Origin of the sequence: Aliikangiella coralliicola (genome assembly GCF_007004725.1) — a bacterium.
Lineage (GTDB): Bacteria > Pseudomonadota > Gammaproteobacteria > Enterobacterales > Kangiellaceae > Aliikangiella > Aliikangiella coralliicola.
Genome location: NZ_ML660162.1, coordinates 115,344 through 346,029, shown reverse-complemented (window position 1 = coordinate 346,029; position 230,686 = coordinate 115,344). Strand labels below are relative to the sequence as shown.

234 protein-coding genes and 1 riboswitch (2 of these 235 only partly in view) are annotated in these 230,686 nt (G+C 40.5%); of the genes, 150 read left to right on the top strand and 84 right to left on the bottom strand.

Features of this window, described 5'->3' with window-relative positions; all coding sequences use genetic code 11:
* Together pbpC and FLL46_RS07665 are read left to right on the top strand one after the other, a co-directional pair.
* Window positions 1-1,001 carry the end of a penicillin-binding protein 1C gene (gene pbpC, locus FLL46_RS07670; RefSeq protein ID WP_210418625.1) on the top strand. The gene continues 1,360 nt to the left of window position 1, outside the view, so the window shows 1,001 of its 2,361 coding nt (coding positions 1,361-2,361); the start codon falls outside the window, past its left edge; the stop codon is at window positions 999-1,001.
* Window positions 1,002-1,244: 243 nt separating this feature from the next.
* The gene (locus FLL46_RS07665; protein WP_142892900.1) at window positions 1,245-2,057 is read left to right on the top strand and encodes a class I SAM-dependent methyltransferase; all 813 of its coding nucleotides are present in this window, start codon (window positions 1,245-1,247) and stop codon (window positions 2,055-2,057) included.
* Here the strand turns inward: FLL46_RS07665 and FLL46_RS07660 are convergent.
* Window positions 2,054-2,764, bottom strand: coding sequence for an alanyl-tRNA editing protein (locus tag FLL46_RS07660; RefSeq protein WP_142892899.1), 711 nt, complete (start codon window positions 2,762-2,764; stop codon window positions 2,054-2,056). The two genes, FLL46_RS07665 and FLL46_RS07660, sit on opposite strands and share 4 nt — an antisense overlap.
* Window positions 2,765-2,927: 163 nt before the next feature.
* Complete coding sequence (locus FLL46_RS07655) at window positions 2,928-3,269, bottom strand: hypothetical protein (RefSeq protein WP_142892898.1); 342 nt, start codon at window positions 3,267-3,269, stop codon at window positions 2,928-2,930.
* A 245-nt stretch (window positions 3,270-3,514) separates the two neighbouring features.
* Here FLL46_RS07655 and FLL46_RS07650 point away from each other — a divergent pair, with 245 nt between their 5' ends.
* Both FLL46_RS07650 and FLL46_RS07645 read left to right on the top strand, forming a co-directional pair.
* Window positions 3,515-4,099: a DUF4124 domain-containing protein gene (locus FLL46_RS07650; RefSeq protein WP_142892897.1), complete on the top strand. Its 585-nt coding sequence runs from the start codon at window positions 3,515-3,517 to the stop codon at window positions 4,097-4,099.
* 77 nt (window positions 4,100-4,176) lie between these two features.
* A complete protein-coding gene (locus tag FLL46_RS07645) occupies window positions 4,177-4,473 on the top strand; it encodes a hypothetical protein (protein WP_142892896.1) in 297 nt (98 codons plus the stop codon).
* On the opposite strand, the gene FLL46_RS07640 is transcribed toward FLL46_RS07645, so the two are convergent.
* Window positions 4,470-5,246: a helix-turn-helix domain-containing protein gene (locus FLL46_RS07640; RefSeq protein ID WP_168204086.1), complete on the bottom strand. Its 777-nt coding sequence runs from the start codon at window positions 5,244-5,246 to the stop codon at window positions 4,470-4,472. The genes FLL46_RS07645 and FLL46_RS07640 overlap by 4 nt on opposite strands.
* Before the next feature lie 146 nt (window positions 5,247-5,392).
* Here FLL46_RS07640 and FLL46_RS07635 point away from each other — a divergent pair, with 146 nt between their 5' ends.
* Window positions 5,393-5,788 carry a hypothetical protein gene (locus FLL46_RS07635; RefSeq protein WP_142892894.1) on the top strand — a complete coding sequence of 132 codons (396 nt, stop codon included), beginning with the start codon at window positions 5,393-5,395 and terminating at the stop codon, window positions 5,786-5,788.
* 169 nt (window positions 5,789-5,957) lie between these two features.
* Window positions 5,958-7,091 carry an aminotransferase class I/II-fold pyridoxal phosphate-dependent enzyme gene (locus FLL46_RS07630; RefSeq protein ID WP_142892893.1) on the top strand — a complete coding sequence of 378 codons (1,134 nt, stop codon included), beginning with the start codon at window positions 5,958-5,960 and terminating at the stop codon, window positions 7,089-7,091.
* A 122-nt stretch (window positions 7,092-7,213) separates the two neighbouring features.
* Here the strand turns inward: FLL46_RS07630 and FLL46_RS07625 are convergent, their stop codons facing one another.
* A complete protein-coding gene (locus tag FLL46_RS07625) occupies window positions 7,214-9,103 on the bottom strand; it encodes a methyl-accepting chemotaxis protein (protein WP_142892892.1) in 1,890 nt (629 codons plus the stop codon).
* A 176-nt stretch (window positions 9,104-9,279) separates the two neighbouring features.
* Between FLL46_RS07625 and FLL46_RS07620 the strand changes: the two genes are divergently transcribed.
* Window positions 9,280-9,969: a phytanoyl-CoA dioxygenase family protein gene (locus FLL46_RS07620; RefSeq protein WP_210418624.1), complete on the top strand. Its 690-nt coding sequence runs from the start codon at window positions 9,280-9,282 to the stop codon at window positions 9,967-9,969.
* Between the two features lie 70 nt (window positions 9,970-10,039).
* Here the strand turns inward: FLL46_RS07620 and FLL46_RS07615 are convergent, their stop codons facing one another.
* Window positions 10,040-10,492, bottom strand: a complete 453-nt coding sequence (locus FLL46_RS07615; RefSeq protein WP_142892891.1) for an Lrp/AsnC family transcriptional regulator — start codon at window positions 10,490-10,492, stop codon at window positions 10,040-10,042.
* A 168-nt stretch (window positions 10,493-10,660) separates the two neighbouring features.
* On the opposite strand from FLL46_RS07615, the gene FLL46_RS07610 reads away from it, so the two are divergent.
* Both FLL46_RS07610 and FLL46_RS07605 read left to right on the top strand, forming a co-directional pair.
* Entirely contained in the window at window positions 10,661-11,776 is a 1,116-nt protein-coding gene (locus FLL46_RS07610) for an aminotransferase class I/II-fold pyridoxal phosphate-dependent enzyme (protein ID WP_142892890.1), read from the top strand.
* A 76-nt stretch (window positions 11,777-11,852) separates the two neighbouring features.
* Window positions 11,853-12,794, top strand: a complete 942-nt coding sequence (locus FLL46_RS07605) for a Rossmann-fold NAD(P)-binding domain-containing protein (RefSeq protein ID WP_142892889.1) — start codon at window positions 11,853-11,855, stop codon at window positions 12,792-12,794.
* 165 nt (window positions 12,795-12,959) lie between these two features.
* Here the strand turns inward: FLL46_RS07605 and FLL46_RS07600 are convergent, their stop codons facing one another.
* Window positions 12,960-13,976: a hypothetical protein gene (locus FLL46_RS07600; protein WP_142892888.1), complete on the bottom strand. Its 1,017-nt coding sequence runs from the start codon at window positions 13,974-13,976 to the stop codon at window positions 12,960-12,962.
* A gap of 392 nt (window positions 13,977-14,368) precedes the next feature.
* On the opposite strand from FLL46_RS07600, the gene FLL46_RS07595 reads away from it, so the two are divergent.
* From FLL46_RS07595 to FLL46_RS07560, 8 genes are all read left to right on the top strand, one after another.
* Window positions 14,369-18,457, top strand: coding sequence for a hypothetical protein (locus tag FLL46_RS07595; protein WP_142892887.1), 4,089 nt, complete (start codon window positions 14,369-14,371; stop codon window positions 18,455-18,457).
* Window positions 18,458-18,758: 301 nt separating this feature from the next.
* Window positions 18,759-21,476, top strand: coding sequence for a TonB-dependent receptor domain-containing protein (locus tag FLL46_RS07590; RefSeq protein ID WP_210418623.1), 2,718 nt, complete (start codon window positions 18,759-18,761; stop codon window positions 21,474-21,476).
* A gap of 727 nt (window positions 21,477-22,203) precedes the next feature.
* Window positions 22,204-22,974, top strand: coding sequence for a DUF3450 domain-containing protein (locus FLL46_RS07585; RefSeq protein WP_142892886.1), 771 nt, complete (start codon window positions 22,204-22,206; stop codon window positions 22,972-22,974).
* Window positions 22,975-23,001: 27 nt separating this feature from the next.
* Window positions 23,002-24,363 (top strand): MotA/TolQ/ExbB proton channel family protein, encoded by a 1,362-nt coding sequence (locus FLL46_RS07580; RefSeq protein ID WP_210418622.1) that lies wholly within the window; start codon window positions 23,002-23,004, stop codon window positions 24,361-24,363.
* Between the two features lie 2 nt (window positions 24,364-24,365).
* Complete coding sequence (locus tag FLL46_RS07575) at window positions 24,366-24,887, top strand: MotA/TolQ/ExbB proton channel family protein (protein WP_246119284.1); 522 nt, start codon at window positions 24,366-24,368, stop codon at window positions 24,885-24,887.
* A 66-nt stretch (window positions 24,888-24,953) separates the two neighbouring features.
* Window positions 24,954-25,364 (top strand): ExbD/TolR family protein, encoded by a 411-nt coding sequence (locus tag FLL46_RS07570; RefSeq protein WP_142892885.1) that lies wholly within the window; start codon window positions 24,954-24,956, stop codon window positions 25,362-25,364.
* Window position 25,365: 1 nt separating this feature from the next.
* Window positions 25,366-25,974 (top strand): energy transducer TonB, encoded by a 609-nt coding sequence (locus tag FLL46_RS07565; RefSeq protein ID WP_142892884.1) that lies wholly within the window; start codon window positions 25,366-25,368, stop codon window positions 25,972-25,974.
* A gap of 5 nt (window positions 25,975-25,979) precedes the next feature.
* Window positions 25,980-27,368, top strand: coding sequence for a tetratricopeptide repeat protein (locus tag FLL46_RS07560; protein ID WP_142892883.1), 1,389 nt, complete (start codon window positions 25,980-25,982; stop codon window positions 27,366-27,368).
* A gap of 76 nt (window positions 27,369-27,444) precedes the next feature.
* Here FLL46_RS07560 and FLL46_RS07555 read toward each other — a convergent pair whose 3' ends face one another.
* Together FLL46_RS07555 and FLL46_RS07550 are read right to left on the bottom strand one after the other, a co-directional pair.
* Entirely contained in the window at window positions 27,445-28,662 is a 1,218-nt protein-coding gene (locus FLL46_RS07555) for a pyridoxal phosphate-dependent aminotransferase (protein WP_142892882.1), read from the bottom strand.
* Between the two features lie 240 nt (window positions 28,663-28,902).
* A complete protein-coding gene (locus FLL46_RS07550) occupies window positions 28,903-30,390 on the bottom strand; it encodes an FG-GAP repeat domain-containing protein (RefSeq protein WP_142892881.1) in 1,488 nt (495 codons plus the stop codon).
* Window positions 30,391-30,614: 224 nt separating this feature from the next.
* Between FLL46_RS07550 and FLL46_RS07545 the strand changes: the two genes are divergently transcribed.
* Window positions 30,615-31,112 carry a hypothetical protein gene (locus FLL46_RS07545; RefSeq protein ID WP_142892880.1) on the top strand — a complete coding sequence of 166 codons (498 nt, stop codon included), beginning with the start codon at window positions 30,615-30,617 and terminating at the stop codon, window positions 31,110-31,112.
* Window positions 31,113-31,151: 39 nt separating this feature from the next.
* On the opposite strand, the gene FLL46_RS07540 is transcribed toward FLL46_RS07545, so the two are convergent.
* Complete coding sequence (locus FLL46_RS07540; RefSeq protein WP_142892879.1) at window positions 31,152-32,054, bottom strand: LysR substrate-binding domain-containing protein; 903 nt, start codon at window positions 32,052-32,054, stop codon at window positions 31,152-31,154.
* Between the two features lie 221 nt (window positions 32,055-32,275).
* Between FLL46_RS07540 and FLL46_RS07535 the strand changes: the two genes are divergently transcribed.
* The 4 genes from FLL46_RS07535 (at window position 32,276) to FLL46_RS07520 (ending at window position 35,463) form a co-directional block, all read left to right on the top strand.
* Complete coding sequence (locus FLL46_RS07535; RefSeq protein WP_142892878.1) at window positions 32,276-33,457, top strand: multidrug effflux MFS transporter; 1,182 nt, start codon at window positions 32,276-32,278, stop codon at window positions 33,455-33,457.
* Between the two features lie 125 nt (window positions 33,458-33,582).
* On the top strand, window positions 33,583-34,383 hold the full coding sequence (locus FLL46_RS07530) for a thiol:disulfide interchange protein DsbA/DsbL (protein WP_168204085.1): 801 nt from the start codon (window positions 33,583-33,585) through the stop codon (window positions 34,381-34,383).
* Window positions 34,384-34,416: 33 nt separating this feature from the next.
* Window positions 34,417-35,109 (top strand): DNA-3-methyladenine glycosylase I, encoded by a 693-nt coding sequence (locus tag FLL46_RS07525; RefSeq protein ID WP_142892876.1) that lies wholly within the window; start codon window positions 34,417-34,419, stop codon window positions 35,107-35,109.
* Between the two features lie 78 nt (window positions 35,110-35,187).
* A complete protein-coding gene (locus FLL46_RS07520; RefSeq protein WP_142892875.1) occupies window positions 35,188-35,463 on the top strand; it encodes a PilZ domain-containing protein in 276 nt (91 codons plus the stop codon).
* 11 nt (window positions 35,464-35,474) lie between these two features.
* Here FLL46_RS07520 and FLL46_RS07515 read toward each other — a convergent pair whose 3' ends face one another.
* From FLL46_RS07515 to FLL46_RS27830, 3 genes are all read right to left on the bottom strand, one after another.
* Complete coding sequence (locus FLL46_RS07515; RefSeq protein ID WP_142892874.1) at window positions 35,475-35,975, bottom strand: GNAT family N-acetyltransferase; 501 nt, start codon at window positions 35,973-35,975, stop codon at window positions 35,475-35,477.
* A gap of 118 nt (window positions 35,976-36,093) precedes the next feature.
* Entirely contained in the window at window positions 36,094-36,615 is a 522-nt protein-coding gene (locus tag FLL46_RS07510) for an SRPBCC family protein (protein ID WP_142892873.1), read from the bottom strand.
* 204 nt (window positions 36,616-36,819) lie between these two features.
* A complete protein-coding gene (locus tag FLL46_RS27830; protein ID WP_281281952.1) occupies window positions 36,820-36,948 on the bottom strand; it encodes a hypothetical protein in 129 nt (42 codons plus the stop codon).
* Between the two features lie 241 nt (window positions 36,949-37,189).
* Here FLL46_RS27830 and FLL46_RS07505 point away from each other — a divergent pair, with 241 nt between their 5' ends.
* The gene (locus FLL46_RS07505; protein WP_142892872.1) at window positions 37,190-38,551 is read left to right on the top strand and encodes a Na+/H+ antiporter NhaC family protein; all 1,362 of its coding nucleotides are present in this window, start codon (window positions 37,190-37,192) and stop codon (window positions 38,549-38,551) included.
* Here FLL46_RS07505 and FLL46_RS07500 read toward each other — a convergent pair.
* Both FLL46_RS07500 and bluB read right to left on the bottom strand, forming a co-directional pair.
* Entirely contained in the window at window positions 38,541-38,738 is a 198-nt protein-coding gene (locus FLL46_RS07500; protein WP_142892871.1) for a hypothetical protein, read from the bottom strand. The genes FLL46_RS07505 and FLL46_RS07500 overlap by 11 nt on opposite strands.
* Before the next feature lie 1,022 nt (window positions 38,739-39,760).
* Window positions 39,761-40,405 carry a 5,6-dimethylbenzimidazole synthase gene (gene bluB, locus FLL46_RS07495; protein WP_142892870.1) on the bottom strand — a complete coding sequence of 215 codons (645 nt, stop codon included), beginning with the start codon at window positions 40,403-40,405 and terminating at the stop codon, window positions 39,761-39,763.
* 258 nt (window positions 40,406-40,663) lie between these two features.
* Between bluB and purE the strand changes: the two genes are divergently transcribed.
* From purE to FLL46_RS07470, 5 genes are all read left to right on the top strand, one after another.
* Entirely contained in the window at window positions 40,664-41,170 is a 507-nt protein-coding gene (gene purE / locus FLL46_RS07490; RefSeq protein ID WP_142892869.1) for a 5-(carboxyamino)imidazole ribonucleotide mutase, read from the top strand.
* A 39-nt stretch (window positions 41,171-41,209) separates the two neighbouring features.
* On the top strand, window positions 41,210-41,764 hold the full coding sequence (tsaC, locus tag FLL46_RS07485; protein ID WP_142892868.1) for an L-threonylcarbamoyladenylate synthase type 1 TsaC: 555 nt from the start codon (window positions 41,210-41,212) through the stop codon (window positions 41,762-41,764).
* A gap of 481 nt (window positions 41,765-42,245) precedes the next feature.
* Window positions 42,246-43,151, top strand: coding sequence for an oxygen-dependent coproporphyrinogen oxidase (gene hemF, locus FLL46_RS07480; RefSeq protein ID WP_142892867.1), 906 nt, complete (start codon window positions 42,246-42,248; stop codon window positions 43,149-43,151).
* Window positions 43,152-43,215: 64 nt separating this feature from the next.
* A complete protein-coding gene (hemB, locus tag FLL46_RS07475; protein ID WP_142892866.1) occupies window positions 43,216-44,226 on the top strand; it encodes a porphobilinogen synthase in 1,011 nt (336 codons plus the stop codon).
* An 84-nt stretch (window positions 44,227-44,310) separates the two neighbouring features.
* Entirely contained in the window at window positions 44,311-45,153 is an 843-nt protein-coding gene (locus FLL46_RS07470; protein ID WP_142892865.1) for a sulfurtransferase, read from the top strand.
* 13 nt (window positions 45,154-45,166) lie between these two features.
* Here FLL46_RS07470 and FLL46_RS07465 read toward each other — a convergent pair whose 3' ends face one another.
* Together FLL46_RS07465 and FLL46_RS07460 are read right to left on the bottom strand one after the other, a co-directional pair.
* Complete coding sequence (locus FLL46_RS07465) at window positions 45,167-45,805, bottom strand: YehS family protein (protein WP_142892864.1); 639 nt, start codon at window positions 45,803-45,805, stop codon at window positions 45,167-45,169.
* 189 nt (window positions 45,806-45,994) lie between these two features.
* Window positions 45,995-47,530: an AbgT family transporter gene (locus tag FLL46_RS07460; RefSeq protein WP_142892863.1), complete on the bottom strand. Its 1,536-nt coding sequence runs from the start codon at window positions 47,528-47,530 to the stop codon at window positions 45,995-45,997.
* A 254-nt stretch (window positions 47,531-47,784) separates the two neighbouring features.
* On the opposite strand from FLL46_RS07460, the gene FLL46_RS07455 reads away from it, so the two are divergent.
* Entirely contained in the window at window positions 47,785-48,648 is an 864-nt protein-coding gene (locus FLL46_RS07455; RefSeq protein WP_142892862.1) for a HEPN domain-containing protein, read from the top strand.
* Window positions 48,649-48,902: 254 nt separating this feature from the next.
* Here the strand turns inward: FLL46_RS07455 and FLL46_RS07450 are convergent, their stop codons facing one another.
* Genes FLL46_RS07450 through FLL46_RS07440 form a run of 3 tightly spaced genes read right to left on the bottom strand, consistent with a single transcriptional unit; the run spans window position 48,903 to window position 51,639 of the window.
* Complete coding sequence (locus FLL46_RS07450; protein ID WP_142892861.1) at window positions 48,903-50,747, bottom strand: KGGVGR-motif variant AAA ATPase; 1,845 nt, start codon at window positions 50,745-50,747, stop codon at window positions 48,903-48,905.
* A gap of 3 nt (window positions 50,748-50,750) precedes the next feature.
* The gene (locus tag FLL46_RS07445; RefSeq protein ID WP_142892860.1) at window positions 50,751-51,272 is read right to left on the bottom strand and encodes a type II TA system antitoxin MqsA family protein; all 522 of its coding nucleotides are present in this window, start codon (window positions 51,270-51,272) and stop codon (window positions 50,751-50,753) included.
* A 1-nt stretch (window position 51,273) separates the two neighbouring features.
* Window positions 51,274-51,639, bottom strand: a complete 366-nt coding sequence (locus FLL46_RS07440) for a hypothetical protein (RefSeq protein WP_142892859.1) — start codon at window positions 51,637-51,639, stop codon at window positions 51,274-51,276.
* Between the two features lie 428 nt (window positions 51,640-52,067).
* Here FLL46_RS07440 and FLL46_RS07435 point away from each other — a divergent pair, with 428 nt between their 5' ends.
* The 3 genes from FLL46_RS07435 to FLL46_RS07425 all read left to right on the top strand — a co-directional run bounded on the left by FLL46_RS07435 (window position 52,068) and on the right by FLL46_RS07425 (window position 53,627).
* The gene (locus tag FLL46_RS07435; protein WP_142892858.1) at window positions 52,068-52,334 is read left to right on the top strand and encodes a type II toxin-antitoxin system TacA family antitoxin; all 267 of its coding nucleotides are present in this window, start codon (window positions 52,068-52,070) and stop codon (window positions 52,332-52,334) included.
* Window positions 52,322-52,837 (top strand): GNAT family N-acetyltransferase, encoded by a 516-nt coding sequence (locus FLL46_RS07430; protein ID WP_210418620.1) that lies wholly within the window; start codon window positions 52,322-52,324, stop codon window positions 52,835-52,837. Before FLL46_RS07435 ends, FLL46_RS07430 begins: the two co-directional genes overlap by 13 nt.
* Before the next feature lie 439 nt (window positions 52,838-53,276).
* On the top strand, window positions 53,277-53,627 hold the full coding sequence (locus FLL46_RS07425; protein WP_142892857.1) for a hypothetical protein: 351 nt from the start codon (window positions 53,277-53,279) through the stop codon (window positions 53,625-53,627).
* Between the two features lie 97 nt (window positions 53,628-53,724).
* On the opposite strand, the gene FLL46_RS07420 is transcribed toward FLL46_RS07425, so the two are convergent.
* The 5 genes from FLL46_RS07420 to FLL46_RS07400 all read right to left on the bottom strand — a co-directional run bounded on the left by FLL46_RS07420 (window position 53,725) and on the right by FLL46_RS07400 (window position 58,647).
* Complete coding sequence (locus FLL46_RS07420; protein ID WP_142892856.1) at window positions 53,725-55,326, bottom strand: hypothetical protein; 1,602 nt, start codon at window positions 55,324-55,326, stop codon at window positions 53,725-53,727.
* A 177-nt stretch (window positions 55,327-55,503) separates the two neighbouring features.
* Complete coding sequence (locus tag FLL46_RS07415; RefSeq protein ID WP_142892855.1) at window positions 55,504-56,019, bottom strand: SRPBCC family protein; 516 nt, start codon at window positions 56,017-56,019, stop codon at window positions 55,504-55,506.
* A gap of 18 nt (window positions 56,020-56,037) precedes the next feature.
* Window positions 56,038-57,123 carry a sensor histidine kinase gene (locus FLL46_RS07410; protein ID WP_142892854.1) on the bottom strand — a complete coding sequence of 362 codons (1,086 nt, stop codon included), beginning with the start codon at window positions 57,121-57,123 and terminating at the stop codon, window positions 56,038-56,040.
* A gap of 8 nt (window positions 57,124-57,131) precedes the next feature.
* Window positions 57,132-57,932 carry a LytR/AlgR family response regulator transcription factor gene (locus FLL46_RS07405; protein WP_142892853.1) on the bottom strand — a complete coding sequence of 267 codons (801 nt, stop codon included), beginning with the start codon at window positions 57,930-57,932 and terminating at the stop codon, window positions 57,132-57,134.
* A 61-nt stretch (window positions 57,933-57,993) separates the two neighbouring features.
* Window positions 57,994-58,647, bottom strand: a complete 654-nt coding sequence (locus tag FLL46_RS07400; RefSeq protein WP_142892852.1) for a hypothetical protein — start codon at window positions 58,645-58,647, stop codon at window positions 57,994-57,996.
* A gap of 213 nt (window positions 58,648-58,860) precedes the next feature.
* Here FLL46_RS07400 and FLL46_RS07395 point away from each other — a divergent pair, with 213 nt between their 5' ends.
* The gene (locus FLL46_RS07395) at window positions 58,861-59,229 is read left to right on the top strand and encodes an MGMT family protein (protein WP_142892851.1); all 369 of its coding nucleotides are present in this window, start codon (window positions 58,861-58,863) and stop codon (window positions 59,227-59,229) included.
* A gap of 301 nt (window positions 59,230-59,530) precedes the next feature.
* Window positions 59,531-60,244, top strand: a complete 714-nt coding sequence (locus FLL46_RS07390) for a helix-turn-helix transcriptional regulator (RefSeq protein WP_142892850.1) — start codon at window positions 59,531-59,533, stop codon at window positions 60,242-60,244.
* A gap of 129 nt (window positions 60,245-60,373) precedes the next feature.
* Here FLL46_RS07390 and FLL46_RS07385 read toward each other — a convergent pair whose 3' ends face one another.
* The 7 genes from FLL46_RS07385 to FLL46_RS07355 all read right to left on the bottom strand — a co-directional run bounded on the left by FLL46_RS07385 (window position 60,374) and on the right by FLL46_RS07355 (window position 68,600).
* Window positions 60,374-60,613, bottom strand: coding sequence for a hypothetical protein (locus tag FLL46_RS07385; protein ID WP_142892849.1), 240 nt, complete (start codon window positions 60,611-60,613; stop codon window positions 60,374-60,376).
* Between the two features lie 177 nt (window positions 60,614-60,790).
* Window positions 60,791-61,549 carry an ABC transporter ATP-binding protein gene (locus FLL46_RS07380; RefSeq protein WP_168204084.1) on the bottom strand — a complete coding sequence of 253 codons (759 nt, stop codon included), beginning with the start codon at window positions 61,547-61,549 and terminating at the stop codon, window positions 60,791-60,793.
* A complete protein-coding gene (locus tag FLL46_RS07375) occupies window positions 61,546-62,355 on the bottom strand; it encodes an ABC transporter permease subunit (RefSeq protein ID WP_142892847.1) in 810 nt (269 codons plus the stop codon). Before FLL46_RS07375 ends, FLL46_RS07380 begins: the two co-directional genes overlap by 4 nt.
* The gene (locus FLL46_RS07370; RefSeq protein ID WP_142892846.1) at window positions 62,352-63,173 is read right to left on the bottom strand and encodes an ABC transporter permease subunit; all 822 of its coding nucleotides are present in this window, start codon (window positions 63,171-63,173) and stop codon (window positions 62,352-62,354) included. The genes FLL46_RS07375 and FLL46_RS07370 overlap by 4 nt, the downstream gene beginning before the upstream one ends.
* Complete coding sequence (locus FLL46_RS07365; protein WP_168204083.1) at window positions 63,157-64,026, bottom strand: phosphate ABC transporter substrate-binding protein; 870 nt, start codon at window positions 64,024-64,026, stop codon at window positions 63,157-63,159. Before FLL46_RS07365 ends, FLL46_RS07370 begins: the two co-directional genes overlap by 17 nt.
* 207 nt (window positions 64,027-64,233) lie before the next feature.
* Window positions 64,234-67,866, bottom strand: coding sequence for a hypothetical protein (locus FLL46_RS07360; protein WP_142892844.1), 3,633 nt, complete (start codon window positions 67,864-67,866; stop codon window positions 64,234-64,236).
* Window positions 67,867-68,207: 341 nt separating this feature from the next.
* Complete coding sequence (locus FLL46_RS07355) at window positions 68,208-68,600, bottom strand: hypothetical protein (RefSeq protein ID WP_142892843.1); 393 nt, start codon at window positions 68,598-68,600, stop codon at window positions 68,208-68,210.
* Window positions 68,601-68,897: 297 nt separating this feature from the next.
* Between FLL46_RS07355 and FLL46_RS07350 the strand changes: the two genes are divergently transcribed.
* The 3 genes from FLL46_RS07350 to FLL46_RS07340 all read left to right on the top strand — a co-directional run bounded on the left by FLL46_RS07350 (window position 68,898) and on the right by FLL46_RS07340 (window position 71,815).
* The gene (locus FLL46_RS07350) at window positions 68,898-69,341 is read left to right on the top strand and encodes an SRPBCC family protein (RefSeq protein WP_142892842.1); all 444 of its coding nucleotides are present in this window, start codon (window positions 68,898-68,900) and stop codon (window positions 69,339-69,341) included.
* A 151-nt stretch (window positions 69,342-69,492) separates the two neighbouring features.
* Complete coding sequence (locus FLL46_RS07345) at window positions 69,493-70,947, top strand: lipase family protein (protein WP_142892841.1); 1,455 nt, start codon at window positions 69,493-69,495, stop codon at window positions 70,945-70,947.
* 313 nt (window positions 70,948-71,260) lie between these two features.
* A complete protein-coding gene (locus tag FLL46_RS07340; RefSeq protein ID WP_168204082.1) occupies window positions 71,261-71,815 on the top strand; it encodes a YopT-type cysteine protease domain-containing protein in 555 nt (184 codons plus the stop codon).
* 274 nt (window positions 71,816-72,089) lie between these two features.
* Here FLL46_RS07340 and FLL46_RS27825 read toward each other — a convergent pair whose 3' ends face one another.
* Window positions 72,090-72,221, bottom strand: coding sequence for a hypothetical protein (locus FLL46_RS27825; RefSeq protein WP_281281951.1), 132 nt, complete (start codon window positions 72,219-72,221; stop codon window positions 72,090-72,092).
* Window positions 72,222-72,528: 307 nt separating this feature from the next.
* Here FLL46_RS27825 and blaDIM point away from each other — a divergent pair, with 307 nt between their 5' ends.
* Together blaDIM and FLL46_RS07330 are read left to right on the top strand one after the other, a co-directional pair.
* Window positions 72,529-73,275, top strand: a complete 747-nt coding sequence (gene blaDIM, locus FLL46_RS07335) for a DIM/SIM/IMP family subclass B1 metallo-beta-lactamase (protein ID WP_142892839.1) — start codon at window positions 72,529-72,531, stop codon at window positions 73,273-73,275.
* A 280-nt stretch (window positions 73,276-73,555) separates the two neighbouring features.
* Window positions 73,556-74,323, top strand: a complete 768-nt coding sequence (locus tag FLL46_RS07330; protein ID WP_142892838.1) for a sporulation protein — start codon at window positions 73,556-73,558, stop codon at window positions 74,321-74,323.
* A 71-nt stretch (window positions 74,324-74,394) separates the two neighbouring features.
* On the opposite strand, the gene FLL46_RS07325 is transcribed toward FLL46_RS07330, so the two are convergent.
* The 3 genes from FLL46_RS07325 to FLL46_RS07315 all read right to left on the bottom strand — a co-directional run bounded on the left by FLL46_RS07325 (window position 74,395) and on the right by FLL46_RS07315 (window position 77,459).
* Window positions 74,395-74,994 (bottom strand): DUF488 domain-containing protein, encoded by a 600-nt coding sequence (locus FLL46_RS07325; RefSeq protein WP_142892837.1) that lies wholly within the window; start codon window positions 74,992-74,994, stop codon window positions 74,395-74,397.
* Window positions 74,995-75,062: 68 nt separating this feature from the next.
* Window positions 75,063-76,559 carry a serine hydrolase domain-containing protein gene (locus FLL46_RS07320; RefSeq protein WP_142892836.1) on the bottom strand — a complete coding sequence of 499 codons (1,497 nt, stop codon included), beginning with the start codon at window positions 76,557-76,559 and terminating at the stop codon, window positions 75,063-75,065.
* 24 nt (window positions 76,560-76,583) lie between these two features.
* Entirely contained in the window at window positions 76,584-77,459 is an 876-nt protein-coding gene (locus tag FLL46_RS07315; RefSeq protein WP_142892835.1) for a TrmB family transcriptional regulator, read from the bottom strand.
* 343 nt (window positions 77,460-77,802) lie between these two features.
* Between FLL46_RS07315 and FLL46_RS07310 the strand changes: the two genes are divergently transcribed.
* From FLL46_RS07310 to FLL46_RS07280, 7 genes are all read left to right on the top strand, one after another.
* Window positions 77,803-78,906 (top strand): serine hydrolase domain-containing protein, encoded by a 1,104-nt coding sequence (locus FLL46_RS07310; protein ID WP_142892834.1) that lies wholly within the window; start codon window positions 77,803-77,805, stop codon window positions 78,904-78,906.
* Window positions 78,907-79,279: 373 nt separating this feature from the next.
* Window positions 79,280-81,220 (top strand): S8 family serine peptidase, encoded by a 1,941-nt coding sequence (locus FLL46_RS07305; RefSeq protein ID WP_142892833.1) that lies wholly within the window; start codon window positions 79,280-79,282, stop codon window positions 81,218-81,220.
* A 225-nt stretch (window positions 81,221-81,445) separates the two neighbouring features.
* On the top strand, window positions 81,446-81,958 hold the full coding sequence (locus tag FLL46_RS07300) for a hypothetical protein (RefSeq protein ID WP_142892832.1): 513 nt from the start codon (window positions 81,446-81,448) through the stop codon (window positions 81,956-81,958).
* Between the two features lie 20 nt (window positions 81,959-81,978).
* Window positions 81,979-82,878, top strand: a complete 900-nt coding sequence (gene sigJ, locus FLL46_RS07295) for an RNA polymerase sigma factor SigJ (RefSeq protein ID WP_142892831.1) — start codon at window positions 81,979-81,981, stop codon at window positions 82,876-82,878.
* A 194-nt stretch (window positions 82,879-83,072) separates the two neighbouring features.
* Window positions 83,073-83,543: an RNA polymerase sigma factor gene (locus FLL46_RS07290; RefSeq protein WP_142892830.1), complete on the top strand. Its 471-nt coding sequence runs from the start codon at window positions 83,073-83,075 to the stop codon at window positions 83,541-83,543.
* 30 nt (window positions 83,544-83,573) lie between these two features.
* Window positions 83,574-84,254: a hypothetical protein gene (locus FLL46_RS07285; protein WP_142892829.1), complete on the top strand. Its 681-nt coding sequence runs from the start codon at window positions 83,574-83,576 to the stop codon at window positions 84,252-84,254.
* A 36-nt stretch (window positions 84,255-84,290) separates the two neighbouring features.
* Window positions 84,291-85,091: a GAF domain-containing protein gene (locus tag FLL46_RS07280; protein WP_142892828.1), complete on the top strand. Its 801-nt coding sequence runs from the start codon at window positions 84,291-84,293 to the stop codon at window positions 85,089-85,091.
* Between the two features lie 27 nt (window positions 85,092-85,118).
* On the opposite strand, the gene FLL46_RS07275 is transcribed toward FLL46_RS07280, so the two are convergent.
* Window positions 85,119-88,277, bottom strand: a complete 3,159-nt coding sequence (locus FLL46_RS07275) for a ligand-binding sensor domain-containing diguanylate cyclase (RefSeq protein ID WP_142892827.1) — start codon at window positions 88,275-88,277, stop codon at window positions 85,119-85,121.
* Between the two features lie 516 nt (window positions 88,278-88,793).
* Here FLL46_RS07275 and FLL46_RS07270 point away from each other — a divergent pair.
* A complete protein-coding gene (locus tag FLL46_RS07270; protein WP_142892826.1) occupies window positions 88,794-89,963 on the top strand; it encodes a serine hydrolase domain-containing protein in 1,170 nt (389 codons plus the stop codon).
* A 56-nt stretch (window positions 89,964-90,019) separates the two neighbouring features.
* Here the strand turns inward: FLL46_RS07270 and FLL46_RS07265 are convergent, their stop codons facing one another.
* Both FLL46_RS07265 and FLL46_RS07260 read right to left on the bottom strand, forming a co-directional pair.
* A complete protein-coding gene (locus tag FLL46_RS07265; RefSeq protein WP_142892825.1) occupies window positions 90,020-90,658 on the bottom strand; it encodes a glutathione S-transferase family protein in 639 nt (212 codons plus the stop codon).
* A gap of 98 nt (window positions 90,659-90,756) precedes the next feature.
* Entirely contained in the window at window positions 90,757-91,344 is a 588-nt protein-coding gene (locus FLL46_RS07260) for a MerR family transcriptional regulator (protein ID WP_246119283.1), read from the bottom strand.
* 93 nt (window positions 91,345-91,437) lie between these two features.
* Here FLL46_RS07260 and FLL46_RS07255 point away from each other — a divergent pair, with 93 nt between their 5' ends.
* Entirely contained in the window at window positions 91,438-92,031 is a 594-nt protein-coding gene (locus FLL46_RS07255; RefSeq protein WP_142892824.1) for a carboxymuconolactone decarboxylase family protein, read from the top strand.
* Between the two features lie 150 nt (window positions 92,032-92,181).
* Entirely contained in the window at window positions 92,182-93,258 is a 1,077-nt protein-coding gene (locus tag FLL46_RS07250) for a TRAP transporter substrate-binding protein (RefSeq protein WP_142892823.1), read from the top strand.
* A gap of 75 nt (window positions 93,259-93,333) precedes the next feature.
* Here the strand turns inward: FLL46_RS07250 and FLL46_RS27570 are convergent, their stop codons facing one another.
* The 3 genes from FLL46_RS27570 to FLL46_RS07235 form a co-directional block, all read right to left on the bottom strand.
* Window positions 93,334-94,521 (bottom strand): methyl-accepting chemotaxis protein, encoded by a 1,188-nt coding sequence (locus tag FLL46_RS27570; protein WP_246119282.1) that lies wholly within the window; start codon window positions 94,519-94,521, stop codon window positions 93,334-93,336.
* Window positions 94,522-94,726: 205 nt separating this feature from the next.
* Complete coding sequence (locus tag FLL46_RS07240; protein ID WP_210418647.1) at window positions 94,727-96,145, bottom strand: TRAP transporter large permease; 1,419 nt, start codon at window positions 96,143-96,145, stop codon at window positions 94,727-94,729.
* Entirely contained in the window at window positions 96,142-96,681 is a 540-nt protein-coding gene (locus FLL46_RS07235) for a TRAP transporter small permease subunit (RefSeq protein ID WP_142892821.1), read from the bottom strand. The genes FLL46_RS07240 and FLL46_RS07235 overlap by 4 nt, the downstream gene beginning before the upstream one ends.
* A 500-nt stretch (window positions 96,682-97,181) precedes the next feature.
* On the opposite strand from FLL46_RS07235, the gene polA reads away from it, so the two are divergent.
* Both polA and FLL46_RS07225 read left to right on the top strand, forming a co-directional pair.
* On the top strand, window positions 97,182-99,950 hold the full coding sequence (gene polA / locus FLL46_RS07230) for a DNA polymerase I (protein ID WP_142892820.1): 2,769 nt from the start codon (window positions 97,182-97,184) through the stop codon (window positions 99,948-99,950).
* Between the two features lie 103 nt (window positions 99,951-100,053).
* The gene (locus FLL46_RS07225) at window positions 100,054-100,446 is read left to right on the top strand and encodes a hypothetical protein (RefSeq protein WP_142892819.1); all 393 of its coding nucleotides are present in this window, start codon (window positions 100,054-100,056) and stop codon (window positions 100,444-100,446) included.
* A gap of 73 nt (window positions 100,447-100,519) precedes the next feature.
* On the opposite strand, the gene FLL46_RS07220 is transcribed toward FLL46_RS07225, so the two are convergent.
* Both FLL46_RS07220 and FLL46_RS07215 read right to left on the bottom strand, forming a co-directional pair.
* Window positions 100,520-100,894 carry a DUF6768 family protein gene (locus FLL46_RS07220; protein WP_142892818.1) on the bottom strand — a complete coding sequence of 125 codons (375 nt, stop codon included), beginning with the start codon at window positions 100,892-100,894 and terminating at the stop codon, window positions 100,520-100,522.
* Between the two features lie 4 nt (window positions 100,895-100,898).
* Window positions 100,899-101,432, bottom strand: a complete 534-nt coding sequence (locus tag FLL46_RS07215; RefSeq protein ID WP_142892817.1) for an RNA polymerase sigma factor — start codon at window positions 101,430-101,432, stop codon at window positions 100,899-100,901.
* Window positions 101,433-101,946: 514 nt separating this feature from the next.
* On the opposite strand from FLL46_RS07215, the gene FLL46_RS07210 reads away from it, so the two are divergent.
* The 3 genes from FLL46_RS07210 to FLL46_RS07200 all read left to right on the top strand — a co-directional run bounded on the left by FLL46_RS07210 (window position 101,947) and on the right by FLL46_RS07200 (window position 108,705).
* A complete protein-coding gene (locus tag FLL46_RS07210) occupies window positions 101,947-103,023 on the top strand; it encodes an efflux RND transporter periplasmic adaptor subunit (protein ID WP_142892816.1) in 1,077 nt (358 codons plus the stop codon).
* A complete protein-coding gene (locus FLL46_RS07205) occupies window positions 103,020-106,100 on the top strand; it encodes an efflux RND transporter permease subunit (protein ID WP_142892815.1) in 3,081 nt (1,026 codons plus the stop codon). Before FLL46_RS07210 ends, FLL46_RS07205 begins: the two co-directional genes overlap by 4 nt.
* Window positions 106,101-106,230: 130 nt before the next feature.
* Window positions 106,231-108,705: a S9 family peptidase gene (locus FLL46_RS07200; RefSeq protein ID WP_142892814.1), complete on the top strand. Its 2,475-nt coding sequence runs from the start codon at window positions 106,231-106,233 to the stop codon at window positions 108,703-108,705.
* Window positions 108,706-108,852: 147 nt separating this feature from the next.
* Here FLL46_RS07200 and FLL46_RS07195 read toward each other — a convergent pair whose 3' ends face one another.
* Window positions 108,853-109,440: a hypothetical protein gene (locus FLL46_RS07195; RefSeq protein ID WP_142892813.1), complete on the bottom strand. Its 588-nt coding sequence runs from the start codon at window positions 109,438-109,440 to the stop codon at window positions 108,853-108,855.
* Between the two features lie 251 nt (window positions 109,441-109,691).
* Here FLL46_RS07195 and FLL46_RS07190 point away from each other — a divergent pair, with 251 nt between their 5' ends.
* The 4 genes from FLL46_RS07190 to FLL46_RS07175 all read left to right on the top strand — a co-directional run bounded on the left by FLL46_RS07190 (window position 109,692) and on the right by FLL46_RS07175 (window position 114,553).
* Entirely contained in the window at window positions 109,692-109,952 is a 261-nt protein-coding gene (locus FLL46_RS07190; RefSeq protein WP_142892812.1) for a type II toxin-antitoxin system ParD family antitoxin, read from the top strand.
* Complete coding sequence (locus tag FLL46_RS27945) at window positions 109,948-110,268, top strand: type II toxin-antitoxin system RelE/ParE family toxin (protein WP_142893184.1); 321 nt, start codon at window positions 109,948-109,950, stop codon at window positions 110,266-110,268. The genes FLL46_RS07190 and FLL46_RS27945 overlap by 5 nt, the downstream gene beginning before the upstream one ends.
* A 284-nt stretch (window positions 110,269-110,552) precedes the next feature.
* Complete coding sequence (locus tag FLL46_RS07180; RefSeq protein WP_168204081.1) at window positions 110,553-113,384, top strand: DEAD/DEAH box helicase; 2,832 nt, start codon at window positions 110,553-110,555, stop codon at window positions 113,382-113,384.
* Window positions 113,381-114,553 (top strand): hypothetical protein, encoded by a 1,173-nt coding sequence (locus FLL46_RS07175; protein ID WP_142892810.1) that lies wholly within the window; start codon window positions 113,381-113,383, stop codon window positions 114,551-114,553. The genes FLL46_RS07180 and FLL46_RS07175 overlap by 4 nt, the downstream gene beginning before the upstream one ends.
* Window positions 114,554-114,590: 37 nt before the next feature.
* On the opposite strand, the gene FLL46_RS07170 is transcribed toward FLL46_RS07175, so the two are convergent.
* A complete protein-coding gene (locus tag FLL46_RS07170; RefSeq protein WP_142892809.1) occupies window positions 114,591-115,511 on the bottom strand; it encodes a LysR family transcriptional regulator in 921 nt (306 codons plus the stop codon).
* A gap of 93 nt (window positions 115,512-115,604) precedes the next feature.
* Between FLL46_RS07170 and atpE the strand changes: the two genes are divergently transcribed.
* The 24 genes from atpE (at window position 115,605) to FLL46_RS07050 (ending at window position 129,258) form a co-directional block, all read left to right on the top strand.
* Window positions 115,605-115,922, top strand: coding sequence for a F0F1 ATP synthase subunit C (atpE, locus tag FLL46_RS07165; protein WP_425456719.1), 318 nt, complete (start codon window positions 115,605-115,607; stop codon window positions 115,920-115,922).
* Window positions 115,923-116,130: 208 nt separating this feature from the next.
* On the top strand, window positions 116,131-116,658 hold the full coding sequence (locus FLL46_RS27320) for a hypothetical protein (RefSeq protein WP_210418619.1): 528 nt from the start codon (window positions 116,131-116,133) through the stop codon (window positions 116,656-116,658).
* A 106-nt stretch (window positions 116,659-116,764) separates the two neighbouring features.
* Window positions 116,765-117,208: a copper resistance protein CopD gene (locus FLL46_RS07155; RefSeq protein ID WP_142892808.1), complete on the top strand. Its 444-nt coding sequence runs from the start codon at window positions 116,765-116,767 to the stop codon at window positions 117,206-117,208.
* 79 nt (window positions 117,209-117,287) lie between these two features.
* Entirely contained in the window at window positions 117,288-117,662 is a 375-nt protein-coding gene (locus FLL46_RS07150; protein WP_210418618.1) for a putative zinc-binding protein, read from the top strand.
* A 364-nt stretch (window positions 117,663-118,026) separates the two neighbouring features.
* On the top strand, window positions 118,027-119,202 hold the full coding sequence (locus FLL46_RS07145; RefSeq protein WP_168204080.1) for a sensor histidine kinase: 1,176 nt from the start codon (window positions 118,027-118,029) through the stop codon (window positions 119,200-119,202).
* Window positions 119,203-119,305: 103 nt separating this feature from the next.
* Window positions 119,306-119,650 carry a hypothetical protein gene (locus tag FLL46_RS07140; protein ID WP_142892805.1) on the top strand — a complete coding sequence of 115 codons (345 nt, stop codon included), beginning with the start codon at window positions 119,306-119,308 and terminating at the stop codon, window positions 119,648-119,650.
* Between the two features lie 54 nt (window positions 119,651-119,704).
* Entirely contained in the window at window positions 119,705-120,145 is a 441-nt protein-coding gene (locus tag FLL46_RS07135) for a hypothetical protein (RefSeq protein WP_142892804.1), read from the top strand.
* A 556-nt stretch (window positions 120,146-120,701) separates the two neighbouring features.
* Window positions 120,702-121,034, top strand: a complete 333-nt coding sequence (locus tag FLL46_RS07130) for a hypothetical protein (RefSeq protein ID WP_142892803.1) — start codon at window positions 120,702-120,704, stop codon at window positions 121,032-121,034.
* Window positions 121,035-121,101: 67 nt separating this feature from the next.
* Window positions 121,102-121,491, top strand: coding sequence for an ankyrin repeat domain-containing protein (locus FLL46_RS07125; protein ID WP_142892802.1), 390 nt, complete (start codon window positions 121,102-121,104; stop codon window positions 121,489-121,491).
* An 83-nt stretch (window positions 121,492-121,574) separates the two neighbouring features.
* Window positions 121,575-121,895 (top strand): hypothetical protein, encoded by a 321-nt coding sequence (locus FLL46_RS07120; RefSeq protein ID WP_142892801.1) that lies wholly within the window; start codon window positions 121,575-121,577, stop codon window positions 121,893-121,895.
* A 102-nt stretch (window positions 121,896-121,997) separates the two neighbouring features.
* Window positions 121,998-122,231, top strand: a complete 234-nt coding sequence (locus FLL46_RS07115) for a hypothetical protein (protein ID WP_142892800.1) — start codon at window positions 121,998-122,000, stop codon at window positions 122,229-122,231.
* 88 nt (window positions 122,232-122,319) lie between these two features.
* Window positions 122,320-122,658, top strand: a complete 339-nt coding sequence (locus FLL46_RS07110; protein ID WP_142892799.1) for a hypothetical protein — start codon at window positions 122,320-122,322, stop codon at window positions 122,656-122,658.
* Window positions 122,659-122,699: 41 nt separating this feature from the next.
* Complete coding sequence (locus tag FLL46_RS07105) at window positions 122,700-123,119, top strand: hypothetical protein (RefSeq protein WP_142892798.1); 420 nt, start codon at window positions 122,700-122,702, stop codon at window positions 123,117-123,119.
* Window positions 123,120-123,193: 74 nt separating this feature from the next.
* On the top strand, window positions 123,194-123,634 hold the full coding sequence (locus FLL46_RS07100; RefSeq protein WP_142892797.1) for a hypothetical protein: 441 nt from the start codon (window positions 123,194-123,196) through the stop codon (window positions 123,632-123,634).
* A 68-nt stretch (window positions 123,635-123,702) separates the two neighbouring features.
* Window positions 123,703-123,957, top strand: a complete 255-nt coding sequence (locus FLL46_RS07095; RefSeq protein WP_142892796.1) for a hypothetical protein — start codon at window positions 123,703-123,705, stop codon at window positions 123,955-123,957.
* Window positions 123,958-124,265: 308 nt separating this feature from the next.
* Window positions 124,266-124,706 carry a hypothetical protein gene (locus FLL46_RS07090; protein WP_142892795.1) on the top strand — a complete coding sequence of 147 codons (441 nt, stop codon included), beginning with the start codon at window positions 124,266-124,268 and terminating at the stop codon, window positions 124,704-124,706.
* Window positions 124,707-124,812: 106 nt separating this feature from the next.
* The gene (locus FLL46_RS07085) at window positions 124,813-125,259 is read left to right on the top strand and encodes a DUF6678 family protein (protein ID WP_142892794.1); all 447 of its coding nucleotides are present in this window, start codon (window positions 124,813-124,815) and stop codon (window positions 125,257-125,259) included.
* Between the two features lie 81 nt (window positions 125,260-125,340).
* Window positions 125,341-125,703, top strand: coding sequence for a VOC family protein (locus tag FLL46_RS07080; RefSeq protein WP_142892793.1), 363 nt, complete (start codon window positions 125,341-125,343; stop codon window positions 125,701-125,703).
* A 69-nt stretch (window positions 125,704-125,772) separates the two neighbouring features.
* The gene (locus tag FLL46_RS07075; RefSeq protein WP_142892792.1) at window positions 125,773-126,156 is read left to right on the top strand and encodes a lysozyme inhibitor LprI family protein; all 384 of its coding nucleotides are present in this window, start codon (window positions 125,773-125,775) and stop codon (window positions 126,154-126,156) included.
* 72 nt (window positions 126,157-126,228) lie between these two features.
* A complete protein-coding gene (locus tag FLL46_RS07070) occupies window positions 126,229-126,678 on the top strand; it encodes a hypothetical protein (RefSeq protein WP_142892791.1) in 450 nt (149 codons plus the stop codon).
* 317 nt (window positions 126,679-126,995) lie between these two features.
* Window positions 126,996-127,760 (top strand): hypothetical protein, encoded by a 765-nt coding sequence (locus FLL46_RS07065; RefSeq protein WP_142892790.1) that lies wholly within the window; start codon window positions 126,996-126,998, stop codon window positions 127,758-127,760.
* Between the two features lie 328 nt (window positions 127,761-128,088).
* The gene (locus tag FLL46_RS07060; protein ID WP_142892789.1) at window positions 128,089-128,370 is read left to right on the top strand and encodes a hypothetical protein; all 282 of its coding nucleotides are present in this window, start codon (window positions 128,089-128,091) and stop codon (window positions 128,368-128,370) included.
* Between the two features lie 60 nt (window positions 128,371-128,430).
* Complete coding sequence (locus tag FLL46_RS07055) at window positions 128,431-128,760, top strand: hypothetical protein (protein WP_142892788.1); 330 nt, start codon at window positions 128,431-128,433, stop codon at window positions 128,758-128,760.
* Between the two features lie 102 nt (window positions 128,761-128,862).
* Complete coding sequence (locus FLL46_RS07050) at window positions 128,863-129,258, top strand: toxin-antitoxin system YwqK family antitoxin (RefSeq protein WP_142892787.1); 396 nt, start codon at window positions 128,863-128,865, stop codon at window positions 129,256-129,258.
* Window positions 129,259-129,411: 153 nt separating this feature from the next.
* On the opposite strand, the gene FLL46_RS07045 is transcribed toward FLL46_RS07050, so the two are convergent.
* Together FLL46_RS07045 and FLL46_RS27820 are read right to left on the bottom strand one after the other, a co-directional pair.
* On the bottom strand, window positions 129,412-129,870 hold the full coding sequence (locus FLL46_RS07045; protein WP_142892786.1) for a hypothetical protein: 459 nt from the start codon (window positions 129,868-129,870) through the stop codon (window positions 129,412-129,414).
* A gap of 573 nt (window positions 129,871-130,443) precedes the next feature.
* A complete protein-coding gene (locus tag FLL46_RS27820; RefSeq protein WP_281281949.1) occupies window positions 130,444-130,566 on the bottom strand; it encodes a hypothetical protein in 123 nt (40 codons plus the stop codon).
* Window positions 130,567-131,121: 555 nt separating this feature from the next.
* On the opposite strand from FLL46_RS27820, the gene FLL46_RS07040 reads away from it, so the two are divergent.
* From FLL46_RS07040 to FLL46_RS06905, 30 genes are all read left to right on the top strand, one after another.
* A complete protein-coding gene (locus tag FLL46_RS07040) occupies window positions 131,122-131,529 on the top strand; it encodes a helix-turn-helix domain-containing protein (RefSeq protein WP_142892785.1) in 408 nt (135 codons plus the stop codon).
* A 29-nt stretch (window positions 131,530-131,558) separates the two neighbouring features.
* Window positions 131,559-131,954 (top strand): VOC family protein, encoded by a 396-nt coding sequence (locus FLL46_RS07035; RefSeq protein ID WP_142892784.1) that lies wholly within the window; start codon window positions 131,559-131,561, stop codon window positions 131,952-131,954.
* A 109-nt stretch (window positions 131,955-132,063) separates the two neighbouring features.
* On the top strand, window positions 132,064-132,189 hold the full coding sequence (locus FLL46_RS27815) for a hypothetical protein (RefSeq protein ID WP_281281948.1): 126 nt from the start codon (window positions 132,064-132,066) through the stop codon (window positions 132,187-132,189).
* A 67-nt stretch (window positions 132,190-132,256) separates the two neighbouring features.
* Window positions 132,257-132,823, top strand: coding sequence for a hypothetical protein (locus FLL46_RS07030; protein ID WP_142892783.1), 567 nt, complete (start codon window positions 132,257-132,259; stop codon window positions 132,821-132,823).
* Between the two features lie 228 nt (window positions 132,824-133,051).
* Window positions 133,052-133,225: a hypothetical protein gene (locus FLL46_RS26925; protein ID WP_168204079.1), complete on the top strand. Its 174-nt coding sequence runs from the start codon at window positions 133,052-133,054 to the stop codon at window positions 133,223-133,225.
* Between the two features lie 164 nt (window positions 133,226-133,389).
* The gene (locus FLL46_RS07025) at window positions 133,390-133,719 is read left to right on the top strand and encodes a hypothetical protein (protein WP_142892782.1); all 330 of its coding nucleotides are present in this window, start codon (window positions 133,390-133,392) and stop codon (window positions 133,717-133,719) included.
* Between the two features lie 68 nt (window positions 133,720-133,787).
* Window positions 133,788-134,213, top strand: a complete 426-nt coding sequence (locus FLL46_RS07020) for a hypothetical protein (RefSeq protein WP_142892781.1) — start codon at window positions 133,788-133,790, stop codon at window positions 134,211-134,213.
* Between the two features lie 78 nt (window positions 134,214-134,291).
* Window positions 134,292-134,789: a barstar family protein gene (locus FLL46_RS07015; protein WP_142892780.1), complete on the top strand. Its 498-nt coding sequence runs from the start codon at window positions 134,292-134,294 to the stop codon at window positions 134,787-134,789.
* A gap of 179 nt (window positions 134,790-134,968) precedes the next feature.
* Complete coding sequence (locus FLL46_RS07010; protein WP_142892779.1) at window positions 134,969-135,382, top strand: YciI family protein; 414 nt, start codon at window positions 134,969-134,971, stop codon at window positions 135,380-135,382.
* Between the two features lie 92 nt (window positions 135,383-135,474).
* Entirely contained in the window at window positions 135,475-136,215 is a 741-nt protein-coding gene (locus tag FLL46_RS07005) for a hypothetical protein (protein ID WP_142892778.1), read from the top strand.
* Window positions 136,216-136,271: 56 nt separating this feature from the next.
* Window positions 136,272-136,712 (top strand): hypothetical protein, encoded by a 441-nt coding sequence (locus tag FLL46_RS07000; protein ID WP_142892777.1) that lies wholly within the window; start codon window positions 136,272-136,274, stop codon window positions 136,710-136,712.
* 364 nt (window positions 136,713-137,076) lie between these two features.
* Window positions 137,077-137,436, top strand: coding sequence for a hypothetical protein (locus tag FLL46_RS06995; RefSeq protein WP_142892776.1), 360 nt, complete (start codon window positions 137,077-137,079; stop codon window positions 137,434-137,436).
* A 47-nt stretch (window positions 137,437-137,483) separates the two neighbouring features.
* Complete coding sequence (locus FLL46_RS06990) at window positions 137,484-137,903, top strand: hypothetical protein (RefSeq protein ID WP_142892775.1); 420 nt, start codon at window positions 137,484-137,486, stop codon at window positions 137,901-137,903.
* A 70-nt stretch (window positions 137,904-137,973) separates the two neighbouring features.
* Entirely contained in the window at window positions 137,974-138,372 is a 399-nt protein-coding gene (locus tag FLL46_RS06985) for a hypothetical protein (RefSeq protein ID WP_142892774.1), read from the top strand.
* A gap of 61 nt (window positions 138,373-138,433) precedes the next feature.
* Window positions 138,434-138,802 carry a GFA family protein gene (locus FLL46_RS06980; protein ID WP_142892773.1) on the top strand — a complete coding sequence of 123 codons (369 nt, stop codon included), beginning with the start codon at window positions 138,434-138,436 and terminating at the stop codon, window positions 138,800-138,802.
* An 85-nt stretch (window positions 138,803-138,887) separates the two neighbouring features.
* Window positions 138,888-139,106, top strand: a complete 219-nt coding sequence (locus FLL46_RS06975; RefSeq protein WP_142892772.1) for a hypothetical protein — start codon at window positions 138,888-138,890, stop codon at window positions 139,104-139,106.
* A gap of 216 nt (window positions 139,107-139,322) precedes the next feature.
* A complete protein-coding gene (locus tag FLL46_RS06970; protein ID WP_142892771.1) occupies window positions 139,323-139,823 on the top strand; it encodes a hypothetical protein in 501 nt (166 codons plus the stop codon).
* A gap of 261 nt (window positions 139,824-140,084) precedes the next feature.
* Window positions 140,085-140,687 (top strand): SMI1/KNR4 family protein, encoded by a 603-nt coding sequence (locus FLL46_RS06965; RefSeq protein WP_168204078.1) that lies wholly within the window; start codon window positions 140,085-140,087, stop codon window positions 140,685-140,687.
* Window positions 140,688-141,340: 653 nt separating this feature from the next.
* Window positions 141,341-141,727, top strand: a complete 387-nt coding sequence (locus FLL46_RS06960; protein WP_142892769.1) for a hypothetical protein — start codon at window positions 141,341-141,343, stop codon at window positions 141,725-141,727.
* Between the two features lie 76 nt (window positions 141,728-141,803).
* Window positions 141,804-142,154, top strand: a complete 351-nt coding sequence (locus FLL46_RS06955; RefSeq protein ID WP_142892768.1) for a hypothetical protein — start codon at window positions 141,804-141,806, stop codon at window positions 142,152-142,154.
* Between the two features lie 620 nt (window positions 142,155-142,774).
* Window positions 142,775-143,770: an alpha/beta hydrolase gene (locus FLL46_RS06950; protein WP_210418617.1), complete on the top strand. Its 996-nt coding sequence runs from the start codon at window positions 142,775-142,777 to the stop codon at window positions 143,768-143,770.
* Window positions 143,771-143,904: 134 nt separating this feature from the next.
* On the top strand, window positions 143,905-144,267 hold the full coding sequence (locus FLL46_RS06945) for a VOC family protein (RefSeq protein WP_142892766.1): 363 nt from the start codon (window positions 143,905-143,907) through the stop codon (window positions 144,265-144,267).
* Window positions 144,268-145,059: 792 nt separating this feature from the next.
* Window positions 145,060-145,281, top strand: coding sequence for a hypothetical protein (locus tag FLL46_RS06940; protein WP_142892765.1), 222 nt, complete (start codon window positions 145,060-145,062; stop codon window positions 145,279-145,281).
* Window positions 145,282-145,319: 38 nt separating this feature from the next.
* Window positions 145,320-146,066 carry a hypothetical protein gene (locus FLL46_RS06935; RefSeq protein WP_142892764.1) on the top strand — a complete coding sequence of 249 codons (747 nt, stop codon included), beginning with the start codon at window positions 145,320-145,322 and terminating at the stop codon, window positions 146,064-146,066.
* A 771-nt stretch (window positions 146,067-146,837) separates the two neighbouring features.
* Entirely contained in the window at window positions 146,838-147,419 is a 582-nt protein-coding gene (locus tag FLL46_RS06930) for a hypothetical protein (protein WP_142892763.1), read from the top strand.
* Between the two features lie 155 nt (window positions 147,420-147,574).
* Window positions 147,575-148,024 carry a hypothetical protein gene (locus tag FLL46_RS06925; protein ID WP_142892762.1) on the top strand — a complete coding sequence of 150 codons (450 nt, stop codon included), beginning with the start codon at window positions 147,575-147,577 and terminating at the stop codon, window positions 148,022-148,024.
* Between the two features lie 168 nt (window positions 148,025-148,192).
* Window positions 148,193-148,711 carry a hypothetical protein gene (locus tag FLL46_RS06920; RefSeq protein ID WP_142892761.1) on the top strand — a complete coding sequence of 173 codons (519 nt, stop codon included), beginning with the start codon at window positions 148,193-148,195 and terminating at the stop codon, window positions 148,709-148,711.
* Between the two features lie 82 nt (window positions 148,712-148,793).
* Window positions 148,794-149,189, top strand: a complete 396-nt coding sequence (locus tag FLL46_RS06915; protein ID WP_142892760.1) for a GFA family protein — start codon at window positions 148,794-148,796, stop codon at window positions 149,187-149,189.
* Between the two features lie 338 nt (window positions 149,190-149,527).
* Window positions 149,528-151,009 (top strand): alpha/beta fold hydrolase, encoded by a 1,482-nt coding sequence (locus FLL46_RS06910; protein ID WP_142892759.1) that lies wholly within the window; start codon window positions 149,528-149,530, stop codon window positions 151,007-151,009.
* Window positions 151,010-151,286: 277 nt separating this feature from the next.
* Window positions 151,287-156,377, top strand: coding sequence for a diguanylate cyclase domain-containing protein (locus tag FLL46_RS06905; protein WP_142892758.1), 5,091 nt, complete (start codon window positions 151,287-151,289; stop codon window positions 156,375-156,377).
* A 62-nt stretch (window positions 156,378-156,439) separates the two neighbouring features.
* On the opposite strand, the gene FLL46_RS06900 is transcribed toward FLL46_RS06905, so the two are convergent.
* Window positions 156,440-158,569 (bottom strand): lipoxygenase family protein, encoded by a 2,130-nt coding sequence (locus FLL46_RS06900; protein WP_142892757.1) that lies wholly within the window; start codon window positions 158,567-158,569, stop codon window positions 156,440-156,442.
* 334 nt (window positions 158,570-158,903) lie between these two features.
* Between FLL46_RS06900 and FLL46_RS06895 the strand changes: the two genes are divergently transcribed.
* The 6 genes from FLL46_RS06895 to FLL46_RS06870 all read left to right on the top strand — a co-directional run bounded on the left by FLL46_RS06895 (window position 158,904) and on the right by FLL46_RS06870 (window position 165,017).
* Window positions 158,904-159,419 carry a CbrC family protein gene (locus tag FLL46_RS06895; protein ID WP_142892756.1) on the top strand — a complete coding sequence of 172 codons (516 nt, stop codon included), beginning with the start codon at window positions 158,904-158,906 and terminating at the stop codon, window positions 159,417-159,419.
* A 115-nt stretch (window positions 159,420-159,534) separates the two neighbouring features.
* On the top strand, window positions 159,535-160,461 hold the full coding sequence (locus FLL46_RS06890) for a protein-glutamine glutaminase family protein (protein WP_142892755.1): 927 nt from the start codon (window positions 159,535-159,537) through the stop codon (window positions 160,459-160,461).
* A 297-nt stretch (window positions 160,462-160,758) separates the two neighbouring features.
* Window positions 160,759-162,054 carry a hypothetical protein gene (locus FLL46_RS06885; RefSeq protein ID WP_142892754.1) on the top strand — a complete coding sequence of 432 codons (1,296 nt, stop codon included), beginning with the start codon at window positions 160,759-160,761 and terminating at the stop codon, window positions 162,052-162,054.
* 69 nt (window positions 162,055-162,123) lie between these two features.
* The gene (locus tag FLL46_RS06880) at window positions 162,124-162,456 is read left to right on the top strand and encodes a nucleoside triphosphate pyrophosphohydrolase family protein (protein WP_142892753.1); all 333 of its coding nucleotides are present in this window, start codon (window positions 162,124-162,126) and stop codon (window positions 162,454-162,456) included.
* A 533-nt stretch (window positions 162,457-162,989) separates the two neighbouring features.
* Window positions 162,990-163,997: a hypothetical protein gene (locus FLL46_RS06875; protein WP_142892752.1), complete on the top strand. Its 1,008-nt coding sequence runs from the start codon at window positions 162,990-162,992 to the stop codon at window positions 163,995-163,997.
* Between the two features lie 144 nt (window positions 163,998-164,141).
* Complete coding sequence (locus FLL46_RS06870) at window positions 164,142-165,017, top strand: AraC family transcriptional regulator (RefSeq protein ID WP_142892751.1); 876 nt, start codon at window positions 164,142-164,144, stop codon at window positions 165,015-165,017.
* 85 nt (window positions 165,018-165,102) lie between these two features.
* Here FLL46_RS06870 and FLL46_RS06865 read toward each other — a convergent pair whose 3' ends face one another.
* Window positions 165,103-165,534 (bottom strand): Lrp/AsnC family transcriptional regulator, encoded by a 432-nt coding sequence (locus FLL46_RS06865; RefSeq protein ID WP_210418616.1) that lies wholly within the window; start codon window positions 165,532-165,534, stop codon window positions 165,103-165,105.
* 139 nt (window positions 165,535-165,673) lie between these two features.
* Between FLL46_RS06865 and FLL46_RS06860 the strand changes: the two genes are divergently transcribed.
* The 4 genes from FLL46_RS06860 (at window position 165,674) to FLL46_RS06845 (ending at window position 170,101) form a co-directional block, all read left to right on the top strand.
* Complete coding sequence (locus tag FLL46_RS06860) at window positions 165,674-166,723, top strand: ornithine cyclodeaminase (RefSeq protein WP_142892750.1); 1,050 nt, start codon at window positions 165,674-165,676, stop codon at window positions 166,721-166,723.
* Between the two features lie 18 nt (window positions 166,724-166,741).
* The gene (gene add / locus FLL46_RS06855; RefSeq protein ID WP_142892749.1) at window positions 166,742-167,881 is read left to right on the top strand and encodes an adenosine deaminase; all 1,140 of its coding nucleotides are present in this window, start codon (window positions 166,742-166,744) and stop codon (window positions 167,879-167,881) included.
* A 255-nt stretch (window positions 167,882-168,136) separates the two neighbouring features.
* Window positions 168,137-168,700 (top strand): iron transporter, encoded by a 564-nt coding sequence (locus tag FLL46_RS06850; protein WP_142892748.1) that lies wholly within the window; start codon window positions 168,137-168,139, stop codon window positions 168,698-168,700.
* Window positions 168,701-168,907: 207 nt separating this feature from the next.
* The gene (locus tag FLL46_RS06845) at window positions 168,908-170,101 is read left to right on the top strand and encodes a winged helix-turn-helix domain-containing protein (RefSeq protein WP_142892747.1); all 1,194 of its coding nucleotides are present in this window, start codon (window positions 168,908-168,910) and stop codon (window positions 170,099-170,101) included.
* 77 nt (window positions 170,102-170,178) lie between these two features.
* Here the strand turns inward: FLL46_RS06845 and FLL46_RS06840 are convergent, their stop codons facing one another.
* Window positions 170,179-172,578, bottom strand: a complete 2,400-nt coding sequence (locus FLL46_RS06840) for a TonB-dependent receptor (protein WP_168204077.1) — start codon at window positions 172,576-172,578, stop codon at window positions 170,179-170,181.
* Between the two features lie 251 nt (window positions 172,579-172,829).
* Here FLL46_RS06840 and FLL46_RS06835 point away from each other — a divergent pair, with 251 nt between their 5' ends.
* A complete protein-coding gene (locus FLL46_RS06835; protein WP_142892745.1) occupies window positions 172,830-173,432 on the top strand; it encodes a hypothetical protein in 603 nt (200 codons plus the stop codon).
* Window positions 173,433-173,685: 253 nt separating this feature from the next.
* Entirely contained in the window at window positions 173,686-174,084 is a 399-nt protein-coding gene (locus FLL46_RS06830) for a YybH family protein (protein WP_142892744.1), read from the top strand.
* Between the two features lie 115 nt (window positions 174,085-174,199).
* Here the strand turns inward: FLL46_RS06830 and FLL46_RS06825 are convergent, their stop codons facing one another.
* Window positions 174,200-175,027 carry an alpha/beta hydrolase gene (locus tag FLL46_RS06825; RefSeq protein WP_142892743.1) on the bottom strand — a complete coding sequence of 276 codons (828 nt, stop codon included), beginning with the start codon at window positions 175,025-175,027 and terminating at the stop codon, window positions 174,200-174,202.
* A 316-nt stretch (window positions 175,028-175,343) separates the two neighbouring features.
* On the opposite strand from FLL46_RS06825, the gene FLL46_RS06820 reads away from it, so the two are divergent.
* The 3 genes from FLL46_RS06820 (at window position 175,344) to FLL46_RS06810 (ending at window position 176,657) form a co-directional block, all read left to right on the top strand.
* Window positions 175,344-175,514 carry a DUF3012 domain-containing protein gene (locus tag FLL46_RS06820; protein ID WP_142892742.1) on the top strand — a complete coding sequence of 57 codons (171 nt, stop codon included), beginning with the start codon at window positions 175,344-175,346 and terminating at the stop codon, window positions 175,512-175,514.
* A 61-nt stretch (window positions 175,515-175,575) separates the two neighbouring features.
* Window positions 175,576-176,181: a class I SAM-dependent methyltransferase gene (locus FLL46_RS06815; RefSeq protein WP_142892741.1), complete on the top strand. Its 606-nt coding sequence runs from the start codon at window positions 175,576-175,578 to the stop codon at window positions 176,179-176,181.
* Window positions 176,182-176,255: 74 nt separating this feature from the next.
* Window positions 176,256-176,657 carry a GFA family protein gene (locus tag FLL46_RS06810; RefSeq protein WP_142892740.1) on the top strand — a complete coding sequence of 134 codons (402 nt, stop codon included), beginning with the start codon at window positions 176,256-176,258 and terminating at the stop codon, window positions 176,655-176,657.
* Window positions 176,658-176,855: 198 nt separating this feature from the next.
* On the opposite strand, the gene FLL46_RS06805 is transcribed toward FLL46_RS06810, so the two are convergent.
* Window positions 176,856-177,404 carry a hypothetical protein gene (locus FLL46_RS06805; RefSeq protein ID WP_142892739.1) on the bottom strand — a complete coding sequence of 183 codons (549 nt, stop codon included), beginning with the start codon at window positions 177,402-177,404 and terminating at the stop codon, window positions 176,856-176,858.
* Between the two features lie 516 nt (window positions 177,405-177,920).
* On the opposite strand from FLL46_RS06805, the gene FLL46_RS06800 reads away from it, so the two are divergent.
* Both FLL46_RS06800 and FLL46_RS06795 read left to right on the top strand, forming a co-directional pair.
* On the top strand, window positions 177,921-179,147 hold the full coding sequence (locus FLL46_RS06800) for a peptide MFS transporter (protein ID WP_142892738.1): 1,227 nt from the start codon (window positions 177,921-177,923) through the stop codon (window positions 179,145-179,147).
* 35 nt (window positions 179,148-179,182) lie between these two features.
* On the top strand, window positions 179,183-179,560 hold the full coding sequence (locus FLL46_RS06795) for a hypothetical protein (protein WP_142892737.1): 378 nt from the start codon (window positions 179,183-179,185) through the stop codon (window positions 179,558-179,560).
* A gap of 13 nt (window positions 179,561-179,573) precedes the next feature.
* On the opposite strand, the gene FLL46_RS06790 is transcribed toward FLL46_RS06795, so the two are convergent.
* Window positions 179,574-179,963 carry a nuclear transport factor 2 family protein gene (locus FLL46_RS06790; RefSeq protein WP_168204076.1) on the bottom strand — a complete coding sequence of 130 codons (390 nt, stop codon included), beginning with the start codon at window positions 179,961-179,963 and terminating at the stop codon, window positions 179,574-179,576.
* A gap of 117 nt (window positions 179,964-180,080) precedes the next feature.
* Here FLL46_RS06790 and soxR point away from each other — a divergent pair, with 117 nt between their 5' ends.
* Window positions 180,081-180,596, top strand: coding sequence for a redox-sensitive transcriptional activator SoxR (soxR, locus tag FLL46_RS06785; protein WP_246119281.1), 516 nt, complete (start codon window positions 180,081-180,083; stop codon window positions 180,594-180,596).
* 68 nt (window positions 180,597-180,664) lie between these two features.
* Here the strand turns inward: soxR and FLL46_RS06780 are convergent, their stop codons facing one another.
* The 5 genes from FLL46_RS06780 to FLL46_RS06765 all read right to left on the bottom strand — a co-directional run bounded on the left by FLL46_RS06780 (window position 180,665) and on the right by FLL46_RS06765 (window position 185,037).
* Window positions 180,665-181,924 (bottom strand): aminotransferase class V-fold PLP-dependent enzyme, encoded by a 1,260-nt coding sequence (locus FLL46_RS06780; protein ID WP_142892735.1) that lies wholly within the window; start codon window positions 181,922-181,924, stop codon window positions 180,665-180,667.
* A gap of 209 nt (window positions 181,925-182,133) precedes the next feature.
* Complete coding sequence (locus FLL46_RS06775) at window positions 182,134-182,877, bottom strand: hypothetical protein (RefSeq protein ID WP_142892734.1); 744 nt, start codon at window positions 182,875-182,877, stop codon at window positions 182,134-182,136.
* Window positions 182,878-183,503: 626 nt separating this feature from the next.
* The gene (locus FLL46_RS26920; RefSeq protein ID WP_168204075.1) at window positions 183,504-183,653 is read right to left on the bottom strand and encodes a hypothetical protein; all 150 of its coding nucleotides are present in this window, start codon (window positions 183,651-183,653) and stop codon (window positions 183,504-183,506) included.
* A gap of 123 nt (window positions 183,654-183,776) precedes the next feature.
* A complete protein-coding gene (locus FLL46_RS06770) occupies window positions 183,777-183,959 on the bottom strand; it encodes a hypothetical protein (RefSeq protein ID WP_142892733.1) in 183 nt (60 codons plus the stop codon).
* Window positions 183,960-184,200: 241 nt separating this feature from the next.
* Window positions 184,201-185,037: an SMP-30/gluconolactonase/LRE family protein gene (locus FLL46_RS06765; protein ID WP_142892732.1), complete on the bottom strand. Its 837-nt coding sequence runs from the start codon at window positions 185,035-185,037 to the stop codon at window positions 184,201-184,203.
* Between the two features lie 180 nt (window positions 185,038-185,217).
* Here FLL46_RS06765 and FLL46_RS06760 point away from each other — a divergent pair, with 180 nt between their 5' ends.
* Both FLL46_RS06760 and FLL46_RS06755 read left to right on the top strand, forming a co-directional pair.
* On the top strand, window positions 185,218-185,625 hold the full coding sequence (locus FLL46_RS06760) for a GFA family protein (protein WP_142892731.1): 408 nt from the start codon (window positions 185,218-185,220) through the stop codon (window positions 185,623-185,625).
* A gap of 273 nt (window positions 185,626-185,898) precedes the next feature.
* Window positions 185,899-186,300, top strand: a complete 402-nt coding sequence (locus FLL46_RS06755) for a VOC family protein (RefSeq protein WP_142892730.1) — start codon at window positions 185,899-185,901, stop codon at window positions 186,298-186,300.
* A gap of 369 nt (window positions 186,301-186,669) precedes the next feature.
* Here FLL46_RS06755 and FLL46_RS06750 read toward each other — a convergent pair whose 3' ends face one another.
* On the bottom strand, window positions 186,670-187,179 hold the full coding sequence (locus tag FLL46_RS06750) for a hypothetical protein (protein ID WP_142892729.1): 510 nt from the start codon (window positions 187,177-187,179) through the stop codon (window positions 186,670-186,672).
* Window positions 187,180-187,344: 165 nt separating this feature from the next.
* Between FLL46_RS06750 and FLL46_RS06745 the strand changes: the two genes are divergently transcribed.
* On the top strand, window positions 187,345-188,391 hold the full coding sequence (locus tag FLL46_RS06745) for a helix-turn-helix domain-containing protein (RefSeq protein WP_142892728.1): 1,047 nt from the start codon (window positions 187,345-187,347) through the stop codon (window positions 188,389-188,391).
* Between the two features lie 475 nt (window positions 188,392-188,866).
* Here the strand turns inward: FLL46_RS06745 and FLL46_RS06740 are convergent, their stop codons facing one another.
* Together FLL46_RS06740 and FLL46_RS06735 are read right to left on the bottom strand one after the other, a co-directional pair.
* On the bottom strand, window positions 188,867-189,049 hold the full coding sequence (locus FLL46_RS06740; protein WP_142892727.1) for a hypothetical protein: 183 nt from the start codon (window positions 189,047-189,049) through the stop codon (window positions 188,867-188,869).
* Between the two features lie 77 nt (window positions 189,050-189,126).
* Window positions 189,127-191,967: a M16 family metallopeptidase gene (locus tag FLL46_RS06735; protein ID WP_142892726.1), complete on the bottom strand. Its 2,841-nt coding sequence runs from the start codon at window positions 191,965-191,967 to the stop codon at window positions 189,127-189,129.
* A gap of 246 nt (window positions 191,968-192,213) precedes the next feature.
* On the opposite strand from FLL46_RS06735, the gene FLL46_RS06730 reads away from it, so the two are divergent.
* Window positions 192,214-192,954: an SIMPL domain-containing protein gene (locus tag FLL46_RS06730; protein ID WP_142892725.1), complete on the top strand. Its 741-nt coding sequence runs from the start codon at window positions 192,214-192,216 to the stop codon at window positions 192,952-192,954.
* 32 nt (window positions 192,955-192,986) lie between these two features.
* The gene (locus tag FLL46_RS06725; RefSeq protein WP_142892724.1) at window positions 192,987-193,241 is read left to right on the top strand and encodes a DUF2164 domain-containing protein; all 255 of its coding nucleotides are present in this window, start codon (window positions 192,987-192,989) and stop codon (window positions 193,239-193,241) included.
* A gap of 90 nt (window positions 193,242-193,331) precedes the next feature.
* Here FLL46_RS06725 and FLL46_RS06720 read toward each other — a convergent pair whose 3' ends face one another.
* Window positions 193,332-193,517, bottom strand: coding sequence for a putative periplasmic lipoprotein (locus FLL46_RS06720; protein ID WP_142892723.1), 186 nt, complete (start codon window positions 193,515-193,517; stop codon window positions 193,332-193,334).
* 332 nt (window positions 193,518-193,849) lie between these two features.
* The gene (locus FLL46_RS06715) at window positions 193,850-194,377 is read right to left on the bottom strand and encodes a hypothetical protein (RefSeq protein ID WP_142892722.1); all 528 of its coding nucleotides are present in this window, start codon (window positions 194,375-194,377) and stop codon (window positions 193,850-193,852) included.
* Window positions 194,378-194,581: 204 nt separating this feature from the next.
* Here FLL46_RS06715 and FLL46_RS06710 point away from each other — a divergent pair, with 204 nt between their 5' ends.
* Window positions 194,582-195,268 (top strand): penicillin-insensitive murein endopeptidase, encoded by a 687-nt coding sequence (locus tag FLL46_RS06710; RefSeq protein ID WP_246119280.1) that lies wholly within the window; start codon window positions 194,582-194,584, stop codon window positions 195,266-195,268.
* 71 nt (window positions 195,269-195,339) lie between these two features.
* Here FLL46_RS06710 and FLL46_RS06705 read toward each other — a convergent pair whose 3' ends face one another.
* Entirely contained in the window at window positions 195,340-195,582 is a 243-nt protein-coding gene (locus tag FLL46_RS06705; RefSeq protein ID WP_142892721.1) for a DUF6316 family protein, read from the bottom strand.
* 234 nt (window positions 195,583-195,816) lie between these two features.
* Between FLL46_RS06705 and FLL46_RS06700 the strand changes: the two genes are divergently transcribed.
* A complete protein-coding gene (locus FLL46_RS06700) occupies window positions 195,817-196,587 on the top strand; it encodes a hypothetical protein (protein ID WP_142892720.1) in 771 nt (256 codons plus the stop codon).
* Between the two features lie 106 nt (window positions 196,588-196,693).
* On the opposite strand, the gene FLL46_RS06695 is transcribed toward FLL46_RS06700, so the two are convergent.
* Together FLL46_RS06695 and FLL46_RS06690 are read right to left on the bottom strand one after the other, a co-directional pair.
* The gene (locus FLL46_RS06695) at window positions 196,694-197,779 is read right to left on the bottom strand and encodes a glycosyltransferase family 4 protein (RefSeq protein WP_142892719.1); all 1,086 of its coding nucleotides are present in this window, start codon (window positions 197,777-197,779) and stop codon (window positions 196,694-196,696) included.
* 122 nt (window positions 197,780-197,901) lie between these two features.
* Window positions 197,902-198,657, bottom strand: a complete 756-nt coding sequence (locus tag FLL46_RS06690) for a glycosyltransferase family 2 protein (protein WP_142892718.1) — start codon at window positions 198,655-198,657, stop codon at window positions 197,902-197,904.
* 372 nt (window positions 198,658-199,029) lie between these two features.
* Between FLL46_RS06690 and FLL46_RS06685 the strand changes: the two genes are divergently transcribed.
* Window positions 199,030-199,905, top strand: coding sequence for an FkbM family methyltransferase (locus FLL46_RS06685; protein WP_142892717.1), 876 nt, complete (start codon window positions 199,030-199,032; stop codon window positions 199,903-199,905).
* Window positions 199,906-199,935: 30 nt separating this feature from the next.
* On the opposite strand, the gene FLL46_RS06680 is transcribed toward FLL46_RS06685, so the two are convergent.
* On the bottom strand, window positions 199,936-200,778 hold the full coding sequence (locus tag FLL46_RS06680) for a LytR/AlgR family response regulator transcription factor (RefSeq protein ID WP_142892716.1): 843 nt from the start codon (window positions 200,776-200,778) through the stop codon (window positions 199,936-199,938).
* 158 nt (window positions 200,779-200,936) lie between these two features.
* On the opposite strand from FLL46_RS06680, the gene FLL46_RS06675 reads away from it, so the two are divergent.
* A complete protein-coding gene (locus tag FLL46_RS06675) occupies window positions 200,937-202,190 on the top strand; it encodes an acyltransferase family protein (protein WP_142892715.1) in 1,254 nt (417 codons plus the stop codon).
* 16 nt (window positions 202,191-202,206) lie between these two features.
* Here the strand turns inward: FLL46_RS06675 and FLL46_RS06670 are convergent, their stop codons facing one another.
* From FLL46_RS06670 to FLL46_RS06655, 4 genes are all read right to left on the bottom strand, one after another.
* A complete protein-coding gene (locus FLL46_RS06670) occupies window positions 202,207-202,611 on the bottom strand; it encodes a DUF3052 family protein (protein WP_142892714.1) in 405 nt (134 codons plus the stop codon).
* A 10-nt stretch (window positions 202,612-202,621) separates the two neighbouring features.
* Window positions 202,622-204,643 carry a DNA helicase Rep gene (rep, locus tag FLL46_RS06665; RefSeq protein ID WP_342779777.1) on the bottom strand — a complete coding sequence of 674 codons (2,022 nt, stop codon included), beginning with the start codon at window positions 204,641-204,643 and terminating at the stop codon, window positions 202,622-202,624.
* Window positions 204,644-204,769: 126 nt separating this feature from the next.
* Window positions 204,770-204,961 carry a hypothetical protein gene (locus FLL46_RS06660; protein WP_142892713.1) on the bottom strand — a complete coding sequence of 64 codons (192 nt, stop codon included), beginning with the start codon at window positions 204,959-204,961 and terminating at the stop codon, window positions 204,770-204,772.
* 229 nt (window positions 204,962-205,190) lie between these two features.
* Complete coding sequence (locus FLL46_RS06655) at window positions 205,191-206,711, bottom strand: YifB family Mg chelatase-like AAA ATPase (RefSeq protein ID WP_142892712.1); 1,521 nt, start codon at window positions 206,709-206,711, stop codon at window positions 205,191-205,193.
* A 192-nt stretch (window positions 206,712-206,903) separates the two neighbouring features.
* On the opposite strand from FLL46_RS06655, the gene FLL46_RS06650 reads away from it, so the two are divergent.
* Both FLL46_RS06650 and FLL46_RS06645 read left to right on the top strand, forming a co-directional pair.
* On the top strand, window positions 206,904-207,098 hold the full coding sequence (locus FLL46_RS06650; RefSeq protein ID WP_142892711.1) for a CPXCG motif-containing cysteine-rich protein: 195 nt from the start codon (window positions 206,904-206,906) through the stop codon (window positions 207,096-207,098).
* A 5-nt stretch (window positions 207,099-207,103) separates the two neighbouring features.
* Window positions 207,104-207,430 (top strand): hypothetical protein, encoded by a 327-nt coding sequence (locus tag FLL46_RS06645; RefSeq protein ID WP_210418615.1) that lies wholly within the window; start codon window positions 207,104-207,106, stop codon window positions 207,428-207,430.
* A gap of 41 nt (window positions 207,431-207,471) precedes the next feature.
* Here FLL46_RS06645 and FLL46_RS06640 read toward each other — a convergent pair whose 3' ends face one another.
* The 3 genes from FLL46_RS06640 to FLL46_RS06630 form a co-directional block, all read right to left on the bottom strand.
* Complete coding sequence (locus FLL46_RS06640) at window positions 207,472-208,014, bottom strand: DUF1415 domain-containing protein (RefSeq protein ID WP_142892710.1); 543 nt, start codon at window positions 208,012-208,014, stop codon at window positions 207,472-207,474.
* Window positions 208,007-208,627 (bottom strand): glutathione S-transferase family protein, encoded by a 621-nt coding sequence (locus FLL46_RS06635; RefSeq protein WP_142892709.1) that lies wholly within the window; start codon window positions 208,625-208,627, stop codon window positions 208,007-208,009. The genes FLL46_RS06640 and FLL46_RS06635 overlap by 8 nt, the downstream gene beginning before the upstream one ends.
* Window positions 208,628-208,723: 96 nt before the next feature.
* On the bottom strand, window positions 208,724-209,539 hold the full coding sequence (locus FLL46_RS06630) for a UDP-2,3-diacylglucosamine diphosphatase (RefSeq protein WP_142892708.1): 816 nt from the start codon (window positions 209,537-209,539) through the stop codon (window positions 208,724-208,726).
* Between the two features lie 200 nt (window positions 209,540-209,739).
* On the opposite strand from FLL46_RS06630, the gene dapE reads away from it, so the two are divergent.
* Complete coding sequence (gene dapE, locus FLL46_RS06625) at window positions 209,740-210,948, top strand: succinyl-diaminopimelate desuccinylase (protein ID WP_142892707.1); 1,209 nt, start codon at window positions 209,740-209,742, stop codon at window positions 210,946-210,948.
* A gap of 248 nt (window positions 210,949-211,196) precedes the next feature.
* On the opposite strand, the gene FLL46_RS06620 is transcribed toward dapE, so the two are convergent.
* From FLL46_RS06620 to FLL46_RS06610, 3 genes are all read right to left on the bottom strand, one after another.
* Entirely contained in the window at window positions 211,197-211,493 is a 297-nt protein-coding gene (locus tag FLL46_RS06620) for a hypothetical protein (RefSeq protein WP_142892706.1), read from the bottom strand.
* A 306-nt stretch (window positions 211,494-211,799) separates the two neighbouring features.
* Window positions 211,800-213,533 (bottom strand): bifunctional ornithine lipid synthase OlsF, encoded by a 1,734-nt coding sequence (gene olsF / locus FLL46_RS06615; RefSeq protein ID WP_142892705.1) that lies wholly within the window; start codon window positions 213,531-213,533, stop codon window positions 211,800-211,802.
* Window positions 213,534-213,685: 152 nt separating this feature from the next.
* Window positions 213,686-215,140 (bottom strand): DUF445 domain-containing protein, encoded by a 1,455-nt coding sequence (locus FLL46_RS06610; RefSeq protein ID WP_142892704.1) that lies wholly within the window; start codon window positions 215,138-215,140, stop codon window positions 213,686-213,688.
* Window positions 215,141-215,351: 211 nt separating this feature from the next.
* Between FLL46_RS06610 and FLL46_RS06605 the strand changes: the two genes are divergently transcribed.
* Both FLL46_RS06605 and rarD read left to right on the top strand, forming a co-directional pair.
* Window positions 215,352-215,849, top strand: coding sequence for a thioesterase family protein (locus tag FLL46_RS06605; RefSeq protein WP_142892703.1), 498 nt, complete (start codon window positions 215,352-215,354; stop codon window positions 215,847-215,849).
* Window positions 215,850-215,901: 52 nt separating this feature from the next.
* Window positions 215,902-216,795 (top strand): EamA family transporter RarD, encoded by an 894-nt coding sequence (gene rarD / locus FLL46_RS06600; RefSeq protein ID WP_142892702.1) that lies wholly within the window; start codon window positions 215,902-215,904, stop codon window positions 216,793-216,795.
* Between the two features lie 531 nt (window positions 216,796-217,326).
* Here the strand turns inward: rarD and argB are convergent.
* From argB to FLL46_RS06585, 3 genes are all read right to left on the bottom strand, one after another.
* Window positions 217,327-218,157 (bottom strand): acetylglutamate kinase, encoded by an 831-nt coding sequence (gene argB, locus FLL46_RS06595; protein ID WP_142892701.1) that lies wholly within the window; start codon window positions 218,155-218,157, stop codon window positions 217,327-217,329.
* Window positions 218,158-218,175: 18 nt separating this feature from the next.
* Entirely contained in the window at window positions 218,176-219,234 is a 1,059-nt protein-coding gene (gene argC, locus FLL46_RS06590) for an N-acetyl-gamma-glutamyl-phosphate reductase (RefSeq protein WP_210418614.1), read from the bottom strand.
* A 393-nt stretch (window positions 219,235-219,627) separates the two neighbouring features.
* A complete protein-coding gene (locus FLL46_RS06585) occupies window positions 219,628-219,981 on the bottom strand; it encodes a TraR/DksA family transcriptional regulator (RefSeq protein ID WP_142892699.1) in 354 nt (117 codons plus the stop codon).
* Between the two features lie 374 nt (window positions 219,982-220,355).
* Here FLL46_RS06585 and FLL46_RS06580 point away from each other — a divergent pair, with 374 nt between their 5' ends.
* Entirely contained in the window at window positions 220,356-221,087 is a 732-nt protein-coding gene (locus FLL46_RS06580; protein ID WP_142892698.1) for a HisA/HisF-related TIM barrel protein, read from the top strand.
* Between the two features lie 99 nt (window positions 221,088-221,186).
* Here FLL46_RS06580 and FLL46_RS06575 read toward each other — a convergent pair whose 3' ends face one another.
* Window positions 221,187-221,840 (bottom strand): Crp/Fnr family transcriptional regulator, encoded by a 654-nt coding sequence (locus FLL46_RS06575; RefSeq protein ID WP_142892697.1) that lies wholly within the window; start codon window positions 221,838-221,840, stop codon window positions 221,187-221,189.
* Window positions 221,841-222,060: 220 nt separating this feature from the next.
* On the opposite strand from FLL46_RS06575, the gene FLL46_RS06570 reads away from it, so the two are divergent.
* Window positions 222,061-222,603 (top strand): tetratricopeptide repeat protein, encoded by a 543-nt coding sequence (locus FLL46_RS06570; RefSeq protein ID WP_142892696.1) that lies wholly within the window; start codon window positions 222,061-222,063, stop codon window positions 222,601-222,603.
* Between the two features lie 196 nt (window positions 222,604-222,799).
* Here FLL46_RS06570 and FLL46_RS06565 read toward each other — a convergent pair whose 3' ends face one another.
* Both FLL46_RS06565 and FLL46_RS06560 read right to left on the bottom strand, forming a co-directional pair.
* Window positions 222,800-222,997, bottom strand: coding sequence for a hypothetical protein (locus tag FLL46_RS06565; protein WP_142892695.1), 198 nt, complete (start codon window positions 222,995-222,997; stop codon window positions 222,800-222,802).
* A gap of 201 nt (window positions 222,998-223,198) precedes the next feature.
* Entirely contained in the window at window positions 223,199-224,071 is an 873-nt protein-coding gene (locus tag FLL46_RS06560) for a DMT family transporter (protein ID WP_142892694.1), read from the bottom strand.
* Between the two features lie 396 nt (window positions 224,072-224,467).
* On the opposite strand from FLL46_RS06560, the gene FLL46_RS06555 reads away from it, so the two are divergent.
* Complete coding sequence (locus FLL46_RS06555) at window positions 224,468-224,995, top strand: hypothetical protein (protein ID WP_142892693.1); 528 nt, start codon at window positions 224,468-224,470, stop codon at window positions 224,993-224,995.
* Between the two features lie 65 nt (window positions 224,996-225,060).
* Here FLL46_RS06555 and FLL46_RS06550 read toward each other — a convergent pair whose 3' ends face one another.
* A complete protein-coding gene (locus tag FLL46_RS06550; protein WP_142892692.1) occupies window positions 225,061-225,435 on the bottom strand; it encodes a DUF3192 domain-containing protein in 375 nt (124 codons plus the stop codon).
* 313 nt (window positions 225,436-225,748) lie between these two features.
* Window positions 225,749-225,881: riboswitch (adenosylcobalamin (AdoCbl) riboswitch) on the top strand.
* Window positions 225,882-225,994: 113 nt separating this feature from the next.
* On the opposite strand from FLL46_RS06550, the gene FLL46_RS06545 reads away from it, so the two are divergent.
* From FLL46_RS06545 to aroE, 3 genes are all read left to right on the top strand, one after another.
* The gene (locus tag FLL46_RS06545; RefSeq protein WP_142892691.1) at window positions 225,995-228,832 is read left to right on the top strand and encodes a ribonucleoside-diphosphate reductase subunit alpha; all 2,838 of its coding nucleotides are present in this window, start codon (window positions 225,995-225,997) and stop codon (window positions 228,830-228,832) included.
* Between the two features lie 26 nt (window positions 228,833-228,858).
* Window positions 228,859-230,106: a ribonucleotide-diphosphate reductase subunit beta gene (locus tag FLL46_RS06540; RefSeq protein ID WP_246119279.1), complete on the top strand. Its 1,248-nt coding sequence runs from the start codon at window positions 228,859-228,861 to the stop codon at window positions 230,104-230,106.
* Between the two features lie 89 nt (window positions 230,107-230,195).
* Window positions 230,196-230,686 carry the 5' portion of a shikimate dehydrogenase gene (gene aroE / locus FLL46_RS06535; protein WP_142892690.1) on the top strand. 364 nt of this gene lie beyond the right edge of the window, so 491 of the gene's 855 nt are visible here — the first part of the coding sequence; it begins with the start codon at window positions 230,196-230,198; its stop codon lies beyond the right edge, outside the window.

Below are 230,686 nucleotides of genomic sequence, written 5' to 3'. Positions count from 1 at the left end.
GGGACATTGCCCAGGTTTATGCAAATCTGGCCACTATCAGCCTGGATGCTTCACAGCAAAATTATAAAAAGCTGAGCGTTTTATCGACTGAGAAAAATACAAGTGGTCGTAAAAAAGAAATTAGTCAGGGAAGTGCCTGGCTAACTTTAGAAGCATTGCTTGAAGTCACTCGACCCGGCGCGGAAAGTCATTGGAAAAATTTTCATACCAGTCAAAAAATAGCGTGGAAAACTGGAACCAGTTACGGATTGCGAGACGGATGGGCAATTGGCGTTACGCCTAAGTGGACGGTTGCAGTATGGGTTGGTAACGCCGATGGAAGAGGGGTACCTGGCTTAACTGGCGTAGGCGCTGCTGCACCACTAATGTTTAGCATTTTTAATCAGTTGGACAGAAGCTCTTGGTTTGAAACACCCTACCATCAACTAAAAGAAGTCACTGTTTGCAAAGACAATGGTTATTTATCTAATGGTTTGTGCGATAGCGAAATTCAGTTGATTGCAAAGAATAGTCACTTTGACAAAATTACCCCACATCACTTTCTGATCCATCTGGATAAATCAACGGGGGCAAGAGTACACAGTGAATGCGAACGCGTCAGAAATATGTCATCGGTTAATCAGTTTGTTTTACCACCCGGCCAGGAGTTTTATTATCAAAAGCAACACAGTGATTATGTAACGCTTCCATCGTTTCGAGCAGATTGTTTAAAGGTCGGTTCTTCAAATACGAAAAATCCAATGTCTTTCTTATACCCTGGCGAAGATACCCATGTTTACATTCCAAGAACCCTCGACGGTCAAATTTCTCAAGTCGTGTTTGAAGCCGTTCATCGAAAAAAAAATGCACAAATGTACTGGCATATCGATGATCGTTACTTGGGACAAACTCAAGAGTTTCACCAACGAGCGATATACCTTGAACCAGGTTGGCATCAGGTGACCATCATCGACAATGATGGTTTTCGGACCAGTCGACGTTTTAAAGTGCTAGGAAAATAACTGTCTGCGAATCGAATTTTTGGATCTGGTGCGAAGCAGCAGTTTAGACGTCCATTCACACTGAAAAATTAAACACTTCCAACTAGTATCGCAATTTACTATGAAATTGAGAGCGCTAATTCTACTAATTTTTGTCGAACTAAATGACTTATGTGACGAGCTTAAAGAAATACTAAAATGAAATGGTGCTGAGGTCGGGGTTTAAATTGACGCCGCCAAAATGTTTCTATATTCTACTGCGCCATGCACTCAAAAAAAGATTCAATACTAAAACGCTGGCATAGTTTTCGGGTTAATCCGAAAAAGTGTGCCGATAAGTGGGGTCATCAATATTGGGAAGAAGCTGACGGGTACCGAGTGGTGGCCTGTAAGCATTGTCCAAGTTTTGATACTCAAGCTTCAGCCTGTTCAATTAACTTTGGTTCGCCGCTCAGAAAATGTGTGGTCTCGAGTATTGAAGCGCATCTGTATGATTGTAAAAATCAAGATGTGTTAGAAGTTGGCTTTGGTCGGTTCATGTTAGCAAGAAATCTGATTAAACGCAGTGGTGGCACCTGGACCGGAGTTGAACCAAAACGACCAAAAGATGAAAAGCCGGAAATTGGTAAAGGCGGTCACGGCAGTGCGACCGATATTCCATTTCCTGAGCAAACATTTGATAAAGTTTTTGCTGTTCAATCCATTGAACACTGGGGTCAAAAGGCATTAGGTTTCAAGCCGTCGTCTTACTCTGACTGTATTGCTGAAATTCATCGTGTTTTAAAACCCGGTGGCACTGTTTATCTTGATGCACCCATTCACTTTCATGGTCACGAAATGTTCATTATGGGTGATTTAGAAAAGATCAAAGCTATCTTCAGAAGTGATCAATGGAAAAACGTGCAGATCGAAAAGTGGCGTGAAGATTGCGAGCCCCTGGAGCCTTATCGTCCTCCTGAAAACTGTCTTAACAAAGACTGGCCAATTGAAATTACCAGCTATCCTGAAGAAGAAGTAACTAAAGCTCGTGAGACAGGATTAGTTTGGATGATTGCGATTACCGCCGAAAAAATTTAATCAAAAACAATATTTACTCGGCGATTTCGTTTTCCTTTATTTTCAATTTTTGCCACTTTAACGGCGCCGATCTCTGACGTGTTGTTGATGTGAGTTCCACCGCAAGGTTGAAGATCAATATTTTCACCGACTTTTATCAAGCGTACTTTCCCGCTTCCTCTAGGTGGTTGAACTGACATGGTTCTGACCAGATCGGGGTTTTGTTCCAGCTCTTCATCTGATATCCAGGAAAAAGTAACTTCGTGAGCTTCTTTAATTAGCTGATTCAACTTTTCAGTGATTTTTTCTTTGTCGAGTGTGAACTCCCCAATGTCAAAATCCAGCCGGCCTTTTGTTTCATTAATCTGCCCGCCGGTGACGCCGCAAGGTACTGTCGAGCATAAAAGATGTAATGCTGTGTGCATGCGCATATGTTTATAACGACGTTCCCAATCAATTTTCACGCTTACTTTTTCATTCACTTGCGGTGCTGGCTGGTTTTCGGCGGGAACGTGAACCACATGGCCAGTTTCCTTATCTTTAACGGTAGTCGCGATCTGGATTGAACCAGTCGATGTCTCAAATACGCCACTATCACCTGGTTGACCGCCGCCGGTAGGATAAAAAACTGTTTGATCGAGAATGATTCCACCTCTGTCATTAATATCGACAATTAAGGCTTCACACTGTTTAAGATAGGCATCATCTCTAAAAAGTTCTATCGTCATCTTTGCACACCTGCGGCTGAATTTTGTTCATTGTAGGAACTTCTTGGTCGTGAATCAATGTCATTACTCGTCGGATTGCGTCGAAGTAGAAAATAGCCTGAGTTGGTATTTGGGAGCGCTGTTTGATCCCAAATACCAATTTGAAATGAGTACTGATCAAGTATTACAGATTATTAATGCCGCCATGTGTTGTGATGTGCGCCTTTTTTGCATTCATAAACAATTTGAATTGACTAACGATAGCTACAGCTTCAGCACCTCTAATATTTCTATCTTTTTCGCTATCATATTGATTACCCCCTTTATAGTAAATAACAATGGTTGTGTTGTTAGAAGGATGTACCCAAATTGTTGCTACTGACTCAAAATCAATATGAATATCCGTTCCTTGATAGAATCGATTATTGGCGTAATCTGAGTGTGCTGCTTCGGTAGCGTATACCGAGAGTGGAGACGAAGCTAATATTGCAACTATAAGTAAAGCATTCAACATTAATTTGTTCATAGCAATTTCCTTTTATTATTTAACGATAGTGATTAAGTCCTAAGAGAATAATTACTCGTTCACTTGCAAACAATAACTGGAGTGAAGCGAAGTATGATGTTTTATGAGCGAACGTGATTTATGTTGATTTTTTCTGAATTTATATGAATTACGACATTTCAATTCACGATGCATTGCTTTTTAATTGGAGTGATTGTTGGTAAACTTTCTTCGTCTTTGCCTTCTGTTAATTTTGAGAAAACGAAATGAAAGTCATTTACTTATTAATAGCTGTAATGTCATTAACGATATTTTCGACCAAGACTTTAGCGACTATCTATAAATGTAAAAGTCCAAGTGGAAAAATAGCCTATTCCGATAAACCTTGTAAGGGAGAAACTCAGTCTGTTAAAAGTGAAGTATCCAAAGGGCATGAATCGAATATCGAATTCTTAAACAAGCGAATTGTTGAAAGGTTACTGCGTAATCTCGAAGCGGCATCGAAAGCTCGCAATGCCAACCGCTTGATCTCATACTTTACACCTGACGCAGATATTACCTTAGATTTACCGGCGAATTTAGGCGGCAAGCAAAAAATGAGCGTATCGAAATATAAGGAGACTCTTGTCCTTGGCTGGTCGGTTCCAGGCAATATTTCAGCGAAGATGGAAGATGTTGTGATTACTTTGTCTGAGGATAAAAAAAGTGCTTATGTCACAGCTACCGTGGTGGAATCATTGGAGATGGATAGTAATGTTATTATGTCTACCCGTGCGACGGAACAGCTAACTGTGGTTATTAAAAATGGTGTTTCGTTGATCGATAAAATGTATGTCAAGTTGGAGCTTTGATATTATGTTTTTGAGATATCATGAACAATGTTTGATAATTTTATTTCTAAAAAGCTAATGCTAACTAAGGTATTAAGATGATCATACCGCTGGCTATGGAGTCACTAGCAATTTACTTAACTTACCATCATGGTAAGCGGCTAAGCGCTGATCTTGGAAAAAAATATTTAACCATTCCTATGACTATTTCTATAGTTCTATTTGTAATTCTAATATTCGAGTTGGCAGGACCGATGGTAAACGTATTGAAGTTTCAATCGAATGGCGTGATCCCAATGTTATTTAAGATGCTATTTGTAAAAAAATTCTCAATCGCCGCTGGTGCAAACCTGATCATGGGTTTGTACTTAATGTATAAAAACAACGCCTTTTAACTTAAGAAAAAATTCTTTGTAACCTCATCTAAAGGAAAGTACTGCTCAATCATCAACTCTTCCATCGTGATATCGATTGCGGTGCCGAAAGTCGCCAAGGTTGAAAATAAGTTGAGTTTTAGTTGACCCAGGTTAATTATCACATTAACCATCGGCCTGGACTGCTCGACAAAAGAAATCGTTTGCCAACTTTTTGGAATATCTGGATATTCGAGTAGTTTTTCTAATCGATCTGAGCGTCGATCCTGAAACATAATTTTTTCACGATGTAATCTTTGTAAAATAAAGGATGCCACTTCATCCCAGTTTTCAATGAAGGGACGTGCGCCATTGTAGTCGAAGAGTATTTCGAGAATATTTGTCGTATCAGGAAAGTCAGGTTGTTGCTCCCGTAGAAACTGGGTGATTTGTTGATACGACTGGTTTTCCATCATGATGTTCCAGTCCCAATCAAATACGACTGCCGGATAAGGAAGGTGATTGTTGAGCATAATCGACAAGGCATCTCGTACTGCCTTCATTTCTGGTTGATTGATATCTGAGCGTTGATAAGCCTCAGCAAAACCCGCCGCTGAAAATAAAATATTACGTTCGTTCAGCGGAATATTAAGAGAGTTAGAAAGCCGAATTATCATTTCCCTGCTGGGCTGTGAGCGACCAGTCTCTAAAAAGCTAATATGTTTACTCGAAATATTAGATTCGAACGCGAGTTCCATTTGACTAAATCCTCGGTTCTTGCGCCAGTCTTTAATGAGTTCGCCAAAATGACTCATGTGGGATTCCATCTTTTCAAAGTAGTTTGGATAGATTATTACATCGTTAGCGTAACCTCAACATTACCTCTGAGGTAATGGCGATAATGACGGAGCCTGTCAAAATTTGGGTAAAGGTTAGTCAGCCAATACAACGGAGAAAGATCATGAGCAATGTTAAGTTAAATCGAGTTTTAGTGGCCAATGCAATGTTTTCGATACTTTGTAGTGTCGACCTTTTATTATTCTCAGATATTATTGCCGAGTATATGGGGGGATTTGATCCACAATACCTGCTTATTTTGGGAGTTAGTCTAATTATTTTTGGTGGTTTCGTACTCTGGGTGAGCCGACAACCGGAAAACGCACGGCTGGCTTCTGAAATTGTGTTCATGGATAGAAGCTGGGTTGTAGGGTCTGTCATTCTGATGTTTTTGGGAAGCGAGTGGTTTAGTACCGCTGGTTTGGCAATAATTACTGTCGTTGCGGTTATTGTTGCTGTATTTGCTGAATTGCAAAATCGTTATATCAAATTACTCCAACTTGAAGCGGGTGAGCGTTGAGGGCAGCTGCCTCAGCGTTGCAAAAGATTATTTCTGATTTGTTCAAAATAAATCGAGAATTTCTATGGGGCTTACAAATTATTATGAAGCCCCATTTTCAGGTTATACTAAGTTAGAATTTCGCTAGCGAACTCAAATCAAACGAAATAATCGAATAAGGAAAAGAGACATGCGTAATTTTGAACTGGAGGTATTTTTCTCTCAGTGGGAATTTAAAGCTAAGTATCATATGACTGCATCGGACGTAGAAAGTATGTCTCTTAAAGAGTTACTGAATTTAGCTTCCGATCAAGAGCGTCATGATTTTGAAAACTTATGGTTGGGTTACACTGAGACCTGGGGGGCACCAGATTTAAGAAACACAATAGCGGAAACTTATGACACTTTATCGGCTGAAAATATTCTTTGTTTTGCCGGCGCGGAAGAAGGAATTTACGCGGCAATGCGGGTTTTACTCGATAAAAATGATCATGCTATTGTCGTGGTGCCCAATTATCAGGCCGCAGAAACTTTGCCTCTGGAAATTTGTGAAGTAACAGGAGTTGCGCTACAACCAGAGAAAAATTGGCGCCTTGATCTTGAGTGCCTCGCTGAGGCCATTCGACCGAACACTAAGTTAATCTCAATTAATGTGCCAAACAATCCTACTGGCGCGACCATGAGTAGTAGCGACCTTAACGAACTAATTTCTCTCTGCCGAAAAAATAACATTTACTTATTCAGTGACGAAGTTTATCGGCTGTTAGAGTTAGATGAAGCTAAGCGAATGCCACAAATTGCAGATATTTATGAAAAAGGTATTTCGCTAAACGTCGTTTCTAAAGCTTATGGATTTCCTGGTTTACGAATTGGCTGGATCGCAACTCAAGATAAAGCATTGTTGCTTCGACTGGAACGCTTCAAACATTATCTGTCTATTTGTAACTCTGCGCCAAGTGAACGGCTGGCATTGATTGTGTTGAATAATCGAGAAAGAATATTAGCGCGAAATCGTTCACTATTGCGTGAAAATCTCAGCGAACTCGAAAAGTTTTTTGCCGACTATCCTAGTTTGTTCGAGTGGGCTGCACCTGATGGCGGGTGTATTGCTTATCCGAAATATATTGGTCGCGGAACGGTTGAGAGTTTTTGCCATAAGCTTGTTAATGAATATGGTGTATTACTTTTACCTGCGTCTATTTACCAATCTGAACTTCTTGATGCGCCCATTGATCGATTTCGCATCGGATTTGGGCGGAGTAAAATAAAAGAAGGTTTATCTCAGTTTCGCCGTTTTCTTGCAGATAATCATGGTGAATTTTAAAATTGTTAAATGTGATTAGGGTTTATAGATTAGTATTGCCTATGCTATAGAATTTGAACCAAGATCTGGAGTTTAAACCAAGATCTGGAGTTTAAACCAAGTTCTAGAGTATAAACCAAGATCTAAAGTTTAAATCGACCCACCAGATTGTTAAGGTCATCAAACTGCTTTTGTAATAAATCACACTCTCGAGTGATTTGATCCAGATTATCATCACCTCGCTGAGTGAGAGAAGTTAGTTCAGCAATTTCATTGTTGATACCTTCAATAACGCGGCTTTGTTCTTCTGTTGATGAGGCAACCGATTGATTTTCATCGTCGATGTCGTTGATAGCATCCATAATGGTTTTCATTTTTTCTCCTGCCTGATTGGCCGTCGAAACGCAAACATTACTCTGACTGGTACTTTCTTGCATTGATTTTCCAACGGATGAAACTACTTGCTGAAGGTTTTGGATCATTTCCTGAATTTCGTTGGTTGAATCTGCTGCTCTGTGAGCCAGTTGTCTGACTTCGTCAGCAACAACGGCGAAACCTCGTCCTTGTTCACCAGCTCTGGCAGCTTCAATCGCAGCATTTAGTGCTAACAAATTTGTTTGATCGCTAATACTTTTAATCACTTCTAGAATATTACCGATATTTTCGGTGTGGCTACCCAATTCCTGAATGTGTTCGCCAGACTCTGAAACATTTTTTGACAGCATTTGAATATTGTTAATATTCGAATTAAGAAACTCTCTGCTGTCGTCCGATACTTGGTGAGCATCACTGGTTAAACGAGAGGCTTGCTGCGCGTTGCTAGAGATTTCGTTTGAAGAATCGTTAAGCTGGTGAATTGCCATGGCGACGTTATTAGTGCGATTATTTTGGTTATCGAATAGTGATTGAGACGATTCAATAACTTCACGAACTTGAGAAATATTTTGATTTAATTGCATGGTGGAAGTATTGACGTTTTTAATCGACTCGTGCATTTTCTCCATAAACTCGTTAAAGTCACTGGAAAGTTGACCAATTTCATCGTGAGTCTCCACTTCTAATCTTTGGGTAAGGTCGCCTCTTCCTTTCGCGATATCTTTCATCGCATCACTCAAGTGGCGGATGGGTTTCATCAGTATATTCAGGGCAAGCCCCATTAATGCAATTGTGGCAATAACTGCAATCAATCCATAAATAAGCGCTTGATATTTTAATTCCTCCAACGAAGCATAAGCTTGTTCTCTATCTAAAATAACCCCCAGATACCAGTCAACTGATTCGACTCCCTCAATTTTGTGAAAGGAAACTAATTGATCATTGTTATCAATTTTATATTCGGTTAATTGGGGGGATAGTGCAGGCCTTGTCGAAAAAATATCAGTGAGATTTTTATTCGCGAGATCTTTTTGCGGGTGACTAAGAATTTTTCCTTCACTGGTTACTAGAAATGCGTAACCTAGCCCAAGGTAATCGACTTTATTCACAATGTTAACGATATCGGTCAGTTGTATGTCGGCTCCAGCAACGCCTATATGTTGACCATTTTGGACAACCGGCGTGGAAATAGAGATGACCAGGTAATGCTCATTGGCATCATAGTAGGGTTCGGTAAAGCTCGCTTTGCCGGGGGCTTTTGCCAGGGTGTACCAAGGGCGCCCAGTTGGATCATAGCCATCAGGTAGAACAATGGTTTGGTCGTCAATGATCATCTCTTTGCTGCTGGCTAATCCGACAAATGTATTTTTAAAAGAGCCAGTTCTATCGGATTGTTTGAGAATTTTAACCAGAGAATTTCGATCCGTGTGCGTCTCCGCAGAGATCGCCATGGAGAGTACAATGTCTGACTTTCTGTTGAGCCAATCGGAAATATTGGCTGAAATTGAAGAAGAGATCTCCTGAATGGACGCTTTTAGATCGCTTTCTGTTTTGGATTTTAGAATCAGATAATTATTGATTGCAGAGGCACCAAGTGCCAACACCAAAATGGTGGAAGAGAGGATAATTAACTTATGACTAAACTGAAGATTCTTCACCTAATTCTACCCGAAAATTGATATGTTCCCATTTAAGGATAGTAACTGTATGAATTTAATCAACTTCATTATGAATGCTCGTTTTACCATGGGCTTGCTAATACCCTGTTAGACAGGAGCATGTTATCTTGTGGTTTTGGTTGTAGTCATTATCAATATAAAGAGGCTTAAATCAGGTGACTGTTGTCGGTAAGTTTGAATCTAGTGGTTTTGAAATATTAGATTCTTTCGTTGATGAAAGCGAATTAAGCTCTGTTTCGACGGACTTAGCAACATCAATTTTGGGAAAAAATAGAGGTGGTTTTAGAAATGCAGACAAAAAATTTCCTTCAATAAAGCGCCTGGTCAATTCTGCAAAATTGTTAGATCAGGCAGCAAAGTATTTAGTTGGAAATCCATGCCTTGTTCGAGTCATCTTGTTTGATAAGTCCCGGCACAATAATTGGTCGGTTAGCTGGCATCAGGATAAAACAATAGCCTTATCTAATAAAGTTGAACTTGAAGGTTGGAGAGGGTGGAGTAAAAAAGAAGGGATTTATCATGTTCAGCCTCCCTTAGCCGTGTTGAATAACATGGTGACGTTTCGGCTCCATATTGATCCAGCAACCAAAGACAATGGATGTTTGCGGGTTATTCCGGGAAGCCATCAACATGGATTACTGCAATCGGAACAAATAAATCAGTATGTATTGGAAAATGATTACCTGGAATGCGAGATGAATAGCGGCTCAGTTTTAGTCATGAGGCCGCACCTTATTCACTCGTCAGCTAAGGGGAGTTATCATCAATCGAGTTTGAATTCCAGGCGTGTTATTCATGTGGAGTACAGTAGCTACCAATTACCGCGGGGCATTTCCTGGGCATAATCTATCGAGTGAAACTGCGTTGAATATTGATCGGCGAGTAAATTGATAAATCAGATAACCAACTAAGCGCTCAAATTTTTAGACTTTTTTCTTTTCCTTTGATTATGGAAGCATCGATGGGAGTGGACAAAATTATCATTGAGTTAGTTTCTGACAGGGTAGAAAAATCTTCCAGCATTGCATCAAGTTGCGACATGGATTGGACCGCGACTTTAAGCATATAAGCTTTTTCTCCTGTGACGTTATAACATTTCAAAACTTCCTGGCGAGTTTTAGTGAACTTAACAAACTCGGCCTCTTTTCCGATAAACACTCGAACTTGAACCATTGCATTAATGGGATAACCCACTTTTTCGAGGTCAATATTCGCCCGATAGCCGGTAATAACACCTGCTTCTTCGAGTTTCTTGACTCTTTCAGCAACCGCCGGTGCGGACAGGTGGACCGCCTTGCCGAGATCGGCAAAGGAGATCCGAGCATTTTGCTGCAGGATTTCTATGATTTTCCAGCTAATCGTATCCATAAAGTTTATATCCTGAGATTTATTTGCCTGAGACTTTCGAAACGAAAGAAAAACCTTCGAAATTCGATAGTTTGCCCATTCGCTTTGTTTTCGTCTATTTATAAAATAGAAAGCGGCATCAAACAAGGCAAAGTTCAACAGTTCAAGCACAGAGCAAAGGCAGATATCATGAAAATAGAAGAGTTTACCCTGGAGCGAATTCAATCTTTATATGAAAACGTCGTGGAATTTAATTTGTCAGATAGCGGCGTACACCCTTATCGACTGTCTGAATTGCTATCTGAGAAACAGTGTAAGGAGTTACTGGATATAGAGCTAGGTTATGGCTGGACCAATGGTCATACTGAATTAAGGCAAACTATTGCGGATCTTTATCAAAATCGCACTATTGATAATGTGATGGTGACTAACGGCTCGGCCGAAGCTAACTTTATTATGGTGATGAGTTTGCTCAACCCGGGCGATGAGTTAATCGTCGTAGTGCCAAACTACATGCAAATTGCTGGTTGGGCGAAGGGTTTGGGTATTAAAGTAAAAGAAGTGCCGCTCATTCAGGAAAATGGTTGGTTGCCAGATTTAGATCGGTTGGAAGAGGTTATCAACGATAACACCAAAATGCTCACCATTTGTCACCCGAATAACCCGACTGGTTCAACATTACCTGTGGCGCAAATTGAGCGTTTAGTCAATTTTGCGAAAAAGCACGATATTTATCTACATGCTGATGAAGTTTACAAAGGCGCTGAGTTTGATGGTGTTGAGTTGCCGAGTTTCGCAGATTTGTATGACAAAGCGATTGTGACTTGTGGTCTATCAAAAGCCATGGCGATGCCGGGATTACGTTTAGGATGGTTAGTTGGTCCAACCGAAGAAATATACGCGACCTGGCAAAGCAAAGATTACACTAGCATAACAACAGGGGCAGTGAGTGAGTTTGTTGCAAATATTGTATTGCAGCCGGAATTTAGACAAAAAGTTTTGCAACGAAGTAAAGATTTGTTGATTGATAATTTAAATATTATGCAAAGCTGGGTGGATGAAAATAGCGACTGGGTATCCTTTGTTCCGCCCAAAGCCGGTGGTATGGCATTCATTAAATACGAGTTAGAAATCAATTCTACCGAGTTGGTACACGAATTTAGAAATGAGCTGAGTGTCTTCTTATTACCGGGTGACGTTTACGGTATGGACGGTTATTTTCGGGTTGGCATTGGTGCGCCCGCTGAACATCTGAAGATCGGATTAAAACGCATTGCAGATTATGTGAGAGGAAAATATATTTAGCGGCAGTTAGTAAAACTGCAAATCGTTAATTGACGCCAAATCTATCGGTAGAAATCTTAAAATGTGAAATAACATTATGAAAATACTGCATCGAACGGAAATTGAAAAAATACTGAGTTCACTCGACCCAATCCCTAAAATTGAAGAAGGTTTTGTTCAATATTCAAAGGGGCTCGCCACAGTTCCGCCGGTCGGAGAGCTCTTGATGGAAAAGGGCGAAGTGCATATTAAGTATGGTTGTATTCGTGCCGATGAATATTACGTAGTCAAAGTGGCCTCAGGTTTTTACCAGAACGATGCGCTCGGTTTACCATCCAGTAACGGATTGATGTTGTTGTTCAGCCAGCAAACCGGGCAATTAGCCTGTGCTTTGCTGGATGAAGGATTTTTGACCGATATTCGCACTGCAATCGCCGGTGCAATTGCGGCTAAACACTTAGCGCCTGCGAATATTACTGCTATCGGAATTGTAGGAACCGGCATTCAGGCCAGGTTACAGGCATTGTATTTGAAAAAGGTGACTACTTGTCGACAACTCATTGTGTGGGGTAGAAGCGCAGAGAAAACTGGTGACTATCAACAAGATATGCAAAGAGAAGGTTTTGAAGTAAGTATTGCTGATTCTATCGATGAATTAGCCCAATCGGCTAATTTTATTGTCACTACTACCCCTTCAACCACACCGCTTATTAATGTGTCTCAAGTACGACAAGGAACACATATCACCGCCGTTGGCTCTGACACCCCGGAAAAACAGGAACTAGCCAGCGATATTCTTGCCAGAGCGAATTTAGTCGTCGCTGATAGTATCAGTCAATGTCAGCAAAGGGGGGAAATTTATCAGGCGCTGAAAGCTGGCAGTATTCAAGGAGAAAAAGTTGTTGAACTGGGTAATGTTATTGCCGCAGGTCAGGGAAGGGCTGATGAGCAACAAATAACCATTGCCGATTTAACCGGAGTGGCGGTACAAGATATTAAAATCGCAGAGGCTGTTTATTTAGCCTCTGAGAAAAAGTAACCATGAGTTTATGCTAAAAATAGTAATCAGGATTCTTAGAGAAGAAATGGATTTCAGACGCCACGTATAGCAATCACAGGTTGAGCGAGTTAACTTCTGTTTGGATAAGTGATAAATGCGGTGCCGGTAAATTTGAAAACACCGCTTTGAAAAACATAACGACTGTTAATGAGCAAAACCTTTAATACATTTTAGTGATTCGCTATCTCTGGAAGAATGTTTACCACACTCAGTAATAATCGCTGCCGGGTCTGAGTTAAGGCGGGCGGCCAGGTCAAGACACTCAAACCTTTGGCTGGTTCGGTTAAATTGATTGGAGCAGGCTGACAGGGTTTTCTTTTTGCTTAATTTAACTTTTGATATCTTGTCGTAACAGTTTTGCGCAAGGGAATCCCTGGAAAATTCATCTTTACACGCCTTTAACAAGCCAAGTGAGCGCGCTGGCTTTTTCTCGTTCACAAAGCGTTCAACACAATTCAATTGCTGTGAGCTTCTGCTGTACATGGTTCGACATTCACTCAGAACTTTTAAAGGCGGGCGGTTATATTTGCGGCTGACATCGTAGCAACTTTTCACAACGCTCGAATGGTTCGAATATTTTTCACATTCAAGCATGACATTCACCGGTTCATATTCAAATTTTACCGCTTCTTGAAGGCAGTTTTTCTGTGAGCTGATGTGTCGTTTCTTTGCACAAACTTCGACAATACCTCGTACGTTGTAATTGCTGGTTTGCAAAAGGTCATGGCAATAAGTTTTCATTGATGTGTTGCGGAATCCATTGCCGCACAGTTTCAACACTTCTAGTGATTGGTTATGTGGTGGATTATGACCTGAGCCACCACGGTTTCTGTTAAGGACAACAAATCGATCGTGATAGTCATCGTATTTTGAGCGAACAATGATTTCGGTGCGCGCTAGCGCAGGAACGACCGTTTCAAAACGATAGCCAAGATGGTATCTCTCCATGTTTTGCACGTTGCCATCTATTTCGATTTTTTTGCAATTTCTTACGGCGCGAATTCCTAAATGTAATTGATTATTTGCTTTGTAGATGTAAGCGATGCCTTCGCAGTCTTCGAGATAGGTAGATGGATAGGCATTCAAGCTCAACTTCTCAACTTTCGCCACTAGTTGATTTGAAAATGCGATTAAGACTAACAACAATATTGGACGTAACATTAGATTCTCGTTCATTATTTATTTTGATGGCGTCATTATGGACGCAGTGTTTGAATATAAGCTGAATAATAACCCGTATTTCAGGATTCAATATTATTGAAAATTTCTGTCAACTAAGTGTCATATGTTCCAAATAACAGGCGAATTTGAAAATTTTTTTTAAAATAAAAATAGATTAGCGACCAGTTATTTTAAATAACAAAAGTGAAAGTTCGTCATTCACTATTCGATTATCTCTGGTGAAGTTTTTCTTCATGAAAGTCCGATCAACACCAATCATGTCATTCTGAGATGTCATCCAACTGTCACAATTTGTAATCTTTCTGACATGGCTCTTCGCTACGCTACTGCGGCATTTAAAAAAATTAAATAATCCTTTTTTGGAGAGAAATATGAAATTTAAGCGGCTGATTTCAGTCGGTGCAGTTGCAGGTCTGTTATCACTTGCTGGCTGCGGCGGCGGAGACATCAAGATTGTTGAAGGCGATGAAGTGGTAACGCCTCCACCACCTCCACCACCCTCCGGGTTTTCTTGTCCAGACTTTGCGACGCAAATTGAAGCGATTGGCAGTTTTAGCAATGTTTGCCAGGTGACTGGTACATTGACTGCTGATGCGACTTTTACCAGTAATGCGCTGTGGGTTTTATCTGGCAGAGTGGCTGTTGGTAATGACAGAGCAGATTCGAGCACCTTGACCATAGAAGCAGGAACGACCGTTATCGGACGTTCTGGAGATGATTTTTTAGTGGTTCGTCGAGGCTCAAAAATTGAAGCGTCGGGCACTCAGTCTGCGCCAATCCTAATGACATCTTTTGAAGACATCACCGATGCACCTACTGCAATAGGTCAATGGGGTGGTCTGGTGTTATTAGGGAATGCACCATCCAATTTATGTGACACAGCAGATGCAGGTGATGACGCTGATGCGACTGAGTTAGCCAACTGTAGCGTTAATGCTGAAGGTGATGCCGGGCTTTATGGTGGCGATGATCCAAATGACAATTCAGGAACGCTCCGATACGTTATTGTTAAACAGGCCGGTAAGGCGCTAGGTTCTGGCGATGAACTGAATGGGATTTCATTTGCTGGCGTGGGTGACGCGACTACGGTTGATTACATTCAGGTTCACGAAAACCTGGATGATGGCGTTGAATTTTTCGGCGGCACGGTCAATGTCAAACACGTTGTATTAACTGGCAACGGCGACGATAGTTTTGACTGGTCGTTCGGTTGGACTGGTAAGGCGCAATACGTTTATGTTCAACACAATGATGCTAAAGCACATCGTGGTTTTGAACTTGATAACAATGAAGATTTTCCTGCAGCTACTCCGTTAACTAATCCAGCGGTTTCAAACATTACCATTGTTGGTAGTACTGCTATTGACGAAGGTTCGGAAGGGATTTTGTTGCGTAATGGAACCGCCGGCCGCTTACACAATGTTTTAGTTACCGGCCCGGCGGGCATGGGTGAATGTCTTGAAGTAAATGGCGGCGAAGCTCAGGCAAATGCTGAAGCTGGTAACCTGATCATGACTCACTCGGTTATTGCTTGCGACAATGGTGAGAACTTTAAAGGTAACGCCACCGCGGCATTAACTACTGAAAACTGGTTCCTCGGACAGGCGGGCAACAGTGCTTACTCTGATTCCTCGGCGCTTAATCTTGATGTTAACGGCTATCAGCCACTGGCTGGTTCACCGTTACTTGGCGCTGGTACTGACGCTTCTGCAATTGATGCCTGGTTTGATGCTACTAACTACATTGGCGCATTTGACGGTACCAACGATTGGACTGAAGGATGGGCGGTTGGCGTTCGCGGCGGATTCCCTGCCAATGTTCAAAATGCTTTCCAGAAAGGTCTGGCAACGGATGTGTCTAGTGAATTCCCTCAAATTACTGACAAGCCGGTTTATCGCCTGGCTGCTAACACGACTTTTACCGCCGATGTGACTTTCACTAATGATGCACACTGGATACTGAACGGCCGAACGGCGGTTGGTAATGACCGAGCGGATAACACCACACTTTATGTTCAGCAAGGGACTACCATTATCGGTGAAACTGGTGATGACTTCCTGGTTGCTCGACGTGGTTCAAAACTTGAAGCGATTGGTACGCAGGGCGCGCCGATTGTAATGACTTCAATCCAGGATGTTACTGGTCAGGAAACCGGTATTGGCCAATGGGGCGGTCTGGTTCTTTTAGGTAATGCGCCTTCAAATTTATGTGACACTGGTGATGCGGGTGATGATGCAGATGCGACTGAGCTAGCTAACTGTAGTATCAGCGCAGAAGGTGACGCGGGTCTTTATGGCGGTGATAACCCAACTGATAATTCTGGCTCTCTAAAATATGTTGTGGTCAAGCACGCAGGTAAAAAACTGAGTTCTGGTAATGAATTAAATGGTATTAGTTTTGCCGGTGTTGGTAGCGAAACCATGGTTGATTACATTCAGGTTCACGAAAACCTGGACGATGGTGTTGAGTTCTTTGGCGGTACTGTAAATGTGCGCCACGTTGTTTTAACCGGTAACGGCGATGATAGTTTTGACTGGTCGTTTGGTTGGACAGGTAAAGCACAGTTTGTTTATGTGCAGCACAACGATAACATTGCTCATCGCGCGTTTGAATTGGACAATAATGAAGATTTTCCTGCAGCAACTCCCTTAACTAATCCGATTGTTTCGAATGTCACTATCGTTGGTAGTAATGCAACTGATGAAGGTTCTGAAGGTGTCTTGTTAAGAAATGGAACCGCCGGTCGTTTGCATAACTTTGTTGTGACTGGTCCTGCCGGAATGGGTGAATGTCTAGAAGTGAATGGCACCGAAGCGCAAGCAAATGCTGAAGCCGGTAATCTGATCATGACTCACTCGGTAATCGCATGTGAGAACGGCGAGAATTTCAAAGGCGATGCAACCAGCACTCAAACAGTTGAAACCTGGTTCTTAGCACAAGCGGGTAATAGTGCGTTAGACAATGTAGAAGCACTTAATCTGTTAGCTGACGGCTATACGCCGAGAGCTGGCTCAACCTTGTTAGGAACTGGTGTTGATGCTTCAGACGTTTATGATGACAACTGGTTTAAATCGACTGACTACATCGGTGCGTTTGACGGCAATACTAACTGGATGGACGGCTGGACCGTTGCGGTAAATACAGGCATTCCAGCATCGGTGACTAGTGCAGATGCGCAAAGTTTAGCGACCGATCAATCTGCTAACTACCCAGCGATTACTGACAAGCCTGTTTATGTACTAAACACTGATGTTGTGTTCACCACCGATGTTAAATTAACCAGCGACAAGCATTGGGTTTTAAAAGGTCGTACCGCAGTCGGTAACGATAAAGCTGATAATGCGACCCTGTATATCGAGCCGGGAACAACGCTTATTGGTGAAAGCGGCGATGACTTTCTGGTTGCTCGCCGAGGCTCAAAGATTGAAGCTCTGGGTAGCGCGTCAGCGCCAATCAATATGACCTCAATCCAGGATATGACCGGTCAGGCGACTGGAATCGGTCAATGGGGCGGACTTGTCTTATTGGGCAATGCACCTTCGAATTTGTGTGATACCGCCGATGCAGGTTTTGACGCTGATGAAACTGAGTTAGCCAACTGTAGTATTAACGCAGAAGGTGATGCCGGTTTATACGGTGGAAATGACCCGGAAGATAACTCTGGTACCTTACGTTACGTTGTCGTTAAGTACGCGGGTAAAGCATTAGGTTCTGGCGATGAACTTAACGGAATTAGTTTTGCAGGTGTTGGTAGCAACACGACTGTTGATTACATTCAAGTTCATGAAAATCTTGATGACGGCGTTGAGTTTTTTGGTGGCTCAGTTAATGTTCGTCACGTTGTTTTAACCGGAAATGGCGACGACAGTTTTGACTGGTCATTCGGTTGGACTGGACGCGCTCAGTACGTACTGGTGAAACATAATGACACTAAAGCTCATCGAGGTTTCGAACTCGATAACAACGAGCACTTCCCTCTATCAACACCGTTAACCAATCCGGTTGTCGCCAACATTACCATTATCGGAAGCACGGCTATCGATGAAGGTTCAGAAGGCGTTCTTTTAAGAAACGGTACTGCGGGTTCACTACACAATCTTATTATCACTGGACCTGCAGGCATGGGGGAGTGTTTGGAAATTAATGGCACTGAAGCCCAGGATAATGCACAAGCCGGTAACCTGGTAATGACTCACTCAGTAGTCGCCTGTGAAAACGGCGAGAACTTCAAAGGTAACGCAACTGCAACGCAGACAACAGAAGAGTGGTTTATGGGACAAACAGGTAACTCTGTTGCCGCTGGTATGGCTGATGTTATTACCGGCTTCGAAACTGTTACTGATGCCGCAGCGCTTGATATGGACACCGTTGATAGTTGGTTTGATTCAACTGACTTTATTGGTGCTGTTAAAGCCGGAGACGATTGGACTGCTGGTTGGGTAACCGTTGGTCTTGAGTAACTTTGTTATCGCTTAATTGGCCGGTTCATTTGAATCGGTCAATTGAAATTTATTAAGAAAAATTTTCGAATTAATAGTTAGCTCCGTTTCATTTTGAATATCTGCTTTTTGTTGGCCTGGTTAGTAAAAACGTCGCCCGAAAAGTTATTCAGCATTGAATTTCAATGTTGGCTTAAGCCGCGAAAGGAAGCCGCTAATCTAACCTGCAAATTGATTAGTTACATTTCTCCGTCAAGGTTAGTTAGCACATTTGTTGAGAGCTAATAAGTCATAAGTTGTTAATAAACAACTGGAGTCAGTCATGATAATAAAACGTAAGTTTCAGTTGCTGAATAAAGTCCATGCGGCAGTGTGCATGGCGTTGTTGGCGGGAAGTATACCATCCGGTGTATTGGCAGCTGAAAATGAAGATTTTCAAAACGAAGAACGCCAGGAAATCAGTCAAGAAGCTCAAGCTGTTGAGCAAGACGAGACCATCGAAGAAGTCGTAGTAACAGGCAGCCGTCTGCAAGGGAGTGCTCAAGCAGTATTAGATGAGCGTAAAGAGCAGGCCTTTGTTGCCGATATTCTCGGCTCAGAACAAATTTCCAGAACTGGTGACGGTGATGCGGCTTCCGCGCTACGCCGTGTGACCGGGCTTACTTTAGTTGATGGTAAGTTTATTTATATTCGTGGATTGGGTGAGCGATATTCGGCCACTCAATTAAACGCGATGACGGTACCAAGTCCGGACCCAACGCGCTCGGTATTGCCTCTGGATTTATTTCCCTCGGCTATTATCGAAAGTCTGAACGTACAAAAAGCTTATTCGCCTGATCTCCCGGCACATTTCGCTGGTGGAAATGTGAATATTCGTACCAAGTCTATTCCAAATGAGCGAATTATAAAACTCGGCGGCGAGATTGGAACAAACTCTGATAACTCCGGTGATTCGCCCTGGTACGAAGGTGGCGGAGATGACTGGAAAGGTATGGATGATGGTACGCGTGAGCTGCCGGCAGCCTTCGCTCAAGCTTTTGCTGGTGACGGAATCAATCGAATATCAAACGAAGAAGCTGTCGCGTTGTTAGGATCGTTGAATCGCAATATTGACGGAAAGGAAGAATCAGTTGACCCAAATGTTGGATTGAACTTTACCTACGGCGATAAATTTGATTTTGACAGTGAATCTGAACTGGGTTTTCTCGCCTCATTTTCCTATAAAAATAAATGGCAAGTTGGTAATGAGAGAAATGTAAATAATCTCGCTCGGACAACGAATGGTATCGAAATTAATGAATTTTCCGACGGCCCTGTGACCGAGCATAACGTCAAATTTAGTGGCATGGTTAACATCGGGTTTAACTATAACGAAAGCCACAAATTTGAGTTCAACAACATCTTTCTCAGAGACACTCGTGATCGCTTGAGAGATCGGTTGCTGGAGTCAACCAACACTATCAATGAACCCGATGACGAGCGTCGACAGCTTGATATTCTCTACGAAGAGCGAGAAATGTTTTCTCATCAACTGAAAGGTTCACATAATTTCGCCGATTACAAAAATCTTGGAGTAGATTGGTATTATAGTAAAAGTGATGCAGAGCGTTTTGCGCCTGGAGGCTTAGAAGCATTTTTCAGGGTGAATATCGAAAATGGTGTACGCACTGAAAGATTGGCAAGTGATGTTGATACTAAGTATCTTTTCCAGGACTTGAAAGATGACTCGGAAAACTATGGTATTAATTTCTCAATACCATTTTATTTTGATAACTATAGTGTCGAATTTAAAGCAGGGGCAGATTTCATCGAAAAGGACCGTGAAGCTGAAAATATCGAAATTGCTATCCAGACTTTCGCTATTCCTTCTCAATATTTACAGGGTGGTAACTACTCACAGATATTTTCCGACGGCAATCTGGCGCAATCTGATTTTACTGTTCGTCTGGATGATCAAACGAGCGGTGGCGATAAGTATAAAGCGGCGACATTGGTTGATGCCTATTACTTTATGGCCGATTTCGAAGTAGGCACTCACTGGCGTTTTACTGGTGGTGTCAGGTATGAAGATTTCAGACAGGTGTCAATTCCGTTTCAGGCTCACTCAGAGTTTTTTGATGTGGAGGGTGATGCGCTTTCAGATCTTGCTTTTATGGAAGACGAGTACTATCCATCTATTGCGGCGACTTATATTTTAGATAGCGAAATGCAATTTCGTTTCAACTATAGTCAAACTGCAATTCGTCCTGATCTAAGAGATATATCAACCAGTTTCTATATCGATCCACTAACAGAGTTTCTGGTTCGCGGTTCAACCTCGTTAGAAAGCGCCAACATTGATAACTTCGATTTGCGTTGGGAATGGTACCTCGAAAGCGGCGAAAATTTATCGGTAGCGTTCTTTGCTAAAGATATCGAAACGCCAATTGAAATGATCGAGTTGCCAAGTGCAACAGAAGGCGCGCCACAATTACTAACAGCAAATGCTGATCAAGGTGAGTTATACGGCATTGAAGTTGAGTTTCTGAAAGACTTCTCTTTCCTGGGGGACGACTACGCCAATTACTTTGCGTCTGGAAACTTCACGCTATCTGATTCAGAAGTCAGTATTTGTTCAGATACCAATCCGCAAACAGAATGCCTGTTTGAGGAACAGTTGAAGCAGGCACTGAATACCAATGAGAGTGTTACATCGGTTATCACCAATAATACTCGTCGATTAATTGGGCATTCAGAATGGGTTGTTAATCTACAGTTCGGTTGGGATTCATTAAGTAACGAACATTCTGCCACCTTGGTTTACAACGTCTTTGGTCCGCGAATTATTGTTCCTGGCGTGAGCGGATTCGAAGACGCTGAAGAGAAAGCATTTCATTCACTAGATTTTGTTTACACCTGGTATCCTACGTTCGATAGCACCATGAAAGTGAAAGTTAAAAACCTGTTGGATGAAGAAAAAATTATTGAGCAAGAGAGCGTTGATATTCTTCGTGAGTCAGTGGGGACAGAAATTTCTTTGCTGTTTAGCACGAACTTCTAACTTATGTTGTTGTAGTGCCTTTTAAGGGGAACATTGTTCCCCTTTTTTTAATTTTTTTAAAGTATCACCTCATAATTTTTTATTCCCCCGGTTTTGTCATCTCGAGCGAAGTCGAGAGATCTCCCAAAAGTTTGGACAATCATCAATGCAAAGGCTGAGTTGATTGGAGTTACTCTCTTAAATAAATGTTTGAAGACTATTGGGTGAGTTAATGTCTGTGGGAGATCTCTCCACGTTGGTCGAGATGACAGTTTAATCCACGTCATCTCTAACGAAGTCGAGAAATCTCCCAAAGTTTTAGACAAACATCAAGACGAATACTGATCTAGTTGAAGAATTTTTTAGTCGACTAACTCCCAACTATTTTTCGATACTGTCAAAAAGCTGAAATATTTCTGTCTTAGAATCTCACATTCAGAAGTTAGCTAGTAAAAGTGTATTAAATCTTTATTACAGCGCGCTTTTTTATTGTGACAGATACATGGTTACGTTGAAAAATAAGACGTTTTGAATGATATCGGTTGTCATATTTTAGTCACTAATATTTAAACACGAAATAAAAAGCGACTAGCGTTTAACTTTTATGACGATAAGTTAAAAGCTATTCACAAAATAAGATCGTGTTTATACGAGTGTTAGTTGGGAGTTGAGTAACTTGTCTCCGATAGAACAATTACTCAAAACTAAACATGGATGTTACTTTTAAACGATTTGAGGTAGAAAACCGATGAAAAAACCGTTGGGCTTGCTAATAGCCACATCGTTCATTTTAGTTAGTCATATTTATACTGGTAAACAAGTATCGGCCAATACATTAAAGCCGGTAGTCGATAAAAGCGCAGCGATTAATGAATCTGCTGTAAAGTCACAGAAAAAAATTGATCGCCTTGCAGAGCAAATTGATAACAAACTTCAACAGTTTAAATCTGTAAATAAGGAATTTGAAGGTCTGCAAGTTTACAACCAGCAGATGGAAAAGCAGATAGAAAACCAATTACTGGAAATGCAGCGTCTGAATGACTCAATTGATACCGTCAGTGTTATCGAAAGACAAATTACACCCTTGATGTTGAGAATGATTAAAGGGCTGGAAGATTTTGTCGCATTAGATGTTCCTTTTCTAACCGAAGAAAGAGAGAAAAGAATTCAGTCGCTGAAAGAAATGATGACGCGAGCTGATGTGGCGGTGTCTGAAAAGTTTCGACGGATATTAGAAGCCTACCAAGTGGAAGTTGATTATGGAAGAACAATTGAAGCATACACAGGAATGGCTGATATCGATGGAAATGAGCAAGAAGTTAATTTTTTAAGAGTTGGTCGAGTGTCTTTAGTTTATCAAACTCGTGATCGCCAATTAATGGGCGTCTGGAATAAAAAGAACCAACAATGGGAACCTTTAGACAAAGAGTATCGAACTCAGACAATAAAGGGTCTTCGTATGGCACAAAAGCAATTGGCACCGGATATGATCATCGTGCCGGTATCTGCGGCTGAGTAGAGTAAGTAGGAATAGTCTGGGAAAATCATGATGAAGTGTTTACTAAAAGTTTTAACCGTTTTTTGTTTTTTTTCCGCAGCTAATATTAGTGCTGCAGAAAAAACGGTCAGTTTAGACGACCTACTCAAAAAATTGGAGCAAGGTCAATATCAGCAGTCGCAAGAGAACAAGCGGCGTGAACAACAGTTTATTAGCCAAAGAACTCAACAAGACCGGTTACTCAAGCAGGCGATTGTCGACAGAGATAATGAAATTAAACGCTCCGAAAGATTAGAAACCGGTTTTGAAGAAAACGAATTTAAGATTGGCGGATTGAATGAAGCGCTTAACAAGCGGTTAGGTTCTTTAAAAGAACTATTCGGCGTGTTGCAACAAGTCGCTGGCGATACTAATAGTAAGTTTACTACCTCAGTTGTTTCCGCAGAATACCCTGGGCGAGGTGAGTTTTTGACTAATCTTGCTGAAAAGATGGGCTCTTCGTCTGAGTTAGCTTCCATTGAAGAAATTGAGCGAGTGTGGTTCGAATTACAACGAGAAATGACAGAATCTGGAAAGGTGAGTCGATTTGAACAAAAGGTTACTTTAGCTGATGGTCAGAAAGTCAATAAGCCAGTTATTCGTGTTGGTAGTTTCAATCTAATCAGTGATGGTAAGTACCTGGAATGGATCGGTGAAACAGAATCTATGGCGGAACTTATTCGTCAACCAAGTGAACGTTTTCTTTCGACAGTTAGTGAGCTGGAAAACAGCAGCGCTGGTGTTACCGGATTTGCTTTAGACCCAACGGGCGGTAGTATCCTTGGATTGCTGGTTCAGGCGCCGAACAATCAGGAGCGAATCGAACAGGGCGGTACTGTCGGTTATGTCATTCTGGCGCTCGGGCTTATTGCATTGTTGATTGCCGCTGAGAGATATCTTGTGTTGTTTATTACTGAACGAAAAGTGAAAAGACAGTTAAAGAATGAACAGCTTAGCAATGATAATCCACTCGGTCGTGTACTTCAGGTAAAGGAAAAGTATGCCAATGTTGCGTCTGATACTTTGGAGCTGAAGTTGAGTGAAGCAATCCTGAAAGAAATGCCGAAGCTCACAAGAAGTATTACTTTTATCAAAATTATTTCGGTCGTGGCACCTTTGTTGGGGCTGTTAGGAACGGTAACCGGCATGATCAATACTTTTCAGGCGATTACTTTGTTTGGAACAGGTGATCCCAAATTAATGGCGGGCGGCATTTCCCAGGCATTGGTAACCACAGTGTTAGGCTTGGTTGTTGCGATTCCAACAGTCATGTTGTTTACCTGGTTAAACACTCGTAGCAAAAATATTGTGCACATTCTGCAAGAGCAAAGTGCAGGAATTATTGCTGAACGCGCCGAGCAAGGAAGTTAATCGTGCTGGCGGAGTCTTTTGAATCGATTCAGGAATTCCTGGAAACCGGTGGTCAGGTCCTTAACTACATCGGTATCTTAATATTCTTGATGTGGGTGTTGATTCTTGAGCGGATCATCTATTTGTTTTTTGTTTACAAAGGACATCGTCGCGATTTGATCACGCAATGGAAAGAGCGGCCTGAGCGTCAATCCTGGAATGCGGAACAAATCAGACAGGCTATGATCTCGCGGACAAGGATTTCTCTCAATCAGTCGCTTTCCACAATTCAGGCATTTGTTGCTTTATGCCCGCTGCTTGGGTTGTTAGGAACAGTGACCGGTATGATTGAAGTTTTCGATGTTATGGCTATTTCAGGAAGTGGAAATGCGCGCTCAATGGCGTCTGGCGTATCTAAAGCGACTATACCCACAATGGCCGGAATGGTTGGTGCACTGTCTGGGGTTTTTGCTTCAACCTGGCTGAAACGTACCGCGAAAAAAGAAACTGAACTACTAGAAGATAAACTGGTTTTAGATCATTAGGTTTTTAGTCAATTACTATTTTAATCAGTTGTTGTTTTAAAGAATATATTTTAGAGGTAAGGCACAATGCGTGCACCATTTGCAAAATTATTAGATGAAGAAGAAGAGTCTGAAATTAATATGACGCCCATGCTTGATGTGGTGTTCATTATGCTGATTTTCTTTATCGTAACAGCTTCTTTTGTTAAAGAAGCCGGTATTGAAGTGAATCGTCCTGAGGCGGCAACAGCAGTGAAGAAAGAGCGAGCTAACATTCTGGTGGCGATAAGCGATCAAGGCGAAATCTGGATTAATAAGCGACGCATTGATGTGCGAGCAGTGCAAGCCAATATCGAAAGATTGCATGCTGAAAATCCCCAGGGAACTGTGGTGATTCAAGCCGATCAAAAAGCGACAACGGACGTGTTGATCAAAGTGATGGATGCAGCAAGAGCTGCTGGTGTGTTTGACGTGTCAATTGCTGCGCAAGAGATCTAAAATGGCACGTTATATTAATGCAACGCTGATAGCATTTGTGATTACTGCAGCACTTTTTTTAGGGATGCGGTTTTTAATTGTCGGTGGAGAAAATGTGTTTTCCGAACCGGCAAAAGGTCGGGTGCTTGATTTTGTTCGCCTGAAAAAGGAAGAGTCTGTTCAGAAAAAACAGCGTAAGCCCAAAAAGCCACCAAAACCAGAAGAGCCACCACCTGATATTCAGCAGCCACCAATGCAGGCGGAAAACATGGCTGCAACTAATAGCGGCTTAGCGTTTTCTGCAAAGCTTGACGTTGATTCAGGTCTGGAGGGCGGCTTAGCGCTGGATTCTGGTGATGGTGAATACTTGCCGATTGTAAAGGTCGCGCCCATTTACCCACGAAGAGCATTGTCACGGGGCATTGAAGGGTACGTAATCGTTGAGTTTACAGTCACCCGGTTGGGTACCGTACGAAATCCTAAGGTGGTCGAGGCGAAGCCGGAAGGGATCTTTAATCAGGCAGCCATGGAAGCGGCAAAAAAGTTCAAATATAAACCCCGTGTTATTGACGGTACTGCGGCAGAAGTTGCCGGCGTGCAAAATAAGATTACATTCAAGATGAACAGGTGAAACTAATGATCAATAGAATTTATTATCGTTATCCTCTAAAGATTATAATTGCCCTGGTTATCTTTAGCCCAGGCTTGATTTTGAACGATAATCTACTTAATAGTGGGTTATTGAACACTGATGCTCATTCAGTAAACGGGTTTAGTGTTTCGGCTGCAGAAAAAAAATCGAACAAAAAAACGCGAAAAACGCCGGCCATGCGTGAAAAAGTTTATAGCCAATTGGCGAGCGCCCAAAAGCTCGCTGATGATGGAAAAATTCAAGAAGGGCTTGCTGTGCTTGAGCGTTTAAAATCGCGAGCAAAACAACTGAATTCCTATGAAAAAGCAATGATGTGGAATTTTTTAGGCTTTATTCACTATGGTAATGAAAAAAGTGATGGTAGCAATATTGGTCAGGCGATAGCGGCATTTTCACAGGTTGTTGCTCAAAAAAATATTCCTGAGTCTCTAGAGTTATCGACACTGTTTAGTCTGGCGCAGTTGAGCATGCAAACAGAAAAATACCAACAAGCTTTAAATTATCTTAGCCGTTGGGAAAAACTGAAAGATGGCGAATTAAGCGGTAATGCATTGGTACTTAAAGCTAACGCAAACTACGCGATGAAAAAATATCAGTCGGCACTGCAAGCAATTACTCTGGCGATAGACAATTCGGAAAAAAAGAACAAACAGCCTAAAGAAAACTGGTTGGTGTTAAAGCGAGCACTTCACTATGAACTAAAACAGCCAAAACAAGTCACCGGCGTTTCTGAAAAACTTGTTCGTTATTATTCGAAACCGCAATATTGGGTAGAGCTCGCCAACATGTATGGAGAAATCGGCGAAACCCGCAAACAATTGGCGGTAATGGAAGCCTCATATCAACAGGGCTATGTCACTAAAAAAGCTGATATTCAATCGCTAGCGCAGTTGTACTATTTTTCTGGAGCGCCTTATAAAGCTGCCGAGCTATTGAGCGAGCAACTAGAGAAAGGTGTGATAGAAAACGATGTAACAATTCTACAGTTTTTGGCGCAATCATGGACTGCCGCCAAGGAAGATGCTAAAGCCGTTCCAGTATTAAAAAAAGCCGCGGAGTTAAGTGAAGACGGTAATATGGACGCTCGCCTGGCAGAGGTTTTACTTGGGTTGGAGAGATGGCAGGATGTTATTTCAGTTGCAAAAGCGGCAAAAAAGAAAGGTGGCCTGGATAATCCAGGTAATATTGATGTTGCCATGGGGATGGCTTATTTTAACCTCAAAAAACTACCACAGGCGATAAGCGCTTTTGAACAAGCTAAGCGAGAGCGGAAAGTTCAAAAAATGGCTGCTCAGTGGTTACGATATGTGGAAGTTGAAAAACGAAAACAGGATCAATTGAAAGAATCAATTGTCGCTTTAGGTGGAAGTTAAGCAAAATTTCTTAATCAATTAATACAAGTGGTTTAATTTTGATGGAAACCACTTGTATTTGAATTGCTCTCATTGACTAAACCTGCTGATAACCATCCAGAAATTCTCCTAAGGCCATAATTGCTTGTTCAAGTTCTTCGTGATGGGGCAAGAAAACAATTCTAAAATGATCGGGCTTTCGCCAATTAAATGCACGACCGTGAACTAATAGCACTTGTTTTTCACGTAAAAAATCCAGAACAAACTGTTCGTCATCCTTAATATTAAATCTTTCGATATCAATTTTAGGAAAAAGGTACATCGCGCCTTTAGGACGAGTACAACTAACGCCTGGAATTGCATTCACTAATTGATAGCTGAGCTCCATTTGTTGATAAAGTCGCCCATCGTCGGCGGTCAGGTCGTAAATACTTTGGTAGCCGCCGAGTGCTGTTTGAATCGCATGTTGCATTGGAATATTGGCGCAGAGTCTCATCGATGACAAGATATCGAGGCCGCCGATATAATTTTGGGCGAGTCTTTTCGGGCCGGTTAAGATCATCCAGCCGACGCGAAATCCAGCCACCCGGTAATTTTTTGACAGACCACCAAAGGTTATACAGAAAACGTCGTCACTCAGCGTTGCTATCGGGATATGCTTAGCACCGTTATACAATATTTTATCGTATATTTCGTCACTGTAGATAATCAGGTTATTTTCTCTGGCAAGTTGAGTAATACCTTGCAGAATTTCTTTTGGATAAACAGCACCTGTAGGGTTGTTAGGATTAATGATAATAATTGCCCGGGTTTTAGCGGTAATTTTGCTTTTTATATCATCGAGATCTGGGTACCAATCTGACGCTTCATCGCAAACATAATGAACCGGTGTCCCGCCGGATAATTTTATGGCAGCAGTCCACAAAGGATAATCTGGAGACGGAACCAGAATTTCATCGCCATCATTTAACAAGGCCTGCATTGCCATGACAATTAATTCGCTGACCCCGTTGCCAACGTAAATATCATCCACAGAAGTATCGAGTAAACCGAAGGTCTGGTAGTACTGATGAATTGCAACCTTGGCAGAGTAAAGACCATTTGACGGCCCATAACCTTGTGCGGTTGGTAAATTATGAATGACGTCTTTTAGAATATCATCCGGTGCTTCGAAACCGAATGGCGCAGGGTTACCGATATTCAATTTCAGAATTTTATGGCCTTCTTCTTCTAGTCGTCTGGCTTCTTCTAATACCGGACCACGAATATCGTAGCAGACGCCGCTGAGTTTTTGAGATCGGTTAATTGGTTTCATCGAATAACAATCTTGTTGGGGTTAAAAATCGGAGCTTGCCTGTTCCATTCAGGCTATTACCAGGTTCACAGAATCATAATAATGCTAAAGATTAAATTCAAATAGCATTTATTGATATAACGATTATTTTATTTTGAAAAATCGATGCTTGACGGTATTTATAAAGTGAATAGTGTGAAATTCTCGAGAAATTAACCTGAGTTACTTGAGTTAAAACTCAGGTTAATTCGGGACTTGAGACTAGCTTGCAATCAGCAGGATGATCTTATTACTCAGTTTTTCGTCGTCTTGTCGGCCATAGCGAATAATAATGTCTTCTTTGCCATCGTTATTAATATCGGTAGTTTCAACCAGCTCGCCATCTTTTGGAATGAGTACTTTATGCTTCGTTGACTTACGGGCGAACAGTTTTTGACTATCATTTCCCTGATAAGTCTTTAGCGTTTTTTCACCATCGGAAAACATCAGATCTTTTACTCCGTCGCCGTTAAAATCAGCGACTTTTACTACCGGTTCGCCGCTTTTCCCTGAAGATAGGCTAAAATTGAGCTCGACTTCTTTGTCCACGTTTGGCTCTTCGCCAAAGCGGTCATTTTCATCCATTTTAAAAAAATAAATATCTTGATCAATGCTGCCGGAAAGCAGTGCGCCTATGATTTGAGAGACGCCGATATCAAAGCTCGCGACCATTATTTCGGAGCGTTTGTCACCGTCAATATCGATAATCTTGAGTCCGGCGATGGTACCATCTGCGGAAATAACATCATCTGGTTTATCAGGATAGCTGATAGCACCTTCGACAATTTTTCCGAGGTAAATTTCATAGTCATTCTGGCGATCAAGCACTCCTTCACTTTGGCTAAATTTTACCAGCAAGTCGGGAATCTGATCATTGTTAATATCTTCAATGCGGTCAATCGTTCGGTGAGAAAGTTCATTTTGATCAAGCGACTCGCCATCTGACTCGCGAATTTCCCACCAATCTAATGCGCTGATATCAATGGGCAATTGTAAATTATGGGCCTGCGGTTTGAAGGTTCCGTTGCCATTTTGCGGAAATACTTTTAAGCCTGCGTCTTTCACTGTAATCAGGTCTTTTTTGGCATCGTGATTTAAGTCGGCAAAAAACAGCGGCGTTTCGTTGTATGTTGCCGATTCTCTATTATGCTGAATTTTGGGCGTGACGGGCACAGATTGTTGGGTAAAACCACCTTGTTCGTTTTGCATAAACAAATGAATGCTTTTAAAGTCAACTATCGTAATATCTTCCCGATCGTCACCGTTAATATCATTGATAAAGTCTTTATTCGCGAGAAATTGTGCTTTTGGTCTAAGGTAAATAGAGTTGATTTCGGAAAAGGTTTTGAAAGACTGATTTGTAGGGGAATATTCAACTAATGCCTGGTTAGTTTGAAAAATCAGTTTATGCTTTTGCTGAGTTTCAAGAAAATCATAAGCGAGAAAGTTTTCCGGAATTTCAGTTTCGCTATCGAAAATATATTGCTGGCTTGCTTTGTCAAAACGATAAATTGCCAGAAGGCGGGTTTTGTCTTCGTTTTCTCCAAAAATAATAAGCTGCTTGTGTTCAAGGCCAAGTAAGTTGACGACCTCTACCGGATGGGTGATCTTAAAATCAGTTTCCAACTGGGCCTGATTAAATTTAATTTTTGCAGAAACTGAAAAACTGGTACCAACTATAAGTAATGCGATTAAGAGCTGACGAAACATAAACCTGAATTCCTACGTTAAAATGATTAACCCGGCGAGTTAACTAATACTTGTTGAATATACGACCGATAAGTTGCTGCTGGGTTCAGTATTACGCAAAACATTCGGTATTTGAAGGTTTGGTCTTAAGCGTTTTGTTGATTTAAGAACCCTGCCTTTATTCAAGCCCCTGTCTTTATCTAAACCCTTGTCTTTATCCAGGCCAGTATACTTAGTGGTAATATATGGCTATCATCGAACTGGTTGGGCCTGCTAATGGTTTACACCCACAGCCGTTCATTATTTCTTATGCGATTAAAAATATGCAACCAATTAAAATTAACACAATCCCCTCTCCACAGATAGATCCTGCAGCAGACTGGGCTGTATTTTCACATACTGAAACTGAACGACAGGTTAACCATATTGTTTATGCCGCACAACGTGATTTTTTATCAACGCCGCGCACATTTGTCGTTTTAAAGCTGGATGAGTCAGAGGATACATCGGTTAATCTCTATCGATTTGATAAAGAAGATTACCTGGCGCAAACAGATTTCGATGATCGCAACTTATCATCGGGGTTTTACCGATTGGAAAATACTGATTCTGATAAGCTTTTATTAATGGTACTGCAGCAAGAGGTTATCGAAATTGAATGTGCATTTTTTAAAGTTGTTAATACTATTTACCATTGCCCTGATGCAAAAAGTGCCTTACTTGAAGTGTTGAAGGAAGGTTAAATTTTTTTAAGCGAATTTATTTTTTATTTGAAATTGAGATTAATTCAGGTTGTCGCTAGCTGGTTTCAGCAAAGATTCACGAACCCACCGGTGTAACTGGCTGAAATGAAGCCGTTCATGCCAATATAGATAAATCGATAGTGATTGCACCTCAAAAGGAAGTGGCAATATTTTGACTTCAAAGTGTTGCGCCAGATAATTAGCAAAACTTTGGGGAACTGAAAAAAGTATGTGGGGATCCGCTAAAAATGAAGGGATCTGTAAGAATGTTGGTAGTGAAAGGCTGATCTGTCTTTTCAATCCCATATGTTTTAACGCTGCATCTATTCTGCCGCGGGTTGATTCTGCAAATGAGAATTTCCCGTGGCGAGATTGAAGATAGTTGTCCAAATCGAGCGTTTCTGGTGTGTACGGATTATTTTTACCGGTGACCACTACGAAAGGCTCATCGGTGACTATTTTTCGGTATAAGCCTGCACGTTCATCTTCAAAAGCCGTTAATGCCAGGTCGACCTCTCCATTGATCACATCATCAAAAATGCGCGGGTTACCGCTTCTTATCGCCAGATGAAGTTTAGGTGCCTGTAATTGAATTTGGTGAATCCGTTCACTGACATAAACAATATCCATATCCGTTCCTGACAAAACCAGCGTTTGCTCAATTTCCGATAGTGGCAAATCATCACTCTGCCAAATCGCTTCGAGTTGCGGCATTAACTGATTCAGTTGTTGCAATACAATATGGCCACGGGGTGTCAGTTGGTATTGGTTGCCGGTTCTGACCATTAAGGGATCGTTAAATTCTGATTTTAGCCGAGTGAAAATTCTGCTCATTGCAGGTTGAGACAGATTCATCTTGTCTGCAGCACGAGAAACGTTTTTCTCGATTAACAGGGTTTTTAATGCCGGTAACAGACTGAAATCAGGTAGGTTGGTTTTCATCGAATAAACTCGTATTTACGGGCATTTCAATCGAAGTACGCTGTGCTTATGTATGTTCATTTGTAATAGTTGGTATTAATACTATGCTATATACGTATAGTTAGTCAAAAGCTAAAATATTCACCATCGAACTTGCATTCAGTCTGCAGGCTTGGCCTCAAGGAAGAGGTTTTCTTGGCAATGGATTTTGATCAACGGATAACTTTGATTGGTGATTCTCAATGCGATATTTACCCCTTTTTGCAGCTATTTTCGCGATCACTCCGCTGGCGATTGATCTATATTTACCGGCGATGCTGCAAATAGCCGATTCGCTAAACACTGATATTCGCGCGATCCAGAACTCACTTAGTATTTACCTGGCGGGTTATGCCGGTGGTATGTTCCTATTCGGACCTTTAGCTGATCGAATCGGTCGCAGGCCCTTGTTAATTGCTGGATTGTTTGGATTTGTTACTTTCACCGTATTGTTGGTTTTTGTCCAACAAGTTGAATTATTCCTGATTTTCCGACTGTTGCAAGCAGTCAGCGGCGGCGCTGCAACAGTTGTTATTCCCGGGGCGATAAGACAACTTTTTGGTAAAGACACAGCCAAGGGACTTTCCTATGTTTCTATGATTATGATGGTCGCTCCCATGGTTGCACCCGCTTTAGGAAGCTACTTAATGCTGCTCGACGACTGGCGCCTGATTTTTCAGTTTTTGGGTGTTTACGGAGCAATAATGCTCATTGTTGCAAGCATATTTTTCCCTAAACTTGAAGCGGCGCGAAATGATGGCAAAAATGCACCATCTGTAAGCTTTATCAATAGTTATCGGCTTGTTCTGTCTAATAAATTGACTCAGGGTTATCTCGCGGTGTCGATGCTCGCCTCCTTTGTCTTTTTTACCTATATTACTTCAGTCTCATTTTTGTATATTCAGGTGCTTGGCTTCTCTGAGGCGCAATTTAGCTGGTTGTTTGGTGCCAATGTTGGCGGTCTTATTCTTGCCAGTTTCATTAATACGCGCCTGGTCCCAAGGTTTGGTTCGCCGAAAATTCTAAAAAACTCGGTGATTGTAGTGGCCCTGCTGGCAGGATTGTTTTTTGCTGCAGTGATTGCTCAGGTTAATGTAATGATTATTGTGTCATTACTGTTGATGGTTTCTACCATAATGATCATTTCGGCCAATTCTGATGCCATTATTTTGCAACAGTTCAGCCAGCAGACAGGCACTGCAACCGCAGTAATTGGTACTTTGAGGTTTGGGAGTGGCGCGCTGGGCGGACCTCTGTTGGCGCTATTTTTTGACGGTACAGCGAATCCTGTTGCCTATCTGATAGTTACCGCAGTTAGTGTTATGGTGGTCTGTTTTTTAGCACATTATTATCGCTCCAAACCCGCTGAACTGGTGACCGCATAAGCCTTTGGGTGTTTAATTTATCCCAAAAATCCGACAATTGGTCCAATTCACTATAACTGCTCTGTCAATGTTGCTATGATGCTGGCTTGTTTTTTCCGACCATCATCATAAGCTCAGGAGATCCAGTGAAGCATTTCAGCATTGTAAAATTATTCATCGTTATCAGCGTATTGATACTGGCAAGTTGTCAGGCGGAAGAATCAAAGGATGCCTCAGGGTCGGAAACGTCTCAATCTAAGGCCGCGGCAACCAAAGAGCAACCAAAGCAAGCTGATGCGACACCTAAAGTAGCAGAAGCAGAGAAACCGCAGGCAGATCATCATGGACACGCTCATTCCGGCGACGGGCACGAACATCAGGCCAAAGTACAGCCTGGCGAGAAATACCAAAAAGTCGAGCCGCAATTTGAGTGTAGTGAACCTGTCGTAGTTGAGTTTTTTGCCTATCACTGTCCTCACTGTAACGATCTTGAACCTGCTGCAGAAGCATGGCGTAAACAGAATGCTGATAAAGTTAAGTTTGTGAGTATTCCAACAACACTAGGCCATCAACAACTCGGTTCTATGGTTCTGGTTCACCATGCGGCGAAGATGTTAGGAGTGCTGGAGAAAACGCAACCGGCATTGTTTGAGCGTTTTCACAAGGAAAAGAAATTATTTGCGTCACCCGAAGAAGCGGCCGAGTTTCTAGCGGCACAAGGCGCTGATAAAGCAAAGGCTTTAGAGACGCTACAAAACCAGGACGCTTTGACTAAATCAATTGAAGCTGACTTTGAGTTATTACAGAAATACAAGATATCAAGCGTTCCACAAGTTTTGGTTAATCATCAGTATATGACTAATATCACCGCAGCCGGCGGGCATGATGAAGTTTTTAAGGTGGTTGATGAAACCTTAAAGCTTGAAAATGGCTGCAAAACTAAATAGCCAATATTTAGACCAATATTTAGAGAAGCGCTGATGGAAAAGTTTTCGGTTATTCATAAACGAGCCGCAAAAAGAAAAGGCGGCGAAGAAGAATTACAAGCTTTGATGCCGGATGTGAAAACGCCCAAACAATTGAGCGCTTTACCAGACAGAGAATATTTGTCAGCAATGGCTAAAAAGATTTTCCAGTCTGGCTTTGTGTGGCGGGTCGTTGAAAATAAATGGCCCGGTTTTAATGAAGTCATGTGGGATTTCGAACCGAAAAAACTCTCGTTGGCCAGCGATGAGCAAATTGAGAAAATGGCACAGGATACTCGTATCATTCGCAACTTTACCAAAGTTAAAGCGGTGCGTGAGAATGCCTATTTTGTAAAAATGCTTGCAAAAAAACATGATGGTTTTGGTCACTTTATTGCTGACTGGCCAGTTGATGAAATCACCCAGCTGTGGCTTTATCTTAAAAAGAACGGTGCGCGTCTTGGCGGTAATACCGGTCCCTATTTTTTACGTGCTGTTGGTAAAGATACCTTTTTGCTAACCCGTGATGTTAGTGCTTATTTGATTGGTCAGGATATTGTGAGTAAACGACCAAGCTCACAAAAAGATCTGGCCGCAGTACAAAGTGCTTTTAATGAGTGGCAGCAACAAAGTGGTCGATCAATGGCAGAAATCAGTCGAATCATTTCTTGTTCTATCGGTGAGAATATCATCAATGCTGATCATTAATTCTCCCCTGAGTTGGTAATTCAGGGAGATTAAACTAAACTGTTTTATATCAGGAACTTGTTGAATTAATACTGGTATATGACGGAACACTCAGAACAGCGAAAGCACAAACGATTACCTATTCGCACCAATGTATTTGTATCAGGAGAGTCTTTTCAGCGGTTTAAGACGCAAACCATGGACTTTTCTGATGGCGGATTGTTTATCGAAGGGAAAGTCCTCTCATTGCTTAAAGTTGACACAGTTATTCAGGTGCAATCAGCGGAAGGGCTGGATAATCCGCCAGTACTTGTCGCTAGAATTGCGTGGACTAATCGATACGGTGCCGGTATCCAATATATGCTGGACAGTTAGCCTCAAGTTAGTTAACGATTAACTTCAACGGCCATCGGATAACACAGCACCCCACCTTCTTTCATTGGCTCTCCGATTGATTGAAACCCCAATTTTTGATAAAACGCCACAGCAAATCGGGAAGAGTAAACGGTAAATTGCGATTCATTGTTTTGGCTGAGCATAAAATGCCAAAGTTTGTTTCCGATTCCCGCTCGATGAAAACGCTCCGCAACAAATAAATGAAATAAGTGATCTTTTCCTTTCATGCCAATAACTCCCGCCAAGATTGCTGGGCTGGCTTCTTTAGGGCCATATTCAGCGAGATAATATTCAAAATCCCTGCTTATGTTTTCTGCAATTTTTGATTCACTCATTGTGTTCAGCATAGTGATTTGAGCTTGTGGAGTGAATTCGTGGCTGACATACTTTTTTAACAAAGGAATAATAAGAGATGAGATCGCAGCGGCATCTTCCAGTCTGGCTTTTCTGATCTTGATTTCACTGATTGACAGTGTTTTTGGAGTTTCCATTGGTACTACATTTCCGTGGGCTACTTTTCTTTTGCTCTTCTATCGTCGATTGAGTTAGCCACAACCAATGTAACTAACTCATAAAACAATGTATAAAAGCTACTGTATGAAGCGACGACTATTTGTTTTCCTCGACAACTTTTTTAAGCTTTTCAAGACCTGAGTCGAAGCTGTCGCCGATGAGGGTATCCATGAGTTGGGCAAAGTAATTACCAATGATAATCGGACCCATTTCTCCGGTCATATACCAGGAAACCGTGGTTGTATTCCCGTTAGATTTGTAGCGCATTCCTGCAATATAAACAGTTGGGTCACCATCAAACGTCATATCGTAGGCAATGCCTTTCGTTGGGGAAGACTCGGTGAATTTAAGTCCACCTGAACCGCTTTCGCCTTTCCATGATTGAGATGCACCCACGCCGCTGGAAAGATCGCCTGGAATGGTTTTCATGGTTGGGTCCATTTCAGCCCATGGTGTCCACTCCGGCCATTTATTTAAATCGCCGACGTAAACGTGGATCTGCTCCGGCGTCGCGTTAACTTCGATTTCGCGAGTGATATTGATTTTATTGTCGAGAAATAAGCCAACGACAATAAAAATAACGATTAATCCCCCAAAAATTTTCAGAAAAGTTTTCATGGTAGTTTGGCCCTTGTTGGTTGGATTGTTTATTTTATTTGAAACTATAGCACCTAAAAACTGTGGTGATAAGTACTGAAAACGGTAACACCGGATCCCTATGTTTCCGGTGTTTGTCAGTGATGCTAATCTTGAAGTTAGTTAGCGGCTAAATTACATTGTGCGCGACACATTCTAGAAAATCGCCTGTGTTAATCATTGATTTTAGCGATTTTCGGAGCTGTTGTTATCTGACATCCACTTAGACACCTTTCGCTTAATCATTCGGTACAAATGCCGCCAAAATTCTGCGAATGTTGCACCGATAATTATCCCAATGATCAATTCAAACATTTTTATCTCCTGCCAGTTAAAATTCGAAGTTGCTTAGAATTGGTGGTCAAACTATTTGATAAAAACTCATCTGGGTGGTTTGACAACCTTATTATTCCATATTTATTTTAAAATGTAGCAATTTTCAGACCACGTTATAACTGATTGAAATAGTGTGAATTAATGGATCTTTCTAGATTAAAAGTGGTTTAATGGCAAAAAAATTAGTCAAATAAATCAATTTTTGTTGAGGGGAATAATTGTGGATTGGTTAACGCTGTTACCGCCAACTGTGGCAATCGTTGTTGCAGTATGGAAAAAAGACGTCATTATCTCTCTATTAGCAGCGCTGTTTGTCGCCGAATCACTGTTGGTTAGTTTTAATTTGGCCACCGGCTTTCTTGGCGTATTTGACCGTATTGTCGATGTATTTTCCAGCGCGGGAAATACCAGAATCTTAATCTTTAGCCTCTTGATAGGCGCCTTACTGAGCTTAATCAAACATTCCGGCGGCGTCGCGGCTTTTGTCAACTGGGTCAGTCATCGTGGGCTGGCAAGCAACAAGCGACAAGTCAGTGCACTGCCGACTTTGTTGGGCATCGTGATTTTCATAGAAACCAATTTGAGCATACTAACCGCCGGTTTTATCTCTCGCGATCTCTTCGATAAGCTGAAAATGAGTCGAGCCCGCTTAGCCTATATCATTGATTCAACTTGCGCACCAATCTGCGTCATCATTCTTTTTAATGCCTGGGGAGCTTATATTTTGAGTTTACTCAGTGGATATGAACTTGATAACGCCGTTGAAAGTCTGGTTTATTCTATTCCCTATAACCTTTACTCGTGGCTGACGCTATTCCTGGTTTTTTATACAGTGTGGAGTGGTCGAGTTTTCGGTCCAATGCAACAATCTGAGCAGAATTTGGCGAATATTCAGGTAGAGCAGGAAAAAACGCCGGACGCTACCAGCACCAGTTTTATGATCGTTCCGTTACTGGTCATGATTGGCGGCATCCTGTTTTTTATGTGGTATACCGGTGAAGGCAAAATCCTTGAAGGGTCAGGGTCTCAATCGGTATTGTGGGCTGTGGGTTTAGCTTGTCTGACAGCCTTTATCATGCTTCGTTTTTCTAGTCAGAAACAGCCTGCCGGAGATTTGGTTAAATGGAGTTTCAAGGGGATGTCCGATCTTCTGCCTTTGGTGACGACAGTTCTTTTGGCATTAGCTTTGGGCAATAGCATGAAAGCCTTAGGGACAGGAGAATTTGTTTCTCAAATGGTTACTGAAAATCTGCCTTTATGGACTGTGCCGGCGTTGATTTTCATTAGTGCGGCGATTATCTCGTTTACGACTGGAACATCTTGGGGCACTTTTGGAATTTTAATCCCGATTGGTGTGCCGATCGCGCTTTCTAGTGGGATCCCTGTTGAAGTGGTTCTTGCTGCAGTGATGGGAGGCGGGGTGTTTGGTGACCATTGTTCGCCAATTTCTGATACTACGATCGTTTCTTCTTTGGCGGCTGGGTGTGATCATCTGGAGCATGTTAAGACGCAGTTGCCTTATGCGCTTTTGGCTGGGGGGCTGAGTGTGGTTGGGTTTTTGGTGGTTGGGGTTAGTATTTAGGTTTGTTATTAAGGGCGGTTTCGCATCGCTTTGCTTGCATGCGACCTTCTTTTGTCCAAAGCCACAAGGCTTCCGCGTCCTGCTCACGCCCCTTACCTACATCCATGTAGGCAAAAGAAGGCAAAAAGGCTTTTTCGCTGAAGATAACTAGTTTGTTTGGTGTTGTAAGAACTGATAAGCCTTTCATGCCTTTTCTTGTTGAAAGTGACTCATTGGGCGGAAAAAAACTCGGTTCCCTCAAACATTTTTCCGCTTAATCCAATGAGTCATGAATTCCACAAGCTCGTTATAGCCGCTGGGCGAGGAGCCTTTAACAACTATCCCTGGTTTCCAACTGACTTTTGTCAATTTTTAATTCGTAGCTTCATCTACGACTTTAAATTTATCTAAACTCAAAATCAGTTATCGGTGGGAAGGTTACTAGGAATGAGTAGGTAGGAGCAAAAGATAAATTCACTCCTCCACGTATCTCATATTTAATGATTGCGGACAGTCAATATATCCTGAAACTAGCTAATCAAACCACGACAAAATTAATATTTTAGAAAGAACCAAACGACAATCTGCATGCGTAACAGCAACAATGCTTCTTTGTAAAGACTACCTTCCACAGAGCAGGCGATAGCATCTCAATAACAACTTCAGTGCTAAAGGTTTGTTTCTAGTGAATTTCGCCTGTAACAATTGCCCAGAGGCTGAGCGACACGGCTTTTTTGCTTACTTTTGCAGCTGTTGGCAAAAGTAAGTCGCATGCAAGTGAAACGGTGCGAAACCGCCTTTAAAAAATCAATAAGAATCCACCAAAACACAACTTTCTAAAGATTTATTTTCCTCCCATCCAACCATCTCCAACTCGGACTGCTCTAAATACTCCCCCACGCATCCCATATTTAGTGATTGCGGACAGTCAATATATCCTGAAACTAGTTGAAAATAGTTAATCAAAGCACGACAAAATTAATATCTTAGAAAGAACCAAACGACAATCTGCATGCGTAACAGCAACAATGCTTCATTGTATAGACTACCTTCCACAGAGCAGGCGATAGCATCTCAATAACAACTTCAGTGCTAAAGGTTTGTTTCTAGTGAATTTCGCCTGTATCAATTGCCCAGCGGCAAGCGCTCGGCTTTTTTGCTTACTTTTTTAGCTGTTGAAAAAAGTAAGTCGCATGCAAGCAAAGCGATGCGAAACCGCCTTTAAAAAAATCAATAAGAATCCATCAAAACACAGCTTTCTAACGGTTTCCTTTCCTCCCATCCAACCATCTCCAACTCAGGCTGCTCCAAAAACTCTTCCACATATCCCAAGCAAAGATAAGCAATAAATTCCGCATCTTCAGGTGCATTAAGAACAGATTTAACATCGTTGGGGTCCAAAATACTCACCCATCCCAATCCAATATTCATCGCTCTGGCCATCAACCACATGTTTTGAATAGCGCATACCACGCTATAACGACCGGTTTCCTTCATCGAAGATTGACCCAGAACGGGAAGTTTTGATGGGCGATAAAAAACGGCGATGTTCACCGGCGCTTCCTGGATTCCTTCCAGTTTAAGTTTGGCATATAAAGCTTGTTTTTCGTCTTTGAACTGCTGCTTTGCGATATTATTGGTTTGATTAAAGCTGTCGACAATTTTTTGTCTGGTAGATTTGTTTTCAACCATAACAAACTCCCATGGTTGCGAAAAACCAACAGACGGAGCAATGCTGGCCGCTTCCAGGATTTTTTCAATGGCGGCTGGTGGCACTGGTTGATCAGAAAAACGATTGCCTCGAACATCACGTCTGGCGCGCATAATGGCTTCAAGTTGCTGCCGATCAAGCTCAGAGAACTGCTGATTACTCATTTTCCAGATCCTGATTATCTAAAATTGGTCGACTAAAATTGACCGAATGATGGCAAAGTTTAACGGAAAAGCAGCATTTCGGCGATAACTAAGGTAATTTTCATCGGTTTTCTTTGTCGATAGCTTCCCTTTTTAAATCTGGTTTTGCTAGAATACGGCCCTTGTTTTTTCTGGCTGAAATTTAGCCAATTTTTTAGTCTGGTTTATAGCTTTATTGGCTATATTTAAAAACTAGCTTTTTTTTGAAAAGGTATCGTAATGAGCAAAGCATTTGTCGCAATTTTGATGGGATCGGATTCTGACTGGCCGGTAATGGAAAACACCTATAAGGTTCTTAAAGATTTGGGTGTCACTTGTGAAGTGAAAGTCACTTCCGCTCACCGCACACCTGCCGCTACGCATGAGTTTGTTAAAGACGCAGAATCACGCGGATGCCAGGTATTTATCTGCGCCGCAGGTCTGGCTGCTCACCTTGCTGGTGCGGTTGCTGGTTTAACAACTAAGCCTGTTATTGGTGTACCAATGGACGGTGGTCCATTAAAAGGTCAAGACGCGTTATTGTCGACAGTGATGATGCCTGCCGGCGTTCCTGTTGCTACTGTTGCTATCGGTAAAGCAGGCGCGAAGAACGCTGGGTATCTTGCAGCACAAATGCTAGGTATCGCAGACCCAGCTATGGCGCAAAAAGTTGCAGACGACCGTAAAGCTAATGCTGAAGCAGTCATCGCAAAAGACGCTGCACTCCAGCAAACGCTTAACAGCTAATTCGAATTTCGATTCGATGTCTCGGCCTGGCCTAACCTCATGTTAAGCCGCGAGTCTATCAATAACGCCGTCGATGCTGTTCGAGCTGGCGGCGTTATTGCTTATCCCACAGAATCTGTTTACGGGTTGGGTTGTGATCCTGATAATAATCATGCGCTCAATCAAATCTTAGCCATTAAACGGCGCGAGGCGCATAAAGGCTTGATTATTCTGGTCAGTCAAATTGAGCAAGCATTTCCCTATATTCAAAAGTTATCTTCTGCACAATTAGAGCAAATCACTCAAATTGAGCCTCGTGCGACTACCTGGTTGATCCCCAGGCAAGCGAATGTTTCAGAATTGCTTTGTGGCCAGCATCCAAAATTGGCTGTGCGGATAACGCAGCACCCAGTGGCGAACGCGATATGTGAGGAGCTGAATTCAGCGTTAGTCTCCACTAGTTGTAATCTTGCCGGTGAGGAAGCGCTTACCAGCGAATTGCAAGTTAAAACTTTGATGCCTGAGGGGATTGATTATGTTGTTGGTGGTGAAGTTGGGGGGCAGAGTCCTTCTAGAATTGTTGATATTGAGACTGGGGTTGTTGTTAGGGAGTGAGGGTTGATATCGCAATGTTCGATTGAATTTTAAATGCGTTAAAACAAAAGCGGTAAATGAGCTTGCCATTGTCTGTTGAGGTAAAAATCGAAAGGCTTTGTTTCCCGTATCTTTTCACCTAAATTCAGGTAGTAATATTTATCAGATCTCGATTCTGTGGGTTGTTTTACAACAACTCAAGCAAAAACAGTTGGTAGGCGCAAAAGACTAATTGAATCTTTTATGACTAACGTATTCGCGTTGCCCAGCGGCTGAGCGACAGGGCATTTTTGCTTACTTTTTTTGCTCTTGAAAAAAGTAAGTCGCATGCAAGCAAAGCGATGCGAAACCGCATTTAATAAACGCACTCTAATAAAACACCAATTTCAACTAAGCCCAAAAAACAAAAAGACAACAATTCTCCTCTATTTCACCATTCAAATTCAGGTAGAATAACAACCAAGCATATCTCCCCCAAATGACACCAACTTGAGATCATTTAATGACTGATATCAAAGCAGTAAAAGACTATTTTCTTAATCTCCAGCAAACTATTTGCACCGAACTCACGGCAATTGACGGCCAATCGGACTTTATTGTCGACCAGTGGCAGCGAGAGCAAGGTGGCGGTGGTATCACACGTGTTATGTCCGAAGGTGCTGTATTTGAAAAAGGCGGTGTCAACTTTTCCCATGTGATGGGGGATAAATTGCCCGGTTCGGCCACAGCCGTCAGGCCCGAGCTGGCCGGTAGAAGCTTTCAGGCAATGGGTGTCTCCCTGGTGATGCATCCACACAATCCATACGTACCAACCTCCCATATGAATGTACGTTTTTTTGTTGCAGAGAAAGAAGGCCACGATCCTGTGTGGTGGTTTGGCGGCGGATTTGACTTAACGCCTTATTATGGATTTGAAGAAGATTGTGTCCACTGGCATCAAATGTCGAAACAGGCATGTGAACCGCTGGGTGAAGAAACTTACTCAAAATATAAAAAATGGTGTGATGATTATTTCTTTATCAAACATCGTAATGAAGCCAGGGGAGTAGGCGGTCTATTTTTTGATGATTTAAATGAGCCTGGTTTTGATAAATCATTTGAGTTTACCCGTAGTGTAGGTGACCACTATCTCAAGGCTTATGCGCCAATTGCCGAAAAAAGGAAAAACGAGTCTTTTGGTGAAAGAGAGAAAACGTTTCAGAAAATGCGTAGAGGGCGTTACGTTGAGTTTAATTTAGTTTACGACAGAGGGACATTGTTTGGATTGCAAACCGGTGGGCGAACCGAATCTATTCTGATGTCACTTCCGTCTGATGTTGGTTGGTATTATGATTGGCAACCTGAACCAGGCAGTGAAGAAGAGCGGTTAACCGACTATTTTCTAAAACCAAAAAACTGGTTAGCGTAAAAAGATGAAAGGTTAATCCTCTGCTAACCTAACCGACAAACGCAAATAATTTTAAGGAAACACCATGGCCCAGTACACCACTCAAGGTAGCTATCCTTTCACTCGTCCACGCCGCATGCGCGCCAATGATTTTTCTCGTCGCTTAATGGCTGAAAATAAATTGTCTGCTGATGATCTCATTTACCCGGTATTTGTTCTCGAGGGTGAAAATAAAACCGAAGCCGTTAGCTCCATGCCGGGGGTCGAAAGAAAAACGCTGGATAATTTGTTGGTTGAGTTGGAAGAAGTGGTTGAGTTGGGTATTCCGGCAGTGGCTTTGTTTCCGGTAATCGACAGTGCAAAAAAGTCTTTGTTAGCCGAAGAAGCATATAACCCGAATGGTTTGGTTCAAAAAGCAGTTACTGAAATTAAAGCAAAATTTCCAGAGTTAGGTGTGATCACTGACATCGCGCTTGATCCCTATACCAGTCACGGACAAGACGGCATTATCGATGATAGCGGATATGTCTTAAATGATGAAACTGTTGAAGTGCTAATTCAGCAGGCAGTGAGCCATGCGGTTGCCGGTGCAGATGTAGTGGCTCCGTCCGATATGATGGATGGCCGTATCGGCGCAATCCGAGAAGCGTTAGAAATTGAGGGCTTTACCAACACCAAAATCCTCGCTTATTCGGCAAAATATGCGTCTGCTTTTTACGGGCCGTTTCGAGATGCCGTTGGCTCTTCGGGCAACCTGGGAAAAGCTGATAAAAAAACTTACCAAATGGATCCGGCAAATGGTGATGAGTCACTACACGAGATTGCACTGGATTTAAATGAAGGTGCGGACATGGTGATGGTGAAGCCGGGAATGCCTTATCTGGATGTGATTTACCGTGTTAAACAAAACTTCAAAATACCGGTGATGGCTTACCATGTGAGCGGTGAGTATGCGATGTTAAAAGCGGCTTCAGCCAATGACTGGATTGATGAGAAAAAATGTGTGCTTGAAGCCATGGTAGGTTTTAAAAGAGCAGGAACCGATGCGATTTTGACTTATTATGCGAAAGATGTGGCACGTTGGCTGGCTGAGTAATTGACTTTTATCAATTCGACAATCTAAAAATTGAATTAAAGTATCCGAATCGAAAATTGCAAGTCACCACATTCGGGAGTGCAGATGAATAATCGAGTTTCTAATATCGTTTCAGTTGAATGGTTAAAACAGAATCTGCACGATTCCAATTTGATCATTCTGGATGCCACCATGAAAATTCAACCAAATGGTAACCCGGTTGAGCAGGCACCAGTTTACATCGAAGGTGCGCAGGAATTTAATTTCGACACAGAAATTTGTGATCAAAATACTGACTTGCCGCATATGCTGCCTAGTGCGGACGAATTTCAACAAGCCGCGCAAAAATTGGGAATCAACTCAGATTCAACTATCGTCTGTTACGACGCTATGGGGATTTTTTCATCGCCACGAGCTTGGTGGATGTTTAAAGCTTTTGGACATGACAAAGTTTTTGTACTTGATGGTGGGCTACCCAAATGGATTGAAGCCGGTGGAGCCACTCAGGCGAATTTTTCTCTTCCAAAGCAAACCGGTAATTTTCAGTCAAAGTTTAAACCAGAAATGGTTTTTTCTGCAGAGCAGGTTTTAGAATCTATCAGTAATCAGAAAATCCAGGTAATCGATGCCCGTTCTAAAGGTCGGTTTAATGCAGAAGAACCAGAACCACGAGAAGGTTCTCGCGGTGGACATATTCCTGGTGCATCTTGTATTCCATTTCCTGATTTGCTGGACGATGGGTTTTTTAAAGATAAGCATCAACTGTCTGAGCAATTTTATTCTGTTGTGAAAGCCGATGCAGAGCGTTTAGTTTTTAGTTGTGGTTCCGGGGTTACTGCGAGTGTATTGGCATTGGTTGCCGATGAGTGTAGTTATGAAAACTTGTCAGTTTATGATGGATCTTGGGCTGAGTGGGGCATGCGGACGGATTTGCCGATTGAAAAATAAAATTACTGAGGTTTCAGCTCCGCTTTTTTCGTGAAAGCGTACTTTCAGAAACTTTTTTAGCAGGCGGTTTAACATTAGGGTTAACAAATACCTTTTTCTTACCTTCAGATTTAGCGAACTTTTGGGCACTTTTTTTATAAATATGGCTATTTTTTTGCGCGGCTTCTTTATTAACGATATATTTTTCAGGGCGTTTAACGTTAAATTTCTTATCGATGCCGAGTAAAAAGTTTCTCAAAAATTGATCTTTACACCTTCTAAAGTTTTTATGGTCGGGTTTTCGTAGAAAGGCACCTAGTTCTGCTTTTGTGATACTTAAGTGAGTATCTTTCATCAGGTCGACAATATCATTCGATTTTAGACTCAAAGCAATCTTAAGCTTTACCAAGATCATATTATTGTTAAGACGTTCTTCAGCGACGTGTTTATTTTCCCCTTTTTGACCTCGGCGATCGATAATTAATCCATTTAAGAAATGTGCCAATTGATTGTCGTTACATTCAACAAAATCACTATCCTCGTCCTTTTTTAACCAACTGATCACTATTTGGGTGGTTACTTCGAGCCCTGCTAGTTGAAATAACGCAACCATTTTTTGGTCATTGAAATTGAAGGTATATCTCAGGCGGCGTAATACGTCGTTATTAGTCACGAATTTCTCCAATGTGCGGTTGGTTGTCGGGCAAGTCGCCGCCCGGCGGTGGGGAAGGGATAAAGTAATACTATATGCTCAACATAGCAAGATCGAAATTATGGTAGGGATCAAAGGCGACAATAATTGCCGCCTCGGAACAGACTGAACTTAGAATTGATTCTATATAGAGTTGATTGTCTTTAGCGATTACCCCGCAGGATAAACATAACTAGCCTGAATCCCTAACGGCACTCCCAATCCCCAATATATAAGCAAAAATACTGTCCATAAGGCTAAAATACAAAGTGAATAGGGCAACATGAGCGATAATAAAGTTCCAATTCCCGTTGATTTAACATACCGCTGGCAATAAACCACAACTAATGGGAAATAAGGCATAAGCGGAGTAATAATATTGGAAGATGAATCACCTAAACGGTAGGCGGCCTGGGTTAAATCCGGTGAAATATTTAATTGCATCAACATGGGCACAAAGATTGGTCCTAATAATGCCCACTTTGCCGAAGAAGAACCCACAAATAAATTCACGAATGCGGTTAACAATATGATTCCGACAATGGTGACCATGCTGGGTAATTGCATTGCTTTTAATACTTCGGCGCCTTCAATTGCCAATAACGCGCCTAAATTAGATTTACCAAACGCATCGATAAAGAGCGCACAGAAAAACGCCATAACAATGTAATAGCTCATGCCCTGCATTGCTTTGGTCATGGTATCAATCATGTCTTTGGTGTTTTTAAAGGTGCCCGACATAAAGCCATAAACCATACCTGGCAATAAGAAAAGCAGAAATATCAAAGGGACGATAGACTGCATAATAGGCGCTGCAAAGGATGTCAGTTTACCGTTTGAGTCGCGTAATGGTGAATCACCTGGAATTAATATAAACACCAGTGCAATGATTCCGACTACCATTGTCAGTGTGGCATATCTCAAGGCACGAGATTGTTTTTGATCAAGTTCATCGAAACGAGGGATTTCTTCTGGATCACCATCGACTTCCACATCCTTAAGACGAGGTTCGATAATTTTATCGGTCAAATACCAACCGATTGAAACAATTAGCAAGGTAGACGCCGAATTAAAAAACCAGTTATTTAATGGGTTGACCTGAATGTCTGGATCGATTAACTGAGCCGCGCTTTGAGTAAAGCTCTGCAACAAAGGGTCGATGGCTGACGGAATAAAATTGGCACAAAACCCGCCGCTAACACCGGCAAACGCTGCCGCAATACCTGCTAGAGGATGTCTACCCATCGCGTAAAAAATTACACCGGCAAGCGGGATAACCAGTACATATCCTGCGTCAGTCGCGGTATGGCTGATAATCGCGATCAAAATTACCATGGGAGTTAGAAGCATCTTGGGCGTACTATCCAGCATTCGCTTCAGACCGGCACTAATGAAACCTGAGTGTTCGGCTACGCCAACGCCTAACATGGCGACTAGCACCACGCCCAACGGCGCAAATCCAGTGAATATTGTGACCATTCGGGATAAAAAGTTCGCGAGGCTATCACCGGTTAACAGGTTATTAACAACGACTGCTTCACCGCTTCTTGGGTCAATGGCGTCGAAGGTAAATTGGGAAAAAATCGCCGATAAAACCCATACGGCAAAAAGGCAGAATGCGAAGATAATGGCTGGATCAGGTAACTTGTTCCCAACTTTTTCAACCTTATCGAGGGCACGCATTGTCCAGCTACTGGAAGTTGACATAATGGCTCCGTGTTTTTGTTATGATTAGTTTATTCTCTATCAAAAACTATACTGCCACAGCTTTTGGGTGGTGTAAAAGTGGAGGCGTTGATTTTCAGCAAGTTTTTTGTGACATCTGGGTCATACGCCTGGCACTAGCTCAATGAATAGTGTTTTGACAGTTGAAGGCTTGAACTACCTTGTTTGGTGGTAAACAAAGCGACTGATAAAAACCATCACTACCCCAGCCAACCTTTTTGTTTTATGATTGCCCCATGAAAACATCTCTTGAACATCTACCAGAACAAAAGCAGCAGGAAATACTTCGTGCTGTTGAGATAATTTGCAAGCGGGTGCAGCCTGAAATGGTGATCTTGTTTGGCAGCTATGCCCGCGGTGACTGGGTTGAAGATTTAGATCCACAAACGCAGCAATATCGTTACCAGAGTGATTACGATATTTTGGTGATCACAGAAACCAGGGTGCAGGCAGGTAAGATTGAGCAAAATCGGCCGCTTGATCAAAGTTTAATGCATTCCATTAAAAGAACACCGATTAGTTTGATTGCTGAAGATATTGAGTTTATTAATCGGCGTTTAACTGAACATCAATATTTTTATAGTGATATTAAGCGAGAAGGAATTTTGCTTTTTGACTCCGGTAATTTTGAATTGGCGGAGCCGGGCAAATTTGATTTGCAACAGAGAAAGGAATTAGCGGAAAAGGATTTTGAGTATTGGTTTAATAATGCGGTAAAACTTTTTAAAGGTTATCATTTTTATTTTGAAGAAGAGGATTACAAAGAAGCTGTTTTTCTTCTTCACCAAGTTGCGGAAAGGTTATATGGCGCAGTTTTATTAGTTTACACCCGCTACAAACCCAGCCCCCACGATTTGAATAAATTAAGCCATCGAGTTAACAGCATTGAGCCGCAGTTTGTGAAAGTTTTTCCACAAGGCACAGAAGAAGAAAAAACACGTTTTCGATTGTTGCGTAAAGCTTATATTAATGCGCGTTATAAGCCGAGTTATTCGATTAGTAAGGAAGAGTTGGTTTGGTTGGCTGATCGGGTTGAGGTTTTGCAGGAGATGACTGAGAGGCTTTGTGGGGAGAAAATTGGGAGTTTTTGCGAGGAATAATATCGTTAATTACATTGCGAATTTCTTTCATAGCACTGTTTGGGATTTGTTGATTGAATGGGAACTTATAGGCGTAGATGTCCTTCGTCCGAATTTCCTAAGGCTAGAAAATAATCATGCGGGGTGATTAGCTTAGTACTTTTTGTTAGCATCTTTTCAAAATCTATTCCTTTTCTTAAGTAGGCTGCCTGCCAACACGAGCTATTGACTTTATTGAACGAAGATACAGGAATCAACTAGTTCGATCGACTCTTTTAAAATAATTGTGAATGCCCTTTAAATATTTCAGGTAAAATAGAATCCCCGTTTATCATTTTTTTCATTGAAATAACATCCTCTATAAACCTTTTTCTGGAAAGATTTAAATATGACCAACAACTAAATATTGACTCGGAAAACTCCATCGCATCATGTATCGCAAGCTCTAATATCTCAAGAGCTTCAGTTTTTTTACCTACAGCCCAGAAACAAAGAGCTATACATTGCTTTAAGTTGGGATTGTTTACAGAGAAATCAATGTTAGGTAGTTTATTGAGTACTAATTGAAATAAATCTTTAGGAGTTTCCTTTGTATTACCCCATTCAGCAATTGCATAGTTAAATAAAACATCAATGTCGTCCTCCTCACTTGGCCGATGAGTAAACAAAACGATGGCTTCGTCGAATTTTCCTCTCGCAATTAATACAAGAGTTAAGGTTCTTGTTGCAAAATCCAACTTTAATTCAGAATTATGTTCTTCTTGCTCCTTTATAAATGAAGTAAGAGCTTGTTCAGCAAGTTCTAATCGAGAGCTATCATTTTGTAGGTAAGTGCCGATAAGTTCTACAAAGCCAAATTCATCAAGGTTTAAATAAGCGTTACTTTTAAGGATCTCACTTAGCTTGCTAGGATTTATTATATTTACTAGATTAAATGCTAATCTAACGCCAGAAAACCCCAAGTCGGCGCTATCTAGAGCTGTTTTAATGTCTACTAATGCTTTATCTTCTGTCCCAGTTGAGATTAAGAGTTTTGCTCTATTTAGCCGTACAGTAGGATCATTGTCGCCGAGTTCAATCGCTTTGGATACCAGAAAAATAGCCTCCTCATAATCTCCTAATCTTTCTTTAACCGAAGCTAAAAGCTTCAGTATATTTGGATTGTCTTTGTGCCTTTTCTGAATGCTGGATAACCTTGTAAATATTTTTTCCATGTTAGAGCTACTATATTCCAAATTCTTTAGACTTTCTAAATAGGAAGCAGCACCATCAATATCTTCTGGATTTTTCAACATGATTTGTTGAGTTAGTTGACGATATTCTTTTGCCAATCTAGATCTAGGTCTGGATAGGGTAAAGATTTCTTGGTTTAACAACGCTAGGCTATCATATCTATGAATTGTTGTAGTTAGTTGTTTGTAATTTAAATCTCGTGAAAAAGCAATCAATCTGTCTGCTAATATTTGGTCTTCATCATCCAAGTCAGGGACATTGGAGCTTACGAAATGAGTTTCTATACTATTCCTTTTCTCATCTTTTCTACGAATACTCTCCTCTTCAACCGAGCTGACAATTTTCCTTAGACCAATTAAATTTTGTTCATTAGGAAAAAACAAGAAAACTACAGAATTCGGTAATTGGCGTGTGCAAATTCCACCTACATCAGTATGACCCGTGCGTGAATCAATCAAAACATAATCAGGACTGATCTTTGACTGCCATTGTGCTTTTATATCTTCGAAAAATAGATATCCAGATTTGTTTTTATACAAACTTTGCCAGTCTATTTTACTTAGTCGTCTCGAGTAATTTTTGTCTTGGTTGCCTGCAGGCATTAACCAAACTTCTCCACCGTTTTCTTCAAAATTACCACATTTTCGAACGTGATTGATAAGATCAGGAGACCGGTTAGTATCTAAATACTCGGTAACATAATCAACGACTCCTCCTTTGAGCCTAGTGTCAGAGCCGAAGTCAAATGTTTGTAATCCTGGTGCTTCTAAATCGAAGTCGACAATGAGAACCCGCCTTCCTTTTTTTGCTAATTCGGCAGCGACATTAGCAAGAGCCATAGATCGGCCTACGCCGCCTTTAAAAGAATAAAACGTAACAATATACATATATTATAACTGGAATCGATTGGCCTGACGCATTAAAGGCTCGCTTAAATTAACATGTAAAAAAGTTGGCTCAACAACTTCCGAATTGTCTGCTTGGCCTTCGGTAATTAACTGAAGCCTTGTTATAGTTTGATGATCAGAAAGCAGCCTCAAAAACTTATCATTAGCTTTAGATTGTAAAAGTTGTCCAGATTCCCATCGGCTTATACTTGCATAACCCAAACCTGTTAATGTCGCGAAGCGACGTTTGCTCAAACCATGTGATTCTCTTAATTGAGTTATTTCATGAGGATTAAGAATTCCAAGGTGATTGCAGATAGCATTATGTTTAATTTGTTCTGCTTCCTGTGCAGTGTATTCAAAACCACAATCAGGACATGAAAACACAGGTAGTTTCACTGGAAGTAGAATAATTTTTTTTGAATCGTTATATTCCATTTTAGAATCTACGAACTCTAAAGTAATATTTTTACTACCACAGCATTCGCAATTAGGTTTTACAGTTCCATCAATTTTATTTGGCATACTATTTCATCCTTCCTTTTGTACTTGGGTGAAAACTACGACCCAAAACCTTCTTGTTACCGAAACCCAAGTGAACTTTAATATATAGGAATGAAGCATTTGGCTCATAGTCGTACAATATTTCTATAGCTTCTTGCCCTGGTGGTTTTCTCATAGTAATTATTTTTACTTCGATCGATTGATCTTCCAGTAAATCGGCAATTAAGTGCCAAGCAGACTCATCACTAAATGCAAATCCTGTTTTCGGATTGATAATTTTTTGAGGTGACCAATCGCTGGGCAGCTCGCGCGAAAACCCCGCGTGCCGGGTTCTTTTTGAGCGTGCTAATTTTGCTAATTTGAGCCTTAGCTCCTTAATGTTACTCAAATTATTCCCTATAAATGAAATATATCATATGATTGGTTTGGTATTCTAATATTATTTATATATGAGTAATTATAGCCTTAATATATCATATGATGAATAGGTGTTTTATCAGTTTTATGCTAGTTTTAGGTGTATTTAGTTAAATCTAGAACGAGAATATGTAGATAACGTATTGATATTTATAGTGAAAATCAGGGGTAGATCACTTGACTCAGTTTGTTAATGAAATGTAATCGGATCGGAATTATTCCCCATCCACGTCCCCTGTTGCGTAAACCGTCTAATCCCTTTAATACCTGGCCCTAAATTAGTATCAGATAGGTTATGCTGCAAACTATTTTTGTATATCCAAAACATTCTAATTGCGTATACCTACATAGATACATTAAGATGTATATCTATTAGATATACGACGACAGGAGCAAATTATGTCTAAGACTGCACCTATCAATATGCGCGTGGAGCCTGAGCAGCATGCGCTATTAACCAAAGCCGCGGCTCTTTTGCATAAAGACCGATCTGCTTTTATTCTGGATGTTGCTTGCAGAGAAGCTGAAAATGTTCTTTTAGATCAAAGGCTTTTTCAGTTAAATGATGAAACATTTAAAGCTTTTGAAGAAGCTCTATCCGCCCCTTTACCAGAAAATAAGAAGTTAAAAAAACTGCTTGAGGAAGCTGCACCTTGGGAAAAATAAATAAGCCAGAGTTACTAAATTTTAACCATGATATGAGCGACTTCAATAGTGGGAATGCAACTCTGGATGAGTGGTTACAAAAGCGCGCTCTAAAAAATCAAGATAGTGGCGCTAGCCGTACTTTCGTTATTGCAGAAGATAGCAAAGTCGTTGGTTATTACTCGCTTGCTACTGGTAGTGTAGAACGTGTTTTAACAACTTCAAATTTTTCACGCAATATGCCAGAACCTATTCCGGTTGTTATTTTAGGTCGTCTTGCAATCGATATAGAATACCAAGGAAAAAAACTTGGTTCTCATCTTTTAAAAGATGCGTTGTTAAGAACGCTAACTATATCTAATAATGTTGGTGTGCGAGGAGTTTTAGTTCACGCAATTTCTGACAAAGCAAAGTTGTTTTATCAAAGTTATGGATTTACAGAGTCACCTATGGAGCCAATGACATTATTAATTTCGGTTAAACAACTAAAAAAATATTTAATTCCAGATCGATTTAAGAAATAATCACCGAGTTCAGTTTAAAACCAAAGTCAGAATATTTGAACTAACATCTCAAACAGCTCTGAGCAAAGAGGTTAAAATCACCGGCTAATTTTTTAATCGATATCTCTCAGATTTTCTGTCGCCACCCTGGATAACGTTATTGCTCGTCTCCCTCACTCTGATTCCTCCGCCCCCTTCGAGTAGAGATTGATGAATTGATTTTTTAACGCATATAAAACCATATATAGTTTAGTCAATAATTAAAATTAATTTCTTGTGAGAGTTTTCCGGTATTCGTTACACATGTATTAAGCAGAGTTCATAAGGAAAATAGAAAATCATTGTTTGTATTGGCAGGAACTCCACATGAGTTAACCAATGCCATTTTCTATTTATTCATGAATCTCGTTAATAAGGCCCAAGCCTTTTTTGGCAATATCTATATCAACAGGAAATTATTATGGCGAATGATCCCTCTTTTTCAGAAGATGCAGTAAATAACGCAATCGCAAGTGCTTCACAACATTATAGTGGTTTTCGACAAAAAAGTTCAGCCAGTATTTCAAGTGATGATGGCCATCTTGCAACATTAGCAGAATGTATTGAGTTAGTAATCAATGACGGTAAAGTTTGTTTAGTGCTTCCACTGGGTATCGGAAAAATATGTATCCCGATACCGGTTTCCTACGATGGAAAAGTTGCTCAAGCATGTTTAAGTATCTGTACTATCTGGGGAATACCTACCGGCGTTAAAGTTACGGTCAGTGTCGCTGGGGTAACCATTATTTCGAAAGTTTTTGGTAAGTGTTAAACTAGACTAAATAAATTCTACAGTGAAAACTAGCAGCCAAAGAAGCTTGTTTTCATTGTAGAAAAAATCGAATTATATTTCATTGAGAACAGGTTATTTAATAATTCTGTGAATTAATTTTTGGCACTTTAATTTCGATTAAGTTACCCTCGGTATCTATAATTTTTGCCATAAAAGATTTAGAAGCATGCTTGCTTTTTAAATGATTTTTATGTCTGGAAGTATCAGAGGCCCACGGATTGCATTCCTCTCCCCAACGACCTCTCCAACAATACTGACTGTCTTGAGCGTGTAGTTTTATTTCATTTAGTTCTAAAATAGAGTTATTTATTCGCTTGCTCAATACAGCATTATTTAAAACCGCTAGCTGAATGGTATTGTCCTGTATAAATTCGAGGCGATCGATATATTTCAAGTTTCGGATGGTAAACATCGGCCAAAAATCTGCATTTGACTCGATTCGTTCTGAATGACTATTGTATGCCCCGCCAGCGGTCGCTTTCCATTGCGCAAATCCGCCAAATTCGATATCGAGTTTATCCAGAATTTTGAAACTGACATCAATCGTTGGAACATTACATGTATCTTTATTGTCTTCAAAACAGGTTTGAGTAATTTTTATAAGGTCTTTCAATTTAGCTTCTATGTCATTCCGCTCCTTCTTTATTTTTGGAACTTCTCCTTTTTTTATCTTGAAACCGGCAAGACCATCTGCGTTGAGAATATCGTCCAGCTGGATATATCGTTCAACCAGTCTGTCGGCAGCCGTTTTCGCCTTATCGAGATTAGTGTAGAGGTTAGAGATGTATCGAAAATCGGGATCTTTTGCAATTTTAAAATGTCTAGAAATCTTATCAACAGTAAATTGTTTTATTTGTGACGATTTCCAACTAATTGCACTAATTGCTTTCTTAAGATTTTCTCTAACAGAGTTGATGTCGCCGGGTTGAGAACCAATAATGCTTTTTAACGAGTCACTACCGTCAATAACTCCTGATTGAAATATCTTTGTATCTACAGTTGCACTTGTATCAACTTGTTTGACGCTACTAGTAATATTTGCGGTAGTCGATGCTTTTCCTTTTACGCCACTTACAGCGGCCGAAATCGCGGAGGCAATCGCCTCAGTTTTTTTACTATCGGAAGCGGTAAAAATATAAGCAATACTGATGTTTGTTTCCTTTTGAACACTAGTCACTATCCCTCGGCCGCATGGCATATAAAAAATACTAGGATCGTTTTGAGTGCTCGCTTCTGTTAAGAGTGCTTTTCCTTCATCCGATAATTTTACTCGTTTTATTCTTTGAGGATTGTAAGTTCTTGTACCTGATACGATATAAACAACACTTTTATTGCTTTGAAATATTTCCCTGTCTCTTTTAAAATTGGCTGAGGCTGATGCTTTTGCCATTCCAAAATTACCAGATCCTGACCCCGATAATGATAATCCTGTTTTTTTAATGTATTCACTGAATGAGCTGACAAAACCTTCTGTGTATTGTTCTTGTCCATTTGGTGTAGTATTTTTAAACGTAACATCAAAGCATTCACCTAGACTTCCAGATTCAAACGGTGCAAATGGGTCAAAGGTTTCACCCAGATTCACAATCATACCTGGTTGGTATGATAAGGATTCCGCCTTGCTATGGCATGATAAAAAAGCGGAAATGAATACCCCTAAAAATATTACTAGTCTCACTTTATGATTCTCCCAAGTATTTATTGTTAGTATAATCTGTTAGGCAGTGTACTGCTTAAAATGATGTACATGGTAAAAGTTAACGTATGTGCGAGGAGTAAGCAACATTGAAGACTAGCTCATTGAGTCGAATAGCATAAAGATTTCAAAATGAGATTATTGGGCGGCTTTTGTCGTCTAACTTTGTCTAACTCTGCTAACAAGCCCCATAATCTGTATATTCAACACCCCATCAACCACAGGCCCAAGGGTCTTCAAACCACCTTCCATCCGACCAACAACTTTATAGTTAAAAATGATTTTAGTTTTATTTTCATCAATTTTTACAAACCGCCAGGACATGCCACCATGAACACCTAGCCCTTGCAACGGGCCTAATCCGCCGATCATGCGAATTTCGTTATTCGGATGAACGTAAGACACCAGCATGTGCAATGCTTGTTTATCGCCGTTGAATTCGCAAAAGCATCCTCCAGCTTTGGCTTCTATTGATAAGTTTTCTGAGCGACCAAACCAGGTATGTTCAGCATTCCACCATTGACCAACGTTTAAAAATTGTTGATAGGCTTTAGCTTGGCTGACAGGAACAGTTTTTTCGATTTTTATCTCAAACCCATAGTCATCCTGACTGATCAATTCTGCTTGCAGATTAAAAGACAAAACTAGTGTTAACAAAAATACGAATTTTTTCACATTATTCTCCAGATAAATTCAATGGTTGATATTTTTAAATGGGATGACTAATTCATTACAAAAGCCGTCCTTGTCTCCGCGACTAAAATTAAAGACTGCTTTATTGTTATACATTAATGCTAAGCGTTTACGAATATTAGACAATCCATAACCCTCTTCAATCGAATGATCCTCGTAGCAGGTAGCTGCATTATCGTGTAGTTCAATCATTAGTTTTGTGTCGCTGATCTTAATCGTTAATTTTATTTCGACTAGTTGCTTAGATTGACTGATCCCATGTTTAAAAGAGTTTTCGATTAATGGTTGCAATATTAACGCGGGAACCTGAGCGTTCTCCGCCGCTGGATCAATATCTTGGTGAAACTTGAATCGATCTGCAAAGCGAACCTGCTCAAGCTCAATATACCGATTAACGAAAATTAATTCATCGCGCAATGAAATTTGACTTTCACTTGAATAAATTAGTGTTGAACGAAGTAGATCTCCCAGCAGTTCGGTGGTGCGATAAGCCTGTTGATTACTTTCCAGCTCGATTAATGCGGCGATAGAGTTAAGTGCATTGAACAAAAAATGGGGATTGATTTGCATTTTTAACGCATCTATTTGCGCCAGACTTAATTGATTTTCTAGCTGCGAACTTCGCAGTCTCATTTGTGCTGTTTCCTTATCTTTTGCTTTTAATTGATGATTTCTTTTTATTAATAAGGCAACGATAAAAATGAAAAGATAAATGAAACCACATAGCAACCAAAAACCGCGGGAACTTTCTCCTAGAAGCCAATCCTGCCAGTCTTCACCGTAAACAATTCTCGCTTGCATAGTTGTGATGAACAATGCAGATAACAGATGTAAGGTCAACTGTATCAGTGGCTTGGATAATGCTGACGACTTTTGTAAAACAATCTGAAAAATGACAAAAGAATAGAATCCCCAAACATAGTAATACACTAGCATGGGTTTTAAGATCTTTAACCAAAGTGTTGTTTCTTTTCCTTCAAGTGCGATAAAAGCCGTTGTAGCGGCAATAATTGCAATAATGGACCAAATCGATAAGACCAGTAAAAAGGTTCGCAAGTTAGATTTATCTTTAACCATCATTAACATTGAGAGAATTACTCCTTAGCATTAGCCAATAGGCATTCGAGTAAATCGGTACGGCTTCTGGCGAGTTTTACTTCCACATTGTTACTCAATGTTAACGAATAGGCTCCATATCCTTTTTTGTTAACGAGACGTAAATGCTCAAGGTTTATGATGCTCGAACGATGCACTCGGAGAAACTTTTCGCAATTCAGTTTTTTTGAAAACTGGGCCAGGTTTTCGCTGAGAATATAAGTGTTTTTCATTGTGTGTATTTTAAGGTACTGGTTCAACGCTTCGATCCAGACAATATCCTTGATTTCTAGTTGCTTGAGTTGTTCGCCTTTAAACACTTTCACTACTTTATTTTTTGTGACACTTGAGGAAGGCTGTCTAACAGCGTTCAAATTATCGCTCAACTCCAACATTTTTTGCCCAAGGTGGTAAAACTGCTCCTGGATAATTGCTGACTTGGCGCGCTCCATCGCTTTAAGGAAACGATCCTTGTTAATGGGTTTTACCAGATAATCAATAGCGCCTAGCTCGAATGCCTTGATCGCATGTTCATCAAAGGCAGTAATAAAAATCACGTAAGGCATGCGTTCCATAGGGAGTAGTCTTCTAACCGTTTCAATTCCTGTCATTATCGGCATTTGAATATCGATTAAAACCAGATCTGGTTTTTGTTTTAAAATAGCATTCAGTGCGGTTTCACCATCACAGTATTCTCCAACTAAGTCGACATTGGCGTCACTGCTCAATAATTTGCGCAGCAATTTTCGACTTAAAGACTCGTCGTCTACGATGATGGTGGATACCGACTGTTTACTCATAGTTTGCTTCTTTATGACTGCACGTTAATGCAAGTATAGACAGCCATTCAAAGTTTTTTATCTATAGCTGTCCGGAGCAGGCTGCTTCCACGTGAGAAGAATCTGACGCATGCTCTACCATTGTTACCATATATCGATGCACGCCCGGTTGGGTAATGAACGGGAAGCCGCTATTTTTCATTGCGAGCTGCATTGAGCCACCGATATCTTCATTTTCCACACCTGGCGCAAAAAACATCACATGAGCGGGAATTTGACGCAGCTTATCGTTGTTAAAGATACGATTGTAATTTGACATCATATAGTTGATCCCATGGCCTTCGGGTTGCTTGATCTCGCCTTTGGCCAACTTTTCTTCCAGTAATTTTTTGACCCCCTCAGCACTTTTACCTTGATAGATCAATTCTGTGCGCATCTTCAGGGTTGGTAAAATCTCCTTTGAGCCATTAGGCGTTACACATTGGGGAATGATTGCCTTGGCGTGATTGCGTTCAACCAAACAGTTGTAACCGCCGTTTGAAGTAATGGTTTTGGCAAATTTACCTTTTTTTAGCACGTACACATTTGCAGAATCTCGAAGGTGTTTCGGTAAAGCACTTAAAGCTAGCGCTTCTTCGCAAGACTGAGTTAGTCGAATAAATGAATCCATAGCCTGGGCAGCATAGGGCAGGGAAAGAGTGAACAGGGATAACAATAGTCTGAATGGGTAGCTCATGGTTTTCTCCGCAACGATAATAAAAAAGGATATTGGACACATACCATATTGGAACTGAGAGCCGTGGATAAATAGCACTGTTTTGCGAATGGTTGATTCATTTTGTTAACGGTGAAGTATTTTGCTAAATAGTTATTTTTTATATGTACCCATTGTCATTTCTTTTTGTTATTCTCGTTCAATAACCAATTTTAAATAAGAGTCTAAGGGAAAATGCACCGATCAATGAATGATTATGATGATTTGCCAGATGCTGAAGTCTTTGAAGAGTTTTATAAAATTGTTCGCCAGATCCCCAAAGGTAAAGTTGCCAGTTATGGACAAATCGCGAAAATGGCTAATTACCCTGAAGATGCTCGTCGTGTAGGCCATGCTCTTGCTGCTCTTGAAGATTCGGAAGTTCCTTGGCATCGGGTCGTTACTGCTTCCGGTAAGATTGCAATGCCGACGCGGCCCCATTTACGAGATCGTCAGCGTGATTTACTACTTCAGGAAGGCGTTGAGTTCATCGATGAATATCAAGTTCATATGCAACGATATGACTGGCAAGTTCAGCAGGTACAAGCAGATTTGTTTGGGTAAATTATTCGCAGTGTTTTTCGTAGTCAAATACAACACCGACTAGACTTTGACGTGATGGCATTTCTTTAAATTCTATGTTATTAGGTGAGTGGTTTCGTACTAATAAATAGTCTTAACTAATTACTGTCGGCTTGTTTCTGCAAATGTTTTATTGCAGGTTTACTTGAAATAATTCTGGGCAACAACACTACTTGAGATAAAAAATTACCTAGGATATCAATACAAGATGGTAATATAACCTTCTTTGTACCAGTGAACTTTGCTAGTATCGAAGCATGGAAGGCTTTTAGTAATCAACAAAATGGATAAAAATAACGATTTTTCAACAATGGAATGGATTTTCAATTGCCAAAAAGCCGAAGAGTTTAGCAAAAAAGTCTTCAAATTTTTTGAGAACAGTGGCTTTAAAGGTGTAGCTGTTGGAGGTTTGGGGCAGTACGCTATGACCATTTCCTCTCTCGCCAATTTCGATTCGGATTATATCGATATTTACCTGAAAAATAATTTTAAAGATCACGATCATGTGGTTGCACATTGTAGTAAGTATGACACACCTGTCCATTGGCAAGATTCATATCCTTATCACACCTTGAGCAAAAAGGCGCAACAAATCATATCTGTTTCGGCTGACTTTAATATTGAACACGGGATTGCTATTCCGGTTTCTGGGCATAAAGGGAGAGGTCTGGTCAGTCTAGACTTTGACGGCTCAGCAAGCGAGCTTCAGAAATATTTGAAGAGTAATTTATTTAGTCTTATTGGATTTTGTCAGGCAATTATGTGGAGAGCGTCATCAGATTTTTCGAATTTGATTTATGAAATACCAAAATTAACGCCTCGCGAATACGAATGTTTGAAATATCTGTCTTCTGGGTTAAGTAATCCTGAAATCGCACGGTTGATCTCGGTATCTATCAACAGGGTTAAAGAACTTGTTGCTTCGTTGTTGAAAAAATTACACGCAGCTAATCGTACTGAACTTGTTATGAGGGCCATAACTCAAGGATTGATCTAGGTTTAAATACATCCCATAAAAAATTAACTGTATATTTCAATATGATTTAACGTAATGAATCAATACACTCTACCTGGCGAATCACTTCGAAAAAGTTGATGCGCCAGGTAGAGTTCTGTGTGCTTTTTCTTATTCTATTGCTTTTTGTATTCTAAGTTTTCCCCCAAGATCACGACATTCCGAAGCTGTTTGACTCCATTGACTTTCAGCAATGATGAAATTGCCAGAATTGGTGTTTCCACCGATGCATTTTACTATCAAAACTCTTTCGGCTAATGCGCTTGATGCACCTAAGTCACTAGCTGAAGCATAAGTGATAGTTGCAAATGAGAGTGCTACTGTTGTTAGTTTTACCAAATTCCTGATCATTTTAATTTCCTTAATTAATTTTAATAAACGCCGAAGTCATTCAGCGAATTAAAATTATCATTTTGAATTCAATAAATATCCTACCCAGATGGGGAGGGTGAAAAAAGGAGCCAGTTATGATAAATGTGAAATTTCATCGGTTTGGCGATTTTTCCTCTAATATGCTTAAGTATATTTTCATTGCTGATGCACTGACAAAAATTGATCAAAAGCTTTCGAACCTGATGATCGAAAAAGCTGGTCTATGGACTGTGCGCCATGAACAGATTTCCCCTTTTCCATAAACAGGGCTTCATCAGCTAATCGTCTTGCTTGCGATGGATTGTGAGTCACTAACACTATTAAAATTTCGTCGCTCAGTTGTAGCACAACCTGTTCGATAGACTCTGTTGCAATTGGATCTAATGCTGATGTTGGCTCATCCATCATTAAAACTTTTGGTTTTATTGCAATAGCTCGCGCAATTGCCAATCTCTGAAGCTGCCCGCCAGACAGCTCACTCGCTTTAACTCTATTGATATCTGACACTTCTGACGCTAAACCGACCTGTTCCAAAACATCTTCAGCCATTTTATTAGCGTGTTGGCGCTTAATTTTTAAGTGACCAAAGCGCAAAGCGAATGCGACGTTCTCTACCATTGTGCCTCGAAAAGCCACTGGCTCCTGTAGAACTAATCCAATTTGTTGTCTTAGGTTTTCAGGTTTTACATCGGGAGAAAAAATACTTTTTCCACGAAAAGAAATATCGCCATTGATATGCCAACCTTCTAAACCGGGTTCAATAATGCGATTGGTTACTTTTAATAAAGTGCTTTTTCCCGATCCTGAAACTCCCATCACTGCAATAATTCCTGAACTAGCGGTTCTAAGAGACAAAGAAGAAATAATGGTTTCTTCATTTTTAGAAAGAGAGAAGTTATTGTATTCGATGCTCATAGTGAAAACCTCTTTTTGTTGCTTATCGACAGACATCCCTGAATAATCAAGGTGATTGTGAAAAGAATGAATGCAGCTGCAAAAGCTCTCTTCTCACCACCTGGAATTGCCGTTGTTAATTGGAAAACCCAAACCGATAAAGTCGCCGCAGGATCCAATATTGAGCTAGGTATGCGTGATGCAATTCCAGATGTAAATAATAGCGCTGCCGCATCGCCAAAACCTCGGCCGACGGCTATTAGAGTTGTAGTAAGTAATGCTGACTTTGCGGAAGGAATAAGTTGCATCCAGAAGGTTACTAAATCAGTAAGGCCAAGCACTTGACACTGTATCTTGAGTTGCTTTTCTAAACTCTCAATTCCGGCGATAAATCCGAAAGTTAAAATTGGAGATAATAATAGGGCTAAAGTTAAGACGCCTGATATGATGGAAAAACCTAAGCCAAACAGCCCGCTGAAAATAGCTGCTCCTGCAAGCCCCCAAACTATCCGAGGTATGCCGATACCGAGATCAATCAAGAAAATAAATAAGCGTTGTAACGTCGTCGGTTGAGACTTTAAGACCATTGTATAAGTCGCAGCAGCTGCAAGACTAAATGGAAAAGCGATGGCGATAGCCAGGCCAACAATAATAAAAGTATTTAAAATAATCGGTGCTATTCCTCCCTTTGTTCCTAAGTCGCTTGGTTTATCCGTTAAATATCCATCGTAGAAAACATCAGCCGCCTCAGTATACAAATCAAAACCAATAGCTAAAATCAAACCTAAAAATAGCAATGCACAACACATGCAAATTATTCTGATCATTGATTGTTCCTCCGCGAAAAAATGCCACTCAAAATAACCGTCACAGCAATTAGTAAAGTGACAGACAATGCAACGATATGGAGTATGGAATAATGTGCCCCGGTAGCGAAATCTAACTCGAGAACAATGGTTGTCGTTAAAGTCCGAATTGGGCCTGACCAATCCGGCATCATAGTCGCAACATTACCTGCGACAAATGTTAAGGCGACTGCCTCGCCAAAACCTCTGCCGAGTGATACTAGCATCGCGCCGAAAACGGGAAGAGATATTTGACGCAGAATCAATACTGTGATGCCAAAATCGCCTAACCCCAGCGCCTTCGCGGAAATTAATAATCCTTTGTGTAATTGAAATAGCGAAGTGGCTACCATTAAAATGAACTGAGGCGCGACCAGCAAAAATAAGACGATAACAGCAGAAGTGAAATTGATCCCGGTGACTTCCATAACGAAAATACCAACCACCACAGAGGGAAGGCCACTCAAGGTGCCAACGACCATTGAAAAAATGGTTTGAGCTCGCTCATTGGCAAACAATACAAAGTAGAGCGCGGAAGGAATACCAAGGCAGACAACTAATGGTAGTACCGCGGCAGCGCTAGTTATCGTGCCGACGATGAGGGGGAGGATTCCGAATTCTTCGTCGGCCGGGAACCAACTGTTCGAAAGTATTCTTGAAAATAAATCCCAGGTAATTATTGAACTCCCTTCAGCGAATAAATAAACTATCAATCCACCAACGCTGATTGGGATGATGCCGCCTATTGTTGTTATAAAGCACCAGAAAAAAAATTCAGAACGTCTAGCTAATAGGGACATAGTTGGCCTCCTTAATTATCTGACTACCTTCATTAGATTGTAAAAAGTCCAGTAATACATTTGCCCAGGGAGAAGGTTCGCCTCTGCTAACTAAATATAGGGTTCGTCGTATAGGCCAAAGCTTCATTTCGACATTCGATAAAGTTGGTTTAACGCCGTCTAATTGGATTAACTTGATTGGCTGGTTTATTTCAATGGCAGCTAGTGCTTCAGCGATACTGACATAACCGATTGAACCGGGAATGTTAGCGACAGATTTGATAACCTGGCTATTATTACCTGCGATGACATCGGATTTGATTTCACGACGGTGCAATTGAGTGTGTTGTAAAAAAACTTCAAGTGTTGCATGGCCATCTGATTTATTAACCACTGTGATCGGAGAATTAACTCCGTTAAATGATTGCCAATTTGTAATTTCTTTACGATAAACTTTTCTCAAATCTTCGGTTGTCAGTTCTAAAATATTAGTCGATGAATTCGTAATAATAGCGACACCATCATAGGCGACTGGAAATACCTCGAATTGATCTTTCTCTTCCAAAGTGAGTTCGCGTGCGACCGCACCTAAATCATTTTGTTTGGAGAAGGTATCTTTGACTCCTTTTGTCGAACCACCTGCCAGTACTTGAACTCTTAAAGTTGGATATCTTTTTTCAAGAGACTCGCCTGCACTTTGCAAAATTGGCAGGAGCGTGCTTGCACCGGTAATCTCCACTTTATCCTGCTTTTGTTCCGAGCTGCACCCTCCCAAAAACAAAATGCTGGTTAGACTGAAGGTTGCGAGTAATGGTTGTCTGTAACTTGCTTTTTCAACCAGTTTTCTTTCAGTAAATAGTTTTCTAACAGTCATTTTTCTATACCTCAAATGAATAGCTTCATTTATTAGCATACCCTTTCAGAGATGATTAACAATGTTGTTAAACTAGCAAAATCCGGATTTTCCAAGTTGAAGTTTCAAATAAAGTGAATTGAAAAAGTGGTGGGCATTAAGAGCGCGCAATTGTTTGCTCTTACTGGGAAGTAAGAGGTTTTTCTAAAGCTTTAAATAAGCTCCAGGTTATCTTTTTTCGAGATGTTTTAGCGAATTTTCAAATTCAATCCTTGATTCGAAGTTTCGTTCGCATAGTTTCCAAAACAACAAGTTGTTAGGTTGGTTTGAGGCTAAATTTGATAGCTCACATTCATCATATTTCGCTAACTCGAAATAAAACTTTGACTGTTCTTCATTTTTTAGATGGCGATAATGATAGGCCAAGGCTAATAGAACCTGAAACCTCTCATGCTTAAATTCCAGGCGAAGTCGCGTCGAGTAATCTAACGATTCGACAATTTCCTCTGCATTGGATAACAAATGCAAGCAGTTGAGAAGCGACTCAAGATTGTTGCCATTTCCGTTGGCTTCTAATGTTCTGATCATGGAAGATTCCACAATTAGCATACTTGCACGCTCTCTTGGAAAGTCGAATAAATAACGACAAACAATATCAGACATCCTTCTGGCTCTTCGTCCGAAGTAACCAACGGCATTAACATTATGTTGTGTTCTACTTTGACTTTCCAGACTAAGCGCTATTCTGATCATAAGTCGCGCGCTACTTCCGCTAATGGCATTGGCATCTCCATAGGCAGAGTTAGAAAACAATTTAAGTCTGAGGGCCTCGGCCTGACGAAGAAATGAAAAAGACAAGATCAAGCTACGTGCGTAGTCGTAACGAAGCTTTCTGGTTTTTTCTTCTGACCCTCCTTTTTCTCTCTCCTCACGATAGATTAGTAGTGCTTCATTAGAGATTGTCTCAGCGATTCGATTTAACAAGTCAACGACATTTCTACTCTTTTTATATCCAATTAATTCGAAGACTTGATTAGCAATCTGGGTTGGAGACGGAGAGCAAACCTTTTGTGAATAACGGCTTGCTAGTTGCCTGACATCCAAAAAAGATTCGAAATTATGTCGATTAAAAATAAACTCTAGCAATTGACTTTGAGAATAGATATATGCCTCGAGTTCAGTTTGCGAAGAACCATCTTTAATACCAATCGTATTTCGAAGTCTTTGCTCCAAAAGTTTTCGAATGCGACCATAGTAAGCATGGTATTCATCTTTTACAATCTTATGATCTGGCTCGGCATTCATTACGTCAATGGCAAATTTAAAGTACTTGTGAGACTTTTCTGACAGGAGAAGTGCATCGCCTCCTGAGAGGTCGCTGTTGGCAAAAGCATTGATCTTAAATTCGTCTTGAAAAGCATAATACTCATCCAGCCCTCTTCCGACGGACAGAGCGGCCTGAAGCCATGATATTCTAAGTCGTTTATACAACGCCGGTGTTTTCTTGGCTTCTCTAAAATAAACTTTTCCATCATTGAACACACTGGCATTTGATGACTCACGAAATTGTCCAGGGCTATATGCCAGTTTAACAAGTTCAAGCTTTATTTCATCTGCGCCAAACTTACGGCAAAGAGAAAAGTTACTACGTTCAAGGACGTAGATATAACAAAATTTAGTGAGATAGTACCAGGCTGCTAAGGCTTCACTCGGTATGACAGAAAGTAAATCTGGATTAGCGTCAATCGGATACTCATCTTCTTCCTCCTTGAGAACTGGCAACGAAAGATAGCCATGATAAAGTACCTCAAGCTGTCGTCGATACCCTCTCAAACTGGAGAGGGTTTCAGTCGATGAGCGTTTAAAGGCAATGGTTTGTTGTCTCATTGCTTCTTCGGCTAACACACGATGAGCTAGTCGACAAACATTGTAGCTATATTCGCGGCTTATTAGTTCTACCAGGTAAGCCTTGAACTCAAATAGAATGAGGTCGAAAGAATCAGAATTAAAGTCAGTGTCATGATTTCCTGACAGAGATACTAAGCCTTGGCGAGACTCTTCTAATGAATATTCAATAATATCGCCGTCGTACCCGGGAACATAATCTCGTTGTTTGCGCGTAACTAGCTTGTTAAATATTTGTTCGAATTCACGGAGTTGTTTCTCGATACTAATGTCAGTATCACTTTCATACAATCGAAAGTCGTTAAGATTAAATTGAAAGCTGCCACAGTCTAAAATTCTTTTCCACTCGGCAAGTGTTCTGTCAAATGTTGACGCGCGGACGCCTGATGGAGAAATTGCGAGAAAAATCAAAAATACTTTCCAAATTGGTTTATCTGCTAAATTATTCCAAATAAAACCTAGCGCGATCAGTTTAAGTTCCTGAAGCAATTCAGGACAATCTTTCTGTTTGGTACTCGTTACTTTGAGATCATGCAGAAGCTCATCGAGCTTGGTTTTTTCTCCCTCAACAACGCTAACACAGGTATCCAGTATCCAGGCTAAATTCTCAGATCCCAACATTGCCATTCGCTTTACTTCCAAAAAAGCGTCGTTGACCCATTTTTCGTTATTCAGTCCAAGCTCTGGAATAATTTTATGCCATAAAGCCGGCGCTGATGGTTTAGGCCAGGGAATTGAGCAAAAACTATTGTGAAGTGAAGTTTTCTTAGCGCCCTTATGATCTTTAATCTGCAAGTCAGAAGTGACAATAATTGTGCACTGGTTAAAGGTATCCCATTGGGTTTCATCAATCGAACGGTGAAGCAAAGGTTCAGTTAGCCGATCGAGAACCCAATGAAAGTCATCATCCCGTATTGCAGTTTGCAGTTCGGGTAAGTGATCTTCCTTGCAGCGCAGTCCATCAAAAATTAAGATAGACGGATGCCCTAGCATTGCGGCACGAATTTCTCTTATTGCGGTTTCTATTTCTGCATCGGTACACGGAGGGAGAATATTTTTCGAGTTTTTAATTTGATAAAACGCTTGAATTTGACTCAGTATCAAAGGTACGTCGACAGGTTCATGGTAGCCTGGCGTTTTCGAGAGATTTAAATAGCAAATTGGAGCAAGCTTAATGCGTTCATCAACATTGTGAATTAATGTTCTCAAATTTCTCATAACAGCCGACAATCCCATAAACTGATCTTCACAGTGAATGTTGATCAGTCGTATGTTATCGCGGAGAGCTGAGGCTATTTGTTCTAGTTTTTGTATCCGCTCATCATAAATAGGACCCTGGTCTAACACTAAATGAATCTGAGAATCTTCGTAGCGTTTTTGTTGACTTGGTGTACCTGCGATCCATTCAACAAATTCTGATATTGCATTCTCTGAATCAAAACGACGAGTAAAAAATTCGAGAGGAGCGATTGGTGGTAGTTTATTTCTACTTCTTATTTTTTCGTTAACTTCTTCTCCAATTGATTCTATTAAAGCGGGGGTGAGTTTGATTTGCTGTTTCTTCTTTCTACGCCATGAAGCAGCTTCTTCCAGTTTTTTTGCAGTTACTTTTTGACTGCCAATTTGGCGAGCTCGTTTTACGATATTTTCACGGACAGTGCTTTTTATCTTAAGTCGCTTAGTTTGATTAAGAGAGCTTGTTTTTAGTTTTTCTTGCTCGAAGAGTAACTCAAATATCAGGGCAATACGAGTGCTGTCTCCAGGGTTGAGAGACTCTAAGCAGACTATTTCACTTGCTCCTGTAATTCTCTTCTTTCCATTGGTTGTCTGTTTTGTTAGCCAATTTTCTCCAATGTCTTGAGCAATTAAGTTGATTTTTTCTTCAGCAGAGTTACACTTAAACAATCTCTCCCAGAGATTGTTTAAGTTCTCTTGAATGGGGACATATGAACTCATTCGTTTTATCTCCGCAAAATCTCATTTCACAGGATAATAGCACTTTCTTAAAGTCGCCAATACGGAATTTCCGTATTCAAGTGGGAGCATTTTTATGTAGTTGGGCTTGCGATAAACGATAGTGTAAGAAATATCTCAGAAAGAGTTTGCTGAAATAGGGAGTTTTCGATTAAGTTGCTCGGGTTTGATGACTAGAAATCAGAGAGAGGTTTTGGCCGAGAAAATATTTCAAAGCTCACCTCTCTCCGAGATCAAAAAATAATATTTAGGTATTCACCATAAGTTAGCCCTCGACTAAAGTCAGGCAGGTATAGTGAAGTTCAATATTGCTTATCCCTTAACTACCGATACCAATAAGTGCCGTTGTGCCAAATAATCACGGTGTTTCCACCTGAAAGGCTTCCGCGGAGATTGCCCCAGTCGATTGCAACAACTTCCGTATTAGAAAGAAAATAACCTCTGGACAGAGAACCGTGTTCATTAATAAATACTAGTTGGGCACCGTATTGATGAACGAAAGTTTTTGCGCCGCTTATATACCAGGGACCAGCAAGTTGGGGTAGGTTTTTGTCCAATATTTCCAAGCTATCATCGATGTAATCAGTAGCTTCTGAATAAGTCTGGTCAAATTCGTGATGGGCTTTTTTATCATATACACTCAATTGATCGACATCATCTGCGTAAACGGTATTAGAAGCAAAAAGTACCATAAAGCCAAAGAGTATCTTTTTCATTTTATATCCTCTCGAAAAATAATTAATGATCTGAAAAGTTATTTGGTTTTTACAAAAATTGTGGCTAACCGAGTTAGCTACCGTGAAAAGGTTAACTAATTACTAGAGTGGATACTGTGGTATTTCAGTGGTGATTTGGCACATTGTTTGACTGTGAGTGACATTATTTGATTTTCGAGGATCATGTTCTGGTTATAGGCTTAATATACCCGTGGCAACCTTGATTCGATGATTTTAATTTTTCTAAAATATAGTAGTGTATAGACATTTCAAACAGAAAAGATTAGGAAAATAGCCATGGCAAAAGTAAAACATAAAGTAGGTATAGAAGGCGCTATCGATGATGTGTTCTTGACACTCACAACAAATGAAGGTCTGTCTGGATGGTGGGCTTCTTCCACAGATATTGTTGCTGAGATTGGCGGAAAAATTGATCTGACCTTTACTGATTTGGCTATTTTGAATTTTGAGTACCAAGATATCCAGGTAAATAGCAAGGTAAAATTGAAATGTGTGAAAGGGCCAGGGCCGTGGCAAAACTCACAACTTCTTTTTGAATTAGAGCAGGTTGAAAATCAGGTGTTTGTTACTTTGACTCATCAAAATGATAATGCTACAGAAGATGACTTTTTGTATTTCAGCACAAAGTGGGTTTGCTATTTATTGAGCCTCAAAGAGCTCGTCGAAACGGGCAAGGGAAGACCTTATCCGAATGATGTTAAAATTCATATTGGCGATTAATGTGTTCAAAGGCATTGGTATTCTGAATAAAAAGGTATGAAGTATCTCAATCAGATTCGCTCCGAAAACAAAAATATCTGGCGAAAAAAAAGTCGCATGAACTAGACTTATTTAAACTATAATCGGCTCAAAAGATCCAAGGAAGAAAGTTATGCTCCCAATTTTACTCATCCACGGTTACAGCACTGAAGGTAAAGACAACACTGTTGAAAAAATCTACGGTACCTTGCCAAAAGAGCTCAAACAACGATTTGGCTCTGGTACCATCAAAAGCTTGAATTTGAGTCGTTGGATTTCGTTAAGTGACGGTGTGATGTTAGACGATGTGAGTTATGCGATGGATAGGGCGTTAAAACAGGAATTTCCCGATTTATTAGAAAGTGGCTTCCATGTCATCATTCACAGTACTGGCGCATTAGTTGCCAGAAATTGGATTAAGCTTTATTCGCCTAAACCCTGTCCCATTCAAAACCTGATCCATCTGGCCGGCGCAAACTTTGGTAGCGGTCTAGCCCATATCGGCAAGGGACAGTTATCTCGCTGGAAGAATTTGCTTTCTCAAGGCACTGGTGTCGGCTCTAGAATACTGGATGCGCTAGAGTTTGGTAGCTCTGACACTTTGGACATTCACACTCATTTTCTAAAGCCGGGCGAGGATATGTATCGTGATTACCGGGTACAAGAATTTAATATCATTGGTTCGCAAACATTAGATGCGTTACGAGTGGTTCCTATTCGCTATGTGAAGGAAGACTCTTCTGATAACACAGTAAGAACTAGTGCGACCAATCTTAACTTTAACTACATTCCTGTCAAACCCAAGCCAAAAGCTTACACCATGAGTGTGAAGAAGCTGAAAAGCCTGGTGAACAAACGAATGCAGAACAAAAAGATTTCAGAGTTACTCTATGATTATGATCTATCGTTTTTAAGTACCAAGCGCCAAACAGTGCCCTTTGCGATTGCTTTTGAAACAGCGCATTTCGGTGAAGAAATCGGTATCGTATCCGGAACCAAAAATCGAGCGAGTGTGATGCCGCTGGTTAAAGCGGCTTTGACTACTGCGCAAACCGATACTGCGTATCAGAAAGCTGTAGAAAAATTTAATGCCGCGAAAGATAAGACGTTTGAAAGGGCCGCCAAGTTGAAATGGAGACTCACTGAATGGCATCCCCAGGAACAATATGAAGGGCATGCCCAGTTAGTATTTAGAATTCGCGATCAGTTTGGCAATGGGGTAAAGCATTTTGATGTGATGATGAATACAGCCAAACCGAAAAAAGGTGAGCAACGGCTAGAGAAATTAATTGAAGATCATCACGGTAATAAAAATAGCGCTGGAATTATCACTTTCTATCTGCGGACTCAGTCGTTTAATGATGATACTAAAACATTTGACGATTTATTGGGCAAGATTGCACCGCTGGATATTGAAATCACAGGGCATGAACCAGACTCAAACGATATTGCTTTTGTACCGTTAAATATTCAACTATCCACGCAACAAGTGCAAAATATTATTCAGAGCTTTAAAACGACGATCATTGATATTGAATTGGTTCGGTTACCATCTGATGGTGTATTTAAGGTGGTTCGTAAGAAGTAGCTGAATGTTTCATGTTATTTAATGTATCAGTCATACGATAAATCGTAACGTCCGGCATGGTTATAATCTTGGTTATCATTGATAAACTCTAAATGAGATTAAAATAATCAATTATGTGGCTTTGCTCTCAATTTTGCTAATTTATCGTATAAACCTCGTTTAAATGCGCTTTCGCTTATGTCTGAAAAAATATAAACTGCGGGTTCAGAAAATTGAATTTTAAAAGTGGTTCTGTGGTGTTTCTTTTGCATCAAGATGATTGAGCTATTGCCAACCCGGAGCCCTTTCATAACTTACAAAAAAGGAAATGTGTATGTCAATAACAGCCTTAGCGATAGATCACGGTGGTCGAAAAGCAGCAACATTTGTACAGGATAGAGGCCTTACCCGAAACTGGCGAAACCTGATTCCTGAATCTCAAGGTGGCGTTTGCGGAGGATTATCCTTGATGTGGCTTGCAGGCAAAAAATCTGGCTTAACATCTCAGATTTTTGGAAACAGCAAATACTCGGAGGCGGTTTTCAAGTTTGCAGAGCGAGCACAGCAACTTGGGGCCAATAACCGGATGGGTGGCCAGGTTGGTATTGATGCAGTTGCTAAAGCGTTTTCTCTCACTCGCGCGAGTGTTCAAGTTAACGTCAACGATGGCAACGTCGGAAAGTGGATTGTGAATGGCCCATCTTCATTGGTATTTTTCGCGGTTAACGGCCATGCTGTTGCAGCCAAAGTCTCAAAGCCTGCTGTGACTTTTTTCGATCCAAATTATGGCGTATTTAAATTCCCAACGACGCTTAAGTTTGTATTGTTTCTTAAGGATTATCTAACGCAGACTGGACAAACTTCACGATTTTTGAAGTTTTATAAATAGATTTTTACTATTTATCCGTCAAGTTAAGATTCTGCATGAGCGTTCGCTCAGGGCTCGCTTTGATTAATAAGTGAGCCTTTAAACCTGAATTATTCAATTGACCACTCTTCCTTGAGCTAAGTTAGATTTAGCGCTTCGCGAACGTATGTTAAATTTTTATTGCAACCGCATTAAAATAAAGCGAATAAACTCTCTCTAAATGTGTCAGGTACTGAATCTTTTTGTGAGCACACGAATAGAGGGGGGATTTTGATATCGTGCCCTACGATTTATTTTATGCAGTGCTGACATCACGCCCAATAGTAAGGAAATACAAAATGTGAAAAATGAAAGGAACTAACATCCACCAATAGCTACTATCAACAACAAACCAGATCTGATAAAAAACGTAGACATGTACTAGCATCAATAGCCACCATGCAACCGACGCAATAAGGTTTATGGCTGGTCCATGATTTTTTTGAAGTTTAACAGTCCGAAAGCGCCGGGAAGGAAAGCCCAGGCGAGCCCCATGATCAGCACAAAGGAGCAAAAAATATTCAGAAGTATTTGCATGTGAAGAACTTCCCTTGTTATTGTGAAATTTGTGTTTATTTTCGCAAAGAATCATCAATTGTAAAATCGAATTTCTAGTATTTTTTAGTCCTTCTCTTACACTTGCTCTGTCGCGGCCTGTTGTTTATGCTTACTTGCCAATTGTCGAAGAGAAAAATATGAAATATATACTAGCACTCTTATTAATTGTTTCTGCCAATTTCAGTTATGCTGGTGATGAGACTCCAAAATTAAAAATTAAGCTTCTTCAACCGAATGTTTACCTCCATACCTCATATCAATTTGTTGACGGATTTGGAATGGTTGGGTCGAATGGGTTAATTGTGCTAAGTGGCAGTAATGCTTTTATTGTTGATACTCCCTGGTCAGACGCAGATACTAAGTCTCTAATGAAGTGGATTCAAGAGCGAGGGTATTTTCTCAAAGGGAGTATATCAACCCATTCCCATGAAGATCGCACTGCTGGTATTCGACTACTTAATGAGCACAAGATCCCTACCTATGCATCAAAATTAACCAATGAAATACTCTCTAAATCCGGAAAAGCGACTGCAAAAAATTCTATAGATTCTGAAAGCTTCTGGTTGGAAAAAGAGCTGATAGAAGTTTTTTATCCCGGTGGTGGCCATGCGATAGACAATGTGGTTGTCTGGCTTCCAAAATCACAAATCTTATTTGGCGGTTGTTTAGTCCGTAGCGCAGCGAGTAGAAGTTTAGGCTATGTCGGAGAAGCCGCTATTGACAGTTGGCCAAGCTCAGTGCAGAAACTTGTCGATAACTATCCAACTGCCAATCTTGTCGTCCCCGGGCATGGTGCTGTTGGTGATAAAAAATTACTCAGCCATACCATTTCATTGGCTCAACAAGCTGCTAAAAAATCAAAAATTAGTAAGTCGTCTGAATAATTTGTTAAAGGTGAAATTTGAAATCTATAGTATTTTTCTTTTATCCAATCAACTGGCTACAAATTGCGCGAATGTTCCTATTCGCTAAAAACAAGGAATAAATTGAAAGTCAGCGCGTTCAAACCTCGAACTAGATTTTAGAGAATCGTTACTAAAAATTAATGTGCCGAATGCATGCCGATAAAAATCGATATGCTGCCGCCAGTTAAAGTTCGAATTACCCAAAAACTATTTACCCAAAACAATATGATCATTTTAGTAAAAGGAGATTTGTTTCATTATGTCATTTTTTAAAAAAGCACTTTCAAAAGTTGGCGTTGGGGCTGCCAAAGTGGACACTTTGCTCGATAATGCGATTGTTTACCCTGGGGGAGAGTTGTCTGGTGTTATTAAGGTAAAAGGAGGTAATGTCGCGCAAAGTATCAAAAAAATTGACTTGGATGTACGTTGTAACTATATGACGGAGATTGAGGTTGATGAAGAGACTAACCTTGTGGAACGAACTGCAACGCTTGTCGCATATGACTTAGAAGCTTTTGAAATACAACCTGATGAAGAAAAGGAAATTCCGTTTTGCATTGAAATGCCCGAGACGTCTCCGTTAACTCTCGGTCATAGTAAGACCTGGGTTGAAACTAACCTCGATATAGAATTTGCGCTTGATAAATCTGATAAAGATTATGTGCGGGTTGAACCCAATGAACTTCAACATGAAGTGTTGAGAGCAATAGAAGAAATGGGCTTTGTGTTAGTTGAAGCTGAGTGTGAAGCGGTTAAAAATTTCCATGTTCCTTTTATGCAAGAGCTCGAGTTTAAAGCGAGATCTGGGGCATTTGCACGAAGGGTGAGCGAAATTGAAGTTGTTTTCATCAACGAAGGCGATCAACTTCGCATTTTATTGGAGATCGATAGAAAAGCGCGTGGCATCAAAGGACTCTTTTTGTCGGCGTTGGATCTTAATGAAACTAAAACTTCAATTATCATTGATGAAAACAATGCGACTGAAGCAGGGAACATACTTGAAGAAGTCATTGGTTCCTATTGTTAGTGACCCACTTTCCCGCCGTTGATACTCATAAACGGCGGGAGCTGATAATTCTGACGCTAATCTAAATGTAACTAGTCCAGCGGTTTGATATATGATGTTTTTTTTAGCTGAGACTCGTAAGCTTGTTTTTTACTTTCACACTCGTCCATAAATAAGTCGGTGCCGGTTTGGTGTATTTGTGTTAGGCGGTTCTCAAGATCTTGCTGAGTTTCTAATTGACCGTCATGTGTTATATGGTCAATTGTTATATCGGTGAGGTTATTGCGCAAAAGATAGTAACCAATCAGCAGACTACGATGGCATGTAGCCGGATCTTTTTCAGCGCACATCAAGGCGATATTAAATCCTCGTTCTACGCCTTGGTTAACTCGTTCAATACCCTGTTTAAAAATTTTGGCTTCCATCAGTTTATCAAATTGCACCTGGCCATTTTCATTATAGTGGTTATCATCTTTTGAGCGGGGGCCAAGTTCATCGCCAAGGTAGACATAACGAATGCCATTTTTAGCTAAATGTGATGTTATATTTTCTCGATGGTAATCAAAAAACGCCTTGCTGTAGGGAACAGAGCGAACGTCAGCTACAGCGTTAACAGAGTAATCTTTTAATTGTTGGATAAAAATATCAATTGGTTTTGTCGCGTAACCAATGGTAAAAACTCTTTTTATCATTTATCGCTTAACCTTTGCTAAGTTAATGCTTTATCGGATTGAATTATAACTTAGTTTTGTCTTAGCGTTTATGGGTATTTTCTAAATAGATACTCCTTATATCGTAAGGATTCAACATTTGAACCTTTTATCTGAAATTCTAATGTTTCCATAGAATTAGGGACAAACTCAATTCTGGCGCTTTCTGGCTTTTCCCCAAAACTCGCAATGCTGTACATATTTCCCCAGTGAATAGCTAGTTGTTTGTCTGTATTTAGTTGAATATTAATATCACCTAACAGCGAGTGAGAATAGATTCCTGCGTAGGCTGCTTTATCGAGTGTTAGCTCTGATTTTATGATGGCTTCAGCTTTTTTCCTTAATGCATTTTTTTCTTTAAATTTTTTGGCACGTTGAGCTGTTTTAGTCAGTTGCTCTGCTAGCTCTTTCTTGATTTCAGAGTCTTTTTTCCCTAACAACTTACCATAAGCGGCATCTTCAATCGCGAACGCCAAGTCGCCACCCCATTTATCCTGGTTGCTTAGCACTATCAAACCTAACTTTTCTTCGGGGATAAATGACATATACGTACTAAATCCTGAAAAGCCGCCCCGATGAACGTAAAGCTGCTTTTCGTTGAGTTTTCTAGTAAACCAACCCCAGGCGTACCCTTGCTCTTCGCCAAATCTCGTAAATTTTGTTTGAACTTCGTGAGATTTTTCGATGACCTTACTTGGAAACACTTGTTTGCCGTCGACAATACCTTGATTAATTTGAGCAATAATAAAACGAGAAAGATCCCTGGCATTTGATATCATTCCGCCGGCGGCATGCATCGTGTTATCTTGCTTGCTCAAATAAACGGCTTTGCTTTTTTCCTCGCTCTTTACCGAGTAGCCTTTTGCCAGTTTCCAGTTGTGCTTTTTAGCGTCGCTCATAAAAGTTGAGGTTTGCTTTGTTTTTAACGGTGTTAAAACTAAGTCGTGCAAAGATTTCTGCCAGCTCTGACCAAATTTATTTTCAAACCAGACACTTAAAATATTGTAGCCAACATTAGTATACTCAAATTGATTAAGTTTCACGTTTTCATGGGGGTACGATTTCCTTACTAGTAAATTGCGGATAGAGTTATCGTGTATACCAGTGTACGCAGTTGCCAAGACTAGCGGATGATTGTCTATGCCACTTGTGTGACTTAATAAATGTTTGACTGTAACTGTTTCCGGCTGGATTCCATTAAAGCTCATTTTTGGAAAAAGCGCTCTTAGTGAAGTATTTTCGCTAATGTCACCCTGGTGCTCTTTTAACAGCGTTGCTAATGCAAAAAAAGGTTTCGTCATTGAGGCAATATAAAAGGATGTTTTCTCATCTACTTTTTGTCGAGCTTCTATATCTGCATACCCAAAGTAGCCCTCATAAACTATTTTGTCATCATTAATTATCGCTACCGCGGTGCCCGAAGGCAGCTCAATGACTTTTTTATTTTCTTTGACAAATTGATCAAGAAAGCTAAAGTCAGTTTTACTGTAAACTGGTAATACAAGAAAAATTGTCAACGCAATGATGTTAGTTAGTAATTTTTTCATGGTTCTTTGCTTCCTGGAGTAATATTAGCGGCGGTTGATGTAGCCTTGTCTAAATACGGTAAATACTTTATTTTCAGCGCTAAAGGGATGCAGGTGCTCAGTTTCCGCCAGGAGCTTTTGAGCGCCAGAAAGATCGCCCTTGGGAAGTTGTATTTTTAACTCAGTTAAAATCAGGCCATATAAAAGCCCGTTATAAATCGACATATTCATTAATGCACTTTGGGTGCGAAACGCTTGAATGATTCTTTTTTTATCCGAAGTTACCAGTGCGATAATTGACTCCTTTCCATCGGCGCACAGACTGTAAGCAATATCTTGTGTCTTTTGATAAATTTGTTCGCCTTGCTGTCTTAAGGTGATTTTTACTCCTTTTAAATTTATGGGGGTGTAGACTTTTACTCTTACATCAACACCCCGATGCGCTGCTTTTTCTAGAGAGTCCTGTAACCATTCCATAGCGTCGGGTTCGATATCTGCAAGTAAAATTTCTTCTGACTCGTCGATTATTCGAATGCTTTGGGCGATAACGTTTTCTGTGTTGTTAAGTTGGTAAACTTTTTCGTCCTGTTGTTGTAGCGGGAGCTGTTTTAAACATTCACTTAGTGTTTCTATTTTATTAATAAAGCTTTTTTGTTGAATTGATAAAAATTGTTCCCACGGAACAGCTGTGCACTGTTTACTTTCAGCCACGGAGCTTTCAATGGCTCCTTTTCTGGAAAGACTTTCCACCGCTTTGTAAACATTGGCTACAGGCTTGCCGATGCCTTTAGCAATTGAATAACCTGTGTTTGAGCCATTGATTAGTAAAAATAAGTAAGTTTCACTTTCCAGCTGGGTAAAACCAATTTGTGTGAGTTTTTCTGAAACTTGAGAACTAATATCTTCTATCGAGCTAGCCATTGTGCCGCCTTTAATTAGTAGTAGTCTTAACTACTACTATATATCTTTTGTAAAGTTTTACAAGCGTTACTTATCTTCGGAGAGTAGTATCATTTACGAATTGGTCAATATTATGTTTATTTATCAATGAGTTATAGGTTTTTCTAAGCACTGAACCACAGCAATAGTAATTCAATCGGTGGACTACAAATCAGAAATACTAATGGAAATAACCCTTATATTTTTAATTGTTCGTTGATGAATTCAAATCTTAACCTGCTCTTTAAAAGCAATGGATTATCTCGTGCTTTCGGAATAAAAACCCTGTTCCAGGAGAGTCAATAAAATAACACATAAGGCAATCATGAAATTAATAAAAGCGGTAAAACACATAACGGTTGTAAAGCTAATCACATCATCGATTCTACTATTTGTTTGCTTAAACATTTATGCTGCTGACAAAACTTCATTCCATAAATTGCAAAGTAAAGTGACTAACATTTTGCGAGAGCAACTAGACGAAGAACCCGGCATTGCACTTTTGATTCGTAAAGATGATCAAGTTATTTTTGAGTCGAGCAAAGGGAGCGCTACTAAAAATACCAAAATTCAATTAAACACAGGATTTCGAATTGGCTCAATCAGTAAACCTTTTACTGCTTTGGCTATTATGCAGCTATTGGAGCGAGGCCAAATATTGTTGACTGATTCTGTCACTCAATATGTTACCGAGTTGCCAAAAAAATGGGAAACAATCACTTTACACCATCTGTTATCCCACCGAGTGTCGGTTTCGCGTGACTTTTTTGCAGATCAAAACTTACATTTGGCCAACAATGCGACTAATGCTGATGTTATTAAATTTCTTATTTCAGACACGCTTAAGGTGTCTACCTTTAGTGGCAAAAAAGGGCGTTATTGTAATGTGTGTTATGTTTTGCTGGCTGAAACAGTCGAACGCGTGAGCGGAAAGAGATTTGCAGAATATATGCAGCAAAATATATTCATACCATCGAAAATGACAGACTCTTATATTATCGATAATCCCAGTAGCTTAAGATCAGATATTGCTCTTAACTATGCTAAAACATCTCGTTTTTTTGGTATTCAGCAATACAATACAGGGGCTATGGGACAGGTAAGCAGCCTGGCTGATTTAAGTCGGTTTATCGTTGCGTTAAAAGGCGGCAAGATTGTAGCCTCAAAAACACTCAAAGATATGACTAAAGTTCACGCGGATTTAGGAGATGACGGTTTTTATGGCCTTGGTTGGATTATCGGTTGGGGTAAACAGCCATTTTTCTCTCACGGTGGCTCTAACGATGGTTATCAATCTGAACTTTTCTTTCATCCCAAACTCAATCTAGAAATTGTTTTTCTGAGCAATGGAGGCGAAAAAACATATGAGCTTCAAAGTCAATTGATGAGAACGGTCATCAGCTATTTTAAATCGGAGGAAAAGTTATAGTTTTCTCTGCCGTGTTCAAACGCGGCGCAATTTTTCTGGTGCTGGTGTTGTCAGATCTATTAGCCAGCTTGTCTTAAAGATCTCCTATTTTAAAATCGGGTTAGAAAATTCTTTGTACTCAAGAAAACTAAATTTTTCATGCACTTACATGAAATTAAGGAACTCATTTTGAGTTTCCAATGTAAGGTTTTGTAAAGACTATGTAAAGATTGTGCAAAAAATAAGGAAATAATATCTTGAACAAGGATATAAAAATCCATCGGCTGGATAACTTATTTTATTAGCGATAGCCTCCATGAGCTTTTTTAATTTTTGGTCGTTGAGATGTCGGAAATTAAAAGCGCATAAAACAATAATTATTTGGAGGATTATAATGAAAAATAAACAGGAAAGATCCACTTTCCGGACGGCTATCATTCCAACTTTAGTGATCGGGCTATGTTCCGCAGCTAATGCCAATTCAGCTGAACGCTACGTTGTTAAATATAAACAAGGCTGGGACGGTAATTCGACTTTGACTTCTGAAATGTCGACAATTGCTCGTGATAACCGTGTTTACAACAACAGAAAACATGTTGAGAAATTTGGCGGTCAATTCAAACGAACTTTGGGACGAATCAACGCTGTTGCAGTTGAGCTGACAGCAAAGCAAGTTGAACAATTGCAAGCTTCGGAAATGGTCGAATATGTAGAAATCGATCCTAAAAGGGCGATCTTTAATCCGGTACCAATGGCAACGGATATTACGCCCATGGCGGAAAGCACACCTTACGGAATCACGATGGTTCAAGCTGATCAATTGAGTGACAATAACATTGGCTCGATGAAAGTTTGTATTACTGATACTGGTTACGATGGCGATCATGAAGATTTACGTTCTTACCAGGGTTCAGGTATCTCCGGTGATGACAATGATGGGAATGGCAATGATACCGGAAACTGGTATCAGGATGGCCACGGTCACGGCACGCATGTGGCGGGAACAATCTCTGCTATCGGCGGCAATGGTGTAGGCGTAGTTGGCGTAAGTTCTAGCGATTTAGTGGGGCTGCACATTGTTAAAGTTTTTAATAACAGTGGTAACTGGGGTTATGGCTCCGATATGGCTGCTGCAGTAGGGCAATGTGTTGATGCCGGTGCCAATGTCGTAAGCATGAGCTTGGGCGGAAGTAGTTCGAGTAATTCTGAACAAAATGCATTTGATGACGCTTATAACAATGGCGTGCTATTGATTGCAGCGTCGGGTAATGACGGTACTTCCAGCGGTAACGATGCGCTTTCATATCCTGCATCGTACGACTCGGTTATGTCTGTTGCTGCAATTGACTCAAGTAAAAGTGTGGCATCTTGGTCACAGAAAAATTCGCAAGTTGAAATCGCTGCGCCGGGTGTCAGCATTAATTCAACCTTACCTAATGACACTTATGAAGCCTGGTCAGGAACTTCCATGGCAACACCGCACGTATCGGCTGTTGCAGCTTTAGTGTGGAGTCACTTTCCAAGCTGCACTAACGCGCAGATGCGAGACGCGTTAAATGCCTCAGCTGAAGATCTCGGCTCAAACGGTTGGGATCAAAGTTATGGTAACGGACTTGTGTTAGCAAAAGATGCTTATGACTATCTAACCGAGTTTGGCTGCGAAGGAGACACCGGTGGTGGAGGCGGTGGCGGTACCGGCGAAGGTGAGCTCAATAACGGTGATTCTGTTTCATCTTTAAGCGGCTCTTCCGGAGACGAACTTAATTACTATATTGATGTGCCCGCCGGTGCTACCAATCTGGTTGTTACTACAACCGGTGGCTCTGGTGATGCTGACCTATACGTTCGTTTTGGCGCTGCGCCGACTACGAATAATTATGATTGTCGGCCGTACATTAACGGTAATGAAGAGGAGTGTGATTTTGCTTCTCCGAGTGAAGGACGTTACTACATCATGTTGCGTGGTTACTCTGCCTTCTCTGGCGTCTCTTTATCGGTAAGCTACGATGAAGATAATGGCGGCGGTGGAAGTAATGGCGACTCATTCGAATACACTGATTTGTCGGCCAGTCGCAGAGACTGGGTTTACCATACCGTCGAAATTCCAGCTGGAATGAGTAGCTTTAGTGTCAGTATTTCCGGTGGTAGTGGAGATGCCGATCTTTACGTGAGAGATGGCGCACAAGTTTCTACTTCCAGTTATGACTGTCGTCCATACTTAAACGGTAACGAAGAGACTTGTAGCTTTACTAACCCTGGCGCAGGAACCTGGTATATTGGGGTGAGGGCATATCGCGCATTCTCTGGTTTGACTCTTTCAGGTAGTTATGAGTAATAGTGAAAAGTCTTAGCGTTTTCTAAGACTCATCTAGCCCCTCTATTTTTGAGGGGCTTTCTTTTACAAACTTCTTTTAGACTACCTACTAATTTTTCCTCCTAAACCTCGCCCTCAACTTATGCTCATCGATGTCACACTTTGGTTACCTCAATCGTCTTATTCATGAAACAGGAAATTTTAATCAAGTATTCTAATCGACTAATCCAAACTGGAGACGAAATTGTGACTCAAACAGAACACTTACAGCTCATTAATGAATTTGAAACCCACTATGGATATGACAGTCAGTACATGCGAGATCTGTTAAAAACATCACCGTCAGGCTATCAGAAGTTTTCGGATATGCTACCGCTGGCGCGTCACAATGAACTACTTGATGCGGAGTCTTATTGGGTTTCCAAGTTCGCAGCGATGAAAGTTCAAGATTGCGGCGAATGCTTGCAGCTGAATGTGAAAATGGCATTGGAAAGTGACATCGATACTGAAATAGTTGTCGCAGCAGTCAAAGATCCTGATTCACTATCAAATGACTTGAGAGATTTATATGATTATTCGACGAGCATCGCTAAAAATGAAGCTAGCGACAACGCATTAACAGACCGAATGAAAGCCCGGTTTAGTAAAGGCCAGCTATTAGAGATTGGCTTAAGTGTGAGTACAGCTGCATTGTTTCCAACGATTAAGCGCGCTTTAGGAATTACGAAAAGTTGTAGTATTATCGACATTAGCATTTAGCTCAATCATTGAATTTAAAAATGTCAGATAAGGTTGTTGAAATTTTCGAAAAAGAACGTGGTAAGCTGCTTGGGTTGGCTTACCGCATTACCGGTTCTTACCTGGAAGCAGAAGATATCGTCCACGAAACTTTTATTAAGTGGTTTCATAGCAATAATAAAACCATCGCGGCACCTTACGCCTGGATGATCAAAGTGACCACCCGATTGTCTCTGGATTATTTGAAAAGTGCTCGGGTACAACGAGAGTCTTATGTGGGGCCATGGCTCCCAGAACCATTTGTTGACGATAAAGCATTGCCGGAAAATGAATACGAACTCGATCAATCTATCTCTATGGCGTTGATGGTGTTACTTGAGAGCTTGAGTGTTAATGAACGAGCAAGCTATATTTTGCATGATTTGTTTCAGATGAATTTTGAAGATATCGGTGAGCTACTGGATAAAAGCCCTGCGAGTTGCCGAAAGCTAGCCAGCCGAGCGAGAGCTAAGATAATTCCTTCAGAAAGCTCATTGCAAAAAACAAAAGAAGCTGAGGTAAAAGAGGATTATCGGTCTATCATTAACGCATTTTTTGATGCGATTAAAAGTGGCGATATTGATAATCTGAAAACAACTTTTAGAAATGACATTGTTTTTCATTCTGATGGAGGAGGTAAAGCTGCCGCCGCGTTGAAGGTGTTACATGGCCGTGATGCGGTTTCCCGATTCCTGATGAGAGTACTCAAACCTAACTTCAAAGAGTCTAATGACGATGATGTCAATATTGTCTCTCAATGGTTTAACGGTGTGCCTGGAGTCATTCTGCAAATCAACGGTCAAATTGTCACGGCTTTCCAGTTCGACCTTTATGCTGGAAAAATAAATGGGGTATATGCCTTGCGTAATCCCGATAAATTAGCCGTTTTCACCAGACATTAACTTTCTCTGAGTGTCTTATTTCCTGTATTTCGAGCAAATATCATCAACCTATAGCGCAGCTTGCCCCAGCGCCATCTCACCTTTGGTTTTCAAATAGCTGTTAAAGTATTTATTGACTATGGTTTTGTCAGCTTTGTAACTATCGATACTTTTTAACGACTAATACTTTAAACCTTCGAAAAAAAAACTAATAAATGACTATTGATTTTGAATCTTTGATAACAAATAACAGCAGCAAGATTCGTAACATAGCGCGAAGTTACACTAACTTCCATGACTACGAAGATTTAATGCAAGAGATATTAACTCAGCTATGGCGTAGTCATAGCCGGTTTCGCGGAGATTCGAAAGTTGAAACATGGCTGTATCGAATCGCCATTAACACTGCGGTCAGTTATCAGCGAACGGAAATAAAGCAACGTAAAGTAAAAGAGAAGAGTATTGCGATGAAAAGCGTTGATGCTGCGTCGCAGGGGCTCAGTCACGATGAAATATTACATGCTTTTATTAGCACATTAAACGAGATCGATCGTGCGGTTCTTATGATGTATTTAGATGGATTAACGGCCAGTGAAATGGAAAGTGTGTTAGGCATTAAAGCGAATGCAATAAAAGTGAGAATTTCTCGCTTAAAGGTCAAGTTTCGAGAGCAATTTGTTGATTAGTTGATATTTATTACAAAAAGGAGATAAACGATGGAATTAGATGATTTAAAAAAAGCGATAGAAAAGGAAAAACAAACAATGAAAATTAAGAACCCCTTATCATTTAGTGAGTTAAAAACTAAAGTGAGTAAATTTGAACGGTCGATAAAAAGAAATTTTCTTATCGAGACATTAGTTGCAGTATTTGCTTTTATCATGGTTATTGTTGCAATGGTATCCGGGCCCTATATTTACCCACTAATTGTCAAAGAACTCCTGCCAGAACTCGCGTCAAATTTTGAGCCGAAACTCAACTTTATGATGTACCTGGGGTTATTTTTAATGGCGATTTATTGCCTATTTGTTCCGCTTAAGTTGTATTTTGCAATAAAAGTCGATGATTCCTTAAGCTGGACACTGACATCTCGCGTGGATAAGGAAATTGAAAAATTGGAAAAGCAAAATAGACTATGGTCCAGCGCGAACACATGGTCATTAGCGCCTGCAGCGATAATTGGTGTGTTATTTTTCTGGGGACTTCAATATAGTTTATCAGGGAGCTGGTATCCGAATATTTATTTATCTCTTTATTTTGTTTTTGTTGTTGTGTCTTTATTTTTGGGAGTTTGGTTGAAAAATAATCTCGTAGAAGAAAAAATTCGTCCACTTCTTGAAAAACTATACGCAATTAAAGAAGAAATAAACACTGACTACACGCTTAACAAATCTTAACCAGGTAAATTTCTTAGCCGGGCAGGTTAAAAACACATGGTAGCGATGAATGTAATTTCCGAATATGCTATCTTTAATAGAGTCAATTGGCTGGTAGAGATGGAGTTTTCACCGGTGATCGAGCTGACCCACTATGAAGTACCAACGGAAATAAAAGATATCTGGCAACAAACTGTCGATATCATTGCGGACATCGCGAATGTTCCCGCCTGCCTGATTATGCGTGTTTTACAAAATGATATTGAGGTTTATGTATCGAGTGATTCAGAAGGCAACCCGTACCGCGTCGGTGAACTGGCAAAACTGGAATCTCGCCTTTACTGTGAAATGGTCATGGATACCAACAGTCAGTTGCTTGTGCCTAATGCTTTGAAAGATCCCGACTGGGATTCTAATCCCGATATCGAACTTGGTATGATTGCTTATTTAGGTGAGCCGGTGAATTGGCCTGACGGAAGCCGCTTTGGCACTATTTGCATTCTTGACTGCAAAGAAGTTCATTTCAATCAGAAAGTTCAGCAGTTTCTAAAGTTGATGAAGGAAAATATTGAGCTATATCTCAGCCAATTTTTTTATCGCAAGAGTGCGGTTGAATATGAGCCAGTCTTTGAAGCTAAGAAAATGAAAGCAGAAAAAATTCTGCTCCATGAAGATAATCAAGTAACTATCGAAGATGAATTAACTCATTCACTTGATGATGTTTTGGTTAGCATGAGCGAGCTTATGATGGATACTGCCTTTTCTGAGAGACAACTGGAAGAAATGGAATATATTAAGCAGGGAGTTATGCATTCATTAGAATTGATTCAACACTACCGTAAGCCAAAACAACATTAGCTTTTCCTATTGGTTATTTATCGAAAATCAATCCCAGATAATTAACTCATTGTCAGGTACTGAGGTCACTATTTTTAGCGTCCTGTTTTCAATTAATTGTGCGGTATGATGCCTGAGCAAGGAAAATGATAAATCAGCTGAGTCGGCGGACTTAAATTCTGTTATTCCAACCCACGCATTTCGTTTTGCTCGTTTGGCCGCATATAAACAATGATCTGCCAGGTCGAGCGTTTTGGTCCAACTGATCAACGACGGTGACGATGGAATAAGTGGAAAAGGAACAAAGCCCAACGAACAGGTGAGCGGCAAACTTTTTTTATCAGAGATCATAAAGTTTTGCATAGCGACAACCTGTCTAAAGCGTTCCGCGATTATGGCGGCTTTTTCCCTCGATGTATTACGTGCGATAACTAGAAACTCTTCGCCTCCCCATCGAACCAGGTAATCCGATTTTCGAAAAACATTTTCAAGGCGCTTTCGCATTTGTTTTAAAACCAGATCGCCAGCTGAATGTCCATATTGATCATTGACCTGTTTAAAATGATCAATGTCTATGAGGAAAAAAACCAGGTCAGAGTTTTTAATAAATTGGTGCTCGCCTTCCAGCGATTGATTTTGATATTTACGTAAGCAACTTTCGACATCACTCTGGATGTGTCGATCAACAAAATAGCGGTTTTTCAGACCGGTCAGTTGATCGGTCAAACTCATTCTTTTTAGCGCTTCATAGGCAAGTCGTCGTTTTTGAGAATTGAGGTAATAGCGAATGACTGCAAAAATACTCAGCAAGTAAAACGCGTAAGCCCAATAGCTTTTCCAGGGAGGCCTTGCAATATTGATATCTAATTTTGTAGATTCCTTGCTCCAGTTTCCGTCTTTGTCCATTGCCTGTATTTCTAGTTGGTAGTTTCCTGGATCGAGGTTGGTATAAGTCAAACTATTCAAATTGGTTTCAGTCCAACGAGAATCGAAACCGTGCAACTTGTAGCGATAAAACACCTTGTCCATTAATGAATAATCAAGGGTTGAGTATCGCAGTGAAAACACTGATTCAGAATAAGGAATGCTGATAAGGGCAGTATCTTCGATTCTCTGGTTGAGTATTGATGTTTCGTCTTCGGTACTGACTACGCGGTTGTAAAGAACCAATTCTGAAAAAAGAACTTCGGGTTGGGTGTTAATTCGACTTAAAGTGAGTGGGTTAAATTGAATCAATCCATCGTAGCCGCCAAAATAAAAATTCCCGTTTTCATCTTTTAACTTGGAGGGATAATAATTTCTGCCTAATGCGCCGTCAGAAACGTCGAAAAGTTTGAATTGAGCCGACACCGGGTCAAACTGGAAAATTCCTTGTTGAGCGCTTAGCCATATTTTGTTCGTGCCATCGAGTAACATCGAAACGAATTGTTGATTACCAAATCGCTCAAAGCGCGCTTCCGCCGGTGATGCTGCCGTATTTCGAAAACGGTTTATGCCTTGTTCCGTTGATATCCACAAATGATTTTGTTTATCTTCGATAATATCCCAGACTAAGTTATGGCTGATTGAGTTGGGATTGTTAATGTCGTGTTGATAGGAAATAAATTTCATCGTACTCGGGTCTAGTCGAACCAGGCCAGCACCGCTGCCAAACCAGAGATTATCTTGAGAATCTTCGAAAATGACACCAATCCATTCATTTTTCAGAGCACCTTCAATAGCGGCGTTTTCTCTAAACTGGGTGATGCTGTTGTCTGTCAGATTTATTCGGTTCAGGCCATTAGTGGTTCCAACCCATAAGATGTTTTTTCTATCGCGATAAATAGATACAACATGGTTGTCACTTAAACTATTTGGACTGTCTACATGGTGCTGGTAATGCCGGAATTCATTGGTATCCAGATTAAAACGAGTGACGCCGCCAAAGCGAGTGCCCAGCCACAATATTTCCTTCTCAACTGGATCCTGATAAACAACGACCACATCATTATCGCCGATGCTTTGTGGGTTTTCGGGATTATGCTTTAGTCGAACAAACTGTTCTGTGTTTTTTTCCAGGGCATTCAGAGCACCGCCTTCCACGCCAACCCAGAGCGTTTGCTTATAGTCTATGACTGCGCCACCGACAATCCCGTTAGCAAGGCTTGACGGTTGGCCCGGGATATGTCGATAGCGAACAATTTGAGCGGCCTTAGGGTTGGCAACGGCCGCACCGTTTCCCCAGGAGCCGAGCCAGATTAGCCCTTGGCGATCTTGGGCTAGTGCAAAAATGCTACCGCTTGGCGGGCTTTGAATATCACTTGAGTTATTCTGATAAAGAGACAACGCATCGGTTTGTGGGTCAAATTGATAAAGTCCGCTGGCTGCAGTTCCGGCCCAAATTTCGCCAGTGTTGGATTGGATCAATGAAACTATCGCAGTTTGATGAAATACACTCGATTCATCATTTTGACTTTTGATATGAGTCCATTTACCAGAACTGATGTTGAGTCGATTAAGGCCTGCTTTCCAGGTTCCCACATAGAGTTCGTTTTCTGAAGTAAGTAAAATATTTTGAACCATATCAGAGCTGATTTGATTGGTTCCGCCGGGTAAATGCCGATAATGTTTAAAGTGTTTACCATCTGCAGAAAGGTAATTCAGGCCGCTAGAACTAAGGCCAATCCAGAGACCGCCTTTAGCGTCGGTTTTTAAAGCGCGAATATAATTACCCGATAAACTGTTCGGGTTGGATGCATCGTGTTTGTAATGTTTAAATTGCCCTGTTTGCGGATCGAAAAGATTGAGCCCGCCGCCACTTGTACCTATCCATAACTTACCATTTGGGGCAGGATGAATTTCGCGCACGTAGTTGTGGCTGATGGAATGTTGATTTTCGGGATCATGGATATAAGCGGAAAACAGGCCAGTGCTGGGATCGTAGCGATTAAGTCCTCCGAATTCCGTGCCTATCCAGAGTATTCCTTTCTCATCTTCATATAGCGCCCAGATTTTATTCGCGAGTAAACTATTCGGATTTTGTGGGTCATGTTGAAAGTTGGTAAACTGATATCCATTAAACCGACTTAGTCCTGCGCCTGTCCCAAACCAGATATAGCCATAACTATCTTGCATAATGGTTATTACGATGTTGCTCGGCAACCCCTGATTATCACCAAGTCGTAGAAATGGCAAAGAATTCGGTTGCGATTGAAGGGTGGGACTCAATAGTAAAAAACTACTTAAGAATAAGACAATGCTGTACCCGAATAGCTTCTTAGCGATCTGTGTGTTAAATCTGCAATTATTCAACAGTTAAGCCTGATAAATACCTGTGGTTATTAAAGTAATAGTTTTAAGCTTAGTCGGTTTGATGGAAATGCGTAGCTTGATTTTTACTGGAATTGTTAATTTTTTTACTGAATGAGCACTATCAATATCAGGTTAGTGTTATACACAAGTTTTGGTAGTTGCTACTTGCTCGAAGAGGGTTGTGAACCAAGGATTACAGAATCGATCATTTTTAAACAATTTGCTGCTAGCTAATTTTCTCGGCCTATCGTAAAACAATGGTTGTGGTGTCGATCATCAGATAGTATTCCCACCGAAACTCCAATCAAAGTGAACTCAATCGCAAATTGAGTGATAAAACCAATGTCAATCGAGTAAATGGAGTTATGATGAAATCCTCGCTATCGTTAACTTAGAGGCGGTGATGTACGAGTAAAATAGGAACTTACTTATATGTTAAGAAAATCTTGTCAGAGTTTATCCATTCTAATTGTGTTAATTGCACTGAGTAGTTGTGCTTTTTTTCGGGCTGAAGTCGTCGATATTGAACCGGTTTCCAAGTCGCGCGCATTAGAACTTGATAGCGCTTTTGAGAGATTACTCGACAAACACAAGATTAACACTATTGGCGTTGCTGTGATTAAAAACGGCGCGGTGGACTGGCAAGGGTACTTTGGTGAGCAATCGCCCGGTGTAAAGGCATCGGCTGATACGCTATTCAATGTTGCGTCAATTACTAAAACGGTGACCAGCGAAACAATACTTCGGCTGGCGTCGGCGGGAAAAATATCTCTGGACGAGCCTATGTCGCTTTACTGGGTCGACCCTGATTTGAAATACGATCCTGATCTTAAAAAACTGACTCCTCGAATGGCATTGACTCACACCAGTGGTTTTATGAACTGGCGCTTTTTTGCTAACGATTACAAGTTAAAGTTTGTTAGTGAGCCCGGTACTAAGTTTGGTTACTCGGGGGAAGGCTTCCAATATGTCGCAAAATACGCAGAAAATAAGTTAGGAGTCCCCTTTGAAGCGCTCGTTAAGTCAACTGTTTTTGAGCCGATGGGGATCAACGATGTATCGATCAGTGTGCGCAAGAAAAACTATGCACGAATCGCAAAACCGCTGGATAAGGACGGAAAATTTTACGGTTACTACTGTCACCCTGAGGGCTACTGTAGAAAAGAAGCGGAATACTCAGCAGCCGGTGATATGGTCATAACCGTCGCTGATTACGCGAAATTCTTCATTGCTTCAATGCAAGGGAATAAGCTAACGGAGCAGCTAAAAAATGAGCGAAATACGCTTCAAAGCATTCAGGTGGATAGAAAGGATATAGACTGTAGCGGTGCACCTGATGCGCTGTGCCCAATTCAGTTAGGTTATGGACTCGGTTGGAGCGTAGCACAATTAGAAAATGATCGGCTCATTGGCCACAGAGGCTCTGATTGGTCGACAGTGTCATTAGCTTATTGCTATCAAAATAGCGGCGATGGCTTAATCATCTTTTTTAACGCGCCCAATAAAGCGGGGATTGCCGCAATGGTTGAAGCGCTTGAATTGCTTGATCCAGACTCACCGGAAATTCACGGGTATAAAATGCGCCGTGCAAGAACAGACTAGCCGTTGTGTCGCTATTTTAACCCTCAGCTAGAATAATCTGAGGGTTAACATCAGTATTATGCATATTCGGCTAACGATAAATTTTCTTTCTCACACACGTGCTTAATGGCCTTTCTTCGGCTGAGTTTTTTAAGGTAACGTGATAAGTTTTCAAATTGTAGCGGTGGTTTTTTTATTTCATCGGCCCACACGGCAAGCATCATTAAAAAATGGTCACAGACCGTCAAGTTATCGCCAACCAGATAGTCTCTATTTTTTAATTCACTATCTAACAAAGCGAATATTTCAGTTATCCGCTGCTCTTGCGCTTCAGCGATCTGGGTCGCCGTATTTTCAGCGTTAGTGTGTCTTTGAGGATAAAAATACAACATAAGTTCCGCTTGAAGGGTATTGGTCAAATACATCATCCACTGAAAAAAAAGTGCACGCTCAGCGCTGCCCTGTTTTGGGATCAGATGAGACTCAGGATGTTTTTCCGCCAGATAGATACAGATCGCCGGGCTCTCAAATAAAATCAGATCGCCATCAACCAAAGTGGGAATTCGTCCCGTCGGGTTCAGCGCCATATAGTCTGCGGATTTCTGCGCATTCGACTTTCTATCAACTAATAACAATTCAAAATCGACACCTAATTCTTCCAGGACAAAGTGAGGCGCCATGCTCGCGTTAAGCGGATAGTAGTATAATTGGTACAATGAATGAGTCCTTTTCGAAGTTGATTTTGTAAGATTCAAGTGGAGAGAGTGATTATATCCCTTCACCGTCAATTGACGGCAAAGTTTTATCTTGAATTTCAGGCTTTAGACCATGTTCTAATCACTTTAATTTCTTTTGTGCTTATTTGTAGCGATTCCAGGAATTCTTGATGAGCAGCCGGTTCTAGTTTTTCAAACTGTCTATGCCAGTTGCGCATATCTTCATCATTCATTCCTGACATTCGCATAATATCGGTCCATTTTTCTTTAGTCATATTTTGTTGTTTAAGCGTTTCGGGATCACCGAGAAAGTTGACGATTGCCAATTGTTGTTGCCTGAGTTTTTGAATTTCTTCGCCAAGGTGATCGAACTGCCTGGTCAGTATTGTTTTTTGCCTACTTTTCTCAGAGTTTATCAACAAATGTTTGATGTCAGGAATTGATATCCCGAAAGAGCGGTAGTTGAGAATAGTCTCCAGATTGGATATTTCCTTTTCCCCATACCAACGATACCCATTTTCAGTACGAGAGGCGGGCGTTAACAAGCCTTCCTTTTCATAGTAAAGAAGCGTCGCTCGTGAAATCTTAAATCGTCTGGCGAGTTTGGAAATGGTTAGCATATGTTTGCTCGGGCCACCAAAGAGCCCCATTATTAACCCGTCACCAATAGACGAGTCAATATTCACAACTATTAATCCCTCTCAATCGTTGCATATCCGCTGACGAAAACGTATTATCTATTGCATATGCATCAAATATCTCAATTGAGGAACTAACTAATGGCACATATGCAACCCCTGGATAAATCTACCACGCCTGAATTGGCTGACGACTTTGCAATATTCGAAAAAATTCTGGGCTTTGTGCCTAACAGCTTACTGACAATGCAACGTAAGCCTGAAATGGTAAAGGCTTTCGGTGTTTTGACCAAAGCTGTAATGTCGGATGACGGTGCGGTTGATCTTGGTTTTATGCGCTTGATTGCTCATTTCTCCAGTCGAGCGGCGGGATGTCAGTATTGTGAAGCACACTCGTTAATTGCAGCTAATATCCACGGCGTTTCGCAAGAAAAACTGGACGCTATCTGGGAGTATAAAACCAGCGAGTTTTACAGTGAGGCAGAAAGGGTTGCCTTGGATTTTGCTTTGGCCGCGGGTTCAGTCCCTAACGGCGTAACGCCAGAACTCTTTGCGCAAATGCGTGAACATTGGAGTGAGAATCAAATCGTTGAAATTTTGGGCGCGGTCTGTTTATATGGGTTCCTGAATCGTTGGAATGACTCGATGGCGACAGATTTAGAAGAATCTCCAAACGCAATGGGCAAGCGTGTTTTAAGTCAAGGTGGCTGGGACGGCGGTAAACACGTCAAATAAGCGCACCTGTTAATAGGATTTTAAAGCCCTCATTGAGGGCTTTTTTTATGCGATAAATAGAGTAACCTGAGTTCGGGATAAGAACAGCCATTCAGGTTAGAGTAATCAAGTAAGCATAATCTGGACAGAAAATTTAGGTGGAATAAAACAATGAAAAGAAGAAATTTTATTGCTGCTGCCGGTGCCGCAACTTTATTGGGTGCTTGTGGGCAAAAACAGGAGTGTGGCGACTCTGCCGGTGCTTCGGCACAGCAAGAAACCATTAAATGGAATATGGTCACAACCTGGCCACCCGGGTTTCAAGGGCTAGGTACTGGCGCAGAGCATTTAGCAAGCTTAATCGGTGAGCTTAGTAATGGCAGGTTGAAGGTAAAAGTTTTTGGGGCCGGTGAGTTAGTGCCCGCACTACAGGTTTTTGATGAAGTGTCATCGGGTAGCGTGCAAATGGGCCATGGTGCAGCTTACTATTGGAAGGGAAAATTACCGGCAGCATCTTTTTTCAGCTCTGTGCCATTTGGGTTAAATGCCCAGGAAATGAACGGCTGGTTGTTAAAAGGCGGCGGTCTTGAACTATGGCAGGAATTGTATGCGCCTTTTAACCTGGTGCCCATGCCTGCTGGAAACACTGATGTGCAAATGGCTGGCTGGTTTAATAAGGAAATCAATAGTATTGATGATCTGAAAGGGCTGAAAATGCGTATCCCCGGTTTGGGTGGTGAAGTCTTAAAGCGCGCAGGCGGAAATCCAGAATTGATTGCCGGCGGCGAAATTTTTTCTGCGCTAGAGCTTGGACGAATTGACGCGGCTGAATTTGTCGGTCCGTATAACGATTTAGCTTTTGGATTTTATAAAGCAGCCAAATATTATTATTACCCAGGTTGGCAAGAGCCGGGAACAACCCTTGAAGCAATCGTGAATAAGCAGGCGCTTGAATCGCTGCCACAGGACCTGCAGGAAATTGTAAAAACAGCTTGCCTGATCGCCAATCTGGATATGTTGGCTGAGTATACTGAGAAGAATAATCAAGCATTGAATATTCTGGTGGAAAAACATGGTGTTCAGGTGAAACGATTGCCTCAGGAAGTATTAGATCATTTAGAGAGTATTTCTGAAAAGTTGGTTGAGGAGCAAGGCCAGGCCAATGAGCTCTCGAAACGTATTTACGCCTCGTATAAAGATTTTAAACAAAAAGCGAATGCCTGGAAGGTTGTCAGCCAAAGTTTGTAGTATCTATCAAATTGCCTGGATTCTAAGTTTGAATTCGGGCGAGCGTTGGTGACTTATCTTGAATATTTGCGCTGGCTAAAATATTTCAACTTCGGGGTCATTTTGGCGTGTTGGTGTAACTTGTCCCGATTGGCCCTGGGGTTTGAGTTGAGACGTCCTATTTTCATCGGCAAGCGATTGAGAACGCTCTGTTTTAAAATGCAACTGAGAAAAGCTTTTTAACTGATTTTCGGCATCTAATTGAGCACTTTGTTCGATCACTTGATGAGTGTCCGCCAAACTTTCTTCAACATTACGCAATAACTGGCTGATTCGATCTTGAAACTGTAATTCCACAATAACTTTCGAAATCTCTTGCTGAACCTGTTCACTCATATTAACCAATAATTTATCTGATTCCGCGAGCGTATAAGTGGTAAATTTGTGTTGAGAAATAACTTCGCGAATAACATCGCTGGCTTTGTTCGCCATCTCTCGTTCGGCTTCAGATGAGTGGGTTGCTGAATCAAGAATCGTTTTGACTGAGTCACCAATGACATCAATTTTCTTGCGAATATTTTCACCGGTTCCCTTCGATTGATTCGCTAAATTTCTCACTTCGTCAGCGACTACCGCAAAGCCACGCCCCTCTTCACCGGCGCGCGCAGCTTCTATTGCAGCGTTTAATGCCAGTAAGTTGGTTTGCTCGGCGAGCACCTCGACCTCACCGGCCATTTTGGTTAACTCAATCATAAATCCAGACAGGTTGTTGATTTCCTTCAGCGAGCTTTTCTCTACCTGGGCAATGTTTAATAAAGTATCCTTGAGATTTTCTAATTCGTTTTTTATCACATCTGAAGATTGTTGTACTGAGCTTAGAGAGGAAAAACGCTGGCCACTTTCTTTAGACGAGCCTGTAATATCAACGGTAATCGCAATATCGTCGGTAATTCTCGCAAACTCTTTTGCCAGGGCATCAATGGCTTCGTCGGATTGGCTCACCGCCAATTTTACCTGGCTGCGCCACTTTAAAAGTAAGTCAGACACCGATTGAATTAATTGTTCGTGTGCCTGTTGTGAAGTGGCTTCGTCATTTTTCGTGGTGTCATCTAGCTCAATCGTTGGCTCAACCTTGGGGCGAGATAAAAACTGGATGAAACCAATAGCGATAATTAATCCCATCGATAATCCAGTCAATTCGAAATAAACGCAGAACAGTGCCGCAACGATGATGAGTATGTTTGCAATATTAAGTAGTGATGAGGTCTTATGGCTGTCGTCCATGAGATTCTAGATTACCTTCTGAATTAATTTAATAACAATTATTGTAATTTAGTCGAGTAATATTTCCTTTGGCAGATTAACAATCCGCACCTTGTAGATGATAAAAACAACGAACTTGCTTTCGTTAAAAATTGCCGAAAGCAAGTGGTTTATTACTCAATTATAGATAATAAAAATATTAAATCAGAATATTTCAGGATTAATCTCATTTGTAGATTATTGAAGGAAGCCAGGTCACAATTTCCGGCCAGACGGCCATGATAATTAACACAGCCATCTGGATGAAAATAAAAGGTAAAACGCCACGATAGATTTCAGCTGTGGCAATATCGGGCGGCGTAACGCCCCGCAGATAAAATAGTGCAAAACCAAACGGTGGGGTTAGAAAAGAGGTTTGTAAGTTGACGGCAATCATAATTCCCAGCCAAATCGGATCAACGCCCATGGCGAGTAGAGCTGGTGCGGTTAGCGGCACGACAACGAAAACAATTTCAATAAAATCGAGAATGAAACCCAGTAGAAACATACTCAACATCACGACTACCATCGCACCGAATACGCCGCCGGGTAAACCGCTCAATATTTCTCGGATGGCATCATCTCCTTCAAACGCACGGAAAACCAGCGAAAAAATTGAAGCGCCAATCAATATCATAAACACCATACTGGAAGTTTTAGTGGTTGAACGAACAACCTGCTTCAGTCTTTCTAAAGAAAATTCGCGGTAATAAATCGCCAATAGTGTCGCGCCGATAGCACCCAGGGCCGCCGCTTCGCTTGGGGTTGCGATGCCTGCGAGAATTGAGCCGAGAACGAGCAGAATTAAAATTAGTGGTAGCAAAAGCGAACTCAACTCGAATCCATTGGTTGAAGCAGGCGCTGATGAACTTTCCATCGTTTCACTTTGACTGGTATTTTCTTGAAGTTCACTGAGTTGTTTGATGCCCTTGGCAACTGCTGGTGCATCGTCGGGTTTTACGCGAGCATATATTGCGATGTAAATAATATATAAAACGACCAGTAGTATTCCGGGTAACATTGCCCCGGCGAATAGATCCCCAACTGAAACAGGGTCGCCGCCGATTCCTGCATCACGGTTGGCGCTGGCAATGACATCACCGAGCAAGACCAACACAATAGAAGGTGGAATAATCTGGCCTAAAGTACCCGATGCACAAATAACACCGGTTGATAAAGGCGTTGAATAATTTGACTTGAGCATTACCGGCAATGAGAGTAATCCCATAGTGACAACGGTGGCGCCGACAATGCCTGTGCTGGCGGCAAGTAATGCGCCGACAAGTACTACTGATATTGCTAATCCGCCCGGAGTGCCGGCAAATAATCCGGCCATGCCTGTGAGCAGCTTTTCGGCAATTTTGGCTTTTTCCAACATCACACCCATAAACACAAATAAGGGAACTGCGATCAGCGTTGGATTTTGCATAATTCCAAATAAACGACTAAATGCCGACTTGAGCAGCGCTGGATGCAAATCGCCGGTGGCCACCCCGATAGCAGCGAAAATGAGGGCTGTGCCGGCGAGTGAAAATGCCACGGGATAACCTGCCAGTAATACCAGGCAGACACAAATAAACATCAATAATGCCAACCACTCCATTATTGAACTCCTGTTTTATCTTGGATGTTATTTTCGCCCGTGAACAGGCAGAAGTTGCGATACAACTGACTGATGCCTTCTAAAACCAGTAACAGCGGCATCACAATCAGAAAACCTTTCAGAATATAGGTAGCGGGCATGCCGCCGGCTTCGGCGGAAACTTCTCCGATTCGCCAACTGAGTGAAACATAAGACCAACTGGCCCAGATGATAAACAGGGAAACAGGGAGCAGTAACAACAGAGTGCCAAGAAGATCCACCAGAGCTTTTGCTCGCACTGACATTTTGGCGTAAAAAATATCGACCCGGACATGTTCATTGCGATTCAGCGTGTAGGCGGCCGCCAACAAAAAGTTGGCGCTATGCATCCAGGTAATTGACTCACTGACCAGAATAGAACTACTTTTAAACAGCCAGCTCGCCAGAATGTTCAAGGTAAGCAAAACCACCATCGCAACCGTTAACCAGCTTACCAGTTGACCGGTTATCACGGTGATATTACTGAGTTGATAGAAGATTTTTGATAACAGACTTTTCATGTTGTTTTAATTTTTGCCAATCCGCTCGTTTTTGGTTATTCACATACCAATTTCACTTATCCACAGGGCACGAATGTTTTCGGATAAAAAATAAATTTGCATGTAAGTCGTTGTAAAATAATATTTTTATTTGTTTTTTCTGAACCAGGCTGAAGATCGATGAATGTTTGTGCTCGATTAAGAGTTCACTTTTATTCACGAAGTTATCCACAGAAGGTCTAAATTGAATTTATTGTTTATATTTAAATAGTTAACGGGTTTTCTTATAAATCAGTTTAACTTGAAACATTGGTGAAACCTTTTTCTCAAGGGGTCAAGATTACGGTCGGCAGCAAAGCAAATCTGCGTTAGAATACCTTGCCTGTTTCAAGTGAAATAAACCTTAACGATTAGCGGGTAGTTGGTCAATCGAATTTCGGTCTGACAAGACGAATTCATCGAAACTCAATGCCCCGACAAAAAACTCAGTCATTACTGCCAATAAAAAAACGAAGGATCTTATGCAAAACCAAACTCCGCTTATTCTTGTTGACGGTTCGTCTTATTTGTTCCGAGCGTATCACACCATGAATTTCTCAACCTCTGCCGGTCAGCCAACAGGGGCAATTTATGGCGTAATTAATATGTTGAAGAGCCTGTATAAGCAATATCAACCGACACAAATGGCAGTTATTTTTGATGCCAAAGGTAAAACCTTTCGCAACGATCTTTACCCGGAGTACAAAGCACACCGTCCACCGATGCCCGATGACCTTCGCAGTCAGATCGCGCCATTACACCAAATTGTCAAAGCCATGGGATTTCCCCTGATTTCAATTGAAGGCGTTGAAGCCGATGATGTGATTGGTACCTTGGCGCACCATGCGACCGAAGCCGGCAGAAAGACGATTATTTCTACCGGTGATAAGGATATGGCTCAGCTGGTTAACCCTCATATTAGCCTGATTAATACAATGACCAATCAGTTTTTAGACGTTGAAGGCGTCAACAAAAAGTTTGGTATTCCGCCCGAGCTGATCATCGATTTTCTTGCGTTGATGGGTGACACCGCAGATAACATTCCTGGCGTTGCCGGGGTTGGTGAAAAAACGGCACTCGGGTTACTACAGGGGATTGGTAGTATCGATGAGATTTATCAGAACATTGAAAAAATTGCTGACTTACCGATTCGCGGTGCTAAAAAACTGGGCGAAAAAATGTTGGCTAATGAAGAAGATGCGCGTCTTTCCTATTTGTTGGCAACGATTAAGCTGGACGTGGAATTACCACTTGAGCTGAACGAGTTGAATATCGGGGAAGCTGACACCGCGGAACTGGAAACCTTATTTAGTGAATATGAATTTAAAACCTGGCTTAAAGATGTAAAAGCGGGAAAACCTGTGTTACCTGCGGGTACTGCAAAGTCAAACGAGAAAGACGCAGACTCAGCTGAAGCAAAACCTGTAGAAAGTAGTATTGATCGCAGCCAATACGAAACCATCCTGACCGAAGCACAACTAAAATCCTGGGTGAGCAAATTAGAAGCCAGCAGATTATTTGCGGTGGATACTGAAACAACCAATCTGAATATTATCGCGGCTGATCTCGTCGGAATTTCATTTGCCACAGATAAAGGACAAGCCGCATATTTACCGCTCATCCATCAATATCCGGGCGCACCACAACAGCTCGATCAGGAATGGGCGCTCGCTCAGTTGAAACCGGTTTTGGAAAACCCTGAAATTGCAAAGATTGGTCAGAACATCAAGTACGATCAAAGTATTTTTGCCGCAGTCGGTATTGAGTTACAAGGCGTAAAGTTCGACACCATGCTCGAATCATACACTTTGAACAGCGTGGCTAATCGTCACGATATGGATACGCTATCACAAAAATACCTGGGGCATGAGTGTATCCACTATGAAGAGATTGCAGGTAAAGGGAAAAAACAAGTTACCTTTGATCAAATCGATCTCGACATCGCGAGCAAATATGCTGCCGAAGATGCTGATGTTACCTTACAACTTCACCAGTCAATTTGGCCCGCGCTGGAAAAAGAGGAAGGCCCTAAAAATATTTTCAATGAAATCGAAGTACCGCTGATAAACGTGTTATCAAAAATGGAACGGCAAGGTGTTTTGATTGACGGCGACTTTTTAAAGCAAAAAAGTAACGAATTTGGAAAAAGGATAATTGAACTAGAGAAAAAAGCCCACGAGCTTGCCGGGCAACCTTTTAATTTAGGATCGCCAAAACAGCTTCAAGAAATTCTGTTTGAAAAACAGGGATTGCCGGTATTGAAAAAAACGCCGAAAAAACAACCCTCGACTGCTGAAGATGTGTTAGCAAAATTGGCTCTTGACTATCCCTTACCTAAAGTCATCATGGAATACCGTGGTCTAACCAAGTTGAAGTCAACTTACTCTGATAAATTACCGTTAATGGTTCAACCCAGAACCGGTCGAGTGCACACTTCTTATCATCAGGCGGTGGCGGCGACTGGCCGTTTATCTTCTGCCGATCCGAACTTGCAAAATATTCCGGTGAAAACAGAAGAAGGGCGTAAAATTCGCGAAGCCTTTATTGCCCCATCAGGCTACAAAGTTGTTGCCGCTGACTACTCGCAAATCGAATTAAGAATCATGGCGCATTTGTCACAAGATGAGAATCTGGTGCGTGCTTTTGCTGATAATCTTGATATTCATAAAGCCACCGCTGCTGAAGTTTTTGGGGTTGAACTCGATGAAGTCACTTCGGAGCATCGACGCCATGCTAAAGCAGTCAACTTCGGTCTTATTTATGGTATGTCTCGTTTTGGTTTAGCCAAACAATTAGGTATTACCAACGATGAAGCGGCGCATTATATCGACACATACTTTGCCCGTTATCCTGGCGTGAGTGATTATATGGAATCGACAAAAGCCAAGGCTAAAGAACTGGGTTATGTCGAAACTTTATTTGGCCGACGCCTTTATTTACCGCAAATTAATGCGTCTAATGGTATGCATCGTCAGGCTGCGGAACGTACTGCGATTAATGCGCCAATGCAGGGAAGCGCTGCGGATATTATCAAGCTGGCTATGATCGAAACCCAAAAATGGTTAGATGCAGAAAAGCCTGATTGTCATATGGTGATGCAGGTTCACGATGAACTCGTGTTTGAAGTCGCCGAGGATAAGGTTGAAGAATATTCCAATAAAATTAACCAGATTATGGCCAATGCGGTTGAGTTGAGTGTGCCTTTGATAGTTGATGTTGGTGTGGGCGAAAACTGGGAGCAGGCGCATTAACTTGGGCCTAAACACAGAATAATTGCAGAATTTTAATTTAACAAAATCAACTCGATTATCGCTGACGACCAAATAAAATATGCAGTGTCCGTAAAGTAAAAACATGACCAAACTATCGAAACTGTCAGTATGCATATTTTTATTTGGTTTTCTGCCTGCGCTCGGTTGGGTCGTTTTAATCACGATGTTTTTGCACAAGATGGCAGAATGGTGGGGATACTTAGGCTACTTTTGTGCGATATGTGGATGCTTAGGACTTTTCCTGTCATTACCGAGAAATCTTTATCGAACGACTAAGGCAAAGTATGCATCAATTTTGATCATTGTTGACATTATTGTAATGTCGGCTGTGTTTATCGAGTTTAAAGGATACCGACGAATATTTTCATTTGAGTCTTTAGCAATGCTTTTGCCGATTTTTATGGGAGGCTTAGCGATCACTCGCAATATGATTGGTGAGTTTTCGATAACAATAAATTTTGAACGACAGAGTTAAGTTGAAATTTTCATGGGTACAATTGCAGTACCCATGCAATAATTTAGTGAAAATTTGTTTTTTGATATTGTGACTATTGGCTCAACTTTGACGCCAGATTACCAATAACAAGTTCAACCCGTTTTATTTCACGCATGACCGAATTTCGATTCACTTCCATCCATAACCATTGTTTCAGACCTATTTGCATATTAAGCAGAATCAATACACACACGCCCCAGAAAACCTGCTCTTGTATTTCGGTAGCGACAAAGAACTCGTACCCACACCAAACCATGAAAATAGAGGCTACAATCGTTAAAATATTGACAATAATCAGCCAGCGGCGCATACCACCTTTAAATGAAGCAAATAGCATATCGAACAGCCCTTGATCTTCAGCGAGAATTTCATCGATATCATGTGCTTCTTTTTCCAATTCTCGTTTCATTCTTTCGTCAAAACTCATGGTACTATCTCCCAGTTAATTCAAACTTCTGTTTCAGCATTTTTCTCGCTCTATTTAAGCGAGATTTAACGGTTCCAATCGGAATTTCCAGTATTGCCGCGACTTCGGCCAATTTCATTTCGTCAAGGTAAAACAAATGGATAATTTGCTTTTCCAAAGAAGGAAGCCGATTAATCGCCAAAGTCAGCTCACTCGTATCTTCGGGTTCGCCGTCCTGTGGACAATCATTGATTCCTTCCTTTAGTGTCTCGAAATTTTCATCAAACCGAATTTTTTGCCTGATTAAATCGCCGATTTTCCAGCGTAAAATTTTATAAAGCCAACTTCTAAAAGCGCGAGGATCTCTTAGCTTATGAATACTGTTAGAGCACTTAATCCAGGTTTCCTGCGACGCATCTGTTGCCAGTTCCTGGTCGCTACAAAGTTTAAACGCAAACCGTAATAATGGTTTTTGATAGCGCTGGTAAATCACTCGAAAGGCTTTTTGATTGCCATTTTGCATCGCCATAACCAGTAAATCTTCTTTGGCTTGCTGCATTAAGTTGTCTCTAGTGTTTCGTTACTGAAAAGACGAATGAGAAATAGAAAAGGTTCATTTTTGTTTTAAGTGTGTTTTGCCTGGCGAAAGAGGTCATCGTCAAGATCGCGTGAGCATGACTAAAGATAGTGTGAATTTCATAAAGCTGTCGTGGGTTTTATAAACCTGCTGTGGACTTTGTAAACATAGCGTAACTGGTCACTTTTTGTAACAAAAATCCCTAGTCTCAATTTTTATCCAGGCGAGAGATTAGGTAAGATTGTGAAAATCAATCATTTTAAATCTGTTTTGTTCTTAAGACATTTGAAAATGATAATCGTTTTTTCGATAGGATTGAGCTAATTTTATCGTGCGAAAGCGTTCAACAGGTCTTATTATTAAGTATGTCTTACAATTACATATTATCGCTTTTACACACTGTAGATTAATGAGGCTGTCGCGTGAGCCGACGGTGCTACAAAATACGCTTTGAACGATTGAGTGCCAATCGTCAACTTTGATACCTGATTGACTAATGAAAATAAATAAACTGTTAACCGTATGTTTTGCCTTGATAGCGGGTTTATTCCAGTTATCGGCAAATGCACAGGGATTCCCCGCACCTAGCGTCAATGTTATTTCCGCAGAAACTCAATCATTGTCGCCGGTTGCCTGGGTTTCCGGAACTGTTGTTAGTCCCAATAATTCACAAATTGCAGCGGAAGTCTCGGGTCGCCTGAAAAGTTTGGTGGAGCTTGGTGCCAGAGTTAAAAAAGGCGATATTATTGCCAGAATTGATGATAAAACTTTGCAGCTACAAAAACGAGAAAATGTTGCTAGCGTTGAAAACGCAAAATCGCGACTAGACTACCTCGAATCTGAAGTTAAACGAAAATCGACATTGGCTAAAAGAAACCTGTCTGCAATTACTGATCTTGACGAAACCATATCCCAGCGGGACGTTGCTCGTGGTGATCTGGCGGCAGCGAAAGCGCGTCTGGCTCAAACGGAACAAAATTTGGAATATACTCAATTAAGGGCGCCGTTTGACGGTATTGTAGCCGAACGGTTAAGTAGTCAGGGCGAATACGTCAACAATGGGACGGCGATTGTTCGGTTAGTTGAAACAGAAAATCTGGAAGCTTCAATATTTGCGCCGTTAACTGCCTATCGTTTCTTAACCAATGCTGAAACGCTGGCAGTGGAATCACCCTTGGGTAACGGTGTTGCCCCCATAAAAGTACTAGTCCCTGTTGCGAATAGTCGTTCTCATTTAATGGAAGTTCGTCTTGATATGAGCGACTTTAAATGGCCGGTAGGGCTCAATATTAAAGTTGCAGTAGCTAATGGAGAATCCAAAGAAGTGTTAGCGGTACCAAGAGATGCATTAGTTTTACGCCGCGAAGGTGCCAGCATTTTCAAAGTGAATGGCGAAAATAAAGCAGAAGAAGTTAAGGTGTCTATCGGCATAGGTGCGGGGGAGATGGTAGAGATCATCGGAAATGTTGCACCGGGCGACCGTGTTATCGTGAGAGGTGCGGAACGCCTGCGCAATGGCCAGGCGGTTTCGGTTAAAGAAAGCAATCAGAACTTAATCTCGGGAAAACAATGACACTTACGGCTGCCTCTTTAAAAAATCCTACGGCGGTTGTCGTCGCGATATTATTGGCGGTGCTTTTTGGTGTTATCAGTTTATCTAAGTTGCCGGTTCAATTAACGCCGGATATCAGTCAGCCGATGATTACCATCTCGACTAATTGGCGCGCTGCCGCGCCGGAAGAAATGGAAGCGGAAATTATTGAGCGTCAAGAGGATGTGCTCAAAGGATTGCAAGGTTTAGCCTCATTAGAGTCGAGTGCCAGCCAGGGAAACGGCAGTATTACCCTAAGGTATCGCACCGGCATTAACCTTGAACGGGCTTTGATCGATGTAATGAACGCTCTTAACCAGGTCCCCAGCTATCCGCCCGATGCCACCGAGCCGGTTATCGCCGTCGGCGGTAACAGTACTTTCACTGCAATTGCCTGGTTTGCGCTGCGCCCAACAGCCGGTAATGATCGGGATATCGCCGGTTACCAGGATTATGTTGAAGAAGTGGTGCAAACGCGACTCGAGCGGGTGCAAGGCATTTCTCAAACCAACGCGTTCGGCGGATTGCCAAGCGAATTAAGGATCACGTTTAACCCTTATAAAGCGGCGGCATTAGGGCTCAATATTCCCGCGCTGGCGGCGACATTAAGTAACAACAACGATGTGTCAGGCGGATTCAATGAGATCGGACGCCGCAAATATACGCTACGTTTCTCTGGTAAATACGGCACAAAACAGTTGCAAGAGATGGTTCTTGAGTGGCGAGATGGTCGACCCGTACTGCTTGGAGACGTTGCCAAAGTTGAAATGACGTTTCAGGATCGCGTTGGCATTTTAACGCTAGATGGCGTCCCTGCGATTGCGCTTAATGCGCAGGCGGAGCAGGGAGTGAATGTGATGCAAACCATGGAAGGGTTGCAGGAGGCATTGCAGGAACTGAATGAAGGGCCGCTAAAAAGAGAAGGTCTAGAGCTCATTCAAATGTACGATGAGACTATTTACATCGGCCGATCAATGACTTTGGTGCAGAATAATCTTCTGATCGGCGTGTTGTTGGCGATCAGCGTTTTATGGTGGTTTTTACGCAAATTCAGAGCGACGCTGATTGTCGCGGTCGCGATCCCCATTTCGATTATTATTACCTTTATCGTTATGTACGCCAGTGGTCGATCCCTCAACATCATATCCATGGCAGGTCTAGCCTTTGCGATCGGCATGGTATTAGATGCCGCGATTGTTGTGTTGGAAAACATCGTTCGCTTGCGGGAAAAAGGTGAAGATTCAGAGCGAGCTTCATTTAAAGGCGCCACTCAAGTTTGGGGCGCACTGCTCGCTTCAACCGCGACGACAGTTGCGATTTTTCTACCCATTGCATTCCTTGAAGAAGTCTCCGGTCAGTTATTTGCCGATCTTGCGATTACCATTGCAGTGGCAATAGTTGCCTCATTGTTAATTGCGGTAACCGTATTACCAGCCGCCGCACGTAAGTTACTCACTCAAGTTTCCGAAGAAGATCCTCATGCTCACTGGTGGGATCGGGTGACTCGTGGTGTGATGAGTATTACTAGCTCGCCTGCAAAACGCGTTGCCTGGGTATTAGGATTGATGACATTCTCACTCGCTGGAAGCTGGCTACTATTCCCCAAAGTGGATTACTTACCTAAAGGCAATCAAAATTCATTTCAGGCATTTATTTTACCGCCGCCGGGTCAAAGTTATCCCGCCGCGCGCTTTGAAATGAGCGATGAAATTAACCGGCGCATCATGCCATACCTGAAAGGCGAAAAGCTCCCCAAAATTAAGCATACCTGGATGGGGTTCTTCGGTAATTTTGGATTTATGGGAGGGCGTGCCGAAGACGCTAATGATATTCACCAGATTATCCAGATTATTAACACTGAATTTCTTGCAGGCTTTCCGGACACGATGGCGTTTGCTTCGCAATCTCAGCTATTTCAAAATTTAAGTGGTGGGCGTCGTATTGATATTGATATCCAGGGAAACCAGGTTGATGAGCTGTTGCAGGCCGCCCGAGTTGGATATGGTGTCGTCAGTCAGGCATTGCCCGGCGCACAAATTAGACCAACCCCCGGACTTACCCTGGCCGAACCAGAATTACGCATGATCCCGATTGAACGTAGGGTGGCAGAAGCGGGTTGGACGCGGCAGCAAGTATCGGCAATTTCCCGATCGCTGGGTACAGGGCTTTATGTGGGTGATTTCTTTAACGGGCAGAAACGTCTTAATGTTTTCCTTCGAGCAGAAGACTGGAGCTCGCCTGAACAGTTAGCATCGATTCCACTTTTTACGCCGGAAGCCGGCGTACAACCGGTTGGAGAACTAGTCGAAATTGTGCGCACAGCCGGGCCGAGTTCCATTCGTCGTGTGGATCGTAAAAGAACCATTACATTGCAGGTCACGCCGCCCGATAATATGAGCCTGGAAGAAGCGATTGATACCGTAAAACAAAAAGCCGAACCGGCAATTCTATCGCAGCTCACTGACAATGGCAGTGTGGCCTATCGGGGAACCGCCGAAGCGCTGACCGAAGCACTCTACAATATGGCGCAGAGTTTCTTTCTGGCGATGGCTATTTTGTTTTTGTTGATGGCCTCTTTATTCCGTTCTTTTAGAGACAGTTTGATCGTTGTATTGACGATACCTTTGGCCATTGTCGGCGGTTTGGGATTGCTGAAGCTAATGAACCTGGTGATTTTCCAACCGTTGGATTTGTTAACCATGATTGGCGGTGTTATTTTGTTGGGCCTGGTGGTTAACAACGCCATATTATTAGTCTATCAAACACGAATGAGCGAGGCCGATGGGCTTTCACGTTCTGACGCTGTGAGGCAGGCTGTCAGGTTAAGACTCAGACCCATTTTGATGAGCACACTTACCAGCATATGCGGCATGTTACCCTTGTTGTTAGTACCTGGTGCGGGCGCTGAACTTTATCGTGGTATTGCGGCTGTTATCGTCGGCGGCATGAGCGTGAGTACCTTTTTTACATTAATATTTTTGCCGAGCCTGTTACAAATGGGGACCCATTCGGACCAACTTAAAAATGCGAATCAACCTGTGAGTCAACAGGTTGGCTAGCCTTAATCAGCTTGGTTAAGATTAGGAATCAATAAAAAATTAGAAAATAAATAATAACTAGCAATCAAAGCCTGGTGCTAATCTGATTTGCGCGATTATTCAATTTAAAACACTATCTGGAAAAAATAAAATGAAAGATAAATTAACGTCCACTTTAGTGGCCATTTCCATGCTTGCTTCTTTGGCGCAAGCAGCACCAATTGAGCGACAAAAAATACAGGTGCTTGACTCCTTAGAAAAATCGAACGCTGTGACATTAACAAAAAATGATTTTAGCAAAGTCGTTAAGCAAAACCTCGTTCACTCTATTTCTGAGTCGTTAGATAGCGGTCAGGATATCAGTATATTTGGTGATAAAAAAAATTGGCGGTCGATGGATAAAATTGACGAAGCTAATCCTGACGCCGTTCGCGTGTTTCGTATTGGCATGAAGACTGATCGTTTTACTCAAGGTAAATTAAAAATTGAAGGGATAGAGAAAACCTCTGTTTTTGTTAATGGAAAAAGTGTTTCTGGTAATGGCTCTTTTGATATCACATTGCTCAATGGAGATTATCGATTATTAATTATGGCGCAAGGAATCGAAGACTGGAAAAAAGTCACATTCGATTGGAGCAGTGAAGCCGAGCAGCACTCAGTCACTTTCTCCGATGATTCGGGCCTTGTGCGGCTTGATCCTGAGCGGCTGTACGATAGTGAAACAGTGTCCAACCTTAGCCTTTCACCTGACGGCAAGCAATTACTTTGGACCAAGCGCCACTATACTTCTGCGACAGCAGATAAGGCGCAGGCAGTGACTGAACTGGTAAATCCAAAGTCAATGGAAGTGCTATACCGCTGGCAAGGAATGTCACCGCGTGCATCGAGTTGGAGTGAGGACAATCAATATCTCGCCTACACTCATGAGAATGACATCTATCTATTAAATCGAGAAAATTTCCAACTCAATAAAGTTTCTGAAGATCTGAAAGGCGTCAACGGTTTAAGTTGGTTAGATGATTCAACACTGGTTTTGTCTTGGCATAAAGCAGAAAAAAAGCCCCATGAATTCACCAAAAAATATCGGGCGTTACAAGATCGTTGGAGTTACTGGCGAGGAAACTCACAAATTTATTTGCTTGATATTTCATCAGGATTCATCCAGCAAGTAACCCAGAATAAATTGAGTAGCTTCTTGCTCGATGTTGATCCAAAAGAGCGACGTTTGTTGTTTTATCGCAGTCCAGTGGACTACAAAAAACCACCTCATTCGCTTTCGGAAGTTTTTGAGTTAGATTTGAAAACCAGCACAGAAAAAATGATCGGAAAGTTTAGAACTTTTTCCAACGCTGCTTATTCAAAAGATGGCATAGTGTTTACTGCTGGTCCAGAATTGAAAGAAGGTAAAGGGAGAAATCTCGCCGAAGGCACAGTCGGTAATAATTACGATGGCCAGCTTTACCTGATGAAAAAAGATGGCTCAATTAAAGCCTTGTCGCAAAAATTTAATCCTGCTGTTGGAGGATTTGAAGTCCTAAAAAATGGAAACCTGGTATTAAGAACGACTGATCAGGATAAGAACCAGCTGTATTATTTTAATATCAAAAATAATAAATTTTCAAAAATAAAATCAGCAGTCGAAGCGGTCGAATCTTTTTCAGTATCTAATGAAAGTAAAGCCAGTATTGTGTTCAAAGGCAGTAGCGCGACTCGGCCACAAAAAGTTTATCTGGGCAAAATTGGCCGCTCTAAAAAGACGTTGATTCTCGATACGGCAAAAGTCAGCTACCCCAATGTAAAATTTGCCGAGATGAAAGACTGGGACTACACAACGCAAAAAGGCACCACTATTGATGGCCGTTATTATCTACCGGCTGATTTTGATTCTTCAAAAAAGTATCCAGCGATTATTTACTATTATGGCGGAACTTCTCCGGTTGGGCGCGCATTTACCGGGCGATGGCCATTTAGCCTGTGGGCGGCGCAAGGTTACGTGGTTTATGTTTTACAACCTTCAGGTGCCACCGGTTATGGCCAGAAATTTTCTGCGAAACATGTGAACGCTTGGGGATTGGAAACTGCCGATGATATTATCGAAAGCACTCAGGCTTTTGTAAAAGCGCACTCGTTTGTCGATGGAAAACGCCTGGGTAATATGGGCGCATCCTACGGTGGTTTTATGACAATGTACCTGGCGACTAAAACCGATTTGTTTCGTGCTTCAATTTCACACGCGGGCATCAGTAACCTGACTTCTTATTGGGGATATGGCTGGTGGGGGTATGGCTATTCGGGTGTTGCATCTCATGGCAGTTTTCCATGGAATAATTCGAAACTTTATGTTGAACAAAGTCCAGTATTCAATGCTGATAAAGTGAACACGCCACTACTATTGTTGCACGGAGACTCCGATACTAATGTGCCGGTGGGAGAAAGTCACCAAATGTATACTGCGCTTAAGCTACTTGATAAAGACGTTGAGCTAATCGAATTTCAGGGCGACGATCACCACATTAATGCCAGAAAACATCGACTGCGTTGGTGGGAAACAATTTTGTCTTACTTTGACAAAGAGCTAAAAGATCAACCAGAGTGGTGGGAGCATTTGTATCCTGAGAAAAAGTAGTTGAAAACAAGTTGTTTTAAGAAACTTTGAGCCCCAAATCCTCCCCTTCCAAGGGGAGGGAGTCTAGCTCCCTCTCCTATGGGAGAGGGGTGGGGAGAGGGGCGATTTTAAAGTTTGTCAAAGTAGATGCTAATTAAGAAAAGCTATCTAGATTGTTTGCCCAGTAACGACAAAAAATAATGCAAGTCCGTTTAGTAACCAGAGAATAGCGCCAATCACAATCCAGAAAATATTCGCTGGTGTAATGTCGTTGTTGATATTACCGTCAGGAATACCGCAGGCAATATTAGCTGCTAATTGTGCTTTGTAAACACTCCACACAATGAGCGGAAAAAAGACAATGCTGGTCAAATCACTGATCGGTACGCCAATGTCTCTAGTAGAGAGCTGGTTACTAACATTCTGAACCACAGAAAACAGCACATACACGGTCGCAACAATTGAGGGTGACCACAGGTAATCGAGCTTCTTATCTCTTATTTTTCGATCGATTGATTCATATAAGGAATGGGCGAAAAATATCGAGAATATACCTCGCATTACTGGCCACATATTTTCATTGTTATGCAGTTTGTACTGGCTCCAATGCTTATAAAACCAGTAAACAGAATATAGCCCTATTGTCGCAATAAAAAGTATCAGAAATTTCTTAGGTGATACGATATAAAATTCTGCTTCGCTTTCCTGGTTGATGATGATTTCTGATTCGGGGGCTTTGTATACATCACTTGTCATTTTGCACATTCCTGTTCGTTTTAGTTAATTTCCACACGATACATCTTAATCGATAAAAGCATATGGGTCATCTTGTGGGAAACTCCAGTTTATGTTGAATCAGCGTTAGTGATTCGGCGACAAAAAATCCAGAAAAGTCTTAATCGTATAAAACTCTTCATAAAGTAGAGTCAATTGAGATAACTTCTGGTTTGAAAATGGAATAATATATAGTATTGTAATAATATTAAATTTCGCCGAGGGCTAGGAATATGGCTGAAAATCAGAATCAGACATTTTCATTAGGTGAGCATGAGCGTGGTTTTATCGATGATATGGTTGAAAATGGTCGATTTGGTAATCGAACTGAAGTTGTTAGAGCTGGTTTGCGGTTGTTGGAAGATTATGAACACGCGCAAAAGCTAAACCGTCTGCGTGCAAGGGTCGAGGAAGGCGTGGCTGACATCGAAGCGGGTCGTGTAACTGTTTATCAGAGTGCGGATAAGCTTTTTAAGGATATTATGAAGGATTAGACCCATTCAAAAATTAGAACTTGTCCTCACTGATACTGCGAAGTCCGATCTGCGCGCTATTGGAAAATTCATTGCAAAGGATAACCCAAAAGCCGCCAGTGATTTCATGTTGGAGTTAGTCAACAAGCTTTTCAGCTTGGCGGAGAATGGAGTGACTGGTCCATCCCGCGATCATGTCCGAAAAAATTTTCGAGGCTTCCCTTATCGCAATCGCTGTTTTTACTTTTGGAGCATTGATAACCAAATGGTTGTTGTTCGCATTCTGGACGGTCATCAGGATATAGCTTCCCAAGATTTTCCTACTACTTATTCATAGAGTATGTCTTTGAAAGTGCGATTATGATTTTCGTACCACTTGTTCAGTTTATGGTCATTTAGAATTCCAGGCCTCTCTATCCCCGGAAGATTTGATGCCGAATTATATTTGGGGTCAATCATTTGAGAAAAATGTTGTGGTCTCGGGAAAGCATTCGGGTAAAATGGGCCGCCTTAAAGAAATCCAAAAACCAATCCATTCATTAACGATAATTATCTTCACTGAACATGAGTTTCCTGGCACAACTGCGACAAAAAAATCCTGAAGCTAATCAAGGGTTAACGGTGTGCTATCGCTTTGAAGCGGTCCAATTTGACTCACTATCGCTTAGTTTGGGCTTAGCTGAACTACGCCAGGGACAACTGGTTGAAGCAGGCAAGAACTATGTCATTCAACGAGAACATCTCCAACATCCACCGCCATTTATTGCGCAATCAGATCTAACAATACTCAAGCAACTGGTTGAAGCTGATCCGCTATGGCATCAAACCGACGAGGGATATTTGCCGCTTACTTGTTATGAGCCGTTGTTGACCGAAATATTAGCCACAGGGCGTTGTTTTATTCGTTTGTCCGATGGGAGTTGGCAAAAGCTAGTTTGTGGTGAGAATATTTCGGTTCAGTTAAACTGGATATTAAAGTCTGACGGGCATTACCAATTGAGTTGGCAGCAGGTATCTCCCTGCGAAACTGCGATGATGCTATTAAGTGTTGACCGATCATTGACTGCGGCAATCGCCTATTCAGAATCTAGTAACAGGCTTCACTTGACGAGCCACCCATATCGCCCGGAAGCGATAAAACTGCTAAATCATATTTGCCAAAAAATCCCTGCAGCTGAAGTTGAAAAATTTCTCGCTGATCATCAATCTCAATGGGATAAATTGGCACTTCCGTTACCGACGCTGTTGCCTATCACTGAATGTCCTGCAGAAATTTCTCCTGTTTTATTGTTTCAGTCGGTCAAGAATCAACAACTATCGCCAACCAGAGAAGAGCAAGTTTCGTTAGCGTTTCGATATGAAGGCGACAACTTTTGCCAATGGATTGGTTATGACGCCGATGATTATGCACTCGATTACTGGAATGGCAAAAATGTGAGGCGTTTTCGTAGAAACCGAGAGCAAGAAGACAAGTATTTAAAGCAACTCTCAAACACAATGTCGGCGTTGGAAAATATTCGTCCCGGTGTTTGGAAAACGGATACAAGTGAAGTCTGGCGGCATCTATTAACTGAGGCTAGAGAAGCGTTAATCAACGCCGGATTTCAGTTTTTGGTTGAAAAAGGTTTCAAGCATCATTATGTGATTGCGAACGACTGGCAAGTGATGGCGCGAGAATCCGGTGCCAGTCATTTTGAGTTGGAGTTATTACTCGGCGTTGAACAAGATACGCTGAATCTATTCGCGTTGCTGGATCAACTGCAGGAATTCAATCGCCACCAAAGTATTCTGACATTATCAGATGGAAGAATGCTACTGCTACCGGCGGAACAAGTGAATGGAATCATGGACGAACTCGGCGACTTGTTAGGTCAGCAAAGCGGCACTTTGCAATTACCGAAAAATCAACTTAATCGACTAGAGTCTTTTGACCAACAGCTGCCGGAAAAAACGCAATGGAAATCCGGACTAGAATATCTTGACCTGGCAAAAAGTCTTTATCAAACGCCCCGGTTGTTAGAGAAAATTCAAAAGGGCGTTAATGCCACGCTACGCCCATATCAATGGTTGGGGATCTGTTGGTTTCAACATTTAAAACGGCACGGCGTAAGTGGGTTATTAGCAGACGATATGGGGCTGGGAAAAACGCTGCAGACTTTAGTTCATCTCAATCTCGAACAGCAACAAAATCAACTCACCAAGCCGGCATTGATTGTCGCCCCGACCAGCCTGTTGCACAACTGGCGGGCGGAAATTAAGAAGTTTACGCCTAATCTTTCTCACATGGTTATCCATGGCGCAAAACGACACCAGCAATGGAAAAAAATTAAAGATTTCGATGTTTTAATTACCAGCTATCAACTGGTGGTTAAAGATCTTGAGCGTTGGCTGCAACAGGACTTCAGCTGGATTGTGCTTGATGAAGCGCAACAGATTAAAAATCCTCGAACACAAATCAGTCAGGCGTTGAAACAATTACAAAGTGATAATCGGTTATGTCTTTCAGGTACACCGGTAGAGAATCATCTGGGCGAGCTTTGGTCGGTGTTAGAATTTTTAATGCCGGGATGTTTGGGCAGTCAAAAAGAATTTAAACATTATTATCGAAAACCGATTGAAAAAGACGCCGATCAAAAACGCATGGCGCAACTTCAGCAACGAATCGCACCTTTTATGCTACGTCGAACTAAAGAGCAGGTCGCAACCGATTTACCGGCAAAGACAGAAATTTATCAGCATATTCAACTGAATGACGATCAACAATTTTTCTATGAACAACAAAAAGAATTTGGGCAGTCCGAAATAGAGCAACAGCTGGAAGAAACTACTCATGGCGGACAAAAGCAAATTTTATTGCTCACTGCATTACTAAAATTAAGACAGGTCTGCTGTGACCCAGCACTTGTGGGAGAGCCGGAAATCAGTTCTTCGAAGCGAGAACATTGTATCGATATGTTGGAAGAGTTAGTTGCCGAGGGGCGTGCGATTTTGGTCTTTTCGCAATTTACCAGCATGTTAGATCTGTTAGGCGAAGATCTGGATAAGCTGAATATCGACTATTTGAAACTGACCGGTCAATCGCAAAACCGGCAGAAAATTGTCGAGGCTTTTCAGCGTGGAGAAGCGCCGGTATTTTTGATCAGTCTTAAAGCCGGTGGTGTCGGGCTTAACCTCACCCGGGCTGACACCGTCATTCATTACGACCCCTGGTGGAATCTTGCCGCAGAACAACAAGCGACCGACCGTGCTCATCGTATCGGGCAGGACAAACCGGTTTTTGTCTATAAGCTGATAACAGAAAATACCATCGAAGAAAAAATTGCCCAGCTGCAAAAATATAAGGCGCAAATTAGCCAACATATTAATCATCAAGCTCAATTAAGCGGTGAACAATTCGCATTAAAATTAGAAGATTTGATGAGTCTTTGGAAACAGGAGATAAAGACAACATGATAACTATCGCGACTATCGATCAACAGCTCAGCCAGCAAAGTCGATTTTGTCTGATTGATTGGTTGTTAACGGATAATTTTATTGATTACTCGGAATATGAAGCCTGGCGATATGAAAAAAATGAATTGCTCATTGATGCTATTCAACTCAACCAAGAAGCCCTAAGAAATTTATTAGCGGATACCGAGCGACACTGCCGCAGTTTAGGTCTGGTCTCGGAACCTCAAGAATATTTTAGCTGGACTAATGAGAAACGAAAAATTTTATCTGCCAGTCATAATTCTCAACAAAACAGTCAGCTAACTCAATGTTGGTTAAGACCACAAGACCAACCTCAGCTTGATTTATTTATGGATAACACGGCGCAGTTAGTCGAACACGAATTGTTGCAATACCTCGAAGCGCGGCAGTTTTCTCTGGCGCAAAATATCTTGAAAAAACTTTCCGAACTGAATGCTGAATGCCCACGGCTTGGGGGTTACCAGGATTTAATTAATTATGGTTTACATATGCAGGCTAATGAACAAATTGATTCGGAGATGCTAGCGGCGGAGTTAACTGGGTTAAAAACAGAAGTGATGCCACTTGCGGTAGAGGTACTGGGACAGTCAACCAGAGATTATCTTTCATTCGCCTGGCGCCGTTTAGCGAATAATATGGTGAATGTAAACTTCGACCCAGCCCAACCTGAATTACATGCGAGCTTCGCTTTATTAGAAATTCCTGATTATCGAAGCGCGGTCACCGGTTTATTGGCCGACACTAATCTTTATCAGCAACCCATTTTACTCGAACGGTTAGCACGCAGTTATCTGGCGCTCCATCAAGATGATAATGCGATGATCGTGATTTGTTTGTTAATGGAAGCCGATGGCGATTACGCCGAAGATTTACTTGATGACTTGAAGTCTTATGATATTCACAGACAATGGCAAGACTTCTGGGAAGAAAACGATGCTTGGCCAAGAGAGCATTTTCCCGCGTACTTAATGATCAAGAAGCCCGCGTTGATCCATCAGTTAGATAACTTTCCGCCAATGATGAACCCGGTCACTAATGCCATGACTGACTTGATAAAGTTGAAGCTGAATCAAGAAGATGAAATTCCAGCGCGAAAAGCGATGTTAGAGCTGAGCAAAGATCTTTTGTATGTTTATCTGGATAGTTAGTTTTAGTGCTGGGGCGAGTGCTTAAGATGACAGGGAGTTAAACAGACAACGAAAACTGCTGCTCTTTTCGTTCAAAAAATGCTTTTAAAAATTGCGAGAAAAGCCGTGTTTTTGCAGATAAATGATTTTTGTGCGGATAGATTGCAACAATTTCCCGTTGATTAAAACTCCATTCCGGCAACAGAATTTTTAACGAACCTTCTTCGATATCCTGCTTTAAATAGTAATCGGGTAAATAGGCGAGCCCCAGGCCTTTTTTGGCGGCGGCACGAAGGGCTGGTCCACTATTGCTGCGCCAGTGACTCATAACTTTGATTGGCAGCGGCGTATCATCTTCTTGTTTTTTCAGTAACCAGGGTTTGCTGACACCTCTGTCCATAAACAGCAGGCAATTATGATTCTGGATGTTTGCGGGCTCGATCAATTCATTCGTGTTTGCTAGATAACCGGGACTCGCAACGATAAAAAAACGGGTTGTGGCCAAGGGGAGATTGACGACATTAACGTCTTTTCTTTTACCAACCTGTAGGGCGAGATCGTAATATTCTGCAATTAAGTCGATTTTCTTGCTACTAAAATCGAGTTCGATATCGAGTTTGGGGTGCTCTGACAAAAACTCTGCAATGGCTGGAACCAAATGTGATTCACCCAGCAAATGAGGGGAGCTAATTCGTAATAAACCCTGAACCTCTTCCTGAAGTTGATTGACCGAATGCTCTGTATTTTCCAAATCTTCGAGGATCTGCTGGCAACGATGATAATAATATTCACCGGTTTCAGTTAAGGTCAGTTTGCGCGTGGTGCGGTGGAGTAGGCGACTCGCGAGTCTGTCTTCGAGTTTGCTTATCTGCTGGCTGACGTGGCTTTTAGAGATGCCGAGGGTTCTGGCGGCCGCTGAAAATGAGCCACATTTTACGACTTGAACAAATTCTTCAATACCTTGCCAACGACTTATCATTTTGTCCTTCTTGAAAGGTTTTCGATGGTTTGATTGTTTTTATATGAAAACAGAGTTATCACAGTTAGCTATATTATCATCAGATGGAGAACAATGTATGCTTTTAACGTGACTTTCTTTTCACGCCAGCCAACCAAAGAGGGAAAGATGATGAACGAGAACGAACTATTTAATGCGGCCAGTATCATTGCTGCGGCGATTGTAATCGCGGGCGGTGCAATCGGCTCGGGTTTGGGTATCGGCAATGTGGCCGCAAAGTATATCGAAGGGGCTGCCCGCCAACCTGAACTCGCTAAAGATTTACAGGTGAGAACCATGGTTATTGCGGGATTTCTTGATAGCTTGCCGATTATTTCAATCGGTATTGGTCTGCTAATATTATTTGTTAACCCGATGGCGCCGTCGACGTAGATTGAACGCCACTTTAGGAAGCTAAATAGTAGACTTTGTGATCAATGATAAATCCCCCTCAATCCCCCTTTTCAAAAGGGGGAAACTAAGGCTCTCACTTTTTAAAAGGAGAGGTTGAGGGGGGAAGTTCAGATCCTCCCCTTTGAAAAGGGGAGTTAGAAGGGATTTAAGCTCTTACCAATCAGGAACACCTATCCTGTAAAAAACGATGACAATAAAACAACTCTCAAGTAACGACTGGCAAGACGTAGGATTCTCATTCTATCTGTGTACTTTTAATCTATACCCTCAGGATATCGCGGAACGATTTGGCATTGAATTTTTTCAATATGAAGAAGAGGGACTAGGTTTAACTTCTGCCTCAGTTATTCAGATTGAAAATACTAAATTTTGGCTTTTTGCTGCGGTAAATGAGTCAGGATTAGTTGGTTCTGATGATGATTCGGATAATTCCAGCAAAGATGCGTTAAAAGTTTCGGTGAGAGTTTTGAGTTATTGTGCTGATACTAAGCTGGCGCTTGATCTGATTTGTCATGTGCTCCAGGTTGAGCCGTCGTCGCTAAATGCTGTTAATAAAAACCTTGGACCAGGAAAATGGCGACTCACAAGGTTAGATGATAACGGCAACGAAATTGAGATGTATGTTTTCCAGGAAGAACACTGTGCAAGGGCAGTGCGAACGCTGTTTGAGCGTCGGGGCCATAAGCAAGATTATTATGTGAATGAAATAACTTAATCATTTGCTTATGCAATGGCGTTCACTTGATCGTGATCAATTTTAATACTGGCTGCATCGGTAAATTGTCGATATAGATTGGTCGATTTCTCGCTGGTAGAAAATCATGTATGGAACGCTTTTATTAATTCACATTCTTGCCGCCACAATTTGGACGGGCGGTCATATCGTGCTTTCGTTGGTTGTGCTGCCAAAGGTGTTGCGAGAAGGGGCGACCAGGCAGTTACTCGATTTTGAATCGGTTTATGAAAAAATTGGTTTGCCTGCGCTTGTTTTGCAAGTGGTGACTGGTCTTGCTTTAGCCCACCGTTTAATTCCCGATGTGAGTCAGTGGTTTAACCTGGCTGATCCGGTGTCTCATGGTATTGCATTAAAACTGATTTTGCTTACTTTGACTGTGGGTTTTGCCATTGATGCAAAGCTGCGGATTATTCCAAATCTGTCAGAAAGAAATTTGGTGGTAATGGCCTGGCATATTATTCCGGTAACGTGTTTTTCAATTATGTTTGTGGTTGTCGGTGTTTCTTTTCGGACTGGGTGGCTGTGGTAGTTTAGTTTGTGGCTGGATGTTTTGGTGAGAAATTGATTTAACTCGCGTTGATTCGCGAGTTTTTTATAGGTGCTTTATTGTGGCGGAAAAAAGTAGTAGTGAGTTGCCCCTGGTTTATTCATGTTCGGGATGTTCTAACATTGCGCAGTTGGCCAATCAGGTTGCGGTGGAATTAGATCGTGAAAATATTGCTGAGATGTCGTGTATTGCGGGTGTGGGTGGTGGTGTGAAGTCTTTGGTTAAAAAGGCAAAGTCTGGACGCGAGATTATTGCGTTGGATGGTTGCCAATTGCATTGTGTGAAGAGTTGTCTGGCAAATCATGGGGTTGAGTCGACTTATCATTTTACGTTGACGGAGTTTGGGATTAAGAAGCGGTATCGTTGTGATTTTTTGGCTGAGGATGTGGTGGAGGTTAAGAGAAGGGTGGTTGGTGATATTAAGAATAGTTTATGAGCGGTAGATCTTAATAAATGTCTAATAATCACTAAAAACATACCTGTAAGATTTAATTCCCTCGCCTATTAAGCCAGCATTTGTCAATAAAGCTGACTCATTATTAGCTGTAGTTGAATTCAACTAATGTAATATATCATTTGGGGATAAATTGCCCTTTTATTTAGGGGGGAATAAACCTGATACTATATTCAATAATTGCGCTTTTACTAAATGATATTGCCATAGGGCCATTCGCATCGGATGCGACCATGCCTATTATGGTATCGAGAGAGTAGTAAATCTCGACTAATTTAAGAATGTGTAATCGCTGTGTTGTCTATACTAAACTTTACAGATTAAAAAAACGCTAATGGTGTACCCTATGAATCCTGCTCAAGCCTTAAGCTCCCTTGAGAAATTTTCAAAGAGAATGCCATATGGAGTAACCATTAATAACCTTAATGGCGACTACCTACAGGCTAATCAGCAGTTTTGTGAAATTTGCGAATATTCAGAAGAAGAACTGTTAAAAATGAGCTTTCAGGACATCACTCACCCGGATGATGTTACTAGCAATGTTACATTAGACAAAAAGTTGCGTAGTGGTGAAATACCTTTCTACCAACTATCAAAACGCTATAGAACTAAAAGCGGTAAAACCAAACATGTTTTACTCCAGGTAACGATTGTGCGAGATGTAAATAATGTACCTGCTTTTTATTATGCTCAGATAGTCGATATTACTGGCTTAACCCATTTAATTGACGAAAACCATATTGGAGAACTAAGGTGCGAGGCCGAATTCCCTCTCTTACAGCAAAACTCCTCTGCTGCTTATGAAGCACTAAGCCTATATGGGTTGCAAAATATGAGAAAAGTTAATCACTTAAGTCATATCGCGCATGAACTAAAGAACCCATTGAACTCTGTTGTCGGGTTTGGCAACTTAATGAAAACTTTCTATGAAAAAGGAGATCTGCAGAAGGCAAATGAGATTTCGCAAAGATTTAAAGACGGCTGTGATAGGTTGGAATACCTTGTGAATGAACTTCTTGACCTATCGTATTTAGAGTCAGGGCAACTCGAACTAGATGTCTCTGAATTTGATATAGTTCTTCTGGTGGATAATGTCGTTAAATCTATGCAACCCATGAGCACGGAACAAGGAATTGAAATTGAGTTTAAACACAGTTTCGAATCTCCAATCAAGTTTACATCAGACAAAGCTCGTATCCGTGAAATCATTGTCAATTTAGTGAGCAATGGAATTAAATATACAGAAGAAGGAGAGGTGACCATAAAGCTTTTTCAAAATTTAAAAGGAGAGATCGAACTATTAGTTCAGGATACAGGGATTGGAATTAAGGAAGAAAATTTTGAAGCTGTTTTTGACGAGTATAAAAGAGTTCATGGTGTAATGAATAAAGAAGTCGATAGTACTGGACTGGGGTTGCCAATAGTTAAAAAATTGGTAACATTCCTTGGCGGAAAAATTTCACTCGAAAGCAAATTTGGTGAGGGCAGCTTGTTCAGAGTATTGCTCCCTGATTTAAGATAACATATCAAAATTACCAGACAGTCTACCAAAAGCTGTCACAAGAGTTAGAAAATGGATTCGGCTAAAATACAGCCTCACAATTTAAACAAGCGTTAAGACTACTATGAAGAAAATTTCGTTAATACTCCTATTTCTGCCTTTGGCGGTAGATGCTACAGAGATTTGCGGTGACTGGGAAAAAAAGATCGAGCCGGATATGCAAATAAACGAAGCAGACTTTACTAAGGAAAACGCACTAAACTCTCATAAAACAATCGGAGAGCTAATCGAAAGCGGGAAGTTCGAATGGTTTCAACCTCTGAACCATCAAAAATTCATTTATGGGTATTTGCTAAAAAAGCGAGCGTTGAATGCAATTGAAGCTCGTGGAGAGCAAGAAATCAAGTCACTCTATGCGGTGGAGAAATTTTGCAGATTTATCGTAGAAGATGCCTTTTATTATGATTAGTCTTAACCAGACCCGGCAACAGACTAAAAACAGCGCTGCGCGTTAAATAACTAAATGAAATCAGACTTAGACTCTCAAACTTATGATAGGTGGTTGATCGATTCTTGTATCTATCAAGATAATACTTTGGCGATCGAATTGGTTGGCGGTATTCTCTCAAAAGAAAAAGAAGATATTGATCTTGGAGAAGGAAACATAATCAAAGGGGTATATCGAGTTGAACCTAAAGGTCCTCGCTATAGAGTTTACTTTGACGATGTTGTTTTTATACAAGTATTTGATGAGTGCGCAAACAAAGGCCAAGATGATGAGTTTCGAGACGAAGGAGTAATTGGACAATACAAATCCTCTTCATTACTAAGTTATATTAAATCTGAGACATTGATTATGGACATTACTCCCGGGGAATTATTGCACTTTGAAGTAAGGACTGGGGAAGATTGGTTTCATGTTGTTACGCGAGAAGAGCCGAGTATCACTAAAACCGTTACTTAATAAGAGTTAGAAAATGGATTCAGCTAAAAAGCAACTTCATAATTTTAACAAGCGTTAGGCATACGAATTAAAGATCATGAAATATTTAATACCAGTTATAATAGGTTTCACTATAGGTTGCATCGTAACTTCAGCAATATATTTTTTTGAAGATCATTTTTTTTCAGTGAGAATTATCGACCACCAAGAGTGCGAGAACCCGAGATATACTATCCGAATGGAAGATAAAACAATTTTAATTTCAGGCAGTCAAGTTAGTACAGAGCACTCTGGAATGGCATCGAATACGGACACGATTATACATCTTTTTCCGAGCACGTTTTCTGACGAAAAGTTTCAGTACACTGTAGCTGCATCATATGACAATTGTGAAGAATTAGTTAGTACCGCCCGAACAGTAGAGCGCGGATGGCTCTTATACGAATCTATTCGAGAAGGAAAGATCTCACACCAAGTGAGGGCATATTAATGCCTAACACGAAATTACAATATATTCAGGCCATAAGCTCGCCTGAAATTATGACTTAAGCATTATATTTAAAATTTAGGAGTTTTTATGAATAGAGTTATCAAGAATACTGTAATCGGCTTTTTTGCATTTGGAGCATTAACTGCTTGGGCAGATGGACCAGGTTGGACTCAAGAATCTGAAGTTACAGACTTGGTAGTTACCGCAAACGGAGGAATAAACGTTAAATTGTCTCCTCTTTTGCAAAATTGCGTTTCTCAAAGTGGTTATGGGGCTTCTTATGCTTCTATTTATCCCGAACATCCTGGAATTGATAGAATTCAGTCGAATTTACTGGCTGCCATGATGAGTGGTAAAAAGGTTGCACTTTATCTAACAAACGCTCAGTGTAAAGTAACAGAAATACGCATCAAGAAGTAAAAATATAACCATGTATTTCGAATAAATGACGCAAAAAACGTGCGTTTCAATTGAGCATTAACCGAATATGAGCATCAAAGAACAACTTGTTAATTCAATTGTTTGCCACAATTCAGAAAAAGTGCAGTCGATTTTGGAGAAACATCCAGAAATGAAAGATGCGAAGTGTGATAGTTTTAACTCACCCATGCTTCATCTCGCCATTGAGAAAAGTAACGAAGAAATAGTTACTCTGTTACTTGCTGCGGGTTCAAATCCCAATAACCAAGATTCAAAGGGCAATACAGCATTACACAAAGCAGCAACTTTAGGAAGTTTAGAAAAATGCAAAGTACTTATTGAGTGGAATGCTAATCCTAAAATACCAATGAATGGAGGTTATTTGCCATTCAATGCTGCGTTAAACTCTAAGAATCAAGAGCTAGTAGATTATTTAAGGATGAAAACACATGGTTAGAGTGGTAGTTAACAATGTGCTGGAATTTAGCGTAAACAACACACAAACTAAGACAACGCTTGAATTTTTTAACTAGGCGTTAAATGCACGAAGAAATGAGTAGTATCCCTGAAAAATATTGGCAGCCGAGAGTGGTGAGGCATACCGCGCCTAATGGAACAGAGCTTTTTGGAATTCATGAGATTTACTTTAAGAATCATGGAGAAGATGTGGAGGGGGTTACTCAGGATTCGCTCTCTAATAAATTTGAAAGTGTTGAACTTTTAGCGAAAAATTTGAGAAATTTTATCAACTCAGGTGAAGAGTATATTCAGTGCGGTGACAGGAATTATAAGTATTATCTTCAAGATGTTGAGCGCTGGTTAGAATATATTGATGCCTCGATAATAGATTACTTTGAGTGATTAATTATTAGATAATGAGGCGTTTAACAAGACAACGAAGGTTTAAGCAGTGAATAGCGCTGTTTTCCTTGTTTTAGGTGTTATAGCTATAAAGGATCTTGAATGCCTGCGTATATGTGTAAATGCAGAACTAGAGTTTCAGTTGGCAGAATTCCATGTGACCATCAATGGAACTTCATGTCTGATGTTGAACTCGATAGGTATGAAGATAAAGCTGATGTTGAGGAACTTTATAAAGAGATGAAGGAATTCTTTAAATGTCCGTCGTGTGAACGATTGGCAATGTTTTGGGATGGTTGGGATAGTAATCCTACTTTCTATATTGAGGACAACTAAGCGTTGGACAGAGATAGCAAGGCATTGGAAGAAGGCCGACACGAAAAATGCGCGTTTCAAATGAGTGTTACTTTTATTAGGGAGAATTATGGAATTTATCTACGAATTGCTTGAGAAGGAGGTTGGAAAGCTCCTATCAAAAATTAAAGTTTGCGAGAACTTAGAGGAAAAGGCTGAACTTATCGGTAAAAAGAACTTGGCGGAACATTCTATTCGACTGCTCAAGAAATGTGATGAAAACGGTGTTGGTGCAGGTTCTATTTTTACAAAGTTACCAAGAAAGGTATGTGATTCACCGAGTAGTGATTATCGAATTATTGAAGACCTAGAAACAGACGATAACAAATATTGGACCGAAGTGAATATAGAAGGTAAGCGGCTTGGAAATGTTCGACTAGGTGAAGGTGATGTTGTTATTGAGCTATAAACTAAAACGTATCCGATCGGGAATAAATGGGGAAAGAATAGATGAGCATATATCACTTAGAAATTAGCAGTGAAGCTTGTGGCGCAAAGCTGTTCCCATTAAAGGATGGTCGGTATCAAAAAATAACAAACGGATCACTTGAACCTGTTCTAGTTGGTGTGAAGTACATTCTTATTAAAAAGGAAATAGCAGAATATCTTAAGTCATTGGATATCGATAGGATTAGTTTTAAGCCTGTAATCATCTATGATAGAACTGATGAATCTGAAAATTCTAGCTATGAACAAATGATAGTTAATCACCATTTTCATACTACTGAATTTAATGATGTTGATACTTCAGGAAAGCAGTTTTTGCTATTTAATTATGAATATCTGTTCGTGACATCGGAATTAAAAGATATATTGGATAAGTCGAAATTCGACTTTGAATTTAGCTATGGCTTTAGCAATTTTTGCTAGAATACGTAACAAGGCAACGAAGATTGAAGCCCTAAAAAAGCGCAGCTCAACTTGTTTAGGCGCTAATCAACTAAATGAAATCAGACTTAGACTCTCAAACTTATGATAGGTGGTTGATCGATTCTTGTATCTATCAAGATAATACTTTAGCGATCGAATTGATTGGCGATATTCCTTCAAAAGAAAAAGAAGATATTGATCTTGGAGAAGGAAGCATAATCAAAGGGGCGTATCGAGTTGAACCTAAAGGTCCTCACTATAGGGTTTACTTTGACGATGTTGTTTTTATGCAGGTATTTGATGAATGCGCAAACAAAGGCCAAGATGATGAGTTTCGAGATGAAGGAGTAATTGGACAATACAAATCCTCTTCATTACTAAGTTATATTAAATCTGAGACATTGATTATGGACATTACTCCCGGGGATTTATTGCACTTTGAAGTAAGGACTGGGGAAGATTGGTTTCATGTTGTTACGCGAGAAGAGCCGAGCATCACTAAAACCGTTACTTAATAAGAGTTAGAAAATGGATTCAACTAAAAAGCTGCCTCACAATTTAAATAAGCATTAGGAATCATCAAATGGAAAAGATCGGGTTAGCTCCTGAAGGAAAACAATACGTGTTAAGAACTGTGAGTATTAGCGGCAGGGTAAAAGATATTTTAAACTTTGTGCAAGAAGAGTTTACTGATTCGCTTCAGACTGCGAAAAAGAGAATTAAGACTGGTGGGCTCCTTGTAGCGGTTCGTTCAAAGTCCGAAGCAGATAAGCATGTTGCATATTATGCAGAACATGGACTGAAAACGAGTTACGAATTAGAAGATGAACTTTGGTAGTAATTTGAGAGAACTCATTAAAATTTCAGCAGACAGTCTGTAAAATTGGACAGTCTACCAAAAGGTGTCACCGATCGAAAACTATAGATCTGCAGAGCAAAGGACAGGTTAATTTAAAGGGATGTTAAAAAGTGCGTCAGGATTTAAACGCAGTAAAGTCGCATTAATCCGGCATTGACTTAAAAGCTAAGTTGAGTAAGTATCAGATATCCTTAAATAATTCAGTAAAATCTAAACTATTGTTTGAGTTAAAATGCGATTTATTGAATGCAATCAGCTGTTATACGCGAATAAAGGGCAGCATTAAATTGAAAACTGTAATATTAATTTTATGCTTGATTGCGGGTAATGCTACGGCAAAAGAGCCTTCTATACACGATGCGCATAATAAAGACGAAGCTTTTGGAATGATGTATACATTAATAATGAAGTTTAAAGTTTACGTATTTATGTGTGATAAGTACCATCCAGACCTATCAAATAGCTTTGCAGATTCGATAGATTTATGGAATGAAAGACATGAAAAATCTTTATCTAACTATGCTTCTTACTTTGAAGAAGTGCCTAAAAAAGAAATGGATGAATTAGTGGCTTTAAATAAGAAGGTTTACGAAAGACGTATTATTCAATTCAATCGTATGAGTTCAGAAGAACAAAAAGCTATGTGTAATAAGCAGATTAAGGATCTGAGAGATAATATTTATGAAAGCGAAATACCCAATATGTTTAAATTGCTAAGAGGTGAATAGTTGTACAGTCTTAATTTTAGACATTTGAGTATTTTGAATAACCAGAGTCAGGAGTTCAACTCGTGCCTCGTAAACTCAGGCAAGCTTTATGTGCGGAACTAGAAGTATGAGTAACCCTTTAGATTTTGAGAGAGCTAAAACTGACAGTATTATTATGGGCTTTGATGGTCATCTTATGAATAATACTAAGTGGGTGAAACTCTTAAATGCTTTATCTGATTCAGATTTAGTACTAGAGAGCAAAGTTAAATTAGTTTGGGACGATGAACTTAGAGACTTTAGAATTAGATACGCTGGATATTGTCATGATTTTTATGACACTAACATGGAAGCGATGATCAGCGGATATCCTAAGGGATTCTATGACTATAAAGAAATCGAGTGGGTCGACTTTCCTGCCGAGGCTGAAGTCGTAGTAAATCCTGATAATATAAAGTCTGGAACTAGACAGGTAGCTCAAGATATTCAAGCAATATGTAAAATCATAAGTAATATTGGAATGTTTGAACTTGAGTCTAGTGATTCCAATCTCAGACTATATGGCTACAAATAAAGTACGTAACATGTTTGTAAATTTAACGTTCGCAGGCTCACTAGAATTACAAAAGCGTTATGCACTATCAAGGAACAATGTTTGATTTACCTAAAACTATCAGTTAACAACTTTCGAGAAACACTGGACTTCTATTCTAAGAAGATAGGTCTTTTTTCTGGGAGCTATAATCGGCTAATTTGCGAATCCGGACCTGAGCTAATTATTGATTTACTCGAAGTTGGTTCGGAAGACCATTTGAGAGTCTTCGAAAGTGTTTCACATGTGAAATCATCTTTCACTATTCTGCACGAAGAAAATACTAAAATTGAGCTACTTGGTAGGCTTAAAGAGTATGGTGTCGAGTTTAAGAAAGAACCAAATTTGATAGCAGAATTTATTGATATTAAAGATCCGTCTGGAAACGCAATTTCGATCGGTGCGAGTCATGGTTGCATCCGTTAGAATGCATAACAAGGCAACGAAGATTGAAGCAGTGAAAGGCACTGCTCAACTTGTTTAGGCGTTACGCACATGAAGGGAATTATATACTTCACAATCTTGTTAATTTCGCCTTTCGCAAGCGCAGATACGGGCAACGAGACATGTAAAATGGGAGCTCTTAAAGCAACATTGGAATGTCTTGCAAAAAAACTAGAAGCTGCTAAGGACGATTTAAATTCTGTTTTGGAGATGATTCAGAGAGAGCGTGCCGAAGATAAACTTTTTATCCGCGGGTTTAATAACGCTCAAAATAAATGGAAAGAAAGCCTTAAGTCTGATTGTGATTCCATTTATGACTTATGGCGCTACGGCTCAGTGAAAAATGTAAAATGGATGCAGTGTAAAATTGAACTGACAAAACAAAGGATATATTTTATCAATAAATATTATGTCACAGAGGCTGAAGGTATTTAACCAGACGCGGCATTCGACAAAAAAAGCGCTGCGCAATTTTGCGGCTGCGCTCGACATTAGGCGAGTTAAGAAATGGCAGTGAACGAAGAAAAGTATCGACGCATGGAACTACGGAAGGAAACAGGCACTCGTGTTATTACACCTCCTGAACCTCCTGCTTATAATCGTGGGCCTGAATATTTGATAGCCCACGCTTGTTTTTCTTGCTGTAAGAGCTTCAAGCAACCAGATAAACCTGAGGACGAAAGAAATATCTGTCCTGATTGCGGTAGAATTGTATATCGGATGGGGAGAAGTTTTACTGCACCAAAAAAGTCTGACTTAAAGCAATGGAGAAAGGTGCAACTTCTTTATGCCGAAGGCTTTCGATTCTTCGGTAGCGGCATGCATGACGGACCTAAACTCCCGGCGAAATTGAGTGATGTTGAAATTTTCCTTAAAGATAACCCACATCACCCACTTAAAGTTGCTGCGCCTAACCAGGCACTGAAAATAGAAGCACAAAAAACGCTATCAAATTAGCTAAGCTTTAAGGTTTACGAGAAAGGTATGTCGACAAGCATAAAATAACAAGCAGACAGTCTGTTAAAGTTTTAATTGATAGAGTGTCTCCTTAATTTTTTAGAGAATAGCTATCAGTTGAATGTCTGATTAATTTGTTTAGCCTAAAAAAGGGACGTACGTTCGGAAAATACTTTCCTTTTAGATCAAGAGGTTCAGATCACTTGAACCGCCATTAGATAGATTACAAAATCTAAATTAACTATCAGGCAAAAGGTCTAAGATTAATTTGTTATACTGTTAGTGTCTAAGTACAATTATTCAAGGATGTTCAAATAATGAAAAAAAGTATAATTCTAGCGCTTCTCTTACTGTTTCAGTTAGGTTGTTCTTCTACTCTTTTGTTGTCCCCCCAACCCTATGAAGGGCAAGAACAAATATATAAAGAAGGCATACAAACCATTTTGTCCGCTAAGAACTCTTTGGTAGCTGTAAGGCCAGCTTTTAATCAATACCAATCTAATCAAAGACCTCGCTTTGTTGTCAGTGTGTTAAATGGTACAGATACTCCCTATGATTTTTCCGTAGAAAATGTTCGAGTGACGGTAGATGGCTTTGAGCATAAAGTGTTTACCTATGAAGAATTAGTAGCAGAGATAAAATCAAACCAGATGTGGGCTGCTATTGGAGCTGCTTTAAACTCAATGAGCCGCAGTATGCAGGCGCAACAAGCTGGTACTACTTATCATACAGGAGCAGTAAACAGCACAGTCAATAATTCTTACGGACAAAATCTAGGGACTATCAATAGTAGTTACTCTGGATATTCTTATAACTATGCGGCCGTACAACAAGCCCAAGCCGCTAATAACGCTCAGACTCAAACGGAGATGGCAAACATTAGAAACAACGCAGAAATGGCACTCAATAACTTAAGCAGTACGATATTAAAAAGAAATACAGTCTTACCGCAGCAAACTCAAGGAGGCTACATCGTGATAGATGAATTAGACAATCTTAAGGTGCCGCACGAGATATTGATAAAAATCATACTTAATGATGAGGAGCATATCTTCAGGTTTAATCATAGGATGCTTCAGTGAAATGAAAAAATAATCGATAGTAGCTAGACACTCTACCTATTTATTCTCTCACGAATTAAAGTGTTAGCTTTCAATCGACAGAGTGTCTACATAAGGTGTTTCTTGAGAAGATGGGAAACTGGGCTGCCTCTACTCGGAGTTTCCGTTTATTAGTGATTTTGCTGAGTTGAAAGTCGGTTGGCAAGCTCGCAGGGATGACGAACTAGCAGAGTGGGATGTTTACGAATCTGAATACGAGTAAAAATATAACCATACGTTGCAATATTTGAGGTTAAATTACGCGTGAACTTTTGAATTGAGCGTTACACGAACAATAGGAGAGTGAGAAGTGCTTGAGTGGTTAGCGTCTCTTAGCGGAGAAGTAAGAGTTGCGATAGGAATGCCATTTGTCTTGTTTGTTTTTTATATTGGTTTTAAGACTGCAGATAATATGATTGGAATGTATAAGAACATGCATGATAAGAACAAATGGAGTTTATTTTCTCTGTTTTCGAGTTCTCAACTTAATGACCAAGGCAATTATCACCGAAAGGAAACGCATAAGTACGGTATTTCACTTTTACTTCTTATGGGAATCCTCGCTTTGTTAATTCATATTTTTACCGAATGATTCAATTAAAGTCGTATAACCTGAATTTTTGAGTTGAGCGTTACGTTTAGGAGAGATCGAGTGCTAGATTTAGACCAGCCAGGAGCACGAAAGATATTGGATGCTTGCTGCTTAATTGAGGAGCTTCAGAACTCCTTCGCTGGTATTGTTGAATTTGAAGGCGAAAAACGAGATGATTTATTTAGTAAGAATCGTCTGAAGTTGGGAGAGTTAGGATTACTAGCAGACGAACTTCTTCCGCAAGATAAGCGTAAACTAGCCAATCACAATATTAAGCTCTTGTACAAGGTGTTAACAGGCCAAATTACTTCAAACAAAGAAGACTTCGAGAAAATAGAAAGTCTTCTAAACGAGCTTAGCGATGATTGTTTTTCTTGCTGGTGTATTTAAATTATGAATAAACTAATAAGCAAACCATCTGATAAAATTTCAGTTCACTGTGTGGCAATTTCTCTCCACTCTAACAGTTAATTCAACCAGGAGCGCGACTTAATGAAAGACATTCCAGGGATCGATGAAGACGGCAATCCTAAGAATGGCCCCTTTAAGCTATTCTTCAAGAACGGCCTTGTTTCTTGTCAGGGGGAATTCGACAACGGAAAGAAATCAGGAAAGTGGAAATACTTTCTCAATAATGGCCAGATGCAGTCCTCTGGGAGCTTTAAGGACGGAAAGATTGTTGGTCGGTGGAAATGGTTCTACAAGACTGGCGAACCACGGGGGACGGGTGGCTTCGACGATGAAGAGCAGAAGCACGGCGCATGGAAACGATACCACCCCAATGGCCAACTCTGGGACGAAGGTCGCTTTGAACATGGAAAGAAGAAGGGCACTTGGAAAGTTTACGATGAGGCGGGCGAGCTGCTAAAGACGCAAACTTTCAAGTAACGGAGATACGCTCAATGAATTGATTAACGCCTGGAACGTAAACTTTTCAGAGCGAGGTAGATCACTTGACCCAATTACATTATGAAAAAAACGGTCAGCTCTATTTTGTCAAAATCAATCAAGGTGCCCTGGCTCATACAATCGGACCAAAACTTAATCCTTCGAGCTGGCGCTCATCTCTAGTAGAAACTCACTAATTTCCGTCCTCAATCGAAGATTTTTTGTTTCGCGTGCCACTTGATCTGCTGCCAGCGCCTCTTTCCAGGCAAGTACTCGCTCTCCGAGCTCGAGATAATTTTCAGCCAGGGAGATAAGAATAGAAGCAACGTACTCGCGAAAGTCAGCTTTAAGCGCCAATTTAAGGGCGTTGTGGTAGAGTCGAATGGCCGTTTTAGGATCATTAGTAAAGTCGGCCAAAATCTCCCACTGAAAAGGATGGTCTACGCCAGAGTATTCATTATCTTTGCAGAGTTGATTTAAACTATTATATGCCAGCCACATCGCTTGCAAATCGTTAGTTTCCGAAGATTTAATCATCTCTAACGCCAGTTGATGCACCTTGTCATAAAGCGCGGGGGTATCAGACTCACTGGCATTTTTAGATTCACTCATAAGAAATAAACCTGTTCCTGGACGAGGTAAGCATTAGTATATTGGGAGGGGAGTTTTTAACTAACAAAACCCACACTCTCAAAGGGAAATTGAAGCCCCTGAACTTATATTAGCGTATTCACATTCAAAAAGATTGTTAATAGTGCAGGACTCAGTGGTTTGTATAATCAATTTGAAAACTAAACGGGTTAGCTTATTTAGTTGAAAAAAATCAAGGCAGTGAACAAAAACATCAAAAACTGATAAGCAGACAATTTGTTAAAATTTTAATTGGCTGAGTGTCCACTTAAGATGTTGTGTTCACTTAAGATGTTCCCAAATCACTCTAGCGTTAAATACATGAAGACACTCAGATACATTTTGATATTACCTGCTTAGCCCCTATCTAAGTTTCTTCATCACTTGGTCAGACAGAAAACTTCTGCCTCAGCTGATTTACCTCTGCGAACGGGTCCCAATGGATATAAAATCTGTTTGGTTTCCTAGAAATACTGGGCTAGCCTGTCACTCTTCACCAATGTGAAAGTGATACAGGCTTTCACAGCCATAAAAAGGATACCTGTTCGACTTCAATTAAAGCAATAAATAACAAAGATAAGCACTGGCGGCCAGAAGCCCTATTGCGAGGGCTGCACCGACCGGGTGTTGTGCACAGGTCGTTACCAAGGTATTCAAAGCGTTGATAGCGGATTCCATAAGTTATATCCTCATCGTGTTAGGAGCTGTCTAGAAGCATACCCAAAAGAACGTTGCAGCGTTTTTTCGGTTCAAAGCAACTTCGACAGCTCGGTTTATTTTCCTCTTGCACCTAACCTAAGCGTAGTCTTGTTCATAAAAATGTGCTGAACTGGGCTCCGTTTGTTGCTAAAACTAGACTGCTCGTATTTGCTTATAAGCCCATGTTTGACTAGTCTTGGTGTATACATCGTATTTTTCCTCTTGCCAGTAAAAATTCGATGGCATCTCAAAAGGCAAAGCGTTGCAGCGTTTTGCCTTTTCCGTTTTTCAGGGGAATAATTTTATTTAATTGAGTCTAAAACTAAAGGACAGTCTCCCCGCAAAGATGAGAGACTCTCGCAATGCACATCTCTTTTATGCGAGATATAATAAGGTTTAATCGACTTGAGTAAATAGGGTTAGAATGAAAATCAAGGCGATAGAAAAATAGTTCGAATTCAAGCTTAGCGAAGAAGAATTGATAATGATAAAAAATTAGTTAGAGCGAATAACCTATTGAAACTAAGTGAAACTATGACATTTTATGAAACGGAGCTGCGTAGAATTAGAAAACAGGTTTATTCTAATCAGCAGCAACTTGACTTAGTAATTGGAATTAAGAAATTAATCGATGCAAATTATGATTCTGATTTAAATTTGGACATGCTTTCATTTCATCGGTTTATTTCTAAGTACTATTTACTACGATTATTCAAGAGATATTTTGGTCTTACGCCCAAGCAATATTTAATTGATAAGAGAATTGAGAAATCGAAGGAGTTTTTAAGAGCTGGAACTTCCGTGACTCAAACATGCTTTGCTGTTGGCTTTAAAAGTTTGGGATCGTTTAGCGTATTATTCAAAGAGAAAATAGGAATATCACCTAAGCAGTATCAAAAAGAGCAACTTTCGAGAAGTAAACTAAATTCTAATCATATATGATGAATTTTTTAATCTTAAAGGCGAAATGAATGAAAATATCAATAATCAGCATACCTGTTAGAGATCAGGAGAAAGCTTTAAAGTTCTATACCGAAAAGTTGGGATTTATTAAAAAACTTGATTTGCCTTTGGAAGGAGGTAATCGATGGTTGACTCTTGTTTCAAAGGAAGCACAAGACGGTCCTGAAATCTTGTTGGAACCAGCTCCTTTGCATTTTGAACCATCTAAAGTTTATCAAGAGGCACTATTAGAGGCCGGAATACCGTATACTCAATTTGATGTTGAAGACGTTCAAATCGAGTATGATCGACTTTCTAAACTTGGAGTCGAATTCAGTATGGAGCCAATGGAAATGGGAACTGTAAAAGTAGCAGTGTTTTACGATACATGTGGTAATAATATTCAACTGGTAGAAAAGATTTAATAAATTATAAAACTGATAGCTAGAAAAACTGATAAATAGACACTCAACCTATATTCATTCTCTCACAAATTAAATCGTTGGCTTTCAATTGGCAGAGTGTCTACTTAAGATGTTGGAGTTATTTGATGAATTTCCTGATAATGAAATGCACTTGTCGAGTTATGGCGCGTCTATCGACGAATCTGAGAATGAAGCAAAGTATATTGTCGATTTTATACAAGAAAACTCAAATTAGGCGCCGAAGAAAGACGCCGATAACAACAGCGCTTCTTAGCGAAGCGTTAGGAATATACATCAAACTTATGACTAAAGACGAATGGTTCCAATGTAAAAGTGCTCCACTGATGATTGAATATCTTTGGACACAAGAGCCTTATGTTTCTACTGCCAAAAAATTTGAGATATACCCAAATACTGAAGATTGGATGGCTTATTTAAGCGTTGAAATGCCTCTCTATAAGTTTTATCTATCGTCGTGTCGAAAAATATGGCCATTATTAACTCAAGAGGAAAGTCGGAAAGGAATAGAGCTCGCTGAAAAATTTGTAGAGGGCAAGATTCAATGGGACCGTGTAAGTGAGTATAGTTGGCATGTTGAAGGTGCTGCGTATTGTTTTGAAGATCCTCCTGAACTAGAAAAAATTAATACTTGGGTCAAAGATGTAGAACGTGATTCGTTAGATCTCGTAAACGAACTTCGAAATAAAGATATAGGAGTAATTTCTACTCAGAAATTATTGAAACAAGCAGCATATTTCGCAGACCACGCAATGATTTATCCTTCAATTCAACCAAAAGGCTTACTTAATAACGAATATAATAAATTCTTATGTCCCAAATTACTTAGAAAGTATGTTAGTTACCCGTAATCTAGTTTAGGTATGCCTAACAAGCTATTTAACAAGGACAAAATATCATTGGCTTTTGCTCCTTCGTCGCTTATTCTAGCCAACCATACTTAGCCTGTTAGCAAGGCGTCATAGCAATAATGAGTAAGATTTAGGAAAGTATCAGCGTCAATTGTTCACCCTGAACCGGAGTTTAGAATTATATTAAAGCCATCTGGAATTCAGCCATCATTGGAGGAGTTGAAATCTTTGAGAGATGCAGACGTCAAAGCAAGAGAAGCGGCACTCTCTGAATTAAAAGAAGAAATTACTAAAACTGGAAATTGGACTATAGAATCTTTAGAGTATTTCGATGTGAGTGATTTCAAGGAAAAATTTGATGGTTCGACTTGGCAAATTGAGATTGAAACTATAGAGCTATAACAAGATTAGAAGCGGATTTGGTGCAAAATACGCCTCACAATTTAAATAAGCGTTATGATTAGAAACTTCCTATGACTCAAGACAGAACCAACTGCGATTCTTGTAATGCATGCATCTTAGAGACAACGAAAATTAGATGTAAAGGCTTGTGCGTGCCTTGCTACATGAAAATTAATAATGGTTTCAAACCGGGTCAAATAGAAGCATTTAAAAGAAGAGGCTTGGGCGAATTAGTTGAAAAATGGATCGACTTAGTTCGTCAAGGGCAACCCAATATTCGAAACCCATCAGTTATTAACAAAGGTAAAGAAGTGATTCCCGTTGTTTATTCAGCTGTAGAAGGATATTTCCGATCAGAAAATAAGAAGTTTGACGGTGAATATATTCTGAGATTACTTAAAGAGTTAAAGTCACTGCCAGAGGATGAATTGCAACATTATATATCTAAAGTCGAAATGTTTATTATAGAACTTAATCGTGCAGCAAAATCATAACAAGCGGTTGGAGTCGCGATATCAAACTCCTTCTCTGCCGCACAACCGAGCATTATATTTAAGACATTATGCATCCAATCAGAAAAGATTTTGACTTAAGTAAGCTTTCTGAAGGAAGCGTGGATATAAGTGAAATAAAAGTGACCTTCCAACTTTGGAAAGAAAAAAATAGTGTTGGTGCTCTTATCAAAATATCTGGTAAATATGGCTATGGTTCTGATGGTGCTGCTGATGCAAAATTTATAAGCTGGAGAGTAGGTGAAATATTAGATCATCCTGAGTATTGGATTCGTGGTGTGGTTATTGATATTTCAGAGTTAGAGTACGAGTGGGGCGATGACATTGACGTTGAGCCTGGCAAGGATATTCCCTACTTAGTTTTCCTAAACGAACATAACTCTGAAGCTTATTCATTTTTCATCGATAAGACAAAGATGCGGTTTCATTTGAGAACGGCTTTAGCCGAAATAAAAGATAAAATTAAAAAAATATAACCAGTCAAGATTGAATATACAAAAAACGCAATTCTGCTTGCGGCGCTAATACTATATAGAATCAGGGGTAGATATTGAATGAAACCTACTTGGTCAAAACTAAACCATCACGAAAAATACTTACAACTACATAAAAATCGAATCCTGTTTTGCTCGAATGATAGAGCAACAAAAAAGGAGCAAACTGGCAAAGAGTTCTTTTTGGATGGACTTTACATTGAAGATATTCCAAGTTTTTATTTATCATTAGGTGAAGCTATTAATGGAGAGAACGGGTATTTTGGAACTTGTTTAGATTCGTTAAATGATTGCATTGGCGGTGGCTTTGGAGTCACTCGACCTTTTGAAGTCCATATTATCAACGGAGAGGGAGTTGAAAAGTCGTTAAATGATGTCGCTTGGGCAAGAATGTGCTTTGAAAATAAATTACGATGTTTTGATGATGTAGACTGTACCTATGATGATTTAATAGAGATTGGTGTTTTCGATGAAATGGATTTAAAGGGGGCGTCTTATTTCAAGGCCATTGAGAGAGTATTTAATGATAGTAATGTCCCTATTAAACTGTACGATTAGTGGGCTAACAAGTTTCTGTTTTGGAATATTGTTTCACTGGACTAATAAGCAGATAGTCTGTTAAATTTTTTTAATGAAGAACTGCTATTTTTACGAGAGAATAGCAATTGGTCGAGTGCCCATCTAATATAAACTACTACAATGTTAGACATCAGAACATCAGCTTTCCAGGAGAAAATATGCGAATTTCTATTCAGTTACTTGTGACGATCTGTATTATCGTGTTTGCGTGCTCTAAGCTGGAGGCTTCGCCCTTGTCTTCGAGTGCTTCCTCTGGAACCGAAGCAAAGTTGAAATTATTCGCTGTAGAAATCAAAGTCGGCCCAAATTGGGATAGCTCGAAGGCACCTAATGAACAAGCTTTTTTTAAAGAGCACTCGACAAATTTGAAAAAACTGCGTGAGGCGGGCCATATTGTTATGGGGGCAAGATATTCTGACATCGGACTCATTATTTTCTCTGCGAACTCGCCGGAGGAAGTCAAAGCTTTTATGGAGAAGGACCCGTCGATGTCTGCAGGCACATTCAAATACGAAGTGCATACGTTTAATGTTTTTTATCCCGGCCTGGTGCAGTCTAGATCGAAAGAGTAGATAAAAAATATAAAAGACTATCACGATAAAATAATATGCAAACAGTCCGTTAAAATTTTATAAGTAGACAGTCTGCCGAAGGGGAATACTAAATGATAGGGTTAGGGCTTCTTTTAATTGCTGGATTGTATATTTGTATTGTTGTAGCTGGTAGTAGGAAGTTTAAGAAAAATAAGTTGGGTTTGGCTATTTACTGGAGTCTGGTAATTTTATTTCCTACTTGGTTTTTTATTGGTCATAAGTTGTATCCTAGTTACCATCAGTTCCAGGCTTTGTGTGAGGCTAATGATAGGAAAGAAATTTTTGAAACAAAGGCGGTAGACTATCTCTATCTTGGTCGTGCATCAAGTTGCGAACGCGGTCTTAATTATTTGAATTTTTACAAAGGAATTGAGTGTACTTTTGCACCCAAAGAAGATAATGAACCAGGAGCTGTTAAAGGTTTATTCAGGTTTTCAAGAGGCAAGTCTTGGACGGACTCATCATGTAGTGAACAATGTTCTTCAAAGCCACAAAAGCACGAAGAGAGTGAGTGCTATTTGGCTTGTTCCGAAAAGAAAATAATTAATAGTATTTCGAATCCTTATGTATTTGACTACACGAGAACTCCGCTAGTTAAAAAGCGACTGTATCTTCGTGAAACTAGTATGTTAGAAAACGAAGAAGTTTTAGCAAGAAGCAGAAATTATACTTATTATCCATTTGGCGAAGGCGCGAAAATGTTAAACTTATCTGCAGGCTCAGCGCCTTACTCAAATTGTGATTCAAGCATTTTTATAAATGTTACCGATGTATTTATTCCTAATAATGAAAAGAAGGCCCATTCGGACTAAAAACTAACAGAGGGTCAACCCACAAACTCATAATTTAAATAAGCGCTAGGACTCAAATGTATAAACTTGTACTTTCACTAAGCATACTATTTATCAGTTTCTCATTAAGTGCAGAGGACAATAATGATATTTGTTTACCTCTAGATCAACTGAGAGCTTATAAAGTTAGTGACTATAGGTTTGGTAAAGAGCAAACTCTAGAACAAGCAATTGTCACTTTGCTCGAATACGATATTAAAGCAAAACGAAAAGCGCTAGACTGGAAAATACCAAATGATTGGAGCCGAAAGAATGATGATGAATATGCCAATGTTCTCCGGCGCTATGACAACGGCTTTCACATCAAGCACGCTAAGTGTCTTTTAAATATGTATAAGTCGGGTGATAAAATTAGAGAGTTTGAAGTTAATTTTTCGGTACATTATCAAAAAGGTTTTGTATTGCTTCGTAATGAAAAAATCGTGGCAATCGTGATATTAGAGGATGAGACGGTGTAATGTCTATCAAGTATGTAGGTTAGTTTGAGCTAAAAAACTAGCAGACAGTCTGCCCACAATAGTCCAATGAAAAAATTGAAACAGAATTTGACTAAATAGACTCTTAACCAATCATTGGAATCGACGCGAAAAATGTGCGTTTTAATTTGGCGTTAGCATAAAAGTGAATGGGTTTAGATGAACTTGAAAAGAGGACTGTCTGTTTTAAGATGAGTAGGTTTCAAGTTGATCTGATCTTCTTACTCGAAAATGAATAAATCATGATATACGCTTCTTAGGGAGCGTTATCACAATATTACATATCAAAATGATAAAACTCGATAAACGAAAAGAAGTGGACTGCCCTTGTAGATGCAACAGGAAAGTGCCGCTACTTATAGGCTCAATTGAAGCAGAGTCGATGTTGACTTACTTTAGAGCATATTTAATGGATGATGGAGCTGGGGCAAATATGTGGTTGATGCTACATACTGGACCTTGGGAGCCTTATGAAATTGATTGTGCTGTTTTAATTCATTCAGTTGCTGGCGAAAATGGGGTTACTGCTTACTTAAAAGACCAGTGTGATTCTCCTTGGAAGGAAACGAACACCCAGGAGCTTCACTTTCTATCGCGAGACGAAGTCTTAAGGCAAGAAGGAGGAAAGAATTGGGCGTTTGAAACATATGATTATTTCATCGGAAATCAAAATGAAGTATATGATTTCTTTCACAAAGGAATGTAACAAGAACATGTATGTGAAGCAAAGTACGCTCACCAGCTGCGAATGTTATGGCAATGAATGACATGAATGAGAATCTGCGCAGAATCAATGCCGCTATCGAGAACTATAGCGGCGCTCTAATGAGCAATACTAAATGGAAAAAAGTGCTGGATGCTGCAGGAAAATTAGAAATCCCTATTCAATTTGCATTCGTTCGTGAAGAGGAATTCATGTCTGAGAATATTTTTCCTATAGGAGGATATGTCGAAGACCGAACTATGGATTGTACTATTCATGGACCTATTCAATTTCGAGAAATCTACGCCATTAAATTTCCGCGCTATCAGATTATGATGAAATCGAAAACTGGAGAAAAATATCGAGACGAAAGTAGGTTTAATAGTTTCCTCGATGAACTAAATTCAATTGGTAATTTTGAGTTGAGTACAGATGATGATAGCGGGATCCTTTATGCTTATTCAAAATAGCCAAAATAAGAAATTACGAAGTATCTAGCTTAAACTAAGCTGGACTTTTGAATTGAGCGTTGATAGAACTATGAAGTTAATTGCGAAGCCATTTGATGACCTTCCTTTTTTAGGAAATAAGGCAGAAGTCATCGACATACATTATGATTTAGAGAAATTATCTGTTCAAGTTGGAATTTTTGATGCTGATATTGATATCACCATAATATTTGATGATATTGTTGGCTTTCGAGTTTTAGATGAAGGTGACTTGTCTTTTTGGTGGAGAGAATATGATCTTCGGAAAGGCTGGTTTTATAGTGTTGAGTCCGGTGGTTGGTCTGAATTGGAGTCAAAAAGAAAAGATTTCATCTCTGTTGATTGTGGTTTCTATCAGGAGTACTTAATTGTTGGGTTGAACGAGTGTGTTAGTGTTATCTCCAAGTCGAAGCCGGAATTGGTAAGAATAAAAATACTTAACAAAAATTAGAATTTGATTTGGCGTAAAAAACGTCTCAAGAATTAATAAGCGTTAACTGTCAGGAGAAATAATGTACAAAGGTAGCTGCTTATGTGGCAAGGTTTCTTACGAGTTACACTCTGAGCCAAAAGCCGTATCACATTGCCACTGTAATATGTGTCAAAAACAACATGGAGCTGCATTTGCAACTTATGCAAGTTTACCAAAGAGCGACCTCTCATATATTTCAGGCAGTGAAGTACTCGCGTCTTACAACTCATCTGAAAGTGTTGTTCGTAAATTTTGTAGCAATTGTGGTTCGAGTATTGAATGGAGTAGTAGTAAGAAATTTCCTAGTTGGGTTTCAATAGCGATAGCGACGTTAGATACTCCATATAACCCAAGTAAAATTAAAAATATATACCAGGCATCTAGCGTATGCTGGTTAGTAAACAGTTAATACATTTAGGCAAGGAGCAAATTAAAGAGCGGCTTTGCCATTTGCTAAAAGCGTTATCACTTAAAGATGTAATCGAGGTTCTCTGATGGATATAGATTTGAAGAAAAAGATACGGTCCAAGATACTCATGATGAGTGGCCTGTTAATAGGTTTGCTCTTTGGAAAATATGTAGCTAAGTATTTTATGGATAAAGCATTGGTTTGGGATCATGAAGTAACCGGTATGATCATTGTCTTGGTACTATTTACGATTTCTGAAGTGTCGCAAATCGTTAAGAAACATAAAGAAAGTGAAAAATCATAACCATACAGTGAATCCGAAGTAAGGTGATTCGAATAAATGGGGGCAGATGAAATTGAAGAGAGGACTGTCTGTTTTGTTATGATGAGTAAGTTCTAAGTTCATTTGACCCCCTTGCGGCTTAAGTTTTTATTTTCCAGAAAGAATGTGGCAGAATGTAGAGAATGAATAAATTATGTTATACGGTTCTTAGCGCCTGCATATCACAATGTTAATACTATGAAGCTATCAATAGCTAAATTGGCACTTCTGTTGTTCTTGTTCTCATCCTGCTGTTTCGCTAGCCCGGATGTCATTTATCTTTGGAACAATGTCTCTTTTGAAACTGACCAAGGAAAAGTGTTTCTTGAAGTAAATAGAGAAACTGGAAAGCTTGAGACAATGAAGCTTACTATTAATGGAAAAGAGATTCTGGTAGGTAAGAAGCACTTTGAAGGACTATCATCTATTCAATTGCACACGGTCAAATTTACAGGTGGGTGTTCGCTCAATCCCGTAAAATGTTATCACTTTATTAGCTTCAATTATCTTGAAGACGTCGATTTTGATGTGTACCCAGATTGGTATGAAGACCCAAAAGTGACCTACACATTTAGTGAAGGGGAATATCAAGATCGTAGGCAACGGATCCAAAAGTCTGAAAAATATTGGGAACTAATAACTACTAACAAAGATGGGACGGTTAAAATTGGTAAAGAAGAAGTCGTTGGATCGTATTAACAAGAACAAGGAAAGTGTACCAAGATAAGCTTATCTGATGTGAGCGTTAGCTGTCATCAGATGAAAATTGGAACAAAGAGAGAATATCTTGAAATTGAAGAGCTTGATAGAAATCCAGTGGGTAAAAATTAACAGACAGTCTGTTAAAGTTTTATATATGAGCTAGAGGTATGTATCAGTGTATAACAAGAGTTTGCATTAAATAGTTTTTCGCGAACTCTCAATTAATAATGAAACAAGCATTAGGCCAGGGGAATGATTATGTCTAAATGGGAAGAATACGTAAAAATAGTCGAAGCCAAATTTCCTAGTTTCAAAAAAGTCCTCAATGTTGGCATTAAAGGTGGAGAGCTTAGTCTTTTAGAAAAGAGTCTGAATGTTACTTTACCAAAAGAAATGCATGACATTTATAAATTTTCAGATGGCCAAATAGAAAAAGAGAAGCCCATCTTATTCGGCCTTCTTCTCCTATCGATTGATGAAATTAAACGCTCGATAAAGAGAGAAGAGCCACTAATTGAGCAGTTAAAGGGCGAGTGGGATATGTGTTCGTCCTTTCCAAAATCTCATATTAAACTCGCTTACGCTAACTCTAAGTGGATACCTCTATTTTATGGTGGTAGAGGCTTTATAGGGTTGGACTTTGACCCCGATGAATCGGGAATCGCTGGTCAAGTTATAAACTTTGGTATAGATGACGAAGACAAGTTTGTTTATGCAAGCTCATTGAGCGACTTTATAGATATTTGTATTAGTAAACTAAAAGAAGGCGTAGATGTTGAATACAGCAGCGAAACCGGAAGTTTTTATTATACAGATTTATATTACCCATCGGCTTTGGCTAAAGAAATGATGGGGCAATAGTCTAACAAAGGGTTCAATTTGACACCTGGCGATGCAGATTAGCCTGGTGTTAAACTAATAAGCAGACAGTTTGTTAAAATTTCGGATTTGAGTTATTGACTTATTTAAAATAATCTTAAACAGAATGAATTCGAATAGTAGCGAATGAAAGAAAATAGAAATATTTCTATACTCAGAGTGGCTCACTACCTAATTCTTGACTATCAGCTCAGAAAGGGGGATAGTGAAGGAGCCGCCTTAGGTACAGCTTCTGCACTTCTGTCAATTGCAATTTTCCTCAACTTAGCTTCCGTTCTTATTTTTTTTGAGAATATTGTTCAATTTGAAATGGCAAGTAGGCTACTCGATTGGATACTCAATTCTGAGACTAGTGGGTTATACATTTTTGTTTGCTATATAGCTACATGCGTGTTTATAGCTATTTACTGTGACGCAAATGATAATACAAATATCACCAAGTTATACTTTGAAGAACATTACGAAGGCAGGAATAATATTCAGTATGGAGTTCTATTTTATCTAGTAAGCTCTCCAATTTTATTTTTTATTTTGATGTTTACATATATTTTATAGTTTGGTGTGTGGAAAATAATAAGAAGGGAGCCTAGTAGAGTTTTTTCTGCCTTTTAGTAAAGCGTTAGTTGTCCCAAATTATGAAAGCCACATTTATAAAAACAGAAGGTGATTATCTTCAGGCAGAGCTAGAAATAGCTGGTATGAGGATTTATGCCATGGATGAGTTCGGTGGAGAGCGATACAGCTCTGGTGAAGAGATCGAGGTGGAGCTGACCGCTGGACTATATTATGAGGAAGAATCATGGGAGTCTATGTTTTCTGGAAACCCTGACGGTAAAAAAGAACTAGAGCATCTAACAGGCTGGAGCTATAGAGTGTACGGTGTTGTAAACCGAATTACTCCTGAAGTAATGGTTGATGTTGGATTTGCCGAGTTTGAAGCACCTGTTGATACTCGTGATCAAAGGGTTATAGGCGAAAGCATTGCATTCACCATTTCAAGGATGGATGCATATGGCAACTAACTGGTTGTGGTATTCGACAGCAAACAGCGCTTCGCTACTTTTCGGTAGCGCTTGATACCATACGAAATAAACAAATATGATCGACACAAAAAAACAACTGGAAAAGTTACTTCGCGAAGAGTGGCATAAAAGTTTTCGACGCTACTCAATATATACGGCGATTGGAGCGCTTTTAATCATTGCAGCAGTAGCCTATTCAACTGGTGAAACCATGATTATTGAAGTGCCTGTTACTCATATTTATAGTGAGGCTAGTGAAGATAATGAGCGGTTTTATATTATTGTTCAGTTGGACTCTTTAAAAACCAAGAGAATAAGAGTGCCTAGAGCTACTGTTGTTAAAATTGGCGATAGAGTTAAAGTTATAGAAAGAACTACTAATTTATTTAGTTTAAAAAAATATACTTTTCAGATGGTTTTACAGTGAATAAAACAAAATATAACCTTAGGTTTTAAATCGAAAAATAATAATCAGACAGTCTGTTAAAGTTTTTGGCTTAGTTAGTAACTCATCGTATTTTTATGGTGTAGTGGTTTTTACGGACAAAAAGGAAAGGCTTGGCAAATAAAAGATACAGTGTTCCATTTAGACAAAGATTCGAATGGTTGGCTAAAACATTGATTTTGACAGAAGAGTAAACCTTTAAACTTATAGACTAATCAAAATGACAGCCGATTGTAGCTCGTCCAAACGGCCGTTTTAGGCAGAATGTGAGCAAAATTGCCAGCCACATTTATCTTATAGGGTTAAGAAGATCACTTGAACCAATTGCATTATGAAAAAAACGAGTCAGGTCTATTTTGTCGAAATCAATAACTAATAAGCAGACAATCTATTAAAGTTTTGGAGTTCTTATCACGGACTTAAGTGGAACAACGCTGATGAGCTGATGAAAGTTATTATAACAAGCTTATATTGGAAGACATTCAGTGAAGAAGTATTATAAAATAATCATATAAGAGCAGAGCCTTAATTTTTGAATACTTAGTTTTGATACCTGATTTTTGAATGCTTAGTATTCATATGTTGTAAAGTAAGGAAAAATTTTGATTTTAAGAAGATTAATACTCGTTTTTTTGGGCGGAATTTTATTGCCTGGATGTACGTCTCTTGGTTCTCACATTTTATCCAATCCAAACAATTATTTGTCAGAGGCTGAGTTAATTGATGCTTCGCCAACAGATTTGGGGTTTGAAAACAGGAAGTTTTGTGATTTAAACGGTGAAAAGTGTATTCCGTATTTATTCGCGTCAGCCTACTCTGCCGAGAAATTTAGTAAAGATCAAACTGTCTATTATAACCTTCACACACAATCCGGCGACGTAGAGAGCTCGATTTCCCACCGCATGACACCAGATACTTTTGGTCGAGCTAAAGGGACCGCAATTCTTTTACATGGTTATGGCGGCTCTAAAGAAGCAATGATGGTAACGGCGTTTTATTTTCGGGCATTAGGGATGAAAACAATATTGCCTGATTTGTTTGGACATGGTGCATCCGATGAGGAATTTAAGTTTGCCACTAAAGAACATAAGTCGTTTTCAGCTCTGATCAACAACCTAAAAAGTAACCAGCAGATAGAGGCACCGATTATCGTTGTCGGTCATTCTATGGGGGCACTCGCAGCAATAAACCTGCTACAAGAGAGTCAGGATGTCCAAGGCGCAATTTTACTGGCTCCGATGCTTCGCTTTGACAAAGCATCGGAAAAATACCTTCCTTATAAATTACCAACGATCAGTCAGTTTATTTCGCAGAGGATGCTAAATGACATAGTGGAGAGTGCCATGAATGATGCTGGGGTAACGCTATCCGATACAGATATTATTCATAAAATCAAAAATTCGAAAAAGCCGTTGCTTGTGGTTACTTCTGATAAGGATTCTGTATCACCGTCTAACTACTTTTCTTCATTAAGCGGTGATAATGTCCAGCTTATCGAGTTTAATGGAAGAAATCATCCTAGTTTAATCGCTTTTAGCACAGAAGATACAAAGGTAATCGAGAGTTGGTTGTATGAAATGATTTTCTTACAACAATAGGTTGAACGACTATTAATTGTCTGTCTAATTTGCTGAATGCCCATCTAATTATAAGACACAAAACACTACTGACATAGTGCTGTCAGCAGCGTGAGCTTACAATCTGCCTACAATTCAGTAGGAGAGATTAAATAATGAAAATGAACTATTTTGTTGTCGGCACAAACAACTTGGAAGCTTCGACCAAATTCTATGATTCACTTTTTGAGCAAACAGAATTTAATCAAGTTTTTTCAACTGAAAGAATGATATTCTGGCAGGGTGAAGATGAAGACTCCGCATTTGCAGTAGCTATCCCCTTTAATGAGGAACCTGCAACTAATGGAAATGGAACCATGGTTGGTTTTAGTGTTGGAACTACAGACGAAGTAAAAAGACTGCATAAAAAGGCGATTGAATTAGGTGGCACCTGTGAGGGTGAGCCAAATCAACGGGGGCTTCGTTTTTCTGCATATGTGAGAGATTTAGATAAAAATAAAATCGTTTTTTCTAAATAAATTTAACTCAAAATATACAATGTCATAACATCGTACACACAAAAAATAAAAACGAAAAAATCTTAAAAATTATCTCAAAATAAATTCGGAAAAATTCTATTTTAATTTTAAAAATATGGTAGTCTTTTAAGGCTAGCGGTTGGAAAGTATCTGCAAACTCGCTGCTGGTTTAGGAAGGTTTTCGAGCATTTCTAAACAGCGAGTTTTGTTAAGAAACCGCCAACCAGTGACTATCAAAGTATAGTTAGCGGCCATCTTCGGTCGAGGGTTGCAGCCCTCAGTCGTAGACTGGTCAATGTTAATCTCACACCAGGAGACCAACAATGACGTTTCGGCATTATATAACGTCGCAGCTAACAGTGCGACCCCAGTTTCTCAAACACTTTCTCAATTTGGAAAGTCGTTATCTATTTTTAACCTATTGTTTTCTCAAGAAAAAATTCCTGCTTTAAATTCTTGTTTAAGTTTCAGGCTGTTTGTTACTTGAGTTTGACGGCTCAGGCGTAGGCTTGTGCGTGCCTATTTCCTAAGGCTGCCGTCACTTATCTCCAACATAACAAACAGTCATAACCCAGTTTGAGAACTGGGGATCTTTGTACGCCTGACTTTGTGCCATGCACCAGTTGGCGCGGAACTTAAGCAGGAACTTTTCTTTCGCTGGCAGAAAAAACATTTCGGTGTTTCTGGCCAGTAAAACGAGATTTTTTATTAGTCCTGTTTTGTCGTATGGCCAGTTTTATACAAAAAAACTTAACCATTTCACCTAGTGAAAAAATAGATAATGGAGAAAAAATGAAGAAAGTAATACAATCATTTTCAGTAGTGATGGCACTATTAATTTCAACCAATGTGTTTGCTTCTCAATTTGTTTGTGTAGGCAAAGATCTTTGGATGTGTCAGAACCAATGCGTGATAAAAATAACACCAAGTGGTGTGAAGATTAAAGATTCGCGAGGAGGTTGGGTGCAAAAGCTTCCGAAATCTCCAGGCCGTCCAATCTGCGACTTTAAATAAGCTTAGGCGGCATCTGCCGCCTTTTTCCAGAGGCGATTATGAAAAAAACAATATTAGTTTTTATACTGGGTGTTGTTACAGCATTAATAGTCAATAACATCTTTTTTAATGATTCTAAAGGTAGTGAACCAAAAGCACATAAATCAAAAAGCGAACTAGCCATCAAGGATAAGTCTGACACAGTAAAGGAACACCACAAACAATCTGAAAATATCGAAGAAAAATCTGTTGTGGAAGCCAGAAAAATTTCGAGCTCTCTCGATAATAATGATAGTGGCGAATCTCAAGTCGAAATTTCTGGCGAGCGACTTAAATATGACGGAAGCAAATTCGAAGAAGAAACTTTCGGCATTTCTGTTTCCGAAGAAGATGGAATTGGTATCAACGTGAGAGCAATCGAAGGCAAAAGTTATCAAGAGCTTAACTCCCTTCTGGACGAACTTTCAGTTAAAGCAGGATCAGATCAAGGAGCGATCGAACATAAAGTTAAACACCAAGATTATTTTTTAGCTAATCAATCAGGCTCAACTGGATACGAGTTCAACCGAGTTGAATGTGGAAGTGATGTTTGTGTCGCAGTATTCGACAATTTCGATGCTAACCACGATTGGACTCAAGGAATACCTGATGTATTTAATCCTGAAAATGGGTTCGAAGGAGGTCAAGGAGCGTTTGAGTGGTTACCACGTCACGAAAATGATGAGAGTCCTTCGTTGACCTACATGTTTGCACGAGGCGATAAGAAAGATGCATCTATGTATACACCAATTACTCAGAGTTGGTAGTAGTGTAGGTTGGGTTGGGCTCGCGAAACCCAACAAAGGCGTTCGAGTTTAGCGGAGATTTTAATTTTTTGAATCTTTGGTTAAATTGAGAATGATGTTGGGTTTCCTTCGTCTACCCAACCTACGGAGCAATAAATTAAAGGACGAATCTGAAGTCCACGTTTGAGGGCTTAGGATTCTGTCATCTCGACCGCAGTGGAGAGATCTCCATCAGACTTTCGCTTTGTTCTAGGCATCTGTGAAACTAAACTAAAAAAGGCGCTCCTAAAAAGGTTTATCTTGACATGTAAATGATCAATATCTTTGGGAGATCTCTCCACTGCGGTCGAGATGACAGGAGTGATTATTTCCAATACGAAATCATAAGTAGTGTAGGTTGGGTTGAGCTTGCGAAACCCAACAAAAGTTTTCGAGGTTAGCGGAGAGTTTAATTTTTTGAATTTATGGTCAATCTCTTGAAGGTTTTGCGGTCGATTAACCTAATATCGAATTTAACTAAAGATATTTTTCTCCATTTCGGTTCCCTTATAAGATCTTAAAACTGACAAAATTGTTAGTGGAGGTAGAATTCGTTTATAAGCTATTAGTTTGCAGCTGAGCGCCTAGTGTTATGTTCCATGTTCATTAAAACAACTTAAAACGCTTGCGAATTTTATAACTGCGTGTAACATGCTGATTTAAATGCGAATTTAATTTTGTGCGAGTTAAGGTTCGTTTTAACACAGTTTTTTGTACTCTATAAGTTGTTAAGCACTCTAGAAGGAAATCATTTTGACAATTATTGCAGCAGCCATTAAAGATGGAAAAATTAGTATCTCGTGTGATAGTCAGACTAATTTTGGCTCTTTGAAAGTAAACAAAAAATACATAGCCGATGGTTATAAGTTATTGGAAGTAAATGACAGTGTCATTGGCGTTTCAGGATGGAGCGCTACTTGTCAAATAGTAGAACATCTTGTCGAAACGAATCCAGAGATATTTAAACTTGGTTCTCGAAGGGAAATTTTCGAAACTTTATTGGAACTACAGGAAAAACTCAAAGAAGACTATTTTATTGAAACTAGTGAAGATAGTGAACAGCCAGTAGAATCTAACCAACTGGACGCATTGGTGATAAATAGTAACGGAATATTTGGGTTTAGCAGTTATAGAGAAGTCCATCACTATAATTCGTTTTGGGCTTTGGGATCTGGAAAAAGACTTGCGTTGGGAGCAATGCACGCGCTATACGAAACAAATGCAAGTGCACAGGAAATAGTTGAGGCTGGTGTTAAAGCGGCGGCCGATTTTGACGATGGATGTGATTTGCCTTTAAAAACAATCACGCAGGATTTTAAAACGAAAAATGCTTAAGCAAATACGGAAAGTCACTTGTTTACTTACGAAGAAATAAATAGACACTCAATTTATGGTTAGTCTCTTAGGTAAATGTAGGTTAATAGACGCTGGTCTAAACCGGTTGTGCACAAACTACATCCAAAAATTAAACAAGTATTAACAGGTAGGCAATGAGTAAACAATTTCTCATATTTATAGTTTTGTTGCTAAGTGCTTGTGCTCCACATTTCTACAAAGCAAAATCACTTATTATTCATGCTGACAACATTGAAGTCGTATCTTATGGTGAGCTAAGTTCGAATTGTATTGGTCGCTCTAGTATTCCTAGGTCCTACAAATTGGTGAGAGAACTTTATACGTTGGAATTGTTCGTCTCAGCTCTACAAGTTGGAATTAGGGTTGTCGAGCCTGAAGGTGGTCGATATACACTTGACTCACCAGAGTTAAAAGCTAATAGCCCATCTGTTACAAATATAGATATTAGCTATGGACATTATTTTTCAACAACGATAGATAAAGATATAACTTTAAATATTCGTGAACAGGGTAATAAAATTGCTTCGGAGCTGTTCTCTCTAAATGTCAACGCCTGTAATGCTGTCGTAGTGGATACAATATAATGCTGATGACAAAAGTAATCATGAGTACCGGCTTAAAGCCGCTTTTGTTTTACTATAGTAATAAATGGGTCAGATGATCTTGGTTTGTGAAGCTCATCAGTAATATAGTTACGTTGGCCGGTGAATTAGAAGTGAATAGCAATAGGTTAGGGGGCACTAGGTGAGTGTATGAAATTGACAGCCTTTTCTATTATTTTTATTTTCTTCACTCAACTGGTGAGTGCCGATAATTTAAAATGGGAGCCTACAATACGAGATGATGGCGTTTCTGTTATCTTTGCAACAAATGAAGGTTTTGAATCACTTGGTGAAGCTATCGGTTCTGTGCCAAACGACTCATGGATAATGCATGTTGTGGTTCCACTTCTTCCCCAAAATACAGATTTTCAAAAGGATATTCACTATTACATTAAAGAGAATCAGCAGGGGGAGTTAGATGCAGCGTTAAATTCAGCTGGTAACATGCATAACCCTAAGGTGATCGCATTACACGAGATTTTTACAGAGGCTGTTTTAAACTCAAAATATGCTGAGTCTATTAATATTGCCTTGGCTAGCCGCTGCGAAAGAATCACCACAGTTAGTTTTGAAAAATTTTACATTTCTAAGACATCGGCTAAACCACAATATTCAGCAATACTTTGGTTTACTACTGAGAAGTGCAACCAACAAAAATCAGAAAATTGATTCAGCTGAGAGCATAAGTTAAATCATAAGTAGACCGTCTACTAAGTATATGAGAGTGCAAAAGTATTGTTTGGAGTAAATAATGACGAATGCATATAAAGGGGGATGCTTATGTGGAAACATCCGTTTTACTGTTGTTGGCGAGCCCAAAAATCCTCACGCTTGCTCATGTAAAATCTGTCAGCGACACTCAGGTTCTATAACGCAGCTATGGGTTGAGTTTTCCAAACAACAAGTCAGTTGGGATGGACCAGGAGGCGAGCCAGCACAGTGGCGATCATCAGACTTCTCTAGTAGAAGTTTCTGCCCAGTGTGTGGAAGTACGCTCGGTGCAATTGATGATGAACCTGTTGTTGCATTAGTGCTTGGTGTCTTCGACTCGAATAATAAAAAAGAGTTAAAGCCTAACTCTCATTCATACAAGTCAAAAACACCTAAATGGTGGAGTGTTGAAATCAATAAACAACCTGACACTTAACCGAACAACTATTTCTTACACAACTTCGCGAGACTGTTAGCTAACAAACTAGTTGTTAAAAGATAACTAAGATAAAGTCAGAATTCGGCGAATGAAATAATAATTAGACAGTCTACCAAAGGCATGCGGATCAAATTAACCTGGAGTGACTTAACAATATCAAGTTGTTCTGACTCCGTTGGTTTAAACTCAACTTCTTGACTTTAGAACGATGGCTTACTTAGTTTTTTAGGAACGTATTGATTAGCTTTCAGTGAAAAACAAGCAAACACTCTGTCTCATCAAGTATATTTCGATTCTGATACGCTGATAAAGTTATCAGTAAAGGTCGGTTGTGTTTGTTAGAAATTGACTATAAACTGCGTGCCTGTTTATTTCTATTTAGCATCACATTTATAAGAGAAAAAGAAATGAAACTACTTGTAGTATTAGTCGGAATTTTATTTGCAAGTAACTTGCAAGCAGAAAACTTTACTAAATGTAAGGATGCGGATGATTTTTCTGAATTGAATTTATCAATATGCGCAACCGTTAAGACATCCTTATCCCATAAACGGGAAAGCAAAGAAGAAATTGAACTTTTTGTTAGAAAGTTTCCTGCACAAAAATCTAGAACCGGTTCAATTTGGTTAATCGCTGGAGGTCCAGGTGAGTCAGGTGCCAGTTTTTATACCCTCATTGATACGTTTAGAAATGCGTTTCCTAGCCTAGATATTTTTATTCCTGATCACAGGGGAACTGGAGCTTCGAGTGTTATTTGCCCCGGAGAAGCGCTTGATTCAGTAAAAGCTGGTACATTAGTTGGGCAAGAGTGGGGAGAGTGTTTTTCACATATGTATTCAAATCTTGAGTACGTACAAGCATTCAACATTACGAACGCTGCTAAAGATTTGAACTTTCTTATAAATACATTTAGTGGTGAGGGAGAGCGTTATATTTATGGCGTATCTTACGGAACCCAGTTAACACTAAGAGCAATGCAAATTGGAGGGAATGCCGTTGACGGGATTATTTTAGATTCACTAGTTCCAATGCAAGATGATACAGGTTTTGACCTCAGCATGCGCTCTCAGGTTGTGAACAATGTAGGTCAACAATTTCTCTCTGAATATGCGCGTATCAATAACTTTTCAGATGAACAACTGAAAAATTTAAAAGAAAACCTCAGTCGAATAACAGGAAAATATAAATCTATTAAGAAAATTTCAGATAGCCTGCCTGAGGCTAAACTATCCAACACCTTAGGCATGATGTTAGATGTTCCTCACATTAGAAACATCATTCCCAAAATCATAAATGATATTTCTAAAAACGACAGCCAAAGCCTTGAAAAAGCTATACAGGATTTAAATACCTACTACACGAACTTTAATGCAGGTTATTTCAATTACGGTAGCTCAATACCGTTGGTTCAAATAATATCGGCCTCAGAAAATAATTTGAGAGTTGAGTTGTCTAAAGAAGATATTGAAAAAGAATCTGAAGGCTTTTTATTTAGTAGTCCATTGCCTTTACTTATTGCCGGGAACAGAATGCCTACCTATAAGAAAGATGCATATTTTTCAAAGTTACCGGCTAAGTTACCAAAAACGCTTATTATGCATGGCACGCTTGATCCAAAAACTCACTTTGATGCAGCGAAATCCTATGCAAGTGTTTTAAATAAAGCGGGAGATATTTCTCTTGTCAGCGTTGAATATGCGCCTCATTTTGTCGCTTTAAATGCGCCGGATTGTTTCAATCAGCACGCAAAAGAATTTATTCAAGGTAAAGCAATAAAGAGCCAAAGTTGTAAGGATAAGAAATCAATAATTAAATAGTTATGAATTAATTTTCATTGGCGTAAGAAACTTACTATTTTGATAGAGGAGACACCTAACAGAATTATCGGTTGCATTTTGAAGTGTCGGAAAAACTTTCAGCTGATTGGTCAGGCTGGGTTTATACGTGGCTATCTCTATATTAGATAAATTTAACCAGATGCCGCTCATTAAACACCTGGTAATTAAACACCCGGTAATATAACCAATCAGGCTGAGATAATTTACAGATTTGAGCTATACTTTTTTGCTTTACCAAGATGTAATTTATTTGCCGATGAAACTAGCAGGTTTTACAGTCAAGCAAGTCATATATGCCCAAGGCAATACGGTCATCGCTCGTGCAGTTGAAGGACCGCTAAGCTCCGAACCAGATTCTACTGACGATACCACCCAATCGGCCATCATCAAATACCAGAATACTGATTATCCATCGGCCCATTTAAACGCCCGTAGAAAGCACGAGTTTGAAATCTTACAATCTATTTCGTCAGACTGGATCATTCAGGCCGGCGGGATAAAACACCACGACAATAATTTGATACTGGTGCTAGAAGATTTTTCATCAGTTACTCTAGCAAAGTTCATGCAGTCCAAAAAACTGTCTTTCGGTGAACGGCTGCAAATAGCCTGTCAATTAGTCTCTGCGTTGAAAGACGTGCACGAACATCATTTGATCCACCGCGACATTAATCCTAAAAATATTCTCATCGATCCTGATAGCCTTACTCTCAAACTATGCAACTTTGCGCAAGCAACGCGACTTAGCCACAAACAACCATCGCTGAATACTAATGATCTCTGGGGAGGTTTCGAATATATTTCCCCTGAACAAACTGGTCGCACTAATCTGGAGCTTGATCATCGTAGCGATTATTATTCTCTAGGCATCACTTTTTACGAACTGTTTTCCGGTAGTCTACCTTTTATCTCTAATGATCCCATGACCTTATTACATGGTCATATTGCCCACACGCCAGAACCGCTCGCGGAGATAGCAGATATTCCAGAATCTCTTTCAGCGATTGTTAGTAAACTACTGGCTAAATCTCCAGAAGATCGCTACCAGAGTAGCTTCGGCTTGCAGGCCGATTTGAATCGTTGTTGGGAAGAGTGGCGTACTGAAGGAACCATAACTGGTTTTCCTCTGGCGAGTTCCGATATTCCGCAGCAATTTTGCATTTCGCAAAAGCTCTATGGCCGTGACTCTGAATTAACGACACTGCTGACCTCTTTTGAACAAAGCAGCAGAGGATACGCGGAACTGGTTTTGGTAAAAGGATATTCAGGCGTTGGTAAATCAGTATTGGTAAACCAGCTACAAAAACCGGTTATTGCCAAACGCGGTTTCTTTATCACCGGTAAATGTGATCAATATAGCCGTGCTCAGCCATACAGCGCACTAGTTCAGGCGATTCACCCTCTGATACAGCAATTACTTGGCGAAACTGAAGAGCGTTTGGCTTATTGGAAAGAGAGACTGTCTTCCGAATTGGGCGACAATGCCGCGGTAATTACCGAACTTCTCCCCAACGTCGCTTCTATCATTGGAACACCACCTGCGTTGCCAACATTACCGACAGCTGAAGCTGAAGCGCGTTTCCACTTGGCTTGTACTCAATTTATCAATTCCTTGAGTTCTCGTGAGCATCCCTTAGTCATCTTTCTTGATGATTTACAATGGGCAGATATTCCAACCTTAACTTTGTTAGAAAAACAACTGAGTAATTTTCGAGAATCATTCCTGCTTATTGTTGCGGCCTATCGCAGTAATGAAGTTGACGCATCGCATCCACTTAGCCAGAGCCTGCGTGATATAGAAAAGACTGGCGTTGTTAAACAGTTACATTTGGAGCCACTGAAAATTGCGGATGTCGAAAGACTATTATGCGAATCTTTTCATTGCTCTGTCGATAAAACCAAAACGCTGGCTGAGCTTTGTATTGAAAAAACGGAGGGAAATCCTTTTTTTCTTAACCAGTTTTTATCGTCTTTGTATGACAGCGGTGACATTAGTTACAACCATCAAGAGGGTCAATGGTCTTGGCGAATAGAAAAGATCCGCCAACAGCGTATTACCGATAATGTGGTCGATTTAATGGTTAATAAATTACGTCGATTGGATCGCGAAGCACAATCTTTGTTGTCATTGGCTGCTCATTTAGGCACGCAATTTTCCATGCGACAGTTATCGTCAGTTTCGGAGTGTGATGTGACGGTCACTGCTGCTGCCCTTTGGCCGATTTTAAAATCGGGTTTTATTTTACCTCTGGATGAAAATTTTGAATTCGCCAATGATGTAACGCGCCTTAATCAGTCACGTTATCGTTTTCTTCACGACCGCGTACAACAAGCTGCCTATTTGCTGACAAGTGACGATACCACCAAGCAATTACAATTACGTATTGGTCGTCATTTGCTGACGAATAGCTCCGCAAATGAACGGGAGGAAAATCTCTTTACACTATTGCAAGCACTTAACAGTGCTAATTCTCTAATCACCGATCCTCAGGAGCAAGCGCAACTACTTGCTTTAAATCTTCGCGCCGGGATCAAAGTAAAAAAAGCGGTTGCTTATCAGGCTGCTTCAACTTATTTGAATAATGCCAAAAATCTTTTGCCAGAATCTGCCTGGCAAACACAGCCTGAACAGACTTTGTCGATATATAAAGAGCTGGCTGAAGCCGAATATTTGTCAGGTCATTTCGACGCTGCCGATGCTATTTATACTGAGGCGGCCGAAATGACTCCTACCAAAGCCGCCCGAATTACGCTGATTCTGGTGCAGGCTGAACAATATCAAACCCAGGGACGTTTTAACGAAGCAATCAAAGTTTTACTGGCCGGCCTGAACTACATGGAGCAACAGTTTCCAGAAAACGAACTTGAAGCGGAAAAACAGCTCAATACTATTTTTTCGACAACTCAAGAAAGGTTATCTCCCTTCACCGTCGAGCAATTACTCAATGCAGAAAAAATGAGTGATCCTGAAAGTCTACTCTGCATGCAGCTATACAATGCGCTAGCAGTTGCGCTCTATCTGGTTGGTCATTTTAAGTCCTATGCAGTGAACGCTTGTAGAATGGTGCAACTGACTTTAAAACATGGCCAATGCGAACTTAGCTCCATTGCTTACCTCACTTACGCGACGGCAATGGCCGCGATGGGGGAACAGCATAAACGCTGCTATCAGATGGGAAAACTGGCTAAAACACTATCTGACCAGTGGGAGAATAAATACTACCGTGCAACGACCTATCAGTATTTTTCATCAACTTATTTACACTGGTGTGAGCCAATAGAAAATAGTTACCGGAGTCTAGCGCAGGTAATAAAATGGGGTCATGAAGGAATTAATCTAGTCTATGCCGGTTATTCAGTTTTGTTTAGCGTGAGAAATAAATTAATTAAAGGTTGTGCACTCGCAGAGCTGGAAACTGAAATAACTCAAGGTCTGGCTTTTCTAAGAAAGACTCACCAGACTCCTAATGAAAATTATCTTGTACTCAGTAGCTACCAGGCTTTACTTGCATTACAAGGCAAGACACTTAGCAGCAATTCTCTTGATACTGATACTTTTAATGCCTGTGATTATTTTAACGGCGATTTTAGCACGCCATCAATGGATTTAGCTTTTTATACTAGTGCCATGATACGTCATGCTTACCTGGTTGATGACGTAAAATTACAGCAACAATTTGTGCAGAACTTACCAATGGTCAGTGCATTTCTTCCAGATAGTCCATCGGTAACAGAAAGTACTTTTTATGCTGCGCTCAGCTTAATAAATATTAGCGAATTAAATATGGACCGGTTAAACCAGGATCAAATAAATCAGGACCAGTTAAACCAGGATAACCTGCTCACTGCACAACAATACTGTGATCAATTTGAACAGTGGGCTATCCATAGTCCAAATAACTATCAACATAAATATTGGCTAATAAAAGCCGAACTGGCTTGTGTAAAAAATGACAACGAATTGGCAATGCACGCCTATTCTCAAGCGATTGATACCGCCAGGCAAGCCGGTTTTATTCAATGTGAGGCATTGACCTGTGAGCGTTATGCCAAGTACTGGATGAAACAAAAACAACAGCGTCTGGCAGAAGTTTTCGTCAAGGAAGCCTATTATCTTTATTCTCACTGGGGCGCCAACGTCAAATGTGCGCTAATTGAAGCGCAATGGCCGACGCTTCAATTTAATCGAGAAAATACTCTGTTGGGAGTTCGCGGCGGTGTCCTACCATCAACGCAAAACGGCATTCCAGCCGACGCTAATTCACTTGATCTCCATTCATTGTTGAAAGCCAATCAACTGTTGTCCCAGGAAATCAACATTGGTTCTTTGTTGAAAAAAATGATGGAAATTCTCCTCGAAAATGCAGGGGCACAACAAGGGGGAATTGTTATTAATGATGAAGATACATTGACACTGGAGGTTTTTGGTCAGGTCGATAGCCAAAAGCAAGCGATTGAATGCCAGTTGCTCAGTAAAAAACTGGATGTGACTTTTTCTGATGCCGGCTCTTTTCTACCCAACACGCTGATACGCTACGTGCGACAAACACAAGAAACTTTAGTGCTTAATAAACCAGTTGATGATCAGCGATTTTTACAAGATAGTTATTTGCAAAACAATAAACCCAAGTCTGTGCTCTGCTTACCAATAATTGGCCAGGGTAAGTTGGTCGCCATTGTTTATCTGGAAAATAACCTCACTGAAAAAACCTTTACCGAAAAACATAAAGATACGCTGGAGTTAATTGCTTCACAGGCCGCTGTGTCGCTCATCAATGCACGTTATTACAGACAGCTGGAAGAAAAAGTCAGACAACGTACTGAAGAACTACAATTACTGGCTAGTCGCGATGGACTGACCGGCATTGCAAACCGCCGAGAATTTAATGAAACATTAGACAAGGAATGGCGGCGTAGTCTGCGAGATGCTCACTCTTTATCCTTGCTGATGATAGATATCGATCACTTTAAAGAATTTAACGATCACTATGGCCATCTCGAAGGCGACAACTGTATCAAAGCCGTTGCTAAAGCGCTTCAAACAGTCGTTAATCGCTCTAGCGATCTGGTCGCCCGATATGGTGGAGAAGAGTTTACAATTTTGATCATCGGCTTAAAAAAAATCGACACAATTAAAGTCGCACAAAATTGTCTGAATGTCGTTCGAGCTTTAGCCATACCCCACGCATTTTCAAAGTCTGCCGACCATGTCACGATCAGCGTCGGCATTTGCACCATGCCGGCTTCGCCCAAAGCCAAAGCCGACACCCTTATTTCACAGGCTGATGTGGCTTTGTATGAAGCGAAACATAATGGCCGAAACCAATTTTGTATTGCCGACGTATGAACTGCAATCCATACGTCGAGTGCTGGTTAATTTAAGTAATGGCTAATTTATTACGAGTTAATTTAAATACTGGTACTGTTTGGTACCATTGAAGGCAACTGAAACAGATAAGGCATAGGACGCTCTTTGTTTCGTTTGCGGATTTCAATTTCGATCAGTGATAGACGTTCCTGAAAATCTTTGACTGGCTCGTCCACCCGCGGATCAGCAAAGTAGGGAACCCGAGGGTCGTCACTGTAATGTCCTAAAGTATCGTATTGAACACCAGTTAAAAGATATTCAAAAGACAAAGTATATAAAGCGATATCCAGTGGCAGACACCATTTTAATGCCTCTTCCTCTGTTTTTATTTCATCGCTTCTGGTTGGTACAGCATGGTAGATACAACCCGATACACTCGGACTATAAGACATCAAGGGGTATTGGGCGTAATTGACAGACGCGTGCTGAGGCCCTGCGAGATAAATCATGTGTGAGACAATCTGGATTAAATAATCCAGGCTCTCAATGCGATAGGGTTCGCCTTCTTCATTTGGCGCAACCAAACCATTCATTCCTTTGAAACTGGCGTATAGTGGCGACACTAGCTCGTTGATAAACCCTCGAAGTTCACAATCGTTACTCACAGCTGCATCGTCTTGATAATAAATTTTAAGATAGTCACTCACAAAATCTTTTATCGCATTCCATAACAACAAAGTATCATCTCTGAAAGCAAACTGAGGCAAACTTGCTTCGTCTACGCCACGCTCCTGAAATAAGCGATCAGGACACTGTTCATCCCAGCGCCATGCCGCTCTTGCCTCGGCAACCATCGCTAGCGATGACTCAACTGTTAGACCGACAGTATTTGCGACCACTCCGCCCGGGATCACCAGGTTATGGATAGCGTTATCATTAATATTAAGCGTAAAACGAAAATGAGGAATTAAAAGTTTTAATAAAGGATGTTGTTCTGATAATTGACGGTGTGCGGCAACAACCATCGGCTCAATTGTCAGGTGGCATGCGCCCAGATGAGCAACATTTTCATGTTGGATAGCACAAACAACATTGACGAGCATTTTTGCAGTACGCCACTTCAAACCGTTTTCATCATTCGCATCAGAACAATTATTCGGCGTGAAAATCGGCGAAGTTTCCGCATCATACTTCTGCTGCAGTTGTATCGCGATTGGTTGTAACACCTCTCCTTGCCCTGGGAAACCCTGCACGGGATTTGGGTTTAAATAAAATAGCGCGATAGGCGCTGCAACAAAGCGAGGCTTTCCATGGTTATCACAAGATTTTGCGCCATCCAACATTGAGTAATCACATACATACAGTTGCTTATTTTGAGCGGCTTTACGAAGACTAATAGTATCGTCGCCGACTACCGCCTGAAATATCTTGTCAGTAACAGGAAACTTCTCGGTCAGTGTAGACAGGGCAACTGAATATTTATCGCTTTCATCATCGAGCCGAACACCTTGCAGATTGGTGGTGTTGTAACCGCCTGTTTGCAGATAACCAAAAAACCAATCCTGCTCATAAGGTTCTTCTTCAGGATTCATCCAGGGCTTACGCTCAACAGCTAGTGTTTGGGGGGCGGGTAAAGATTTGAACAGCTTTTTATAATCTTCCTTGCTGGTTGCGGTCAAATATTGATGATTAGCTAACAAGTCATATAAGGTTGACTTAAGCATTGCTGTTGGGCCTTCCCGCGAGGCCTCCTTAATCAGCGACTCCATTCCAGTGACTAATTTTTTGATATCTTTGGGTAGATTTTTCAGTTTTCTAAGCGCCTCCGGGATAGCACTTAAACTTTCAAGAATGCCAATAATATCTTTAGCTTCATCGATCAGATGCCATGATCCTTTTTTTTCCTCAAACTTGCTGTAAGCTTCCTCGATTTTTTTTATCGCGTCTTCAGGGAAATCTCCTTCAATCTCCTCTTCCAAAATATCCAGAACAACACTTTTAAAATTATCGGCCAGCCGTAAAAAAACCGGCAAGACTTTCGCTTCATAAGCCAGGGAAAACTCTTCTCCCTTAGGCAAATCAGCAGACAAAGGCACTCCCTCTAAATATGATTGCATGTAGTTATATGATGTACGTGCCAGCGATAGCTGAAATTGACGCTGTTGAAATTCCTTCTCGCTCACATTTTGGGGGAGGCTAGGATACGTACTAGTGTTGGATGAACCGGTCATTATTTTTCCTCAGTTATTATTGGTATTCTGTTAACTATAGCCTGAGTGGTGAAACTTACCCACTCGATCAATCAAATTTCGTAGCAGCAAACTCCGTGATAATACAAACTTCAAATATTTTTTTGAAAGACAATTTTCGACCATGTAACAGCTTTCTTGTTTTGAGAATGCCAGGTTGGTTTAAAATTAAGAATATGCGGGTTCTGCTGAACTCGATTCAAGTGTGAATAATATATTGAAATGGATAATAAATATGGCATTATCTATAAATGAGTTATTTTGGTAGTCGGGCCTTCAGGTCTATTTAATTTAATGTTAATTTCAAAGGAGATGCATGGAACTTCCAAATTTTAAATATCATCCTGATCCGATTGGTAGCGATAGCATCTGTGAAAGCAGCGAAATTTGTGAATGCTGTGGTAAGCAGACTGGATATCGATATAAAGGCTCGATATATTGTAAAGGTGACATATCAAGTCTTTGTCCCTGGTGTATCGCGGATGGTTCTGCTGCTAAAAAATATGATGCTCAATTTAATAATTTTTATAGCGATTTGCCAGATGAAATCGTAAAGGAAGTGCAGGAAAGAACGCCTGGGTTTTACTCCTTTCAAGAGCAAGATTGGCTCGAGCACTGTGATGATGCTTGCGAGTTTTATGGCCAGGCGTTGGCAAGTGATCTTCAGTCTCTATCACAATCCGAAGTAAACTGGATATTAGAAAATACCTATCTTGATTCTGAGGAATGGGAACACCTTAAACAAGAGCATGTTCCCGATTCCGAACCTGTAATATACAAATATGTATGTCGTAAATGTAAAGAGGTTTTTGTTAGTTTCGATGAATCATAAAATTAACGGGTCGACGTTCGAGAATAATCTGTATAAATTGCTGAGGAATAATAACTAGGTAGTCCGATAAACGAATCTGGTAGAAACAATATTTATAACAAGAGAGGGAAAAGTTTTGAAAAGTAGATTATCAATTTTATTAATCGCGAGTTTTTTAGCCGGATGTACTTCAATTAAATCAAACCAGAATTTAAGAACGTCTTCTCAAAGTGTTTCTCCTCAAAGTGCTGAAAATTTTTCACAAGCTGTTGCATTCGTTCCTACATCAATGTTTGTTGACCCTTCCAATAAAAAGCTGGATGACTTTGTTGTTACTGCTCAGCTCCCCAAAGCGGAAGCACAACTTAGAGCAAAACTGGCCACTCTGCCTGAATTTCCAAACAATAGTTACAGTGGTTGCCATGTTCGCGCTCATTTTGATTACTTACAGTTAAAAGAAATAGAAGATGCGAACATTTATAAAGTTTGGCTTTTTTCTAGCGCACTCGTCTCTCCTGCATTAGGAGGATCAATTTCGTTTACTCCGGAAAATGGTAACAAGGCTTCTTGGGACTACCATGTGGCAGTGGCTTACACAGATAACAACCAGAATGAATGGATCCTTGACCGGCTTATTTCAGAAGAACCAATGCTTATTAGCGATTGGGTCGGGCAATTCGAAATTAATGGGTACGCAGTTTTGACCCGAATGCCGCCAGAAAGCTACCTCTTTAATAAATCAACTGTTCCTGCTAGCGATCCAGTGAACTACCCTAATGGATTTTTAGCGCACTTTATACCCAAAAATGTCTTTAACGGAACATTTTACCCCTATGCCGGAGATTCAGCCGCCCAACATTGGGGCGCTAGTGATCTGGCTGCAGATTCCCTTAGTTCCAGTTTACAAAATGGAGACTTTCCATCATGTGAATGGAAAGAAATTGCATCTCAAACATTGGAATTGAAACTAGCTGTGGCCAAAAATCAAATTCCATTAGGGTGCGAGGAGGCTAAAAACTTATTTAGTGAACAGTTTGAGGTATGGGTAGCGCGTGGGCTTTAAGGGGAACGAGCCAATCGTTGTTACCTGGAATTACACGTAATGACGGGGTCAGATCAGCTTGAAGGGAATTAACTGTTTGGTGGGTTGGGTTGAGTTTGCGAAATCCAACAAAGGTTTTCGAGGTTACCAGAGAATTTAATTTTGGAATCTATGGTTGAATTGAGAATGTTGCCAGGTTTCTTTTGCTTACCCAACTTGCTGAGCTGATCCCGTTAGATTGAGACAGTTATCCGCATCTGACCGATTTACGATTAAATAGTAACTTAATGAGTTTGGATTATAAGTATAGGAAGCATCTTGATACAGAGCATTAATACACCTTATTTTGATACAGATATTCCTAAAACCATAGAATATTGTCCGGCTGATCTTTATCGAACTTACGTCCTTGTCTTTTGTAGGAAACCTCACTTTGGATTGAAAGCAACTTATCAGGCGCCAGAACCAACCGAAGATTTTGATGTATTTATTACTAGAGCGAGGTTCCTTCTTACAGTAGTAAAAGAAAAACATATTCACGATTTACTTAGTTTCATGGACGATGAAAAAAACTTATATTTTGGTTGGTCAGCTTTAGCTGCTGGCGCTTGGATGGGAGGGTTGTTAAAACACAGAGCATTTTTAGAAAAGATTATTCAATTGGTTTATGAGGGAGGTTATCCATATCAATCACTGGCTTGGCACACTGCGTTACTTTTATATGAAGATCCGGAACTGTCGAGGGTTTTCATTGAGGCAATTTCAAAATATGAAGTTTCTTTTAAAAGAGGGGACCCAGGTAATAGACATTACGCGCTCGCTTGTTTAGAGATCCTGGATGAAAAATACAATTTGAATAATGCTTCGCCATTGATAAAAGAGAAAGAAAAAGCAAACGTAATACATTGTAAAAATAGAATTGAGCGTGTTATCAAACTTTCGACTGCTATTAGAGCTGAAATTGCCTTTGATTCACCGCCCGAATTAATTCAGCGGTTAAAAGAAATATTAAGAGATACGTCACCGCCAGAATTTTACGCAATGGGTATCTTTAATGAAAATAATGTCGAAGAATGCAGAGCAATGACAAAGGAAATCTACTCTGTGTATGTGCAGCCGAAAATTGGAAAAATTAAAAAAGAATATTCGTATTACGCTAATCTAAAGCTAGCTATGCCATTCTATGCCATTAGTCATCTCGTACCGGAAGATGGCGAACCAGATATTTTCCGTCCTCTAGATAGGAAGACGGAACAGGTCTTATTATTACAAACGGTCAAGTTTTTAAGTGGTGAAGATACTCGGTTGTTGATGTTATGGGCGCATGCACGATCTTCAGATAACATTTTTGATATTCTTAGCAGTTTAGATGTTGACATAAACAATAAGTTGCCAATTGATCTGGTTGATTTTCTTTATGACAAGTTGGCTTCGTTGGTACCATTTAGCTATCAACTATGTGAACAAAATGCTTATGACTTACTGCTAAGGGGCCATCAGTGCGATGAAAAGGCAAGACGTTTATTACGAGAAGCGGAAAGTTTAAAAAATAAATATGTTAGAAAAAACTTGGAGTACAGTAGTTGGTATACCGCGTTTGAAAATCCTCGATAAAAGGGGAAATAAAACTAACGAACACTCTACCCATGAAAAGTTATAAGTCACTATTTCTTAGAGGAATTTATGGAATTTAACGAACTCAAAAATTCAGCTATTCAACTGAATAATCTATATGAAAAATGGGAGTTCAAGGAATTTGGTCGCAAGTGGAGTACGCAGGAACTAGCGCTTGGATTCGTTGGAGATGTGGGTGATTTAGCGAAACTCGTTCAAGCAAATGCTGGTGTAAGAAATATCGATGATCATAAAACCAAACTTGAACATGAACTCGCTGATTGCTTGTGGTCAATAATTGTATTAGCTGGCAAATGCGATGTTGATTTAGAATCTGCTTTTAAGAAGAACATTAAAGAATTAATCGAGTATATGTCTGATAAACTTAACTGTAATCAATAAAAGCAAAAGACACTAGAATCATAGTTAATCTTTTATGGTTTGGTTGAGTAAAGCTAACAGACAGCATTCGAACTATTTAAAAGTAGTATAACGCTAGCTGCGAATCTTAAACATGAATCGAATTCTAGTGTTAATACGCACAAAATTAACTAAGCGTTAAGGTAATAATGTGATTTGGTTAATGCGAAACCCAACAGAAGTTTTCTAGATTAGGAGAAAATTTAATTCCTTTGAATCTATGGTTGAATTGAGAATGTTGTTGGGTTTCCTTCGTCTACCCAGCCTACGGATTGCTATCGGCAAACAATTAAACTAGCTCTCAAATCAAAATTGTAAAAAAAGGAGGTTTAGTAGTTTGGATTGGTCTAAAGGAATGGACCTGGCGATTGAGTATATTGAAGATTATAATAAGCAGACAGTTCGTTAAAGTTACCAGAATTGCTTGCTGGAGCGTAATGGTTGTATTTATAACAAAAAATACATGAGAATAAAAACTCTCTCAAGATTTCAACTTTAAGCAATAGAATAAACGTATGAACCTTCCACCGATCACTGATAAACGCTGGTCGTTGCCAATCGCAGCAATCGCAGTACTATATGCCGGGGTTCTGCTGGCAAAAGGCGATAAAATATTAAATGCGTTTGAAAGCTTGGGTTTAAATTTCGACTCTGAGTTAATTATTCTTACTGGTTGGCTTATGTGGTTGCTTTCGGCGAATATATTGCATGTCAGGTCTCGTGAAGAATTGACTGGGAGAATACTTGTAATTCTGGGTCACTGTGTTGGACTCGTCGTCTTGGCATATTCTTTTGATAGAGATGAAGCAGGGTTCTTGGCGAGCATGTTTTGGGGCTTCATTATACTCGCTTATGCGTTCATATTTTCATTTTCTTCAGAAAGAAAAATTTCTCTACATGTTTTTTCGATATTCTTGATTTTTACTCCCATGTTGATCGGAGCGACTCTGGGAGAGGCGTTGAATATTTACTATCAAACACGGCCTGATCTTGTCAGTGTTAGATTGCTTTCTCCGGCAGATGCAAATGCGTTTGCATGCTTAGTGACCGTTACTTTACTTTCGAGTTATCGTAGCGTTGAATTCAATTTGTTAAAAGCACCTAAATGGTTGTTATATGCTTCTCTTATGATGGTTCTCCTCGTAGGGTGGTTCGATGCAGGAACATATATAACCAGGCTTGGTTTTTTGAATAGTTTAGGCTCTTCAATAATTGGCACTATTTTTTATTTTTCTTACCCGGTAACTATTGCTATTCTTGCTTTGAGTGCAATCAATTCCAAACGCTCGTTGAGAGCAGTCACTTTATTATTATCTGGTTTCCTGGCCGGAGTATTACACGGTTCATTCATTTATACCGTCCGCATAGGGGCGGGTGTTCCCGGTGACTGGTTCGCTCAAGCCGTCACTGTTGGAGCAATGTCTGGATTCGTTTGTGCAATGAGTATTTTATTGTCCTTGCGTTTGATTCGGAAATTATCGCCAAACAACGTTATGCAGCCGACAGTTGATGGGGCTGAATGAAGCAATTATTATCAATATGAGTCGAAGAATTCACCTTGTATCAGTTAGCAACCAACAGGGCTTCCAAATCAAAATAGCAAAAAAAGGTGAGACTCAATATTAACAACCATTTATTCTACCTCGTAAAAAAGGAGGCTTAGTAATTTGGATTGGTCTAAACGAATGAATCTGGCGATTGAATTTATTGAGGATAATCTCGATGGTGAAATTGCTATAGATGAGGTGGCAAAAATAGCCTATTCCTCTAAGTATCATTTTCATCGTATGTTCTATGCCATATTTAATGTCACTCCCGCGGAATACATTCGAAAACGCAAACTGACCAAGGCAGCAGCAGAGCTAGTATCAGGTGACGAACGAGTTATCGATATAGCATCAAAATATGGCTATGACTCTCCTAATGCTTTTACACGAGCATTTCGAAAGTTACATGGTGTCAATCCCGGTAAAGTGCGTTCATCACAAGTTAAACTCTCTGCATATAACCGTGTTTCCTTTCAATTAGAGACAAAAGGAAAAGCAATGTTAGATTATAGAATTATTGAGAAACCAGCATTCAAAGTGCGTGGTAAAAGTAAAGATTTCGAATTTGATCAATTCGTTAAAGAGGGTCGGAAGTTTTGGAAAGAATATGTCAGCTCAAATGAATACAATTTGCTTTTTGAGTTAACCAGTGGCAGATGTGGCCCTGTATCAGAAGCCCCATTAATGTCAGTGTATTTTCCAAATGAACAAGGAAATAAAGAGGCTTTTACTGATGTTCTTGCTATCGAAAATACCTCTGAAATTGACTCAAATAAGTTTGATACTTATTCAATACCAACTGCGACATATGCTGAATTCAATTGCACTTATCAAACGTCTATGAAAACAAATAGATATATTTATGGGGAATGGTTTGCTTCAACCGGATATGAGCGAGACGGAAATAAACCTGACATAGCGGCTTATTTCCCCATAGCTTTCAGACCCATGAGAGATATGGGAATTCGTTGGTGGATACCGGTGATTAAGAAGTAATGAATTGATAATGAGCAGACAGTCTGCGCACGGTGTTAACCCCCTCTCACTCTGGGAGAGGGCTGGGGAGAGGGAGAAAGACATCCTAGAGCACCGTATCAAGTAATAAATTAGTTTCAGTTTGCTCAATACCATCAATCAGGCGGATCTCACCGAGCAGGGTATTCAGTGAAGGTAAACTTTCCGCCCTGATTTCAGCCATCAAATCCCAATGGCCGCTAGTATGATGGATAGCAACAACTTGAGGGAAACTTTGTAAATCTTTGATTACTGCGGTTTCATTTTTAGCCTTGACCGTAATATTCATAAACAGCCGGACGAGGTGACTTTCTGCCTCTGGTTTCAGCTTCAGCGTATAGCCTTGAACGACACCATTTTGCTCAAGTTTGTTAATTCTGTTTTGCACCGTTGCTCTTGAAACACCTAATTTCTTTGCCAGAATAACGACCGGCATTCTAGCGTTATCCCTTAGCAGAGAAATCAGCTTTCTATCTTTATCATCCAGCTTATCAGACATGATTAGGTATCCAGAATTAGTCACTTTGTAACTCTTATATTTCATTATGCATTAATTGAGTATCAAAATGTACAATTTGTTGGCTATTTGTTGGCTTTACTTTGAGCTAACATAAAATTTTTTGTAATTGGACAACATAATGACCTTGTTTCTGGATGTTAAAACTTTAGGAAAACTGGTGAGTAAAATTGGTTCCGAAAACTTAATGAAAGGACTACTGGATTACCTTGAACATGATTTTACGAACTGGCTGGAATTTGACAAATCATCTCGCACTGCAGCCCACAGCAAGGTAGGCGTTATCGAATTAATGCCGGTGGCAGATGAGCAAAACTACACGTTTAAATATGTGAACGGTCATCCATCGAATCCTTCACTCGGGTTACCCACAGTGATGGCTTTTGGCGCTTTATCCGATGTTGCGACCGGATACCCTCGAATGCTCTCAGAACTTACTCTGACAACCGCGTTCCGAACAGCAGTAACTTCCGCAATGGCTGCAAAAGCATTGGCCAGGCCTGATTCTGAAATAATGGGAATTATCGGCTGTGGTGCCCAGTGTGAGTTTCAGGCTTTGGCATTTCATTTTCTGCTTGGTATCAATGAATTGAGGATCTTTGATATTGACTCCCAATCAATGGAGAAGGTATTCAATCACCTCAAACGATATCCTGAATTGAAGGTGATAAAAACCAGCTCAGCGAGGGAGTGTGTTAAAGGGGCAGATATTGTAACCACAGTCACTGCCGACAAGAGCAACGCAACTATTTTAACTGCTGACATGATTGAGCCTGGTATGCATATCAATGGTGTCGGTGGTGATTGCCCAGGAAAAACCGAGCTACATATCGATGCCCTGAAGAGCGGTAAGATATTTGTCGAACACGAACCTCAAACGCGAGTTGAAGGGGATATTCAACAACTAGATAAAGAACATCCTGTTTTTCCGATTTGGCGAGTTATTGCTAACTATGATCAAGGCCGAGACTCTAAAAATCAGATCACGATTTTTGATTCAGTCGGCTTTGCTTTGGAAGATTTGTCGGTATTGCGATATATTTATGATAAGGCAGTTGAATTGAAAATGGGCGACACTATCGATTTGATACCACAGCTTGAAAATCCCAAAGATTTATTTGCACTTACTAACGAATATCATGATGAAGTCCTCATTCGATTTGGTGCATAAAATAAAAGGACTCTAGAAATGACAACAAAATTTTATAATCGTTTGCTTGCAATTATTATTGTTCTGTTTTCCTTCCAACTGTTTTCCTTTAATAGTTTTGCTAGCAATCTCGACGGAATGAGCCGTGAGAAAATGCAAGTTTTTATCGGTGAGATGCCGAAAGCTGAATTACATATTCACCTCGAAGGAACCATGAGCCCTGAAACTGTAGCAAAGCTGGCCAATCGCAATAAATTTAACTTTTTCAAAACTGCTGATGAAGTAAGACAATCTTTATCAAGTCGAGTGCCGGGATTAACCGGATTTCTTAGCCATCATAATAAACAGATTACGGTATTGCAGACAGAAAAAGATTTTTTAACAACTGTTTATGACTTCATGGAAAAATGCAAAGAAAATAATATCGTCTATGTGGAAATGTTTTTTGATCCTCAGGCCCACACTTCTAGAGGAATTGATTTTGATAGCATGATGAAAGGAATTCTTGCAGGTAGAGAAGCAGGCCAGAAAGCTTTTGGTGTGAAGCTCAACCTTATTATTTCTATTAACCGCGAGCGTAGTGTTGATAGTGCTGTTGAAATGATGTCTAACGCGAAGCCCTACAAGAAGTATTTGTTAGGACTTGGAATTGATTCTGGACCGGAAGAAGGTAATCCGCCTTCTAAATTCAAAGATGTCTATGCACAGGCAAAAAAAGATGGATATTTTTTAACAATTCACAACGATGTTGATGAAAAGAATTCAACTGGTCACATTCGTGAAGCAATGGATATTCTCAAGGTAGATCGGTTGGATCATAGTTTGAATGCGGCTGAAGATATCGATTTAGTTGCTGAAATAAGACGCCGGGACCTATGTTTAACTGCTTCTCCCGTTCAGCGTGGGAGTGACCCTGAGCCACAAGATATTCCACGGATTCGCTTTCTATTTCAACACGGTGTATGCATAAGTCTTCACTCTGACGATCCGGGAGAATTTGATAGTGGATACCTGACTAATCTCATGCTTAATTTTCAGCAAGCCGGAAAGTTTTCGAAAAGAGATATGGTTCGTTTGATGTTGCATGCATTTAAAGCCGCATGGCTACCAGATGAAGAAAAAAAGGCTTACATTAATTCCTTGAAGAAATGGGCTGCTGCTAATTACGTCAATATTTAGCCTCTCAGAAAACTAAAAGGCAGCCTATCTAAAAAAATTCAGGCAATAGTAGGCCTGAATTTTTGAATGGGTGCGATACATACAAAGATGAAACGAAAATATTTCAAACTACCGAGACATAGCAAAAACTAAAAGTTAATGGATTCTCAGTTAACTGGCAGACACTCCAGTCATAAAACAAGAATAATTATCATTTGCAAGTGAGAATGTGATAGGTATAATCGCTAATAGTTATTTTTGATCAGGTAGAGACCTATGAAACGATTATTAATAAAGAGTTTGCTCATTCTAGGCGCTATTAACATTGGCATAACTAACAGTGTGCAAGCACTGGAAATGATCATTGGTGAAAGCTACGTCAAGCCTGGCATCGATTTTATCTTTGAGGGAGCAATAAAAGATCATGTCATGCCGCTGTCTCAAAATTTGGCCGAAGGCAAAACTGATGTTCATATCGAAGCCCGAGTTAACTGGTCGGCTAAAGGAGAGGTTCCTAAAGGTACGCCAAGAGGCGGTTTTATTCCTTATCTAAAAATTAATGCTGAAGTCATCAATCAGCGCACTAAAGAAACAACATTTGTCACTCTAACGCCGCACATAAATCTCATTGATAATTTTCATTACGCCCGAAACATGAGTTTGCCCGGAAAGCAAGATGACAAATACACTGTCACTTTTTATGTCGATCCGCCGGAAATTAGTGATGTATCCTTGCATAAAGATTGGGTAGATGGGCACCAGGCTTATTTTATGAAGAAGCAAAAGTTTACTTATCAAGATCTCGACTTTGAAAAAATTGCCAAGGCGTCGCGACGGTAATCGCGACCTGCCTATGGCGAGTCGAACTAGATCAGAGAATTCTACCGGGTAGTCGGAACTTGTTCGAGCGACAACCTTACTCGCTCGATTCAAGTCCACAATATAGGATTTGTGGAACAAGATGGCTCAAGAGTGAACAATGAGTACTGTGTTATGGATTGACATTAAGTTAAGATAACTTTTTCACTCTAGAACTGAGTTTATCTTATGCGTCAAAGGTTGCGCCTTATTGCATTACAGCACCAGGGGCTTACCAAAGTGCGTCCATTTGGAAAAGGGCGCGAAGCGACTCAACGTGCACTGGAGCATTTAGGGTATATTCAAATAGATACACTATCTGTTGTTGAGCGCGCGCATCATCACACGCTTTGGACTCGCATTCCCGATTATCAGCCCAGTTTCCTTCGCCAATTAGTACAAGAACGAAGTGCATTTGAATATTGGTTTCACGCAGCTTCTTACTTACCGATGAATGATTATCGATTTGCCTTACCACTGATGTCAGCGGTAAGGCGTGGCGAGTCTTCCTTTTGTCCCAGGGCAGAACCTAAATATATGCAACATGTTCTTGATCGAATTCGAATCGATGGACCGCTCAAAGCCAGAGATTTTGAATCAGCGAAAAAAGGTGATGCAAAATGGTGGAATTGGAAACCGGCAAAGCGTGCGTTGGAAAGACTCTTCCTGCAAGGCGATTTAATGATAACGGATCGTTTCGGTATGGAAAAAGTTTATGATCTCACAGAAAGAGTTTTACCTGACAATACGGATACCAATGAGCCGTCTCTGCTGGAATTTTCCGAATATTTAATTAACCTTTCGATCAGGGCAAATGGATTTACCACGCTTAAACAACTCACACATTTAAGGCCAGGAGAAAAATTAGTAAAAGCACTTAAAGCTGTGTTACAGCAAAAAATCGAACAAGGGGATTTAATAGAGCAGACCATAGAAGCCATGCCGCCAATCTTTATTACTCAGAAGGCTCTTGACGCCAGGGTAAAATCGCCACCCACAAACATTCGAATTTTATCACCATTTGATAATGCCATTATTCATCGCGATAGAGTTCAACAGTTGTTTGGATTTGATTATAAGCTTGAGTGTTACACTCCTAAAGAGAAGCGTAAGTTTGGCTATTTCTGTTTGCCCATTCTCTATAAAGATAGAATGATCGGCAGGGTGGATTGCAAGGCGCATCGTAAAACTGGTGACTTTGAATTGATCCATTTACACCTTGAGCAGACAAAAATAGAAATGGATCATTTTATATCGAATTTTTCCAAGGTAGTTTATCGCTTTGCTAAACTCAATAATTGCCAGTCGATTATTGTCTCAAGCGTCAGTCCGAAAAAGTTGACGACTATGTTTAGAAAGGTATTAAGTTCCGCAATGATATAACTGGAAAAATACCTTAGACACCAAGTCGGCGAGCTTAGTAAAAGCTTGCCGACTGTACTGATCTATCCTCTTTAAAGTTAATTCCAGGTTTTCTCAAAACGGATCCCAATGATAGGAATAGTTTCGCCTTCCTCTTCTTTTAATTCTCCGGTTATCGGGTTAAATTCTCGCTCATCGGTTGCTGATGAACCATAGACATTTAACACATCAATAAACGCTATGAAGTCGAAGGAGTCGAAAGGACGGCGATAATCCAGACGGGCATTTAAGGTATGAAAATCATCCCAGCGTAAAGTATTGTTTGTGGTAAATTCTTGCGAATACCTGAGGGGCCCGCCTACCGATGCCAGTACATCCTGATAAATAGCAAAATCGTCTCGTGGGCGACCCGTCGCATATTTCCAGCGAAACCCGAAATGCCACCGATCATCAATTTCCCAGTTTGCGCCGACGGTAAAAAAATGCTCATAATTAAAATCTGCATCATATTCGCCATTACCATCCCTGTCGTCTAACGTGGCATTGTTGTATGAATAAACGGCATTGGCTGACCAACTTTCGTTGAATCGACGATTGACGACAATATCGAACCCCTTCGATGTTCCTTCACCATTATTTCCAGTTTCTCCAGTTACCACATCTGGTGAAGTGACAAGATCATCTAATTGTTGGTAGTAAATTTCTGCTAATAGATCCCAGTCTTTATTCAACCGGTAGTTGAAGCCTGCGCTGATATGATTCACTCTCTCGTTTTTTAAGTTATTATTCATAGAGTCAGCAGCCCGTTCCAAAAAACGTGGTGACTGATAAAAGGTACCCGCGGTGAGAGAGAAGCGTGTGAGTGGAGAATAATGATAGTTTATTGCGAGTCTTGGAGAGATATAGCTGTCATCTGAAAAGCCATCGTATTCGTATCGTAGACCTGCGCGAAAATTCCAATCTCCCACTTCAAAAACCTGCTCAGAATAAATGGCATACTCTATCTCTTTGCGTAGTAGCACCGCATTAGTATCCGCTGGCGTTAGCACAAGATAGCGTTGGGAAGGATCAGCACGAAAGTCAGTAGTATTATATTCATACCGATACCAGTCATCAGCCAGAGTTCTGGAAAAATCAAGATCAAGTTCGCTGACAGATAATCCCGCTGAAAATTTCCCAAACTGATTACTAAAAGTCAGGTTACTAAGCCAACCAATTTCTTTTTCATCTTCCCTTTGAGTTAATATATTTTTCCTTACTGGAACTTGATCCTCTGGTAAAACGATTGGCATCGAGTTGGGAAAAGCTTCGCCCTCTTGACTGGTTTTGTCAGTACGACGCATATAGAATCGGTTTTCCCATTGACCGTCATCGCCGAATAGGTGTGTCCAGTTTATTCCCAGCAGGTTGCTCTTTTGCTCGGTGTCTAGTAATTCCCTGGACTCAAAGTTTTCAGACGCAAGCACATGGGAAACATTGCGTTCATCGGTTTCCGGTGTATGTAAAAGTAAAAACTCCAAAGTGTTATCAATATCAATATTGGTATGAGTCTTTAAAATCACATCTGTCATAACTGGATTGCCAATATCTTTTTCATCAATGAGATCAAATACTCTGCCGAAATCGAACTGGCGTGCGGTGAAAATGAGAGAGGTGTCTTCCTGGATGCCGCTCGGACCATCGTAAATAAACTCTAATCCAGCGATATCGACGCGTAAGCTGGCTGAAGGACTCGGCGCGCCCTTTGCGAGATCTAATTTTAGTAAAGAGCCGTTGCGCCCGCCATACCTGGCACTCCATCCGCCTGGTGAAAATTCTGCGCCGGATATCAAACTTGGGGCGAAAATGGAAAAGCGCCCACCGCCGTTAATGTCTTCTTGCTCGCCCACATTTTCATCGAAATGCACAACTTTATCGTAGGGAATTCCATCAACTAAAATCAGGTTATCTCGTGGGCCGCGTCCCCTCACTGTAAAGTTTGCAAAATCCCCGGTTGATATTAATCCGGGAACGCCGTCGAGGGCTCGCAGTACATCGGCTCCACTGCCTGCGGCTGTACGCAATCGCTCTCCTTTCAGGTAGGTCGCGCTAACGGGACCGTCAGGTTCACTTTTGAGGGCATCTGCGACAATGACTAAAACGTTTTCAGTATTATCAGCAGTTCGCATTTGTAATTCTAACGGATTTATCCTGTCTCGAATGACTCTTAAGCTTGGCTCCACGACCTTATAAAATCCTTTGCGTGTCGCAGTAATTTTAAAAAGACCTGGATTTAAACCACTCACTGATGCGGTTCCGCTGGTGTCGGTATTGGCGATATGTACTTCACCGCTGCGCGACTCAATGGTAATAGAAACGCCGCTTAGCGGACGACTATCTTCTCCGGTGACAGTAATGAAAATATCGCCACTCGCGGCTGCTACGTGAAAGGGAAAGAGTAGTGCCAGTATTATCCACAGACGATGAATCGAGTGTGTTAAATGATTACCTTCAAACAAAGATCTTACTCCAGTCAATTTTGTGTAATTAGTACCTTAACTGGGGAAATGTGAAAAAGTTGTCGTTGCTTTTAAAACATTCATTTTTTCAAGATATAAGATAGTGATTTTGACCAATTTGAAGATAAATCCGGCATGACTTAATATTAAGGTCGTTGTGGGGTTCTCAGTTAAGGTCAGCTGAATTGGTGGGATATTGGCTATAGGCTGAGTATTTTTAACATTCATTTTCATTGAAACGAGGTGAAATAATGGAGCATGACATTTCAGATGAGCAATCTCTGGCATCGAACAAGATGAACTTTATTATCGCAGTCTGTGCAATACTGATTTCTATTGCTTCGTTTTACGCAACCTACTTGCAGGCTAAATCGGCGGAGCAGCAAGTTAAGGCGATGACCTATCCACTGATTCAGTATTCATCAAGTAACTATGACCCTAATATTGAGCAAAGTGTTCTGAGTTTAAATCTCAGTAATCATGGCGTTGGTCCGGCGATTCTCAAACAAGCCAAGTTCAGGTATGAAGGTAATGATTATCAAACGATCTGGGAATTCTTAAGAGCATGTTGCTTGGCGGAGTTGGAAAAATATGCGTCAGATGAAAACCGTCCCAAAGTGCCGGTTGAAGCGCAAATAATGACCTCTTCAGTATCAAATGTGATTTTACCCATTAATGATAAGATAGAAATTTTTTCGATGCGCCATAATGAATCTAACACCGAACTTTGGAAAAAATTAAATGAGGAGCGGTTTAAGTTGAAAGTGTCTTCTTGCTATTGTTCGTTATTGGATAGTTGTTATATCAGCGAAGGTGTTGGGATAGTTGAGGAGGTAAAAGTCTGCTCGGATTAGTCTGTTGATTTTTCTCAAAAGATAAATTAAGTAACCCATATTATTTATTATTAAGCGGTCTTTTTTGTTGACTTATTTAGATTGATCTTTCAATATTGTCTTATGAACTCGAAACAAACTCAATCACAGCAAATTATTATCATCATTCAAAATGAATGGTGGGTTTGCTAGTGCTTATTTAATTTAGAAAACCCGCCCTGGAGGCGGGTTTTTTATTTCTGCTTCCTGGGCTTTTTAAAACAAAGGAGGCAATATGAAAGATCATCCAATAAAGCAAGAAATCTTTGCTGCCGATAAGGCTATCAACAATAAAGATTTTGATAATATCCCAAATTTTTATACCGAAGATGCTGCTTTGGTCGTTAAGCCTGGCCTTGTGGCAAGCGGTCGAACAGCAATTGCTGAAGCGCATAAAGAAATTTCTAAATACTTCAATGGTAGTTTAGAGGTATCGCAAGGAGACGTGCAGATCATTGAAGCTGGTAATGTGGCGTTAGTACACGCGAAAACCTTTGTGAAATCACAACTTAAGCTTGATTCAAAATTCTCAACAGAACGTGAATCCGTTTATGTATATGTCAGAGATAGCGATGGAAAATGGCGTTGTGCAATCGATAATTCTTATGGCGCAGAGTTATTGCAAGCAAAATGAATAAATAAAACACAAAATGAGTTATTGCTTCAACTCGGTGTTTCCAGGCAATAAGAAAAGCATTTCTTTAGGCGGACATATAGTCCTCTAAAGAAATGCTAGTGCAAAACTATGATCACTTTGATAAAAATTTAATTAACACATTATTGGGTTGTCCCATAGCGGTAATGACCTCATAGTGGTTTTGCCGCTCGAGTATCATGAATTGATTTTCGTATCCTTCTTTTGTCAATTTTTCGGAATAAGTTTTTGATTGTCGAATAAACTCATCGGTTTCGCTTCCTCCCACGGCTATTAATAAAGGTATGGAAGCAATAAGTTTGTTATTAACAGGACTCATTAATTTGACATCTGATGCCGACAAACTCAGGGATTCATTTAAATAGGATTGGCGCAAGGTTGAAAGATCGTAAAGGCCGCTTAACATGATTGCGCCTTGAAACGAAGACTTCATATCCTGGCTCCAATTATGTTCAAGAAGTTTTGCTACCAGTGTAGCGCCAACAGAATGGCCGCTAAGAAAAAGTTGTCTCGGGTCACCGTTGAATTGATTAATATTTTGAAAAATCCAATTAAGCGCACGAATGTTCTGCTCGATAATTTGTGCAACGCTCACGTGCGGCACCAGATCATAGTTCAGCAGAACTACAGTATAGCCTGCTTTGACCAGCGGCCTTGCCAGAAAACTATATTGTCTTTTATCTAATGCTCTAAAGTAGCCGCCATGTATAAAAATAAAAACCGGTGAGTCCGATTTTGTTGACGGGAAAATATCAAGTTTCTGGCCTGCGGTATCGCCGTAACTTAAGTTCCGGCTGTTGCTTAATTTTAGTCGGGTGAAAATGCTACTAATTTCATTGCCTAGCATCTGAACTCGCCCAAATGGATGCCGCTTACGCAGATTGAATTGCTTATCGTAGTCTTTCATGTCGTGTTCTTTCATGTTTAGCTCGGTTTGCTATTCCTACTTAAAAATTGGCTATTTTCATCATTGATAAGGATGTATGAGTAGTCGATTATAGGCAAAACTCGAAATAGAAAAAGACAGTAAACCTAAATGGACCGTTCTATATTTTATAACGATAAACCAGCGTTGAGGCTTTGCGATTGTTTTTCTTCATCATTGTAACCAGAAGTAGTAGAGGTAACTTAAACTCCATAATCAAGACAAACTTCAGTTCTGACATAGTTGATTTAAATGGGTTAACCCAGTAAATTAGTCTGCCAATGAAACGATAAAAATAACCTTTGGAGTTTTGATGAGATTAATAATAGCAATATTCGCCGCCGCTTTCCTCCTTATGGGCTGTGCGCCAGAAGTCGGCAGTAAGGAATGGTGTGAAGATATGAAAAAGAAGTCAAAAGGCGACTGGACTGTTAATGAAGCCAAAGACTTTGCCAAGCATTGTGTTTTTAAAAAGAAAGACTAAAAGAGTATTTAAATAATCTTGTTTGATCGTATCTTTTTAACTGTCTTACGTGAGAAATAGCGTGGTTGCAGGAACAGAAGGTTATGATAGATTTATACCGCTTTTTATCCAGGCAAGTCAGTCACTCGATTTTATCGAGGCCTGTGCGGACTTTATTCCGTTTTTACCGCCCGAGCCTGCAAGAGTTCTAGATATTGGTTCTGGTGCAGGGCAAAACGCATCGGCACTAGCGGAAATGGGGTTTAATGTGACTGCCGTTGAACCTATGCAGGCATTTTTAGATGCGGCCAAAAATACCTATCAAAATGTCCCGGTGCGGTGGTTTAAAGATTGCTTACCTCATCTCGATTGTTTAGCTTGCGAGTCTGATAAGTTTGACTTTATTTTAATCAATAGTGTCTGGCATCATCTCGATGAAATAGAATGCGAGCAGGCCATCCATCGATTATCTACCATAGTAAAAAAGGGCGGAAAATGCGCTATTTCACTAAGAAATGGGCCTGCTGGAATGGGAACCAGAGTATATCCAACGGATGTCGAGTTGACTGTGAGGCAGTTTCAGGAAAATGACTTTGAGTGTTTGCTTATTTTAGAAAACCAGCCAAGCATTCTGAAAAGTAAAGATTCGGTAAAATGGTCGAAAGTTGTTGTTCGAAAGTGTGAGTGATAAGTCTGGAGGCAATAAGCTATGTATGTTAATGCGTATGTGCTCGGTGTTTTCGAAGAAAAAAGGAAAACCGAATGATTACTGGTGAGTGTAATTGCGGAGCAATCGCTTTCGAAATTTCTTGTAAGGTTTCGGATGTATATATTTGCCATTGTTCTATCTGCCGTCGCTCAACTGGTAGTGGCGGAATTGCAGTGGTGGTGATTAATAACAATGACTTTCGATGGCTTCGGGGAAATGATTTGATTAAAACCTGGGACAAACCCGGACATGATTGGCAAACAAGTTTTTGCAAGAGTTGCGGCTCCTCGCTTCCAGGTGCCAATGATGATTTACGCATGTACGTACCGGCTGGTTTGATAACTAATGGTGAAGAGAACTTAAAAGTGGCTCATCATATATGGGTGAGTTCAAAAGCCGCGTGGGACGAGATTGGTGATTCAGGCAAACAGCATCCTGAAGATTTCCAGGGATGAGTTGACGATTGGTTTAACACTGCCTTATAAAGCGTTCGGGCTGAGAAAGTCGAATACTGACAAATTAACTTTATGTTGCTCGAAAATTAAAATAGTTCACTGGAAAATAATAAGAGCCTGCCATTAACATCATGAAAGGCTCCTGAAATTTCACTAGCATCTTAACCGCGAGCTATTCTGGTTGGATGCAAAAGTTGATCAATCTGATTGTTTTGTTTCTTGCGCATCTTCACGAGTACCGCCCATAGGTGTTTTCTCTTCTTCGGCAATGGCAAAAAGACCACCCATTTGCCTGCGGAAGTTATCGGCTGTAGAAAACTCGTTTGAAGTATTTACACCATTACTTGGTACCTGACAGGTGCCAATACGTCTTAGCTCTGTATTGCCCCAAAAAGTAATTCCAAATGTCGACCATGTTTCTACAGTTTCATCCCAGTGTCCCATGCCGCGATCTCTTGGTCCCATAGTTGTTAGATCGAACGTGATTTCATCGTTACCTCGGCCATTCCAAAAAGTTAATTTTACTCTGACAAGATCGCCTTCTTGCGTTGCTGTACCATACCAGCCGCGATAGCTTGAACTTACTACATAATAGCGCTGATGTGAGTCTGCGACACCAGCATAGTAGAAACATAATCGCTGTGTAGCCCACTGACGATGTGATACTGGCCCTAAAATACCGGAATCCTGATCGTTGTAATAGGTTACTGTCCATTCATTCATTACACCGGCGGGTGTACTAATCATATCTGGACCATAAGGGGGTTGAGCGTATAACGAAATACTATACATGGACAAAAATGCTACTAAACTACTAATGAACTTTTTCACTTTGCTCTCCTTTAAATTGAGGTTGCATTCCATACTGCTAGCCTAGCTACTGAAGCTGTGTAAATAGCTTGGGGCACCATTATAGTCGGCATTTTTCCGTGAAAAACGAATTTATTGGAAAGCGAGTTATTTAATTAGAAATTTCAAAAAATAAATCTATTTAAGAAATAAAAATAGCAAATTGTAAAAGTTTAAATCATTTTCTCGCTGTGGGTGGTTAGTGTATTTGAGATAGCCAGATGAAAATCTTAAAAGAAATTTGCTTAACAAAGTCACCAGTTAATTGATCTTTGAAATAAGAATTATAACTGCTGAGATATCTCAGCATTAAGCATTTGATGGCAAGCCAGTCTAAATTAAGTTGTGTTTATGAGATATAGACGGTAGGTTAGAAGATCTGACTTAGAATGAACACTTACGAATAACTAGAATATGACGCAAACTAATAAAATATCGAACCCTGCTTCCGGTTTAGCTATTCTTTTCACCGCTCAAGTGTTAGAGAGGATAGCCTACTATGGAATAAGAAGTATACTCGTTCTCTTTTTAATAAAAGAGGCTGCTGACGGCGGCGGTGGATTGAGTCGAGAGGAGGCGTTTCATCTTTATGGTGTATTCACCGTAGCAGTTTATTTAATGTCGATTGGTGGTGGATTACTATCTGACTTGGTTTTATCGAGATTAAAAGTTGCGACTTTGGGGGTACTAGTTTTCGCCGCTGGTAGCACTATGTTTGCACTTAGCCCGTCTAGTTCAGTGCTATTGAGCTTGTTAGTTATGAGTGCTGGTATCGGACTGTTTAAGCCAACTGCAACATCACTGCTTGCAATCCAATTTTATGATCGCCCGGAAAAATTAGATGGGGTATTTACTACTCATATTTTACTGGTTAACGTATCCGCTTTCATAGCTGCGCTTAGTATTCCCTTCATCGCTGAAACTTATAGTTTTAGCCTTGGTTTTTACATTGCGACGGTGCTACTAATTGCAGCTTGCACAGTCTTATACTTTGGGAAAGATAAAGTAAATTGTACGAGCTTTCTTGAAATACCGGAAAATGTACCTGTTACTAGAGGTATAAAATTTCTCTGCCTGTTTATGTTGTTATCTACTTTATATTGGTTTTCTTATGAATCGATGTATCCGTTTCTATCCGAACTAAAACAGTATTCAAATACTAATTCCTTGAACATGCAGATGGTTGGAACTGCGACCACCATGAGCGTCGGTGTGTTGTGCTGCATCATGTGGTTTGCTATTCGCATTAACTCTTGGTTGAAATTATGCATTGGCTTGCTTTTATACACGCTATTTTGGTTGTTTATTGGGTATGCAAATTCTGGCCAAACGCTAATTGGCTTGGCAACATTGCTCATTTCGGCAGAAATCATCTTTGCTATATCGGAGTTATTTTTTACACCAATACTGATGTCTTTAGTAGCGCGCTATGGTCCCAAAAGATTTATTAGCACTAGTTTCGCATTGTTCGCTTTCGCAGGTGTAGTGAGTAACTATGTAGTTGGAAGCTATGGTGAGCAAAATGAAAGTTCGATACCTTATTTTGTGGCGATTTTTGGTTTTGCAGCAATTGCTATATTGATTTATATGATTATTGCTTCAAAAAAAGAGCCTTCGGATATTGAAGTTGCTAATACCTAAATACAGAAAAACGAAAATAGTATGAAGGCAAAAAAATGAACTTCGAGAAACAATTCTATCAATGGATAAATCAATCACTAACCGGAGAAATTCCTCCTGATGTTAGAGCCTTCAGTTTTAACTTATTTGAAACTGGTGAAAACTTTGGAATTGAACTAATCGGCGCTTCTGAATTCGATAAGCATAATTCTGATTGGGCATGCGAAGAAATATTTGAGCCCAAGCTGAGGCAACTTGCGATTCCTCTATCATATTCTGGAAATTCATGGGAAGAATGTCTGGAAAAGATGAATAAGCTCTGCATTGAGTACTTGAATAGTGGAGAGCCGGGAGCGAATATACTAAATCGCTCGCAAGGTATTGGAATCGGTTTCGTAGATGGCGAGTTAGCGTTGCTCGCAACAAATAATTAGTGGCACGGAAACATTAAATAGTCCGACTATGCCACCACTCTCTAAAACAAGTACAAATAACATCTTCATTAAATTGAGCTTCGAGGAATCCTTCAATTTCAACACGCTGCCCGTTTTCAATGCGCGTAAATTTTGCGGTCCAACGAGCGTATCCAGTAACACCGGAAATTCTTGCCGCCTCAAAACTGAACTCAATATCTTTTTGGCTTTCCTTTGCTCCTTTGGTCCAGTATTGATGAATGGCCTCTTTTCCTGATAAGGGCTGATTAAACGGAGTATCATAATAGGGACAGTCAGCGGTAAATAGCGAAGCAGCGGCATCTGGATTTTGCTCTATCCAGGCTCTTCCGTATCTTGTAAGCCACGCGTTAAAACTTTTATCTGAAAACTTCGATTTGCTCATAGAGATTAGCTCCCAAGTTATACTAGCTAGTCGCCAGGTCAAACAGCTCAAAAAGGTTGTACGGAGCATAAAACTTAAACCTAACTTTAAGTCAAGATGTTTTTAAACTGGTATCATATGAAAGTTAAAAGCCTATCATTATTTGAAAGTACAGAGTTGGATTACATTATGGGAAAGTCGGTAAAATTCTTTACTATTGGGGAAGCTGCAGAGCGCTGTGACATTAACGCGTCGACACTTAGGTACTATGAAAAGCGGAATCTTGTTAGTTCCATTCGCACTCAGGGAAATCAACGTCGCTATCATCATTCTATGCTTCGCCGTATTTCTGTGATTAAAGCCGCCCAAAACTTAGGGTTAACATTAGAAGAAATAGAAGACGCACTTTCAAGTCTTCCAAATAATAGAACCCCGACTAAAAAGGACTGGGAGCGGCTATCTTCGAAATGGAAGAAGATACTAGATGAACGTATCACCCAGATGTTGAGATTAAGGGATAACTTATCGACTTGTATTGGTTGTGGTTGTCTGTCTCTCAAAGTATGTAAACTGGTTAATATGAATGACCATGTGTCCGCTCGTGGCAATGGACCACGCTTTCTGATAGAGGAAAGTCAAGGTGACAATAGCTAGCTATTTCATATTACATTAGTGAATATCCTAAGGCGCTTACTTCTCAGAAATCTCATTTTCAGCTCTGCTCATTGCTTCAATAATATTTGTAAAGTTTTAACTAAATGTTCTAACTCATCTTGAGTATTAAATATATGCGTAGAAAAGCGTAAAATATTTTGCTTGGCCAGTTTTTTCACAATGATATCTCTCAGCTTTAACTCTTTGTATATTTTCTTTACGTCATGATCTTCCAAAATAACTGACGTGATTCCCGATTGTAGAGTTGGATCTTCAGGAGAAATAACTGTTAATCCTGGTAGTGACTTTAGGTGTGTTTTCAGATCATTACTTAGTGAGAGAATATCTTGTTGAACCTGGGCAATTCCCCCCCAATTTTGTTGCATTTCAATGGCCTTACCTAAACCGATGATATTGGCGATATTTCTTGTACCAGTGTTATGGTTGTAGACCCGAAAGCCTGTTTCTAGTTGTATTGACCTTATCTGTTCCTGGATCTCTTTTCGGATATAAAGAAACCCAGTTTCCTTTGGCCCCAACAACCATTTGTGCCCGCTGGTAGCAAAAACGTCTACGCCCATTTCGGCGACATCAACTTTTTGCATACCAGCTGACTGAGCACCATCACATACAAGCAGGATGTTTCGGGGTGTAACTAAATCGGCGATTTGGCGAAGCGGCATGCGTAACCCCGTCACCGTCGATATGTCCATAAAGCTACAGACACGAGTGCGGGAAGTGAGAGATTTTTTTATTTTCTCAATAATTAGTTCTGGTGTGATGTTATGTTTTGGAAATTCGATATTAACCACTTTCACGCCATGATATTTTTCCAAAAACTTCCAACCCGCAAGTCCGCCGTAATGCTCATCTGTAGAAGTGACTATTTCATCGCCAGGCTTTAGCTGTAGCCCACCGGCGATCAAGTTCATTCCTTCGGTTGTATTTCTAGTTAACAGGATTTCTTCTCTATTTGCGTTGATATAATCTGCAATCAGGTTCCGCACATTATCAGCGGTCCGACCGAGTTTTCCCCAGTTATTTTCTACGGGATTTTGTTCAAGCAGTTGAGTGACTTCATTGACTGTATTCAAGACAATTTGCGGAGTGGGGCCAAGACTACCTGTATTAAAATAAGATAAACCGGGTTGCAACATCAAGTGGTCTTTAATTCGGTATGTCTTATGAGGTTCTTTTAAGTTGTTGGAAATGCTTGGATTCTGGTTGCTAGCAGATGAGGCTGGGAGTCCCAGACTAACACCCAAAGCGCTGTAGGAGATATTGCGTATAAAATTTCTTCTATTGAGTTTATTTTTTAGCTTTGTCATTGTCAGTTAACCCCACATAATCACATATTAAATGGAATTAAAAACAATCGTTGGTCAATAGTCCAATAATAAAAAAAACTGTCGAATTATAGCGTCAATAGTAAGAGATATCTGAGTTATCGCAGATAAAAATAACAAAAAAACTGAGAACTCTCAGTTTTTTTGTTTATTACATGAAATGACTAATTCAATTACTTTTCACCATAATTTTACAGTGCACCAAGAATCGAGCCTGCGATTGGTACTGCTATTTTGGCGACACTTGTAATTGTATCAAAGATACCACTCACGTCATTATCGGCTAATCGCTGGTTCTTTTCGTCAGAAAGTTCCTGATAAATCTCGTATCCTGACTTGGCGACAACAGGCAATACTTTTTTAGCGATATTAAAAATATTACCCCACGGAACATTCAATGCGTTTAGATCTGACAATACTGATTGATCGATATCTCCGATAACAGCAGACTCTGGGCCAACAATTAATGGAATCGTTAAGCCGGTGCTCAAATCCGCTGAATCGCGAGTTGGTGTAAGGAAACCATCAACGACTCTTAAGCCCAAATTTTCTCCTGTGCTAGCGCTGCCTCCCGACTTGTAGTTTGAACCGAAAATAGGGAAGAAATCTAACGTTTTATGTTGCTGAGGAGCATTTGGTGAACTTGCTTTCACCAACAATCTTTGAGAAGCTTTTCCGTGGCATTTTCCTGCCATTGCAATTACTTGTGCACTTGAACCAATAACAGATGGATTAGCAACGATACTGCCTGATAATAATCTCTCATTATCAACTTTCTTTTCACTTGAGTTTCGGGTGTCCAAGAAGTTTGAAGAAATTAATAAACCGCCATTTGAGTGTTCCTGTAAATTGAATAGTACAGGAGCGCTTACGAAAGGGTTGGCGAGAATTGTGTTAATGTCTTTTTGCTGTTGAGTTTCGACTGTTGTTTCCATTACTAAACCTCTTTAATTAAAATGACTTGTGATAATTGGTAATTCACTTATCGTTGATCATTAAAGAACATCTGCCTGCACTCAGTTCTGAGTTTTTAGAAATTATTTTTGTGTCACACAAATGTAATATTTTTGCGTTACTGGTTGAGAAAAACACAACCATATGTTTCAATTTCTAAATTTCTGAACATCGTATTAAGCAATCCAGAAAGTCAACAGGCAAGATAATAGAATAGTGTTTTTATAAATCAATATGTAATTCGTTTTTTCTCTTTTTTATCTCTTTATTTTTCATATTTTATCTCTTTATTTTGTAGAATTAATTATCTCGTTTTTATTTCATTTAAGTTTACTTAAAAAATAAAATGACCCTACAGAAAGTAGGGTGGTTTGAATATTGATAAGTTGGTTTTTTGCAGTAAGTTTGAAAGGCTGAAAATAGCAGGTTTAGATTTATTTGAGTGTCAATGTCTTCAGTGAGTTTTGCAATGGAGGATGTTTCGATATCTAAAAAAGATAATTGTGTGAGTGCGGTGTTGTTTGTCAGCTTCGCGTCATAAATGAGTTACTATGAAAGTGAAGCTGATTATACTCGTGAGATTATTCTTGAAATATTATAAATATTGTTAGACTTTGTAGGTGAGCACACAAATAGACTCATATTGATTGGATAAAGACCATTGAGATGAAGCGTCAGTTTCAATAAAGCGAATTAAATCAGGTATTTTATCAGTATGATCGTACCATTCACTTTGGCAACTCAACTTTTCATTCATATCCGAAACTAAAAACCTAAGTTGAAGCTCTAATTGATAAATCTCACTTTGCTGTTGTGGATCTGTCGGGTCAAAAATGATTGCTTGACGAGTTAATGTCCAGTAAAAAAAATCACCTTCTCCTCAGTTATAGGCACCGCTTTGAACTATCAGCATATCTCCATCATCTTCAAAGCCTTCTGCATTTTCTACCCTGATTTCTTTATATTGTGAGTAAAATAGCTCAATGACCTGGCGTTGACTATGGTCGAGATTAATTGCTTTGTCGAGTTCGGTTTTTAGTTCATCAAGTGTTCTTGTTATCATATTTTTTATTCGAGCTTAGATCTGGATTTAATGGGGAGAGATTATTTTAGTTAATCAAGAAAAAATTAATACTAATGCTGTCTCAATTTTCGGATAGGGTGGATAGTTTGCGAACTGTGAAAATGAATAGTCTACTTGCAAAGCTTCTCAGGAGTGAGAACATAATTACAACTTATTTCATATTAATCAGCTAGTTGAATTGACAAAAAATATGATAGAAAGCATTTTTAGCGTTTGAGATTTAGTCAAAGCGAAAGAGGGAGAATCCGCCTTCAACCTGGGGGACTAGTAAGAGCTTTTTATCAGGTAAATATTGTAAATCTATCCCATTAAGCTCCTTCTTTGATAAGGGTTGAGAAATGCCGTTCTTTTGAATATGCCAAATTCGAGAATCTTCAATTAAAGTAACTAAAAAACCATTGTTCCCATCACTTGTAATACCATCGAATTTTTTTAGCGTTTTATCCGGTCGGAGTATATCAACAACTGGTTTACCTGATTCGATATTGAATGCATTCCAATGAAGCCCACCATGATATAGCACGCCATTACTTATAAATAAGCCATTGGCAAACTTGAGCAGCTCAGGCGCTTTAACCCAGAATTCTAATTGATTATCTAACAGGCGATAAATAGTTTGACTGGCACTCCCTGAAACATAGACGATTCCATCTCGAGATATTGCTACGTCATTGAGTACTGGCTTGGATTTCGCATCTGGTGCGTCAAATCGTTGGATGATTTTTCCGTTTGTCAGGTTAATGGCCACAAGTGCATCATAGTCAGCTACATATAGAGTATCAGCAAGTACTGCGAGTCCTGTAGGGCTATTGAGTCCTTTTAACCATTTTAGTTCAATAGATTGGCCGTCCAGACTGACGCGAGAAATAAAACCGTTGCCATCTTTTGCATACTCATTCACATTCGAAATATAAATCACCTGGCGCTTGTCATCAAAAGCTGCAGATTCAGGCATACTAAAGGTATTTTTAACTGACCATAGAAGCTCAAGCCCGGCGCTTAGCGTGGTGCTTGGATAGATAAGGAACAATAAGAGTGATAAGGATAGTTTCGTCATATGGCACCTGAAGAACATTATATCAGTGTTGTTTCTGGCAAATAGTCATAGTGTTCAATCAAATTAAAAAATAAATCTCATTGAAATACAAGGCCGAATGACAAAATAGCTATTTTATGGCTTACTAGAGAGCATAAATTGACTTGTACAGAAACCGTTGATAAGAAAGGAAATTGATTGATGATTAAGAAAAATACCGGCTCATGTCTTTGTGGTGAAGTTGCATTCGAAGTCAAAGGAGAGTTTGAAAGTTTTTATCTTTGCCATTGTGAGCGGTGCCGTAAGAGTACAGGTACAGCGCATGCCGCTAACCTGTTTTCCACAAGAGCTAAATTAAATTGGCTCGCCGGAGAAAATAAAGTTAAATCCTTTCAAGTGCCTGATACGCGGCATGCTAAGTGTTTTTGTAGTGATTGTGGCTCAGCACTTCCAAGTGTGCAAATGGAAGGTAAGTTATTAGTGATTCCTGCGGGCAGTCTTGACAGTGATTTTTCGATAAAGCCGAATGCGCATATATTTGTATCGAGCAAAGCAGGATGGGATGAAGAGTTGGAGAATGTGGTTAAGTTGGAGCGGTTACCTTCTTGAGTTTTTGTATTGCTATTTGCATCACGATATAGGAAATAAGTGCTGAGAGAAGTTGTGTTGTAGAGTATTTTATATAATTTCGAGTTAGACATATCAATATCGAGAACTAATATTTGTGATGAAACTTGGTATCTGATGATGCTTGAAAGGCATGGAATAGAGTACTGACATACGCATTCAGAATTCTGACCACACCCTCAAAGCAATATTGATATCGCAGATATTAAAATGCCGGATATACTTTTCGATTCTTGCAGAAAGGAGAAAATAATTATGAAATTGGGTTTCGTTGTTATTTATGTAGAAGATGTAAAAGGATTATTAGAGTTTTATCAAAAAGCTTTTGACCTAAAAGTTCGGTTTGAGTACGAGGAAGGTGGTGTGCTTTTATATGGCGAAATGGAGACAGAAGGTGCAGTATTAGGTTTTGCATCTCATGAAATGGGGAAAATGAACTTGGGTGTTGATTACCAGAAAACAAGTTTAAATGAAAAACCTTTTGGTCAAGAGATTGTCTTTGTAACAGATGACGTTCAAGGGGCATACGAAAAAGCGATTAAGTCAGGAGCTACTTCTGTTGCAGAACCATTGAGAAAACCTTGGGGACAAACCGTTGCTTTTATTAGAGATATAGAAGGGGGGTTAATTGAGCTTTGTACGCCAATGAATGAATAGCAAGAAGGTCAAATAAGGTGTAGTACCATTATTTGAATAAATCTTAACTTGAACTGTCAGATATGATTTTTAGGTTTTGATCAAATCTGACAGTCGCTTATGTGCCAATTACGGACCTTCAAAAAAACTTGAATGATTGTATGCCTAGATTTGCTAGTGGACATTTAATAGCCCCTTGTTGATGGATGGCTAGGTGCTATTACTGCCTGATGTGAGGAAGAGTCTAAACGATCATTTTGTACTATAACGAGAACGGCTATCAATCCGCCCTCGCGTTACTGAATAGTTACATAAAAGCAATGTTGGATGCACTCATACGTGATACCCTAGACATCATCGCTGTCGCTGCCCTAATTACTATTGCAGTTATTATTTGTTATTACTAACTTGATTTTTGCGTCTCCATGGTTCAATAGGTTGAGCAAAATATCTCCACCAAACGTACCGCCATGGAATTAAAATCATTAATATACAAATTCCAATTATCGATGATTTTGCATTTACGATGGCCGGAATCTCCTGACCTGCCAGCCATGGTGGTAATGCGACAACAACTAGCCAGACTGTTTTCCAAGCAATTTCATAAATCATAATAGGTAGAAACGCCAAGGGACGAAAGACACCTCCAATAGCCAATACAGCAAGCGTGAATAACATCGCGTGTCCTAGCCCTCTCCAATTACTCCATTCAGAAGCTCCCTCTAAAATATAATTCAATTGCTTTGAGCCCAGAACTATCACCATTGCAGCAAAAATTATTCGAAGCCCCCATGTTTTCCACAGTGGCACGGGTGGGGCGATGTTTTGTATTGAATCATACTCATTATTATCTCTACTTGTATCAACGCCTTCGTTATCAATGACAGACTTATTTTGCATAGCCATACCTTAGTTTTCTAAATTTCGCCTCAATACTGCCATGCGTTAGGGTTTAAGGAGCATCGAATTTGAAAATCGATGCACGAAAAAAACAATAAATAAGAAGATTATCGAAAAAGAACAGAATTAATGTAAAATCACTGTAGAAATAGAAGGGAGTTAAAATTGGATCTGCTAAAAATTGCGCAATTGTTCACTGTTTTACTAAGTCTGTCATTAGCCATCATTCATTATCGCCTTCGAGAAAAGCATGTTTTGCATTTAGCTTTCGCAATTTTTTGTGCATCTTCGTCTATGCATATTGCAGGTAAATTGACAGGCGACTATTGGGCCCCCTATCACCACCTGATCGGTACACTGGGTTTTGCCACCTGTAGTGGATACTGGCTATTTTCGCGTGCATTTTTCCGTAAAGCCAATCCTATCAATCGCCATCATCTCCTTTTCGTTGGTTTACTAGGGGCATGCTTGATATTACGACACCTTTTACGTTTTTCTGAAAAAATGTGGCTGGTAGATACAGACTGGATCCCTACGCTAGCGACCGTTTTATCCGAAGCCATTGCAATATTATCTTCAGGTATGCTCATTCTTGCATTTTGGGAAGGCTACCGAGTGTTGCAGAGCGCAACAGCAACACAACGTAAAATAACCACTATTTACCTGTCATCATTCATGATTAGTGTTGTCAGTGTCATGTTAATTGCCGCTGCTCTTACACCTGACTTATTAGCTGGTACAGGACGAGACTGGCTTGTAGTTTTCGCTTATATATTGATATTAACCAGCACTCATGGGCTGATTCGATATCGCCAACAGCAGCTTAACCAAAAAGAGAAAAGTACGGGTTCAACCATTCATGAAGAAAGCATACTCGCTCATCAAATCCATGCGCTGTTGGTTGAGGAAAAATGCTTTTTGGAGTCGAGTTTGCGCGTAGCCGATATTGCTCGCGAGTTAGACGTTCCCGAGTATCGTATTCGCGCTATTATGCTCAATCATTTCAATGCTAAAAACTTTAATCACTACGTTAACCAGATGCGTATTGAATACGCTAAAACCATATTAAGTGCACCTGATAAACACGACTGGCCCGTACTTGTTGTTGGGATTGAAAGTGGTTTTGCTTCTGCCGCACCTTTTACACGCGCGTTTAAGGAGTTTGCTGGTTGCACCCCTGGGCAGTATCGCAAACAACAATTGGCAACTTAGTAGTTCATTTAATCGAGAGTTGTTAGAAGAACAGTGAAAATAAACAGTGCTGATTCGAAAACAACTTATACGCGTTGAGTTGCCTACTTTATTTCGCTAGAGACGAACGTACTTGCTGGAGTTGTCCTTAAACACCTTAGTATGTGGTGTGCGATCAAATTAAAGTCATGAACAAAGCCTTCAACATAATCTTGTCCTTCCATATAGTGGAGTGCTAGGTTTGTCATAGAAGAAGCGCTTTCGCGGTAGAAATGTTTTGTAATTCGTTCTTAGCTGTCGTTAAGTAATCTTAATATTTGAGTGGCTATTTTGGGCACTTACCCGGCCGTCCGTTAATCGCTCATAACTGCCTGTCAGTTGAAGTCTAAACTTGTTCTTTAGTGCTGTAAGATTAGATATGAGCTACGACACCTTATTTTGTTCAAATAAGGGAATGAAAATATTTTCCTACTTAAAATGCTGCAGTGCCAGTTTTTTAAGAGGCCGATTCTGTTTCATTTATAGCTTTTTTAGATTCTTTTTGTTTGGCTTCTCGAGCTTTTATTTCGTTTTGAATTTCATGAAGTCGTTGTTGGTGCTTTTGCTTTTTTTGCCGATGTTGATGCCATATTGTTGCTAAAGCAAAAGCGCCAAATGTGATAATAATCCAAAATAACATAGTCGAAATTCTTTAATTAAAATGCCGTTAAATGAGACCTGAGCATTCAGGCATTCATTTAACGGCTTTGTGGGCTTTTAAAGTTTTTGTCCTTTGCGATCCAGCATGATTGGATCACCATAACCAAATTGTTTCACTCTTTCCAGTTGAGTTTTCGCGTCGCCAACCACAACATAAACCATTTGTTGCTCTTCGCCATACTTTTGATAAAGATTTCTAACTTCTTCTAAAGTCAGGGCGTTGAGTTCCTTTTGCTGATTCTCAATATAGTTATGAGGCAGGTCGAACTTACTTACCTCATCTAGCATGTTAATCAGATTGTTAATGGTTTCGAAATTACGAGTATTTTTCTTGATTAACAGATTCTTCGTTGTTGACAAGTCTTTTGCTGTGAAAGTTTCATCGTAGTTTGCGATTAAATCTTTAAATATTTGCAACGACTCTAACGTGACATTCGAACGTACTTGAGAATAGGTTAAAAAAGGTGCTGTGTAATGTCGTTTACTCATTTGTGAATAAGCACCATAGGTGTAGCCTTTTTCAATTCTAAGCGTTTGGAACAGGCGCGCACTGCCACCACCACCCAGGCGATTTTGAGCAACACTGAATTTGTAGTGATCGGGATGATTGCCAGCTAGTGCCGGCTTTCCAGCAATAATGACTGATTGTTTCGCACTTGGGATATCGACAAAATAAACGACTGGTTTGCCAATTTTTTTTGGAGGTGTAAAAGCAGGTAATCTTACTTTTTCACCTTGCCACTTCTTACTTAACAATTGGATACCCGCAAGAACCTGCTTTTGCTGAATATCACCAACAACGTGCAGTGAGCTATTCTTAGGAGAAAGGTTCTTGTTGTAAAAGGTTTTTAAGTCGTCGAGTGTTAATTGAGAAACGGTTTCTGAAGTTCCGCTTGTCGGTAATCCTGCTCTGTGTTGATCGCCGTAAACCTGACTGTAAAAGGCGCGGCTAGCGACTGAGAAAGGACGCGCTTCTTGCTGTTTAATGGTGTTTAAACGTCGCGCTTTAATTCGCTCAAATTCTTTTTCATCCCAGCGAGGGGTCAACAGCATTTCTGTCACTAAAGCCATGGTCGCGTTGTAGTTGCGTGCCAAAGTATTTCCATTGATATAAATGCCGTCCGCACCCGCACTAAATTGGATACCAGCACCAAGAAGTCCAATTGCGTCTTCCAGTTCTTCAGGTGTTTTTTGTTGAGTGCCTTCATTCATTAATTCGGCCAGCAGCGTCGCTGTACCAAGCTTGTCTTTGCTTTCTAACCAGGCACCACCGTCAATTCGCAGATTAAAATTCACCAAAGGTAATTCAGTATGCTCTATGTTATAGATTTCAAGCCCGTTATCTGCTTTGCTAGTGTGAATTTTCGGTACTGAAATTAGTGGTGCGTCACTAAGAGCTGGCTCTTCTCGACTATGCTTAGTCGGCGTTTTTTGATATTCAACAACTTTGTCAGAATCAAAGTTTTTCTCTGCGCCTTGCACGATTTTTTCCTCAACCACATTGGCTTTCTCTGAACCATCAACAATGAGTGATGCTTGTTCTTTTGGAACAAAGCTAGTCATGATGTAGTTCTGGCCCTTGATATATTGGTTATAAACACGAACGACGTCTTCTCGGGTGACTTTTTTGATGTTCTCAATATCCTGGCTGATAAAACCGGGGTCGCCGGCATATTCCTCGTAAGAGCCTAGTTGGAAGGCTTTATTTAATACGCTCGAAATGCCGTTGTAGAATCCAGTCTCCTGACGAGCTTTTATACGTGCGAGATCGTTATCGCTAAAACTGTTTTTCTCAAAGTTCGTCAATGCTTTAGTTACTGCATTGTTAATATCGTCCAGATCTTTACCTGCATGTGCCCTTACACGAATGGTGAAAGTACCGGCCATTTCGTTAGAGTTTTGATAAGCTGCAACATTAGGGGCCAGTTTTTCTGTTTCAACAATTTGTTTGTATAAAGCAGCACGTTTTCCCTGGCTCAAGATTTCACCGAGGGCCGATAAGGCATAGCTATCTTGATGATACTGTTCAACGGTAGGAAAGGTGATACGAAGTTCTGGCACCTTGGCAAAAGTATCCAGATGGAATAGTTTTTTGGTGGTTGTCAGGTTAACCGGCATTGGTTTGGGATCAGCAATAGGTTCTGATTTTTTAATTTCTCCGAACCAACGCTTAACTAACGCTTTGGTTTCGGATATATCGATGTCACCGGCGATAACCAGGGTGGCATTAGCTGGCCCGTAATATTTCGCATAAAATTCTTTTACATCTTCTAGAGTCGCTGCTTGTAGATCTTCGAGATCACCGATAACGGTCCAATTGTAAGGGTGGTTTTCGGGGTAGAGGTTCTTGCGAATCACATGACCGGTATGTCCGTAAGCTTGGTTATCAACACGCTGGCGTTTTTCGTTTTTAACAACTTGCTTTTCTCGCTCCAGCGCACCTTCATTGACGGTATTAATCATAAAACCAAGGCGATCCGAATCAATCCACATCAGTTTCTCTAGTGCATCTTTGGGGACAACCTCATAGTAAATGGTTCCATCTGACCAGGTGCCGCCATTGCGAACGCCGCCAAGTTCTTCGATCATTTTTCGGTTAGCGCCTTGTGGCACATTTTCCGAGTCATTGAATGCCATGTGTTCAAAAAAATGGGCAAAACCGGTACGTCCCGGCTTTTCGCGGTTTGAGCCGGCATGAACGATGGTTGAAATTGCTACTATCGGGTCTGATTTATCTTGATGCAGGATGACAGTAAGTCCATTATCAAGTTGGTATTTTTCGAAAGGGATTGTTAGTTCGGCTTTAGGGGTTGCTGTCGTTGTTGTGGTCTTTATGCTTTCTGTCTGGCAACCATATAACAGGCCGCTTAGTGCTAATGGGATGAGTAATTTTTTCATTCTTTGCCCCGGCTAATTATTTTATTGAATTGTAACGCCGGTAATTAACAGCAGCAATGGCAAAACCGCGGTATAATCACTCAATCTCCCCCAGGGGCCGTGAAATTTTGTAAGCTAATGTTATGTTTACATTTCACATTTTGAGGCTTACTGTTTTATGGTTAAAGGGGCCTAACCTAGAACCAGAGCAAATTTGTAGTTACCAAGTATATCAATAAAGCAAGCCAATCAAGAAAGGAGTGCATCATGGATAATATTAACGCCGGCAGTCACCGAGGCTGGGGGCTGGTTTTAGCAGGGATCTTTTTAGCTTTGGGGATTGCTATTGCCGGGTACTTTGTAGGCCAGACAATGTTTAATGCGAAAGTTGCTTTAAACACTGCTGAAGCAAAAGGTTTGGCGGAGCGCCGGGTTGTCGCTGACAGGGCTAATTGGAGCGTTAGCTTTAGTGTAGCAGGAAAGAAAAAAGCCGATATTCCCGGGTTGTATCAAATTTCGGAAAAGCACCAGCAGACAATCATTAATCTGCTTAATGAAAACGGTTTTGATAGTGAAGAAATTGAGATCGGTGTGCTCAACTATGGCTATCAGGAGTTTCGCGATGAAAATCAGAAACTGGTCGATGAAAAACATTATTTGGAAGGTTCAATTAGTGTAGAAACCAACAAAGTCAGGTTGGTTGCAGAGGTAAGGGCCAAGGTAAACAAACTCATTGCGCAGGGCATTGATATCCAGAATCAGGCGCCGACTTATCGTTTTACCCAACTCAATGAAATTAAGCCCGCCATGTTGAGTGAGGCAACTAAAAATGCACGTATTGCGGCGAACGAATTCGCGAGCAATGCGGGAGTTACCGTTGGCGGAATTAGAACTGCTCGACAAGGAAGCTTTTACATTCGAGATGCGGGCGAGGACTATGGTGATACGCGAAAAATTGAAAAAGATGTCAGAGTAGTCACCAATATTACATTTTATCTAACCGACTAATCGTTGTCGTAATAATTAAAGAGCCCATACCGATGTCTAAAATAGAATTTTCTAAAGAAGAAAAACAAATTCTTGTTAATAAGATTAAGGTTTACTTTGATGAGGAACTTGACCAGGAGCTTGGTGACTTTGACGCTGAGTTTCTACTAGATTTCTTTTCCGTTGAGGTCGGGTCTTACTTCTACAACCGAGGTTTGTATGACGCGAAAGCGGCCTTTGAAAGCCGAATAGATACTATTACAGAGGCGATTTACGAAATAGAGAAACCAACAGATTTTACCCTGTAGTTAATAGGTTTAGTCATATCTGATGATAAAATTTGAAACAGTGGACAGGTTCCCGCTGTCTCAAATTATTCTATGTTGGCTATATAAATTCTAACGACAAGTTTTTTTGCGAACTCTCGAACCTGTTTTCACAGGGGTCTCTCGACAGGTTTTCTCAACTTTAGCCACTTCTTCTTTTTTCGCGTTAGCGTCAGATGCTGCAGTGTTGTTTGTTGCAACGCTGGAACAACCTGATAATAGGAAAAGAAATACGATTGCTACTACGGCTATTTTCATTTTTAAGACACCATTGGTTAAAGAGATATTGATACTATCAAGCTTTTTCACAAGAAAAAGTAATTATTAACATCTCGGTAAAAAAAATTGTATCAATGTTGTTACAATGAAATTATTCGTTGGTTTTTTTGGTAGAATTTTATTATGTAGTAGGAAAGTTAATCCGAATTATCCAACAATAATGGGCGAATCCACTTAAATTTATTCGTTTTAGAGAGCGTCTAATCTATGCTGAATAGCAATTCCACAAGAGGATAAGTTGCTCTCCTTTGCATTGGTTTAGCGAGTTCGGAGAAATGCAGATTAACAGGAGCGAGCTAATTGGGTGTCAACTAATACCATGATTTAGGATCAGCCTGATAATCTTGCGAGACCAATTTTTCAAGATAGGTAAAATTACTGTTGGTCTTTATTTCTTCAAAAACACGTTTAAAAGCCGGTCGCTCTAAATGTGCTTTGATGCCAGAGCTCCAGGATACCCAGGTAAGTTTTGATATTCGGCCTTTTGCGCGTAAGTAAACTTGTTCATTAGTTAAGTCGAGGTAGTTGTAGATTAACTCACGTACCCGCATTTCATCCTCTTTTTGAGGAACTTTACCGATCAATACATCAACCGGGATTTCCATCGTTAGTTCTCGATATTGTTGATCAAAGTGATCTTCAAAAGCCGCTTGAGATTGCTTTTTTGATAGCCTGATTTGCCATGCACCAAATATTACGCCAATGGCTGTTGCCAGTGAGCCGATAGCTGTCGCTATCGAGCTTAAAATATTCCAATCAATATTCATTTTATTTTTATCTTCATACTGCGAGGTTTGATTGATTATATCATTGAAAATATCCATATTTGAATCGGTCATACTGCTGCAAATCATAAATAAAATTTTGCGAAACGACTTTTACTGATTAGTAGTAATTGAATTAAAGTTAAGGCGAAAAGAGTCGTTAGACTTTAATAAAAAAAATTCAATGATTTTTTTGCGTTTCAGAACATGGCAAACATAATGGGATTGTTGGTATATTGTAGCGATTAAATTGAGCTGTTTGTTAACAGCATTCCTTATTTGAAGGAGAAGCATCTGAAGACATTATTCATTGCGCTGTTGTTATTTATGCCAATTAGCGTTGCCGCAAAAGAAAGCATTTGTTTTGGAACGACTGCAAAAGGTCGTTTAAAAGATGGCGTTGAGTTGCCCTCAAGTGGAAATAACTTTGTCACTTATAGTCGAGTTGCCAGAGCGGCAGGCCGAACATATGTTCATTCAAAGGTGAAAGATATTGTTGTGGAAGCCTACCGAATATTAGAAAGTGAACAACCAAAGAAAGTCTATAAATATGCTGAAACAGGCCTTAAGGAAGGTGGTCAATTTAAGCCTCATAAGACTCATCGTAACGGATTGTCAGTGGATTTTATGACACCGGTGATTAACAAGAAAGGAAAGTCTGTTCATTTGCCAACGAATCCATTTAACAAATTTGGATATAACATAGAATTTGATAAAAATGGCGTTTATGAGGGGCTGAAAATTGATTATGAGGCGCTCGCCGCTCATATTGTTGTACTGGATAAAACGGCTAAACAGAAAGGGTATGATTTATGGCGAGTAATATTTGATCCCAGCTTGCAACCGGAGTTATTTAAAACTAAATACTCAGCTTACCTGAAAGCCAACATTCGGTTTTCAAAGAAGCGTTCCTGGGTCCGGCACGATGAGCATTATCATGTTGATTTTGCCATTCCATGCCAATAATGCTGTCGCTGTGTATTTCGGTAAAACTTTTTCTTCAATGCCTAAACTTCAAGGATTGGTTCAATCGAAAGCTAACTCCAGATTTTAAGTAGCTCTACATCATTTTCAAATTCTTTCTCAATAGCCACGATTTTGAGAAAAGTATTGAGGTCATATTTGGCTTCAGACTTGGTTGAAAAAGGGCCTACTAGCTGTCCTTCCCGGGTTCGATAGTGAAAACCTTCGTCATTAACAACAATGCGATTGGAGCGTTTAAATTGAATGTATTGATAAGGATCTTCCATTCTGTGAGCATTAGCTTTTTGAGTCATCATTGTTTATTCATCCATTTTGAATTTTTCAGGCGGGCTTATAGTACACTAAGTGAATAAACTCGCTGTAAAGACAATAGCACCAGTATTTGTGAGAAATCTCTCAAGCTTGTTTGGGTTATCGTCGATTGGGCTTGTATTTTAGGGTAAACTCACTAATTTGTTCTCGGTATGAGATTTTTGTGGTGTGCCGAGCAGATAACTAAGCTGAATTTTTTGGGGAGAAAGTATTAAACGATGGTAAAAAATAAGTCGTATAAATTTTTTGTATTTCTCTATTATCTTATCGGGATCCCATCAACAATAGCTTTTTCATTGTTAAGTTTAGCTGGCATCGTGCTTTCCCTTGGATTTCTATTCAGTGGCGAGTGGAGCATTTTAGTTTTTGCGATATGGCCGCTACTTGGCATTGTTGGTTTAGTTACATATATCAGTTTGAAAAGTTTTCTAGACCGTGGTGAAGCGGCATTAAAGGCGAAAGCCAAGTATATTTTGGGATTGTTTTGCGGTATTTTGGCTGCAGTAATCTTTTCTAATAGTTATTTAAAAAGCAATGAATTATGGCTTCAGCTTTTGGCAGTTTTGGCTGTGCTAATTTCCTTAGTGGCGCTGTCAGGTATAATTTTTATCTTAAAGATGGCGGCCATTTCTGCAGAATCGGAAAAGCATGCTAATCGATCATTACTTCTTTCTTTCGCTGATACGTTGAATGGCTTTTATACTTATTTAAAGGCTTTTTCAAAAAAGAAAAAGTGGCAAGTACTTCTGTTGCTTTATTTACCTTCTTATTTACTTTTAAGAGCTGGCCACGTACTTGTGCACTATGAGAGTCTTAAAAAATGCAGGTTGTCCTCGAAGAGTACTTATTGTCATAGAATTGAAACTAGAAGGCTGGATACACCAGCAATCTATATTGGTTTTCTGCCAATGATGTTTCTGGAAGTCGTTTACTTTCCTCCAATGTTGCTTGAAGGGTTATATTGGCAATCACTTGATACGAGAAACTGAGATAGAAGGAATTCAATGAGTTCGAACTAGTCGCTCTGTTATCAAAAGTGAATGGGTACCTGAATTAGTTCAGTCAGATTCTGTTTTTTTATCTTGTATTTATAAACTAAGATTGGTTTGTCATTTTTTCAAAATAGCGAACAAATTCTTCCACTGTACTGTCCACAGAAAATTTTCCGGCAATCGTCTGTCTGCAGTTTTCAGACATTTTTTTGATTCGCTCTGGTGAATGGTAAAGTTCGCGAACATTAGCAGCAATAGCATCAGGATCTTTGGTCGGAACAACAATGCCGTTAACACCATTCTCTACAACTTCTTTTCCGCCGCCGGTTGTTGTGACGATGGTGGGCGTACCATAACCCATTGCTTCCATGACCGCTCGAGGTAGACCCTCTCCGCTGATAGATGGTTGAACCAGAAGGTCGCTGGCAACAATTAGCTCGGGCGCATCATAACGATATCCGGTGATATGAATTCGTTCCCGCATCTTATTTTTTTCCACGATGTCTGCATATTGATCCATATTTTTACCGACCAAAAGCAGATGTAAATTTTCCAGATCAGCTAACTGATCGGCAGCTTCAATCATCACCGGGATCCCTTTACTGGGTCTTGCGTTAACAGCACAGATTAAAACGAAGTCTTTATCGCTAATACCGAATTCTGACAGGTCGGCTGGAGACTTATCATACCAATCTAAATGATGGCCTTTGTAAATAGTGACGACATTTTCTTTATTGCGCCACACGTGTTGACGAACATCGTCACGAACTGCGTCCGAGACGCAAATAATGCCATCAACTCGTGGATGCAAATGCGTCAGGTAAGCTGTTGGGTCATGTTTATACAAACCGCCGGTGGTGCCGCGATAGGTAATCATTTTGGTTGGAAAGCCGATACAAGCAAAAGCAGCGTTAGGAATTGACTTTGAGTTGGTTGCGTAAACAACATCGTAGTTTTTTTCGCGAAGTTCCTTGCGAAGTACCTTAATTGATTCGAAGCAAATTTTCTTTTTAGGTTGCTGATTGATGACCTTGATGCCATTTGCTTTAAAAATATTGGCGTACTCGGTATTTTCGTCCGTAAGAACTGTAACACTATGACCGCGCCTGGCAAGACCGAGAAAAATCTCTAGTTCTGGGCGAATACTGTTGATTGGACCATTGGATGTAGTGAAAACCAATATATTCATAAAAATCTCGAAGTATTAACCTGGGTTTAATTATCGGAGCTATCGATGTGTTGGTAAATATAAAAAGTCAGTCAAGTTAGAAGCACATTGTTATCAAAGCATTGCTCTCACTTGAATTGATGTTATTTGGGTTTTTTGTACAACAGAAACATATATTTATTAAATGTATACTGCATCTGAATAACTGCAATCGCAAAACCAATCCGTCCATCAAGAAAGCCACGCCTGAAAAAATAGTGCCGGATAAAAGCGACGACGGAGGAAAGCACGGCTCGAGTTAGTGAGCCTGACTTACCTTTCTCGAATTTTTCTGTTGCGCTAATGTTGGCATAATTGTTTCGCTTCGCCAGGTACAAGTGCATATCGTCGTATTGATAGTGCAGCAGGTTTTGTTTTAGCTTGGTAATCTGGGCGCCTTTATGATTAACGGCTTCGTGCACTAATTTATCGTTGTAACCAAAATGTTTTCGATTGTAAATTCGATGAACATAATCTGGATACCATCCGCTATGATAAATAAACTGTCCGCAAAAACTAGTTAACCGATTGATCATGATAACCGTTTTTTCATTGGCAGCGGTCAGTGATTCGACAATCTCCTGACGCAGTTCCTCGGAAACAACTTCGTCACAATCAATGGCAAATATCCACTCATTGCTGGCAAGGGCTTCTGCGCGCTGACGTTGCTTGCCAAAACCAACCCAGTCTTCCCGCACGAATACCTTATCTGTATATCTCTTAGCAATTTCCAAAGTGTTGTCAGTGCTACCGGAATCGAGCACTATAATCTCGTCAGCCCAGGCTACAGATTGCAAACAACGTTCTATATTCTTCTGTTCATTTTTACAGATAATGCAAACGGATAATTTTTTGCTCATAAGCGGGTTCTTTGGTATTTTAACGACCGCTAATGTATCTTAAAAAAGTGCCAAATGCCACAGACCCCTGGTAAATACTCTGATATATTTTCTGCACAATACTTGATTGGCTATTGAATTTAACGGTCGATTACTAGATTTTGTGAAGCGCCGATTTCGTATGAATGCCTTGTCATTGATAAGCTTGAATAGATTCCAGTGTTTTACTGACTTTAGGTGTAGTATAGCTTCACTTTAAAAGGTAAAATCGCATATTGCTGTGCGCCAATGAGATCTTGGAAAAAATAGAGTGAAAATTCGGTCTTTAATTTGTTAGCGCTTTGAGTTGAAAGCTTAACTAATCATAGAAAATGACGCTTAGGGTCTATTTGAATGAATCTGTCAAAAAAATTTAACAAGCTTCGTCGCGAAATCTATAAAACGCTGTCCGACTTATCTTTAAAGAGCGCTAAAACTGACTATTTTGGCTTGAAGCTAAAAGTACCGCTTCTCCACGGTTTAGGCGCTGGGTTTTTGGTGCCTGCAGATCAATGGATGTCAGATTCACTGAAAGTTTTCTTAGAACAGAAAGAAGGCACAGTGGTTGATATTGGCGTTAATATCGGCTTGTATATGGTTAAATTAAGAGCGCTTGATCGGTCAAGAGAATATATTGGTTTTGAGCCGAACGCGATTTGTAATTATTATACTCATGAACTGATCAGGGCTAATAAATTTAACAATGTTCGCGTATTGCCCTTTGCCTTATCTGATAAAAAAGAACTGCGATCTTTTTATGTTAAGCGTCGCGCTGACAAAATGGGGTCGCTCAATGATTATGCACGTTTTGGCGATACCAAGAAATTTTCATTTGATCTATTTACTTTTCCCGCTGATGAGTTTTTTGAAATGTTATCGCCGGAGTCATTATGCGCCGTGAAAATAGATGTTGAAGGTTCTGAGTTAGAGGTGTTACGTGGACTAGTTGACACCATTAAAAGATATCGACCTTATCTTTTTTGTGAAATTTGGCAAATTCCAAAAGTTGATCATCCTACCTATCAAGAAAAATACAAAAGGTTAGTTCAGATATGTGAGCTGCTAAAAAGTATTGATTATAAGATATTGGGGGTTTCTACAAGTCAGTCAAAGATTGATGTTCTAGATTCTGTTGAGCAGTTTGGCGGCGAATACCGAAGAGATTATATTTTGGTACATGAATCTGAAGAGAGCCAGTTGAGAGAGGCTTTAACTCAGATTTTATATTGATTCAGCTATATAGTGCCAAAAGATCACTTTTTAAGCTAATCGATCTTTAACCTTTTCGCGGTACCTTCTGGAAAAATTTAACACTTTGCCGCATTTTAGTCTGATTCTAAAATCGCCGCTATCTAGTGGATTAATTTCTTCGATATTGTCAATATTGACCATGAAGGACCGATGAATTCGGGCGAAGTGTTTTGGGTTGAGCTTTCGTTCCAATCCGGCCATCGTTTCCCTGAGCGGATAAACCCGGTTGTCCACATGAAGATTCATGTAATTGCCCGCTGCTTCAACCCAATTAATATCCGACACTTTAATAATAAATTCTTTGCCCAGTTTTTTTACCAACAATCGTTCAGGGTGTTCGGGTTCCGGGGTATCTTCACCCGTTGCGATAACGGTTGCTTCACCGCGTAGCCGACTCACAATAAACCTGTAGGCGTAAATAATAGCGATTATCCAGATATAGCTGTAAACATCTTTGCGGTATTCGTACAGAAGTTCATTAGACCAGTCACCAAAATCGTAGTGACTACCCATTAGCGAGTAGGTCAATTTTCGAATAAGTACCATACCCACTACATGACTGAGTGAAAATACAACTGAAAATATAACGTGGCCGATAATCCCACGGGTGATATTAGGGCCTGATAAAGAGAATTTTCGGTTAAAGAGAATGATAAGTGGAATTAACAAAACACTGACAAATTGACTGCTAAATTCCCATGAATAAGGCTGCCAGGCTTCAATCGGTATTTCTAACCGGGCGTAGTCTGCTATCACAGATTCAGCATTAATCCAGGCTTGCAAACTGGTGATAGAGATCCAGAAGAGGGCGATATAGTAGTGTTCATATCGATTAAATAATTGCCAGTTCAATTAACTTTATCCTTTTCTACTCTAAACCCGATTAGTTACTCATCACAGCATACTGCCGCTTACCCCAAGTTATTATAAATCAGTCACTTAGTTATTGTGAGTTTATTTTGTAAAAGACAATATTTAACCAAGGACCACCACTAAAATGACGAGTAGATATGAGCGCAGTTCCGTTGCTAAAACAACTTTTTTTACCTGATACAAAAGAAATGCCAAGTCGACGATATGACCTCGACTGGTTAAGGGTCGCTGTATTCGGATTATTAATTTTTTACCATGTTGGTATGATGTATGTCGCTAACTGGGGATATCATATAAAAAGCCAGTATCTGAGTGCAGAATTAGAAAATTTAATGTTGTTAGTCAACCCGTGGCGTATGCCAGTACTTTGGTTGATTTCAGGTATTGCGATTCGTTTTGTCCTTGGCAAAGTTGCGTTTTCAACCTTCCTGATGCGACGATCAGTGCGCCTTTTGTTACCGTTATTGTTTGGCGTACTAGTTGTAGTTCCACCTCAGCTCTACTATGAAATGACTTTTAACGGTGATTTAAGTGTGAGCTATTGGGAGTTTTATCGTGCTTTTTTCGATCTTAATCATCCGATGTTTAAGGCTTATCAACCCGGAATCTGGCCGCATATTGATGTTAATCATTTATGGTATTTGCGCGAGCTATGGTGTTTTACCCTTTATTTGATCCCTTTGTTACCCTTGTTGAATTCGAAGCCGGTCAATCAATTGGTCGACTGGATAGTCAAGCAAAATGGCATATTAGCGGTATTTATCGCTGTTGTTCCTATCTTGTTGGTTTCTGTGTTGATGAAAGATACCAGAGAGCCACTTGGTTTTATGTTTATGATCTATGGTTACTTAATTGCATGGAAGACAGAGCTATGGGAGCGATTGAGAGCAAATTGCAAAATGCTGATGGTATCTGCTGCTATTTGTTATGTGGTTCTGGCGGTTTTTTATAACCTGGTCTGGATTAAAACCGGTGAAAACACGGAACCCTGGTTGTTACTGTCAGGGCAATTCGTTCATAGTCTCGATCGACTTATTTGGGTATTAGCGCTTTTGGGATTAGCTTACCGGTTTCTTAACCGAAATTCCGCGCGTTTATCCTATTTTAATGAAGCGGTTTATCCTTATTATATATTGCATCAGACAATCATCATTGTAGTTGGCTTTGAGTTGTCTCAGTTCAAGTTAGGTCCGATCATCGAGTCTGGTTTACTGCTGATAGTCACTTTTGCGGGGTGCGCGCTGAGTTTTGAATTGATACGGCGTATTGAAGTATTAAGGCCACTGTTTGGATTAAAACTGAAGCGAAATTATCAGCGCAACTGGCAGTTGGCTGGCTCGTTCGCAATGTTGCTATGTTTAGTGCCGTTTGGATTAGAGATCTTATTTTAAGTGACAATACCGTCTTTTAACGATTCTCTTTTCGGATCACAAATTTAAGACCGGACCAGGTTTCGTCAACAGCACAAACTTTAATATCAACTAAGCCCATAGGTAGAATTACTTCTCGAAGAACATTTTCAGTAATATCTGTGGGCACTTTAGAGGCTTTTTTTGGCCAGGAGATCCATATCATTCCGTTCGGTTTGATTTTGCTGGAAAGCTTTTCGATCAACTGACAAAGCTCTTTGCGGCTTTTAGTAAACAGGTGGATCATATCGAGATTACTGACGAGGCGTGTTCGAATGGTCACGTTTTCGGGGAGCGGACTAACCAGTTCCTTGTAATTTGTCGGCGGGTTTTTTACGTACAGAATGAAATTGGGTTTTATTCCAAGTTTTTTAGTTAAAGGTGTACCTGAGTAACCGGGCATAGTCTTTTTCCTAACTCGACAACATCTTACGCAAATCAGCCAAACTGGATTTTCCTCGTTCCCGCTTTTCATCATCGGAAATTTGCTGACGATCTTCTTCCCAGTCTAAATCTTCTTGCGGCATTTCTTCTAAAAAGCGACTTGGTACAGAGTTAACCATTTCTCCGTATCGTTGCCGCTGCTTAGCAACAATGACCGCAAGTGTTTCGCGGGCGCGAGTAATTCCTACATACGCCAGCCGTCTTTCTTCCTCGACGTTATCTTCTTCAATACTGGATTTATGGGGTAAAAGTTCTTCTTCCATGCCCAGTAGAAAAACGTGAGGAAACTCGAGCCCCTTCGATGCATGGAGGGTCATTAATTGAACTTCGTTGTGCTCTTTTTCTTCGTCATTGTTTCGGTCGAGCATTTCTCGCAGACAGATTTTAGTGACAGTGGTGGCGAAGGGATCGTCTGCGCTTGCGTTATCTTCCAGTCCTTTCTCAATCCAGCTTAACAACTCAGAGACATTTCCCCAGCGAAACTCGGCTGCTTTGGGTGAGCTGGAAGTTTCGAACAGGTAGCCGTGGTAACCAATGTAGGCAATGAGTTCGTTGAGTACAGTCATGGTGTCACCGCGTTTCAGATTATCTGATGCGCGCGAAATGATCTCGCCAAATTTTCGTACCGCTCTTAACCCGTTTCCGGCTAAGTGTTGCTCCAGGCCAACTTCAAAAATCGCTTCGAACATGCCTATGCCGCGTTCATTGGCATAAGTTCCGAGTTTTTCTAAGGTACTCGCACCAATTTCTCTGCGTGGAACATTGGCGATTCGAATAAATGCATTGTCATCGTCTTGATTAATGAGCAGTTTCAAGTAAGCCATGACATCTTTGACTTCTGCACGGGCAAAAAACGATGTATTACCGCTGACCTTGTAGGGAATTTGTTTAATGACCAGTGCCCGTTCAATTAATCGAGATTGGTGATTGCCGCGGTAGAGAATGGCAAAATCTTGATACTTAAGATTATGCTTAATACGTTTTGCGATTATTTCGTTGGCGACTCTTTCGGCTTCGTCGTTATCGTCTTTTACTGACAGTACGCGAATTGGATCGCCGTAGTGTTTGTCTGACCATAAACTCTTGTCAAATATATGAGGATTGTTGGCGATCAAAACATTCGCCGACTTTAATATCCTGCCGCAGGAACGATAGTTCTGTTCCAGCTTAACAACTTTTAAGTTGGGAAAATCTTTTTGTAACAATTCCAGATTTTTAGGTTGCGCGCCGCGCCAGGAATAAATCGATTGATCGTCATCACCAACAACTGTGAAACTGCCGAGCTTGCCGGTCAGTAACTTCACCAATTCGTATTGGCTGGTGTTCGTATCCTGGTATTCATCAACGAGTAAATAGCGAATTCTGTTGTGCCATTTATTGCGAACTGCATCATTATGTTTGAGTAGCAAAGTCGGAATTAAGATGAGATCATCAAAGTCGACAGCATTGTAGGCTTTTAAGCTGCGGGTATATGCTTCATAAAGTTTGGCTGCCAGTAGTTCATCATTATCTTTGGCTTTAGCGACAGCTTGATCGGGCAACATTAAGTCATTTTTCCAGGCGGATATGCGGGTGAGAATTTCCATCAACTCACTTTTGTCAGCATCCACATCTTTTTTACAAAGTTCGCGCATTAAAGCCAGGGAATCTTGATCATCGAAAATGGTGAAGTTCTGGCGAATTCCAAGGGCTTTATATTCTCGGCGAATAATATTCAGCCCGAGATTATGAAAAGTGGACACGATTAAACCTTTCGCTGAGCCTTCTCCAAGCAGTTTAGTCACGCGGGCCTTCATTTCTTTGGCGGCTTTATTGGTGAAGGTAACTGCCGCAATTTGATTGGCGCGATAGCCACACTGGTTGACCAGATGGACTATTTTCTGGGTTATAACTGCCGTTTTTCCACTACCTGCGCCAGCTAAAACCAGCAAGGGAGAGGTGGTTTGCTTAACGGCGAGGGTTTGTTGTTGGTTTAGTTGGATAACTGCCAAAGGAAGTGACTTCTAAATAATATTGACCCAGAAAAGGCACATTTTAGGCGATAGTCACGGCAATACAAGAACAAAAAACGGCGTTGCCGCCGCTATTGAATGGATTCTTATTATAGGATTTTGATTTTAAAGGGCTTTCCATTCTCCCCGTTGGAACAATTTTTGTGCGTCGATTTCAAAACCAGCGAGTCTTACGCACAATTTTTCTTTATTGCTAATAGATTCCCTGAAAACTCGAACGTGCACCCACGGGAGCATTTGACTTAAACGATACTGATATTGCCCCGGTGTAATAGTTGATAAATGATTTTTGTCCACAATAACCCTCCGCTCTTTTCCTTGAGAACTCACTTCAGTTAACCGTTAGTACTCCGTTGCTCTAACAGTGGTAGTTGATTAAAACAAACTGGTATCTTGTATCGCACCATGTTTGTACTAACTCTTTGTTCGCGTTATCTTGTTGTTTTGGCATACTAAATACCCTTTACAAAGATTAAGTATACTCGATATCTCAGCTTAGTATATCAATATGAGATTTTAGCCTAAGTTAAGCGACTTGTAATAACATTCTCTCCAGTCGGCGATAGCTTAACGCTTCGCCCAGGTGTTTTTCGGTGACGTTGGCGCAGTCTTCCAGGTCAGCAATTGTTCTCGATACTCTCAATATTCGATGGTAAGCCCGCGCGGAAAATTTTAGTTTTTCGAGTATGCCCAGGATAAAATCTTCTGCGCCGGGCGCAAAGTTCACCTCCTGCTCTAGCTCCCTTGGATTCAGCAAAGCATTACATTTCTGGCGGTTTTTCATTTGCCGCTGCATCGCTGTAATAACCCGCTCTCTGACTATTTCTGAAGATTCTGCGCTGGTGTCTGGAATCGCGCGCAGTTCACTTTGGGTCATTGCCGGAACGTCGACATGCATGTCTATGCGATCAATAAATGGGCCGGAGAGCTTTAACAGGTAGCGACGAATTTTATCCGAAGTGCAACGACAGGCACCTCGCGGGTTGCCAAAATGCCCGCAAGGGCATGGATTCATAGCCGCCAGGAACTGAAATTTAGCCGGATATTCTGCTTGTCGAGTGGCACGAGAAATGGTGACTGTGCCTGATTCTAAAGGCTCCCTGAGTACTTCTAAAACTCTTCGGTCGAATTCTGGCAGTTCATCCAGAAATAGCACGCCGTGGTGAGCTAGTGAGATTTCTCCCGGCTTGGGATTACTTCCACCACCGACGAGGGCAGCCGCAGAGGCGGTGTGATGCGGCGCTCGAAATGGTCTTCGTTTCCAGTTATTGGTATCGAGTCCCTGGTGGCTAACCGAAGTAATCGCCGCGGATTCGATCGCTTCTTGCTCATTCATTTCAGGTAATATGCCCGCCAGACGTGTTGCCAGCATGGTTTTTCCGGTGCCGGGAGGGCCGATAAATAAAAGGTTGTGTCGACCGGCTGCGGCAACTTCCAACGCTCTTTTCGCTGCGTATTGTCCTTTCACTTCGAGTAAATTGGGGTGTAAAGCACGGCTAGAACTTTCGATGGTTTCAGGTTCAAATTTCATTTCAGCCTGTCCTTGTAAAAAGGCACAAACATTAAGTAAGTGATTACTTCCAACCGCTAGAGATTCTCCCACCAGACGAGCTTCAGCGATATTTTGTTGTGGCACGACCAATCGGCGATTATTGCTTCTGGCTGCTAATGAGGCTGGTAAAACACCATTGATGGGTCGCAATTCGCCTGAAAGTGCCAGCTCTCCCATAAACTCAAAGCTTTCTATGGTATTGACTTTTATCTGTTCTGAAGCGAGTAATATGCCAAGTGCAATAGGTAGATCATATCGACCACCTTCTTTAGGAAGATCTGCTGGTGCAAGATTGATAGTAATACGACGTGTTGGAAATTCGAAATTGGCGTTGATTAAGGCACTACGTACGCGATCTTTGCTTTCTTTGACAGCGGCTTCCGGCAGCCCGACAATATTCAAGCTGGGCAGCCCATTGGATAGATGGGTTTCAACGGTCACTAAAGGAGCTTCTATGCCCACGCCCGCGCGAGTGTAAATAATGGATAGCGCCATGCACCAATCCCTGGTGAAAATAGAGAGTATTAATTAAAGAACAAAACTGTTTTGAGCGCTAGTCGTGATTGCTGAATTCGAATGTGAGACTTTAGCCTACAATTCTGTAAGACTCTTGCTATTGATGTTGGTTGTTGAAATCGTGGTCGTCAAAATGCAGGTTGTTGAAACATTCAGGAATGATAATCGTCTATGGTAAACCAGTTAAAAGAAGCTGCGGTACAGTGTCCTTACTGTTGGGAGCAAATAGAGGTTTTAATTGATTGCTCTGTTGACTCTCAAAGTTATGTCGAAGATTGTCAGGTGTGTTGTCGCCCTATTGTGTTTGATATCTCAATAGACGAATTTGACAATTTTACTGTTGAAGTCAAATCTGAAGATGATTGAAGTGAATGATGAAAAAAGTAATCCGTATTACCCATAAACCAACCAATACGATTTTGGCGGAAGGGCCGAAAGGGTGGGGAATTACTTTTTTTGAAGGCAATTATTATATTCAGAAAAAATACCTGAAAACTGATGGCCTAAAAGTGAACTATATTCCAGGGCTCTGCGTGTATAAATTTTTATATGTATGGCTTGATCTGCACATTGATGGCTGTTTGGTGACAAAAAATATTGGTTGGAAATATTGGTTGCCAAATCCACTGTTGCCGTTTATCTTTTTTCGTACAGCGCTTCCGGGAGTGCACCCGGAATTGAGTATTGAAATTAGCTAGCTTGAACTTGGCTATCCCGAATTCAAGCTAGTTACATGAGATCAGGATTGACTTTTTCTCAATATTTCTGCAAAAACTTCCACGCCAGTTTCCTCAGCTAACGCAATATTTTTTTCCGGGATATCTTCAGGATTGGGATATTTTTCGAGCACTTTTTCCAGGCTGGCTTCGCGTAGAATGTGAATTAGCGGATAAGGAGAGCGGTTGGTGTAATTTGATGGCGCATTTTGCTTAACGTCGTCAAAACAATAGTCCGGATGAAAACTGGCCAATTGGTAGATCCCTTCGTAATCTTGATCAGCTAATAACTGGTTGGCCATTTCCAGAAAATCCAGGTAATCGAAAAAACTCTCTAGCCCAATTGGAAAAACCATGATTGTCGTCTCGATATCTTGATTGTCATCAAGCCGCTGAAATTCGTTAACTAACGAGTGTAACTGTTCTTCTGTGTTGCGATCATCCACCAACTCGTAGTGTATTCTGTTTTGGTCGAATTCGCGTTTGGCGAACGGACAGAAGTTAAACCCGATAATCGTTTTTTCAATCCAGTATTTAACTGAATTGACAATTTTACTCTCATCCACGGTGCTCAGCCTTCAAAGTCATATTAATGTGTTTTGGGTGAGACTGGATCCTTTCCATCCATGCATTGATTGCTGAATAATCTGCCAGATCAAACCCGCCTTCATGAGCGACGTGAGTGTAGGCGAATAGAGTAATATCAGCAATGGTATATTGTTCGCCGACCAAATAAGGGGTTTGACTGAGCTGTTTTTCCATAATTGACAAAGCTTTGTGACCGCCTTCCTGTTTTGCGTGATATTCCTCGCGCCTTGCTTCGGGTAAGCCTTGGTATTTATTGATGAAACGCGCGACGGCGATGTAGGGCTCATGGCTGTATTGCTCAAAGAACTGCCATTCTAAAACTTTGGCGCGCAGGTAGGGATCCTGGGGTAAATACTCACTACCTTCTGCCAGAAAGTATAATATGGCATTGGACTCACTAATAAATTGTCCGTTTTCCAATTCCAGTAGCGGTATTTTTGCATTAAGATTTTTTTGGGTAAATTCGGCAGTTCTTGCTTCGCCCTTCATCACATCGATATTGACCCAATGATGTTTTATATCGAGTAGATGCATGAGCAGGTAGGGCTTGTAACAATTTCCGGAAATTATGTCACCGTAGAGTGTATGCATAGTTTTGTTTTCAAAGTGGGAGCTTATTGACTATTCTAGTCAATCTTGGCGTGGCGGTACACCCTGACTATTTGGGTGTACCGGATCAAGTAGCGGTTAGGCTGATTTTCGCTGATCTTTGGCTGACTGAGTGAAGGTTTCAATGGTTGAAGGTTGCGTATTTTGAAAACGAATGAGTTCTATTTTTCCGTTTGCATCCTCAATCAACGCTGTATTATTTTCTATCCAGTCACCGTCGTTAAAATATTGAATACCGTTAATGGTTTGAATATCAGGATGATGAATATGACCACAGATTACACCGTCACAACCTCGTCTTTTGGCTTCGCAGGTGGCGGCATGAGCGTAGGAGTTAATGGCGGCTTTTGCTTGTTTGACATTTTCTTTCAGATAACCGGACAATGACCAATAAGGATAACCGAAATGCTCTCTGACTCGATTGTACCAACGATTAAGAAACAATAAAAAGTCGTAAGAAACGTCCCCCAACCAACCATAAAATTTGTTCAGTCTAACCAGGTTGTCAAATCGATCGCCGTGAAGCAATAATAATTTCTGACCAGCCTCGGTAGTGTAAACATACTCTTTGTATATTCTGATATTTTTGTAGCGGTAGCCAATAAACTTGCGCAGATTCGCGTCATGGTTGCCGGGAATATAAAAAATCTTACAGCCGCGTTTAGCTAATTTTAGTAAATATTTGAATAACTGAGTATGACTTTGTGGCCAACGCATCCCTGATTTGAACTCCCAGAAATCAACAATATCTCCGAGCAAGAAAAGGTTTTGCGGATTAACGGTTTTAAGAAAGCTGAGTAAAGCTTCGGCGTTGCTTTCCTTGTGGCCTAGATGAATATCTGAAATCCAGATGCTTTGACAGTTACGAACAAATTGAACACTTTTATTGGTCATAGAATACCTCCCAATTCGCGCGAATTATCAAATTAATAAATGACGTGCAAGTGACAAATGGATTTCTGTTTTATGACAAAATCAGTCGGATAACTAATCACGCTCTAACATTTTTGAGAGTTTAAAAATAAGTGTCATAATTCTGAGCTAGGCTGGTGCTAAATTGGTCGAAAACCGAATACTGTAAACTAAATACTATTATGTTCGCCAGAAATATACTACCGACTAAAAATTTTGTTCAGCAAGTTTCTCTGCCCCCTGTTGAGGAGTTACAAATAGCGACATTGAGTTTGAGCCGCGCGTTAATAGAGCGCCCTTCGATTACGCCGAACGATGCAGGATGTTTAAATATCATTGAGAACAGACTGACTAAGCTGGGAATGGCAAATGAAAGGATGGACTTTGCTCCAGTTAGTAATCTTTTCTCCAGTTTTCAGAGTAATAAGCCGATGCTTGCGTTCGTGGGACATACCGACGTTGTTCCTCCTGGAGATTTGACTAGTTGGCACACTGAGCCGTTTTTGCCCATTGAAAAAAATGGTTATTTACATGGCCGTGGTTCGGTAGATATGAAAACCGCTGTTGCGGCTATGGTTATCGCGCTGGAATATTTCGTTAAGCTTGGACTGAAACAAAATGTTGACATTGGCTTTATGCTCACCAGCGATGAAGAAGGAGAAGCTGTTCATGGGATCAAACATGTTGTTGAGCGACTTCAAGCTCGTGGCCAAAAAGTCAATTGGGCATTAGTGGGGGAGCCGAGTAGTGAAGAGAAAGTAGGGGACAGTATTAAAATTGGCCGCAGAGGTTCGTTAACCGCCAGTGTTATACTGAAAGGAAAGCAGGGGCATGTAGGATATCCCTCACAAATTGTTAACCCGGTAAAACAGGCCAGTAAACTACTCAATAAACTGCAGCATAAGCAGTGGGATATGCCAAGTCGATTTTTCCCGGCAACCAGTTTTCAGGTGGTTAAATTTCATTGTGATAGCGGCGCGGAAAATATTTCTCCGGCTACTGCCGAGTTCGTTTTTAATATGCGCTATTCACCAAAGCAAACTGTTGAGAAACTTCAAAATTATATTGAGAAAAAAGTAGCGAAATCCGGTTTGGAATATCAGATAACCTGGAAGGTCGACGCTGAACCTTTTATTACGCGACGGTCATTGATTAGAAAAGTCGTTGAACAGGTTACTTCGAACTCTGTTGGTTATAAACCAAAACTTTCAACCGCCGGTGGAACTTCAGATGGTCGTTTTTTGGCGCAAATGGGAACTCAAGTCGTAGAGTTCGGATTGTGTAATAAAGGTATTCATCAGGCGAATGAAAAAGTTCTAATCACAGACCTTGGGTTGTTAACATCGATGTATCTGAAGATCCTTATTCAGATGAATGGTTTGAATGCTTAGTCAAATAGCGATGAGAATGATCTGGTTTCGTTCACGCCACTAGCGCGAAACAAAATGACAGTCCTGGCATTGGCTGTTCCTTGTTAAAAAACAAAGTAACTGGAAAACTTGCTATCAAATGAATAGAGCTAGTCTCTGTTAATTATTGAGTGAGCCTACTCTTAGGCAATAAAAATAAAGCCACCAAATCTTGTCTGGTGACTTTATCATTCAAACTAAGTGAGCTTAAATTTGAGTTGATTTTTATACTAGCACTGTGGGTTTATTATCGCTCTTGATTGTCGCCTGCATATTTTTGCAATTGTGAGCTCACCTCTTTTCTTAAGATATTTTCGAATACCAATTGTATCTTTTACATCGAAAATCATTCCATCGTTGCACACCCATTCATGAATTTCAGTGGTGCACTTTGGTAGTTTGTTTAATGCTCTTTCGATACATTGCATGTAGTTTGGATCGCTTCTTTTGCAGTCGTGCTCAACTTCAGCCATCGAAGGAAAAGAGAGAAAAGCAAGTAAAGCTAATGCTGACAATTTCGTTTTCATTTTATACCTCGCATGTTGTTTCAATGTTTTTTACTGTGTCGCGTAAGATCGCGAAAACTAGTTTAATGAAGGTGTTAAATAAAATCTGTCAGGTTAATGTTTTAAACTGTATGAGACTGTAGATAAACCAGGATGGCTTGCTGAATGCTGGCTAAAAGTCAGTCCTGGTTGAATAAAATAAAAGGTACAGGAATGGAGAATGAAGTAACGGCATTGTGCTGAATGCATACATTTATTTGACTAGACACAGATTGACAAAGGTACCTTTAGGTCTGGTTAGCACACAAAGTTGTCGCTGGCTGTTCCTTAATTTTCTTTGGATAATTTGTAGTTAACTTTTTCCGAATAAGGCATGTACTTGCTTCGTTTTTTCGGAAGCAGTCTTTGCATATCAACAATGACTAACCCATCAACACAATTATTAAACTTGGGATCAATGTTAAAGGTTGCGAAACCAACTCCGCCTTCCTCGCAAAGTTCTGTATATTGTTTCAGTAATGTAGGGACCGTTTTATTGAAAGATTTCAGCTGGTATTTCAGCTGCTTAAAACTATCTCGTAGATTACAGTTCTCGAATGTTTGTTCTAGCGCGACTGCACTATCTGCTGTAGGATGAAACGGATTTTTGGCTGTCGCATAATCTTCTTTGGTCGGATAGAAATTTCCGTAAAAATAAACCAGCCATTCCATTAATGACTTTGAATATTCGGCGCTGATGGAGACGGGCCCAAACAAGTAACGAACTTCCGGGTGTCGAGTTAAGTATGCTCCAATTCCATACCACAAATAGTCCAGACTTCGCTTGCCCCAGTATTTGGGTTGTACAAAGCTTCTTCCAAGCTCCAGGCCGCGTTTTTTTATGTCAACAAAAGCTAATTGATAATCAAATAAGGTACTGCTGTAAATTTTTTCCAGCGGGATTTCTTTGGTTTGAATAACTCGATAGGCACCGACGATTTCCAGGACCTTTGGATCCCAGAGAACAATATGTTGATAGAGTGTGTCAAACTCATCAATATCAACTCTCAGACCGGTTCCTTCACCAACGGCTCTAAATGAAATTTCCCTTAGTCGCCCTATTTCACTCAGTAGCGAAGTATCTTTAGCGTTTTCTAGTAGGAAAATTTGTTTGCCATCTTTGGTTGTCGAAAGTAATGGGCAATTTTCTAGCTCAGTTTTTAATAGTCTTCTCGGTTGCGGATGGGCAATAGGCTTTTCAGTATCAAACACCAGTTTTTTTCCATTACTTAACGCATATACGTGTTTTCGAAATAACTGTGCGGCGACTTTATGGTTTGGCGGTAAACTATCTATTGCATGATAGGGAATCATCTCTCCAATCGTTATCGGTAAGGTAACCCTGGCCTTGCGAAACATTTCTTTAACTAATAATAAAATACTGATTGGTTTTGCAATCAAGCTGAGGCCATAAAAGAATTTAGAGTTTTTTCCGCCCACATGAATCGGCAGAATCGGTGCTTGCGTTTTTTTAGCCAGATGTAAAAAGCCGCTACGCCAATGGCAATCTCTAATCCCGGAAAGTCGGTAGCGAGAAACTTCTCCAGCTGGAAAGAAAATAACAGCTTGACCGCTTTTTAGTGCTTGTTCTATCGCTGAATATTGAGTTTTGCTTGGTGTTCCAGCCATATTATTCACAGGTAGAAAAAATGACTTTAGCGGCTCAAGATGATTTAGTATTTGATTGGTGACAATTTTAATGTCACTGCGAACCTGGCTGACTAACTTTAACAGTGCAATTCCATCAAGTGAACCCAACGGGTGGTTGGCCACTATGACAACCTTGCCTTCCGTTGGTATATTTTCCAACTGCCAATTGTCAACAACATAACTCAATCCGAGCCGGTGCATTACTTCATCGAGAAATTCATTGGCGCCGAGATGTTCGTGTTTAGTAAGAAAACCGTTGATCTCATCTTCGTGCAGAATTTTTTTGCAGATTTGACTGACCGTTCGCTTAAGCTTTGGAATTTGCTCAAGTTTGGGCATTTGCTGACTTAAAAGGTTGTCGACGTTTATCATAGTTCACCTGAAAGATTGTGCCGATTAAGTTTTACAGGTGTTTGTGACAAGATTATTGTTTGCTTATGACAGTTTTATTATTTAGCTTCAGTTTCGCCGGGTTACACTAACTCTAGTTACTCAAACTAAGAAATTCACCGAAAATGGTGTCGCTAAAATTTGTTAACATCAGCTTCGCCAAGTGAGAGATTTATCTGACGACGATGTTTTATTCGCGTAAGAATAATATCTGCTCCATAAAAGCTACCAGCAGTTAGCGCAAGCAAAATAAATGCCTTGAGATTTATTAGCGCGATTCCCGATAATGCCCCTAGCAATGCGCCCAGTAGTTCGATAAAGACCAATTGATCGCTAATCATCGAGTGAAAAATCGACTCCATTTTTCTTGGCGAAAACTGGCTTGCTTTTTCCTTGATGATATCTCTTAGATCGAGATGTTCAATCAGTTTAACCAATTGCTGATTAATACGCTTGTTCACTTCAGGTCGAGCCATTTGAGATTTCAACCACTGAAATAGTGATGGCGACAGATCGGCCAGCAGATTTGAAATGACACGGCTATTTAGTGGTTTCAACAAAGACTGACAGGCGAGCTCAAGAATATCAATTGCGGCGACTTTTTCGTGAATAAAGTCTTGAATAATTTTTTTGAAGTTAATATTTTCAAACTGACTACTAACTACATTTGTATGTTTGGTGCGTGAATATTCTGAGTTCTGGTGAGAGACGTTTTCGTAATGTGAGACGGCATAGGTTTCTGGAGTTCTGTTTTTGTAGGTTTGAAATAGAGTTTCGATTCCTTCAAAAAGTGTTCGTCTAAATTCGGCGCTAGCGACCATACTAAACAAGTAGTCTTTAACATCATCTTCGGTAATGTTGGCTGACCATCTCGCCGCTTTAGCGACGCTGCGCCGGATGGTATCTTGATTCTCGATGTGCCTGTCAACCGTTTTCACCAGGTGGCTGGCAATCATTGGCACATTGCCGGCGATGGTTTTGATGACGGGTTCGATTAAAAACTCCATTTGCCCCGGGCGCTCGGCAAATTGCTTTTCGATCCAGGTAAAGCTTTCCTTAAGGAGCGCTTCAGGCTCGATAGAATCGGTTAGTTGTGTGATTAGCTGATGTTGTAACTCGTCTAAAACGCGATTGATGGGTGCCTTGTTAGCGCTAATAAACTCTGCCAGTAATTGGTTTATCTTATCCGCATTTTGGGGATCTTGCGCCCAATTTTGACAATAACTTTCAACTGCATTCATTAGTTTCGAATTTAAGTCAGCTTTTTCCAAATACTCATGCCAGTGATCGCTTGCTAGAAAGTGCTTACTCAGTGTTGCTGAGAGCGCTGCGGCTAACTTAGGTTGATTTTTTGGGATCAGGCCCTGACGACCAAACGCGGTCGGCTGGTGTGGTTTAAAGAGCATCTTAATGGCAACATAGTTAGTAAAATAGCCAATATTGGCCGTCAAGGCGACAATATAAAAATACTCACTCCAGCGCGTTGAAATTAACTGAGTATCAAGCGGTAAAAAATGGAAAAGTGACGCTGTGATGAGCAATAGCGGTAAACCAAACAAACAGGTATTTCTAATTTGGTGTAAAGGCATTCAATCTCCACAATAGAATAATGTAACGGTATTGATAAATTTAGAGAATGCAAATTTTTTGCCAACCGTTAAGCTGTTATAGTGTGGTAAATTATCGTGGCTCTGTGCGGGGGCACTAGGTAAACTGACCGCAGATTAGTGGAATTAACCAAGGTTATCATTGAATCAGGCTGCTACTGGCCTCAAATTGGTGAGAAAACGAATATCTTTTATGAGTAAATCAGAATTGCCAGAACTGTCGTCTCACGACGACGATAAATATCAGCAGTTGCTTAGGCGATTAGCTGACATATTCCACCGCCAGATTCCGTTTCATGGATTGATTGGTTTTGAATTTGATGAATTATCGCCGGATGGGTGCCGTATCAGTTTCAACAAAAAACCAGAATTGATTGGTAACTTTATGCAGGGAATACTGCATGGTGGGGTGACAGCAACTGCCCTTGATGTTGTCGGTGGCACAATGGCGGCTACGGCAATGCTAGGAAAAAACTTGAATGCCAGCGATGAAGAGATTGCCCGTAAACTTTCTAAAGTCGGCACCATTGATTTGCGGGTTGACTATGTGCGCCCCGGAAAGGGAGAAGCATTTTATGCTAAAGCGCGGCTACTCCGTAGCGGCAATAAAGTCGCGGTGGTTCGAATGGAGTTGCATAGCGATGACGATACCCTGGTCGCGTTGGGAACCGGAACTTACATGACAGGTTGAAAGTATTTAAGCAATACAACCTTCATTTTCTTTAATTAATCAGAGATAAATAATGACATCAAAAACCGAAACCAGCGGCTGGTTGTTTGGTATTGGCGCCTTCGTATGGTGGGGAATTGCTCCTGTCTACTTTAAAGTGGTGGATATGGTTCCGGCAGAAGAGATTCTGGCCCATCGAATTGCCTGGTGCGTACCTGTGACGCTTATTTTGATGTGGTTACTCAAAAAACGCACTGAAATAAAGCGGATCATTAGTGATAAAAAACTATTGCTGGGGTTAACTGCCTCAACGGCGCTGATTTCCTGTAACTGGTACATCTTTACCTGGGCGGTTACTCATGATCAAATTCTGGCAACCAGTCTTGGGTATTTTATTAACCCAATAATGTCAATTTTGATGGGGGTAATTCTGTTGGGTGAAAGGTTAACCAGGCTTCAGTGGGGCGCCGTTATAGCGGTTACCTTGGGCGTTGCAAACCAGATAGTCAATTATGGTGAATTTCCCTGGATAGCTTTGAGCTTGGCGACGAGCTTTGCCTTGTATGGATTTATTCGCAAGCAGTTGAATGTTGACTCATTAAACGGTCTTTTAGTTGAAACTAGCATTGCGCTGCCGGTGGCCACCGGGTATATCGTCTGGACAATCTATCAACAATCTTCAGTATTTTTGAACCTGTCATTATCCATTGATCTGCTATTGCTAAGCGGCGGAATCGTCACCGCAGTGCCGTTAATATGGTTTGCCGCTGCGGCTAAAAAGATCCCGCTAAACAGCGTTGGTTTTTTACAATTTATCGCGCCTTCAATTACGTTTATTTTAGCGACGCAAATTTATGATGAGCCGTTGGGTTCAAAGCAACTGATGAGTTTTGTGTTTATCTGGATCGGCTTGGGATTATATCTAGTGAAACCATTACGAAATGTGCTGAAAGGGTCAAAAAGATGAAGCGGTCAAAGAGCTGAGGTTAATTGAGTTTGGAAAGCTTGATTATCTAAAATATTCTAATTCGCTTTTTGAAGCCAGGTAAGCGCTTAAAATTCGCCAGATCAAAAAAAGTACAAACCCTGGCCATATACGGTCCAGGACAAAAACAGACATAACAACAAAAGCTATCAATTGGGTACTGGCCACTAAATACCCAACGTAAGAACTTTTACCGATCCATTTATTTTGTTTGGGGTAAATCACGCTATAACATTTATAACAGCAACAAATGACCATCGGAAAGATCAGAGAAAAAAATAGTTCAGTCTCTGATATGGTTTCTTCTTGGCAATTGGGGCATTTCTTCATGTTCGTTAACGCGCGTTTTTCAAAATTTTATTTTACAGCTTAATATAACGCGAATGAATAGGTTGTATAAAGGCCTAGTTCCCATATTGGAAATGGAAACGACTGTGTGTCTGAATGACGGTTGTTAGAACAGCGGGATACTAGAACTACAGTCCCCGCTGTTTAGCTCAACTTATTGCTGTGTCACGCAATAATTCGAGTGCCAAATTCGCCGGTTCCTTCCGCAGCAGCCAGGAAGGCGCCAGGATGTCGGCCAGAAACAATGGCAATTGACCCCACGCCTTCACTGAGTAGTGTCATTGCTTCTTCAACTTTCGGTATCATTCCGCCTTGAATGATACCTTCGTTAATTAGATTTTTGGCCTGCTCGCGATTGACTTCTTTGATACGACTGTCTGGTTGGTTCAAATCTTTAAAGACCGCACCAACGCCGGTGGTGAGTAATAGCAAATCTGCTTTTAGCTCACGGGCGATTTGCACCACAGTGGTGTCTGCGTTGATATTAAAGATAGTACCGGTATCCGAGACGCCTAAAGTCGCTATCACTGGAATCACACCTAAACCTAATAAGCCTGTCAACAGTTGTCCATTAATGCCACTGACGTCACCGACTTCGCCAAAATCAATTGGATCAGGCCCGGCGCCAGTTACAACGACCGGAGGACGTTTGGTGGCCCGAATCAGATTACCCGATGCTCCGTGACAGCCAAAAGCTGGCAAGCCAGCCTTAATCAATTCCGATGTCAGGTTAACATTCACTTCACCGGCAATCGCCTGTTTAACCACTAACAAGTCATCGGCAGAAGTAATTCTTCTGCCGGCTACTTTGTTTGGCGTCAAACCATGTTTTTCCTGAAGTGCATTGACCTGTGGACCGCCACCATGCAGTAGCACAACCTGCCAACCACTATCGCGCAGGGATTTGATGTTTTGTGCCAAACCTTCTCTTTCGAGTTGGTCAAGCAGAACATCACCGCCGACTTTGATGACGGCGGTTTTGTTAGTATTGGTCATCACAATTCCTCCTGGGGCTTATGGCCACAATCCGGGATTGTCTAGTCCAAAGTGAGCTGGTTTACCGGTCATCAGGTTAAAACTCTGGATAGCTTGTCCTGCACCACCTTTAATCAGATTGTCGATCGCGCTGGTTAAGCACAATGTTCGTTTGCCGGTATCTTCGTCAATTCGAGTATCGATGCCAATTTCAACTCGGGCAGTACCAGATACTGCAACCACTTCGGCCGGCGAACCTTTCGGTCTGACTGTTGTGAGCTTGTGATCGGCATAGTAGTCTTCGTAGATTTTTTGAATGTCAGAATGTTCCATGCCTTCAGGAAGGTCAATCTGAGAAACCGCTAAAATTCCTCTAACCAGCGGCGCTGAAACCGGTACGAAATCTAATGATATTTTTTCTGCACCGCCGTGCTTGAGCGTTTGTACGATTTCTGCGCGGTGCTGATGGTGAAGCGTTTTGTAGGCTTTCAGGTTGTTAACTCGAACAGCGTGATGAGTACCTGCTTGAGGTTTGACACCTGAACCGGAAGAACCGGTCATCGCAACGGTGCGAATGTTGGTGCCTTTTAACAACCCGGCGCTAGCAAGCGGTAATAGCCCCATGGCAATACCTGTTGCAAAACAGCCTGGGCTGGCGACGTGTTTAGCATTTTTTATCGCTTCGCTATTAAGCTCAGGCATGCCATAAACAAACGTACCGAGTTTTTCTGGGCAAGGGTGTTCCGGGGCATAGTCACGGACGTAATCCTGCAGGTTTTCAAGTCTAAAATCACCTGAAAGATCGATTATTTTAACGTCCAGATCGAATAATTCCATTGCAACTTTCGCAGTAATAATATGCGGCATTGCCAGGAAAACGATATCTGCGCCTTCTGCGCATTGTTGTGGAGTGATATCTTGCAATTTAATGTGGTCAAAACCCGGTAAGTTACGATGAACTTGACTGACCGAGTTGCCGATGTAGTCTTTACTGGAGATTCGCAGTAATTCAACATCATCACGAACTAACACATGTCTGAGGATTTCTGCAGCACCGTAACCAGCACCGCCTATAATGGAAACTTTGATTTTACTCATGATTTAATTTCCTACTTAAAGAGAGTTAATTTTTTGAAACTACGCTTCTGTCGTTATTTAAAGTGTAATTTCGCATGAGCACCGCGTCAGAAAGTACCAATAATTACTGGTCACCTGCCGTCATTACCGCGGCCATCGCTCCCACCAAACGGTTTGATGTGAACTTATCGCAGACGTAATGCTGCAAAAGCAGTAATACGCCACGGCACACTGATATTTAAACCTAAATTTTGTGTATTTTTTACGCAAAAAATGGCCAAAATCAGCCGCTACGAGATTATGCCTAAAGCGAAATCAAGTTGCCATACCAAAATTGCTTAAGGGAAGGAGTTTTAATTGCCTGGTTAACAGTTAAGTTCCTATGATTGTAAATTGATAGTGCAAAGCGGTGATTTAGTGGGCATTACCTGATGACTCAATTTCTTCTGCGCAGCGGGTGCAATAAATCGTGTGCGGTATGAGTTCAAGCCGTTTGATTGGAATCGGTTCGGCGCAGTTTTCACAGGTTTGGTAGTGGCCGCTTTCAATTCTCTTTAAGGCCAGGTTAATCTGTGCAATTTCTTTCTGTGAAGCGTTTCCAAGTGCTTCCAGCACTTCGTCGTTCTCTCGTTCAACCGCTTGCTCACTCCAGTCATTGGATAGTGGTTGATTCTGATGGCTGATATCTGCGTTAATCGATTTGATTCGAGACTCAAGCTCCTCTTTTCTATTTTGTAAATTACGCTTCAACTTTTCAATCGGATCCATTGTATCTTTCTCTAAGTAAGCCGGTGTAAGTCTTGTGATAACCAGTGGATTTTGTCAGACCAGTGACTCTATGAGTCTCAAGTTCAGGTAAGTTATTGATTGTTATTGTTTAGTCATAATCCTCTATTAATAATAGTCAAGTTTTTGACAATTTAAATTGATAAATTGTTCTAAATTTGGTTAATTTTGTGCTGACTAAATTCATATTTACACCTATATTTAGAGAAAGCCTTTTGAATTCAAGCATTAGCGTTCCAGCTGTACATTAATTGGCCGCGTGGTGCAGGGATGTAGTCGAATGGCGTGCATAAATTCTTTGCAGCATAGAGGTGTGTCGAACGGATAGTTTAAACTTTTTTAGATCGGATGAGGTTATGCAGTTAGTACCCGTATTAGAAATTCGTCATGGAAAGTGTGTTCATACAGAACCCAAGAATAGTTTTGCCAATCAGGTTGTCAAAGAAGATGCGTTTGAAGTTGTCAAACGCTGGTCTGAAAAGGGCGTTTCCCGCCTTCACATTGTTGATGTTGATGCGATCGAGTCGGGTGAACCCGAAAACGTCGATTTAATTGGCAAGATAAAAAAAGCTTTCCCTTCAATTGAGTTACAAGTACTTGGCGGCATTAAATGCGTTGAGTCTGCGTATATCTGGGCTGATATCGGCGCAGACTTCCTGGTATTGAATGGCCGAGCCATTCGGCGTCGAAATTTGCTGGATGACATTTGTGTAGAGTTTCCCAATCGAGTACTCGTTGAGTTAGATTGTCAAAAAGGGCTGGTTGGCACTCGTTCCGGTGAGCCTGCCTATGAGTTACTCAGTTTAGCCCGGCAATTGGAAGACGATGGTGTGGTTGGTCTGGTGGTCACCGAAATACCAGAAAAGGGTGGTTCTGGCGGCGCAAACCTGATTGATATTGTTGAAATATCGCGCAATGTGGAAATGCCCGTATATGCCAATAGCAGGATTGAAAAATTGGCTGACCTCAAGAAAATTCTCGAATCACATACTGAAAAGTTATCAGGTTTATTAATTGGTAAGGCACTCCATAATGGTCTTTGTTTAAGCGAAGCAAACGATCTAGTTCAGCAGTATCACGCCAACTAACCCGAACTCGATTATTGTTATCTTCAAAACCGATTATCTTTAAAACAAATTACTTTCAAAACCGTCTGTCCGCATTCAACATTGATGAATGCGGCGCTATTACCATGAATGAGGAAGCGGTTTATGGAGGATAATTTTATTGTCTTCCTGGGAAATATAACCTCCGGCACGTAGGTCTTTTAGAATTCTCGCGACCATTTCCCTCGAAGCGCCTACTCGGCTGGCGATGTTTTGCTGAGTTAATTTCTCATTGATTATCCTGACACCATCAATTTCTTCAGACAAATTCAAAAAGGTGACAGCGATTCTTCGATAGACGTCCATCAAACCTAACTTTCGGATGGTTTCAGTGGCTTCAATCAGGCGCGTGGCCAGGTTTTCAATCAAGCTGATAGAAAAAGCCGAATATGTTGACAAGCAACGCTTAAAGTCAGATTCCGGCATAATACCCAGGCGAGAATCTTCCATCGTAAGCACTGATGCAGTGCGAGGAATTGACTTCACCAAACCAAGCTCGCCAAAAAAATCGCCTGGCGTATGAATGTTGACAATAATTTCTTTTCCATTGTCATCATCCAGGTAAATCTTCACGCGTCCCTCAAGCACAAAATATAAGCTATGAGAGTCATCACCCTCAGTAACTATCTGGGTTTTCTTGGGGAAACTTCGACAATGAATATGTGAGAGAACATCGTCAATTTGTTCTTTTTCAAGCTGTTTAAATAACTCAAAATTTTGCAGTTGTAACATCATTCACTCTCAACGGACTCAAAACTCATTACACAGTTTACGCTAAAAAGCTGGATAAGTAGCTAAAAAGCATGTAAATATTACACAGTAAAAGGTCATAGAAATCACCAATTTAGACCCACATCTTATCTTATAATTGACCTTATGAGTGTAATTGTCTAGGGGAATTGTGAGAAAATAACAATAATCTGGAGACATTAGGCCCCTTCTTTAAGGATTTTTTTTGCAGCTTTTAAAGAAAATATTGCCAATATTACTCCTACTCGTTACGGCTGTTTGCTCATTTTCATCTCACGCAGCCCGATTAAGAGAGTTTGGCAGCCAAAAAAATGTTTATGTAACCGAATGGTCAAAGCTAAAGCATAAGGCAGAATTGGGCGATCCCGAGGCTTTATTTGTGCTCGGTAACTTTTATTTTGAGCCGCCGGAAGGGAGTGGTTTCAGACGCAACTATAAGAAAGCCGCAGAGCTTTATTTTCAGGCGAGCTTACGTAAAAATCCTGCGGCGCAATATAATATCGCTATTATGCTTCATCGAGGGCTGGGTTTTAAAGCCAACGTAGTGGAGTCCTATGTATGGTTTTATCTTGCCTCTGTTAATGAAAGTCCTGTCGCTAAACGTATCAATCGAAAAACCGCGGAAATTGTCGTTCAGCTAAAAACTGAGCTAAAGCCTGATCAACTCCTCGAAGCGGAAAGGCTAATCGAGTCCTATCAAAATATCATGAAAACAAAGCGTTATCGTGACGCAAAATTACCCGACTAACCGCTTTTTTAATCCTCAAAACAATTTATCTTATTGGTTGCACTGCAAAAATCGCTGTTTTATCGATGCGTAGTTTTTTTCTTTTTAGAACATGAGTTGCGAATAAAACTGATTTAGATGAGCTAAGTGTTTTTACTGGAATGAGCTTTTGGATGGGTTCGGTTGTGATCTTTCAATAACTAGTGGTTAGCTGTTTTCAAATGACCTGCTTTTCTTTGATAGGTTGCCTGCGCCAATGGAACATGGCTGACATTTCGTTATAGCCCTGAAGCCAGTCGCGCATCTGCCTGGCAGTAATGCCGGTGGGGCGAGATTTGGGAATTCTTTCATTGAGCTCAACCACAGCTTGGTGGCGACCTAACCGGTAGTAATAGTCATCTCTAAGTTGAGTCATGAAAAATGCCTCCGTGCCGATAGGAACACGCTGATATTGACGTGCAGCCATAAACCAGACATGGATTTGTCTATATAAACATGGGCTTGTTTATATATCCCGAATTCAGGTTATATAAATCAGGTTGTATAAAAAAGTATAGACAAAGGTTTGAACAAAAATCAACCAAGCCGAAATAAGCTAGATAATCTATGGGGCTCCTTAGCGTGCTGGAGCGGTTTTGTGTAAAAACACTACCATTATGTTGGCGGCGATAATTAACCCGGCCCCTACCAGCTTCTGCCAGTTCATTGTCTCATTGAGGAAAATAAAGCTGAGCAATATGGCGATAGGTACATAGCAGTAATAAAGGACAGCGGTAAATTTTGTGGGGAGCTCGGTACTCGCCTTAATCCACAATGTGTGGGCAATGAGCGTGCTTAACACGCCTAACACCACTAGGCCACCCCAATCATATGAACTGAGGTTAAAGTCGCTTTGTGGTAGTAGCAACATGAAGAATAGCAAAGCAAAGCCAAACTGACCCAAGGCTCTTGTGTTAGTCGAAAGTCGGGTGATGCGACGGTTAATTAGCGGTAAACAGGCGTAAACAAAACCACTAAATACGGACAATAGAAAACCATTGAGTTTGTCGGCCGCAATATCTGTCCTGGGAGACGCAATATAAATACCGATAAACGAAATAACAATGGCGAAGTAATCGCTGATGTTGATTGTTTCTTTAAAAAATATTCGATTTAACAACAATAAGTGAATGCCAAAGGTTGCCATGCCGATAGCAGCCAATGATGCGTCAGACATTTTAATACTCTGGAAATAGGTGTACCAATGAACGGCGAAAAATAAACCTAAAAGGAACAGCCAGATAAAATCCCGCCGCGTGACTGATGCGCGCTTCTTTGAAAATAATACCAGCACTCCAATCCCTGCCGCGCCGATAGTTAAACGAACAATACCGATGGTGACCGCATTGGCGCTAATCCACTTAATTAAGACTGGGACAAAACTCATTAATAAAATAGACGCCAGGGCGATTAGCAATAGTGATTTGATCGAACCTGTAGTGTTGCTCATTTTAATTCCCGATGCTTGAATGGGGGCAACACTGCGGGTTTTAACACCGGTTTTTGGATCACTGGTAATTTTGCATGTCGGCAGTTAGAGAGTTGATGCTGGGTGGCTATATTCAAAACTAAGTCTTATCGTGTATGATTTTCGCTAACGTAGGTTGTTGATGTTATCGGACTGTTGCCAAAAAGGCTAAAAACTTTAAGTCGTATAGTGTTACATTGATTTTCAAGATCTACGCTGGTTATCAATTTATCAACGAAATCCTCCAACATAAATAAACCGAATATGAAGACAATAGCGAAGAGAATAGGCAAGAACGCCAAGAACGCAAGACGCAAAAACACAGTACGCAAAAACACAATACGCTACGTTGGTATATTGTTCATGTGCTTGTGTGCAATGACTATACGGGTTGCGGTTGCAGAGAAGTTAAATGAGGATTCGAAACGGATAGAGTCGGCCTACAACCAGCTGCAACTCAGACAAGATAATGTCGCTTTTCAGCAAGCATACCTGGATGCATTTCCGAAAACGGCGAAAAGTTTTAACCAGGTTTTTAATCCGCCTAATCGAAAACAGCTATTTGATGGTAACAAATATATTTTCTTATTAGAAAGTTTGTCAGAAAATCATCTTGAGCCGACTTTAGCACTGACGATGAAACTAGCCTGCAACTTGCAATGGAAAAGCGGTGCGCCCGATTATTTGCAATTAGTGCTCATCAAAATCGCAGTGAATAATCCAATTGCTTTTGCCAAAGGTTTCAAACCCATGGGACCAAGTCAGCGGACTTCTCTGGTTGAATTTCTGGCCGCAGGGCAGAAGGGGCCTGCACCTGGTTATGAAAGATTAATCGAAATACTAAGGCGAATTGGTTATCCCAAGGTGGCGGATCAATTATTTTTTGGATTATCGAGTATAGACTAAAAAGCCGGTAATCAAACCGGCCTCTTGTTTAAGGTGTTTTGTTGACTATCAACTGTTCAAATTGATTAGATTTCGCTTCGAGCTTTGGCGAGCGCTTCCTCTCCCCATCCGACCAATTGATCATCGACGAACACCAGTGGAGTCGTTTCATCCTTGGTCGTATCACCATCAGAATGTCTGTGTTGCGTTCGGTAATATAAAATTCGATATTGCTTACCATTTTTTTCAAATGCATCGGAGTAGTTTGGTGCACCCAGTTTGGTGAGCACTCGAGTTCTCGGCGTATTGATCTCTAATTCACTAATTAATTCACGGTTTTCTCGCTGTTGTTCACGCCAGTCGTCATGGTTCCAATTACCATCTCCGTCGCCAATGACGATACAGCCACTGATGGAAGTGACTAGAAAAACGGCGATTAAAATATTTAGTAAGTGCTTCATTATTTTTTACTCCTGGTTAAACAGATTATTATTAAGTTGCTTGGCCACTTTTCTGAGATTAACACCTTCTTGCTGAATCTAAGATGAGCGAGCTATCCAAAACACCAAAGCAGATTTCATGCCACCCCTTGAGGCCCGAAAAATGGGACTTCGCCAAGATTTGATTCCCAATGTTGGGAATTTTGACTAAGACAATGGCGAAAACGACACACTTCTAATTTTTAGAATCTGGTTAATTGTCTGCTTGTAAAAATCAAAAAAACACACTATATTGTTGCCTGCTAACAGATTCTAGCTATATCTAGTGTTTGTTGTTCAAAATTTGAGTAGGGGAAGCTGGTGAAAATCCAGCACTGTCGCGCAACGGTGATAAAAACTATCGTTTTTTAAGTCCGGTTACCTATCAAAAGTTTAATCTGCCTCGCGTTAAGGTAAGGATTGAAAGTCTACTAAAAGTATACCGGCCCATTGTTACTGCTTGTGATCGGTTTTCAATTTAGTCCCGACCAATCTACTTCATCCACTTCGCGCGAGTCTCAAAATCCGTGAAGAGGAAAACATGCTCGAAACTTGTAATGATCAGATAGCAACATCTGATTCTGTCATGAATACCATTGCGACCGAAAATCGTTTGGGTAGCCAATACTCCGTTATTCGTCGTAATGGCAAACGAACCCCTTTTGATCAAAACAAAATAACGATTGCTTTAACAAAGGCATTTCTGGCAGTTGAGGGCGGTCAGGCTTCAGCCTCACGTCGTGTTCACCAAATCGTTGCCAAGCTTTGCGAACAGGTTGTTGACGCCTTGCTTAAACGACTACCCGAAAATGGTGTTATCCATATTGAGGATATTCAAGATCAAGTAGAGCTTGCATTGATGCGTTCCGGCGAGCATAAAGTTGCCAGAGCCTACGTGCTTTATCGAGAAGAGCACGAGAAGCAACGCTTGGCAGAGAAAGCCGTTCAGGATGGGCAAACCGAGCAGGTTGAAGAGCCCGGGTTAACGATTGTTAACCCTGACGGGGCGGAAGTTAATTTTGATCCTGAAAGCCTGAGTGCAACCATTGAAGCTGCAACAGCCGGTATTGAAGATGTGAGTAGCGAAAAGCTTTTCGAGCTAACCCGGGAAAGCTTGTTTGATGGCATGAAACTGAGCGATCTCAATCAAGCAATGGTACTCAGCGCGCGCAGTCTAATTGACCAGGAGCCTAATTACAGTCAGGTAGCAGCAAGGTTGCTGTTGAGTAATCTGCGACTGGAAGCTTTGTCTTTTGTGAATGACTCCTCAACCATTGTCGCGCAATCAGAAATGGCGCAGGTTTATCCCAATTACTTTATTAAATATATTAAAAAAGCATCTGAATTAAAGTTGCTCGACGAGGAACTAACCCGGTTTGACCTGGAAAAACTGGCTGCAGCTATTCAACCGGATCGAGACCTGGCGTTTAATTACTTAGGTTTGCAGACGCTTTATGATCGTTATTTCATTCATTCAGAAAATACCCGGATTGAATTGCCACAGGCGTTTTTCATGCGAGTAGCGATGGGGCTTGCGATTAATGAAATCGAGCGCGAAGCAAAGGCGGTTGAGTTTTATCAGCTGCTAGCATCGTTTGACTTTATGAGTTCGACACCAACACTGTTTAACTCAGGCACCACCAGACCTCAATTGTCTTCGTGTTACCTCACTACCGTTCCTGACAACCTGTACGGCATTTATGATTCGCTGAGGGATAACGCGATGTTATCCAAGTTTGCCGGTGGGCTTGGTAATGACTGGACTCGTGTACGCGGCATGGGCGCCTGGATTAAAGGTACTAACGGAAAGTCGCAGGGTGTTGTTCCATTCTTAAAAGTTGCTAACGATACTGCGGTGGCGGTTAATCAGGGAGGAAAACGCAAAGGGGCTGTCTGTGCTTACCTGGAAAGTTGGCATATCGACGTCGAAGATTTTCTGGACCTGCGTAAAAATACCGGTGATGAACGTCGTCGAGCTCACGATATGAATACCGCCAACTGGATCCCGGATCTGTTTATGCAAAGAGTGGTTGAAGAAAAAGAGTGGACGCTATTTTCTCCCGATGAAGTACCCGAGTTACACGAACTTTGCGGTAAAGCATTTGCGCAGGCCTATGAAGATTACGAGCGCAAAGCAGATGCCGGTGAAATTCGCAGCTTTAAACGAATAAAGGCGGTGGACTTATGGCGAAAAATGCTCGGTATGTTATTCGAAACGGGTCATCCCTGGGTAACTTTCAAAGATCCTTGCAATATCCGTTATACCAATCAACATCAAGGCGTTGTGCATAGTTCTAATTTGTGTACTGAAATCACCTTACACACCAATGATGATGAAATTGCCGTGTGTAATCTGGGATCAGTAAACCTGGCGCAGCATATTACCCAAGGCGAACTTGATCGCGCTAAGTTAGAGCGTACCATTTCGACTGCAATGCGAATGCTTGATAATGTGATTGAGTATAACTACTACAGTGTGCCGCAAGCGCGAAATTCGAATTTGAAACATCGACCTGTCGGTCTTGGAGTGATGGGATTTCAAGACGCGCTTTATCAAAAAGAAATTGCTTATGCGAGTGATGCTGCCGTTGAATTTGCCGATCGATCAATGGAACTGATCAGTTACCTGGCTATTAAAGCGTCGTGTCAATTAGCGAAAGAAAGAGGCAGTTATTCAACTTTTCAGGGCTCGCTCTGGAGCCAGGGAATTTTACCGATTGATTCAGCTGCAAACCTTGCCAGTGAAAGAGGTAATTATATTAATCAGGATTTATCGCAGACATTAGCCTGGGATGAATTACGTGAAGAAATAAAAAGTCATGGCATTCGAAATAGCAATTGTCTGGCGATTGCGCCGACGGCGACGATTTCAAATATTTGTGGTGTTAGTCAGTCAATCGAACCGACCTATCAAAACCTTTATGTAAAGTCGAATTTATCGGGTGAGTTTAGCGTGTCGAACCCTTATCTCATTAAGCAACTGAAGAAGCTGAATATTTGGGATGAAGTGATGGTCAATGACTTGAAGTATTTCGATGGTTCAGTTCAATCGATTGATCGGGTGCCAGATACCCTCAAAGCCATCTATGCCACGGCATTTGAGCTGGATGCGCGTTGGTTGGTGGAAGCTGGGTCACGTCGACAAAAATGGATCGACCAGGCGCAGAGTCTCAATCTTTACATGGCAGAGGCTTCGGGTAAAAAGCTTGACCAACTATATAAGCTCGCCTGGGTTCGCGGATTAAAAACCACCTACTATTTGCGTTCTCTGGGGGCAACCCAGGTTGAGAAAAGCACGCCTGAAAAATATGACGCCAAACCGGAGCCTGCGCCTCAGGTTTGTTCGATTTTAGATCCAGACTGTGAAGCTTGTCAGTAGCCAAAACAAAAAGAGAGATAATAAAGATGTTAGATTGGAATGACCCTATAGCAGACTTTAGACCTGCTACTGATGCTAAGTCTGGCGAAAAGTCGGACTCGCAAAATAAAGTGTTTGTAGCTGAAGAGCAGGCTGATGTGAAAACCATCGGCCAAATCGAAGAAGATGCTCAGCTGGAAGTTGGTAAAAGTAAAAATACGATTGGTGCGGACTCACAGTTCGACCGAATTGATGATAGCCAGTCGATGCAAGATTTTGCTTTACAAAATCGCGAACCGGTGAGAGTCGAGGATAAGCGTATCGTTAATGGAAAGGCAGATATTAACCAGTTAGCGCCGTTTAAATATCCCTGGGCCTGGAATTTCTTTTTGAATGCCAACAAAAATCACTGGACGCCGCTGGACATTAATATGACCAAGGATGTTCAGGATTACCATCACAAGTTGACTGTAGAAGAAAAGCATTTGTATGAAAATGTGTTGTCATACCTGACCACATCAGACATTTTGGCCATGCGGAACGTTGGTCTGGCTGTCATGGAAAAAATGTCGGCGCCGGAGCTGCAAATTTATCAGGCGCGTCAGGTTTATGAAGAAGCTTTGCATACCTGGACTTATCAGCATTGCATTGAATCAATTGGTCTCGATCAAAGTGAAATTTATAATCGTTACCGTGTAGTGCCGCAAATTTACCGGAAAATTAACTTAGCGAATCGGCGACTAAATTCGGTTTTACGGCCGGATATCGATTTAAATGATCGAGATGAGCTTGATAACTTTGTTCACTCCTACCTGTTTTTTGCCGGCGTGTTCGAAGGGTGTTGGTTCTACAACGGATTCAGCCCAATTTTCGCGCTGCAAAGAAGAGGCTTGATGACCGGAACCGCTGAACAACTGCAGTACATAATGCGTGATGAAGTATTACATTGTGCATTCGGTATTCGAGTGGTAAATGAAATTGTTAAAGAGGAGCAGTTAACGCTTGATGAGTCGCGTTTAAGGGCTATGTGGGATGAGTGTGAGGCAGCTGAAATTGCTTATGCTGATTACCTGTTGCCCGAGCCGATATTAGGCTATAGCGCAGAAGATCACATCGAACAGTTTCGCTTTATCGCCAATCGCAGAGCTAAACAACTCAATATTTTTGAGCCGTTTAAGGGAGCTGCCAATAAATTAAATTGGTTAGATGAGCAGGCCAACATGCGTAAGGAGAAAAACTTCTTTGAGACACGGGTAACCGAGTATCAAACCGGAGCAGCCTTAAGTTGGGAGTAGATGATTAATCATTAGATAAAGTTCTTTGAGTCTGCAGGGCGCTAGTGGTAGATTGAACCAAATTTAATATTTGGTTCAATCTTTCTTTCATGGCCAAGGTCGTAAATTGCTCAAAATCCAATGAGCTTAAATCTGAATTTAAATTGGGTGTGATTGGCTGCCCGATAAAACATAGTGTTTCTCCTGTCATACACCGACAATTCTCACAGCAATTTAACCATCAAATTGACTATCAAAAGTATTTGGTTGAGCCTGAAAATTTAACTTCATTTGTATCGACATTCTTCACTAACTCCGAGACACAAAACTTGGTTAAAGGGCTTAATGTTACCTTACCGCATAAGCAATTGGTCATTGATAGTTTAGAGCGTCTCACTGAAGAAGCCAGTTTATGTCAGTCAGTTAATACAATCTTTGTCGATCAAAACGGAAAGCTAACTGGCGACACTACCGATGGCCGAGGGCTTCTCTATGATCTGGAGCAGCTTGACTTCGCAGTGAGTGGTAAGAATATATTGGTGGTTGGTGCGGGTGGCGCAAGTCAATCAATTCTGGTTGCTTTGTTAAAGGCTGGCGCATC

Excerpts from the sequence above, each read along its gene's own strand:
- FLL46_RS07665 (WP_142892900.1), top strand. The coding sequence starts at position 1,245 with ATGCACTCAAAAAAAGATTCAATACTAAAACGCTGGCATAGTTTTCGG.
- FLL46_RS07660 (WP_142892899.1), bottom strand. The coding sequence starts at position 2,764 with ATGACGATAGAACTTTTTAGAGATGATGCCTATCTTAAACAGTGTGAA.
- FLL46_RS07655 (WP_142892898.1), bottom strand. The coding sequence starts at position 3,269 with ATGAACAAATTAATGTTGAATGCTTTACTTATAGTTGCAATATTAGCT.
- FLL46_RS07650 (WP_142892897.1), top strand. The coding sequence starts at position 3,515 with ATGAAAGTCATTTACTTATTAATAGCTGTAATGTCATTAACGATATTT.
- FLL46_RS07645 (WP_142892896.1), top strand. The coding sequence starts at position 4,177 with ATGATCATACCGCTGGCTATGGAGTCACTAGCAATTTACTTAACTTAC.
- FLL46_RS07640 (WP_168204086.1), bottom strand. The coding sequence starts at position 5,246 with ATGAGTCATTTTGGCGAACTCATTAAAGACTGGCGCAAGAACCGAGGA.
- FLL46_RS07635 (WP_142892894.1), top strand. The coding sequence starts at position 5,393 with ATGAGCAATGTTAAGTTAAATCGAGTTTTAGTGGCCAATGCAATGTTT.
- FLL46_RS07630 (WP_142892893.1), top strand. The coding sequence starts at position 5,958 with ATGCGTAATTTTGAACTGGAGGTATTTTTCTCTCAGTGGGAATTTAAA.
- FLL46_RS07615 (WP_142892891.1), bottom strand. The coding sequence starts at position 10,492 with ATGGATACGATTAGCTGGAAAATCATAGAAATCCTGCAGCAAAATGCT.
- FLL46_RS07610 (WP_142892890.1), top strand. The coding sequence starts at position 10,661 with ATGAAAATAGAAGAGTTTACCCTGGAGCGAATTCAATCTTTATATGAA.
- FLL46_RS07605 (WP_142892889.1), top strand. The coding sequence starts at position 11,853 with ATGAAAATACTGCATCGAACGGAAATTGAAAAAATACTGAGTTCACTC.
- FLL46_RS07600 (WP_142892888.1), bottom strand. The coding sequence starts at position 13,976 with ATGTTACGTCCAATATTGTTGTTAGTCTTAATCGCATTTTCAAATCAA.
- FLL46_RS07595 (WP_142892887.1), top strand. The coding sequence starts at position 14,369 with ATGAAATTTAAGCGGCTGATTTCAGTCGGTGCAGTTGCAGGTCTGTTA.
- FLL46_RS07590 (WP_210418623.1), top strand. The coding sequence starts at position 18,759 with ATGATAATAAAACGTAAGTTTCAGTTGCTGAATAAAGTCCATGCGGCA.
- FLL46_RS07585 (WP_142892886.1), top strand. The coding sequence starts at position 22,204 with ATGAAAAAACCGTTGGGCTTGCTAATAGCCACATCGTTCATTTTAGTT.
- FLL46_RS07580 (WP_210418622.1), top strand. The coding sequence starts at position 23,002 with ATGATGAAGTGTTTACTAAAAGTTTTAACCGTTTTTTGTTTTTTTTCC.
- FLL46_RS07570 (WP_142892885.1), top strand. The coding sequence starts at position 24,954 with ATGCGTGCACCATTTGCAAAATTATTAGATGAAGAAGAAGAGTCTGAA.
- FLL46_RS07565 (WP_142892884.1), top strand. The coding sequence starts at position 25,366 with ATGGCACGTTATATTAATGCAACGCTGATAGCATTTGTGATTACTGCA.
- FLL46_RS07560 (WP_142892883.1), top strand. The coding sequence starts at position 25,980 with ATGATCAATAGAATTTATTATCGTTATCCTCTAAAGATTATAATTGCC.
- FLL46_RS07555 (WP_142892882.1), bottom strand. The coding sequence starts at position 28,662 with ATGAAACCAATTAACCGATCTCAAAAACTCAGCGGCGTCTGCTACGAT.
- FLL46_RS07550 (WP_142892881.1), bottom strand. The coding sequence starts at position 30,390 with ATGTTTCGTCAGCTCTTAATCGCATTACTTATAGTTGGTACCAGTTTT.
- FLL46_RS07545 (WP_142892880.1), top strand. The coding sequence starts at position 30,615 with ATGGCTATCATCGAACTGGTTGGGCCTGCTAATGGTTTACACCCACAG.
- FLL46_RS07540 (WP_142892879.1), bottom strand. The coding sequence starts at position 32,054 with ATGAAAACCAACCTACCTGATTTCAGTCTGTTACCGGCATTAAAAACC.
- FLL46_RS07535 (WP_142892878.1), top strand. The coding sequence starts at position 32,276 with ATGCGATATTTACCCCTTTTTGCAGCTATTTTCGCGATCACTCCGCTG.
- FLL46_RS07525 (WP_142892876.1), top strand. The coding sequence starts at position 34,417 with ATGGAAAAGTTTTCGGTTATTCATAAACGAGCCGCAAAAAGAAAAGGC.
- FLL46_RS07520 (WP_142892875.1), top strand. The coding sequence starts at position 35,188 with ATGACGGAACACTCAGAACAGCGAAAGCACAAACGATTACCTATTCGC.
- FLL46_RS07515 (WP_142892874.1), bottom strand. The coding sequence starts at position 35,975 with ATGGAAACTCCAAAAACACTGTCAATCAGTGAAATCAAGATCAGAAAA.
- FLL46_RS07510 (WP_142892873.1), bottom strand. The coding sequence starts at position 36,615 with ATGAAAACTTTTCTGAAAATTTTTGGGGGATTAATCGTTATTTTTATT.
- FLL46_RS27830 (WP_281281952.1), bottom strand. The coding sequence starts at position 36,948 with ATGTTTGAATTGATCATTGGGATAATTATCGGTGCAACATTCGCAGAA.
- FLL46_RS07500 (WP_142892871.1), bottom strand. The coding sequence starts at position 38,738 with ATGAAAGGCTTATCAGTTCTTACAACACCAAACAAACTAGTTATCTTC.
- bluB (WP_142892870.1), bottom strand. The coding sequence starts at position 40,405 with ATGAGTAATCAGCAGTTCTCTGAGCTTGATCGGCAGCAACTTGAAGCC.
- purE (WP_142892869.1), top strand. The coding sequence starts at position 40,664 with ATGAGCAAAGCATTTGTCGCAATTTTGATGGGATCGGATTCTGACTGG.
- tsaC (WP_142892868.1), top strand. The coding sequence starts at position 41,210 with ATGTTAAGCCGCGAGTCTATCAATAACGCCGTCGATGCTGTTCGAGCT.
- hemF (WP_142892867.1), top strand. The coding sequence starts at position 42,246 with ATGACTGATATCAAAGCAGTAAAAGACTATTTTCTTAATCTCCAGCAA.
- hemB (WP_142892866.1), top strand. The coding sequence starts at position 43,216 with ATGGCCCAGTACACCACTCAAGGTAGCTATCCTTTCACTCGTCCACGC.
- FLL46_RS07470 (WP_142892865.1), top strand. The coding sequence starts at position 44,311 with ATGAATAATCGAGTTTCTAATATCGTTTCAGTTGAATGGTTAAAACAG.
- FLL46_RS07460 (WP_142892863.1), bottom strand. The coding sequence starts at position 47,530 with ATGTCAACTTCCAGTAGCTGGACAATGCGTGCCCTCGATAAGGTTGAA.
- FLL46_RS07455 (WP_142892862.1), top strand. The coding sequence starts at position 47,785 with ATGAAAACATCTCTTGAACATCTACCAGAACAAAAGCAGCAGGAAATA.
- FLL46_RS07450 (WP_142892861.1), bottom strand. The coding sequence starts at position 50,747 with ATGTATATTGTTACGTTTTATTCTTTTAAAGGCGGCGTAGGCCGATCT.
- FLL46_RS07445 (WP_142892860.1), bottom strand. The coding sequence starts at position 51,272 with ATGCCAAATAAAATTGATGGAACTGTAAAACCTAATTGCGAATGCTGT.
- FLL46_RS07435 (WP_142892858.1), top strand. The coding sequence starts at position 52,068 with ATGTCTAAGACTGCACCTATCAATATGCGCGTGGAGCCTGAGCAGCAT.
- FLL46_RS07425 (WP_142892857.1), top strand. The coding sequence starts at position 53,277 with ATGGCGAATGATCCCTCTTTTTCAGAAGATGCAGTAAATAACGCAATC.
- FLL46_RS07410 (WP_142892854.1), bottom strand. The coding sequence starts at position 57,123 with ATGTTAATGATGGTTAAAGATAAATCTAACTTGCGAACCTTTTTACTG.
- FLL46_RS07405 (WP_142892853.1), bottom strand. The coding sequence starts at position 57,932 with ATGAGTAAACAGTCGGTATCCACCATCATCGTAGACGACGAGTCTTTA.
- FLL46_RS07400 (WP_142892852.1), bottom strand. The coding sequence starts at position 58,647 with ATGAGCTACCCATTCAGACTATTGTTATCCCTGTTCACTCTTTCCCTG.
- FLL46_RS07395 (WP_142892851.1), top strand. The coding sequence starts at position 58,861 with ATGCACCGATCAATGAATGATTATGATGATTTGCCAGATGCTGAAGTC.
- FLL46_RS07390 (WP_142892850.1), top strand. The coding sequence starts at position 59,531 with ATGGATAAAAATAACGATTTTTCAACAATGGAATGGATTTTCAATTGC.
- FLL46_RS07385 (WP_142892849.1), bottom strand. The coding sequence starts at position 60,613 with ATGATCAGGAATTTGGTAAAACTAACAACAGTAGCACTCTCATTTGCA.
- FLL46_RS07380 (WP_168204084.1), bottom strand. The coding sequence starts at position 61,549 with ATGAGCATCGAATACAATAACTTCTCTCTTTCTAAAAATGAAGAAACC.
- FLL46_RS07375 (WP_142892847.1), bottom strand. The coding sequence starts at position 62,355 with ATGATCAGAATAATTTGCATGTGTTGTGCATTGCTATTTTTAGGTTTG.
- FLL46_RS07370 (WP_142892846.1), bottom strand. The coding sequence starts at position 63,173 with ATGTCCCTATTAGCTAGACGTTCTGAATTTTTTTTCTGGTGCTTTATA.
- FLL46_RS07365 (WP_168204083.1), bottom strand. The coding sequence starts at position 64,026 with ATGACTGTTAGAAAACTATTTACTGAAAGAAAACTGGTTGAAAAAGCA.
- FLL46_RS07360 (WP_142892844.1), bottom strand. The coding sequence starts at position 67,866 with ATGAGTTCATATGTCCCCATTCAAGAGAACTTAAACAATCTCTGGGAG.
- FLL46_RS07355 (WP_142892843.1), bottom strand. The coding sequence starts at position 68,600 with ATGAAAAAGATACTCTTTGGCTTTATGGTACTTTTTGCTTCTAATACC.
- FLL46_RS07350 (WP_142892842.1), top strand. The coding sequence starts at position 68,898 with ATGGCAAAAGTAAAACATAAAGTAGGTATAGAAGGCGCTATCGATGAT.
- FLL46_RS07345 (WP_142892841.1), top strand. The coding sequence starts at position 69,493 with ATGCTCCCAATTTTACTCATCCACGGTTACAGCACTGAAGGTAAAGAC.
- FLL46_RS07340 (WP_168204082.1), top strand. The coding sequence starts at position 71,261 with ATGTCAATAACAGCCTTAGCGATAGATCACGGTGGTCGAAAAGCAGCA.
- FLL46_RS27825 (WP_281281951.1), bottom strand. The coding sequence starts at position 72,221 with ATGCTAGTACATGTCTACGTTTTTTATCAGATCTGGTTTGTTGTTGAT.
- blaDIM (WP_142892839.1), top strand. The coding sequence starts at position 72,529 with ATGAAATATATACTAGCACTCTTATTAATTGTTTCTGCCAATTTCAGT.
- FLL46_RS07330 (WP_142892838.1), top strand. The coding sequence starts at position 73,556 with ATGTCATTTTTTAAAAAAGCACTTTCAAAAGTTGGCGTTGGGGCTGCC.
- FLL46_RS07325 (WP_142892837.1), bottom strand. The coding sequence starts at position 74,994 with ATGATAAAAAGAGTTTTTACCATTGGTTACGCGACAAAACCAATTGAT.
- FLL46_RS07320 (WP_142892836.1), bottom strand. The coding sequence starts at position 76,559 with ATGAAAAAATTACTAACTAACATCATTGCGTTGACAATTTTTCTTGTA.
- FLL46_RS07315 (WP_142892835.1), bottom strand. The coding sequence starts at position 77,459 with ATGGCTAGCTCGATAGAAGATATTAGTTCTCAAGTTTCAGAAAAACTC.
- FLL46_RS07310 (WP_142892834.1), top strand. The coding sequence starts at position 77,803 with ATGAAATTAATAAAAGCGGTAAAACACATAACGGTTGTAAAGCTAATC.
- FLL46_RS07305 (WP_142892833.1), top strand. The coding sequence starts at position 79,280 with ATGAAAAATAAACAGGAAAGATCCACTTTCCGGACGGCTATCATTCCA.
- sigJ (WP_142892831.1), top strand. The coding sequence starts at position 81,979 with ATGTCAGATAAGGTTGTTGAAATTTTCGAAAAAGAACGTGGTAAGCTG.
- FLL46_RS07290 (WP_142892830.1), top strand. The coding sequence starts at position 83,073 with ATGACTATTGATTTTGAATCTTTGATAACAAATAACAGCAGCAAGATT.
- FLL46_RS07285 (WP_142892829.1), top strand. The coding sequence starts at position 83,574 with ATGGAATTAGATGATTTAAAAAAAGCGATAGAAAAGGAAAAACAAACA.
- FLL46_RS07280 (WP_142892828.1), top strand. The coding sequence starts at position 84,291 with ATGGTAGCGATGAATGTAATTTCCGAATATGCTATCTTTAATAGAGTC.
- FLL46_RS07270 (WP_142892826.1), top strand. The coding sequence starts at position 88,794 with ATGTTAAGAAAATCTTGTCAGAGTTTATCCATTCTAATTGTGTTAATT.
- FLL46_RS07255 (WP_142892824.1), top strand. The coding sequence starts at position 91,438 with ATGGCACATATGCAACCCCTGGATAAATCTACCACGCCTGAATTGGCT.
- FLL46_RS07250 (WP_142892823.1), top strand. The coding sequence starts at position 92,182 with ATGAAAAGAAGAAATTTTATTGCTGCTGCCGGTGCCGCAACTTTATTG.
- FLL46_RS27570 (WP_246119282.1), bottom strand. The coding sequence starts at position 94,521 with ATGGACGACAGCCATAAGACCTCATCACTACTTAATATTGCAAACATA.
- FLL46_RS07235 (WP_142892821.1), bottom strand. The coding sequence starts at position 96,681 with ATGAAAAGTCTGTTATCAAAAATCTTCTATCAACTCAGTAATATCACC.
- polA (WP_142892820.1), top strand. The coding sequence starts at position 97,182 with ATGCAAAACCAAACTCCGCTTATTCTTGTTGACGGTTCGTCTTATTTG.
- FLL46_RS07225 (WP_142892819.1), top strand. The coding sequence starts at position 100,054 with ATGACCAAACTATCGAAACTGTCAGTATGCATATTTTTATTTGGTTTT.
- FLL46_RS07220 (WP_142892818.1), bottom strand. The coding sequence starts at position 100,894 with ATGAGTTTTGACGAAAGAATGAAACGAGAATTGGAAAAAGAAGCACAT.
- FLL46_RS07215 (WP_142892817.1), bottom strand. The coding sequence starts at position 101,432 with ATGCAGCAAGCCAAAGAAGATTTACTGGTTATGGCGATGCAAAATGGC.
- FLL46_RS07210 (WP_142892816.1), top strand. The coding sequence starts at position 101,947 with ATGAAAATAAATAAACTGTTAACCGTATGTTTTGCCTTGATAGCGGGT.
- FLL46_RS07205 (WP_142892815.1), top strand. The coding sequence starts at position 103,020 with ATGACACTTACGGCTGCCTCTTTAAAAAATCCTACGGCGGTTGTCGTC.
- FLL46_RS07200 (WP_142892814.1), top strand. The coding sequence starts at position 106,231 with ATGAAAGATAAATTAACGTCCACTTTAGTGGCCATTTCCATGCTTGCT.
- FLL46_RS07195 (WP_142892813.1), bottom strand. The coding sequence starts at position 109,440 with ATGACAAGTGATGTATACAAAGCCCCCGAATCAGAAATCATCATCAAC.
- FLL46_RS07190 (WP_142892812.1), top strand. The coding sequence starts at position 109,692 with ATGGCTGAAAATCAGAATCAGACATTTTCATTAGGTGAGCATGAGCGT.
- FLL46_RS07175 (WP_142892810.1), top strand. The coding sequence starts at position 113,381 with ATGATAACTATCGCGACTATCGATCAACAGCTCAGCCAGCAAAGTCGA.
- FLL46_RS07170 (WP_142892809.1), bottom strand. The coding sequence starts at position 115,511 with ATGATAAGTCGTTGGCAAGGTATTGAAGAATTTGTTCAAGTCGTAAAA.
- atpE (WP_425456719.1), top strand. The coding sequence starts at position 115,605 with ATGTATGCTTTTAACGTGACTTTCTTTTCACGCCAGCCAACCAAAGAG.
- FLL46_RS27320 (WP_210418619.1), top strand. The coding sequence starts at position 116,131 with ATGACAATAAAACAACTCTCAAGTAACGACTGGCAAGACGTAGGATTC.
- FLL46_RS07155 (WP_142892808.1), top strand. The coding sequence starts at position 116,765 with ATGTATGGAACGCTTTTATTAATTCACATTCTTGCCGCCACAATTTGG.
- FLL46_RS07145 (WP_168204080.1), top strand. The coding sequence starts at position 118,027 with ATGAATCCTGCTCAAGCCTTAAGCTCCCTTGAGAAATTTTCAAAGAGA.
- FLL46_RS07140 (WP_142892805.1), top strand. The coding sequence starts at position 119,306 with ATGAAGAAAATTTCGTTAATACTCCTATTTCTGCCTTTGGCGGTAGAT.
- FLL46_RS07135 (WP_142892804.1), top strand. The coding sequence starts at position 119,705 with ATGAAATCAGACTTAGACTCTCAAACTTATGATAGGTGGTTGATCGAT.
- FLL46_RS07130 (WP_142892803.1), top strand. The coding sequence starts at position 120,702 with ATGAATAGAGTTATCAAGAATACTGTAATCGGCTTTTTTGCATTTGGA.
- FLL46_RS07125 (WP_142892802.1), top strand. The coding sequence starts at position 121,102 with ATGAGCATCAAAGAACAACTTGTTAATTCAATTGTTTGCCACAATTCA.
- FLL46_RS07120 (WP_142892801.1), top strand. The coding sequence starts at position 121,575 with ATGCACGAAGAAATGAGTAGTATCCCTGAAAAATATTGGCAGCCGAGA.
- FLL46_RS07115 (WP_142892800.1), top strand. The coding sequence starts at position 121,998 with ATGCCTGCGTATATGTGTAAATGCAGAACTAGAGTTTCAGTTGGCAGA.
- FLL46_RS07110 (WP_142892799.1), top strand. The coding sequence starts at position 122,320 with ATGGAATTTATCTACGAATTGCTTGAGAAGGAGGTTGGAAAGCTCCTA.
- FLL46_RS07105 (WP_142892798.1), top strand. The coding sequence starts at position 122,700 with ATGAGCATATATCACTTAGAAATTAGCAGTGAAGCTTGTGGCGCAAAG.
- FLL46_RS07100 (WP_142892797.1), top strand. The coding sequence starts at position 123,194 with ATGAAATCAGACTTAGACTCTCAAACTTATGATAGGTGGTTGATCGAT.
- FLL46_RS07095 (WP_142892796.1), top strand. The coding sequence starts at position 123,703 with ATGGAAAAGATCGGGTTAGCTCCTGAAGGAAAACAATACGTGTTAAGA.
- FLL46_RS07085 (WP_142892794.1), top strand. The coding sequence starts at position 124,813 with ATGAGTAACCCTTTAGATTTTGAGAGAGCTAAAACTGACAGTATTATT.
- FLL46_RS07075 (WP_142892792.1), top strand. The coding sequence starts at position 125,773 with ATGAAGGGAATTATATACTTCACAATCTTGTTAATTTCGCCTTTCGCA.
- FLL46_RS07070 (WP_142892791.1), top strand. The coding sequence starts at position 126,229 with ATGGCAGTGAACGAAGAAAAGTATCGACGCATGGAACTACGGAAGGAA.
- FLL46_RS07065 (WP_142892790.1), top strand. The coding sequence starts at position 126,996 with ATGAAAAAAAGTATAATTCTAGCGCTTCTCTTACTGTTTCAGTTAGGT.
- FLL46_RS07050 (WP_142892787.1), top strand. The coding sequence starts at position 128,863 with ATGAAAGACATTCCAGGGATCGATGAAGACGGCAATCCTAAGAATGGC.
- FLL46_RS07045 (WP_142892786.1), bottom strand. The coding sequence starts at position 129,870 with ATGAGTGAATCTAAAAATGCCAGTGAGTCTGATACCCCCGCGCTTTAT.
- FLL46_RS27820 (WP_281281949.1), bottom strand. The coding sequence starts at position 130,566 with ATGGAATCCGCTATCAACGCTTTGAATACCTTGGTAACGACCTGTGCA.
- FLL46_RS07040 (WP_142892785.1), top strand. The coding sequence starts at position 131,122 with ATGACATTTTATGAAACGGAGCTGCGTAGAATTAGAAAACAGGTTTAT.
- FLL46_RS07035 (WP_142892784.1), top strand. The coding sequence starts at position 131,559 with ATGAAAATATCAATAATCAGCATACCTGTTAGAGATCAGGAGAAAGCT.
- FLL46_RS27815 (WP_281281948.1), top strand. The coding sequence starts at position 132,064 with ATGTTGGAGTTATTTGATGAATTTCCTGATAATGAAATGCACTTGTCG.
- FLL46_RS07030 (WP_142892783.1), top strand. The coding sequence starts at position 132,257 with ATGACTAAAGACGAATGGTTCCAATGTAAAAGTGCTCCACTGATGATT.
- FLL46_RS07025 (WP_142892782.1), top strand. The coding sequence starts at position 133,390 with ATGAAAATTAATAATGGTTTCAAACCGGGTCAAATAGAAGCATTTAAA.
- FLL46_RS07020 (WP_142892781.1), top strand. The coding sequence starts at position 133,788 with ATGCATCCAATCAGAAAAGATTTTGACTTAAGTAAGCTTTCTGAAGGA.
- FLL46_RS07015 (WP_142892780.1), top strand. The coding sequence starts at position 134,292 with ATGAAACCTACTTGGTCAAAACTAAACCATCACGAAAAATACTTACAA.
- FLL46_RS07010 (WP_142892779.1), top strand. The coding sequence starts at position 134,969 with ATGCGAATTTCTATTCAGTTACTTGTGACGATCTGTATTATCGTGTTT.
- FLL46_RS07005 (WP_142892778.1), top strand. The coding sequence starts at position 135,475 with ATGATAGGGTTAGGGCTTCTTTTAATTGCTGGATTGTATATTTGTATT.
- FLL46_RS07000 (WP_142892777.1), top strand. The coding sequence starts at position 136,272 with ATGTATAAACTTGTACTTTCACTAAGCATACTATTTATCAGTTTCTCA.
- FLL46_RS06990 (WP_142892775.1), top strand. The coding sequence starts at position 137,484 with ATGGCAATGAATGACATGAATGAGAATCTGCGCAGAATCAATGCCGCT.
- FLL46_RS06985 (WP_142892774.1), top strand. The coding sequence starts at position 137,974 with ATGAAGTTAATTGCGAAGCCATTTGATGACCTTCCTTTTTTAGGAAAT.
- FLL46_RS06980 (WP_142892773.1), top strand. The coding sequence starts at position 138,434 with ATGTACAAAGGTAGCTGCTTATGTGGCAAGGTTTCTTACGAGTTACAC.
- FLL46_RS06975 (WP_142892772.1), top strand. The coding sequence starts at position 138,888 with ATGGATATAGATTTGAAGAAAAAGATACGGTCCAAGATACTCATGATG.
- FLL46_RS06970 (WP_142892771.1), top strand. The coding sequence starts at position 139,323 with ATGAAGCTATCAATAGCTAAATTGGCACTTCTGTTGTTCTTGTTCTCA.
- FLL46_RS06965 (WP_168204078.1), top strand. The coding sequence starts at position 140,085 with ATGTCTAAATGGGAAGAATACGTAAAAATAGTCGAAGCCAAATTTCCT.
- FLL46_RS06960 (WP_142892769.1), top strand. The coding sequence starts at position 141,341 with ATGAAAGCCACATTTATAAAAACAGAAGGTGATTATCTTCAGGCAGAG.
- FLL46_RS06955 (WP_142892768.1), top strand. The coding sequence starts at position 141,804 with ATGATCGACACAAAAAAACAACTGGAAAAGTTACTTCGCGAAGAGTGG.
- FLL46_RS06945 (WP_142892766.1), top strand. The coding sequence starts at position 143,905 with ATGAAAATGAACTATTTTGTTGTCGGCACAAACAACTTGGAAGCTTCG.
- FLL46_RS06940 (WP_142892765.1), top strand. The coding sequence starts at position 145,060 with ATGAAGAAAGTAATACAATCATTTTCAGTAGTGATGGCACTATTAATT.
- FLL46_RS06935 (WP_142892764.1), top strand. The coding sequence starts at position 145,320 with ATGAAAAAAACAATATTAGTTTTTATACTGGGTGTTGTTACAGCATTA.
- FLL46_RS06925 (WP_142892762.1), top strand. The coding sequence starts at position 147,575 with ATGAGTAAACAATTTCTCATATTTATAGTTTTGTTGCTAAGTGCTTGT.
- FLL46_RS06920 (WP_142892761.1), top strand. The coding sequence starts at position 148,193 with ATGAAATTGACAGCCTTTTCTATTATTTTTATTTTCTTCACTCAACTG.
- FLL46_RS06915 (WP_142892760.1), top strand. The coding sequence starts at position 148,794 with ATGACGAATGCATATAAAGGGGGATGCTTATGTGGAAACATCCGTTTT.
- FLL46_RS06905 (WP_142892758.1), top strand. The coding sequence starts at position 151,287 with ATGAAACTAGCAGGTTTTACAGTCAAGCAAGTCATATATGCCCAAGGC.
- FLL46_RS06900 (WP_142892757.1), bottom strand. The coding sequence starts at position 158,569 with ATGACCGGTTCATCCAACACTAGTACGTATCCTAGCCTCCCCCAAAAT.
- FLL46_RS06895 (WP_142892756.1), top strand. The coding sequence starts at position 158,904 with ATGGAACTTCCAAATTTTAAATATCATCCTGATCCGATTGGTAGCGAT.
- FLL46_RS06880 (WP_142892753.1), top strand. The coding sequence starts at position 162,124 with ATGGAATTTAACGAACTCAAAAATTCAGCTATTCAACTGAATAATCTA.
- FLL46_RS06875 (WP_142892752.1), top strand. The coding sequence starts at position 162,990 with ATGAACCTTCCACCGATCACTGATAAACGCTGGTCGTTGCCAATCGCA.
- FLL46_RS06865 (WP_210418616.1), bottom strand. The coding sequence starts at position 165,534 with ATGTCTGATAAGCTGGATGATAAAGATAGAAAGCTGATTTCTCTGCTA.
- FLL46_RS06860 (WP_142892750.1), top strand. The coding sequence starts at position 165,674 with ATGACCTTGTTTCTGGATGTTAAAACTTTAGGAAAACTGGTGAGTAAA.
- add (WP_142892749.1), top strand. The coding sequence starts at position 166,742 with ATGACAACAAAATTTTATAATCGTTTGCTTGCAATTATTATTGTTCTG.
- FLL46_RS06850 (WP_142892748.1), top strand. The coding sequence starts at position 168,137 with ATGAAACGATTATTAATAAAGAGTTTGCTCATTCTAGGCGCTATTAAC.
- FLL46_RS06845 (WP_142892747.1), top strand. The coding sequence starts at position 168,908 with ATGCGTCAAAGGTTGCGCCTTATTGCATTACAGCACCAGGGGCTTACC.
- FLL46_RS06835 (WP_142892745.1), top strand. The coding sequence starts at position 172,830 with ATGGAGCATGACATTTCAGATGAGCAATCTCTGGCATCGAACAAGATG.
- FLL46_RS06830 (WP_142892744.1), top strand. The coding sequence starts at position 173,686 with ATGAAAGATCATCCAATAAAGCAAGAAATCTTTGCTGCCGATAAGGCT.
- FLL46_RS06825 (WP_142892743.1), bottom strand. The coding sequence starts at position 175,027 with ATGAAAGAACACGACATGAAAGACTACGATAAGCAATTCAATCTGCGT.
- FLL46_RS06820 (WP_142892742.1), top strand. The coding sequence starts at position 175,344 with ATGAGATTAATAATAGCAATATTCGCCGCCGCTTTCCTCCTTATGGGC.
- FLL46_RS06810 (WP_142892740.1), top strand. The coding sequence starts at position 176,256 with ATGATTACTGGTGAGTGTAATTGCGGAGCAATCGCTTTCGAAATTTCT.
- FLL46_RS06805 (WP_142892739.1), bottom strand. The coding sequence starts at position 177,404 with ATGATTAGTACACCCGCCGGTGTAATGAATGAATGGACAGTAACCTAT.
- FLL46_RS06800 (WP_142892738.1), top strand. The coding sequence starts at position 177,921 with ATGACGCAAACTAATAAAATATCGAACCCTGCTTCCGGTTTAGCTATT.
- FLL46_RS06795 (WP_142892737.1), top strand. The coding sequence starts at position 179,183 with ATGAACTTCGAGAAACAATTCTATCAATGGATAAATCAATCACTAACC.
- FLL46_RS06790 (WP_168204076.1), bottom strand. The coding sequence starts at position 179,963 with ATGAGCAAATCGAAGTTTTCAGATAAAAGTTTTAACGCGTGGCTTACA.
- soxR (WP_246119281.1), top strand. The coding sequence starts at position 180,081 with ATGAAAGTTAAAAGCCTATCATTATTTGAAAGTACAGAGTTGGATTAC.
- FLL46_RS06780 (WP_142892735.1), bottom strand. The coding sequence starts at position 181,924 with ATGACAAAGCTAAAAAATAAACTCAATAGAAGAAATTTTATACGCAAT.
- FLL46_RS06775 (WP_142892734.1), bottom strand. The coding sequence starts at position 182,877 with ATGGAAACAACAGTCGAAACTCAACAGCAAAAAGACATTAACACAATT.
- FLL46_RS26920 (WP_168204075.1), bottom strand. The coding sequence starts at position 183,653 with ATGAATGAAAAGTTGAGTTGCCAAAGTGAATGGTACGATCATACTGAT.
- FLL46_RS06770 (WP_142892733.1), bottom strand. The coding sequence starts at position 183,959 with ATGATAACAAGAACACTTGATGAACTAAAAACCGAACTCGACAAAGCA.
- FLL46_RS06765 (WP_142892732.1), bottom strand. The coding sequence starts at position 185,037 with ATGACGAAACTATCCTTATCACTCTTATTGTTCCTTATCTATCCAAGC.
- FLL46_RS06760 (WP_142892731.1), top strand. The coding sequence starts at position 185,218 with ATGATTAAGAAAAATACCGGCTCATGTCTTTGTGGTGAAGTTGCATTC.
- FLL46_RS06755 (WP_142892730.1), top strand. The coding sequence starts at position 185,899 with ATGAAATTGGGTTTCGTTGTTATTTATGTAGAAGATGTAAAAGGATTA.
- FLL46_RS06750 (WP_142892729.1), bottom strand. The coding sequence starts at position 187,179 with ATGCAAAATAAGTCTGTCATTGATAACGAAGGCGTTGATACAAGTAGA.
- FLL46_RS06740 (WP_142892727.1), bottom strand. The coding sequence starts at position 189,049 with ATGTTATTTTGGATTATTATCACATTTGGCGCTTTTGCTTTAGCAACA.
- FLL46_RS06735 (WP_142892726.1), bottom strand. The coding sequence starts at position 191,967 with ATGAAAAAATTACTCATCCCATTAGCACTAAGCGGCCTGTTATATGGT.
- FLL46_RS06730 (WP_142892725.1), top strand. The coding sequence starts at position 192,214 with ATGGATAATATTAACGCCGGCAGTCACCGAGGCTGGGGGCTGGTTTTA.
- FLL46_RS06725 (WP_142892724.1), top strand. The coding sequence starts at position 192,987 with ATGTCTAAAATAGAATTTTCTAAAGAAGAAAAACAAATTCTTGTTAAT.
- FLL46_RS06720 (WP_142892723.1), bottom strand. The coding sequence starts at position 193,517 with ATGAAAATAGCCGTAGTAGCAATCGTATTTCTTTTCCTATTATCAGGT.
- FLL46_RS06715 (WP_142892722.1), bottom strand. The coding sequence starts at position 194,377 with ATGACCGATTCAAATATGGATATTTTCAATGATATAATCAATCAAACC.
- FLL46_RS06705 (WP_142892721.1), bottom strand. The coding sequence starts at position 195,582 with ATGATGACTCAAAAAGCTAATGCTCACAGAATGGAAGATCCTTATCAA.
- FLL46_RS06700 (WP_142892720.1), top strand. The coding sequence starts at position 195,817 with ATGGTAAAAAATAAGTCGTATAAATTTTTTGTATTTCTCTATTATCTT.
- FLL46_RS06695 (WP_142892719.1), bottom strand. The coding sequence starts at position 197,779 with ATGAATATATTGGTTTTCACTACATCCAATGGTCCAATCAACAGTATT.
- FLL46_RS06690 (WP_142892718.1), bottom strand. The coding sequence starts at position 198,657 with ATGAGCAAAAAATTATCCGTTTGCATTATCTGTAAAAATGAACAGAAG.
- FLL46_RS06685 (WP_142892717.1), top strand. The coding sequence starts at position 199,030 with ATGAATCTGTCAAAAAAATTTAACAAGCTTCGTCGCGAAATCTATAAA.
- FLL46_RS06675 (WP_142892715.1), top strand. The coding sequence starts at position 200,937 with ATGAGCGCAGTTCCGTTGCTAAAACAACTTTTTTTACCTGATACAAAA.
- FLL46_RS06670 (WP_142892714.1), bottom strand. The coding sequence starts at position 202,611 with ATGCCCGGTTACTCAGGTACACCTTTAACTAAAAAACTTGGAATAAAA.
- FLL46_RS06655 (WP_142892712.1), bottom strand. The coding sequence starts at position 206,711 with ATGGCGCTATCCATTATTTACACTCGCGCGGGCGTGGGCATAGAAGCT.
- FLL46_RS06650 (WP_142892711.1), top strand. The coding sequence starts at position 206,904 with ATGGTAAACCAGTTAAAAGAAGCTGCGGTACAGTGTCCTTACTGTTGG.
- FLL46_RS06645 (WP_210418615.1), top strand. The coding sequence starts at position 207,104 with ATGATGAAAAAAGTAATCCGTATTACCCATAAACCAACCAATACGATT.
- FLL46_RS06635 (WP_142892709.1), bottom strand. The coding sequence starts at position 208,627 with ATGCATACACTCTACGGTGACATAATTTCCGGAAATTGTTACAAGCCC.
- FLL46_RS06630 (WP_142892708.1), bottom strand. The coding sequence starts at position 209,539 with ATGACCAATAAAAGTGTTCAATTTGTTCGTAACTGTCAAAGCATCTGG.
- dapE (WP_142892707.1), top strand. The coding sequence starts at position 209,740 with ATGTTCGCCAGAAATATACTACCGACTAAAAATTTTGTTCAGCAAGTT.
- FLL46_RS06620 (WP_142892706.1), bottom strand. The coding sequence starts at position 211,493 with ATGAAAACGAAATTGTCAGCATTAGCTTTACTTGCTTTTCTCTCTTTT.
- olsF (WP_142892705.1), bottom strand. The coding sequence starts at position 213,533 with ATGATAAACGTCGACAACCTTTTAAGTCAGCAAATGCCCAAACTTGAG.
- FLL46_RS06610 (WP_142892704.1), bottom strand. The coding sequence starts at position 215,140 with ATGCCTTTACACCAAATTAGAAATACCTGTTTGTTTGGTTTACCGCTA.
- FLL46_RS06605 (WP_142892703.1), top strand. The coding sequence starts at position 215,352 with ATGAGTAAATCAGAATTGCCAGAACTGTCGTCTCACGACGACGATAAA.
- rarD (WP_142892702.1), top strand. The coding sequence starts at position 215,902 with ATGACATCAAAAACCGAAACCAGCGGCTGGTTGTTTGGTATTGGCGCC.
- argB (WP_142892701.1), bottom strand. The coding sequence starts at position 218,157 with ATGACCAATACTAACAAAACCGCCGTCATCAAAGTCGGCGGTGATGTT.
- argC (WP_210418614.1), bottom strand. The coding sequence starts at position 219,234 with ATGAGTAAAATCAAAGTTTCCATTATAGGCGGTGCTGGTTACGGTGCT.
- FLL46_RS06585 (WP_142892699.1), bottom strand. The coding sequence starts at position 219,981 with ATGGATCCGATTGAAAAGTTGAAGCGTAATTTACAAAATAGAAAAGAG.
- FLL46_RS06580 (WP_142892698.1), top strand. The coding sequence starts at position 220,356 with ATGCAGTTAGTACCCGTATTAGAAATTCGTCATGGAAAGTGTGTTCAT.
- FLL46_RS06575 (WP_142892697.1), bottom strand. The coding sequence starts at position 221,840 with ATGATGTTACAACTGCAAAATTTTGAGTTATTTAAACAGCTTGAAAAA.
- FLL46_RS06565 (WP_142892695.1), bottom strand. The coding sequence starts at position 222,997 with ATGACTCAACTTAGAGATGACTATTACTACCGGTTAGGTCGCCACCAA.
- FLL46_RS06560 (WP_142892694.1), bottom strand. The coding sequence starts at position 224,071 with ATGAGCAACACTACAGGTTCGATCAAATCACTATTGCTAATCGCCCTG.
- FLL46_RS06555 (WP_142892693.1), top strand. The coding sequence starts at position 224,468 with ATGACTATACGGGTTGCGGTTGCAGAGAAGTTAAATGAGGATTCGAAA.
- FLL46_RS06550 (WP_142892692.1), bottom strand. The coding sequence starts at position 225,435 with ATGAAGCACTTACTAAATATTTTAATCGCCGTTTTTCTAGTCACTTCC.
- FLL46_RS06545 (WP_142892691.1), top strand. The coding sequence starts at position 225,995 with ATGCTCGAAACTTGTAATGATCAGATAGCAACATCTGATTCTGTCATG.
- FLL46_RS06540 (WP_246119279.1), top strand. The coding sequence starts at position 228,859 with ATGTTAGATTGGAATGACCCTATAGCAGACTTTAGACCTGCTACTGAT.